The organism is Streptomyces sp. NPDC050806, assembly GCF_055586425.1.
On record NZ_JBVJIF010000001.1, the window covers coordinates 531029 to 757560 of the forward strand.

At 71.1% G+C, this 226532-nt stretch carries 200 protein-coding genes and 4 pseudogenes (2 of these 204 running past the window's edge); 105 read left to right on the forward strand and 99 right to left on the reverse strand.

Translation table 11 applies throughout. The features are described 5' to 3' along the window. Together ACZ6WH_RS02390 and ACZ6WH_RS02395 are read right to left on the reverse strand one after the other, a co-directional pair. Nucleotides 1–113: the beginning of a nitroreductase family deazaflavin-dependent oxidoreductase gene (locus ACZ6WH_RS02390; protein WP_469725363.1), read on the reverse strand. It extends 367 nt beyond the left edge of the window; the window shows 113 of its 480 coding nt (coding positions 1–113); it begins with the start codon at nucleotides 111–113; its stop codon lies off the left edge, out of view. Nucleotides 114–270: 157 nt separating this feature from the next. Next, nucleotides 271–1032 carry an ArsR/SmtB family transcription factor gene (locus ACZ6WH_RS02395; RefSeq protein ID WP_469725365.1) on the reverse strand — a complete coding sequence of 254 codons (762 nt, stop codon included), beginning with the start codon at nucleotides 1030–1032 and terminating at the stop codon, nucleotides 271–273. A gap of 212 nt (nucleotides 1033–1244) precedes the next feature. On the opposite strand from ACZ6WH_RS02395, the gene ACZ6WH_RS02400 reads away from it, so the two are divergent. Continuing rightward, complete coding sequence (locus tag ACZ6WH_RS02400) at nucleotides 1245–2669, forward strand: MFS transporter (RefSeq protein ID WP_469725366.1); 1425 nt, start codon at nucleotides 1245–1247, stop codon at nucleotides 2667–2669. Nucleotides 2670–2677: 8 nt separating this feature from the next. On the opposite strand, the gene ACZ6WH_RS02405 is transcribed toward ACZ6WH_RS02400, so the two are convergent. From ACZ6WH_RS02405 to ACZ6WH_RS02415, 3 genes are all read right to left on the reverse strand, one after another. Beyond that, the gene (locus ACZ6WH_RS02405) at nucleotides 2678–3157 is read right to left on the reverse strand and encodes a hypothetical protein (RefSeq protein ID WP_469725367.1); all 480 of its coding nucleotides are present in this window, start codon (nucleotides 3155–3157) and stop codon (nucleotides 2678–2680) included. A 75-nt stretch (nucleotides 3158–3232) separates the two neighbouring features. Next, on the reverse strand, nucleotides 3233–4633 hold the full coding sequence (locus ACZ6WH_RS02410; protein ID WP_469725368.1) for a Dyp-type peroxidase: 1401 nt from the start codon (nucleotides 4631–4633) through the stop codon (nucleotides 3233–3235). Between the two features lie 42 nt (nucleotides 4634–4675). Further along, entirely contained in the window at nucleotides 4676–5857 is a 1182-nt protein-coding gene (locus ACZ6WH_RS02415) for a catalase family protein (RefSeq protein WP_469725370.1), read from the reverse strand. Between the two features lie 284 nt (nucleotides 5858–6141). Between ACZ6WH_RS02415 and ACZ6WH_RS02420 the strand changes: the two genes are divergently transcribed. Continuing rightward, the gene (locus tag ACZ6WH_RS02420) at nucleotides 6142–9249 is read left to right on the forward strand and encodes an AfsR/SARP family transcriptional regulator (protein WP_469725371.1); all 3108 of its coding nucleotides are present in this window, start codon (nucleotides 6142–6144) and stop codon (nucleotides 9247–9249) included. Between the two features lie 17 nt (nucleotides 9250–9266). On the opposite strand, the gene ACZ6WH_RS02425 is transcribed toward ACZ6WH_RS02420, so the two are convergent. Next, complete coding sequence (locus tag ACZ6WH_RS02425) at nucleotides 9267–9701, reverse strand: VOC family protein (RefSeq protein ID WP_432850235.1); 435 nt, start codon at nucleotides 9699–9701, stop codon at nucleotides 9267–9269. A 237-nt stretch (nucleotides 9702–9938) separates the two neighbouring features. Here ACZ6WH_RS02425 and ACZ6WH_RS02430 point away from each other — a divergent pair, with 237 nt between their 5' ends. From ACZ6WH_RS02430 to ACZ6WH_RS02480, 11 genes and pseudogenes are all read left to right on the forward strand, one after another. Further along, nucleotides 9939–11306 (forward strand): S8 family serine peptidase, encoded by a 1368-nt coding sequence (locus ACZ6WH_RS02430; protein ID WP_469725373.1) that lies wholly within the window; start codon nucleotides 9939–9941, stop codon nucleotides 11304–11306. A gap of 7 nt (nucleotides 11307–11313) precedes the next feature. Beyond that, entirely contained in the window at nucleotides 11314–11601 is a 288-nt protein-coding gene (locus ACZ6WH_RS02435) for a hypothetical protein (protein WP_432850229.1), read from the forward strand. A 330-nt stretch (nucleotides 11602–11931) separates the two neighbouring features. Then, the gene (locus ACZ6WH_RS02440) at nucleotides 11932–12732 is read left to right on the forward strand and encodes an esterase/lipase family protein (protein WP_469725376.1); all 801 of its coding nucleotides are present in this window, start codon (nucleotides 11932–11934) and stop codon (nucleotides 12730–12732) included. Nucleotides 12733–12789: 57 nt separating this feature from the next. Further along, nucleotides 12790–13353 carry an O-methyltransferase gene (locus ACZ6WH_RS02445; protein WP_469725377.1) on the forward strand — a complete coding sequence of 188 codons (564 nt, stop codon included), beginning with the start codon at nucleotides 12790–12792 and terminating at the stop codon, nucleotides 13351–13353. Nucleotides 13354–13490: 137 nt separating this feature from the next. Next, nucleotides 13491–13790: pseudogene (locus tag ACZ6WH_RS02450) on the forward strand (TcmI family type II polyketide cyclase); the annotation flags it as partial. Nucleotides 13791–13865: 75 nt separating this feature from the next. After that, nucleotides 13866–14255, forward strand: coding sequence for a cupin domain-containing protein (locus tag ACZ6WH_RS02455; protein ID WP_469726225.1), 390 nt, complete (start codon nucleotides 13866–13868; stop codon nucleotides 14253–14255). Next, the gene (locus ACZ6WH_RS02460) at nucleotides 14252–15532 is read left to right on the forward strand and encodes a beta-ketoacyl-[acyl-carrier-protein] synthase family protein (protein WP_469725378.1); all 1281 of its coding nucleotides are present in this window, start codon (nucleotides 14252–14254) and stop codon (nucleotides 15530–15532) included. Before ACZ6WH_RS02455 ends, ACZ6WH_RS02460 begins: the two co-directional genes overlap by 4 nt. Next, nucleotides 15529–16788, forward strand: coding sequence for a ketosynthase chain-length factor (locus ACZ6WH_RS02465; RefSeq protein ID WP_469725380.1), 1260 nt, complete (start codon nucleotides 15529–15531; stop codon nucleotides 16786–16788). Before ACZ6WH_RS02460 ends, ACZ6WH_RS02465 begins: the two co-directional genes overlap by 4 nt. A 26-nt stretch (nucleotides 16789–16814) precedes the next feature. Further along, complete coding sequence (locus ACZ6WH_RS02470; protein WP_469725382.1) at nucleotides 16815–17078, forward strand: acyl carrier protein; 264 nt, start codon at nucleotides 16815–16817, stop codon at nucleotides 17076–17078. Then, nucleotides 17078–17524 (forward strand): SRPBCC family protein, encoded by a 447-nt coding sequence (locus tag ACZ6WH_RS02475; RefSeq protein ID WP_469725383.1) that lies wholly within the window; start codon nucleotides 17078–17080, stop codon nucleotides 17522–17524. The genes ACZ6WH_RS02470 and ACZ6WH_RS02475 overlap by 1 nt, the downstream gene beginning before the upstream one ends. A gap of 37 nt (nucleotides 17525–17561) precedes the next feature. Beyond that, a complete protein-coding gene (locus tag ACZ6WH_RS02480; RefSeq protein WP_469725385.1) occupies nucleotides 17562–18644 on the forward strand; it encodes a ferritin-like domain-containing protein in 1083 nt (360 codons plus the stop codon). 13 nt (nucleotides 18645–18657) lie between these two features. Here the strand turns inward: ACZ6WH_RS02480 and ACZ6WH_RS02485 are convergent, their stop codons facing one another. The 3 genes from ACZ6WH_RS02485 to ACZ6WH_RS02495 all read right to left on the reverse strand — a co-directional run bounded on the left by ACZ6WH_RS02485 (nucleotide 18658) and on the right by ACZ6WH_RS02495 (nucleotide 22684). Continuing rightward, nucleotides 18658–20268 carry an aldehyde dehydrogenase (NADP(+)) gene (locus ACZ6WH_RS02485; RefSeq protein ID WP_469725387.1) on the reverse strand — a complete coding sequence of 537 codons (1611 nt, stop codon included), beginning with the start codon at nucleotides 20266–20268 and terminating at the stop codon, nucleotides 18658–18660. A gap of 40 nt (nucleotides 20269–20308) precedes the next feature. Continuing rightward, entirely contained in the window at nucleotides 20309–21250 is a 942-nt protein-coding gene (gene kdgD, locus ACZ6WH_RS02490) for a 5-dehydro-4-deoxyglucarate dehydratase (RefSeq protein ID WP_469725389.1), read from the reverse strand. Between the two features lie 261 nt (nucleotides 21251–21511). Further along, a complete protein-coding gene (locus ACZ6WH_RS02495) occupies nucleotides 21512–22684 on the reverse strand; it encodes an L-talarate/galactarate dehydratase (RefSeq protein WP_469725391.1) in 1173 nt (390 codons plus the stop codon). A 212-nt stretch (nucleotides 22685–22896) separates the two neighbouring features. Between ACZ6WH_RS02495 and ACZ6WH_RS02500 the strand changes: the two genes are divergently transcribed. The 4 genes from ACZ6WH_RS02500 (at nucleotide 22897) to ACZ6WH_RS02515 (ending at nucleotide 27812) form a co-directional block, all read left to right on the forward strand. Continuing rightward, on the forward strand, nucleotides 22897–23772 hold the full coding sequence (locus ACZ6WH_RS02500) for a LysR substrate-binding domain-containing protein (RefSeq protein WP_432850210.1): 876 nt from the start codon (nucleotides 22897–22899) through the stop codon (nucleotides 23770–23772). A 277-nt stretch (nucleotides 23773–24049) separates the two neighbouring features. Continuing rightward, nucleotides 24050–24970 (forward strand): 5-dehydro-4-deoxyglucarate dehydratase, encoded by a 921-nt coding sequence (gene kdgD / locus ACZ6WH_RS02505; RefSeq protein WP_469725394.1) that lies wholly within the window; start codon nucleotides 24050–24052, stop codon nucleotides 24968–24970. 49 nt (nucleotides 24971–25019) lie between these two features. Beyond that, the gene (gene gudD, locus ACZ6WH_RS02510) at nucleotides 25020–26366 is read left to right on the forward strand and encodes a glucarate dehydratase (RefSeq protein ID WP_469725396.1); all 1347 of its coding nucleotides are present in this window, start codon (nucleotides 25020–25022) and stop codon (nucleotides 26364–26366) included. A gap of 108 nt (nucleotides 26367–26474) precedes the next feature. After that, a complete protein-coding gene (locus ACZ6WH_RS02515; RefSeq protein WP_469725398.1) occupies nucleotides 26475–27812 on the forward strand; it encodes a gluconate:H+ symporter in 1338 nt (445 codons plus the stop codon). Between the two features lie 23 nt (nucleotides 27813–27835). Here the strand turns inward: ACZ6WH_RS02515 and ACZ6WH_RS02520 are convergent, their stop codons facing one another. The 5 genes and pseudogenes from ACZ6WH_RS02520 to ACZ6WH_RS02540 form a co-directional block, all read right to left on the reverse strand. Next, nucleotides 27836–28657: an ABC transporter ATP-binding protein gene (locus ACZ6WH_RS02520; protein WP_469725400.1), complete on the reverse strand. Its 822-nt coding sequence runs from the start codon at nucleotides 28655–28657 to the stop codon at nucleotides 27836–27838. Next, entirely contained in the window at nucleotides 28654–29706 is a 1053-nt protein-coding gene (locus ACZ6WH_RS02525) for a FecCD family ABC transporter permease (RefSeq protein ID WP_469725402.1), read from the reverse strand. Before ACZ6WH_RS02525 ends, ACZ6WH_RS02520 begins: the two co-directional genes overlap by 4 nt. Then, nucleotides 29703–30747 (reverse strand): annotated as a pseudogene (locus ACZ6WH_RS02530) (FecCD family ABC transporter permease). The gene ACZ6WH_RS02525 and the pseudogene ACZ6WH_RS02530 overlap by 4 nt, the downstream one beginning before the upstream one ends. Next, nucleotides 30744–31784: an iron-siderophore ABC transporter substrate-binding protein gene (locus tag ACZ6WH_RS02535; RefSeq protein WP_469725404.1), complete on the reverse strand. Its 1041-nt coding sequence runs from the start codon at nucleotides 31782–31784 to the stop codon at nucleotides 30744–30746. Before ACZ6WH_RS02535 ends, ACZ6WH_RS02530 begins: the two are co-directional and overlap by 4 nt. Before the next feature lie 232 nt (nucleotides 31785–32016). After that, entirely contained in the window at nucleotides 32017–32796 is a 780-nt protein-coding gene (locus ACZ6WH_RS02540) for a helix-turn-helix transcriptional regulator (protein ID WP_469725406.1), read from the reverse strand. Between the two features lie 137 nt (nucleotides 32797–32933). On the opposite strand from ACZ6WH_RS02540, the pseudogene ACZ6WH_RS02545 reads away from it, so the two are divergent. From ACZ6WH_RS02545 to ACZ6WH_RS02555, 3 genes and pseudogenes are all read left to right on the forward strand, one after another. Beyond that, a pseudogene (locus ACZ6WH_RS02545) lies at nucleotides 32934–33323 on the forward strand (DUF4158 domain-containing protein); the annotation flags it as partial. Between the two features lie 355 nt (nucleotides 33324–33678). Further along, complete coding sequence (locus ACZ6WH_RS02550) at nucleotides 33679–33861, forward strand: hypothetical protein (RefSeq protein WP_469725408.1); 183 nt, start codon at nucleotides 33679–33681, stop codon at nucleotides 33859–33861. 27 nt (nucleotides 33862–33888) lie between these two features. After that, nucleotides 33889–34326 carry a Tn3 family transposase gene (locus tag ACZ6WH_RS02555; RefSeq protein ID WP_469725410.1) on the forward strand — a complete coding sequence of 146 codons (438 nt, stop codon included), beginning with the start codon at nucleotides 33889–33891 and terminating at the stop codon, nucleotides 34324–34326. A 274-nt stretch (nucleotides 34327–34600) separates the two neighbouring features. Here the strand turns inward: ACZ6WH_RS02555 and ACZ6WH_RS02560 are convergent, their stop codons facing one another. Then, the gene (locus tag ACZ6WH_RS02560) at nucleotides 34601–35200 is read right to left on the reverse strand and encodes a TetR/AcrR family transcriptional regulator (RefSeq protein ID WP_469725412.1); all 600 of its coding nucleotides are present in this window, start codon (nucleotides 35198–35200) and stop codon (nucleotides 34601–34603) included. Between the two features lie 96 nt (nucleotides 35201–35296). Here ACZ6WH_RS02560 and ACZ6WH_RS02565 point away from each other — a divergent pair, with 96 nt between their 5' ends. Continuing rightward, nucleotides 35297–36787, forward strand: coding sequence for a carboxylesterase/lipase family protein (locus tag ACZ6WH_RS02565; RefSeq protein ID WP_469725414.1), 1491 nt, complete (start codon nucleotides 35297–35299; stop codon nucleotides 36785–36787). A gap of 827 nt (nucleotides 36788–37614) precedes the next feature. After that, nucleotides 37615–38475: a calcium-binding protein gene (locus tag ACZ6WH_RS02570; protein WP_469725415.1), complete on the forward strand. Its 861-nt coding sequence runs from the start codon at nucleotides 37615–37617 to the stop codon at nucleotides 38473–38475. A gap of 30 nt (nucleotides 38476–38505) precedes the next feature. Here the strand turns inward: ACZ6WH_RS02570 and ACZ6WH_RS02575 are convergent, their stop codons facing one another. Then, complete coding sequence (locus tag ACZ6WH_RS02575; protein ID WP_469725417.1) at nucleotides 38506–39993, reverse strand: MFS transporter; 1488 nt, start codon at nucleotides 39991–39993, stop codon at nucleotides 38506–38508. A 231-nt stretch (nucleotides 39994–40224) separates the two neighbouring features. Here ACZ6WH_RS02575 and ACZ6WH_RS02580 point away from each other — a divergent pair, with 231 nt between their 5' ends. Next, nucleotides 40225–40773, forward strand: a complete 549-nt coding sequence (locus tag ACZ6WH_RS02580) for a nitrobindin family protein (protein WP_469725419.1) — start codon at nucleotides 40225–40227, stop codon at nucleotides 40771–40773. Nucleotides 40774–40800: 27 nt separating this feature from the next. Here ACZ6WH_RS02580 and ACZ6WH_RS02585 read toward each other — a convergent pair whose 3' ends face one another. From ACZ6WH_RS02585 to ACZ6WH_RS02605, 5 genes and pseudogenes are all read right to left on the reverse strand, one after another. Beyond that, nucleotides 40801–41028, reverse strand: coding sequence for a hypothetical protein (locus ACZ6WH_RS02585; RefSeq protein WP_469725420.1), 228 nt, complete (start codon nucleotides 41026–41028; stop codon nucleotides 40801–40803). Nucleotides 41029–41089: 61 nt separating this feature from the next. Next, nucleotides 41090–43273: an RNA polymerase recycling motor ATPase HelR gene (gene helR / locus ACZ6WH_RS02590; RefSeq protein ID WP_469725422.1), complete on the reverse strand. Its 2184-nt coding sequence runs from the start codon at nucleotides 43271–43273 to the stop codon at nucleotides 41090–41092. Between the two features lie 206 nt (nucleotides 43274–43479). Beyond that, nucleotides 43480–44502 (reverse strand): CopD family protein, encoded by a 1023-nt coding sequence (locus ACZ6WH_RS02595; protein ID WP_469725424.1) that lies wholly within the window; start codon nucleotides 44500–44502, stop codon nucleotides 43480–43482. A 141-nt stretch (nucleotides 44503–44643) separates the two neighbouring features. Continuing rightward, nucleotides 44644–45333, reverse strand: a complete 690-nt coding sequence (locus ACZ6WH_RS02600) for an SDR family NAD(P)-dependent oxidoreductase (RefSeq protein ID WP_469725426.1) — start codon at nucleotides 45331–45333, stop codon at nucleotides 44644–44646. Beyond that, nucleotides 45330–46221: pseudogene (locus tag ACZ6WH_RS02605) on the reverse strand (NAD(P)H-binding protein). The gene ACZ6WH_RS02600 and the pseudogene ACZ6WH_RS02605 overlap by 4 nt, the downstream one beginning before the upstream one ends. A gap of 67 nt (nucleotides 46222–46288) precedes the next feature. On the opposite strand from ACZ6WH_RS02605, the gene ACZ6WH_RS02610 reads away from it, so the two are divergent. Continuing rightward, nucleotides 46289–47098: a LysR family transcriptional regulator gene (locus tag ACZ6WH_RS02610; protein ID WP_469725428.1), complete on the forward strand. Its 810-nt coding sequence runs from the start codon at nucleotides 46289–46291 to the stop codon at nucleotides 47096–47098. 32 nt (nucleotides 47099–47130) lie between these two features. On the opposite strand, the gene lysA is transcribed toward ACZ6WH_RS02610, so the two are convergent. Next, nucleotides 47131–48465: a diaminopimelate decarboxylase gene (gene lysA, locus ACZ6WH_RS02615; protein WP_469725429.1), complete on the reverse strand. Its 1335-nt coding sequence runs from the start codon at nucleotides 48463–48465 to the stop codon at nucleotides 47131–47133. Nucleotides 48466–48629: 164 nt separating this feature from the next. Next, nucleotides 48630–49448: a DUF4118 domain-containing protein gene (locus tag ACZ6WH_RS02620; protein WP_469725431.1), complete on the reverse strand. Its 819-nt coding sequence runs from the start codon at nucleotides 49446–49448 to the stop codon at nucleotides 48630–48632. 337 nt (nucleotides 49449–49785) lie between these two features. On the opposite strand from ACZ6WH_RS02620, the gene ACZ6WH_RS02625 reads away from it, so the two are divergent. From ACZ6WH_RS02625 to ACZ6WH_RS02635, 3 genes are read left to right on the forward strand one after another with little or no spacing between them, the layout of a single operon-like run. Beyond that, the gene (locus ACZ6WH_RS02625; RefSeq protein ID WP_469725433.1) at nucleotides 49786–50232 is read left to right on the forward strand and encodes a MarR family winged helix-turn-helix transcriptional regulator; all 447 of its coding nucleotides are present in this window, start codon (nucleotides 49786–49788) and stop codon (nucleotides 50230–50232) included. Continuing rightward, a complete protein-coding gene (locus tag ACZ6WH_RS02630; protein WP_469725435.1) occupies nucleotides 50225–51643 on the forward strand; it encodes an MFS transporter in 1419 nt (472 codons plus the stop codon). The genes ACZ6WH_RS02625 and ACZ6WH_RS02630 overlap by 8 nt, the downstream gene beginning before the upstream one ends. A gap of 35 nt (nucleotides 51644–51678) precedes the next feature. Continuing rightward, nucleotides 51679–52236, forward strand: coding sequence for a cysteine hydrolase family protein (locus ACZ6WH_RS02635; protein WP_469726227.1), 558 nt, complete (start codon nucleotides 51679–51681; stop codon nucleotides 52234–52236). An 8-nt stretch (nucleotides 52237–52244) separates the two neighbouring features. Here the strand turns inward: ACZ6WH_RS02635 and ACZ6WH_RS02640 are convergent, their stop codons facing one another. After that, nucleotides 52245–53192, reverse strand: a complete 948-nt coding sequence (locus ACZ6WH_RS02640; RefSeq protein ID WP_469725437.1) for a LysR family transcriptional regulator — start codon at nucleotides 53190–53192, stop codon at nucleotides 52245–52247. A gap of 109 nt (nucleotides 53193–53301) precedes the next feature. Here ACZ6WH_RS02640 and ACZ6WH_RS02645 point away from each other — a divergent pair, with 109 nt between their 5' ends. Beyond that, nucleotides 53302–53667: a darcynin family protein gene (locus tag ACZ6WH_RS02645; protein ID WP_469725439.1), complete on the forward strand. Its 366-nt coding sequence runs from the start codon at nucleotides 53302–53304 to the stop codon at nucleotides 53665–53667. A gap of 47 nt (nucleotides 53668–53714) precedes the next feature. On the opposite strand, the gene ACZ6WH_RS02650 is transcribed toward ACZ6WH_RS02645, so the two are convergent. Further along, nucleotides 53715–54971 carry an arginine deiminase gene (locus ACZ6WH_RS02650; RefSeq protein ID WP_469726229.1) on the reverse strand — a complete coding sequence of 419 codons (1257 nt, stop codon included), beginning with the start codon at nucleotides 54969–54971 and terminating at the stop codon, nucleotides 53715–53717. 65 nt (nucleotides 54972–55036) lie between these two features. After that, nucleotides 55037–56491, reverse strand: a complete 1455-nt coding sequence (locus ACZ6WH_RS02655; protein ID WP_469725441.1) for a basic amino acid/polyamine antiporter — start codon at nucleotides 56489–56491, stop codon at nucleotides 55037–55039. A gap of 235 nt (nucleotides 56492–56726) precedes the next feature. On the opposite strand from ACZ6WH_RS02655, the gene ACZ6WH_RS02660 reads away from it, so the two are divergent. After that, nucleotides 56727–57434: a GNAT family N-acetyltransferase gene (locus ACZ6WH_RS02660; protein ID WP_469725442.1), complete on the forward strand. Its 708-nt coding sequence runs from the start codon at nucleotides 56727–56729 to the stop codon at nucleotides 57432–57434. 15 nt (nucleotides 57435–57449) lie between these two features. Here the strand turns inward: ACZ6WH_RS02660 and ACZ6WH_RS02665 are convergent, their stop codons facing one another. The 5 genes from ACZ6WH_RS02665 to ACZ6WH_RS02685 form a co-directional block, all read right to left on the reverse strand. Beyond that, the gene (locus ACZ6WH_RS02665; protein WP_469725444.1) at nucleotides 57450–58595 is read right to left on the reverse strand and encodes an LCP family protein; all 1146 of its coding nucleotides are present in this window, start codon (nucleotides 58593–58595) and stop codon (nucleotides 57450–57452) included. Next, nucleotides 58592–60682, reverse strand: coding sequence for a bifunctional polysaccharide deacetylase/glycosyltransferase family 2 protein (locus ACZ6WH_RS02670; RefSeq protein WP_469725446.1), 2091 nt, complete (start codon nucleotides 60680–60682; stop codon nucleotides 58592–58594). The genes ACZ6WH_RS02665 and ACZ6WH_RS02670 overlap by 4 nt, the downstream gene beginning before the upstream one ends. A gap of 1136 nt (nucleotides 60683–61818) precedes the next feature. Continuing rightward, the gene (locus ACZ6WH_RS02675) at nucleotides 61819–63348 is read right to left on the reverse strand and encodes an ABC transporter substrate-binding protein (RefSeq protein WP_469725447.1); all 1530 of its coding nucleotides are present in this window, start codon (nucleotides 63346–63348) and stop codon (nucleotides 61819–61821) included. Between the two features lie 33 nt (nucleotides 63349–63381). After that, a complete protein-coding gene (locus tag ACZ6WH_RS02680) occupies nucleotides 63382–65493 on the reverse strand; it encodes a hypothetical protein (RefSeq protein WP_469725448.1) in 2112 nt (703 codons plus the stop codon). A 338-nt stretch (nucleotides 65494–65831) separates the two neighbouring features. Continuing rightward, complete coding sequence (locus ACZ6WH_RS02685; RefSeq protein WP_469725449.1) at nucleotides 65832–67196, reverse strand: FAD-dependent oxidoreductase; 1365 nt, start codon at nucleotides 67194–67196, stop codon at nucleotides 65832–65834. Between the two features lie 221 nt (nucleotides 67197–67417). Here ACZ6WH_RS02685 and ACZ6WH_RS02690 point away from each other — a divergent pair, with 221 nt between their 5' ends. Continuing rightward, entirely contained in the window at nucleotides 67418–67684 is a 267-nt protein-coding gene (locus tag ACZ6WH_RS02690) for a hypothetical protein (RefSeq protein WP_469725450.1), read from the forward strand. Between the two features lie 47 nt (nucleotides 67685–67731). Here the strand turns inward: ACZ6WH_RS02690 and ACZ6WH_RS02695 are convergent, their stop codons facing one another. Then, on the reverse strand, nucleotides 67732–68214 hold the full coding sequence (locus tag ACZ6WH_RS02695) for a DUF4231 domain-containing protein (protein WP_469725452.1): 483 nt from the start codon (nucleotides 68212–68214) through the stop codon (nucleotides 67732–67734). Between the two features lie 202 nt (nucleotides 68215–68416). Here ACZ6WH_RS02695 and ACZ6WH_RS02700 point away from each other — a divergent pair, with 202 nt between their 5' ends. From ACZ6WH_RS02700 to ACZ6WH_RS02720, 5 genes are all read left to right on the forward strand, one after another. Beyond that, the gene (locus ACZ6WH_RS02700) at nucleotides 68417–68743 is read left to right on the forward strand and encodes a hypothetical protein (RefSeq protein WP_469726231.1); all 327 of its coding nucleotides are present in this window, start codon (nucleotides 68417–68419) and stop codon (nucleotides 68741–68743) included. 219 nt (nucleotides 68744–68962) lie between these two features. After that, the gene (locus tag ACZ6WH_RS02705) at nucleotides 68963–69481 is read left to right on the forward strand and encodes a hypothetical protein (protein WP_469725453.1); all 519 of its coding nucleotides are present in this window, start codon (nucleotides 68963–68965) and stop codon (nucleotides 69479–69481) included. A 125-nt stretch (nucleotides 69482–69606) separates the two neighbouring features. Further along, the gene (locus ACZ6WH_RS02710; protein ID WP_469725455.1) at nucleotides 69607–70452 is read left to right on the forward strand and encodes a DUF4097 family beta strand repeat-containing protein; all 846 of its coding nucleotides are present in this window, start codon (nucleotides 69607–69609) and stop codon (nucleotides 70450–70452) included. A 146-nt stretch (nucleotides 70453–70598) separates the two neighbouring features. Then, on the forward strand, nucleotides 70599–71597 hold the full coding sequence (locus ACZ6WH_RS02715) for an ATP-binding cassette domain-containing protein (RefSeq protein ID WP_469726233.1): 999 nt from the start codon (nucleotides 70599–70601) through the stop codon (nucleotides 71595–71597). Next, the gene (locus ACZ6WH_RS02720; protein WP_469725456.1) at nucleotides 71594–72382 is read left to right on the forward strand and encodes an ABC transporter permease; all 789 of its coding nucleotides are present in this window, start codon (nucleotides 71594–71596) and stop codon (nucleotides 72380–72382) included. Before ACZ6WH_RS02715 ends, ACZ6WH_RS02720 begins: the two co-directional genes overlap by 4 nt. A gap of 157 nt (nucleotides 72383–72539) precedes the next feature. On the opposite strand, the gene ACZ6WH_RS02725 is transcribed toward ACZ6WH_RS02720, so the two are convergent. After that, nucleotides 72540–73847: a hypothetical protein gene (locus tag ACZ6WH_RS02725; protein ID WP_469725458.1), complete on the reverse strand. Its 1308-nt coding sequence runs from the start codon at nucleotides 73845–73847 to the stop codon at nucleotides 72540–72542. A gap of 30 nt (nucleotides 73848–73877) precedes the next feature. Beyond that, nucleotides 73878–75479 carry an MFS transporter gene (locus ACZ6WH_RS02730; RefSeq protein WP_469725459.1) on the reverse strand — a complete coding sequence of 534 codons (1602 nt, stop codon included), beginning with the start codon at nucleotides 75477–75479 and terminating at the stop codon, nucleotides 73878–73880. Between the two features lie 103 nt (nucleotides 75480–75582). Here ACZ6WH_RS02730 and ACZ6WH_RS02735 point away from each other — a divergent pair, with 103 nt between their 5' ends. Then, nucleotides 75583–76485 carry a helix-turn-helix domain-containing protein gene (locus ACZ6WH_RS02735; RefSeq protein WP_469725460.1) on the forward strand — a complete coding sequence of 301 codons (903 nt, stop codon included), beginning with the start codon at nucleotides 75583–75585 and terminating at the stop codon, nucleotides 76483–76485. A 5-nt stretch (nucleotides 76486–76490) separates the two neighbouring features. Here the strand turns inward: ACZ6WH_RS02735 and ACZ6WH_RS02740 are convergent, their stop codons facing one another. From ACZ6WH_RS02740 to ACZ6WH_RS02750, 3 genes are all read right to left on the reverse strand, one after another. Next, entirely contained in the window at nucleotides 76491–77687 is a 1197-nt protein-coding gene (locus ACZ6WH_RS02740; protein ID WP_469725462.1) for a CU044_5270 family protein, read from the reverse strand. Nucleotide 77688: 1 nt separating this feature from the next. Then, nucleotides 77689–78228 (reverse strand): RNA polymerase sigma factor, encoded by a 540-nt coding sequence (locus ACZ6WH_RS02745; protein WP_469725463.1) that lies wholly within the window; start codon nucleotides 78226–78228, stop codon nucleotides 77689–77691. Nucleotides 78229–78347: 119 nt separating this feature from the next. Next, complete coding sequence (locus ACZ6WH_RS02750; RefSeq protein WP_469725465.1) at nucleotides 78348–79928, reverse strand: MFS transporter; 1581 nt, start codon at nucleotides 79926–79928, stop codon at nucleotides 78348–78350. 110 nt (nucleotides 79929–80038) lie between these two features. On the opposite strand from ACZ6WH_RS02750, the gene ACZ6WH_RS02755 reads away from it, so the two are divergent. Continuing rightward, a complete protein-coding gene (locus tag ACZ6WH_RS02755) occupies nucleotides 80039–80434 on the forward strand; it encodes a winged helix-turn-helix transcriptional regulator (RefSeq protein ID WP_469725466.1) in 396 nt (131 codons plus the stop codon). Between the two features lie 141 nt (nucleotides 80435–80575). Continuing rightward, nucleotides 80576–82072, forward strand: coding sequence for an AbgT family transporter (locus ACZ6WH_RS02760; protein ID WP_469726235.1), 1497 nt, complete (start codon nucleotides 80576–80578; stop codon nucleotides 82070–82072). A 31-nt stretch (nucleotides 82073–82103) separates the two neighbouring features. On the opposite strand, the gene ACZ6WH_RS02765 is transcribed toward ACZ6WH_RS02760, so the two are convergent. Beyond that, entirely contained in the window at nucleotides 82104–82619 is a 516-nt protein-coding gene (locus ACZ6WH_RS02765; RefSeq protein ID WP_469725467.1) for a hypothetical protein, read from the reverse strand. Nucleotides 82620–83526: 907 nt separating this feature from the next. Between ACZ6WH_RS02765 and ACZ6WH_RS02770 the strand changes: the two genes are divergently transcribed. From ACZ6WH_RS02770 to ACZ6WH_RS02780, 3 genes are all read left to right on the forward strand, one after another. Then, nucleotides 83527–84666, forward strand: coding sequence for a PLP-dependent cysteine synthase family protein (locus ACZ6WH_RS02770; RefSeq protein WP_469725468.1), 1140 nt, complete (start codon nucleotides 83527–83529; stop codon nucleotides 84664–84666). Further along, nucleotides 84663–85916: an MFS transporter gene (locus ACZ6WH_RS02775; protein ID WP_469725470.1), complete on the forward strand. Its 1254-nt coding sequence runs from the start codon at nucleotides 84663–84665 to the stop codon at nucleotides 85914–85916. Before ACZ6WH_RS02770 ends, ACZ6WH_RS02775 begins: the two co-directional genes overlap by 4 nt. 281 nt (nucleotides 85917–86197) lie before the next feature. Then, nucleotides 86198–87208, forward strand: coding sequence for a cation diffusion facilitator family transporter (locus ACZ6WH_RS02780; RefSeq protein ID WP_469725472.1), 1011 nt, complete (start codon nucleotides 86198–86200; stop codon nucleotides 87206–87208). 75 nt (nucleotides 87209–87283) lie between these two features. On the opposite strand, the gene ACZ6WH_RS02785 is transcribed toward ACZ6WH_RS02780, so the two are convergent. The 4 genes from ACZ6WH_RS02785 to ACZ6WH_RS02800 form a co-directional block, all read right to left on the reverse strand. Continuing rightward, nucleotides 87284–88267, reverse strand: a complete 984-nt coding sequence (locus ACZ6WH_RS02785) for an aliphatic sulfonate ABC transporter substrate-binding protein (protein ID WP_469725473.1) — start codon at nucleotides 88265–88267, stop codon at nucleotides 87284–87286. A gap of 68 nt (nucleotides 88268–88335) precedes the next feature. Then, on the reverse strand, nucleotides 88336–89115 hold the full coding sequence (locus ACZ6WH_RS02790; protein WP_469726237.1) for an ABC transporter ATP-binding protein: 780 nt from the start codon (nucleotides 89113–89115) through the stop codon (nucleotides 88336–88338). A 32-nt stretch (nucleotides 89116–89147) separates the two neighbouring features. Next, nucleotides 89148–89963 carry an ABC transporter permease gene (locus tag ACZ6WH_RS02795; RefSeq protein ID WP_469725475.1) on the reverse strand — a complete coding sequence of 272 codons (816 nt, stop codon included), beginning with the start codon at nucleotides 89961–89963 and terminating at the stop codon, nucleotides 89148–89150. Between the two features lie 16 nt (nucleotides 89964–89979). Next, nucleotides 89980–91266, reverse strand: coding sequence for an ROK family protein (locus ACZ6WH_RS02800; protein ID WP_469726239.1), 1287 nt, complete (start codon nucleotides 91264–91266; stop codon nucleotides 89980–89982). 298 nt (nucleotides 91267–91564) lie between these two features. On the opposite strand from ACZ6WH_RS02800, the gene ACZ6WH_RS02805 reads away from it, so the two are divergent. Together ACZ6WH_RS02805 and ACZ6WH_RS02810 are read left to right on the forward strand one after the other, a co-directional pair. Continuing rightward, on the forward strand, nucleotides 91565–93163 hold the full coding sequence (locus tag ACZ6WH_RS02805; RefSeq protein WP_469726241.1) for a sulfatase-like hydrolase/transferase: 1599 nt from the start codon (nucleotides 91565–91567) through the stop codon (nucleotides 93161–93163). Nucleotides 93164–93249: 86 nt separating this feature from the next. Continuing rightward, complete coding sequence (locus ACZ6WH_RS02810) at nucleotides 93250–94194, forward strand: formylglycine-generating enzyme family protein (RefSeq protein ID WP_469725477.1); 945 nt, start codon at nucleotides 93250–93252, stop codon at nucleotides 94192–94194. Between the two features lie 39 nt (nucleotides 94195–94233). Here ACZ6WH_RS02810 and ACZ6WH_RS02815 read toward each other — a convergent pair whose 3' ends face one another. The 3 genes from ACZ6WH_RS02815 to ACZ6WH_RS02825 form a co-directional block, all read right to left on the reverse strand. Next, nucleotides 94234–95598: a family 43 glycosylhydrolase gene (locus ACZ6WH_RS02815; RefSeq protein WP_469725478.1), complete on the reverse strand. Its 1365-nt coding sequence runs from the start codon at nucleotides 95596–95598 to the stop codon at nucleotides 94234–94236. 158 nt (nucleotides 95599–95756) lie between these two features. Continuing rightward, entirely contained in the window at nucleotides 95757–96107 is a 351-nt protein-coding gene (locus tag ACZ6WH_RS02820) for an antibiotic biosynthesis monooxygenase family protein (RefSeq protein WP_469725479.1), read from the reverse strand. Between the two features lie 269 nt (nucleotides 96108–96376). Continuing rightward, on the reverse strand, nucleotides 96377–97525 hold the full coding sequence (locus ACZ6WH_RS02825; protein WP_469725481.1) for an SDR family oxidoreductase: 1149 nt from the start codon (nucleotides 97523–97525) through the stop codon (nucleotides 96377–96379). 477 nt (nucleotides 97526–98002) lie between these two features. On the opposite strand from ACZ6WH_RS02825, the gene ACZ6WH_RS02830 reads away from it, so the two are divergent. From ACZ6WH_RS02830 to ACZ6WH_RS02860, 7 genes are all read left to right on the forward strand, one after another. Further along, nucleotides 98003–99121, forward strand: coding sequence for a cytochrome P450 (locus ACZ6WH_RS02830; RefSeq protein ID WP_469725483.1), 1119 nt, complete (start codon nucleotides 98003–98005; stop codon nucleotides 99119–99121). A 16-nt stretch (nucleotides 99122–99137) separates the two neighbouring features. Further along, nucleotides 99138–99434, forward strand: coding sequence for an acyl carrier protein (locus ACZ6WH_RS02835; protein WP_469725484.1), 297 nt, complete (start codon nucleotides 99138–99140; stop codon nucleotides 99432–99434). Further along, nucleotides 99431–100654, forward strand: a complete 1224-nt coding sequence (locus ACZ6WH_RS02840) for a beta-ketoacyl-[acyl-carrier-protein] synthase family protein (protein ID WP_469725486.1) — start codon at nucleotides 99431–99433, stop codon at nucleotides 100652–100654. Before ACZ6WH_RS02835 ends, ACZ6WH_RS02840 begins: the two co-directional genes overlap by 4 nt. A gap of 143 nt (nucleotides 100655–100797) precedes the next feature. Beyond that, the gene (locus ACZ6WH_RS02845; RefSeq protein WP_469725488.1) at nucleotides 100798–102003 is read left to right on the forward strand and encodes a beta-ketoacyl-[acyl-carrier-protein] synthase family protein; all 1206 of its coding nucleotides are present in this window, start codon (nucleotides 100798–100800) and stop codon (nucleotides 102001–102003) included. A 60-nt stretch (nucleotides 102004–102063) separates the two neighbouring features. After that, entirely contained in the window at nucleotides 102064–102999 is a 936-nt protein-coding gene (locus tag ACZ6WH_RS02850; RefSeq protein WP_469725489.1) for a hypothetical protein, read from the forward strand. Then, nucleotides 102947–104245, forward strand: a complete 1299-nt coding sequence (locus ACZ6WH_RS02855; RefSeq protein ID WP_469725491.1) for an aldehyde dehydrogenase family protein — start codon at nucleotides 102947–102949, stop codon at nucleotides 104243–104245. The genes ACZ6WH_RS02850 and ACZ6WH_RS02855 overlap by 53 nt, the downstream gene beginning before the upstream one ends. Before the next feature lie 286 nt (nucleotides 104246–104531). Next, a complete protein-coding gene (locus ACZ6WH_RS02860; protein ID WP_469725493.1) occupies nucleotides 104532–105089 on the forward strand; it encodes a DUF3291 domain-containing protein in 558 nt (185 codons plus the stop codon). Between the two features lie 51 nt (nucleotides 105090–105140). Here ACZ6WH_RS02860 and ACZ6WH_RS02865 read toward each other — a convergent pair whose 3' ends face one another. The 4 genes from ACZ6WH_RS02865 to ACZ6WH_RS02880 form a co-directional block, all read right to left on the reverse strand. Further along, the gene (locus ACZ6WH_RS02865; RefSeq protein WP_469725494.1) at nucleotides 105141–105902 is read right to left on the reverse strand and encodes an ABC transporter permease; all 762 of its coding nucleotides are present in this window, start codon (nucleotides 105900–105902) and stop codon (nucleotides 105141–105143) included. Next, nucleotides 105899–106504: an ABC transporter ATP-binding protein gene (locus ACZ6WH_RS02870; RefSeq protein WP_469725496.1), complete on the reverse strand. Its 606-nt coding sequence runs from the start codon at nucleotides 106502–106504 to the stop codon at nucleotides 105899–105901. The genes ACZ6WH_RS02865 and ACZ6WH_RS02870 overlap by 4 nt, the downstream gene beginning before the upstream one ends. A 332-nt stretch (nucleotides 106505–106836) precedes the next feature. Continuing rightward, nucleotides 106837–107247, reverse strand: a complete 411-nt coding sequence (locus tag ACZ6WH_RS02875; protein WP_469725497.1) for a hypothetical protein — start codon at nucleotides 107245–107247, stop codon at nucleotides 106837–106839. Between the two features lie 196 nt (nucleotides 107248–107443). After that, nucleotides 107444–108538 (reverse strand): polyprenyl synthetase family protein, encoded by a 1095-nt coding sequence (locus ACZ6WH_RS02880; RefSeq protein ID WP_469725498.1) that lies wholly within the window; start codon nucleotides 108536–108538, stop codon nucleotides 107444–107446. Between the two features lie 618 nt (nucleotides 108539–109156). On the opposite strand from ACZ6WH_RS02880, the gene ACZ6WH_RS02885 reads away from it, so the two are divergent. Continuing rightward, nucleotides 109157–109789 carry a flavin reductase family protein gene (locus tag ACZ6WH_RS02885; protein ID WP_469725500.1) on the forward strand — a complete coding sequence of 211 codons (633 nt, stop codon included), beginning with the start codon at nucleotides 109157–109159 and terminating at the stop codon, nucleotides 109787–109789. A 383-nt stretch (nucleotides 109790–110172) separates the two neighbouring features. Further along, nucleotides 110173–110985, forward strand: coding sequence for an endonuclease/exonuclease/phosphatase family protein (locus ACZ6WH_RS02890; RefSeq protein WP_469725501.1), 813 nt, complete (start codon nucleotides 110173–110175; stop codon nucleotides 110983–110985). A 42-nt stretch (nucleotides 110986–111027) separates the two neighbouring features. On the opposite strand, the gene ACZ6WH_RS02895 is transcribed toward ACZ6WH_RS02890, so the two are convergent. The 4 genes from ACZ6WH_RS02895 to ACZ6WH_RS02910 form a co-directional block, all read right to left on the reverse strand. After that, nucleotides 111028–111246 (reverse strand): DUF2277 domain-containing protein, encoded by a 219-nt coding sequence (locus tag ACZ6WH_RS02895; protein WP_469725503.1) that lies wholly within the window; start codon nucleotides 111244–111246, stop codon nucleotides 111028–111030. Nucleotides 111247–111314: 68 nt separating this feature from the next. Further along, on the reverse strand, nucleotides 111315–111449 hold the full coding sequence (locus tag ACZ6WH_RS02900; protein WP_469725504.1) for a hypothetical protein: 135 nt from the start codon (nucleotides 111447–111449) through the stop codon (nucleotides 111315–111317). A gap of 148 nt (nucleotides 111450–111597) precedes the next feature. Next, the gene (locus ACZ6WH_RS02905) at nucleotides 111598–112179 is read right to left on the reverse strand and encodes a sugar O-acetyltransferase (protein ID WP_469725506.1); all 582 of its coding nucleotides are present in this window, start codon (nucleotides 112177–112179) and stop codon (nucleotides 111598–111600) included. Nucleotides 112180–112585: 406 nt separating this feature from the next. Then, nucleotides 112586–112996 (reverse strand): NUDIX hydrolase, encoded by a 411-nt coding sequence (locus ACZ6WH_RS02910; protein WP_469725508.1) that lies wholly within the window; start codon nucleotides 112994–112996, stop codon nucleotides 112586–112588. 222 nt (nucleotides 112997–113218) lie between these two features. Between ACZ6WH_RS02910 and ACZ6WH_RS02915 the strand changes: the two genes are divergently transcribed. Then, nucleotides 113219–113632 (forward strand): DUF4234 domain-containing protein, encoded by a 414-nt coding sequence (locus tag ACZ6WH_RS02915; protein WP_469725509.1) that lies wholly within the window; start codon nucleotides 113219–113221, stop codon nucleotides 113630–113632. A 127-nt stretch (nucleotides 113633–113759) separates the two neighbouring features. On the opposite strand, the gene ACZ6WH_RS02920 is transcribed toward ACZ6WH_RS02915, so the two are convergent. The 4 genes from ACZ6WH_RS02920 to ACZ6WH_RS02935 form a co-directional block, all read right to left on the reverse strand. Next, nucleotides 113760–113918 carry a hypothetical protein gene (locus ACZ6WH_RS02920; protein ID WP_361551598.1) on the reverse strand — a complete coding sequence of 53 codons (159 nt, stop codon included), beginning with the start codon at nucleotides 113916–113918 and terminating at the stop codon, nucleotides 113760–113762. A gap of 204 nt (nucleotides 113919–114122) precedes the next feature. Then, a complete protein-coding gene (locus ACZ6WH_RS02925) occupies nucleotides 114123–114998 on the reverse strand; it encodes an undecaprenyl-diphosphate phosphatase (RefSeq protein ID WP_432849998.1) in 876 nt (291 codons plus the stop codon). Between the two features lie 613 nt (nucleotides 114999–115611). Beyond that, complete coding sequence (locus tag ACZ6WH_RS02930; RefSeq protein ID WP_432849997.1) at nucleotides 115612–116145, reverse strand: flavoprotein; 534 nt, start codon at nucleotides 116143–116145, stop codon at nucleotides 115612–115614. A 239-nt stretch (nucleotides 116146–116384) separates the two neighbouring features. Further along, nucleotides 116385–117662, reverse strand: coding sequence for a helix-turn-helix domain-containing protein (locus tag ACZ6WH_RS02935; protein ID WP_469725511.1), 1278 nt, complete (start codon nucleotides 117660–117662; stop codon nucleotides 116385–116387). 173 nt (nucleotides 117663–117835) lie between these two features. Here ACZ6WH_RS02935 and ACZ6WH_RS02940 point away from each other — a divergent pair, with 173 nt between their 5' ends. After that, nucleotides 117836–118312 (forward strand): ATP-binding protein, encoded by a 477-nt coding sequence (locus ACZ6WH_RS02940; RefSeq protein WP_469725512.1) that lies wholly within the window; start codon nucleotides 117836–117838, stop codon nucleotides 118310–118312. A gap of 307 nt (nucleotides 118313–118619) precedes the next feature. Here ACZ6WH_RS02940 and ACZ6WH_RS02945 read toward each other — a convergent pair whose 3' ends face one another. Further along, complete coding sequence (locus ACZ6WH_RS02945; protein ID WP_432849993.1) at nucleotides 118620–119330, reverse strand: TVP38/TMEM64 family protein; 711 nt, start codon at nucleotides 119328–119330, stop codon at nucleotides 118620–118622. 440 nt (nucleotides 119331–119770) lie between these two features. Between ACZ6WH_RS02945 and tuf the strand changes: the two genes are divergently transcribed. The 3 genes from tuf to ACZ6WH_RS02960 all read left to right on the forward strand — a co-directional run bounded on the left by tuf (nucleotide 119771) and on the right by ACZ6WH_RS02960 (nucleotide 123538). Beyond that, a complete protein-coding gene (tuf, locus tag ACZ6WH_RS02950) occupies nucleotides 119771–121105 on the forward strand; it encodes an elongation factor Tu (protein ID WP_469725514.1) in 1335 nt (444 codons plus the stop codon). 377 nt (nucleotides 121106–121482) lie between these two features. Next, a complete protein-coding gene (locus tag ACZ6WH_RS02955) occupies nucleotides 121483–122388 on the forward strand; it encodes a patatin-like phospholipase family protein (protein ID WP_432849991.1) in 906 nt (301 codons plus the stop codon). Between the two features lie 292 nt (nucleotides 122389–122680). Continuing rightward, nucleotides 122681–123538 (forward strand): spermidine synthase, encoded by an 858-nt coding sequence (locus ACZ6WH_RS02960; protein ID WP_469725516.1) that lies wholly within the window; start codon nucleotides 122681–122683, stop codon nucleotides 123536–123538. On the opposite strand, the gene ACZ6WH_RS02965 is transcribed toward ACZ6WH_RS02960, so the two are convergent. Next, the gene (locus tag ACZ6WH_RS02965; RefSeq protein ID WP_469725517.1) at nucleotides 123525–124880 is read right to left on the reverse strand and encodes an MFS transporter; all 1356 of its coding nucleotides are present in this window, start codon (nucleotides 124878–124880) and stop codon (nucleotides 123525–123527) included. The two genes, ACZ6WH_RS02960 and ACZ6WH_RS02965, sit on opposite strands and share 14 nt — an antisense overlap. Before the next feature lie 84 nt (nucleotides 124881–124964). Beyond that, the gene (locus tag ACZ6WH_RS02970) at nucleotides 124965–125984 is read right to left on the reverse strand and encodes a DUF8017 domain-containing protein (RefSeq protein WP_469725519.1); all 1020 of its coding nucleotides are present in this window, start codon (nucleotides 125982–125984) and stop codon (nucleotides 124965–124967) included. 160 nt (nucleotides 125985–126144) lie between these two features. Here ACZ6WH_RS02970 and ACZ6WH_RS02975 point away from each other — a divergent pair, with 160 nt between their 5' ends. The 3 genes from ACZ6WH_RS02975 to ACZ6WH_RS02985 all read left to right on the forward strand — a co-directional run bounded on the left by ACZ6WH_RS02975 (nucleotide 126145) and on the right by ACZ6WH_RS02985 (nucleotide 128216). After that, a complete protein-coding gene (locus ACZ6WH_RS02975) occupies nucleotides 126145–126600 on the forward strand; it encodes a DUF4442 domain-containing protein (RefSeq protein ID WP_432849986.1) in 456 nt (151 codons plus the stop codon). A gap of 236 nt (nucleotides 126601–126836) precedes the next feature. After that, nucleotides 126837–127505: a DedA family protein gene (locus ACZ6WH_RS02980; protein ID WP_361551568.1), complete on the forward strand. Its 669-nt coding sequence runs from the start codon at nucleotides 126837–126839 to the stop codon at nucleotides 127503–127505. A 174-nt stretch (nucleotides 127506–127679) separates the two neighbouring features. Next, entirely contained in the window at nucleotides 127680–128216 is a 537-nt protein-coding gene (locus ACZ6WH_RS02985) for a gamma carbonic anhydrase family protein (RefSeq protein ID WP_469725521.1), read from the forward strand. Nucleotides 128217–128283: 67 nt separating this feature from the next. Here the strand turns inward: ACZ6WH_RS02985 and ACZ6WH_RS02990 are convergent, their stop codons facing one another. Further along, on the reverse strand, nucleotides 128284–128703 hold the full coding sequence (locus ACZ6WH_RS02990; protein ID WP_432849983.1) for a PPOX class F420-dependent oxidoreductase: 420 nt from the start codon (nucleotides 128701–128703) through the stop codon (nucleotides 128284–128286). A gap of 310 nt (nucleotides 128704–129013) precedes the next feature. Between ACZ6WH_RS02990 and ACZ6WH_RS02995 the strand changes: the two genes are divergently transcribed. Continuing rightward, nucleotides 129014–129805 carry an acyltransferase gene (locus tag ACZ6WH_RS02995; RefSeq protein ID WP_432849981.1) on the forward strand — a complete coding sequence of 264 codons (792 nt, stop codon included), beginning with the start codon at nucleotides 129014–129016 and terminating at the stop codon, nucleotides 129803–129805. On the opposite strand, the gene ACZ6WH_RS03000 is transcribed toward ACZ6WH_RS02995, so the two are convergent. Continuing rightward, on the reverse strand, nucleotides 129761–130630 hold the full coding sequence (locus ACZ6WH_RS03000) for an EamA family transporter (RefSeq protein WP_469725523.1): 870 nt from the start codon (nucleotides 130628–130630) through the stop codon (nucleotides 129761–129763). The genes ACZ6WH_RS02995 and ACZ6WH_RS03000 overlap by 45 nt on opposite strands. Nucleotides 130631–130805: 175 nt before the next feature. Between ACZ6WH_RS03000 and ACZ6WH_RS03005 the strand changes: the two genes are divergently transcribed. Both ACZ6WH_RS03005 and ACZ6WH_RS03010 read left to right on the forward strand, forming a co-directional pair. Next, on the forward strand, nucleotides 130806–131378 hold the full coding sequence (locus tag ACZ6WH_RS03005) for a helix-turn-helix domain-containing protein (RefSeq protein ID WP_469725525.1): 573 nt from the start codon (nucleotides 130806–130808) through the stop codon (nucleotides 131376–131378). 86 nt (nucleotides 131379–131464) lie between these two features. Next, nucleotides 131465–132016 (forward strand): YbaK/EbsC family protein, encoded by a 552-nt coding sequence (locus tag ACZ6WH_RS03010; protein WP_432863960.1) that lies wholly within the window; start codon nucleotides 131465–131467, stop codon nucleotides 132014–132016. A gap of 79 nt (nucleotides 132017–132095) precedes the next feature. Here the strand turns inward: ACZ6WH_RS03010 and ACZ6WH_RS03015 are convergent, their stop codons facing one another. Both ACZ6WH_RS03015 and ACZ6WH_RS03020 read right to left on the reverse strand, forming a co-directional pair. Then, nucleotides 132096–133334, reverse strand: coding sequence for a 4-hydroxybenzoate 3-monooxygenase (locus ACZ6WH_RS03015; protein WP_469725527.1), 1239 nt, complete (start codon nucleotides 133332–133334; stop codon nucleotides 132096–132098). A 79-nt stretch (nucleotides 133335–133413) separates the two neighbouring features. After that, complete coding sequence (locus tag ACZ6WH_RS03020; RefSeq protein WP_469725528.1) at nucleotides 133414–133986, reverse strand: GNAT family N-acetyltransferase; 573 nt, start codon at nucleotides 133984–133986, stop codon at nucleotides 133414–133416. A gap of 97 nt (nucleotides 133987–134083) precedes the next feature. On the opposite strand from ACZ6WH_RS03020, the gene ACZ6WH_RS03025 reads away from it, so the two are divergent. The 7 genes from ACZ6WH_RS03025 (at nucleotide 134084) to ACZ6WH_RS03055 (ending at nucleotide 142735) form a co-directional block, all read left to right on the forward strand. Beyond that, nucleotides 134084–134476: a TOBE domain-containing protein gene (locus ACZ6WH_RS03025; protein ID WP_469725530.1), complete on the forward strand. Its 393-nt coding sequence runs from the start codon at nucleotides 134084–134086 to the stop codon at nucleotides 134474–134476. A gap of 199 nt (nucleotides 134477–134675) precedes the next feature. Next, on the forward strand, nucleotides 134676–135164 hold the full coding sequence (locus tag ACZ6WH_RS03030) for a molybdopterin-dependent oxidoreductase (protein WP_469725531.1): 489 nt from the start codon (nucleotides 134676–134678) through the stop codon (nucleotides 135162–135164). Between the two features lie 457 nt (nucleotides 135165–135621). Continuing rightward, complete coding sequence (locus ACZ6WH_RS03035) at nucleotides 135622–139335, forward strand: nitrate reductase subunit alpha (RefSeq protein ID WP_469725533.1); 3714 nt, start codon at nucleotides 135622–135624, stop codon at nucleotides 139333–139335. A 43-nt stretch (nucleotides 139336–139378) separates the two neighbouring features. Continuing rightward, nucleotides 139379–141019, forward strand: a complete 1641-nt coding sequence (narH, locus tag ACZ6WH_RS03040) for a nitrate reductase subunit beta (RefSeq protein WP_469725535.1) — start codon at nucleotides 139379–139381, stop codon at nucleotides 141017–141019. Beyond that, a complete protein-coding gene (narJ, locus tag ACZ6WH_RS03045; protein WP_469725536.1) occupies nucleotides 141016–141636 on the forward strand; it encodes a nitrate reductase molybdenum cofactor assembly chaperone in 621 nt (206 codons plus the stop codon). Before narH ends, narJ begins: the two co-directional genes overlap by 4 nt. Beyond that, nucleotides 141633–142349 (forward strand): respiratory nitrate reductase subunit gamma, encoded by a 717-nt coding sequence (gene narI / locus ACZ6WH_RS03050; protein ID WP_469725538.1) that lies wholly within the window; start codon nucleotides 141633–141635, stop codon nucleotides 142347–142349. The genes narJ and narI overlap by 4 nt, the downstream gene beginning before the upstream one ends. 65 nt (nucleotides 142350–142414) lie before the next feature. Next, nucleotides 142415–142735, forward strand: coding sequence for a hypothetical protein (locus ACZ6WH_RS03055; RefSeq protein ID WP_469725539.1), 321 nt, complete (start codon nucleotides 142415–142417; stop codon nucleotides 142733–142735). A gap of 68 nt (nucleotides 142736–142803) precedes the next feature. On the opposite strand, the gene ACZ6WH_RS03060 is transcribed toward ACZ6WH_RS03055, so the two are convergent. Further along, complete coding sequence (locus ACZ6WH_RS03060; RefSeq protein ID WP_469725541.1) at nucleotides 142804–143913, reverse strand: trypsin-like serine peptidase; 1110 nt, start codon at nucleotides 143911–143913, stop codon at nucleotides 142804–142806. Nucleotides 143914–144098: 185 nt separating this feature from the next. Then, nucleotides 144099–144497: a winged helix-turn-helix transcriptional regulator gene (locus tag ACZ6WH_RS03065; RefSeq protein ID WP_469725542.1), complete on the reverse strand. Its 399-nt coding sequence runs from the start codon at nucleotides 144495–144497 to the stop codon at nucleotides 144099–144101. Nucleotides 144498–144671: 174 nt separating this feature from the next. On the opposite strand from ACZ6WH_RS03065, the gene ACZ6WH_RS03070 reads away from it, so the two are divergent. After that, on the forward strand, nucleotides 144672–145397 hold the full coding sequence (locus ACZ6WH_RS03070; protein ID WP_469725543.1) for an alpha/beta fold hydrolase: 726 nt from the start codon (nucleotides 144672–144674) through the stop codon (nucleotides 145395–145397). A gap of 229 nt (nucleotides 145398–145626) precedes the next feature. Here ACZ6WH_RS03070 and ACZ6WH_RS03075 read toward each other — a convergent pair whose 3' ends face one another. After that, complete coding sequence (locus ACZ6WH_RS03075) at nucleotides 145627–146034, reverse strand: CoA-binding protein (protein WP_469726243.1); 408 nt, start codon at nucleotides 146032–146034, stop codon at nucleotides 145627–145629. 147 nt (nucleotides 146035–146181) lie between these two features. Here ACZ6WH_RS03075 and ACZ6WH_RS03080 point away from each other — a divergent pair, with 147 nt between their 5' ends. The 6 genes from ACZ6WH_RS03080 (at nucleotide 146182) to ACZ6WH_RS03105 (ending at nucleotide 151664) form a co-directional block, all read left to right on the forward strand. Continuing rightward, entirely contained in the window at nucleotides 146182–146961 is a 780-nt protein-coding gene (locus ACZ6WH_RS03080; RefSeq protein WP_469725544.1) for an SDR family oxidoreductase, read from the forward strand. Nucleotides 146962–147160: 199 nt separating this feature from the next. Continuing rightward, nucleotides 147161–147886, forward strand: a complete 726-nt coding sequence (locus ACZ6WH_RS03085) for a TetR/AcrR family transcriptional regulator (protein ID WP_432849959.1) — start codon at nucleotides 147161–147163, stop codon at nucleotides 147884–147886. A 35-nt stretch (nucleotides 147887–147921) separates the two neighbouring features. Continuing rightward, a complete protein-coding gene (locus ACZ6WH_RS03090) occupies nucleotides 147922–149217 on the forward strand; it encodes a cytochrome P450 family protein (protein ID WP_469725545.1) in 1296 nt (431 codons plus the stop codon). Nucleotides 149218–149342: 125 nt separating this feature from the next. Then, the gene (locus ACZ6WH_RS03095) at nucleotides 149343–150131 is read left to right on the forward strand and encodes a ferritin-like domain-containing protein (protein ID WP_432849955.1); all 789 of its coding nucleotides are present in this window, start codon (nucleotides 149343–149345) and stop codon (nucleotides 150129–150131) included. A 9-nt stretch (nucleotides 150132–150140) separates the two neighbouring features. Further along, entirely contained in the window at nucleotides 150141–150767 is a 627-nt protein-coding gene (locus tag ACZ6WH_RS03100; RefSeq protein WP_432849953.1) for a YigZ family protein, read from the forward strand. A gap of 399 nt (nucleotides 150768–151166) precedes the next feature. Further along, nucleotides 151167–151664, forward strand: a complete 498-nt coding sequence (locus ACZ6WH_RS03105; protein WP_469725547.1) for a DUF6328 family protein — start codon at nucleotides 151167–151169, stop codon at nucleotides 151662–151664. 13 nt (nucleotides 151665–151677) lie between these two features. Here ACZ6WH_RS03105 and ACZ6WH_RS03110 read toward each other — a convergent pair whose 3' ends face one another. Continuing rightward, a complete protein-coding gene (locus tag ACZ6WH_RS03110) occupies nucleotides 151678–153204 on the reverse strand; it encodes a M81 family metallopeptidase (protein WP_469725548.1) in 1527 nt (508 codons plus the stop codon). 53 nt (nucleotides 153205–153257) lie between these two features. Continuing rightward, nucleotides 153258–154400, reverse strand: a complete 1143-nt coding sequence (locus tag ACZ6WH_RS03115; RefSeq protein ID WP_469725549.1) for an ROK family protein — start codon at nucleotides 154398–154400, stop codon at nucleotides 153258–153260. Nucleotides 154401–154570: 170 nt separating this feature from the next. Here ACZ6WH_RS03115 and ACZ6WH_RS03120 point away from each other — a divergent pair, with 170 nt between their 5' ends. The 5 genes from ACZ6WH_RS03120 (at nucleotide 154571) to ACZ6WH_RS03140 (ending at nucleotide 161303) form a co-directional block, all read left to right on the forward strand. Then, nucleotides 154571–156379, forward strand: a complete 1809-nt coding sequence (locus tag ACZ6WH_RS03120; protein WP_469725550.1) for a peptide ABC transporter substrate-binding protein — start codon at nucleotides 154571–154573, stop codon at nucleotides 156377–156379. Continuing rightward, nucleotides 156376–157326, forward strand: a complete 951-nt coding sequence (locus ACZ6WH_RS03125) for an ABC transporter permease (RefSeq protein WP_469725552.1) — start codon at nucleotides 156376–156378, stop codon at nucleotides 157324–157326. Before ACZ6WH_RS03120 ends, ACZ6WH_RS03125 begins: the two co-directional genes overlap by 4 nt. Beyond that, entirely contained in the window at nucleotides 157323–158225 is a 903-nt protein-coding gene (locus ACZ6WH_RS03130; RefSeq protein WP_469725553.1) for an ABC transporter permease, read from the forward strand. Before ACZ6WH_RS03125 ends, ACZ6WH_RS03130 begins: the two co-directional genes overlap by 4 nt. Nucleotides 158226–158235: 10 nt before the next feature. Further along, nucleotides 158236–160332 carry a dipeptide ABC transporter ATP-binding protein gene (locus tag ACZ6WH_RS03135; RefSeq protein WP_469725554.1) on the forward strand — a complete coding sequence of 699 codons (2097 nt, stop codon included), beginning with the start codon at nucleotides 158236–158238 and terminating at the stop codon, nucleotides 160330–160332. Between the two features lie 194 nt (nucleotides 160333–160526). Continuing rightward, nucleotides 160527–161303 carry a VOC family protein gene (locus tag ACZ6WH_RS03140; RefSeq protein ID WP_469725556.1) on the forward strand — a complete coding sequence of 259 codons (777 nt, stop codon included), beginning with the start codon at nucleotides 160527–160529 and terminating at the stop codon, nucleotides 161301–161303. Nucleotides 161304–161386: 83 nt separating this feature from the next. On the opposite strand, the gene ACZ6WH_RS03145 is transcribed toward ACZ6WH_RS03140, so the two are convergent. Together ACZ6WH_RS03145 and ACZ6WH_RS03150 are read right to left on the reverse strand one after the other, a co-directional pair. Continuing rightward, the gene (locus ACZ6WH_RS03145; RefSeq protein WP_469725557.1) at nucleotides 161387–162868 is read right to left on the reverse strand and encodes an aminotransferase class I/II-fold pyridoxal phosphate-dependent enzyme; all 1482 of its coding nucleotides are present in this window, start codon (nucleotides 162866–162868) and stop codon (nucleotides 161387–161389) included. Between the two features lie 97 nt (nucleotides 162869–162965). Next, a complete protein-coding gene (locus ACZ6WH_RS03150; protein ID WP_361551490.1) occupies nucleotides 162966–163403 on the reverse strand; it encodes an Lrp/AsnC family transcriptional regulator in 438 nt (145 codons plus the stop codon). A gap of 162 nt (nucleotides 163404–163565) precedes the next feature. Here ACZ6WH_RS03150 and ACZ6WH_RS03155 point away from each other — a divergent pair, with 162 nt between their 5' ends. The 5 genes from ACZ6WH_RS03155 to ACZ6WH_RS03175 all read left to right on the forward strand — a co-directional run bounded on the left by ACZ6WH_RS03155 (nucleotide 163566) and on the right by ACZ6WH_RS03175 (nucleotide 172914). Then, complete coding sequence (locus ACZ6WH_RS03155) at nucleotides 163566–167069, forward strand: indolepyruvate ferredoxin oxidoreductase family protein (protein ID WP_469725558.1); 3504 nt, start codon at nucleotides 163566–163568, stop codon at nucleotides 167067–167069. Beyond that, nucleotides 167066–168208: an acyl-CoA dehydrogenase family protein gene (locus ACZ6WH_RS03160; RefSeq protein ID WP_469725560.1), complete on the forward strand. Its 1143-nt coding sequence runs from the start codon at nucleotides 167066–167068 to the stop codon at nucleotides 168206–168208. The genes ACZ6WH_RS03155 and ACZ6WH_RS03160 overlap by 4 nt, the downstream gene beginning before the upstream one ends. Nucleotides 168209–168852: 644 nt before the next feature. After that, on the forward strand, nucleotides 168853–170337 hold the full coding sequence (locus ACZ6WH_RS03165) for a PrsW family glutamic-type intramembrane protease (RefSeq protein ID WP_469725561.1): 1485 nt from the start codon (nucleotides 168853–168855) through the stop codon (nucleotides 170335–170337). Continuing rightward, nucleotides 170334–170750, forward strand: coding sequence for a hypothetical protein (locus ACZ6WH_RS03170; RefSeq protein WP_469725562.1), 417 nt, complete (start codon nucleotides 170334–170336; stop codon nucleotides 170748–170750). The genes ACZ6WH_RS03165 and ACZ6WH_RS03170 overlap by 4 nt, the downstream gene beginning before the upstream one ends. Further along, a complete protein-coding gene (locus ACZ6WH_RS03175; RefSeq protein ID WP_469725564.1) occupies nucleotides 170740–172914 on the forward strand; it encodes a hypothetical protein in 2175 nt (724 codons plus the stop codon). The genes ACZ6WH_RS03170 and ACZ6WH_RS03175 overlap by 11 nt, the downstream gene beginning before the upstream one ends. 78 nt (nucleotides 172915–172992) lie before the next feature. Here ACZ6WH_RS03175 and ACZ6WH_RS03180 read toward each other — a convergent pair whose 3' ends face one another. Further along, entirely contained in the window at nucleotides 172993–173220 is a 228-nt protein-coding gene (locus ACZ6WH_RS03180) for a hypothetical protein (RefSeq protein WP_361551472.1), read from the reverse strand. Nucleotides 173221–173404: 184 nt separating this feature from the next. On the opposite strand from ACZ6WH_RS03180, the gene ACZ6WH_RS03185 reads away from it, so the two are divergent. The 4 genes from ACZ6WH_RS03185 (at nucleotide 173405) to ACZ6WH_RS03200 (ending at nucleotide 180789) form a co-directional block, all read left to right on the forward strand. Then, nucleotides 173405–174892 carry an FAD-binding oxidoreductase gene (locus ACZ6WH_RS03185; RefSeq protein ID WP_469726245.1) on the forward strand — a complete coding sequence of 496 codons (1488 nt, stop codon included), beginning with the start codon at nucleotides 173405–173407 and terminating at the stop codon, nucleotides 174890–174892. 70 nt (nucleotides 174893–174962) lie between these two features. Further along, nucleotides 174963–176372: a serine/threonine-protein kinase gene (locus ACZ6WH_RS03190; protein WP_469725566.1), complete on the forward strand. Its 1410-nt coding sequence runs from the start codon at nucleotides 174963–174965 to the stop codon at nucleotides 176370–176372. A gap of 155 nt (nucleotides 176373–176527) precedes the next feature. Next, nucleotides 176528–177691 (forward strand): exonuclease SbcCD subunit D, encoded by a 1164-nt coding sequence (locus tag ACZ6WH_RS03195; RefSeq protein ID WP_469725568.1) that lies wholly within the window; start codon nucleotides 176528–176530, stop codon nucleotides 177689–177691. Then, on the forward strand, nucleotides 177688–180789 hold the full coding sequence (locus ACZ6WH_RS03200) for an AAA family ATPase (RefSeq protein ID WP_469725570.1): 3102 nt from the start codon (nucleotides 177688–177690) through the stop codon (nucleotides 180787–180789). Before ACZ6WH_RS03195 ends, ACZ6WH_RS03200 begins: the two co-directional genes overlap by 4 nt. A gap of 24 nt (nucleotides 180790–180813) precedes the next feature. Here ACZ6WH_RS03200 and ACZ6WH_RS03205 read toward each other — a convergent pair whose 3' ends face one another. Both ACZ6WH_RS03205 and ACZ6WH_RS03210 read right to left on the reverse strand, forming a co-directional pair. Continuing rightward, nucleotides 180814–181269 (reverse strand): Lrp/AsnC family transcriptional regulator, encoded by a 456-nt coding sequence (locus ACZ6WH_RS03205; protein WP_432849926.1) that lies wholly within the window; start codon nucleotides 181267–181269, stop codon nucleotides 180814–180816. Nucleotides 181270–181328: 59 nt separating this feature from the next. Next, nucleotides 181329–181985 (reverse strand): CatB-related O-acetyltransferase, encoded by a 657-nt coding sequence (locus ACZ6WH_RS03210; RefSeq protein WP_469725572.1) that lies wholly within the window; start codon nucleotides 181983–181985, stop codon nucleotides 181329–181331. Nucleotides 181986–182092: 107 nt separating this feature from the next. On the opposite strand from ACZ6WH_RS03210, the gene ACZ6WH_RS03215 reads away from it, so the two are divergent. After that, nucleotides 182093–182962: an SDR family oxidoreductase gene (locus ACZ6WH_RS03215; RefSeq protein WP_469725574.1), complete on the forward strand. Its 870-nt coding sequence runs from the start codon at nucleotides 182093–182095 to the stop codon at nucleotides 182960–182962. Here ACZ6WH_RS03215 and ACZ6WH_RS03220 read toward each other — a convergent pair. The 4 genes from ACZ6WH_RS03220 to ACZ6WH_RS03235 all read right to left on the reverse strand — a co-directional run bounded on the left by ACZ6WH_RS03220 (nucleotide 182934) and on the right by ACZ6WH_RS03235 (nucleotide 188527). Next, a complete protein-coding gene (locus tag ACZ6WH_RS03220) occupies nucleotides 182934–184145 on the reverse strand; it encodes a GNAT family N-acetyltransferase (RefSeq protein ID WP_469725576.1) in 1212 nt (403 codons plus the stop codon). The two genes, ACZ6WH_RS03215 and ACZ6WH_RS03220, sit on opposite strands and share 29 nt — an antisense overlap. Nucleotides 184146–184251: 106 nt before the next feature. Continuing rightward, nucleotides 184252–185964 carry a DUF885 domain-containing protein gene (locus tag ACZ6WH_RS03225; RefSeq protein WP_469725578.1) on the reverse strand — a complete coding sequence of 571 codons (1713 nt, stop codon included), beginning with the start codon at nucleotides 185962–185964 and terminating at the stop codon, nucleotides 184252–184254. A gap of 48 nt (nucleotides 185965–186012) precedes the next feature. Further along, nucleotides 186013–187506: an amino acid permease gene (locus ACZ6WH_RS03230; RefSeq protein ID WP_432849917.1), complete on the reverse strand. Its 1494-nt coding sequence runs from the start codon at nucleotides 187504–187506 to the stop codon at nucleotides 186013–186015. 304 nt (nucleotides 187507–187810) lie between these two features. Next, a complete protein-coding gene (locus ACZ6WH_RS03235; RefSeq protein ID WP_469725580.1) occupies nucleotides 187811–188527 on the reverse strand; it encodes a CatB-related O-acetyltransferase in 717 nt (238 codons plus the stop codon). A 150-nt stretch (nucleotides 188528–188677) separates the two neighbouring features. Here ACZ6WH_RS03235 and ACZ6WH_RS03240 point away from each other — a divergent pair, with 150 nt between their 5' ends. Next, nucleotides 188678–189622: a LysR family transcriptional regulator gene (locus tag ACZ6WH_RS03240; RefSeq protein WP_469725581.1), complete on the forward strand. Its 945-nt coding sequence runs from the start codon at nucleotides 188678–188680 to the stop codon at nucleotides 189620–189622. 146 nt (nucleotides 189623–189768) lie between these two features. Here the strand turns inward: ACZ6WH_RS03240 and ACZ6WH_RS03245 are convergent, their stop codons facing one another. The 4 genes from ACZ6WH_RS03245 to ACZ6WH_RS03260 form a co-directional block, all read right to left on the reverse strand. Beyond that, nucleotides 189769–191022 (reverse strand): alginate lyase family protein, encoded by a 1254-nt coding sequence (locus tag ACZ6WH_RS03245; RefSeq protein WP_469725582.1) that lies wholly within the window; start codon nucleotides 191020–191022, stop codon nucleotides 189769–189771. A gap of 179 nt (nucleotides 191023–191201) precedes the next feature. After that, entirely contained in the window at nucleotides 191202–191534 is a 333-nt protein-coding gene (locus tag ACZ6WH_RS03250) for a DUF3140 domain-containing protein (protein WP_399715973.1), read from the reverse strand. A 127-nt stretch (nucleotides 191535–191661) separates the two neighbouring features. Beyond that, nucleotides 191662–192066 (reverse strand): nitroreductase family deazaflavin-dependent oxidoreductase, encoded by a 405-nt coding sequence (locus ACZ6WH_RS03255; protein ID WP_469725583.1) that lies wholly within the window; start codon nucleotides 192064–192066, stop codon nucleotides 191662–191664. Nucleotides 192067–192212: 146 nt separating this feature from the next. Further along, nucleotides 192213–193028, reverse strand: coding sequence for an SDR family NAD(P)-dependent oxidoreductase (locus ACZ6WH_RS03260; RefSeq protein WP_469725585.1), 816 nt, complete (start codon nucleotides 193026–193028; stop codon nucleotides 192213–192215). A gap of 276 nt (nucleotides 193029–193304) precedes the next feature. Between ACZ6WH_RS03260 and ACZ6WH_RS03265 the strand changes: the two genes are divergently transcribed. Both ACZ6WH_RS03265 and ACZ6WH_RS03270 read left to right on the forward strand, forming a co-directional pair. After that, nucleotides 193305–193697, forward strand: coding sequence for a hypothetical protein (locus ACZ6WH_RS03265; RefSeq protein ID WP_469725586.1), 393 nt, complete (start codon nucleotides 193305–193307; stop codon nucleotides 193695–193697). A 134-nt stretch (nucleotides 193698–193831) separates the two neighbouring features. After that, complete coding sequence (locus ACZ6WH_RS03270) at nucleotides 193832–194077, forward strand: hypothetical protein (protein ID WP_361551419.1); 246 nt, start codon at nucleotides 193832–193834, stop codon at nucleotides 194075–194077. A gap of 72 nt (nucleotides 194078–194149) precedes the next feature. On the opposite strand, the gene ACZ6WH_RS03275 is transcribed toward ACZ6WH_RS03270, so the two are convergent. The 3 genes from ACZ6WH_RS03275 to ACZ6WH_RS03285 form a co-directional block, all read right to left on the reverse strand. After that, a complete protein-coding gene (locus ACZ6WH_RS03275; RefSeq protein WP_469725587.1) occupies nucleotides 194150–194377 on the reverse strand; it encodes a non-oxidative hydroxyarylic acid decarboxylases subunit D in 228 nt (75 codons plus the stop codon). A gap of 80 nt (nucleotides 194378–194457) precedes the next feature. Continuing rightward, nucleotides 194458–195882 carry a non-oxidative hydroxyarylic acid decarboxylases subunit C gene (locus ACZ6WH_RS03280; protein WP_469725589.1) on the reverse strand — a complete coding sequence of 475 codons (1425 nt, stop codon included), beginning with the start codon at nucleotides 195880–195882 and terminating at the stop codon, nucleotides 194458–194460. A gap of 41 nt (nucleotides 195883–195923) precedes the next feature. Then, complete coding sequence (locus ACZ6WH_RS03285; RefSeq protein ID WP_469725591.1) at nucleotides 195924–196502, reverse strand: non-oxidative hydroxyarylic acid decarboxylases subunit B; 579 nt, start codon at nucleotides 196500–196502, stop codon at nucleotides 195924–195926. A gap of 99 nt (nucleotides 196503–196601) precedes the next feature. On the opposite strand from ACZ6WH_RS03285, the gene ACZ6WH_RS03290 reads away from it, so the two are divergent. Both ACZ6WH_RS03290 and ACZ6WH_RS03295 read left to right on the forward strand, forming a co-directional pair. Continuing rightward, the gene (locus ACZ6WH_RS03290) at nucleotides 196602–197504 is read left to right on the forward strand and encodes a helix-turn-helix transcriptional regulator (RefSeq protein WP_469725593.1); all 903 of its coding nucleotides are present in this window, start codon (nucleotides 196602–196604) and stop codon (nucleotides 197502–197504) included. Between the two features lie 113 nt (nucleotides 197505–197617). Next, nucleotides 197618–197839, forward strand: a complete 222-nt coding sequence (locus tag ACZ6WH_RS03295; protein ID WP_361551406.1) for a hypothetical protein — start codon at nucleotides 197618–197620, stop codon at nucleotides 197837–197839. A 113-nt stretch (nucleotides 197840–197952) separates the two neighbouring features. Here ACZ6WH_RS03295 and ACZ6WH_RS03300 read toward each other — a convergent pair whose 3' ends face one another. Continuing rightward, nucleotides 197953–199170 (reverse strand): FAD-dependent monooxygenase, encoded by a 1218-nt coding sequence (locus ACZ6WH_RS03300; RefSeq protein ID WP_469725595.1) that lies wholly within the window; start codon nucleotides 199168–199170, stop codon nucleotides 197953–197955. A gap of 93 nt (nucleotides 199171–199263) precedes the next feature. Between ACZ6WH_RS03300 and ACZ6WH_RS03305 the strand changes: the two genes are divergently transcribed. Further along, nucleotides 199264–199833, forward strand: a complete 570-nt coding sequence (locus tag ACZ6WH_RS03305) for a TetR family transcriptional regulator (RefSeq protein ID WP_469725597.1) — start codon at nucleotides 199264–199266, stop codon at nucleotides 199831–199833. A gap of 20 nt (nucleotides 199834–199853) precedes the next feature. Here ACZ6WH_RS03305 and ACZ6WH_RS03310 read toward each other — a convergent pair whose 3' ends face one another. Beyond that, complete coding sequence (locus tag ACZ6WH_RS03310; protein ID WP_469725599.1) at nucleotides 199854–200828, reverse strand: helix-turn-helix transcriptional regulator; 975 nt, start codon at nucleotides 200826–200828, stop codon at nucleotides 199854–199856. 103 nt (nucleotides 200829–200931) lie between these two features. Between ACZ6WH_RS03310 and ACZ6WH_RS03315 the strand changes: the two genes are divergently transcribed. Next, nucleotides 200932–201339, forward strand: a complete 408-nt coding sequence (locus ACZ6WH_RS03315) for a DUF3224 domain-containing protein (protein WP_469725601.1) — start codon at nucleotides 200932–200934, stop codon at nucleotides 201337–201339. Nucleotides 201340–201452: 113 nt separating this feature from the next. Here the strand turns inward: ACZ6WH_RS03315 and ACZ6WH_RS03320 are convergent, their stop codons facing one another. Further along, nucleotides 201453–201530, reverse strand: a complete 78-nt coding sequence (locus ACZ6WH_RS03320) for a 50S ribosomal protein bL37 (protein WP_370443954.1) — start codon at nucleotides 201528–201530, stop codon at nucleotides 201453–201455. A 280-nt stretch (nucleotides 201531–201810) separates the two neighbouring features. Between ACZ6WH_RS03320 and ACZ6WH_RS03325 the strand changes: the two genes are divergently transcribed. The 3 genes from ACZ6WH_RS03325 to ACZ6WH_RS03335 all read left to right on the forward strand — a co-directional run bounded on the left by ACZ6WH_RS03325 (nucleotide 201811) and on the right by ACZ6WH_RS03335 (nucleotide 203386). Then, nucleotides 201811–202170: a hypothetical protein gene (locus ACZ6WH_RS03325; protein WP_469725602.1), complete on the forward strand. Its 360-nt coding sequence runs from the start codon at nucleotides 201811–201813 to the stop codon at nucleotides 202168–202170. Nucleotides 202171–202445: 275 nt separating this feature from the next. Then, nucleotides 202446–203126: a TNT domain-containing protein gene (locus ACZ6WH_RS03330; RefSeq protein WP_432849893.1), complete on the forward strand. Its 681-nt coding sequence runs from the start codon at nucleotides 202446–202448 to the stop codon at nucleotides 203124–203126. Between the two features lie 26 nt (nucleotides 203127–203152). Then, nucleotides 203153–203386, forward strand: a complete 234-nt coding sequence (locus tag ACZ6WH_RS03335; protein WP_361551385.1) for a hypothetical protein — start codon at nucleotides 203153–203155, stop codon at nucleotides 203384–203386. Here ACZ6WH_RS03335 and ACZ6WH_RS03340 read toward each other — a convergent pair. The 5 genes from ACZ6WH_RS03340 to ACZ6WH_RS03360 all read right to left on the reverse strand — a co-directional run bounded on the left by ACZ6WH_RS03340 (nucleotide 203328) and on the right by ACZ6WH_RS03360 (nucleotide 210352). Continuing rightward, complete coding sequence (locus ACZ6WH_RS03340; protein ID WP_469725603.1) at nucleotides 203328–205433, reverse strand: ATP-binding protein; 2106 nt, start codon at nucleotides 205431–205433, stop codon at nucleotides 203328–203330. The genes ACZ6WH_RS03335 and ACZ6WH_RS03340 overlap by 59 nt on opposite strands. 183 nt (nucleotides 205434–205616) lie before the next feature. Then, entirely contained in the window at nucleotides 205617–207140 is a 1524-nt protein-coding gene (locus tag ACZ6WH_RS03345; protein WP_469725605.1) for a GH1 family beta-glucosidase, read from the reverse strand. Then, nucleotides 207137–208066 carry a carbohydrate ABC transporter permease gene (locus ACZ6WH_RS03350; protein ID WP_469725607.1) on the reverse strand — a complete coding sequence of 310 codons (930 nt, stop codon included), beginning with the start codon at nucleotides 208064–208066 and terminating at the stop codon, nucleotides 207137–207139. Before ACZ6WH_RS03350 ends, ACZ6WH_RS03345 begins: the two co-directional genes overlap by 4 nt. Continuing rightward, nucleotides 208063–209028, reverse strand: coding sequence for a carbohydrate ABC transporter permease (locus ACZ6WH_RS03355; RefSeq protein ID WP_362211092.1), 966 nt, complete (start codon nucleotides 209026–209028; stop codon nucleotides 208063–208065). Before ACZ6WH_RS03355 ends, ACZ6WH_RS03350 begins: the two co-directional genes overlap by 4 nt. Before the next feature lie 34 nt (nucleotides 209029–209062). Continuing rightward, a complete protein-coding gene (locus tag ACZ6WH_RS03360) occupies nucleotides 209063–210352 on the reverse strand; it encodes an ABC transporter substrate-binding protein (RefSeq protein ID WP_469725608.1) in 1290 nt (429 codons plus the stop codon). A gap of 264 nt (nucleotides 210353–210616) precedes the next feature. Here ACZ6WH_RS03360 and ACZ6WH_RS03365 point away from each other — a divergent pair, with 264 nt between their 5' ends. Beyond that, nucleotides 210617–211633, forward strand: a complete 1017-nt coding sequence (locus tag ACZ6WH_RS03365) for a LacI family DNA-binding transcriptional regulator (protein ID WP_469725609.1) — start codon at nucleotides 210617–210619, stop codon at nucleotides 211631–211633. Between the two features lie 28 nt (nucleotides 211634–211661). On the opposite strand, the gene ACZ6WH_RS03370 is transcribed toward ACZ6WH_RS03365, so the two are convergent. The 6 genes from ACZ6WH_RS03370 to ACZ6WH_RS03395 form a co-directional block, all read right to left on the reverse strand. Then, nucleotides 211662–212531, reverse strand: coding sequence for a polysaccharide lyase (locus tag ACZ6WH_RS03370; protein ID WP_469725611.1), 870 nt, complete (start codon nucleotides 212529–212531; stop codon nucleotides 211662–211664). A 73-nt stretch (nucleotides 212532–212604) separates the two neighbouring features. Beyond that, complete coding sequence (locus ACZ6WH_RS03375; protein ID WP_469725612.1) at nucleotides 212605–214362, reverse strand: right-handed parallel beta-helix repeat-containing protein; 1758 nt, start codon at nucleotides 214360–214362, stop codon at nucleotides 212605–212607. A gap of 71 nt (nucleotides 214363–214433) precedes the next feature. Further along, a complete protein-coding gene (locus ACZ6WH_RS03380) occupies nucleotides 214434–216242 on the reverse strand; it encodes a right-handed parallel beta-helix repeat-containing protein (protein WP_469725613.1) in 1809 nt (602 codons plus the stop codon). Then, nucleotides 216239–217471 carry a glycosyltransferase gene (locus ACZ6WH_RS03385; RefSeq protein WP_469725615.1) on the reverse strand — a complete coding sequence of 411 codons (1233 nt, stop codon included), beginning with the start codon at nucleotides 217469–217471 and terminating at the stop codon, nucleotides 216239–216241. Before ACZ6WH_RS03385 ends, ACZ6WH_RS03380 begins: the two co-directional genes overlap by 4 nt. A gap of 78 nt (nucleotides 217472–217549) precedes the next feature. Continuing rightward, nucleotides 217550–218446 carry a 2-dehydropantoate 2-reductase N-terminal domain-containing protein gene (locus tag ACZ6WH_RS03390; protein ID WP_469725616.1) on the reverse strand — a complete coding sequence of 299 codons (897 nt, stop codon included), beginning with the start codon at nucleotides 218444–218446 and terminating at the stop codon, nucleotides 217550–217552. A gap of 760 nt (nucleotides 218447–219206) precedes the next feature. Continuing rightward, entirely contained in the window at nucleotides 219207–220604 is a 1398-nt protein-coding gene (locus tag ACZ6WH_RS03395; RefSeq protein ID WP_469725617.1) for a tetratricopeptide repeat protein, read from the reverse strand. 1773 nt (nucleotides 220605–222377) lie between these two features. Between ACZ6WH_RS03395 and ACZ6WH_RS03400 the strand changes: the two genes are divergently transcribed. Both ACZ6WH_RS03400 and ACZ6WH_RS03405 read left to right on the forward strand, forming a co-directional pair. Next, the gene (locus ACZ6WH_RS03400) at nucleotides 222378–224801 is read left to right on the forward strand and encodes a Pls/PosA family non-ribosomal peptide synthetase (protein ID WP_469725618.1); all 2424 of its coding nucleotides are present in this window, start codon (nucleotides 222378–222380) and stop codon (nucleotides 224799–224801) included. A 228-nt stretch (nucleotides 224802–225029) separates the two neighbouring features. Next, nucleotides 225030–226532 carry the beginning of a non-ribosomal peptide synthetase gene (locus ACZ6WH_RS03405; protein WP_469725619.1) on the forward strand. The gene runs 1749 nt beyond the window's last position, so the window shows 1503 of its 3252 coding nt (coding positions 1–1503); its start codon is at nucleotides 225030–225032; its stop codon lies off the right edge, out of view.

The following is a 226532-nucleotide window of genomic DNA, read 5'->3' on the forward strand; positions in this document are numbered from 1 at the left end:
CCGACCAGGGGGCGCAGCGTCGTGCCTTCCGTACCACCGGAGCTCTCGTACAGCTCCACCTGGTCACGTACCAACTTCGTGGTGCTCGGTTCGTACTCGCCCTTGAGCGGCATGTCACCATCTCCCAGCTCTGGAACAGTCCTCGTCCGCGGTTCGTGGTCCCGTACAACACACAGCGCGTACCCGATCATCCCTCGCACCGGGCGCACTTGCTCCGCGCCGTGGAACCGACCGGCTCCGGCGACACAACTTATCGGGCGTGGCCCGTCGTCAGGCGGGCGCGAAGGCGCGCGTGTCGAGCCCCAGCCAGTCGTTCAGACCCTCTTCGCCGGCGGGCAGGATGCGTACGACCCGGCTGTTCGGCTTGCGTGCCACCCAGCCGCGTTCGACGCAGCGGTCCAGCAGGGCGGCGCCCACGGCCCCCGACAGATGGTGGCGCTGCTCGGTCCAGTCCACGCAGTACGCCACCAATTTCCTGCGGGTCTCGGGGACCGTCACGCCGATCGCCGCCAGCATCTCCCAGCCCTGCGGGGTGAGCCGGTAGTCGAGGTCGTGGCCGCGGGAGGAGAGCCGGTCCCGTGTGGCGCGGTCCGGGTCGTGCCTGCCGTCCCCGCCGACCACCGCCCGCTGCTCGATGAGAGCGCGCATGATGCCGACGCCGAGGTACCCGGCCAGGTGGTCGTAGCAGGTACGGGCGGTGCGCAGCGCGCCGGCGCGGGTTCCGGTGCGCAACGACGTGGGCCGGAAGGGCGGGGCCAGCCGGGCGAGTGACTCGATGGCGCGGGCGACGTCGGGAGAGGCCAGGCTGTAGTAGCGGTGCCGGCCCTCCGTGCGGACGTGGAGCAGCCCGCCGTCCACGAGCCGGCTCAGGTGGCCGCTCATGGTGGACAGGGAGACCCCGGCCTCCGACGCCAGCATGGACATCGGCAGCGCGCGCTTGTCGAGCAGCGCCAGCAGGACGCGCGCCCGGGTCCGGTCGCCCATCAGCGCTGCGGGGTCGGCGAAATTGGCGTCACCGGCAAGATCACGCATTGGTTCGGTTCTCCTCGCTCACCAAGGGACGTCACGGTTCGGTGCTGGGCACAGGCACGAAGGTAGTACGCCGGCCCACGGAGCCGTTCCACGGCGGTGCCGGTGAGAGCGGTGCGGACGCCCGCGGCGCCGGGCACGGCACACTTCGGCCGGGACCGAAGTGGTCGACGGCTACGGTGACCGGACCGAGCAGGCCCAAGGAGGTATGACACGTGCCGGAAGCGCGAGCCCGGGAGTCCGGAACGGCGGCCGCACCACAGCGAACGGCGGGCCGGCCGGCCCGGCTGCCGCTGATCGCCCTGTGCATGGGCTTCTTCATGGTCACGCTGGACGCCACAATCGTCACCGTGGCGCTGCCGCCCCTCGGGGCCGACTTCCACGCCGGGAACGACCTCACGGGCCTCCAGTGGGTGGCCGACGGATACACCGTCGTCTTCGCCGGACTGCTGCTGTCGGCCGGGTCCCTCGGCGACAGACTGGGCAGCCGCTCCGCCTTCCAGGCCGGAATGGCGCTGTTCCTCCTCACCTCGGCCGCATGCGGCCTCGCGCCGTCCCTGCCGTTCCTCATCGTGATGCGGCTGCTGCAAGGACTGGCGGCGGCGCTCGTCGTACCGACCTCGCTCGCCCTCATCCACGCCTCGTACGCCGACAAGCGGGACCGCGCCAGGGCGATCGGCGTCTGGGGCGGGATCGGCGGCCTGGCCGCGGCCTCGGGCCCGGTCCTCGGCTCCCTCCTGACCGCGGCCTTCGGCTGGCGCGCCGTGTTCTACGTGAACCTGCCGTTCGGCATCCTCGGGCTCGTACTGACGGCTCGTTACGTCGTGGCGCCCCGGCCCGCACGAGGCGCCACGCTCGATCTGCCCGCCCAGCTCCTCGGCATCCCGGCGCTCGGCGCGATGACGTTCGGGATCATCGAGGCGGGGCACTCCGGCTGGACCGATCCGCCGGTCCTCGCGGCCCTGGCCCTGTCCGTCCTCTGTGGCGTGGGCTTCCTGCTGGTGGAGCAGCGCGCCGCCGACCCGATGCTGCCCCCGGGACTGTTCCGCAACACCACCTTCTCCAGTGCCACCGCCGTCGGGCTCCTCCTGAACATCGGCTTCTACGGCCAGCTGTTCGTCGTCAGCTTCTACTTCCAGCAGTACCGCCACTTCCCGGTGCTCTGGGCGGGACTGGCACTGCTGCCGCAGACCGCCATGGCGGCCGTCGCCTCCACCCTCGGCGGCCGGATGACGGCCCGCACCGGACCACGGAGACCGATGCTGCTGGGCCTCGGCTCGGGCGCACTGGGCTTCCTGGGACTGCTCCTGGCTGGTCGCGGCACGCCGTACCCGGCCCTCGTACCGCCACTCGCCGCCATCGGCTTCGGTACCGCCCTCACGATGCCGGCCGCGGTCGCCGCGGTCGTCGAATCGGCCCCCGCACACCGCGCCGGACTGGCCTCGGGGGCGTTCAACGCGGCCCGCCAGGTCGGCAGTGCGGTGGGCGTGGCACTGCTCGGCGCGCTGATCACACCGGCGTCCGCCTTCCTCCACGGCATGCGCACCGGCTCACTGATCAGCGCGGCCTGCTTCACCGCGGCAGCCCTGCTGACCCTGCGCGGCGTGGAGCGTACGCGGCGGGGAGCAGGGGCGGCCTGACGGCGTGCTCACTCGAAAGCGTTCAGCAGTTGTTCGTAGGCCTTGTAGACGCGTCGTGCCTTCTGGAGGTCCCGCACCGTGGCATCGGGAATAGCGCGGAAGTACGAGCAGGCGGTGACCTGGTGGGCAGCGATACGGTCCTTGATGTTCGGGTCACCGATGCCCGGGTAGTCCTCGGTGTGCTCCATGACGGTGTCGAAGATGTCGGGAATCCGGTGGGCGAAATCGTCGATGTAGGCGTCCCAGTCACCGTCGAAGGACGTGGCGAACAGCAGGCGTGTGTCCTCGTCGAAGAGGACCCACCGCGCGTCGTGCAGCGTGCCGATCCGCTGGGTCACCTCCCTGCTGAGCTGCCCGAACGTGTTCTGCCGGAAGATGTCGCGGATCAGTTTGCCGTGCCCGGGCTTGACCTTGAAGAAGAGGGTGAACTCGGAGGTGCGGCCGTCCGTCCGGCCCGGCCGGGCCGGCTTCTCGGGGTTCGTGGTCATCTCGGATCCCTTCTCGGCGACGTGCGGGGTGCGCTGTCTCCGTGCGGCGGGCCGCGGACTCCCGGCCGGTGTGCCTCAGTTGTCGAGGCCGGCGAGCCGGCGCAGGGCGCGGATGCCCGGCATGAAGAGGTACTCGCCTCCCTTGGTGACGACGAAGCGGGGCAGTTGCCCGTACTGCCGGCGGCGGGGACGCGGGTGCAGGGGGACGGTGAAGGAAGCGGTCCCGTCGCGGTTTCCGGTCAGGGGATCCTGCTCCGTCTCCAGTCCGGCGAAATTGCCGTCGTTGGTCCACTGGCCCTTGACGAACTCGAACTGCCGGACGAGGTCGGTGCCCATGAAGAGAAAGACGATGCCTCGTTCGGCCCCGTCGTCGTCCAGCTGCCCTTCGGGCAGCTCAGGGCCGTAGGGGGTACCGCGTCGCAGGAAGCAGTGACGGCGCACGTCCACGGAGTCGTCCGGGGAGCTGCGGGGGTTCATGCGCCGGATGTGGGCACCGACCGGACAGCGCCGGCCGCCGGGATCCTGTTCACGGTAGGTGAAGTCGTTGTTGCGCGCGGCATCCGCGGCGAGCGCGGGATCGTCCTGGGAGGGAGCGAGCGCCAGGGGTGCGCCGCTGCGCCAGCGGCCGACCATCTTGGCCGCCAGCAGTTCGCCTTCCTCGGGCGAGGAGGAGTTCTCCTTGAGGTAGCGCCGGAATTGCGCGGTCCTCACGTGCAGTTTGCGGAGGGCGACGTAGGTGCCGTTGCGGCGCAACGCGTCCGGTAGAGGCTGCGAGGCGAGGTGCCCGAGCTGGTCCGGACAGCCGAGAACGAACTCGCCGGCCTTGACCGCGGGGCCGGTGCCGGGCGGATCGCCGTAGTGCGTGGGGTCATCAGCGCCCGCCCGGTCGCTCCAGGGCGCCCCCGAGCCCTCGACGTTCGGTTTGCTGATGTTGTCCACGAAGCCCAGGTGCGTGCGCCCGGTCGGCAGCTGCGCGACGTCCAGCCGGTGCATCAGCTGTACGGCGGGCAGGCCGCGCAAGGCTTCCCGTACCGCCTCCAGCAGGGATTCGAGCGCGTCCCCGTCCGCGGCGAAGGAAGCCACGACAAGGTGCACGTCGGGGCTGCCCAGGGGGGTGTCCCAGTGCTCGGGGCCGCTCTCTCCGGTGTCCCCGAGCCGGTGGGCGCGGGCCGCCATGCCCTCGCGGAACGCCGCCGGGAAGCTGTCCAGCGACTCCTGCCGCAGTCCCAGCGCCCGCAGCCCGGAATGGCTCAGCGCGACGCTCAGCCACGCGCCGCCGGGAGGGTCCCACCACCGGGCCGCCGAGGCGACGTGCGGCAGCAGGCGCGCGAGCAGCTGACGGCCGTCCGACGGGCCGTCGATGCGGAGCAGCAGGTAGCTGCCGACGCAGGGGACGGGGCGCTTCCGCAACAGAGCGGCCTGGATGTCGTCCAGCTCCAGCATCTGCGGTGCGGACGGGTTCGTACGGTCTGCCATGGTGGTCCGCCTCCCTCCTCTGCGGTACGGCCGGCTCACGCGTCAGGGCTCCGTGGCGGGGCCGGACACCTTCGGCGTCGTGGTGTTCGGGGCCGGTGCCTTCAGTGGCAGTACCTCGTCCGCGGTGCGCGGCTCGCGCCGTTCCTGGTGGTTGAGCCGGTGGCGCAGGACGGAGGAGCGGCGGTAGGCCTCCTTGCGGGCCCGCATGATGCTGCCCAGCGGCCGGTGGGCAGCGGTCACCCGCCAGGGCGTGAAGGACAGGGCGTCCATCCGTTCCAGGTTGTCCGCGCCGGAGATGTCCTGCGCGGGGAAGCGGAGGTTCGCCACCGTGACGTACGGGGACCGCCACTCCGGCCATTCGACCGTGAGGTCGTCGACCGGCATGTGGACCGGATCGGTGCAGAGCTGGACCTGGATGCGGAAGGCGTAGGGCCGCTCGCGCAGTTCGGCCACCAGCGCGGGCCGGAAGAACTCACCAGCGGCGCCGGGGTCCATGGACCGCTCGGCCACGGCGGCCGCACAGCTGGGATCGGGGGTGAGGCGCACCTTGGCGAGGTAATCGCCGTGCCGGACCGCGCCCATAGTCGTGTAGGTCGACAGCAGTACGTTCACCAGGGGCCGTTGGACGAGGGCGAGGAAGGCCAGCAGTTCTTCCCACGCCCATTCGTCGGGCGCCAGGGTCCCCATACCGGTCACGTAGTCGCGGTAGAAACGGCGCCGGCCCGGCCTCCCCTCCGCGAAGTAGGCACCGGCCCGGAGGAAGAGCTCCTGGACGAAGAGGTAGTGCCGGACGGTGCTGCAGAAGAACACCGGCGCGTTGATGGTGGTGTAGTCGAACGTCCGGCTGTCGGGTTCGTCCTCCAGCAGCGTCGGACCGTCGATGTCGAACAGCTTCAGCGCCAGTCCTACGGCGCCTCCCAGCTTCTCGTCGGGCCCGGGGCGGGCGGAGCCGTTGGAGAACCGCACCAGTGCGTCGTGTCTGCCCGGAGTGGCGTAGATGCCCTGTGCGTACTCCTCGGGGAGCCCGTCGGGGATCTCCACTTCGCCCCGGACCAGCCCGTAGCCCTTGCTGTGCGCCTCGCGCAGCGCCCGGCCGTTGCCGTCGGCCGTCATGGAGCCGGTGATGTGCTGCTCCATTGTCGCGATCAGCAGCCGTACGTTCTCGTCGAAGTCCGGTTCGACGCTTTCCCACTCCGGTGTGTAGGCGATGAAGCGCGGTGACATGACCCGACCGCCTTTCGTCTCCGCGGCCGACCGGAACGGAACAACACGCACGTCCGGCGGGCGTTCTGCCGGACCCACCGTACTCACGCGCGAAGCGTTGGCGACAGGTCGAAAAGCGGCCCGGAGGCGGCGTGCGGACTGAGGTCACAGGGCCCGTCGGAGGGGTACGGGGGAGGCGGTCCGTCACCGAGGGCTGTCCGTTGCGTGCCGATGGGTGCCGTTGGGTGTCCATATAGCGCTGTCCGGGGTAACTTGTGAGGGATTGCCACGCGGGGAGGGCGAGGATGGGCGATCACGGGACAACGGGGGCGTTGCGTTTCGAGGCACTGGGTCCGCTGCGGGTGTGGCGGGACGGGGAGGAGGTGAATCCGGGTCCTGTGCAGCAGCGTGTGGTGCTCGCCGTGCTGCTTCTGCACGCGAACCGGCCGCTGCCGCGGGAGAAGCTGATCGACGCGGTGTGGGGCACGGCGGCTCCGGGACGGGCGGTGAATCTGGTGCAGCGGCACGCCGCCGGGCTGCGCAGAGTGCTGGAGCCGGACCGGCCGGCCCGTTCCCCGTCCCGGCTGCTGACCTGGACCGAGAGCGGATACGTACTGGCCGTACCGCCCGGCGCACTGGACCTGGACACCGTCGACGAGCAGATCGAACGGGGGAGGGCGGCGCGAACCGCCGGTGACTGGCAGACGGCGGCGGATGCGCTGCACGCGGCGTTGCGCCTGTGGCGGGGGCGGCTGTGCGAGGGCCTGACCGGTCCGCTGCTGGACGCCGAGCGGGACCGGCTGGAGGAGCACCGGCTCAGTGTGCTGGAGGAGCGCATCGAGGCCGACCTGGCTCTGGGCCGGCACGCCTCGGTGGTGGCCGAACTGGCCGGTCTGGTACGCGAGCACCCCCTGCGGGAGCGGCTGTGCGAGCGGCTGATGGTGGCCCTGTACCGGTCGGGGCGCCAGGCCGAGGCGCTCGCGGCGTACCGCACCACGCGAACGCTGCTGGCCGAGGAGCTGGGCATCGAGCCCGGCCCCGAACTCCAGCGGCTGGAACAGGCGGTACTGAACGCCGACCCGACTCTCACGCCGCCCGCGCCGCAGCAGTCCCCACCGCGTCCGGTCCCGTGCCTGCTGCCCGGCGATGTCGCGGGCTTCGCCGGCCGCACGCGCCAGCTGGCGGAACTGGACGCGCTGACGAGCCCGGACCCGCACTCGACGGCCGCGGTGATCTGCCTGGTCACCGGGACCCCGGGCGTCGGCAAGACCGCGCTCACGGTGCACTGGGCGCACCGGGTACGACAGGCCTTTCCCGATGGGCAGTTGTATGTGGACCTGCGCGGCTACGACCCCGAACAGCCCATGGCCGCCGGGGAGGCGCTCGCCCGCCTGCTGGCCGCCCTGGGGCTGCGCGGCCAGGACATCCCCCTGGACGTCGCCGACCGCTCCGCCCGGTACCGCAGTGAACTGGCCGGGCGCCGCATGCTCGTCATCCTGGACAACGCCGCGACGCCGGAGCAGATCAGGCCGCTGCTGCCCGGCACCGCCGGCTGCCCGACCCTGGTGACCAGCCGCGATGCCCTGCCGGGTCTGGTGGCCCTGCACGGAGCCCACCGCATCGACCTCGACCTGCTGCCCGCCGAGGACGCCCACGCCCTGCTGCACCAGCTCATCGGGCCGCGGGTGGCTGCCGAGCCCAGGGCCGCCGGCGTACTGGCGGACCGGTGCCGCCGGCTGCCCCTCGCGTTGCGTCTCACCGCCGAACTCGCCGCCGCCCGGCCCCATCAGAGCCTGGCCGACCTGGCCGCCGAGCTGGCCGACCGGCAGCTGGACCTTCTCCACGACGACGAGGACCCCAGCGCCGACGTGCGCGCGGTGTTCTCCTGGTCCTACCAGCGCCTGCCCGGCGGGGCCGCCCGGGCCTTCCGGCTGCTGGCCCTGCACCCCGGCCCCGACTGGAACACCGATGCCACCGCCGCTCTCACCGGCACCACGCCCGAGCAGGCCGGCCTGCTGCTCGACCGGCTGGCCCGCGCCCACCTCATCCAGCCCACCGGCCCCCACCGGTACACCATGCACGACCTGCTGCGTGCCTACGCCGCCGAGCTGGCCGTCACCACCGACCCGCCCGCCGACCGGCACGCCGCGCTGACCCGTCTCTTCGACCACTACCTGGCCAGCGCCACCACCGCGACGACCACGCTCCACCAGCACCGGGAGGACCAGCGCCCGCTGCCCACCCATGCCCCGCCGGCCACCCCCGTGCCGCCGATCGACGGCCCGGAGGCGGCGCGCGCCTGGCTGGACGCCGAACGCGCCAACCTGGCCGCCGTCTGCGCCCACGCCGCCGGTCACGGCTGGGACAGCCATGCCGTGGAACTGGCCACCGCTCTCTTCCGCTACCTGGACACCGGTGGGCACTACGCCGACGGCCTGGTCATCCACACGCACGCCCAGCACGCCGCCCGGCACAACGGTGACCACAACGGCGAAGCCTACGTACTGACCCACCTGGGCTACGTCTACTGGCGGCAGGGCCACTTCCCGCGGGCCGTCGACCACCACCGCAGAGCACTGGACCTCTTCCGGCGGACCGGCAACCGCGACGGTCAGGCGTCCGCCCTCACCTACCTCGGCCTGGTCCACTGGCGGCAGGGCCACTACCCGCTCGCCGTCGACCACCACGACCGGGCACTCGGCCTCTTCCGCCGGACCGGCAACCGGTACGGCCAGGCGTACGCCCTCCTCTTCCTCGGCCTGGTCCACTGGCGGCAGGGCCGGTACGAGCGGGCCGTCGACGAGCACCGCCGGTCGCTGGACCTCTTCGAGCAGCTGGCCGACGGGAACGGCCAGGCCTACGCGCTCACTCACCTGGGCCTGGACCACTGCGAGCAGCGGCGCTACCAGCAGGCCATCGACCAGCTCTGCCGGGCGGTGGACCTCTTCCGGCGGACCGGCAACCGCGACGGCCAGTCCTACACACTGACCCACCTGGGCCTGGTCCACTGCCGGCAGGGTCGCTACCGGCAAGCCGTCGACCATCACCGCCGAGCCCTGGACCTGGCCCGGCAGACCGGCTACCGCGCCTGCGAAGTCGAGGCGCTCAACGGCCTCGGCGAAGCCCTGCGGTCCAGCGGCGAAACGACCGTGGCGCGTGCCTGGCACACCGACGCGCTGGCCAAGGCCGTGGAGATCGGCGAGCGGTTCGAGCAGGCCCGCGCGCACGAGGGCATCGCCGCCCTCGACCACGCCACCGGCGACCTCCAGCAGGCCCGCCGGCACTGGGAACACGCCCTGAACCTGTACGCCGGTCTCGGCGTCCCCGCCGCCGACACCGTGCGCGCCCGGCTGGCCGCCCTCGACCGCGAGGACGTGGTCCGCAAGGAAGCCGACCCGGCTCCGCACTTCTGAGGAATGTCAGGGGAAGCTCAGTCGAGACAGAACTCGTTGCCCTCGATGTCCTGCATCACGAGGCACGACTCATTCTCCTCGTCGGCGAGCAGCAGTTGAAAGCGTGTCGCGCCGAGCGGGACCAGCCGTGCGCACTCGGCCTCCAGCGCGGCGAGGCGCTCTTGCCCCACCAGCCCGGTGCCGACCCGCACACAAAGATGCACCCGATTCTTGACGACCTTGCCCTCGGGGACGCGCTGGAAGTACAGCCGAGGGCCCACGCCCGAGGGATCACTGCACACGAACCCCGAATCCCGCCGCTCGGGCGGCAGGGAGCGGTTGTACTCGTCCCAGGTGCCGAATCCCTCAGGTGCCGGCGGTACGACGTATCCCAACACCTCGCACCAGAAGCGAGCGAGGCGCTCGGGTTCCGCGCAGTCGAAGGTGACTTGGAACTGCCTGATCGTTGACATCGGCGCACCATAGCAGGAGCACTGTCGCACAAAGGGCCGATCGCTCCTAAAAGCGTTACGCCCTTGTGCGTATGGAGGGGCGGTACACCCGGCAATACGATGGAAATTTCTCGGAGTTGTAGAAAATATTGAACCGTGGTCCTGTGCTGACCGCTCCCGGCCGCGCAGGCCTCCGGTCGATACCGCCGGGATTTCTCCGGCAGTCAACTGCACGAGGCTTCCGCGCTGGGGGGAAGCATGCGAGTCATCTTTCAGATGCGGCCCGAACGCGATGTCATGGCAGCCGTCATCGATCCTCATGTCGCCACTCCGCCGGCCGCGGACGTCGCCGGGCCGATTCCCGGCCTCGCCCTGGACGCCGGCTTCGCGCCGGTTCCCGTTCCGCAGCCGAAGCCGGCCACGCCCGGCGGTGATCCGCTGTCGCTGGAGCAGCCGCTCGTGTTCTCCATGGCACCCGAGGACGCCAGCGTCCTGATCCGTGGTGAGATCCAGGACTACGACGTCGCCGGCCGGCTGGCAACGCTCGCCACCGCACGGCCCGACATCGTCGGGATCTCCGCCGACCCCGTCGTCGAGACCACCCCGAACTGCGACGGCGCCCCCGTCGGGGACTGGCACGACGTCGAGCACGCCGTCACCGACGACCTCAAGGGCGAAGGGCTCGACGGCCGGGGCGTCACGCTCGCCGTCGTCGACACGGGCATCAACATCGAACACCTGGGGAAGGTGCTGGGGAACGCCGTGGAGATCGACGCCGAGCGCAGCTGGAAGCCCGCCGGGGTCGGTGAGGCCTTCGGCCGGTTCCCCGTGCGCCACGGCACGATGTGCGCCTTCGACGCGCTGATCGTCGCACGGCGGATCGCCCTCCTCGACCTTCCCGTGCTCGGTTCCACCCGGCAGGGGACCACGGTCATGGAAGGGCTGCTCTCCGACGCGATCGCCGCCTACGCACACCTGAGGTCACTGCTGGAGGCGGTCCCGCCCGGACAACGCACCGGGCTGGTCGTCAGCAACAGCTGGGGCTCGTACAGCCCGCGGTGGGACTTCCCGCCGGGGCACCCGGGCAACTACTCCGACAACCGTGCCCACCCCTTCAACCTCGCGGTGGCCGCCCTGGAGAACGCCGGCGCCGACATCCTCTTCGCCGCGGGCAACTGCGGCCGTGACTGTCCCGACGGCCGGTGCGGATTCCCCGACCGGCCCATCAACGGCGCCAACTCGCACCCCCGGGTGCTGTCCGTGGCCGGCGTCGACACCCGGGGAGTGCGGGTCGGCTACTCCTCCCAGGGGCCGGGCCGGCTCAGCCAGCGCAAGCCCGACATCGCCACCTGCACCCACTTCGAGGGTTCACAGGTGCTCGGGCCCGACACCCCCGACTCCGGGACCTCGGCCGCCTGCCCCGTCGCCGCGGGCGTCGTCGCTGCCGTACGCACGAGGCTGTCGCCCCAGGAACTGCCGCCGGCCAGGATGCGCACCCTGCTGCGCCGCACCGCCAACGACGCGGGTGTCGCCGGCTTCGACTTCGACCACGGCTACGGCACCATCAACACCGCGGCGATCGTGGAGGCACTGCGCCAACGCAGCAAGCACAACGCCCGCGCATAGGAGACCCATGGCTCCCGGCAGCCGTACCGTCCTCGTCACCGTGACGCTGCCGCCGGGCACCACACTCCAGGGTGCCCAGCGGCGGCTCGGGCTGGGTGACGACGAGGTCGACTCCGCGTACGGCCTGGTGTCCGTCGACCCCGCCCGGAACCTCTTCGCCCTCATGGTGACCGAAGAGGCCGGCTCGCGGATCGGGGGAACGCCCGGTACGCAGGGCCCCTACGCGAACCCCAGGATCGAGCCCTTCGGCCCGGATCGCCCGGACGACGCCGACGGCGGCGGCACCGCAGGCTGAGGGCCCCTCTTCCGGCGCGCTCAGCGGCGGATGCGCTGAATCCTGCCGTATGTGGCTGCCCGCCGCACTTCCGTCGCCCGACGTATGACATCCCTGTTCGTCATTTTCCCTTACAGGCCTCAACAACCCATGCCCGCAGCTCCGTTCGCGCTGCAGTGAGGACTGCAACGAGCCCTGCAACGCCGGGGAGCACGATGAAGGCGCCGCCGCGGAAGCTCCCGGAGGGCAGCGGGGGGACTGCTCTCCGGGTCCGCGCCGAAAGGCGCCGGAAGCGGCGTGGCCCTCCGCAGCGGACGGCAGACGTCGGACAGGAACTCAGAGGCCGGTGAGATGCGAATCAATGTGACCGCCCCGGAAGGGCGCGCGCGTGCCGCTGCGCTCGTTCCCACCGAGGCGACCCTGGTCGCCCTGACGACCGCTTTCCGTACGCTGAGGAAAGCAGCGCCGAGGCAGCCCTTCGCCACCCGGCGCCCTGAATTCCCGCGCCCGGCCGGCCTGCCGCGCCCGGCGCAGGACAGTGCCTGTCCGGTCGTCCTGGTCTCGGGGTACCTCTCCCCGCTGGGCTGCTGGGACGCCCTGTTGCCCCGGCTGCACGAGAACGGTTTCCGGAACACCACCTGCTTTGCCTACGACTCGTTGCGCGCGGGCATTCCGGAGATCGCCGAGGCGCTGGCCGCGCAGGTGTCCGCTGTCACCCGGGCCGCCGGGACACCGGGGGTCCATCTCATCGGATACAGCTTGGGCGGACTGGTCGTGCGGTATGCCGTGCAGCGCCTGGGCCTGACCGGCGACCCGATCAGCGTCACCACCATTGCGACACCGCACCGCGGTTCCCCGCTCGCCTGCGCGGGGGTCGGCCCGGCCGCCCAGCAGATGCGGGTGAATTCGGAATTCCTCCGCGGTCTGCCCGCGATGTATTCGAGCGGCCGGGTCCGCTGGTCCCTCATCGGCTCGCCCACCGATCGCATGGTCCCACTGGCCAGCGCGACGGACGGCCGGCACGCCGATTCCCTCAGCCTCGCCGGGGGCGGCCACCTCGGCATTCTCGACTCTCCGCAGATGGCGGGCGCGGTGCTGAGCCACTTGGAGCTCTGCGAATTCGAGCAGGCCCTCGTGGCCAGTTGCGCCTGACAGCAAAGCGCCCTACCTACGGAAGGCTCCGCAGTGCACAGAGATCATGTGAAGCGCATGCCCGAAGAGTCCGCCGACCGCACGGCAGTCGCCCCATCCGCGCAGGCGGACAAGGAATCGACGGACATACTGCTTCGGCAACTCGTGCTCGCCACCGGCGCCACCGCGGTGGTCGCGTGCGGGCCGGCGGCGGTGCGCAGGACGGCGTCCATCGCCACCGCGCTCCGCGACAACGGAAGCGGCCGGGTCGTGGGCTGTGTGGCCGACGCCGAGCAGGCGGAGGATGCGTCCGGCACGCTCGGCTCAGCGGGCGTCACGAGGTACGCCGACGTCCTGCACGGCGACATCCGGCACGTATTACGACGGTTGCCCGGTCCGGTCGATCTGCTGGTACTCGGCTGCCCCGGCGAGGAACACCTGCCGGTATTCCAGGCGGTGGAACCCAGGCTGCTTCCCGGGGCGCTGATCGTGGCCCTGGGAAGCCGGGCACATGGCGACCCTCCGTCCGGTGATCCTCCGCCCGGGGAATCGCTGGCCCGCTTCCTCAGCCACGACGACGGTTATGTCTCGCTCTCCCTGCCCATCGAAGGAGGGGTGGAGGTGGCCGTCCGTGCGCTCTGACCTCGGCCCGGCTCGCTCGACGAATCTCCGGGTCGTCGAACTGGACATGATTTACGGCCCGTTGCTCGATTGCCTCGAACCAGCCCCGGCTCCGGCCCGCGCACACGAGGACATGACCCATGAACCGGGAGACCGCCATGTACCGAACGCTGACCGTAGCGAAGATGGACCCCGCGAGCGCCGAGAGCGTGCGTGCAATATTCGCCGATTCCGATAACACCGAGCTGCCGCACCTGGTGGGCGTCACCAGGAGGACGCTGTTCGCCTTCCACGGCCTGTACTTCCACCTGGCAGAGTCGGACCAGGACTTCGAGCCGAACCTGGACAAGGCGCGCAGCCACCCCCTCTTCCAGGAGGTCAACTCCCGCCTGAACCACTTCCTTTCGCCGTTCGACCCCGACTCGCGGGACCGGAAGGACGCCCTGGCGGTGCCCTTCTACTCCTGGACGCCGCCCGAGGGCCCCCGGCCACACGGGCAGCCCCGGCAGGCGTGCAAGGTCTCCTCGGCCGATGTGCCGGCCAACACCAAACGCGGCGGCGACATCCGGGTGACGCTGAGCCCGAAGACGGCCGGCAGCACCTCCGGCTTCGGGGGAGTGCTGCACCTGGCGGCCGGGGAACACGTCACCGAGCACTACCACCCGTACTCCGAGGAGTTCCTCCATCTCGTCCAGGGCGAGGTGGAGATCAGCCTGGACGGACGTGCGACACCCCTCCTGCCCGGCGATTCGCTTCTCGTGCCGATCGGCGTACGCCATCGCCTGGTCAACACCGGAAACGTACCGGCGAAGGCCGCCTTCCACCTGTCCCCGCTCGCGCCGCGCCCCGAACTCGGCCATGTGGACACCGAAAGCCCCCTGCACGCCGAGGCCGGGAACCCGGACATCGGCGGTGGGCGATGACGCGCCGCGCGGTGCTCACCGGCGTCGGTGTGGTGGCGCCCGGTGCCCACGGGCGGGAAGCCTACTGGGACCTGCTCGCCGCGGGACGTACCGCCACCCGCCCGATCAGCCTCTTCGACGCCACCGGCTTCCGTTCCCGCGTCGCGGCCGAGTGCGACTTTGACCCCGCCGCGGCCGGCCTCTCCCCGAAGGAGGCCCGGCGGATGGACCGGGCCGCGCAGTTCGCGGTCGTCGCGGCGCGCGAGGCGGTCGCGGACAGTGGCATCGAGCTGCCCGCCGCCGACCCCGGCCGGGTCGGCGTCAGCATCGGCAGCGCGGTCGGCTGCACGATGGGCCTGGAGGAGGAGTACGCCGTACTGTCCGACGGCGGCCGGAACTGGCTGGTGGACCACTCCTACGGGGTGCCCCACCTGTACGGCTACATGGTGCCCAGCACCCTCGCCGTCGAGGTGGCGTGGCAGGCGCGGGCGGAGGGCCCGGTGGCGCTGGTCTCCACCGGTTGCACCTCAGGTATCGACGCGGTCGGGCACGGCGTCCAGCTCATCGAGGAGGGCAGCGCCGACATCGTGCTGGCCGGTGCCACCGATGCGCCGCTCTCGCCCATCACCTCCGCCTGCTTCGACGCCATCAAGGCCACCACGCCCAACAACGACGACCCCGCGCACGCCTCCCGGCCCTTCGACGGCCGCCGTGACGGCTTCGTACTGGGCGAGGGCGCCGCGGTACTGGTCATCGAGGAGGCGGCAGCCGCCAGGCGCCGGGGCGCCACGGTCTACGCCGAGGTGCTCGGCTTCGCGGGCCGCAGCAACGCCTTCCACATGACCGGCCTGAAGCCGGACGGCCGCGAGATGGCCGAGGCCATCCGCGTCGCACTGGACCGGGCCCGGATCGACCCCGAAGACATCGACTACATCAACGCCCACGGTTCCGGCACCAAGCAGAACGACCGGCACGAGACCGCCGCCTTCAAACGAAGCCTCGGCCCGCACGCGTACGACGTGCCGGTCAGCTCCATCAAGTCGATGATCGGGCACTCGCTCGGCGCGATCGGCTCGCTGGAGATCGCCGCGTGCGCGCTCGCACTGCGCCACCAGACCGTCCCGCCGACCGCCAACCTCGCCGAGGCCGATCCGGAGTGCGACCTGGACTACGTACCGGTCACGGCACGCGCACACCGGATGGACCGGGTGCTCACCGTGGGCAGTGGGTTCGGCGGCTTCCAGAGCGCCATGGTGCTCGGCCGGTACGACCTGGACAGCAAGGGAGAGGCGGCATGAGCGCATCCGGAATCCGCACCGGTTACCGCGGCACGGCCGTGGTCACCGGACTGGGCGTCGTCGCCCCCACGGGCATCGGCGCGCGCCGGCACTGGGAGTCGGTGCTCGCCGGGAAGAGCGGCCTGGGCCGCATCACCCGGTTCGACCCCGCCGGCTGTCCCGTGCGAGTGGCGGGCGAGGTGCCGGGCTTCGAGGCCGGCGAACGGGTGCCGGGCCGGCTCGTCCCGCAGACCGACCGGTTCACGCACTTCGCGCTGGCCGCGGCCGAGGAGGCGCTGGACGACGCCACCGTGGACCCGGGGGCACTGCCCGAGTACGCGATGGCGGTGGTCACCGCCAGCTCCTCCGGCGGCACCGAGTTCGGCCAGCGCGAGATGGAGCGGCTGTACCAGCGGGGACCGCAATGGGTTGGCGCCTACCAGTCCATCGCCTGGTTCTACGCGGCCACCACCGGCCAGGTCTCCATCCGGCACGGCATGCGCGGCCCGTGCGGGGTGCTGTGCTGTGAGCAGGCGGGCGGCCTGGACGCGCTCGGACAGTCCCGGCGGCTCCTGGACACCGGCTCCGAGCTGGTGCTCAGCGGTGGTACCGATGCCTCGCTGAGCCCGTACGGCCTGGTCGCGCAGACGATGACCGGCGAGCTGTCCACCGCGGACGACCCGGCGTGCGCGTATCTGCCCTTCGACGCCGCCGCTTCGGGGTTCGTACCGGGCGAGGGCGGTGCGTTCCTGGTGGTCGAGACCGCCGCGTCCGCACGTGCCCGGGACGCGGAACACTACGGCGAACTCCTCGGCTACGCCGCCGGGTTCGACCCGCCGGCCGACTCCGGGCGGCCCCCGGTCCTCGCGTCGGTCATCCGGCGCGCCCTCGTCGACGCGCGTCTCGGCCCGGAGGACGTCGGCGCGGTCTTCGCCGATGCCTCGGGCGTACCGGGGCGCGACCGGGCCGAGGCCCGGGCGCTCAACGAGGTGTTCGGGGCTGACGGTGTACCTGTGACCGCGCCGAAGGCCCTCACCGGCCGGCTCTACGGCGGCGCGGCACTGGACGTCGCGACCGCGCTGCTCGCCCTGAGCGCGAGAGTGGTGCCGCACACCCCCGGCCTCGACCGGGCCGCCCCGGAGTACGCGATCGATCTCGTCGTGGACCGGCCGCGGCGTATCGGACCGCCCAGCGCGCTGGTGCTGGCCCGCGGCCACGGTGGCTTCACCTCCGCACTGGTGGTGGGGGCGGGCAACCGCACCTGCCCCGAGATCTGACCGAACCGACCGAAAGGCAACCGACCATGGCCGATTTCACCGTCAACGATCTGAAGCGCATCCTCTACGAGGCCGCAGGGGCCAACGACGATGTCCACATGACGGGTGAGGACCTCGCCGACCAGCGGTTCACCGACCTGGACTACGACTCCCTCGCGGTGCTGGAACTCTCCAGCCGGATCGAGCGGGAATACGGGGTCACCATCCCCGACGGCGATCTGGCGCACACCATGACCCTGCGCGAGGCCGTCACGTACGTCGTCTCGCGACTCGCGGAGGTGGAGGTCTGATGGCGGGGCACACGGACAACGCGGTCGTCATCGACGCGCCGATGGACCTGGTGTGGTCCATGACCAACGACGTGGCCGCCTGGCCCCGGTTGTTCAGCGAGTACGCCGCGGCCGAGATCCTGGACCGGGACGGGGACACCGTCACCTTCCGGCTCACGCTCCACCCGGACGAGACGGGCACCATCTGGAGCTGGGTCTCCCGGCGCACCACCGATGCGACGAACCGCACGGTGTCGGCCCACCGGGTGGAAACCGGCGCTTTCATGTACATGAACATCCGCTGGACGTACGCGCAGCACCCCGGTGGTGTACGGATGCGCTGGGTCCAGGACTTCGCGATGAAGCCGGGCGCGCCGCTGGACGACGCCCAGATGACCGACCGGCTCAACCGCAACACCGCGACCCAGATGCAGCTGATCAAAGCGAAGATCGAGGCCGCCGCATGAGGCCCCGACGCAGGACCGGCAGGGGAGGGGATGTGCCATGACGCACCTTGCCCACCGGAGCAACGCCGTCGTCGAACTCTTGCAGGTGGACGACGAGAAGTGCGGGGAGCAGTGGTTGAAGGACGCGCTGCAGATGGCGCTCATGCTGGAGCTCGCCACCATTCCGCCGTACGCCTGTGCCGTCTGGTCGATCAAGGACGCGCGGTCCACGACGGACGTGCACCACGCGGTCCGGGAGGTGATGTTCGACGAGATGTCGCACTTCGGCCTGGTCGGCAACCTGCTGAGCGCCATCGGCGGCACCCCCGTCCTGACCGACCCGGCACAGCTGCCCACGTATCCGGGGCCGTTGCCCGGCGGTGTGAACCGCGGCCTGACCGTCCACCTGAGCAAGCTCGACAGGGAAGCCGCGGGCCTGTTCGCGGCGATCGAGAAGACCGACCACCCGGTCGTCTCATCCCAAGGAGAGGGCTACTCCTCGATCGGTGCCTTCTACGAGAAGGCGCAACGCGTCCTGAGCGCGAACCGGCACCTGGTCGGCGACAAGGGGTACCAGCTGAAATGGCCCCTCCAGACCGTGCACGGGAAGGGGAACGAGATCAAACCCCTTCGCACGTGGGAGGAGGCGGACGAGGCGATCACCATCATCAGGGAACAGGGTGAGGGCACCTCGGCCTCGCCGGTCAATCCGTACCCCCTGCACGCCGGGGAGCCGGCCCACTACTACGCCTTCCTGGAGATCTGCCGGGGCCGGAAGCTGGAGAACCGCACCGGCACGTGGGAATTCTCGGGGCCTCCCGTCGTCATTCCCCCGGTGTACCCCATGGGCAGGGTGCCGCCCGGTGGCTGGGCGAACGCCCCGGGAGCCGGCTCCCGGCTCCCCGAGGCGGTCGCCGTGCTGCTCGACGAGTTCAATGCCTACTTCAGCGAGATGCTCCGCGCCTTCGAGGCGGCCTGGCGCACGCCGGACGAGGGCAGGCGGCTGGCAACCCTGCGGGGTGCGGTCAGCGCCATGACCGGCATGCGCGCGTTGGCACGCACTCTGATGCGCATCCCGCAGCCCGCCGACCCCGAAGCCACCTACGGCCCGGAATTCCGCTACACGACCCGGCAGCCGTGACCCCGTGGTCCCATCAGCCCAGTGTGAGGGTGCCGTCGATGCGGCGGGGGACGGAGTAGGGGTTGTCGTCCTGGAGGGGCGGGGGGAGGAGGGGGGTGGGGAGGTTCTGGTAGGCGACCGGGCGCAGGAAGCGGTCGATGGCCAGGGAGCCCACGGAGGTGGTGCGGGCGTCGGAGGTGGCGGGGTGGGGGCCGCCGTGGACCATGGCGTGGCCGACTTCGACGCCGGTGGGCCAGCCGTTGAACAGGACGCGGCCGGCCCGGCGTTCGAGGAGCGGCAGCAGCGTACGGGCGTCGTCGAGGTCCGCGTCGGCGGTGTGCACGGTGGCGGTGAGCTGGCCCTCCAGGGCGCGGACGACGTCGGCGACGTGCTGCAGGTCGCGGCAGCGGACCAGCAGCGAGGCGGCGCCGAACATCTCGTGCTGGAGGTCGGGGTCGGCACAGAAGTCGTCGCCGTCGACCGACAGGAGCACGGCCTGCCCGGCGCCGGCGGTGGCGGGCAGGCCACCGCGGGCCAGGACGCGCACGCGGGGGTGGTTGCCGACCGCCTCGGTGCCCTTCCGGTAGGACTCCGCGATGTGCGGGGTGAGCATGGTGGCACCGTCGTCGGCCTCGACGTTGCTCGCCGCCTGCGCCGCGAAGGCGTCAAAGCCGTCGCCCTCGACGGCGATCACCAGTCCCGGGTTGGTGCAGAACTGGCCCGCGCCCAGCACCAGGGACCCGGTGAAGGCGTCGGCGAGTTCGTTGGGGCGTGCCGCGAGCGCGCCGGGCATGAGGACGACCGGGTTGATGCTGCTCATCTCGGCGTACACCGGAATGGGGTGACGGCGCGCGGCGGCGGCCCGTACCAGGGAGCTGCCCGCCGCGCGGGAGCCGGTGAAGCCGACGGCCTGGATGCGGGGGTCGGTCACCAGCCGGGTGCCGGTGTCGTGTCCCGCGCCGACGAGGAGGGAGAAGACCCCTTCGGGCATACCGGTGTCGGTGATGGCGGCGCGGATCGCGCGGGCGGCCAGTTCGGAGGTGCCGAGGTGGGCCTCGTGGGCCTTGACGACGACGGGGCAGCCGGCGGCCAGCGCCGAGGCGGTGTCGCCGCCGAGGACGGAGAAGGCGAGCGGAAAGTTGCTGGCGCCGAACACGGCGACGGGCCCGAGCGGGATACGGCGCTGCCGGATGTCGGGGCGTGGCTGGGGGCGGCGGTCCGGCTGGGCGGGGTCGATGCGGGCACCGTGCCAGCTGCCCGCGCCGAGGACGGCCGCGAACATGCGCAGCTGGCCGGTGGTGCGGACCACCTCTCCGGCGAGCCGGGCGGCCGAGAGCCCGGTTTCGAGCCGGGCGCGTTCGACGAGGGCGTCGCCCGCCAGCGTCAGGTGGTGTGCGATGCGCTCCAGGAACCGGGCGCGTTGCGCGGGGTCCGTGGTGCGGTAGGCGTCGAAGGCCTCGTCGGCGAGCCGGCAGGCCCGTGCGATGTCGTCGGGGGAGGCCGTGGGGTAGGCGGGGTCGAGCTCGTCGCCGGTGCGGGGATCGCGCGAGCGGAGGCCGGCACCGGTGGCGGTGACGGGCTCGGCGCCGATGAACATCGTCCCCTGCGGCAGGCCTTCGGGTGCGTGGGCGGGTGTTGCGGTCACCTGGAGTTCGTCCTTCTGTACAGGGGTGGGTGAAAGTGCGTCAGGCGGCGGTGGCCGGCAGCTTCCCGATCAGCTCGGTGAGTTCGGCCAGTTCGCTCCGCGTGAGGTCGGTCAGCGGGGGCCGTACGGGGCCGGCGCTGTGGCCGGTGGCGGTCATGCCGGCCTTGACGATGCTGACCGCGTAGCCGGGCTGCCGGTTGCGGATCTCGGTGTAGGGGAGGACGAAGTCCTTGAGCAGGGTGCGGACCGTGTCGTGCCGGCGCGCGCGGACGGCGTCGTAGAACTCCAGGGCGAAGCCGGGAAGGAAGTTGAAGATGGCCGAGGAGTAGGTGGTGACGCCGAGTTCGAGGTAGGGCAGGGCGTAGGTCTCGGCGGTGGGCAGGCCGCCGACGTAGGTGAGGCGGTCGCCGAGCCGGGTGTAGATGCGGGTCATGGCGTCGATGTCGCCCGTGCCGTCCTTGTAGCCGATGAGGTTGGGGCAGGTGTCCGCGAGACGGGCGAGGGTGTCGGCGGTGTAGGTGGCGTTGGCGCGGCCGTAGACGATGACACCGAGGGAGGTCGCGCGGCACACGGCCGCCACGTGCTGGGCGAGCCCCTCCTGCCCGGCCTCGGTCAGGTAGGGCGGGAACAGCAGGATGCCGTCGGCTCCGGCCCGCTCGGCGGCCTCGGCGTACTCCACGGCCGTACGGGTGCCGTAGCCGGCCGGAGCGAGGATGGGCGTGCCCTCGGGGGCCGCCTGCACCGCCGCGGTCACCACCTGTTCCGTCTCGGCGGCGGTCAGGGAGAAGAACTCACCGGTCCCGCCCGCCGCGAAGAGACCGCCGACCTCGTACTTCGCCAGCCGCTCGATGTTGCCGCGGTAGGCGCCCTCGTCGAAGGAGAGGTCGTCGGCCTTGAAGTGGGTGACGGGGAAGGAGAGCAGGCCCGAGCCGATGCGCCGGCCGAGCTCTGACGGGCTGAAGGACGGGCTGAAGGACGTCATCCGTGAACTCCGCTGTGAGGTGGTGAGAAGCGCGGCCGTGCCGCGAGCGAGGTGCTGGTACCGACGCTACGAGTCCCGAGTCATGCCGGTCCAACACCGTTTTGGCATTCATCAATACCCTGCGCGCATCATCGGCGGCCGTGGGCGGCCGGGAACTCCGCGCACGACGACGGCGCGGGCCCCGCCGACCGGGTCAGCGGGGCCCGCGCCGGGCGGGTGCGCACCGGCGATGAGGTGCCGGCGGTCGGTCGGTGCGGTGGTTCAGGGGCGCTTGCCGACCTCGTGGGTGGCCTGCGTCCAGGCGCGTGCCTGCTCGCTGAGGGTGATTCCCAGGCCGGGGCGCGCGGGCACGTGCATCCGCCCGTCGCTGATCGTCAGGCGCTCGTTGAACAGCGGCTCCAGCCAGTCGAAGTGCTCCACCCACGGCTCGATGGGGTACGCGGCGGCGAGGTGGAGGTGGATCTCCATGGCGAAGTGCGGGGCCAGCTGGAGGTGGTGGTGCTCGGCGAGCGCGGCGAGCTTGAGGAACTGGGTGATGCCGCCGATGCGCGGCGCGTCGGGCTGGATGACGTCGGTGGCGTCGAGGCGGATCAGTTCGTAGTGCTCGGCGACGCTGGCCAGCATCTCGCCCGTGGCGACCGGGGTGTCCAGCGAGGCCGCGAGGGCGGCGTGTCCCTGCGCGTCGTAGGCGTCCAACGGCTCCTCGATCCAGGCCAGGCCGAACTCCTCCATGGCCCGCCCCATGCGCTGGGCGGTGGGGCGGTCCCACTGCTGATTGGCGTCGACCATCAGCGGCACGTCGTCCCCGATGTGCTCGCGCACGGCGGTCAGACGGTGCAGGTCGTGCTTGCCGTCCGGATGCCCCACCTTGATCTTGATGCCGCCGATACCACTGGCCAGCGAGGCGGTGGCGTTGTCGAGGACCTGCTCGGTGGGGGTGTGCAGAAACCCGCCGGAGGTGTTGTAACAACGCACCGAGTCACGGTGCGCGCCCAGCAGCTTGGCCAGCGGCAGCCCGGCCCGCTTGGCCTTCAGGTCCCACAGGGCGACGTCCATGGCGGCGATGGCCTGCGTGGCGACTCCGCTGCGCCCCACCGAGGCGCCGGCCCACACGAGCTTGGTCCACAGCTTGCCGATGTCGCTCGGGTCCTCACCGATCAGCTCGTCGGCGATCTCCTTGGCGTGTGCGTACTGGGCCGGGCCGCCGGCGCGCTTGGAGTAGCTGAAGCCGATGCCCCGGTGCCCCTGCTCGGTCTCGATCTCCACGAACAGGAAGGCCACTTCGGTCATCGGCTTCTGCCGTCCGGTGAGCACCTTGGCGTCGCTGATCGGAGTGGCCAGCGGCAGGGTGACCGACGAGAGTCTGAGCCAGGCGATGGTGTCGAGCGTCGCCTCGCCGTGACGGCCGGCTGTGGAGGTGGCTGTGTGCGTCATGGTCACCACTTCGTGTCCCTGGGGTCGTGGGTGGATGCGGATGCGCCCGGCCGTGGTGGCCGCCGGGCCCCGGAGGCACGGGCAGCAGCCCTCTCCTGGCCGGGCGCCGGCAGGGGAGGGGCGGCTCGCCGTGGGTTTTTCCTGACGCTAGGGTCAGCGATTGATCCACGTCCAACACAGTTTTTGGATGATCCAATACCTGGAGGGTATCGGTGTTCACACTCGTGCAGTTGGTGAGCTTTGTCGCGGTGGCCGAGGAACTGCACTTCACCAGAGCCGCCGAACGCCTCCGCATGACCCAGCCTCCGCTCAGCCGCCAGATACAGCTGCTGGAGCACGAACTGGGCGTACAGCTGCTGGACCGCACCAACCGCACCGTACGCCTCACACCCGCCGGCCGCGCCTTCCTCAACGAAGCCCGCAACATCCTGCGCCAGGCGGAGGCGGCCACCCTCTCCGCCAAGCAGGTCTCCGCCGGACAGGCCGGGGCCATCGCCATCGGCTTCACCGCGGCGAGCGCCTACTCCGCGCTCGGCACACTGCTCGACGTCGCCCGCTCCACCATGCCGCTCACGGAGATAGTGCTGCGGGAGAAGGTGACCCGCGACCAGCTCGAAGCGATCACCGAGGGCTCGCTCGACCTCGGCATGATCCGCCCCTCCAGCACGAGCCCCGACCTGGCGACCCGCCCCGCCATCCGCGAAGGCCTGCTGGCCGCCGTACCCCGCGACCATCCGCTCGGCGCGACGGACGGCCCGCTGCGCATCAGTGAGTCCGACGGGCAGGACGTCCTGATGTACTCCCCGGTCGAAGCCCGCTACTTCCACGAACTGCTGGTCAGCATCTTCCGGGCCGCGCGTGTCACCCCGCGCTTCACCCAGTACCTCAGCCAGGTCCACAGCCTCCTGGCGATGGTCAACGCGGGCTGGGGCATCGCCTTCGTCCCCGAGGCCGCCGCGCAGATGCGCTTCTCGGGCATCACCTTCAGGCCGCTCGAACTGCCCGACCCCACCCCCGTCGAACTGCACCTGGTGTGGCGGAAGGCCAACGACAACCCGGCCCTGCACGCGCTCCTCCGGCACCTGTGAGCGACGCCCCGGGCACCCCGGCGCCGAACCGGTGAGACACGGTCTCACCAGGCGCTCCGAACGATGCGCCCCGGGTATCGCAGCATGCCGAAATGGTGTTGGACCCGCATCGCAACAGGCTCTTAACGTTCCGGCCAGCAATCGAAGCGGCTTCCGTCCGGCGCACGGGCCATCGCCCCCGCCCGCCCGGAAGTTCCGGAAGTCGTGGGCAGGCCACGCCCAGAACCGGGAAGCCGCGTGAGCCGCACGTCTCCGCGCAACCCAGGAGCCTCCTGCCATGACCGACCACACCCCTGCCGAACTGGGCCGCCGCCTCGGTTCCGGCCTGCTGTCCTTCCCGGTGACACACTTCAGGCCCGAGGACCGCTCGTTCGACGAGGACGCGTACCGCACGAACATCGCCCGGCTCGGGAAGTACGACGTGGCCGGGCTCTTCGCGGCCGGCGGCACCGGTGAGTTCTTCTCGCTGACCCCGGCAGAGGTGGCACGGGTCGTCACCGCCGCCGTCGACAGCGCGCCGGCGGGAACCCCGATCATCGCCCCCGCCGGATACGGCACCGCCACCGCGGTCGAGTTCGCCGCGGCGGCCGAGCGCGCCGGCGCCCACGGCCTGCTCCTCTTCCCGCCGTACCTCACCGAAGCCTCGCAGGACGGCCTCGCCGCGCACGTCGAGACGGTCTGCCGGGCCACCCGCCTCGGTGTGATCGTGTACAGCCGGTCCAACGCCGTCTATGCTCCGGACACCGTCGCCCGCCTCACCGAGCGCTGTCCCAACCTGATCGGTTTCAAGGACGGCGTCGGCGACATCGACCCCCTCACCCGCCTCTACTCCCACGTGGGCGAGCGCCTGACCTACATCGGCGGCCTGCCGACGGCCGAGACGTACGCCCTGCCGCTCCTGGAAGTCGGCATGACGACCTACTCCTCGGCCCTCTTCAACTTCCTGCCGGAGTTCGCGCTCGACTTCTATGCCGCCGTCCGGGACCGCCGCCGGACCGACGTGCTGCGCATGCTCCACGACTTCGTCCTCCCCTACACGCGGATCCGCGACCGCAAGCCGGGCTACGCGGTGAGCATCGTCAAGGCGGGCATGCAGATCACCGGCCACCCGGCAGGGCCCGTCCGGCCGCCGCTGACCGACCTGGAGCCGGCGGAGCTGACGCAGCTCACCGCCCTCATCCGGGGTATCGACGGCTGAGCCGCCGCCGCGCACACCCGCCGCACCCCGCCCCGAAAGGCACCGCATCATGAACACCAGCACACCTCCCACCGGTACGCCCGTCGTCTCGGCGATGCGCGTCATCCCGGTCGCCGGACAGGACAGCATGCTGCTGAACCTCAGCGGCGCGCACGCCCCCTACTTCACCCGCAACCTGGTGCTGCTCACCGACTCCGAAGGCCGTACCGGCGTCGGCGAGGTGCCCGGGGGAGAGGGCATCCGCACCACCCTGGAGGAGGCCCGCGACCTGGTCGTCGGCCGGTCCGTCGGGGACCCGCACGCCGTGCTGCGCGCGATACGCGAGCGCTTCGCCGACCGCGACGCGGGCGGCCGCGGCGCCCAGACCTTCGACCTGCGCGTCACCGTGCACGCGGTGACCGCAGTGGAGTCGGCACTGCTCGACCTGCTCGGCCAACACCTCGGTGTGCCGACCGCCGCACTGCTGGGCGAAGGCGTACAGCGCACCAGCGTTCCCGTGCTCGGCTACCTCTTCTACGTCGGCGACCGTGGCCGCACCGACCTTCCCTACCGCCACGACAAGGACGCCGACGACGCCTGGCTGCGGCTGCGCGACGAAGAGGCGCTCACGCCCGAGGCCGTGGTCCGGCTCGCCGAGGCCGCCCAGGAGCGGTACGGATTCCAGGACTTCAAGCTCAAGGGCGGCGTGCTGGCCGGCCCGGAGGAGGCCGCGGCCGTCACCGCCCTCGCCGAGCGCTTCCCCGAAGCACGCGTCACCCTCGACCCCAACGGCGCCTGGCCGCTGCGGGACGCCATCGAGATCGGGCGCGGCCTGCGCGACGTCCTCGCGTACGCCGAGGACCCCTGCGGCGGTGAGGGCGGCTACTCCGGACGCGAGACCATGGCCGAGTTCCGCCGCGCCACCGGCCTGCCCACCGCGACCAACATGATCGCGACGGACTGGCGACAGCTCGGCCATGCGATCAAGGCCGACGCCGTCGACATCCCGCTCGCCGACCCGCACTTCTGGACCATGAACGGCTCGGTGCGGGTGGCCCAGCTCTGCGACGCATGGGGACTGACCTGGGGTTCGCACTCCAACAACCACTTCGATGTGTCCCTGGCGATGTTCACCCACGTCGCCGCCGCCGCGCCCGGCGACATCACCGCGATCGACACACACTGGATCTGGCAGGACGGCCAGCATCTGACCCGCGAGCCGCTCGCCATCCGCGACGGTGCCATCGCCCTGCCCGACCGCCCCGGCCTCGGCGTCGACCTCGATCTGGACCGCGTGGCCGCGGCCGAGGAGCTGTACCACGGCCTCGGTCTCGGCGGTCGCGACGACGCCGCGGGCATGCAGTACCTCCTGCCCGGCTGGGAGTTCGACCCGAAGAAGCCGGCCCTCGTCCGCTGACCCCCCGCAGGCACAGCCTTTCCCTCCACTCACCACCCGGGATCCCGGGTCGGCCGGGCATTGGCTCCGGCGGTCCGCGTCCCGGCATCACTTCAAGGGAGAAGTGATATGCCCCTGCTCGTCGTGGCGCTCAGCGTGGTGGCGCTGCTCTTCCTGATGACCCGGCTCAAGCTCAACGGGTTCATCGCTCTGTTGCTGGTCGCGGTGGCCGTGGCAGTCATCCGGGGAATCGACCTGGAGAAGATCCCCGACGTACTCGGTGAAGGTGTCGGCGGCCAGATAGGCGACACCATGCTCGTCATCGGGCTCGGCGCTATGGTCGGCCGGGTGATGGGCGACTCCGGTGCGGCCCAGCGGATCGCGACGACGATGGCCGACCGGTTCGGCGACCGTTGGGTCCAGGTCGCCATGGTGGTCACGGCCATGCTCATCGGCGTCACCATGTTCTACGAAGTGGCCTTCGTGATCATTGTGCCGGTGGCGTTCACCCTGGTCCGGGTGACCGGCAAGAACCTGCTGTGGATCGGCCTGCCGATGTCGATCGCGCTGTCCACGATGCACAGCTTCCTGCCCCCGCACCCCGGCCCGACCGCCGTCGCGGCCACCTTCGACGCCTCCATCGGCAAGACCCTCTTCTTCGGCCTGTTCATCGCCGTCCCGGCCGGTGCGCTCATCGCGCTGCTGTGGCCCCGGCTCGCCTTCGTCCGCCGGATGAACCCGTCCATCCCGAAGGGGCTCGTCAGCGACCGCGCGTTCACCGACGAGGAGATGCCCGGCATGGGCTGGTCCCTGTCGGTCGCGCTCTTCCCGGTCGTCCTCATCGCGGGCGCCTCGGTGGCCGAGATGGTCATCGGCGAACACCACGCCGGCATGCCGCTGGTCGCCTTCCTCGGCTCGGCCCCGGTCGCCCTGCTGCTCACCCTGGTCCTGGCGGCCTGGGCGTTCGGGCCGCGCATCGGCCGCTCGCTGGGGGACGTGGCGGCCTCCTGCAGCGACGCCGCCAAGGCCATGGCGATGATCCTGCTGGTCATCGGCGCCGGCGGCGCCTTCAAGAACGTCCTGGTGGAAGGCGGGATCGCCGACTACATCAAGGAGTTCACGCACGGCTGGACCATCTCGCCGATCCTCCTGGCCTGGCTGATCGCCGCGATCCTGCGCATCGCACTCGGCTCGGCGACGGTCGCGGTGACCACCGCGGCGGGCATCGCGGCACCGCTCGTCGCCAACAGCGGCACCCACCCGGAACTGATGGTCCTCGCGGTGTCCTGCGGCTCCATCGCCTTCTCCCACGTCAACGACCCGGGCTTCTGGATGTTCAAGGAGTACTTCAACCTGTCCGTCCTGGACGCCATCAAGGCCCGGACCACCTATACGACGGTCCTCGCCGTCCTCGGCCTCGGCGGTGTCTTCGCCATGGACGCGGCGCTCGGCGCGCTGGGGGTGTAGCGCCGGGACGGCGTCGGTCCGGCCTACGTGCCGACGCCGTCCGCCGCCCTGACATGGTGCCGGCCGATGGGGAGCATCAACGGCCGCCCCGAGACGGGGTCCTCGATGATGTGGCTGTCGAGGTCGAAGACGGCGCGCACGGTCTCCGCGGTGAGGACGTCGGCCGGCGGGCCGGCCGCGTGCAGCCGGCCCGCCGCGAGCGCGATGAGGTGGTCGGCGTAGCGGGCGGCGAGGTTCAGGTCGTGCAGGACCATGACGACGGTGGTTCCGCGGCCCCGGTTCAGGTCGGTCAGCAGGTCCAGGACCTCGACCTGGTGGCTCGCGTCGAGGTAGGTGGTGGGCTCGTCGAGCAGCAGGAGGTCGGTCTCCTGGGCGAGCGCCATCGCGATCCACACCCGCTGCCGCTGGCCCCCGGACAGCTCGTCGACGGCGCGGTCGGCCAGCTCCGCCGTGTGCGTGGCGTCCAGCGCCGCCGCCACGGCGGCGTCGTCCTTCCCGTTCCAGCGCGAGAACACACTCTGGTGCGGATGGCGCCCGCGCCCCACGAGGTCCGCGACGGTGATGCCCTCCGGGGCGACCGGCGACTGGGGAAGCAGCCCGAGCGTACGGGCCAGCTCCTTCGCGGGCAGGCGGTGCACTTCCCTGCCGTCCAGGACGACACGGCCCGCGCGCGGGGCGAGCAGCCGGGACATCGCGCGCAGCAGCGTCGACTTCCCGCAGGCGTTCGCGCCGACGATCGCCGTGATGCTGCCGGGCGGTACGGCCAGATCGAGGGTGTCGATGACGGTGCGGTCGCCGTACCCGAGGGTGAGGCGTTCGGCCGCCAGGGAGTGGGACGTGGTCACAGTGAGCCTCCCGCCCGGTTGCTGCGAATGATGAGGTGGATGAGGTAGGGCGCGCCGAGTACGCCGGTGACGACACCGACCGGGTACCGGGTGCCGAAGGCGTACTGGCCGGTGAAGTCGGCGGCGAGCACCAGCAAGGAGCCGACGAGCCCGGCGGGCACCAGCAGCGAACCGCCGGGCCCGGCGATCCGGGCCGCGATGGGACCGGACAGGAACGCAACGAACGCGATCGGTCCGGACGCCGCGGTCGCGAAGGCGATCAGGCCGACGGCGGCGACGATCACGATGATGCGGGTGCGTTCGACCCGGACCCCGAGGGCGGCGGCGGTGTCGTCACCGAGCTGCAGCGCGGAGAGGTTGCGCGCCTGCGACAGCAGTACCGGGGCGAGCACGGCCAGGGCGACGGCGGCGGGCCCGACCTGGTCCCAGGTGGTGCTGTTCAGACTGCCGGTCAGCCAGCGCATCGCCTCCTGGAGGTCCCACTCGGCCGCCTGCGACAGGACGTAGGAGATGACGCTGTCGAGCATCGCGGAGATCCCGATGCCGATCAGGATGAGCCGGGTGCCGACCACACCGTCCCGGAACGCCAGGGCGTACACCAGCAGTGCCACGCCGAGACCGGCCAGGATCGCGAGGACCGACACCGCCGTACCGCCGAGGGAGAAGGTGACGATCGCGATGGCCGCCGCGGCGCTCGCGCCGGAGCTGATGCCGATGACGTCCGGGCTGGCCAGCGGGTTGCGGAGCATCGTCTGGAAGGTGACACCGGCCAGTCCGAAGCTGAAGCCGGCGAGGACGGCGAGCACCGCACGCGGCAGCCGCAGCCGGCCGACGGTGAAGGACGCGCCGGGCACCTGCTCACCGAAGACCACCCGGACCACGTCGTCGAGCGGGTAGAAGGTCTGCCCGAACATCAGGCTCGCGACGAACGCGGCGACGACGAGGGCAGCCATCACCAGGAGGACCAGACGGCGCCGCGCGGCGCGGCGGGTGCGGCCGTGGGCGACGGTCTCGACCGTCGGCGGCCGGGTGACGAGGGGGATGCTCACAGGGCGCGTACCTTCTGCCGGCGGACGATGTAGAGGAAGAACGGGCCGCCGAGCAGCGCCGTGACGATGCCCACGTCGATCTCCGCGGGGCGCGCCACGAGCCGCCCGGCCACGTCGGCGGCGGTGAGCAGAGACGCACCCAGCAACGCCGAGAACGGCAGCTGCCAGCGGTGGTCCACCCCCACCAGCAGCCGGCAGGTGTGCGGGACGACGAGGCCGACGAACCCGATCGGTCCGGCGACCGCCGTGGACGCGCCGCACAGGACGACGGCACCCAGTGCGGCCACGGCCCGTACGACGGCGACGCGTTCGCCCAGGCCTGCCGCGACCTCGTCGCCCAGTGCGAGCGAGTTCAGGGCGCGCGCCGACAGCAGGCAGATGACGAAGCCCACCGCGAGGAAGGGCAGGACGTGCCCGATGCGTGCGAAGGAGGCTCCGCCGACGCCGCCGATCTGCCAGAGCCGGAAGCTCTCGGCGATGTCGTTGCGGGGCAGGACGACGGCGCTGACGAGCGAGGCGAATGCCGCCGAGGTGGCGGCGCCGGCGAGCGCGAGCTTGAGGGGCGTGGGCCCGCCCCGCCCGAGCGAACCGACCGTGTGGACGAACACCGCCGAGAGGGCGGCACCCGCCATCGCGACCCAGACATAGCTGGTCGGCGAGGCGAGCCCGAAGAACGCGACCGCGGTGACGACGGCGAGCGAAGCGCCCATGTTGACCCCGAGGACGCCGGGGTCGGCCAGCGGATTACGGGTCCCCCCCCTGCATGACGCCACCGGACAGGCCGAGCGCCGCGCCGACCACCACCGCGAGCACCGCACGGGGTATCCGCTTCGTGGCCGCCGCCCGAGCCACGGTGTCGTCCGTGCCGCCGAGCGCCGCCCACACGTCGGACCAGGCGACGCTCCGCGAGCCGAACGCGACGGACGCCACCATGATCGCGGCCAGCGCGATCACCACGGCGAGGAGCCATGCGGTGCGGACGCGTGCCGGACGCCGCCCCACGGTGGCGTCCGGCACGCTTCGGGTGTCGAGTGCGGTCACTTGACCTTGTCCGCGGCCTTGGCGAGCGCGGCGACGTAGTCGTCCAGCACGTACGGGATCGACAGGGGCGTGGGATTGGCAGCGGTCGCCAGGGGGGAGTTGCTGCCGGGCAAGAGGTAGGCCGAACCGTTCTTGACGGCGGGCATCTTCGACAGCAGCGGGTCCTTCTTCAGCGTCTTGAGCAGCTTGCCGTCCTCGTCGCCGTATCCGGTGACGATGTCGACGTCGTTGAAGGAGTCGATCTGCTCCGCACTCCGCGTCAGGGCGAACTTCTTGGTGCCCTTGGAGGCCTTCGCGATGCTGTCCGGGATCTTGAGCCCGAGGTCCTCGAAGAACAGCGTGCGGGTGTCATGCGCGGTGTAGAAGCCGACCTGGCTCACGTCATTGGGGTCGACGTGCGTCATGAACATCGCGGACTTCCCCTTGAGCTGCGGGTACTTCGCGACGGTCTGCTCGATGTCCCCTTCGAGGTTCTTGATCAGCTTCTCGCCCTGGTCGGCGAGGCCGAGCGGCTTGCTGTTCATCCGGATGATCTCGCGCCACGGGGTCGCCCACGCGGCATCCGGGTACGCCACCACAGGCGCGATCTCGCTCAGGGTGTCGTAGTCCTTCTTGGTCAGCCCGGAGTACGCGGCGAGGATCACGTCGGGCTTGGAGTCCGCGACGGCCTCGAAGTCGATGCCGTCGGTCTCGTCGAAGAGTACGGGCGTTTTGGCATGCAACGCGTCGAGGCGCTTCTCGACCCAGGGCAGCACGCCGTCGCCGTCGTCGTCACCGAAGTCGGCGGCCGCCATGCCCACCGGTACCACGCCGAGCGCCAGCGGCACCTCGTGGTTGGCCCAGTTCACGGTGGCGACGCGCTTCGGCTTCTCGGGGATGGTGGTGGTCCCCAGGGCATGCTCGACCTTCATGGGGAAGGTGCCCGAACCGCTTCCCCCGGCCTCGTCGTCGGCGGCGGACGGAGCGCCGCACGCGGCGAGGCCCAGCAGGGCCGCCGCCACGAGGATCGACCGAGGGCGATGTGAACGCTTCTTCAATTCGTACTCCACTGTCGGGATGCCAGGGGTGCCGGTCCTCGCACGTCTGGGTCCCGGGATGCCGTCGTGGAGCGGTGCACCGTACTGGTGCAAGCTGGTTAGGTAAGGCTTGCCTTTGCACTTTAAGTGGAGGGTGAGCGGTGTCGCAATCGATCCTTTGAGACACCCGATGTAGGGATCGGGACACGAGAGGCCGCCCGGCGTCCTCCGGCCCCGGCCGATCGGGCTCCGGTCAGAAAGCCCGGAACGTACCCGGCGTGAGCCCCGTCGTCCGCCGGAAGGCCGCGCCGAAGGCGCTCGCCGACCGGTAGCCCACCTGTTCCGCGACGGCCTCGACGTCCCAGCCGCGGGCAAGCAGCGCGACCGCGTGCTGTGCGCGGACCGCAGCGATCCAGCGCGCGAAGCTGGTGCCCGTCTCGGCGCCGAAGGCGCGCGTGATGGTGCGGGCGCTCACGCCGAGTTCGGCAGCCCAGTCCGCCAGCGTCCGCTGGTCGCCCGGGTCCTCGCGCACCGCCTCGGCTATCGGGCGCAGCAGGTCGGACGTGGGCGCGTGTACGAGCAGTTCGCGCGGCGACGGTTCGAGCACGTCGAGCACCATCGCCTCGGTCGTCGCCCGCGAGTGATCCGAGAGGCCGGAGTCGCCGAGTCGTTCCAGCAGCAGCCGGAGGAGCGGGGTGATCTCGACGGCCACGGGTGCGTCCGAGATCGAGGTGGTGCTGTGGAAGCCGAAGAAGCTCGTGCGCAACCGCGTGCCGGCGGCCGCGGAACCGGAGTGCAGGGTGCCGGCGGGCATCCACAGGCCCAGCGCGGGCGTGATGGTCCACACCCGCGCGCCGACGACGGCCGTCGACGCACCGCGTTCGTTCCAGAGCAGCTCGTGGAAGGGGTGGGAGTGCGCGTTCCACGTGGTGTCGTGGGCGACGACCTCCTCGTACCCCACGATGGTGAACGGGGTGTCCAGCGCACCCGGCCCGAGCGCCGGCAGTGAACGGGTCTCCGTGGTCGTGCCCATCCCCTCACCCTAGGCCCCGGTGTCCTATCTCTGACCCACGGCGCAAAGTAGCCGTCGGCTCTCTGCCTCTCCTGTTGCTTAGTGCCCGGTCCCTTCGTTAAGCCGAACGAGTTGTCGGTGGAGGGGCGGGGACGTTCATGCGCCAGGAGTGGCCATCCGAGGACGTGGTCGCGTACTGGACGCCGGTAGGCCCTGACTGGGAGCTGGTCGCGAACAAGTCCGGACCGACCCGGCTCGGGTTCGCGCTGACGCTGAAGTTCTTCGAGCTGGCGGGCCGGTTCCCCCAGTTCGTGGAGGAGTTCCCGCCGACCGCGGTCGGCTACGTGGCCGACGTGGTCAAGGTGCCGGCGGAGGACTTGGCGAAGTACGACCTGTCATCCCGCTCGGCGAAGGGCCACCGTACGCAGATCCGCGAGGCTCGCGGGTTCCGTCCAGCGACCCGGGCGGATGAGGAGCGGCTGACCGGCTGGCTCGCCGATGAGGTCTGCCCGGTGGAGCTGGTGGAGGACCGGCTGCGCGAGGCCCCGCTCGCGCAGTGCCGCAGCGACCGCGTCGAGCCTCCGGGCCGTATCGAGCGGATCGCGGCCGCCGCGCGGGCGCGGGCGGACCGGGTCTTCTGCGCGCAGACCGCCGCGCGCCTGGGCGAGGTGTGCGCCCGCCGCCTGCTGGAGCTGGTGGCGGAGGGCAACGGGGACGGCACCGCGCTGCTGGCCTCGTTGAAGCGGGACCCGGGGGCGCTGGGTCTGGATTCGCTGCTGGCGGAGATCACCAAGCTGACCGCCGTACGGCAGCTCGGTTTGCCGGAGGCACTGTTCGCGGACTGCTCGGAGAAGCTGGTCGCCGCGTGGCGGGCGCGGGCGATCAAGATGTACCCCTCGGGACTTGCGGGACGCGGGCGAGGACGTACGGATCACGCTGCGCTCCTCGTACAGCTCGTACTACCGGCAGATGCTGCCTCCCCTGCTGAACACGCTGGGCTTCACATGCAACAACACCGCCTACCGGCCGGTGATGGACGCGCTCGCGCTGCTGGCCAAGTACGCCGACGTCGACGGCAAGACCTAGCGCATCCCGTACGAGCCGTGTGTCCTGGTGGCGCTGCGGGAGGCGATCCGCCAGCCCGAGGGCCTCATCGCCCAGCAGTACGACCAGATGGTCAAGTACGCCACCGCGCTGCGGCTCGGGACCGCCGAGGCGGAGCAGGTGCTGCGACGCTTCACTCGCGGCGGCCCCAAGCACCCCACCTACCAGGCCCTCGAAGAACTCGGCCGCGCCGTACGCACGATCTTCGCCCGCGACTACCTCGCCAGCCCCGATCTGTGCCGCGAGATCCACGGCGGCCTCCAGGTCGTGGAGAACTGGAACTCGGCGAACACCGTGCTGCACTACGGCAAGGACGGCGCCCTGACCGGCCCGGACAAGGAACACGCCGAGACGTCGATGCTCGCGCTGCACCTGTTCCAGTCCGCGCTCGTCCACGTCAACACTCTGCTGCTCCAGCAGGTCCTGGCCGAACCGGCCTGGGCATAGAGGCTGAGCGCCGAGGACCGGCGCGGCCTGACGGCACTGCTCTGGTCGAACATCAACCCCTACGGCACCTTCCGGCTGGAGATGGACCGGCGGCTCGACCTCGCCCCGGCCGCCCCGCCCACGCTCCGACAACCAGCGACGCAGGACCGGCGCCCGGCGGGCTGAGGCAGCAGGGCTGCCGGCCGTTGCGTCGATCTCCGACCAACCGATGCCAGGCACCGTGGCCCGCGCCAGGGCTGATCTTTTCCCCACCTGCCCCCACGTCCGGGGCAGGTCACGTACTGCTGAACAGCCGGTCCAGATGCACGTCGATCGCGGCGAGCGCGTCCTGGGGCTCGATCACGTCGAGTTCGATCAGGGAGGTGAAGCCGGTGAGGGCGAGGAGCAGGTTGGTCTCGGTCGCCGGGTCGCGGCCGGAGTCGATGTGCCCGTCGGCGATCGCCTGGCGGACCAACTGCTCGACGAGGGACCGCCCTTGGACGAGGCCGCGGCGCGCCTGCTCGTGCACGGCCTGGTCGTGCAGCGCTTCCAGGACGTAGGCGGCGCTCATCCGGCTGGTCGCGCGGGCGTCGGCATGCAGGGGGAGCATTTCCGCGAGCGTCAGTCGCAGCACGTCACGGGGGTGTGGACGGTCGCCGAGCTTTTCGAGCCCCTGGCGTACGCGCACCGAGGTCTGCTCGGATGCGAAATCCATGGCGAAGGAGAGCATGGCGGTCCGGGAGGCGAAGTAGTGCTGCAGCTGCCCGAGTGACATGCCCGCCTCCTGCGCCACCACGCGCATCGTCAGCTGTGTGACACCGCGCTGCTCCACCACCCGCCACAGTGCGCGGGCGATCGCCTCGCGGCGTCCGCGGTGATCCACCTGTTTCGGCATCGCCGGCCCCTCTCTCGTGCCTGGGACTATTCCAATACAGTTGACATAATACACTTGACCCGTAATCCTGAGGTCCACTCGAGGGAGGGAACCGTCATGTCCGAACAGCCAAAGGTACGGACCACGGAAGGCGTGGTGCAGGGGCGCCGACGGCAGGGGCACGCGGTGTTCCGCGGCATCCCCTACGCCCAGCCCCCGGTCGGAGCGCTCCGCTTCGCCGCGCCCGCGCCGCCGCACCGCTGGGAGGGGACGCGGCAGGCGGTCGAGTTCGGCCCCGTGGTGCCCCTTTCCCTGCCGATCGACGTGCCACCGCAGGGCACCGACTGGCTGACGCTCAACGTCGGCACTCCGGATCCCGGCGCGGCGGGACTGCCGGTGCTGGTGTGGATCCCCGTGGGCGGCTACCTCTCGGCGGCGTCGAGCGACCCGATGTTCGACCCGGCAGCGCTGGCCGAGGCGGGAGTCGTCGTGGTGACCATCAACTGCCGCGTGGGCGCGGAGGGATTCGCGTTCCTCGACGACGTGCCGCCCAACCGCGGATTCCTCGACCAGATCGCGGCGCTGGAGTGGGTGCAGCGCAACATCGCCGCCTTCGGAGGCGACCCCGGCCGGGTCACCGTGGGCGGGGTGTCCGCCGGGGCGGGCTCGGTCGCCGCCCTGCTGACGATGAAGTCCGCGCGCGGCCTGTTCCGGCGGGCCATCGCCCACTCGGTGCCGGGGCTGCACAGCACCCCAGCGCTGGCCCGGCAGGTCACCGCCGCGTTCGTGGACCGGCTCGGCGCGGCGGCCCCCACCGCAGAGGCCCTGCGCGACATCGACCCATGGCACCTGGCCGCCGAGCTCACCTCCTTCAACGCCGGCCTCCACGCGCACCGGGAGAGCTGGGGACGCCTCACGGAGACCGGCACCGCGCTGTGCCCCGTCGTCGACGGCGAGGTCCTCCCGGAAACGCCCTGGCCCGCGCTGACCGGCGGGCGCGCGAGCGGGACCGAACTGCTCGTCGGCCACGCCCGGGACGAATTCCGGTACTTCAGCGTCATGAGCGGACGGTACGGCACCTTCACCGAGGAGGACGCCTACGCAGCCCTGGAACTGCTCGCCCCGCAACCGGACGGCGCGCGGGCCTACCGTGCCGCGTTCCCGCAGGCAGGCCCGGAGGAGTTGGTGGAGACGGTGTACTCCGACGCCCTCTTCCGCATGCCGTCGCAGAAGCTGGCCGAGGCGAACGCCGCAGCCGGCGGCACCTCGTACATGTTCGAACTGTGCTGGGTTACCCCGGCCCACGGCGGCATCCTGGGCGCCTGCCACAGCCTCGACGTGCCCCTGGCGTTCGGCACGCTGGACAGCCCGGTCGGCACCCAGCTCATCGGCCAGGAACCCACCCCCGAGGCCGTCGCGCTCTCCCGCGAACTCCAGGAGGCATGGGTCCGCTTCGTCACCACCGGCGACGCGGGCTGGTCCGCCCACCGGCCCGGCGGGCACCTCACCCGCGTCCTGGACACCGAGTCGAAGGCTCTGCCCTACCCCGAACAGGCATCCCGCCGGATCTGGGAAGGCCACTCCCCCGCCCCCTTCGATCATTCGTAATTGTCCGGGTCGGCTCCTACGACTGCGACGCCGCCGCTCACCTGCCCATCGGGGACAGCACGAATTGGCGTACAGCCGGGCAGCACCCGGCCCGCTTGGCATCAGACCCCACCCGAGGGTGACGGACGACATCAAGAACCGGGAGAGGGCGACGGGAGAGGGCCCAGGTCACGGACGATCCCGGCCAGGGCCCGGATGGGCTCGCTCTCCGCCTCCCTCCGCCACACCAGCGCGTACGGCAGCGGCTCCAGATCGGTGACCGGCGGGTAGGCGATGTCCGGCCGTGCCCACTAGCGGATGAACTGGCCGGAGAGCCGGAGGGGGAGATCACGGTCGCCGATCCAGCGGCCCGGGCGGCCATCAGCCGCAACTCCTTCTCCACGCAATTCTCCGGCATCGCCGACGTTGCCGCCCATCTGCTGACCGAGAAGGCTGCCGGACTCGCCGCGAACCTGGCCGACGGCCACGCCGGACGTGCGGTGCCGGCGCGATGGAGCGGATCGCCGCGGTCTACCGCTGTTCGGCGAGGGCGGCGCGGCCCCGTGAGACGGCACCCCGAGTGGCGTGATCACCCGCTACTTTGCACCGTGGGTCAGAGATAGCACGCCGGGGCCCTCTATGGCCGGTGATGGTGGCACATCGGAGCGCGCCCCCGCGGCTGCCTTCCGGCGCACTCCGGCGGAACGTCGGGCAGCGCCGAGGTGAATTCTCCAACTCCTGGGGCTGGTGGGGTAGTTCGGTGCAACCGACGCCCTTGAGGCGCTGTCTGATTCGGTGATCGGAAACACCGGACAATCGCCACCAGTTCCGCGAAAGGGCATCTCTGCATGCGTAAGCACGGATTCATCGCCGCCACCGCCACGGCCATCGCCGGCCTCACCCTGGGCGGGGTCGTCCTCATCGCGCCCGCCGCCCAGGCGGCCGCCACGCCCGCGAGCGGCCAGGCCACCCTCGTGCACGACGACGGTGCAGTCTGGTACAAGGCCGCCGCCGGTCAGAAGAACGAGCTGACGGTCACCACCGAGAGCATCGACGTCGACCCCTCCGAGTTCGGCGGCGACTACCTCATCACCTTCCGCGACGGGGCCGGCATGGCCATCGACGCGAGCGCGGCCGAGTGGGACGCCTGCGTGTACCCCTCCGCCGCGGACCGCACCGTCGTGCAGTGCACGGTCCCCGAGCCGCTGGGCTCCGACGACTCGACGAACTACGAGGTGGACCTCGGCGACGGCGACGACAGAGCGACGATCGCCTCAGACTCCGGCGCCATCGGCGCGATCCACGGCGGAGTCGGCAACGACGTCCTCAAGGGCACCGGGCAGACCCAGTACAACGGCGGGGACGGCAACGACCGCATCGACGGCAGTGACGGTCTCGGTGCCGACGGCGGCGCCGGCGACGACACCGTCACCGGCGCCTGCCAGTACATCTGCCGTGGCGGCGCGGGCAACGACTCCGTGACCGGCACCGGCGACATCAACGCGCTGTACGGCGACGACGGCAACGACATCCTGCACGCCGGGTCCGAGAACGACGAGGTCTACGGCGGCCGGGGCAACGACAAGCTGTACGGCGAGGACGGCAACGACACGATGTACGGCAACAGCGGCGACGACGTGCTGTACGGCGGCCGGGGCAAGGACACCCTCTCCGGCGGCCCTGGCACCAACAAGGTGTACCAGGACTGAGACCGGGCCGGGCCGGGCGGCCCCCGGAGGTCAGCTCCGGGCGGCCGCCCCGGTCCCGGCCAGGGTCCGTTCCTCCGCGTCCGCGTCGAAGCCGACCGGCTCCCAGCGCTTCACGAGGAGCGCGATCAGGCCGAGGACGGGCGCGGCGAGGATGACCCAGTACACGTCCGTGCCGAGGCCGGTGCTGAGGATGGGGAAGAAGAACAGCGCCAGGGTCGAACCGAGTCGCAGTACGGCCTGGTTGAAGCCGATGCTGACGCCGCGCATCGAGGTCGGGAAGCCCAGCGACGCGTAGCTCATGATGTGCGCGCCGGGGCCGAACCCCTGGGCGAACATGAACGCGCCGAGCATCAGGATCCCCGCCGTCACCACGGCCGTCCCGGACGGCGCCCCGATGAGGCCGAGCACCACGATGGCGACGAGCTGGATCGCGAAGCCCAGCGACATCATCGGCCAGGCGCCCTTCGTCGACGCCCAGCGGATGCCGAGCAGCCCGCCGGTGAGGGCGAAGACGAGGTTCAGGGCGAAGGACGACGCGATCGTGGTCAGCGGGCCCTGGGTCATCAGCGTCGCGATGATGATCGGCAGGCCGAAGGCGACCGCGTTGTAACCGAAGGTCTCGGCGATGCCGACCGTCACCGACTGGATCGTGCGCGCACGGTACGGCGGCGTGAAGAGCCGCGCGTACGAGGCCAGTCCGGGCCGCGGCGGGCGGGGCGTGTTCGCCGGCACATCGTCGGCGACGCGCGCGTCCACGCCGTACGACTGCCGCAGGATCTTCGCCGCGCTCGCCAGGTCGCCCTGGTCGGCGGCCCAGGTCGGGGACTCGTTCATGTAGCGCCGGCGCAGCAGCAGTACGACCAGCGCGGGCACCGCGCCGAAGCCGACGGTGAACCGCCAGAGCCAGCCCAGCTGCGCGTCCGGCAGGACGAAGTACAGCAGCATGATCACCAGGTAGCAGCCGCTGGTCGCGGCGTACCAGGCGGGCGACCAGGCGGCCGTGCGCGACCCCTTGCTGCCCTTGCCCCGCAGCCGCGAGAACTCGGCGAGGAACGCGATGGCGACCGGGATGTCCATGCCGACGCCGATGCCCATCACGAAGCGTGCGGAGATCAGCGTCCAGGCGTCCTGTGCCACCGCGCACACCAGCGCGGTGACGACGAAGAAGAGCATGTTGGCCATGAAGACCCGGTAGCGGCCGATGCGGTCCACCAGCCAGCCGCCGAGCAGGGCACCCAGCAGCGAACCGACGCTGATCGACGCCGTGACCAGCCCGGCCATCGCGGAGCTGAGACCGAACTCCTTCGTGATGTCGGGCAGCCCGTACGCGAGGGAACTCAGGTCGTACGCGTCGAGGAAGATGCCGCCGAGCGCGATGATCACGATCATCCTGGCGTGCCGGCCGCGTGCCGTGCCCGAATTGACCAGATCGGAGACGTCGGCCGCCGAACGGATCAGCACCGTGCCGGACGCCGTCTCCGGCGACGTACTGGCGGGCAGGGGAGAGGTGGGGCTCACGGGCGCCTTCCGGTGCAGATCAGGGACGTACGGCGGAATCGTAGGCTCCGGTCGGATCCGGCCACACGAGTGTCCGCATATCGGTCACCTGCGCGGTCACAGTGCGGGCGGGGCGGGGCCACCGGCTCCGGCCGGCGAAGTCCTTGTTGCCGTGGCCCGGCGCGCACGGCCCGCCGCCCGCCGACGCCCTAGGCTGCATCCGGCAACGGCCCCGACCCAGGAGCACACCTCATGACCGTCCCCGCCCGGAAGCTTCCCTATCCCGACGCCCTCGGCCCGGACGACACGCCTGCGCCGCACGCACTGCTCGCCCCGGTGGCCGGGCTGCTGGGCACCTGGGTGGGCCGGGGGAGCGGCGAGTATCCGACGCTCGCCGAGGACTTCACGTACGCGCAGGAGGTCACCTTCAGCCACGACGGCCGGCCCTTCCTCTCCTACGAGGCCCGGGCCTGGCTGCTGGACGCCGACGGCGCGCCGCTGCGCCCGGCGGCCCGGGAGACCGGCTGGTGGCGGCTCCAGCCCGAGGGCCGGGTGGAAGCGCTGATCACGCAGCCCACCGGCATCACGGAGATCCTGGTCGGCCGGGCGGACGGCGGCACCGTGGACCTCACCACCCATCAGGTGGCGCTCGCCCCCACCGCCAAGGACGTCACCGCCACCCGCCGCCGCTACACCCTGACCGACGCGGACACCCTCGACTTCGTCCACGACCTGGCGGCGGTCGGCCGGCCACTGCAACACCACCTCTCGGCGCAACTGCGACGCGAGGGCAACGGCTGACCCGGTGCCAGCGGTGAATGGTCGGCCTCAGCGGTAGACGGTCAACGGGGGCGGCGGCGGGGCCGGCGGCGTCGGTATCGGCTGGGGCGGCCAGAACGGGTCGTAGCTCGGCGAGGTCGGTTTCGTGCCGCCCTTGGGCGAATCCAGGGCGCCGACGGCGGCCAGCAGGAAGGCGGCGATGAACGCCCCGACGAGCAGCGCGGCCACCGCGGTGGCGAGCCTGCTCCACACTCTGTACCCCTTGAACACGCGCATGCGCACCCTCCCCCGTATCACCCCCCTTATACCCACTTCGGATGGTGCAGTCGTGATGCGGTCATTCCGTCGTCAGGATGACGAGTTGCTGGGTCGCGCGGGTCATGGCGACGTAGCGGTCGACGGCTCCTTCGATGCCGTCGCCGAACGACTCGGGGTCGATGAGGACGATCAGGTCGAACTCCAGGCCCTTGGACAGTTCCGGGGTGAGTGACCGGACGCGGGGTGCGGCCCGGAACGTGCCCTCTCCGGACTCACCGGTGGCGATGACGCACGCGATGCCTTCCGCGTGCGCGGCGAGCCAGGTGTCGAGGGTCGCAGTCAGGTCCGCGACGGTTCCGTGGACGACGGGGATGCCGCTGCCGCGGATGGAGGTCGGTACGTTGGCGTCCGGGAGTGCGGTGCGGATGACGCACTCGGCCTCGGCCATCACCTCCTCCGGCGTACGGTAGTTGATGCTCAGGGACGCCACGGTGGCGCGGTCGAGCCCGACGCGTGCGAGCCGTTCCTCCCAGGTCTCCGTGAAGCCGTGCCGGGCCTGGGCGCGGTCGCCGACGATCGTGAAGCTGCGGGACGGGCAGCGCTGCAACAGCATCTGCCACTCGGCGTCGGTCAGTTCCTGCGCCTCGTCCACGATGATGTGCGCGAACGGCCCGGCGAGCGGTTCCGGATCGGTGCCGGGCAGCGCGTCCTCGTCGATCAGGGTGTCCTGCAGGTCCTGACCGCGCAGCATCCCCACCGCGCCCTGGCTCTCGTCGATCTCGGTGTCCTGCAGAATGTTGGCGATGACGTCGGTCCTGCGTGCCCGTTCGGCGGCGACAGCGGCCTCGTGCCGGCGCTTGCGTACCGACGCCTCCGGATCGCCGAGCCGCTGCCGTGCCGTGTCCAGGAGCGGCAGGTCGGACACGGTCCAGGCCTGGGCGTCCGCGCGCTGGAGCCGCCGTACGTCCTCGCGGCTGAGCCAGGGGGCACACTTGCGCAGGTAAGCGGGTACCGACCACAGGTCTCCGACGAGGTCGCTCGCTTCGAGCATCGGCCACGCACGGTTGAGGGTCCGGATCAGCTCCCGGTCCTGCAACAGCGAGCGGCGCAGCAACTCCGGCGGCGCGTCGCTGTCGTCCTTGTCCATCAGGATCGTGAGCAGCTCCTCGCGGATCTGGTCGCGTGCTTCGTTGTGCGGCGTACCGGGTTCCACCGCCTCGAACGCCACCGCCCAGTCCTCCGGGCTCAGCCAGATGTCGGACCAGTGGCTGGAGACCGTCATGCCCTCGGTGGGCGGTTCCTCGTAGATGCCGACGGCCGGCTCGATCGCCCGCACCATGTCGGCGGACGACTTCAGCAGGGCCACGCGTGGGTCGGCCTCGGTCGCCGCTCCCGCTCCCTCCGCGACGAGGTCGCGCAGGGTGCAGGTCCGTACGCCCTCCTCGCCGAGGCTGGGCAGCACGTCGGCGACGTAGGCCAGGTACGGCTCGTGCGGGCCGACGAACAGGACACCGCCCCGGCGGTGGCCGAGGCGCGGGTCGGAGTAGAGGAGGTGCGCGGCGCGGTGCAGCGCGACGACGGTCTTGCCCGTGCCGGGGCCGCCGTCGACGACGAGTGCACCGTGCGAGCCCGCGCGGATGATGGCGTCCTGGTCGGCCTGGATGGTGGCGAGGACGTCGCGCATGCGGTCGGACCGGTTGCCGCCCAGGCTCGCGATGAACGCGGACTGGTCGTCCAGCGCGGCGTGCCCTTCGAGCCCGTCGGCAGTGAACACCTCGTCCCAGTAGTCGCTGATCAGACCGCGGTTCCACCGGTACCGGCGGCGGCTCACCAGACCCATCGGGTGGGCGTGGGTCGCCGCGAAGAACGGCTCGGCCGCGGGCGAGCGCCAGTCGAGCAGCAGCCGGCGCCCCGTGCTGTCGGTGAGGCCGAGGCGTCCGATGTACACGGGCTCGGGGCTCTCCGCACTGACGATGTGGCCCAGGCACAGGTCCAGCCCGAAGCGGCGCAGGGCCCGCAGGCGGCCGGACAGCCGGTGGATCTCCGCGTCCCGGTCCATCGCCGCCCGGCCGACGCCGCCGGGTGCCCTGCGTTCGGCGTCCAGGCGGTCGGACAGTTCGGCGATCGACTGCTCAAGGCTCTCCGCGATGGCTGCGAAGTGCTGCTCATCGGCGTCGATCAGCGCCGGGTCGGCCTTGTGGGAGAGCCGGTCGGGCAGGTGGAACGCGCTGGTGCCGCCGCGCGGCTCCCCGTAAGACCTCAAAAGCGCACTCACTTCGTGAGTCCCCCCATTTCTGTCACTCTTCGCATCGGCCCGCGATTGTGCATCACGGACAGGGCCTTGCCGCAAGCCCCCCAGTGCGCTATAAGTTGAGAGTGGCAAGGAGTGGGTAGACCTCCTTGCCTTTCGTTTTTCCGCCTCGCTGCCGGGCCGCGCGCCTCGCCGCCGGTCCGGGCGCCTCGTCGCCGCTACCAGCGGATCGGCACCGGGAGGGCGGTGAGGAGCGCCGTGACCGCCACCGTCAGCCCGAGCGTGAGGACCTCGAAGCGGGCGGGAGTGCAGGCCGTGAGCGGGTCGGCGGCGTGCCGGAGCCGACGGCGTGCGCACAGCGCCAGTACGCTCGCCACCGCGACCAGCAGCAGTTTGACCAGCAGAGTGCGGCCGTAGGCGGTGCTCGTGAGCTGGTCCAGGACCGTGCCGGGCGGCATCCGCCGCAGCGTGCTGCACACGCCGGTGACGGTGAGCGCGATGAGCAGGCCGGCGGCGCCGCGCGCGTACCGGGCGAGCAGCTCCGCACCGGCCGCCGGCTCCCACGCACGCCACAGCCGCACCATGCGCAGGACGTGGAGGAGGCCACCCACCCACAGCGCGGCACAGGTGAAGTGGACGAGGGTCAGGGCCGAGCCGAGGAGCGGGCCGTCCTCCGTGGTCGGGTGCGCGCGCAGCGCCTCGGCCACGGCGATCGCGGCCAGCGGCAGCGCCTGTGCCGCGGGGCGGCGCGAGCGCGCGAGCAGGGCCGCCACGAGGAAGGCGTCCACACTCAGCAAGGCCAGCAGCCCGTCGCGTGTGCGGTAGAGATCGGCGAGGTCCAGGTCGGCGAGCCGGTACGGGACGAGGTTGCCGGCGGCGACGATCAGGGCGAGTCCCATCGCGGCCAGGGCGCCGACCAGCGCCGCCGACGTGGACCAGCCGCGTGGCAGCGGCGCTGGCGCCCGGGGGACGCGTCGCGCCAGCCACGCTGCGATCACCTCGCCGACCTGCGCACTCACCGCGGCGAACAGCAGCCAGCGGAGCAGTGTTACCCAATGGGCTCCGGGAGCCGCGGCCTCTCCCGTGCCGTGCAGTGCGGCTTGCGGGCCCACCAGCGCAATGACCGTGGCGACCGTGAACAGTACGAGCAGGGCCACGGAGCGCCCGGCGCCGGTGCGTACCGGCGCCGGGGTGGCCGCCGGTACGGCTTTGTCACCTGTCGTTGTGGTGGACGGACGCATGGCGGGCACCCCGGATACCTGTCGTCACGTACAAACCATTGCAGATGACGATATTGCTGGCCGACGGTGTGTTCCGCGTGCTGCTGCGCTGTCCGGGGGAGGTTTTCGGACAGCCGGAGAGGCGTGGCCACTCCGATGGCGCTACCAGGGCACGGTCTCGCCCCGGTGGTTGAGGTACTTCAGGCCCTGCTCGCCGCTGTGGCGGTCGATCGTGTCCGCCACACCGGGGATGGACTGCTCGATGGTCAGCGGTGCGTCCGGCCCGCCCAGTTCGGTGCGTACGTGGCCGGGGCACATGAGCAGCAGTGTGTGCGCGGCGTCGGCGTACCGTACGGCGTAGCTGCGCATCAGCTGGTTGAGGGCGGACTTGCTGGCGCGATAGACGTCCTGACCGCCCCTGGTGTTGAAGCCGACGCTGCCCTGGCGCGACGACATGACGCCGATGGTCCCGGCCGGCGTGACCAGCGACCGCAAGGACTCGATCACACGCATCGGGCTGAGCGCGTTCGTGACCATGACCTCGACGAACATCTCCGTCGGGACGTCGCCGATCGGGAGGTTGCCCCGCGTGATGCCGGCGTTCACGAACAGCAGGTCGAGGGTGCGTTCCGCCAGTCGCTCGCGCAGCGCGGCGATCTGTTCCGGCTGTGTCATGTCCAGCGACTCGACCGTGACACGGCCCCCGGACGCCTCGGCCAGGTCGTGCAGGCCCGTGCGCTCGTTGCCGCGTACGGTGCCGATGACGTCCCAGCCGCGGTGCGCGTACTCGGTGGCGAGGCCGAGCCCGAGGGTGCGGGATGCCCCGATGACGAGAGCGGTCTTCGTGCTCATGCCTGCACCTCCGGCTTCAGGGTCTGCTCGCACCACTCGCGGAAGGTCGTGGGGCTCGCGGTCTCAGGGGTGCGCCGCACGCCGTCGTCGAGGCCGTCGTCCTTGGCGCGCATCATGTCGGCGTAGCCCGCCACGAGCGCGTCTCCGGCCCCGCTCCCGGCGAGTGCGGCGCGGCAGTCGTCGAGCGACTGCCGCTGGTAGCTGATGGGGCGGCCGAGCACCTCGGACATGATGCGCGCCATGTCGTTCGAGGTCCTCGGGCCCCAGTACCGGTACCTCGCCCGTACCCGTCCACGAGCGGTCGAGCAGCAGCCCGGCGGCGGCCGCGGCGATGTCCCGGGTGGCGGCCAGCGGTGCCGCGCGGTCGGCGGCGAAGGTCTGGGTGAACACGCCGTTGTCGCGGATCGAAGCCACTTGCCCGAGCAGGTTGTCCATGAAGGTCGGGTTGGCGAGCGCCCGGTAGGCCACGCCCGTGCTTGCGATGAGGTCGTCCATGGCCAGCGACGCCGTCACATGGCCGGCGCGGCCGGCCACGGAAGTGCCGCGGCCGAGCGCCGAGACGCCGACCACGTGGCCGACTCCGTGAGTGGTGAACGCCTTCGCCGCGGCGCGGGTGAAGCCGGAGTACATGTCGTCCAGGCTCGGCGTCGGCGAAGCGGACGGGGCCACCCAGAAGACGGCGTCCGCGCCGGCGAAGGCCCGGTCGACGACCTCGGCGTCGCCGTGCGAGCCGGTGATGATGTCGACGCGTTCGCGCACCGTGTCGGGGAGCCGGGCGGGGTCGCGCACGATGACGCGCAGCTCATCGCCGCACGTGGGGGAGTCGTTGAGCAGGATGTCCAGGAGCCGGCCGCCGATCCGGCCGGTGGGAGTGGTGATGACGATCATGTGGTGAGTCTCGGGGCGTTCATTTGTGGCGTCCAATACCCTTCCTGACGATTGATACCTTGAGGGTATGGACCTCGATCTGCGTAAGCTCCGCTACTTCGTCGCGGTCGCCGAGCACCGCCACTTCGGCCGGGCGGCAGAGCAGCTCTACATTGCCCAGCCGGTCCTCAGCCGCCAAATCCGGGCCTTCGAGCAGGAGTTGGAGTGCACCCTGCTCGCGCGGAGCACTCGCAGCGTGGAGCTGACCGCCGCCGGGAAGCAGCTCTACGCGGAGGCGCAGACCATCCTCGCGACCGTCGGCGCCGCGGTGCGGCGCGTGCACGACGTCGGCAGGGGCATCCAGCGGCTCGTGGTCGCCTTCTCCCCGGGGCTGCATGTCTCCGATGCGATACGCGCCTTCACCTCGCGCCACCCGGACGTCGAAACCGACGTCGTCCCGGTGCGCTGGTGGGAGCAGGACGCGCCGCTCAGGGACGGACGGGCCCAAGTCGCATACATCAGGCGGCCGTTCGACGAGGCGGGGTTGCACCTCATCCCCATCGGCCGCGAGCCGAGGCTCGCCTGCATGCCCTCTACGCACCCACTGGCGGAACGCCGGAAGCTCACCTCCGCGGACCTCGACGGTGTGCGTATGCTCGACGCACCGACGCGGCGCACGTCCTCCCTTGAGGAGAAGTTCGAACTCATCGCCTCCGGGCACGGCATCGCGCTCGTCCCGCAGAGCGTCGCGCGGGCCTACTCCCGCCCCGACCTCGTCCACCTCCCCGTCACGGACGCGCCGGAGGTCGAGACCTGCCTGGCCGCCCCCGCCGACCGGCGCGAGAAACTCCTGCGCGACTTCCTGGAGGTCGCTACCGCGACGCTGCGGCGGGGGTGAGGGGTAGGGGGCGGCAAGGGAAGGAAGGCCCGCTATCCGGCGTCGCGGATGCTGAGATCGTCCCGGGTTTCCCGGCGTACCAGCAGCCGGGCCTTGCCGTCCGCGACGGCGACGACGGGTGGGCGGCCGACGAGATTGTGGGCGGAGGCCATGGACAGCTGGTAAGCGCCGGCAGCCGGAACGGCGAGGAGGTCGCCCGGGCGGATGTCGCCGGGCAGTTGGACGTCCGAGGCCAGGATGTCGCCGGCTTCGCAGTGTCGGCCGACCATGGTCATCCGCGCGGACCCGGCGAGCGAGAGCCTGCCGACCAGCCGGGGTGTGCAGCGCACTCCGTAGAGCGCGGGGCGGGGGTGGTCGCTCGTGCCGCCGTCCACGGTGACGAAGGTGCGCCCTTCGGTGTGTTTGACGCTGAGCACCCGGTGGACAACGACGCCGGCGGGTCCGACGACGGCCCGGCCAGGTTCGATGAGCAGCCGGGGCACGGGCAGCCCGACGGCCGCGCAGCCCTCGGACATCTCGGTGCGCAGTGTGCGGGCGAGCGCCGTGATGTCCAGGGCGGTCTCCTCCGGCCGGTACGGGATGCCGTGCCCGCCGCCCAGGTCCAGTTCGCGTGTGGTGTAGCCGTAGGAGCGGTGGATGTGGGACATGAGCCCGACCATGCGGCGCACTGCCGTGAGGTAGGGCTTGACGCTGGTGATCTGCGAGCCCAGGTGGCAGTGCAGGCCGGTCAGTTCCAGCTCCGGCTGGGCGAGGACGCGGGCGATGGCGTGCTGTGCGCTGCCGTCGGTCACCGAGAGGCCGGACTTCCGGGTTCCGGTGCCGGTACGCATCTTCTCGTGCGCGCCCGCGCTGACACCGGGCACGACGCGGACCAGCACCTTGACGGGCTCGTCGTGGATGCCGACGGCCGCCGCCAGCCGGGTGACCTCCGACAGGCTGTCGACGGTGACGCGGCCCACGCCGGTCCGCAGCGCGGCGTTCAGGTCCTCGGGGCTCTTGGCATTGCCGTGCAGGATGATGCGCTCCGGAGGTACGCCCGCCGCGACCGCGACCTCCAGCTCGCCCGCCGAGCAGACATCCAGGCCCAGGCCCTCCTCGGCCACCCAGCGGGCCATGGTCCGGCAGAGGAACGCCTTCGCCGCGTAGTGGATGTCGGCGTGCGGAAAGGCGTGCGCGTACGTGCGGCAGCGGTCCCGCACCTCGGCCTCGTCCAGCAGATACACCGGGGTGCCGAACGCACCGGCCGCCTCGGCGAGCGGTACCCCGCCCACCGCGAGGTCGCCGCACGGCAACGGGACGGTGGAGGCGGGCCACACGGACAACTCGTCAGCGTGTGACGCGTGGAGAGCGACATCCACTGTGGTCATGACGACGCTCCTGCATGAGGTGGGTGAAGGAAGGGCCCCGACGGGGGAGGGGCTGGGAGACCGGGGCCCGAGAACGCTGTGCCCGCGGTACCGGTGCACCGGACGCGCACTGACGCGTTGCTGACGGTTCGGCATCGTGTGCTGACGTGTTGTTGGCGGGTGGCTCAGTCGTTCCGCGGCTGCGCAGCCGTGTCCAGGGCCGAACCCGTCTGGTCGGCCAGTGTCACCGCGACCAGTCGTGCCTTCAGCGGGGGTACCGGGCCCGGCCCGGGGAGCAGCATGAACCTGCCGTAGTAGTGGCCGTTGCCCATGGCGCGCAGCTCGATCTCGCCCGCCGGCCAGCCGTCCTGGTCGACGTCCCAACGCGCGGGGCCGACACTCACACCGCCGTCCTGCTCCAGCCGCGCCGGCCGCCCGAGCAGGCTGCCGTACTCGAAGCGGCAGCCGCGCAGGCCGAGCAGTTCGGTGAGGCCCTCCCGTACGTGGTCGACGACGGCCTCCGGGGCCGCCCGTCGCCGTGCCAGCCGGGCCGTGTCGTGGATGCGGGCGAAATGCGCCGCGTCTGCCACCGTGGTGGCTTCCAACCGGTGTGCACGCGCCGCCAGTTGGGACACGACCAGCCCGACGACCAGCAGCAGGACGGCCGTCTCGATGTCCGCGGCGGCACCGATGGCGAACCGTTCGTACGGGCTGGTGAGGAAGAAGTCGAACCACGCGGCGGCGGAGAGTGCGGCGAGCGCGCCCGCCGCGCGGCTGCCGGCGGCCGCTACCGCGACCACCGCGACGACCAGGACCAGTGCCATGGTGCTGCTCGCCAACGCGGTACGGAACGGCGCCAGGGCCCCCGCGACCAGCAGCGGCAAGACGAACCCGGCCGCCGGCGCGAGCGGGCGCCGCATCGACGCGAAGCGCTGCCCCGTGCGTGTGGACGCGACGTGGTGCCGCATCGGCGCGGGGCGCCCTCGCATCGTCCAGTCGGCCATGATGCGCACCTCCTGCACTCGTCCCTGCCACCGGCCGCACCGCAGGGCATCTCCTACCGCCTGCATAGCACCGGACCGCCGTGTGCGCTCGACGGCCGGCAGGCCGGACCGGCAGCCATATGCCCAGCTCAGCAGCGGTTCCGGGAGACGCGGGGCGAGACGGCGCACCCGACCAGGCAATTCGCGGCTCCGCATGCGCATCCGGTCCTGACGCCTTCTTGTCGCCCGGCCCGGCGGCATTGACGTCCCCCTGACAGTGCCGCCCCGGGGTGTCTCGCCGGTCACTGTTGTGCAGGTAAAACTGTACAGCTAAGACTGTAGAAGTTAGCGTGGAGGCATGAGCGAGAACCCGACCCTGTCGCCCTCGGCCTTTCAGGCGTCGCTTGAGGTCCGCGCGGTCATCAGCCGCCTGCGGCGCCGCATCCTGAACGCTTCCGAGGCCGAGGACCTCACCCTGAGCCAGGCGACCGTCCTGGCCCGCCTGTCCGACAAGGCGGGCGTCACGGCCAGTGAGCTGGCCGCCACCGAGGGGGTGCGGCACCAGTCGATGACGGCCACGGTCGCCTCGCTCGCCGCGCGGGGGCTGGTGGAGCGCAGCCCCGACCCGGACGACGGACGGCGCCTGCTCATCGCGCTCACCGCGGAGGGCCGGCGTCGGGTGGCGGAGGGGCGGCAGGCCAGGACGGAATGGCTCGCCGGCCAGCTGCAGGACAAGTGCACGGAAGAAGAACGCCGGGCCGTGATCGCCACCATGGCCGTACTGGAGCGGCTGACCCATGACTGAGCCGGGGACGGACGCCAGGAGAGCGACGGACGAACCGGGCTTCGACCGGCGGCTGCTGCCGCCGATGATGCTGGGCTCGGTCCTGAACCCGATCAACTCGACGATCATCTCCGTCGCGCTCGTCCCCATCGGCGACGCCCTGGGCGCGCCCACCTCGCAGACCGCGTGGCTGGTCTCAGCCCTCTATCTGGCCACTTCGCTCGGGCAGCCCGTCGTGGGACGGCTCATCGACATCTTCGGGCCGCGCAGGCTGTTCCTCCTCAGTACCGGCCTGGTGGGCGTCGCCGGCATCGTCGGCGCACTGGCACCCGGCCTGGGGGTGCTGATCGCCGCGCGCGTCCTGCTCGGGTTCGGTACGTGCGCCGGTTATCCCGCCGCGATGGCACTGCTGCGCAGCGAGGCCGAACGCACCGGACGGGACAGCCCCGGCGGGGTGCTGACGGGGCTGGCAGTGGCCAACCAGACCATCGCCGTGATCGGCCCGCTGCTGGGCGGCCTGCTGATCGCGGTGGGCGGCTGGCGCACCACCTTCGCGCTGAACGTGCCGCTGGCCGTCGTGGCCGTGCTGCTGGGACTCTGGCGGCTGCCCAAGTCGGCCGGTACGGGCGAGTCCCCGCAGCGTGGCCGCCTGGCCGCGCAGCTCGACCTGCCCGGCATGGGCCTCTTCGCCGCGATGCTCGTCTCGCTGCTGCTGTTCCTGATGAACCTGCACCTGCGCGACTGGTACCTGCTGGTGATCGCCGCCGCCGCGGGAGCCGCGTTCGCGGTGCGCGAGCTGCGGGCCGCCACCCCCTTCATCGACCTGCGGGTGCTCGGCGGCAACACACCACTCCTGGCCACCTACGGACGCGCGCTCGTCGCCTACGTCGTCGCCTACGCCTTCCTCTACGGCTTCAGCCAGTGGACCGAGGAAGGGTACGGGCTGACGCCCTTCCACGCCGGACTGGTGCAGATCCCCATGTTCCTGCTGGCGATCGGTGTCTCGATCGTCTCCGGGCGGCGCGCGGGCGTACGCGGGAAGCTGCTGGTCGGCGCGGCCGGACAGATCGTCGCCTGCCTGGTGATGCTCACGCTCACCGGGCAGAGCCCATTGTGGACGCTGCTCCTCATCGCCCTCGTCTTCGGCGTCCCGCAGGGGCTGAACAACCTGGCTCTGCAGAACTCCGTGTACTTCCAGGCCGACCCCGAACGCACCGCCTCCTCGGCCGGGCTGCTGCGCACCTTCGCGTACATCGGCTCCATGGTCGCCTCCTCCGCGACCGCCGCATCCTTCGGCCGGCGCGCCGACACCGGCGGCATGCACCAGCTCGCCTGGGTCATGCTCGGCGCCGGCGTGCTGTACCTCCTGCTGACCGTCTTCGACCGCACCCTGGGCCGCCCGATGGCGATGAACGGTGCCACCCGCGCATGAAGGCACCACCGACGACAAGAAAGCAGGGCACCACCATGTCCCGTACCGCCCTCCTGCTCATGGACATCCAGGGCAACCACCTCGCCCACCTGCCCGACGACTACCTGCCCCGCGCCGTCCGGGCCCTCGACACGGCCCGTGCCGCCGGTGTTCCGGTCATCCACGTAGCACTTCGACTGCGACACGGGCACACCGACGCCCACCCCCGTAACAAGATCTTCGGTGCCCTTCCGCACCACCTCTTCACGGCCGACGATCCCGGCGCCGCCATACACCCCGATGTCGCCCCCGCCGACGGCGAGATCGTCGTCCACAAGAACCGCGTCAGCGCCTTCGCCGGCAACAACCTGCGGCAGATCCTGGCCGCCCAGGACATCGGCCACCTCGTCCTGGCCGGCATCTCCACCGGCGGCATCGTCCTCTCCACCGCCCTGCAGGCCGCCGACCTCGACCACCGGGTCACCGTCCTCTCCGACGCCTGCGCCGACCCCGACCCCGCCCTGCACGACACGCTGCTCAACGAAGTCCTGGCGCGCCGCGGCGAGGTCGCCACCATCGACGAGTGGGCCGGCACCCTGACCGCCGCCGGCTGACCACACGCCTACGGCCGGGTCCGGCAGAGGAGTGTCCGGCGGACCGCGTCGCGGAGCCAGCGGTGTGCTCCGTCGGCGGTGTGGCGGGGGTGCCAGGCCATCCCGATCGTCAGGGGTGGCAGTGGCAGGGGGATGTCGAGGAGGCGCAGGCCCAGGAGGGTGGCCTCTTCAGTGAAGGGCGAGGGACCGGCTCCGTGGGGCGGGGCGGGGACCAGCGCGACGATGTCGCTGCGGGCGGCGAGGGACAGTGCGGCCAGGTGACCGGGCAGGACGACGGCGACCCGGCGGCTCAGGTCGTGCTCCGCGAGGGCGGCGTCGACGGGGCCGGTGAAACGGCCGCGGCGGCTGACCACGGCGTGTTCGGCGGCGGCGAACCGGGCCGGGGTCAGGGGCCCTTCGGTCAGTGGGTGGCCGGGCCGGACGGCCGCCATCATCCGGAGGCCGACCAGCTCTTCGACCTCGGTCTCGGGGTCGACGTGGTCGATGGAGCCGACTTCCAGGTCGATACGGCCGTCGCGCAGTGCCGGACCGGCCTCCAGCTCTTCGGCGCGGAACCGCAACGAGACTCCCGGTGCCTCTTCGCGGGCCAGTTGCAGCAGGCCGGTGGCGAGGGCCGCACCGACCAGGTCGGCGGCTTGAAGAGTGAAGGTGGTGCGCAGCGTGGCGGGGTCCACGTCGCCGGCCGGGGTGAGGAGCGCGCCGAGGCGGCGTACGACCGTGGCGGCTTCGTCGCGCAGGGCCTGGGCCCGGGGAGTGGGCACCATGGTCTGCCCGGCCCGGACCAGGAGGGGGTCCTGGAGTATGCGGCGGAGGCGGGCCAGGGTGCGGCTCATGGCGGCGGGTGAGGTGTGCAGCCGGGCGGCGGCGCGGGTGACGCTCTGCTCGGCCAGGAGCGCGTCCAATGCGACAGCGAGATGGGCGTCGAAGACCGGCTCTGTGCTGTTCACCAGTGTCATTCCATTCCGGGCAATGATTCGTTGCTGAAGTTCCCATTGTGGCAACACCGCGGTCCTCCGCAGGATGTGGGCGTACCCCATGCCCATCCGACATCCGGAGGAACCCACCATGTCCGCTGCGGAAACCGCACCGCCCGTCACCGCGTTCATGCTCATCAAGACCACACCCGAGTGGCTCGCCATGACCCCCGAGGAGCGGGTGAACGCCTTCGCCACCGAGGTCGTGCCCGCCATCAAGGCCAGGACCACCGGCGTCCGCTCCCGCTTCTACGACACGGAGTTCTACTCCACCCACGTCACCGACGTCTGGGTCTGGGAGGCCGATGATCACCAGGCCTACCAGCTCCTCATCGACATACTGCGGGAAACCCCCTTCTGGGACCGCTACTTCGAGATCGTCGACCTCCTCGTCGGTACCGAGAACGGCTACGCCCGCACGTACGGTCTCGACCCCGTGGCCACCATCAGCACCTGAGGCAGCGCTCCAGAGGCCGGCCGGTGCTCCATAGGCCGACCGGGGTCTTAGAAGTCGACCGGGTCGCGGACGATCGGGCAGGTCATGCAGTGACCGCCGCCCCGGCCGCGGCCCAGCTCGGCGCCGACGATGGTGATGACCTCGACGCCGGCCTTGCGGAGCAGGGTGTTGGTCTGGGTGTTGCGGTCGTAGGTGAAGACGACGCCGGGTTCGAGGGCGACGGCGTTGTTGCCGCTGTCCCACTGCTGGCGTTCGGAGGCGTACACGTCACCGCCCGTCTCGATCACCCGCAGGCGGGGCAGGCCGAGAGCCCTGGCGACCACGTCGACGAACGGGGTCGAGCCTTCGTCGGTGAGGTGCAGACCGGATGCCTTGTCGCCGGGGCGCAGGGAGAAGGTGTGCACCGAGTCCATGATCTGGGGATACAGGGTGACGATGTCCCGGTCCGCGAACGTGAAGACCGTGTCCAGGTGCATGGCGGACCGCAGCTTGGGCATGCCGGCGACGATGACGTGCTCGGCGGCGCCCTGATCGAACAGCGCGGCGGCGACCTGCGTGATGGCCTGCCGCGAGGTGCGTTCGCTCATACCCATGAGGACGACACCGCGGCCCACCGGCATGATGTCGCCGCCCTCGAACGTGGCCTGGCCCCAGTCGAGTTCGGGGTCGCCCCACCAGACGGCCGAGCCCGTGAAGTCGGGGTGGAACCGGTAGACCGCCTTCATCAGGAGTGTCTCGTCGTGACGGGCCGGCCAGTACAGCGGGTTGAGGGTGAGGCCGCCGTAGAGCCAGCAGGTGGTGTCCCGGGTGTAGAGCGTGTTGGGCAGCGGCGGCATCAGGTACTCGCGGACGCCGGTCGACTCACGGGCGAGCGCGATGTAGGGCGAGCGGAATTCGTCCGGCAGATCGGCGGTGGCCAGGCCGCCGATCAGGTACTCGGCAAGCTGCCGCGGCTCCAGCGAATCCAGGAAGGCCAGGGTGCCGTCGATGAGGCCGAGCCCGACCTGGTTGGCGATGATCTTGCGGTCCAGCAGCCAGGACTTCGCCTCGGGAATCGCCATGGTCTCGGCGAGCAGCTCGTGCAGCTCGACCACGTCGACTCCGCGCTCGCGCAGTTTGCTGACGAAGTCGGCGTGGTCGCGCTGGGCGTTCTCCACCCACATCACATCGTCGAAGAGCAGGTCGTCGGAGTTGGTCGGGGTGAGCCTGCGGTGCGCGAGCCCGGGTGCGCAGACGAGGACCTTGCGCAGCCTGCCCACCTCGGAGTGGACGCCGTACGAGGAACTGGTCGGGGTGCTCGGCAGAGTCACGGTGGCCTTCCTGGGGATGGGGGACAGGGGTGTCGCAGGACGTTTCGGACCACGGACCGTCAGAGGCTGATCCAGCCGGTGACCAGCGCGATCACGCCGAGCACGGCACCGGCGACGGAGACGGCCAGAATGACGAGTTCACGCGGGGAGAAGAGGCGTCTGCCCTGCTCGCGGCGGGCCATCACGAACAGGATGGTGGCCGGCGCGTAGAAGATGAAGGAGAGCAGGAGGAACCGCAGGCCCGCCGCGTACACCAGGAACGCTGTGTAGAGCGTCGCGATGACGGCGATGGTCAGCTCGCCGCGCGAGGTGCGGCCGCCGACGGTGTGGTGCTGGGTGCTCGCGCCGATCTTGACGGCGAAGCCGGCCGCCAGCAGGTAGGGGATCAGCGACAGGGCGCTGGTGAGGTCGAGCGCAAAGTCGAACGCGTCGTTCGAGAACGCGGTGAGGACCAGTACGACCTGCGTGAGCACGGTCGTCATCAGCAGCGCGGGGAGCGGCACATCCGCATGGTTGGACCGGCGCAGGAAGCGGGGCATGTCGTCGTCCTTCGCCGCGACGAACAGCACCTCGGCCGCCATCAACGTCCAGGCCAGGTACGCGCCGAGCACCGACACGATCAGTCCGACGCTGATGAACACCTTGCCCCAGGTGCCCACCGCCGCCTCCAGGGCGCCCGCCATGGACGGCTGACGCAGTTCGGCGATCTCGCTCATCGGCAGGATCCCGTACGACACGATGGTCACCGAGGCGAAGATGGCGAAGACGCTCAGGAAGCCCAGGACGGTCGCCTTGCCGACATCGGACCGGCGTCTGGCGTGCCGCGAGTAGACGCTGGCCCCTTCCACACCGAGAAAGACGAAGACAGTGGCGAGCATGGTGCCCCGGACCTGACTGAACAGGGATCCGGCGTAGTCCGCTCCGCCGAAGTTGTCGGCGAACACATCGGCCCTGAAGTAGACCAGCGCCAGGACGATGAAGACCAGGATGGGGACGATCTTCGCCACGGTGACGATCCTGTTGATCGCGGCGGCCTCCTTCACCCCGCGCCGGATCATCAGGAAGAACGCCCACAGGCCGGCCGAGGAGAGCAGCACGGCCGGCGCGGTGTCGCCGTCGCCGAGGGCGGACCAGATGGTGCCGATCGTCGACATGATCAGCACCCAGTACGTCACATTGCCCACGCATGCGCTGGCCCAGTAACCGAACGCGGAGAAGAACCCCAGGTACTCGCCGAATCCGGCCTTCGCGTACGCGTAGACCCCGGCGTCCAGGTCGGGCCTGCGCACCGCCAGGGACTGGAACACGAAGGCGAGCATGAGCATGCCCGTACCCGCGACGGCCCAGGCGATGAGGGCACCCGCGACCCCGGTCTCCTCCGCGAAGCGCCGCGGCAGGGAGAACACCCCCGCGCCCACCATGGAGCCGACCACCATGGTGGCGAGTGTGAAGAGCGGCAGTGTGACCGGCGGCGGGGATTTCGCCGCAGGATCAGTGGTGGCGGCCTGCGACACGTCGTCCCTCTCGGTCGGGCGGTGGCTGCTCGCTCATCCGGACGCCGAGCGAGCCGTCCCATTTTGTAGCAGTTTGCCGGTAAGTCGCCGTTCATTCCTCAAGGCTCGGGCGTGGCGGTCCATACGCAGCCGCGTACCGCCGTGCGGCCGAGTAAGGGCGGGTGCGCCCAAGACGTGGTGACCTTCAGTGGCATGCTGGGCGACCGGCTTTCCCGTACGACACGAGAGGTTCCGCATGAGGGTGGACAGCGACGCCGTCGCGCTCGATGACCCGGTGGGCGCATCGCTCCGCGGCCACCACGCCCACCTGGCCCGCCGGCTCGGCCGGGCCGCCACCTACCTGCCGGGCGTCGCGACCTTCTCCGCGGTCCCCGCCGACGCGGACGCCACGGCATGGGCCGACCTCGCCCGGTTGCTGGGCCCGGGGCAATTCGCCGACGTGTTCAGCTGCCCGGCCACCCCGCCGGAGGACTGGGAGCCGGTCTTCTCGCTCGAAGGCCGCCAGCTGATCTGGTCCGGCAGCACCAGTCCGAGCAGCCGTGCCGCCGAAGCCGATTCCGGCGTGGTGGAACTGGACGAAGGCAGCATGCCCGAGATGCTCGACCTCGTCGAACGGACCCAGCCGGGACCCTTCTGGCCGCGCACCAACGAACTCGGCACCTACCTCGGCATCCGCGACAACGGCACGCTGGTGGCGATGGCGGGTGAGCGACTGCACCCGCCGGGACACACCGAGATCAGCGCGGTGTGCACCGCTCCGGAGGCCCGCGGGCGGGGCCACGCCGCCCGGCTGATCAGTGCGCTCGTCGCGCGCATCGTGGCGCGCGACGAGCGACCCTTCCTGCACGCGGTCGAGACGAACACCGGCGCGATCGCCCTCTACGAACGGCTCGGCTTCGAGACCCGCACTCACGTCACCTTCCGCGGGTACCGCACTCCGTGATCCCGGCGCACTCCGCTATCTCCTCGGGCGCTCCCTCGGCGTCGTCACCGGTCGGTCGTGTCGGAGTTCGTCGAAGAGTCTGCGGGACTGTTTCTCGTCCCAAGTGATGACGCTGCCCTTGGACGTGGGGACGCCGATGCCGGAGACGGGGACGTTGATCTGCTTGCCCTTGCCGCCGGAGACGCTCTGTACCGCACGGAACAGCGTCGTGAGGTCCCGCAGGCTCGTGTCCTTGTCGACGACGAGGGTGTCCAGGCCCGCATCGACGGTCGGACAGATCTCGGACGGGTCGAGGACGGTGCCGGGATCGGCGGCCTGGTGGGCGAGGGAGGAGAGGAATTTCTGCTGGTTCTTCGTGCGTCCCAGGTCGCCCTCGGCTTCCTGGTGCCGCTGGCGGACGAACGCGAGTGCCTGCTTGCCATTGAGGGTCTGACAGCCCTTCTTGAGGTCGGCGCCGGACTTCTTGTCCTTGATGCCGCGCTCCAGGCACATCCGGACACCGCCGACGGCATCGACGATGTTCACGAAGCCGGCGAAGCCGATCTCCGCGTAGTGGTCGATCCGCAGCCCGGTGTTGTACTCGATGGTGCGGGTGAGGAGTTGGGGGCCGCCGTAGGAGAACGCGGCGTTCAGCTTGTTCCCGGTGGGCCCCGAGGTCTTGCCCGTGGCCGGGTTGGTGTGGCCGGGCACGGTGACCCAGGAGTCGCGGGGGAGGCTGACCATGCTGGTGCCGTGGGCGCCGGTGTGCAGCACGATCATCGAGTCCGTGCGACGGCCGCCGCCTCCGCCCGCGTGCAGATCCTTCAGGTCGCCCCGAGAGAGCCCGTCGCGGCTGTCGGAGCCGACGATCAGGTAGTTGGTGCCCTTGCCGCGCGGCGGGCGGTCCCCGTACGAGTCGAGGTCGACGTCGCGGTTGAGCTTGGTGTCGGCCCACCCGTACGTGCCGACGGCGCCCGCGAGGACGGCGGCGACGAGGCCCAGCACGGCACGACCCAGCCGGCGCCGCTTCTTGGGCTTGCGGGCGTGGGCGCGCCTCGGCCCGTAGTGGGAGGAGGGGCGGCCGGCGTAATCCCCGGGGGCGACCGGCACGGCGTGGTGATGGTCGTGCGGGTCGTCCCGGTACGGGGGCTCCTCGGCCCACGGGGCGTGCGGTTCGCTCATCGTCCGACTCCCTCGCTCGTTCCGACTGCCTCGGTCAGACTCCGGTCCGGGGGCTCCGCCCGCAGGAAGGGGTCGGCGGTGCCGGCGCGGTGCATGCTGTGCCACTTCAGCCGGGTGCCGAGCAGCGCGGTGATCACCGACTGGATGACCACGAGGTACAGCAGCTGCCGGTAGACGAAGAGCTGAAGCGGCAGCGTCCACATCGCGCTCAGCTTCTCCCGGTCCAGCCGCAGCGCGTACCCGGCGGTGATCATCTGTATGACGAGGCAGCCGAGCCAGACGAGGACCGCCTGCGTCGGGTCCCGGAAGAGCACGCCGTACAGCGCGAACACGTCCACCACCGGTGCGAACAGTGGCAACAGGATCTGGAAGAGGCAGAGGTAGGAGAGCGCCCTACGGCCGAAGCGCCCGGCCGGCCCCATCTCGAAGACCGAGCGGCGGTGCTTCCACATGGACTGGAGCGTGCCGTAGCACCACCGGTAGCGCTGCCGCCACAGCTGCCCGAGCGAGCCGGGCACCTCCGTCCAGGCGACGGCCGACTGCTCGTAGGCGACGCGCCAGCCGGCCCGCCACAGTGACATCGTGAGGTCGGTGTCCTCGGCCAGGGTGTCATCACTGACACCGCCGATGCCCATCAGCGCGTCCCTGCGGAAGGCGCCGATGGCTCCGGGCACGGTCGGCATGCACTCCAGGACCTCGAACATGCGCCGGTCGAGGTTGAAGCCGATGACGTACTCCAGGTGCTGCCATCTGCCCAGCAGCCGGCGGCGGTTGCCGACCTTGGTGTTGCCGCTGACCGCGCCGACGGCCGGGTGCGCGAGCGGCTGGACGAGCCGCGTCAGTGCCTCCGGTTCGAATACGGTGTCGGCGTCGACCATCACGACGATGTCGTGCCGGGTGTACGCCAGCCCGGTGTTGAGGGCCCGGGGCTTGCCGCCGTTGGGCTGCCGTACCACCATCACACGGGGGTCGTCGATGCTCTCGGCGATCGCCGCCGTGCTGTCCGTCGAACCGTCGTCGATGACGACGATCTGCAGCCGCGGATGGCTGGAGGCCAGCAGCGAGTGGACGGTGGCGGCGATGCCCGCCTCCTCGTTGTACGCGGGCACCAGCACCGTCACCGGTTCGGTCACGGCCCTCAGCAGCGGTGTGCCGGGCCGGAACCGGTCCAGCCGCCGTACGTGGGCGCGGGCGAAGAGGACGAGCATGAGCAGCCGCAGCACGCTGAGGGCGCCCGCGACACCGAGGGCCCAGGCCATCACGGTGGTGAACGTGTGCCCGAGGTCCTGCGCCCGGATCAGCCCCTGGCCCGCCAGCCGCTGGGTGACAGAGGCCTGCGTGTGGTGGAACGGACGGCCGAGCCCGCCGGTGACGGTGGTGAACCGTTGTACGCTCCGGTCCCGCAGCAGTGCCTCCGCCTCGCGGTAGCCGAGCTCCGTCAGGCTGTACTGCCGCACCACTCCCCGCCACGGCTTCCGTGACTTGTAGTCGGCGGCCACCAGCAAGTAGCCCTGCTCGGCCGCCCGTTGGGCAGCGGCCCACTCGGCGCCGCAGAGGGTGTCGGCCCTCGTGGTGTGCGGCAGCCGAAGCAGCCGGGTGTTGACGCCCGCCGTGCCCGCCAGCGCGGTCTGCGTGAGGGACAGCTCCATGCGGGCGCGCAGGGGTGACGCGGCGCCGAGATCGCCGCCGGTGTAGGTGTACAAGCCGATCTCGTGCCCCTCGTCGACGATCCGCTTCATCAGCCCCGGGTAGCGGGCCACGCGCGAGCCGTAGACGAAGAACGTGGCCTTCACGTGGTACTTGCGCAGCAGGCCGAGCATACGCGGCGTCCACTCCGGGTCGGGTCCCCCGTCGAAAGTGAGCGCCGCGGTGCCGGCCGGCATGCGCGCCGTCTCGATCCGGCCGCCGCCGAGCCGGAGCACCGGGCTCCCGTTGTCCGCCTCGCGCGGGATGGGCGTACTGCACGGGCGCTTCGAGCGCGCCGCGTCGACTTCGTGCGTGGTCCACCCCTCGAAGGCGACGGCCGTGATGACCACGGTGAGGACGAGCAGCAACAGCGCCCAGTGCCCGCGCGGGGGCCGGCGCATCGCGTGCCGGCTCACCTCTCAGCGCCCCCGTGCGAGGCTCCGCCTCCGGCTCTGGAGGGCGGTGGGGTACGGCCGTGCCGGGGGCCGGAACGCTCGGCGGAGTCCGGCACGCGGGGGGTGTCGATGCGTTGTGCTCTGCCGGGGTCCGTACCGGGTTTCCCGGCGGCCGGACGGGCGGGGCCGGCCGGCCGTGGACCGGTGGTACCGGACGGCAGCGGGCCCTTCGTACTGGGCGGCTGCGACCCGACGGGCTGCCACAGCCCGCCGATGAGCATGCCGACGAGCGCCAGGTATCCGACGCACGCGCAGCCGACGGCAACAGCCAGGAGGCGCGAGAGCCTTCTGCGCCAGCCTGAATTGTCGATGAACACCGGGTGATGCGACTGTCCCTCGCGGCGCGAGAGGTGTGTCATGAGAGGGGCACGCCGCGCAGGTATGCCCTCCCCGCCCTCCTCCGCGTGTGATGGATGGGGGAAGCCCTCGACTTCCGGCATATGTGTGATGTGGGGAGCGCCTCGCACTCGGTTCTCCTGATCTGCGGCCGCGCGCACGGGGCCCTGTGTCGTGGGGGTGCCGGGCCGAAGCCCGGTGTGCACTGGGACGCGATACGCCGAGATCCGGGGAAAGATCCGAACTTTACGGATCGATCCCCGTAGGTGCGCATGCGATAGTGGCCTTCCCCGCAGGTCGGGAAGGCCACGTGAGTACGCGTTTCGGCACGCTCGGCGGCAACGTCCAGTGGCTATTCGCTGCTGGTGCCTTCCACGACGCGTCTGGCGCGGTGACATCCGGCGAAGGGCGCGCGGATCGCGCTCCGGGCTTCGCCGGCCGCCGCAGGTTTGGAGATATGGGGGGTGGTGCCTCGCACTGGGTGCTCCTCGTTCCCGGCCGCGGGGTGCGGCCGTACGCGTGGGGGTCCCGGGCCGTATCGCACCCGGGTCGTACTGGAACGGGCATGCGCCTTATGCAACTTGGCGCACACCTGCGCCAGACGGTGCCAGTAAAAGGCCTGCTGGGGGAGGGGGAGCAGGAGAGTGTTACCGCAGCTTTACCTCTGCCGCCCGCGCTCCGCGTGCCACCCGTCCCCTTTCCGCACCCCTCTCACCGTTTCGGCGGAGATGACGGGTAGGCGGCCCTCACTCGGGTGCGTACGGTTTGCCGTTGCTGGCGGAGACACTGATGGACCGCGTGGTGCCGTCACTGTCGATCTCGATGATGGGGATGGCCTTGCGCTGGGGGCTGCCGTTGTTCTGGAGCGAGATCCAGCCGCTCGCTCCGGGGACCGCATTGGCGCCGTTGATCGTCCTCAGCATCTGTACGACGGCATCGCGCTCGATCGCCTGGTCGGAGTTCTCCAGGTGGACGGATTTCCTGATCGTCGCGACGGCGGTCAGTACCGCGTCGTAGCCCATGATGGCCTGGCCGTCGTCGAGCGTGTCGTCCTTGAACGTCCTGGTGAACTTCCCGCCTTCCTGGAAGGGGACGATGGCGTTCTTGTCGAAGATCTGCGGTGCCTTGTCCCAGGCTCCGGGGTGGGCGAGGCCGGTGAAGAGAAGTCTGATGTTCCCGTTCCGCAGCGCCAGCTTGACGTCGTCAAACCCCTCCGACTGCGCTGCCTGTGACACATCGTCACCCGACAGGACCGTGATTTTCCGGTCGGACTTGCAGCGGCGGTTGGCGAGCGGCGCGAGGAAGTCCGGCAGGTCGCGGCCGCGGCCGGCGAAGTAGACGACGCCGGGCGGATCCAGGCACAGGTTGGGCATCTGGTTGTTGAAGTAGGTGGCGAGCTGGGACTTGGAGGAGTTGTACTGCATGGGTTCCGGGAAGGCGAGCCGGTCCTCGGGGAGTTCGGCGCCGAACCGTGAGGCAAGCGTCTTGGTGTAGAGGTCGTTCTTGTTGGCGTCCTGGACTATGAGCACCTTGTCCTTGCGGTGTTCCTTCGTCAGGAATTGCACTGCCGCCGCCGCCTCATCGGCGTTCGGCGCGGCGACCCGTACCAGTCCGTCGTTCTTCTCCAGCTCGTCGGCGGTGATGACGGATCCGAAGGCCGCGATGTCGAGGTCGTTGAGTTTGGAGATCATCGCGTTGGTGCCGGTGAGGCTGGTGCCGAGACCGGCGGCGGCGACGATCCGGTCGGGACCCCGGCGTGCCTTGATCCGGTCGAGGGTGTAGTCGCGCTGCGCCTTCTCGGTCCCGGTGTCGCCGAGGAGCAGCCGGATCTGGGGCGTCTGGCCGTGGCCGCGTCCGTGATTCACCTCGTACTGTGCGGTGTACGCGCCCTCCACCTCATGGCGGATGGATTCGGTGGTGTTGCTGTCCCCCCGGACCGCTTTCATGCTCAGGAGGTACGCGACGCTGACGTACGGCCTGCCGTTCCGCTTGGCGGCCTCGTCGGTGACCCGCCGGTTCTCCTTCTTGATGAGGTCGTAGACATGGCGCAGGTCCTTGGTGAACGGATAGCTGCCGTCGGTGAGGCCCACACAACGTGTGCCGCCGGCCGCCTCGATGCGTTTCACGTTCTCGGCGCAGTCGGTGGACTCCGGCTGCACGAGCCAGGTGATGCCACCGCCGACGAGAAGCAGGGCGGCGATGACGGCGGCGACGTACCGCCACCGGGGAATGGGGACATCGTCGTCGGGCCGGTCCAGTGCGTGCGGCGTCGCCATCGTGCTGTCGCCTCCTGTCGGCGGGGAACGCGGTCAGGGCCGCGGTTCGTACCTCTCGGCTTCTCTGAGGAGGCCGGCGGCACTGCTGTGGGGCAGCGCGGTGAGCCTGTGGAACATCGCCGCGATGGTGGAGTTGAGCTCGGGCGTGGAGTTGGCGACCCGGTTGCGGGGGTCGGCGGCCAGCCACAGGGCTGTCACGAGCATGGTGAGCGACCAGTGCTCGTCCAGGGCCGCGGGCGCCAGCCGTCTGGCCAGGTCGCGCACCCGGTCGGAGGGGGTGGGCTCCCGTTCGCCGCGTGGGTGGGGAGGTTCCGGGAGGAGCATGGGCGCCGCGGTGATGGCGTACAGCTCGTACAGCCACTGGTCGGTTCCGGGCAGGGCCATGAACTGTCCGGCGAGGTGGGCGACGACCTTGTTGAGGTCGTTGAGGGCGAGGGAATGGTACAGGGCGTCGAGCCGGTGCTGCTGGGTCTGCGGCTCGCGCCGATGCCAGTCGCGCAGGGCCGTGTGCGTGGTGGTCCAGCCGGACGGCCCGTCGGGCTCGTGCCGGCCCAGGGCCTGGAGGAGCACCAGCCGCAGCCATGGATGGAGCACGGCCTCCGGCCTGTTCTCCGGCCGCTCCCGGCAGTGCTCCAGGTAGCCGCTGCCCTGGCCGCCGCGTGTGTTGGCGTCCTCGGGGACCGGGGGAATCAGCCAGAGCCGCCCGTCGATGTCCCTGCGCAGAGTGTCCTTGGTGAGCTGGTCGTACTCCTCCAGAACGCCGGCGTCGACAGCCGATTCAAATGCGCGCGCGGCGGAGCAGACCACGAGCGCGGACCGCTGTCCCTCGGACAGATCGCGCAGGAGGTACTGGCGCGCGGCTTCGTCCAGCGCCATGGACGCGTCCGGAGCCGTGGGATCCGCGGCGCCCGTCGAGTCCTCCGGCGCGTCCGGGGCCGGCGGGGAGTGTTCCAGGATGTGGCGCAGCTCGGCGGCCCCGCCACCGCGCTCGACGACGATCGCGTACGTGGCGTCGAGCAGGACCCGCGCGCTCCACGGATGCCCGTAGGACAGACGGTGGATCAGCGGGGTCGCATGGACCAGCGCGGACGCCGCCTGCTCGGCCAGCGTGGTGACCTCCGGTTCTGTCAGGTCGCGCAACTGCACCGGATACCAATGCCACTTGGTGGTGGAGGCGGGTTGCGGAATGCTCTGCTTCCAGTCGCCGTACGAGGCCTCCTCCGGGGTGCGGATGCGCAGCTCGGCCGGGAAGTCGGGGGCGTAGGGACCGGGCACGCTGCGGGCGTTGGCCGCGGTCGCGACGACGAGCAGCGGATCGTGACCCCGGCTCGATGACGCGTTGGCCTCCCGGATGCGTACCAGGAGGTCGAGGAACTTACGGCCTTGCGTCGCGTCGATGTTGTCCAGCAGCACGACGCACTCCCTGTCGCGCGGATGCCGTGCATAGTGGTCACGGAGATCCTCCAGGAAGGCTCCGCACAGCAGCCGGTCGACCTCCTCGACGTCGGCCGGTGCCTCGCTCCTGGCCAGCTCGTTCAGCTTCATCAGCGCGTCGACCGGCCGGTTCGGGCTGTCGGCGTACCAGGTCAGCCCGGTACGCCACATCATGGTGACGGGGAGCCTCGGGAGGCCGAACTGGACGAGTTTCAGCACCAGGTTGAGGCCGGGCAGCTGGAGGACGTTGAGGTCCTGGAGGAGGCTGACCCCCTCGACGACCCCGTTGACCCTCTCGTACGCCTCCGTGCTCTCCTTCGCCTGGCGCAGTGCCCGCTTGAGTTCGGCTCGCACACGCCGTGAGTCCGCACTGTCGAGGGTGATTTCGGCGCGCGCGACGAGCAGCCCGAGTGCCAGTCGCGGGAAGTGGACCGCCGGCTGCCGGGGGAGCCGGTAGGACAGGCCGAGGGCGAGCCGGGCCGCCACTTCGTGCGGCCTCTTGGGCACGGCCGAGGCGAAGTCGTAGAACGCGTTGGGTCTGTTGGACGCCAGGTAGCCGAGCCATTTGAGGCCGGTGGTCTTGCCGCTGCCGCGTCTGCCGAGCAGTGTGATGACCGGTAACTCCCGGGCACTCTCCTGGCGTGTCCGGCACTCCTGGAACAGCCGGACGACATCCTTGATCCCCTGCGGATGTTCTCTCGGTACGGCCAACCCGTCGACCTCCCCCGCCGCGCCTTCTGCAGGCCCTGAGACCCTTTACCCCGCCGCGCTGCTCTCCTACCCCTCGGGTCCCTCCTCGCTGTTCCTCACCGGTCCAGCCCCTGCGTCCGTCTCGTACCGCCGCTACGTGCGCATGCCATCGTTGCGTCAAGTCGGGCGCGGGGAGGGGAGGGTGATGTTTTTGTAATCAACTTCGCGGGCGGGGTGGTACCGCGTACGGCGCGCTGATGCCGGGCCGACACGCGGCTGCCGCAGGCGCGGCGGCTCGCAACTGAGCCCGTGGCGGGGCCGGTGCGGATGTCACCGGCCCCGCCACGGGCCGTTCTCTCTCAGGCGCGGCTGGCCTTGAGCATGTCCTCGCGCTCCACGACCTTGATCCGCTCGCGGCCGGTCGGCTCGCCGAGCGACCGCTCGTGGGCGTCCAGGTGGTGCCAGCCCTCCCAGGTGGTGTAGCGCACGGAGCGCTCCTCCAGGAGCCGGACGATCGCCTCGGGGTCCGGCGTCTCGGGCTCGGGCAGCCGGCCCGCGGCGTGGTCGGACAGGAACGAGGCCACGGTCTCGTTGGCGTCGCCCTTGGTGTGGCCGATCAGGCCGACCGGGCCGCGCTTGATCCAGCCGGTGACGTAGATCGAGGTGATCGGGGCACCGGCGCCGTCGACGACCCGTCCGGCCTCGTGCGGCACGGTGCCGGAGACGGTGTCGAAGGGCAGCTTGGGCAGCTCGTCGGAGAGGTAGCCCACCGCCCGGTAGATGCCCTGCAGGTCCCAGTCACGGAACTGCCCGGTGCCGCGGACGTTGCCGGTGCCGTCCAGCTCCGTACGCTCGGTCCGCAGCCCCACCACACGGCCGTCCTCGCCGAGGATCTCCACGGGCGACTCGAAGAAGTGCAGGTGGAGGCGGTGCGGCCGGTCTCCGGGGTCGCGGATGGCCCACTTCTCCAGCGTGGCGGCGACCATGTCGGCCTGCTTGTTGTTGCGCCGGGTGGCTATGGACCCGTCGTCGTACTCGATGTCCTCGGGGTCCACGATGACCTCGATGTTCGGCGAGTGATCGAGCTCACGCAGCTCCATCGGGCTGAACTTGGCCTGGGCGGGACCGCGCCGGCCGAAGACGTGGACCTCGCGCGCCTGGTTGGCGGCCAGGCCGTCGTAGACGTTCTGCGGGATCTCCGTGGGCAGCAGCTCGTCGGCGGTCTTGGCCAGGACCCGGGCGACGTCGAGCGCGACGTTGCCGACACCCAGCACGGCGACCTTCTCCGCGTGCAGCGGCCAGGTACGCGGCACATCGGGGTGGCCGTCGTACCAGGAGACGAAGTCGGCCGCCCCGTACGAACCGTCCAGCTCGATGCCGGGAATCTTCAGGTCGCGGTCGGCGCTGGCGCCGGTGGAGAAGATCACCGCGTCGTAGAAGCGGCGCAGGTCCTCGAGCGTCAGCTCGTCCGGGTAGGAGACATTGCCGAAGAGACGGATCTGCGGCTTGTCGAGGACCTTGTGCAGCGCCGTGACGATGCCCTTGATCCGGGGATGGTCGGGCGCGACACCGTAGCGGATCAGGCCGAAGGGCGCGGGCATCCGCTCGAACAGGTCGATGGACACGCCCGGGTCGAGGGCGGCGTCGGACTTCAGCAGAGCGTCGGCGGCGTAGATGCCGGCAGGGCCGGCGCCTACGACGGCCACCCGGATGGGGCGTGGCATGGAACGGGACTCCTTCATACAGCGGAGGCGGCGAGGCACACAGATACTACTTAGGCAACCCTAACTTACAATGATCCCAAATCCATACGCGGGTCTCAGTTGCTGAGAAGCAACCCGTCCGGGGAGAAGCAACCCGTCCGGGGGCGCGATGGTCCTATGGGATGTCGTACTCGCAGTGCCGTGCACGCCACGCACGCCACACACATGGGAAGGGTGCAGTCATGGAGATCGACCCCGGCCTCTGCCTGGACGTTCCGGAGGGCTTCGACGACTCGGACGAAGAGAGTCAGGTGCATCCGATGGCCAGGAAGCTCTTTCCCGTCGCCACCGCCGCAGAGGCTTTCCGGCAGGCTCATGAGTGGGTGAAGGAGAACAACGTCCATCTGGTCGACGTCTCATGGAAGCACGTCGAAGGCGAGCCCTACCGCTATGAGCTGTGCGTCTACTTCACGTTCGAGCCGGACCCTCCGGAGCCTGAGGACGCCTGAGGGCCGGAGCCGGGGCCGGCGCTGTGGGCCTCGCACCCTTCGCACCTCTACGCGTTGGTCGATGGTGCGGGTTCCCGGCGGTGCTCCAGCCAGGTGCGGCTCAGGTCGTTCCAGATCGCCTGATACCGCTCGAAGATCTCGCTGAGCTGGTCGAATGTGAGCTCGTCGGCGGCCGTCGACACCATGAGGTATTCGAGTTCATCGGCAAGGCGCTGGAACCGGTACTGCGCTTCCTCCATGAGCACCCACCGGGAGCGCCAGTTGAAGAACGGTTCTACGGCTCCGAGCAACGTCACCAGCGCCACACATGCCAACGCGAGGCCGGCCCACGTGTTGAGATCCTGCAGGCCCAGAATGACGGTGGACGCGGCGGACAGTACGAGCGTCGCCACCTTGGTGGCGGAGGCGCTTCGACTGAACCGCTTCTTCTTGCCGCGGGCGTATCCGTTGCCCTGACGTATCTTGTCCAGCAGGAAGGCTGCTGCCTCCCTCGGGCTGGAACCGACGCCTGGCCCGCTGTCCGGCCGCACTCCGCCCCCCAAGCTCTGTCGCCGCCTCGCAGCCCGCTCCCCGGCAGGCGCTGACCCGGCATACGCGGTTCCCCGGCGTCACCCACGATAGCCCCCTGCTGCAGACCTGCCGCAGAAGATGATCAAGGCGGTCAAGCTGACCGCGGTGACCGGCGGGGTTGGTTCACGCGCATCTGTGCTGGCATGGGGCAGTATGAGCCAGATGCGTTCTTCCGCTGAGCCGGAGCGGACGCCCGATGGCCGGTACATCGTGGTGAGCGGCCGGCGATGGCGGGCGACCGACCCGGAGATTCCCGAGGGGGTCGCCGCCGACCTGCGCCGTCACCTCATGGCGGCCCGGCGCGCGGTGGCCGCATCGCGCCGGAACGAGGACCCGGAAGCCGAGGCGCTGGCTCGAAGCCGGGTGCACACGGCAAAGGTGGCGCTCGGCGAACGCGGTACGCCTTGGTGGGAGCAGTCCCTCGCCGCGCGGCGACAACGCTGGGAAGCCGGTGCCGCCGAACTCGATGCCGACCGGTCGGACGACTAGGTACCGTCCACCCCGCCGATGCCGCACCGCTTGGCGCCATGGTGGCGCCAAGCGGTGCCATGGCCGGCTCTTCGCGGTGCTGGGCTGCGCATGGCGCCACCATGACTCATGCTGAATTCTCTGTATTTTCGCAGTTCAGAGTTGTTGTCGATGGGATTGTCCTGCGCGCGACATCGCTCGGTCTTGCGTATGGCGCCATAATGGTGCCATCATGACGTCATGGACCTCACGCCGTATGTCGACACCCTTCGCCGTGAACTCGCGGTGGCCGCCGAGGCGGGCGGGGAAGAAGCCCGCGAGCTGGCCGAGCGGCTCACCGCTCCCCTGGAGTCGGCGACCCGTCTGACGATGCTCAATGTGCTCTCCGCCGCGATGGACGAGATCACCCGCGAACTCGCCCCCGGCTCCGTCGACGTACGGCTGCGCGGGCTCGACCCCGACTTCGTGGTGACGCCGGCGCCCGCCGGTGGCAGCTCCGTGGAAGCGGTCGCCGAGCCCGTCGAATCGCTCAAGGCGCCGGTGCCCGCCGACGGCGACGAGGGCGGCACCGCCCGCGTCAATCTGCGCCTGCCGGCCCACCTCAAGGCGCGCGCCGAGGAGGCCGCGAGCCGCGAGGGCCTGTCGGTCAACGCCTGGCTGGTGCGTGCTGTGTCGGCCGCCGTCGACGGCGGCACGCGACCGCGTACGACGCAGAAGACCCACACCATCGGACAGAGCATCACGGGCTGGGTGCGCTAGCCACACCCGCGCGCACACCGTTCCACGCACATCACTTCACCCGCACCGCTCCACCCGTATCAACTTCACCCACACCACGTCCCACCAGTGCGGACGACCCAAGGACTCATGAGGACGGTACAGCCATGCCTTCTTACGACACTCCCGAACCGATTTCGGCCACCGCCCACGTCGAAGCGGGGTCCATCCGGTTCACCGCCGGCGACCGCCTCGACACCGTCGTCGAGGTGCGGCCCCGTGATGCCAAGCGGGACCAGGACGTACGGGCGGCGGACCAGACCGAGGTCACGTACGCGAGCGGCGTACTGACCGTCAGGACACCCAAGCAACGCTATCTCTTCGGTCGTACCGGCGCCGTCGACGTGACCGTCGAGCTGCCTACGGGCTCGCGCGTCGAGATGACCGGCGCTTGGGCTCAGGTGCTCGGTGAGGGCCGGCTCGGCGAGGTCCATGTGAAGACCTCGTCCGGTGACGTCCGTCTCGACACGACCGGGCCGCTCCGGCTGACCGCCTCGCACGGCTCGATCACCGTCGACCGGATCGAGGGCGCGGCCGAGATCACCACCAGCTCCGGCAGCCTGCGCGTCGGCACCGTCGACGGCTCCGCCGTCCTGAAGAACTCGCACGGCACCACGACCGTCGGCGCCGCGACCGGCCAGCTGCGGGTGAGGGGCGCGCACGGTGACATCGACATCGCGCGGGCCGAGTCGTCGGTAGTCGCCATCACCGCCCACGGCACCGTGCGCGTCGCCGACGTCGCCCGCGGCACCGTGCAACTGGAGACCTCCTACGGCGCGATCGAGGTCGGCATCCGCGAGGGCAGCGCCGCCTGGCTCGACGTCAGCTCCGGCTCCGGGCAGGTGCGCAACACCCTCGCCGCCGCCGAGGCCCCCGAGAAGACCGAGGACACCGTCGAGGTCCGCGCCCGTACCCGCCACGGCAACATCGACGTGCTGCGCGCCCGGTCCTGAGTACCGGTACCGGTACCGGCCCGCGCTCGCCCCCTCTCGCGGTCTCAGGCTCCATCGCAGTACCAGCCTCCATCACAGTCCCAGTCCCAGCCCCAGTCACAGTCGCTTCGGCCTTCGAACGGGAGGACTCCATGCCTTCTTCTGTCATGCCCACATCAAGTACGAACGGTGCTCCGCGGTCCTCGTCGCCCGCCGCCGTTTCCACCACCGGCCTGCGCAAGTCGTACGGCGACAAGACCGTGCTCGACGGCATCGATCTGCACATCCCGGCCGGCTCCGTCTTCGCGCTGCTCGGCCCGAACGGCGCCGGCAAGACCACGACCGTGCAAATCCTGTCCACGCTCATCGCCGTCGACAGCGGCCAGGCCCGGGTCGCCGGGCACGACGTCACGACCTCGCCCGCCGGGGTACGCGCCGCGATCGGTGTCACCGGGCAGTTCGCCGCGCTCGACGACATGCTCACCGCCGAGGAGAACCTGCTCCTCATGGCCGACCTGCTGCGGCTCGGCAAGCGCGAGGGAAGGAAGCGCGCGAAGGAACTGCTGGAGCGGTTCGGCATCGCGGACGTCGCCGGCAACCGGGCCGCGACCTTCTCCGGCGGTATGCGGCGCCGGCTCGACATCGCCATGACGCTGGTCGGCGACCCGCAGGTGATCTTCCTGGACGAGCCGACGACCGGGCTCGACCCGCGCAGCCGCCGCACCATGTGGGAGACCGTACGCTCGCTGGTCGCGGGCGGTGTCACCGTCTTCCTCACCACCCAATACCTGGAAGAAGCCGACCAGTTGGCGGACCGGATCGCCGTGCTCGACAACGGCCGGATCGTCGCCGAGGGCACCGCCGACGAGCTCAAGGCGCAGATCCCCGGCAGCCACGTACGCCTGCGGTTCAACGAGACGGACGAGTACGAGCGGGCGGCCACCGCCTTCCCCGGCGCGGCCCGTGACGACGAGGAACTCGCCCTGCGCATCGCGGGCGACGGCGACCTCGCCGCCCTGCGCACCCTCTTCGACCGGCTCGACACCGCCGGTGTGCGCGCCGCGGACTTCTCCGTGCACACCCCCGACCTCGACGACGTGTTCCTCGCCCTGACCGGCGACGGCAGCACCGGCGCCGCTCTTCACGCCAAGGAGACCCTGCGATGAGCACCCTCACCTACGCCGTGCACGACTCGATGACGATGCTGCGGCGCAACATCAAGCACGCGCTCCGCTATCCGGCCGTGTCGCTGGGCCCGGCCATGATGCCCATCCTGATGCTGCTGCTCTTCGTGTACGCCTTCGGGGACTCGATCGGCGCCGGGCTCCCCGGCAACGGCGGTCGGTCGGCGTACCTGGAGTATCTGACGCCCGGTGTCATCATCATGGGCGTGGCCGCCGGGGCCATGTCGACCTCGATCGCGGTCTGTCAGGACATGACCGAGGGCATCATCAACCGGTTCCGCACCATGAACATCACGCGTTCGTCGTTCATGACGGGCCATGTCGTCGGCAGCGTCCTCACCACGCTGGTGGGCCTGGTCCTGGTCGTCGCCGTGGCCGTCGCGCTCGGCTTCCGCCCGGACGCGACCCCGGTCGAGTGGCTGGCGGCGACCGGCCTGATCGCGGCCATCGCGTTCGCCGTGGCGTGGCTGTCGGCGGTGCTCGGCCTGATCTCCAAGACGGTGGAGTCCGCGAGCAACAAGCCGCTCCTCATCCAGTTCCTGCCGTTCCTCGGCTCCGCCTTCGTACCGGCCGGGTCGATGGCCCCTGGCCTGCGGTGGTTCGCCGAGAACCAGCCCTTCACGCCGATGACCGAGACCCTGCGCGGCCTGCTGACCGGGTCGGCGGTCGGCAACGACGGCTGGATCTCGCTCGCCTGGTGCGCCGGCATCGCCCTGGTCGGCTACGTCTGGTCGCGCTCCCTCTTCAACAGCACCACCAAGCGTTGACATCCCAGCCTTCCATCGGCTCAGCTCACCGGAGGGCCTCCGGGCCTTGCCCGGCACTCGGCATGAGCTCCGCTCTCGTCATCGGCCCCGCCCCCTCCGCACGTTGGCCCCGCCCCTCCGCACATCGGGAGCGGGGCCGATTGCTGTCCGCGGTGGGTCAGCGCAGGTCGCGGGAGACCACCACGCCGCACACGACGGGGTCGCTCTGGCAGCCGGCCGTTCCCGCGGCGAACACGCCCTTCGTGCCGGGGACGCCGCCGATGCCGAGCACCGTGGACATCTCACTGTGCTCGGTCACCTCGGCGGGCAGGGTCTCGGTCGCCCACTCCGTACCGGTCCAACGGGAAAGCACCGCATGCCGGTTGCCCCCGGACCAGCCCGCGATCCACATCCGCCCGGCACCGTCCACGTCCGCGGCGTTCACCTCGTCGACCGGCAGCGCGTCCAGCGACTGCCAGCCGCTGCCGGTCCAGCGGGTGGCCATGGTGGCCTCGGGTCCCTGCGCGTCGTTGGTCTTCCCGAGCACGTAGACCGAATTGCGGCCGGTGGCCACGATGTGGTTGCCCACCCAGCCGGTCGGGTGCTGGGTGGGGGTGGGCACCTCACGGACCGTCCAGTCGTGGCCGTTCCAGTGGTACAGCAGGGGTACGGACACCTCGCCGGTGACGGCCTCGGCGCCGACCCATACGTCGTCCGGGCCGGTACCGGTGATGTCCCAGGGCTGCACACGGCCGCCTCCGGGGGCTGCGGGGAGCGACACCTTCTGCCACGCGGCGCCTGTCCAGCGCTCCAGGCGGTACTCGTAGGTGTCACTCGCCTGGTCCCAGTCGAAGCTGGTCAGCCATACCGCCTTCCTCTCGAACGCGGCGATGTCGCCGGCGAAGCTCATCCACCCCTTCGGGGAAGCCGCGTGGTCGACCCTGTTCCACTTCTTGCCGTCCCAGTGCTGCAGCACGAGCGGGGCGGAGGCGTCACCGTACGAGGAGCCGACCGCCCATGCGTCGTCGGGCGCCGCGGCGGACACCTGCTCCAACTGAGCGGGCCCGCTCTCGGCGGCGGCCACGTCCGTCCACTTCTTGCCGTTCCAGTGCTTGATCGCGGGGGCCGGACCGTCGGCGCCGTCCGTCGTACGGCCCGCCGCCCACACATCCTCGGCGCCCGTGGCGGCGACGTCCCAGAACTCCCGCGAGACGGTCGCGCCCAGCGGCAGTTGCAGCTTCCACGGGGTGGTGGCGCGCGCTGCCGGCCCGGAGACGGTGTGGTACGCGGTGCCGTACGCAGTTCCGGTATCGGTACCGGTGAGGGCCCCGGCTGCGGTGCCGGTCGTGACGCTCGCATGGGCACTGAAGGGGCCGAGCGCGACTGCGCACACCGCGACCGCGGAGACCGCCGCTGCTGCGCCCAGCCGTCTCCGGCCGGTGCGGGATCGGGTCCGTCGTGCGGTGCTGGTGCCGGTGCCGGCCATCGTGCTGCTCCCTCTGTCGGTATCGGGTTCTCAGAGGGAAGTGGCCGCTGCCCGCTCTTTCTTACCGTCGGGAATCGCCCGACCGCTGTCGAGGTCAGCGGAGTCGTCAGCGGAGTCGTCAGCGGAGTCGTCGTCCGTGCTGGTGAAGGCCCTCGGCAGGTGGCGCAGGGCGAACGCGCCGAGGGCGGCATGGAGAACGGCTGCGATGACGGCGGCGGCGTGCAGACCGGTGACGAAGGCCGACTTCGCGTCGCCGATCACCGCGGCCGTGAGGCCAGGGGCCTGCAATGTCTCGTTGAGGGTGCCCGCGACGTCGGGTCCCTGGAGCCGGAAGATCAGGGCCGCCAGCGAGCCGAGAAGCGCGATACCGAGGGCGTTGCCGATCTCGTTGCTGGTCTCGGCGATCGCTGCCGCGGACCCGGCCCGCTCCGCGGGGACTGCGGCGACGGCCGTGTCGGCGACGACGCTGAACGAGATGCCGTAGCCGATGCCGGCGACGGCGGTGGAGGCCACGTACCAGCCGATGCCGCCGGAGACGCCGGTGGCCGGCAGCAGGAGCAGACCTGCGGCAATGAAGAAGTGTGAGCTGATGAGCGCTGCCCGGGTGCCGATACGCGCAACCAGCCCCGGCGTGACGATGCAGGTGATGGTCAGCACGGCGGCACCGGGCAGTGCGACGAGAGCCGCGTCCAGGACGGTCAGCCCGAGGACGGACTGGAGATAGATGCCCCCGAGGTACGCCACTGCCGACCATGCGGCCAGCGGCAGCAGTCCGGTGATGGCCGCGATCGTGAACACCCGGTCGCGGAAGAGGCGGAAGTCGATCAGCGGCTGTTCGAGGCGCAACTGCCGCCGGACGAACCACCACAGCATGACGATGCCGACGATGCCCGTGGCCATCGGGAGCGCCGTCAGCCCCTCCGCGGCGGCGTGCTTGATGGCATGGACGGTCAGCAGGATGCCCGCAGCGGAGAGCACAACGCTCAGGACATCGATGCGGCCAGGCCGGGTGGCACGTACCTCGCGGAGCAGGACCGGAGCCAGCAGCAGGAACAGTGCCACGACGGGGAGATTGATCAGGAAGACCGACCCCCACCAGAAGCCGCTCAGCAGCTGTCCACCGATGACCGGGCCGATCGCGAACCCGGCGGCAAAGGTGGCTGCGAAGATGCCGATCGCCTTCGAGCGCCGGCGCGGGTCGGTGAACAGCTCACTGAGCACCGCCAGCGCCGACGGCAGCAGCGTGGCACCGGCCACGCCCATCAGCGCCCGGAAGGCGATCAGCGCCTCCGGACCGGGGGCGAACGCCGCTCCCGCCGAGGCCGCGCCGAACACCGCCGCCCCGGTCATCAGCAGCTTCAGCCGGCCGTACCGGTCACCGATGTTCCCGAACGCGACGAGCAGGGAGCCGACGGCGAACCCGTAGACGTCCAGGATCCACAACGCCTGATCGGCAGTCGGCGACAGCGCCTCGGAGACCTTCGGCATCGCCAGGAACAGCACCGAACCGTCCATCGCCACCAGCAGGACCGGGCCGAGTACCACCAGCAGCCCGAGCCACGCCCGCAGACCCGGTGAATGAGAAACCGGCGAGTGAGAGACCGGTGAGTGAGAAGCACGCTTTGCATCCATGCCTCCGACGGTGTGGCACCGTCCGCCCGCCAACCATCCCCGTGCCGTGGGTACATCTCTCAGGGGCACCCGGAATCCGGCCGTGGCGCCTACGCTCGGAGCCATGGAACTGGAGAGCCTCGGGGCCTACCTCAAGAACCGTCGCGACCGGGTCACGCCTGCCGACGTCGGACTGCGCACGTACGGAACGGCTCGCCGCGTACCGGGTCTGCGTCGCGAGGAGCTCGCGCAGCTCGCCGGAGTGAGCGCCGGGTACTACACGCGGCTGGAGCAGGGCCAGGCCGGTACCGCCTCCCAGCAGGTCCTCGACGCGCTCGCGGGCGTTCTCCAGCTCGATGCGGTGGAGACAACCCATCTGCACAACCTCGCGCGCCAGAGCACCACTTCACGCCTGGTCCGCCCCCGCCCCGAAAAGCTGCACCGACGAGTGCTGGCGCTCCTGGCGTCCCTGGGGGAGTCCACGCCGGCCGTCGTGCTCGGCCGCCGTGGGGACGTGCTGGCCTGGAATCGCACCGGGCATGCGCTCGTCGCGGAGCATGCGGAGTTCGACGCGCCCCACGATCCAGCGCGACGCCCTTCCGTCCCTCGGATGTTCTTCCTCGACTCCCTCACCCGCGACCTGTACAGCAACTGGGCTGAACTGGCCCGCACCCATGTCGCCTACCTGCGGTTGACCGCGGGCCGGCACCCCACCGACGCCCGGTTGGCCGAACTGATCGGTGAACTCGCCATGCGGAGCCCCGACTTCGCCACGCTGTGGGCACAAGGTGATGTCGCGGACTGCACCGTGGGCACCATGCGCCTGCGGCACCCGACCGTCGGTGGGGTCGACATCGACTACCAGGTGTGGCTCCAGCCCGAAAGCCCCGATCACCGGCTTGAGGTCTACACCCCCAACGACACCACCTCGGCCGACGCGCTACGACTGCTGGCCGGCCAGGTCGCCGAGCAGCACAGGTCCGAGGCCGAGGCCGCTGTCTCCGGTGTCGCCCCTGACCGGTCCTGAAGTGATCAGTTGGGTGTCTTGAGCTGCCGGTCCGTCCACTCCGCCGTGACGGTCGCGGTGTAGTTCACCGGCGTGCCCGCCGCGAGTCCCGCCTCGGCGGCCTTCGCGGACGGTTTCGTCAGCATCTCCTGGTCCGACAGCAGGGCGCCCGTCGCCGGATTCACGATCAGCTCCGACCGTACGGAACCGTAGCCGGGCCGGTCGGTCGCGGGGAGGGCGAAGCCGGCCCCCTTGCGGCCCAGCGGGTCGGTCACCTCGCCGAGAGACCGGATGCCCGGCAGGTCCGCGATGACGCGGTACGCGGCGGCCCGGACGCCGGGCTCGACCGGCAGGCTGATCAGGTTGGCCGCCTGCCGCCACAACCACTCCGTACGGCCGGCGGTCTCGCCCCCGGAGTCCTCCTCGTACATCCGCACCAGCTGGTCCCTCAGCTTCGCCGCATCAGCGGGGAGCTTCTGCAGATCCTCATAGGTCACATTGCGCGCGCCGAGTGCGGCGATGCGGCCGCCGTGGTCGATCCGGTCCACCGTCGGCTGCTGCTCGGCTCCCGTCTCCATCCGCAGACCGAGCTTGCCGCCCGGCCCGGAGTCGGCGAGCGTCAGTTCCTTCGGCGATCCGGCAGCCCGCCAGCGTGCCTTGTCGCGTTCGGTGCGGGGTTCGGTGGTGGCGTCGAGCCCCGTGACCATCAGGCTCTGCGTACCGGGCCGTACCCCGAAGGACTGCTGCTGGGCCGAGGAGGAAGTGACCGCGTAATCGGCCCCGGACGCGTCGGCGACGCCGATCCAGCCCGATCGCGTGGTCAGCTGCCAGTACGCACCCTCACCCGCCGTACGGTCCAGCTGGGCCGCCACGTTCAGCAGCGCCAGGCGGCCGTTCGCGGGAGTGTGCCGGCCACCGTCCGAGCCGGGCCCGGCCGTGGCCGGGGAGCCCTGGGAATCCGAGGCGCCGCGCGGCAGGGTGCCGACGACCACGCCGGCCACGACCGCCGTCGCGGCAACGGGCAGCGCCCACCGCCAGGTGAACGGCCGGGGGGACCGGAGGGGCTGCGCGTACCGGGCGGCGGCGGGCGCCTCCGGCGAGCCGGCCAGGATGGCGGTCAGGTCGTCGCGGGCGCGTGCGGAACCGGCCAGCTGTTCCGGGTCCAGCTCCGGGGGACGCGCTTCCGCCAGGGTCTTCATGACATCGGGCCGCTTGCGTGCCATGTCAGTGCTCCTTCACTTTCTCTGTCACGTGCCGGTGAGGGGCGGCGGAGAACTCCGCGTCCACGGCCCGCTCCAGCCGCCGTCTGGCCCGGTGCAGTCGCACCGAGAAGGTGGCGGTGGAGCAACCGAGAACGCGCGCGGCCTCTCGGGGGCCGAGCCCGTGCCAGGCGACCAGCGTCAGCAATTCGCGGTCGGCGGCGGACAGCCGGACCAGGGCCTGCAGCGCAGCCGCGCGCTCGGTCACATCGGTGGCCACGTCGCCGACCTGTGCGCCCGAGGTGATGACGCGTTGCGCCTCCTCGGCGGCCAGGGCGTACTGCCTGCTGTCCCGGCGCCAGAGCTCCCGGGTCAGATTGCGGGCCACCCCCAGCAGCCAGGGCAGCGGGGGCACCGGGATGTCCCGCATCCGCCGCCACGCGACGGTGAAGGTCTCGCTGGTGATGTCCTCACCGACCTGTCGGCCCACCAGGCCGGTGGCGTAGGCGAGCACCCGTGGGTGGCACTCCTCGTACAGGTCACGGAAGCGTTGGGCGTCGGTCACGCACCGTCTCCTCATCTTGGCTCTCTCACCAGGAAGTGGTCGGGAGCCGTGACTTCTTACAGGGGGAGGAGAGCGTTTTCCGGTCGGGACCGGGCGGGAGCGATGCCTGATCGGGGGTCTCAGCGGAGGCAGCACTCATCGTACGCAGCGGGAGTGTTGTCCGTCCGGTCCCCGGCCAACGACCTGCCTCCGGAAAGGGACGCCTCCTTCCGAGGCCGAGCCGCGGACAGGACGGCGAGAAGCGTGAGGAGTACGAGAAGCGCCGCGGCAACCGCGGTCGCCACGGTGAAGCCGGTATCGAAGGCCTGCCGGGCACTGTCGAGCAGGGCCCCGCCGGTCTTTCCACCCGCCTTTTCGGCGACCTCCGCTGCGCCGCCCAGGGATTGCCGGGCGGTCTCCACCTGGTGCTCGGTGGCTTGCGGTACGGGCGCGAAGGAGGAGCGATAGGCCAAGGACAGCGCGGTGCCGAGGAAGGCCAGTCCCAGTCCTGTCCCGAGAGAGAAGGAGGTCTCCTGCACGGCGCCGGCTGCCCCGGCGCGTTCCGTCGGAGCGGCGCCCAGAATCGCGTCGGAGGCGAGGGTCATCACGGCCCCGGCCCCCAGCCCCGCGGCGACGAGTGCGGCGTAGTTGTCCGCCGGGCCGAAGACACCGAGCCCCGCGAAGGCCAGGGCGGTCAGCAGCAGGCCGCCGGACAGGCCCCATTGGTGGCCGAAGGCTGCGCTGAAGCGGGGTGCCAGTGCCGCTCCGATCGCGTTGGAGACGGCCAACGGTACGAGGGACAGCCCCGTACGCAGCGGCGAGTAGTCGTCCACCAGTTGGAGGCGTTGGGTGAGGAGGAACAGCAGGGCGGTGAATGCGCCGAAGCAGCCCAGAATGCTCAGCGCTGCGAAGGAGAACGTACGGTCGGCGAAGAGGGAGATGTCCAGCAGCGGAGAGTCGATGCGGCGCTGCCGGTGCACGAAGGCCACCAGCAGCCCCAAACCCGCGACGCCCAGCAGCCATGTCAGTGGCTGGGTACGGGAGCCTTCACTGAGCTGCTGCAAGGCGTAGACCGTCAGGGCGAGGCCGAGCGCGGAGAGCGCGGCACCGCCGGCGTCCCACCGTGACGGCCGAGGGTTCTTCGACTCCGGCACCAGGAAGGTCGCACCCATGAGCGCCAGGGCCACGAACGGCAGGTTGATCAGAAACACCGATCCCCACCAGAAGTGCTCCATCAGCAGGCCGCCGAGGAGCGGTCCCACGGAAACACCGATGCTGCTGGCGGCGGTCCACAGGCCCACCGCCAGCGTCCGTTCCCGCGCATCGTCGAAGGTCGCCCGGAGAATGGCCGGCGTACTGGCCATGATCATCGCGCCGCCGACGCCGAGCGCGGCCCTCGCAATGATCAATTGCAACGGTGAGACGGAGAGAGCCGCGCCGGCGGAGGCCAGCCCGAACACCGCGAACCCCGACATCAGCAGGCGCTTCCGCCCGTAGCGGTCGCCGAGCGTTCCGCACGTGATGAGCCCCGCGGCGACGGTGAGGGCGTAGCCGTCGACGATCCACAGGAGCTCGGCCCCGTTCGGCAGAAGCTGCCTGCTGATCGTCGGGACCGCTACGTGCAGCACTGTCAGGTCCATCCCCACCATCAGCAGGCTGGCGCAGAGCACCGCCAGCGTGGCCCACCGGTGAGGAGCAGCGCGTTTGGTTTCCGTGTGCATCAATTCACTGTGCGCGGTCGGCAGGAGAAGGCACAAGTACGGTCTTTCGTGTGCCTCGGTTCCTCCGAGTATTCAAGGTTTCACTCGGGATACCCGCTTATGGTGCTGTTATGAGGCGAGTGCGTGAACAGGTGGACGAGATGGCCGAGTACTGCAACACCGAGGTGATGCTCGCGGTGGTCGGCGGCAAATGGAAGCTGCTCATCCTCAAGTACCTGCTGCTGGGCACCCACCGCTTCGGTGAGCTCAAGCAGGCCATGCCCACGGTGACACAGCGGATGCTCACCCGGCAGCTGCGCGAGCTGGAGGACGACGGGCTGGTGCAGCGAACGGTCTATCCGGAAGTGCCTCCCAAGGTCGAGTACTCACTCACCCCGGTTGGACGGAGCCTCGAAGAGATCATCGAGCGGCTCGACGGCTGGGGAAGCTGGTACCGCGAGCACCGCCGCAAGCTGGCCGAGCAGACCGGCACCTCCGACGACCAGCCGCCTGCCACCGCGGAGTGACGCGCCCGGCGCCGCCGACCCCTGCGCCACCGTTGCCCGCGCCGCTGTCCGCACCGCCTCAACGCGGACTCAGGACCGGCGCGCCCTCCCCGAGGAGAAGGTCCCCGGCTTCCCGGGCGGGGCGGCCGGCTCGACCGCCTGCTGTCCTGGATCGAGTGGGCCGGCAACGCCGTACCCCACCCGGTCGCGCTGTTCACCGTCCTCTTCCTCGCGCTCGGCCTGGTCTCCACCGGCCTCTCGCTCTCCGGGGCCGTGGTCGCCGTTCCCGGCACGGACGACACCAAGGCGGTCAACGGGCTCTTCACCGGCGAGGGGCTGCGCTGGCTCGTGGCGCACCTGGTCCCCAACTTCGTGACGTTCCCGCCGGTCGGCGCGGTCCTGGTGCTCATCATGGTGGTGGGGCTCGGCGAGCGGACCGGGATGCTGGAAACCGTACTGCGCGCCACGCTCGCCCGGGTGCCGCGCGTCGCCCTGCCGTACGCGGTGGCACTCATCGCGGCCCAGGCGCACATGATGAGTGATGTCGCCGCCGTCGTGCTCCCGCCGCTGGCCGCGCTAATGTTCAAGAGCGCGGGGCGGCATCCGGCGGCCGGCCTCATCGGCGGCTTCGCCTGCGTCACCGCCGGGTATGCGGCAGGCTTCACCATCGGCTCGCTCGACGCCCTGTACGCCGGGATCACACACCAGGCCGCAGCGCTGCTCCCGTCAGCCGACGGGGCCGCGACCCACCTGCTCGTCAACTACTTCTTCACCGGCGCGAGCAGTCTCGTCCTCGCCCTCCTCGGCGGCTTCCTGATCAGCCGCGTCCTGGAACCGCGTCTCCCCGCGTACCGGCCAGGCGACGGCACGGCCGCCGACGAGGAGTCGCCCCGGCTCACTCCGGTACAGCGCAAGGCCCTGCCGGCCACGAGTGTTGTCATCGCCGGGTACGCGGCTGCGGTGCTGTGTCTGTGGCTGCCGCCAGGGGCGCCGCTGCGCGGAGCGGGCGGTGCCCTCGTCCCCTCGCCGTTCCTCACCGGCATCGTCCCGGTCCTGTTCGGCGCCTTCCTCCTCGCCGGACTCACCTACGGGTTCACGGTACGCAAGCTGCGCAGCACGGAGGACGTGGTCGACGCCGTCACGGAGTCGGTGCGGGGCATGGCCGGCTACATCGTGATGATGTTCGTCGCCGCGCAGGTCATCGCCCTGTTCACGTGGTCGAACGTCGGCGTGCTCCTCGCGGTGAAGGCCGCGGCGCTGTTCGAGGCACTCGGGGTGACCGGCTTCGGCGCGATCATGGTGTTCGTGCTGCTGACCTGCTGCCTCAACTTCTTCATCCTCTCCGGATCGGCCCTGTGGTCGTTGGTCGCCCCCGTCTTCCTCCCCGCCTTCATGCTGCTCGGCATGAGCCCGGCCCTCACCCAGGCCGCATTCCGCATCGGCGACTCCACCACCGGTGCCCTCACCCCGATGAACCCGTACCTCTTCCTGGTTCTCGCGATACTGCAGCAGTACGAGCCGGAGGCCCGCCTCGGCACCCTCATCTCCCGCCTGGCAGTCTTCGTCGTACCGTTCCTGGCGGTATGGCTGGCCGTCCTCGCCCTCTTCTACGGCTTCGACCTCCCCCTCGGACCCGGGGCCGGCATCCGGCTGGGGTGAAGTGCGCGGTGGTTCCTCGGTCTTCCGTCCACTAAGCGATCAGTGCCGACACCCCTCCGGTGACCAGCCCCACGATGAGGATCAATGGGCTGCCCTTGAGGGCGGCGTGGAGATGGAAGCGCATGTCGCGGTACTCCGGCATGCCTTCCGTACCGGGGAGGACCAGCAGGCGGGGGCGCAGGCCGGCGAAGATGATCCAGTCGAGTACGACCAGGTCCCAGACCGTCAGTGTGGCGAAGATGATGGCCGCGCAGAGTGCTGCGGACAGGAAATCCAGACCGCCTTCCAGCGAGCCGTGGAGCTTGATCATCGCCGTGATCACGAGCGGGATACCGCCCAGGGCCCAGACGAACACGCCGAAGAGCAGGGCCACTTGGCGGCCACGCCTACTCTGCGGCTTGCCGTACTGTTGCTGGATCGCCGACGGATAGTCGTTCAGTAGGAAGTCTCTGCTGAGGGCTGCCCCGGCGAACAGCCCGATGGTGAACACCGCGCTGAGCGCCAGGCCGAAGGCGACTCCGTACCCGACGACCGTTGACCACTGCACGCCTGCCTCCCCCACGCCGGCCACTCGACCACTCCGGCCACTCGACCACTCCGACGGATCGCGGAACCTGTGTGAGGCTTACCTAACTTCCGTCAGCCCCTGAAGTCAACGGCGCTTGAATTCTCCCGCTTCACCCGTTGCAGTGATCTGTGGTGTTGCTTGGTTTCCTGCCGCTTTCCTGCCGCTTTCCTGCCGCCTCGGGCCCCTGCCGGTGCTTGCTCACGTCACTGCGGTGTCTGAGCACACCTGGACTGGAGTGACGGGCGGAAAAGCATCGACCTCACGTGAACTTTATGGGCTCATGTGCATACGCTCTGCCACGTGAAGGCTGGGTCGGAGCTCCGAGGCAGCCGCCCGGTCTCATGGCCCACGGCGGCCTTGTTGGTGATGCTCGCTGCGCTGGTCCACGTCCTTGCGTGCGCCCACGGGATCGATCAGGGCGGAACGGTGCGGGCTGTCGGCGCGCCGGTCTCTGTGGCCTACGCAGAGGTGTCCTGGGGCACGGGGGATGACGTCGCCTACTGCGGATCCGCCTCCCGAGCGGGCGAGCCGGCCGAGGACGATCCTCATCTCCACTGCTGCGGCAACGACGAGCCGACAGTGCAATCACCGCGTGACGCATTGCTCCCGGCCGGAGTCGGCCACGGCGGCGTCGCGAACGCGGCCCTTGAGGCACCGGCTGATTCCTCTTCCGGACCCTGTCCGAAGCCTGCGTCCGGACCACCTGCTACCGGCCATTCCCGCGCCCAGTTGAGTGTGTGGAGAACGTGAGCTGCTGAGCCGCTCGGAGGCACGGGTGACTCGCCCGTGTGTCCTGCCGCGGCTGCAGAACAGCATCGATCTTCATCAACCACGAACGGTCGGCCGGCGCCTCTGCGCGCGCCGCCGGCCGCGGGAGAAGCACGTGATGAATCACCACGCCACCCTTGCGGCATCCGCCGCGCCGGCTCAGCTGCTGGCGGATGCGAAGCGCCCGATGCACACGCCCGCCGGGCTCGTGGGCGACACCCCCGTCCTGTGGATCGGGGAACCCTTCACCGCCGCCGGGAGCGGCTTCTGGGCCAAGCTCGAAGGCCACAACCCCGGTGGCATCAAGGACCGTGCCGCGCTGCACATGGTGCGGCAGGCGCGCGACCGAGGGCAGCTGCTGCCCGGCGCGCGCATCGTGGAGTCCACCTCCGGCACGCTCGGACTCGGGCTCGCTCTGGCCGCGGTCACTTACGGGCATCCGGTGACCGTGGTGAGCGATCCGGAGATGGAACCGCTCATGACCGGGCTGCTCACGGCATACGGAGCCGAGGTGGAGCTGGTCGACAGGCCGCACCCGGTCGGCGGCTGGCAGCAGGCCCGGCGGCAGCGGGTAGCGGAACTGCTGGCGGACGAGCCGGACGCCTGGTGCCCGAACCAGTACCACAACCCCGACAACGTCACGGCGTACCGTCCCCTTGCGCACGAACTCGTCGCACAACTGGGGCGGATCGATGCCCTGGTCGTCAGCGTCGGCACCGGAGGACACTCCGCGGGCATCGGCTCCGTACTGCGTCACTACTTCCCGGGCCTGCGGGTGGTGGGAGTCGACACCACCGGATCGACGATCTTCGGCCAGCCTGCCGGGCAGCGGTTGATGCGCGGGCTGGGAAGCAGCATCTACCCGGGCAACGTCGACTACGGCCTGTTCGACGAGGTCCACTGGGTCGCGGCGGAAGAAGCGGTGTGGGCCGCCCGCGCTCTGGCCCGCGGCCGGTACGCGACAGGCGGTTGGAGCGTCGGCGCGGTCGCGCTGACGGCCCGGTGGCTCGCCGAGCAGATGCCGGCCGAATCGCGGATCGTGGCCATTTTCCCCGACGGCCCGCAGCGGTACGTGGGGACGGTCTTCGACGACGCGTACTGCGCACGTCATGGCCTCCTCGGCCGGAAGCCCGCCGACGAACCGGACACGATCAGTCATCATCGCGAGAAGACCGTCACCCGTTGGACGAGGTGCACGACCGTACTCGACCCGCTGGGCGCCGAGCGCCGGCCCGCCTCCGCCGAGGTGGTCGCGTGAAGGCGCTGTGGCAGCAGACCCGGTCCTTCCCGCCTGCCGTCAGGCTGTTGATGGCCAACCAGTTCGCCATCAACCTGGCGTTCTACATGCTCATGCCCTACCTCGCCGCGCACCTCTCCGGTGACCTGGCGCTGGCCGCCTGGGCGGTCGGCCTCGTCCTGGGCGTACGCAATCTCTCGCAGCAAGGGATGTTCCTGGTCGGCGGCACGCTCGCGGACCGGTTCGGCTACAAGGCGCCGATCATCGCCGGATGCGTGCTGCGGACGGCGGGCTTCGGTCTGCTCGGGTGGGTCGAAAACCTGCCCGCGCTGGTTGTCGCCTCCGCTGCCACCGGCTTCGCCGGCGCCCTGTTCAACCCCGCCGTACGGGCCTACGTGGCCGCCGAGGCGGGAGACCGGCGGGTGGACGCCTTCGCCACCTTCAATGTCTACTACCAGGCCGGCATGTTCCTCGGCCCGCTCGTCGGACTCGCCCTGCTGGTCGCCGACTTCCGGGTGGTGTGCACGACGGCGGCGGTCATCTTCGCCGTCCTCAGCGTGCTGCAGTGGCGCGCCCTTCCGCCCCGGAACGGTGGCACCGCAGCCGACGGAACACCCGCCGGGGTGCTCGCCCAATGGCGGACCGTAGCGGCCAACCGCCCCTTCCTGCTGTTCTCACTCGCCATGATCGGCTCGTACGTACTGACCTTCCAGGTCTACCTCGCACTCCCGCTGGCCGCCGACGCGGCACTGGGCGAAGGGGGGACCGCGGCCACCAGCGGTCTGTTCGTCGTCTCGGCGGCCGTCGCGGTCGTCGGGCAGTTGCGGCTCACCGGCTGGGCGAAGCGCCGGTGGAATCCGGGACAGGCACTGGCGAGGGGCCTGGCGATGATGGGTGCGGCATTCCTCCCGCTGGCCACGGTCCCGTCCGGAGACACATGGCTGACGCTGACCGCTCTGGTGGTCGCGGTGGTTCTTCTGGCGGCCGGCAGCGCGGTGGTCTACCCGTTCGAGATGGATACCGTGGTGTCCCTCTCCGGCGGCCGTCTCGTGGCCACGCACTACGGCCTCTACAACACCGTCTCGGGGCTGGGCATCACACTGGGAAATCTCGCGACGGGCGCTCTCTGGGACTTCGCTCAGCGCCATCACATGATGTGGCTGACCTGGCTGGCTCTCACGGGAACGGGGCTGGCGTGCGCGGCAGCCGTGGCCCGGCTCACCCGGCAGGGACGCCTCGCGGCGACCGAGAAGGACCTGGTCACGGCATGACATTGCGACAGCCGCGGCGCAAGGTCTTCGCCACCGTCCGCGAGGCACTGCGCCTGCGCTGACACATGTGGGCGCCCGGCCGTCGTGGAACGGCCGGGCGCCCACGCACGTGCCCCCGGCGGAGGAGCGTCGCATCCGACCCGGGAACGGCAGCGCCGATGAAGGTGCAGGTCAGAGGGTCTTTAACGAGGATGACAACGGTGACCGGTACAGCCTTTGCGAATCTGTCCAACGTGCGCTTCACTGCCGGTGAATCGGGCCACCGGATCGAGGGGGAACGCATGACGACCAGACCGCATGATCACGACCATGGCACGGGTGGACACGCCTCGCATGCCCACGGAGTGGTCGCGGACGCCGACCGCCGATGGCTGGCGATCGCGCTCACACTGATCACCTCGTTCATGGCGATCGAGGTCGTCGTCGGCATCGTCGCCGGCTCGCTCGCGCTGATATCGGACGCCGCCCATATGCTCACCGACGCGATATCCATCGTGCTGGCGCTCGTGGCGATGCGACTGTCCGCCCGGCCGGCACGTGGCGGCTTCACGTACGGACTCAAGCGCGCCGAGATTCTCTCCGCGCAGGTCAACGGCCTCACGCTGCTGCTGCTCGGTGCGTGGCTCGCGTACGAGGCCGTGGCGCGGCTCCTCGCCCCGCCCGAGGTGGCAGGCGGGCTGATGTTCTCCACCGCGCTCGCGGGCATCGTGGTGAACATCCTGGCCGCCTGGTGCATCTCCAAGGCCAACCGCACCTCACTCAACGTCGAGGGCGCCTACCAGCACATCCTCAACGACCTGTTCGCCTTCATCGGTACCGCGGTCGCCGGTCTCGTCGTGCTGCTCACCGGCTTCGTCCAGGCCGATGCCATCGCCACCCTCGTCGTGGTGGGTCTCATGGTGAAGGCCGGTTACGGGCTCGTCCGGGAGTCCGGGCGGATCTTTCTCGAAGCCGCTCCCGTCGGCCTCGACCCGGATGTCATCGGGGACCGTCTCGTATCCCTTCGTGAGGTCACCGAGGTGCACGACCTGCACGTATGGACGATCACCTCCGGTGAGCCCGCCCTGTCCGCACACGTACTGGTCGCGCAGGACGCGGACTGCCACACGGTGCGACAGGACCTGGAGAGGATCCTCCAGGGGGAGTACGGGGTCAGCCACAGCACTCTGCAGGTCGACCACGCACCTCCCAGCACCCTCGATGTCAGCCGGCACGGTGTTCCGGAGCCCGAGCCGGCGCACTGCGTGGCCGCTCATGGGCCGGTCCACCGCGATGAGGCACATGCTCACTGACAGCTGAGCGCCTGCTTCGCCAAGGGCTCGGCAGAACCGCCGTACATTCCCGCCCCCCCCGCCCGTCCGGCCGAGTTACTGGGTGTGCACCTTTTCGTAGAGGTCGCTGGAGTAGTAGTCGGACGGGGCGGGGTTCTCGTCGAGCTGCTTGTTGCGGACGAAGAAGTCGCCGAGGCTCTTCAGCCGGCGGTCGATCTCGCCGCTCTTCGACTTTGCCACCAGTTCGTTCGTGGAGAGCGTCTCGACGTGTGAGGCGTCGGCCTCCGCCTGCTCCTTGCTGACGTGCAGCATCTTGGCCGTGAGGGCGAGGGTCTCGGCCGGGTGCTGCTTGCGCCAGTCGTTGGCCTGCTGCAGCACCTTGATCACCTTGGTGTTCTTCGACTCCGGCACCTTGTTCCCGGCGACGAAGGCGGTCGGGAAGATGTCCCCGGTGTCTTTGGTGCTGGCCACCTCCTCCGTCTTCGGGACCTTCTTCTTGATGGTGTCGATGGCGGGGTAGAAGATCCCGGCGCCGTCGATCTTCCCGGAGGTGAAGGAGGACACGACGGTGGACGGGTCCATGGCGATCTTCTGGATGTCCTTCGTGGTCATCCCGGCCTTCGCCAGCGCGATGTTCAGGATCATGTCGCCGGAGGTGCCCTCGGGCACCCCGACCCGCTTGCCCTTGAGGTCCTTCATCGTCTTGATCCCCGGCTGGGCGATGACCCGGTCGGCGTAGGTGAAGGTGTCGATCGCGATGACTTTCGCCTTGCCCGAGGCGGGCAGCCACATCGCGCCCGGACCGATGTAGCCGTAGTCGAGGTCGCCGGAGCCGAGCGCCTGGACCTGCACCGGCCCGTTGTTGAACACCTTCGTGTGCGCGGTCAGGCCCTGCTTCTTCCACAGCCCTTGCTGCTCGGCGATGGCCAGCAGACTCGCGCCGTTGTAGTCGCCTATGTAGCCGAAGTCGACGGTGCGGTCATCGTCGGAAGCGCTGCTGGAGCACGCGTTCATGGCGATGGTGAGGACCGTGACGGAGAAGAGCGCCGAGAGGGTGCGGCGCAGAGTGCGTCCGGGCATGACGAAGGTCCTATCGGAGGGGGAGGGGAGGGTAAGGGGGAGGGCCGACCGCGGGCGGCGGCGCGCGGCTACGCCGCCGGAGTCGCGGGCTGCTGGTGGTACACGGACGTCCACACCTCGTTCCGGATCTGCCGGAACTCCGCGGAGAGGCGGATCTCCTCGGTACGGGGATACGGCAGGTCCACGTCGATGATGCGGTGGACGCGGCCGGGCCTGGCGGCCATGACCACCACTCGGCTGGCCAGGTACACGGCCTCGTCGACGTCGTGGGTGATGAACAGTACGGTGCGCTTCTCGCGGCTCCAGGTCGCCAGCAGCTGGTCCTGCAACTGGACCCGGGTGAGGGCGTCGAGCGCCCCGAACGGTTCGTCCATGAGCAGGACTTGTGGATCCACCGCGTACGCGCGGGCGATGGCGCAGCGCTGCTTCATGCCGCCGGAGAGCGTCTTGGGCAGTGCGTCCGCGAAGTCGTCGAGTCCGACGAGGGCGATGGCCCGGTCGGCCCGGCGGTGTCGCTCTTCGGTGGGGACGGAGGCGAGTTTGAGGCCGAACTCCACGTTCTGACGTACCGTCAGCCAAGGGAAGAGGGCGTACTGCTGGAAGATCACGCCCCGGTCGGGCCCGGGGCCTGTCACCGGCCTGCCGTCCACCAGTACCTGGCCCGAGCTGGGCTCCTGCAGTCCCGCCGCCATGCTCAGCAGGGTGCTCTTGCCGCAGCCGGAGGGCCCGACAACGGTGACGAACTCCTGGTCGGCGATGTCGAGGGACACTCCGTCGAGGGCGGTGAAGTCGGTTCCCTTCAGCGGGAAGGTCTTCGCCACGTCCTGAAAGCTGATCTTGTTCTTCATCCCGGCCCTGTTCCTCATCCCGGTCCTGTCGGTCATCGTCGTTCCTGCCAGCCGGTGAGCCGACGTTCGGCGAGCAGCAGCAGCCGGTCCATGAGCAGCCCGAGCACACCGATGGTGATCACGGACACGAAGATCGTGTCCATCTCGAACCAGGTGGACGCCTTCTGCATCCGGTAGCCCAGCCCCTCCTGCGCGCCGATCATTTCGGCTGCGACCACCGTGGCCCAGGAGGCGCCGAGTCCGATGCGCATGCCGACGAGGATGAACGGTGTGGCGGCCGGCACGACCACCTTGGCGAAGATGACCCGGTCCGAGGCGCCCAGGACCCGGGCGGCGTTGATGAGGGTGCGGTCCACGTCGATGACGCCCTGGAAGGCGGCGACGACGCAGGCCATGAAGGCGGCGAGGCAGATCACCGCGATTTTCGGGACCTCGCCGATGCCGAGCAGTACCACCGTCAGCGGGATGAGCGCGAGCGGCGGGATGGTGCGGAAGAACTGGATATAGGGCTCGACCAGGGCGCGGACCGTTACGTACCAGCCCATCAGGAAGCCGACGGGCACGGCCAGGACCACACCGAGCGCGTAACCGAGGAAGACCCGGCGCAGGCTGGCGAGCGTGTCGGTCGCCAGAGTGCCGTCGGCGATCATGCCGCCGGCCTTGCGTGCCACGGCGAGCGGCGTCGGCAGATTCTCGACCAGGCCGAGCGCTGCCACCACCGCCCAGAGGAGGAGGCCGGCCACCAGGGCGAGGAGGTTGAGGGCGAGCGGCCGTCGGCGGGAGCGGCGCGCGGTACGCCGTGGGGCCTGCGCCACGGCGGTCTTCTCGGGAGGGACGATCACGGTCATGGGTGCCTCACTGGATTCACGCATGCTCCTCGGTGACGGGCTGCGGATAGCGGGAGAGCAGGGGGGATTCGTGGAGTACGAGGGCGATGCCGCCCAGCGCGCTGCCGGCTTCGCCGAGGGTGGCGCGCCGTACTCGCACGCGGTCGCGGGCCAGCGGCATCACATGGGTGTGCAGTGCCCGCTCGACGGGCTCGATCAACGCGGCGCCCGCCTCGGCGAGTTCGCCGCCGATGACGATGACACCGGGGCCGACCGCGTTGCACACGGCGGCCAGTACCGTGCCGACGGCGGTGCCCGCCCGCTCCAGTACGTCGTGTGCGTTGTTGTCGCCGGACGCGGCGGCGGCCAGGAACGCGGTGATGTCCTCGGCCCTGCCGCCGGCCGCACGGTAGCGCTGCAGTACGGCGTCGACCGAGGCGACCGTCTCCAGACAGCCGGTGCCGCCGCACTGGCACGGTGCGCCGTCGGGGTCGACGGTGACGTGCCCGAACTCGCCCGACATGCCGTACATCCCGCGGTGCAGCGAGCCGCCGACGACCAGACCGCCGCCCACGCCGTGGGACAGCCGTACGTACAGCACGTCCCCGCCGTCGGCGGCCGCGCCCCACACGGCCTCGGCCAGGGCGGCGAGCCGGGTGTTGTTGTCGAGCAGCACGGGGACGCCGAACCGCTCGTGGAGCAGGCCCGGCAGCCCGTCGAGGCTGCGCTCGCCGACATCCGTACCGCCTGCGTGGATACCGCCGGCGTCGATGAGTGGCCCGACCACGCCGACCCCGATCGCGCTGAGCGAGCCGAGCCGGAGAGTTCCGCGCCGCGGGGTCCGGCCGGCGGACGCACTGCGCGGGACGGAGCCGTGGGCGGCGGCGCCACGCGGGGCGGAACCGCCGAGTGAGCCGAGGAGGCGTTCGGCGATGTCGGCGCGCTGGTTCCAGGTGAGGCCGGGTGCGTGCGCCTCACTGGCGGAGCCGATCATCTCGTGGGCGACGTTGATCGCGGAGACATGGACGGCGCGGCGGGCGAAGTCGATGCCGATGGCCTCTCCGGCATGGGGATTGAGGCTGAGCTTCTCGACGGGCCGGCCGCGCCTGCGCACCTCCGCCGGTGGGGTGGCGGCAACCACCGCACCGCCTTCCACGAGGCCGGCGACGATGTCGTACAGGGTGGTGCGGGACAGGCCGCTGTGCGCGCCGAGCTCGGCCCGGCTGAGCGGACCGTGCTTGCGGAGGAGGTCCAGCACGGACTGCTCGTGGCTCTTGCGCAGCCGTGTCAGGGGACCGTCGTGTGCCTGCATGCCGCACAGCATGGAGAGCCGCACGGTTTTTCGTCAATGAGCCGGAACAAAAAGGTTTTCGGCTCGTGGTGACGAGAACGGTACGCGCTCACCGCGTCGTTGCTGGGCTTTCCCGCTGCGGCGGGCTGCGGATACCGTGGGTGGTGGCAGATTTATGTTCACGTCATTGACATAAACCTGGCGCGAGGCCGACCATTCCTCGCACGGCGCCGGTCAAGATCCCCCACACTCCGCCGTTCCGGCGCCCCGCCGCCCGGCCGCTCCCCCCGACCAGGACGACCGAACCGAAAGGCTCCTCGTGCGCCCCAACATGCTGTTCCTCATGACCGACCAGCACCGCGTGGACACCCTCGGTGCCTACGGCAATCCGCACGTCCGCACCCCGCACCTGGACCGGCTCGCGGCCGAAGGCACCCGGTTCGACAGCTGCTACACCCCCACCGCGATCTGCACCCCGGCCCGCGCCAGCCTGCTCACCGGCGCCGCCCCCTTCCGCCACAAGCTGCTGGCCAACTACGAACGCAACGTCGGCTACCTGGAAGACCTCGCGGACGACCAGTTCACCTTCGCCGGCCAACTGCGCGCGGAGGGCTACCGGCTGGGCCTGCTGGGAAAGTGGCACGGTGGAGTGCGCCGCACCGCCGCCGATTACGGCTTCGAGGGCCCGGACCTGGCCGGCTGGCACAACCCCGTCGACCACCCCGACTACCTCGCCTACCTGGAGGAGCACGGCCTCCCGCCGTACCGCATCACCGACCCCGTACGCGGCACCACACCCAACGGCAGCCCCGGCAACCTCCTCGCCGCCCGGCTCCACCAGCCCGTCGAGGCCACCTTCGAGTACTACCTCGCCACCCGCACCATCGAAATGCTGCGCCGCTGGGCGGCGGACGGAGTGGGGAACAAGGCGGGAGGGCAGGGAGGCGAGGGTGGAGCCGGTGCAGGAGCCGCGAGGGAAGGGGATGGTACGGACGGTGACCGGCCGGACGGTGACAGGCCCTTCTTCCTCGCCACCCACTTCTTCGGTCCCCACCTGCCCTACATCCTCCCGGACGCGTACTACGACATGTACGACCCCGCGCTGGTCGAGCTGCCGGCCTCGGTGAGCGAGACCTTCGCGGCCAAGCCGCCGGTGCAGCGCAACTACAGCAAGCTGTGGGCCTTTGACACGATGCCGCTGGAGGAGACACGGAAGCTGATCGCCGTCTATTGGGGCTATGTCACCCTCATCGACGAACAGATCGGCCGGATCCTCGATGCCGTGCGCGAACTGGGGCTCGCGGAACACACCGCGGTGTTCTTCACCGCCGACCACGGCGAGTTCACCGGCGCCCACCGGCTGCACGACAAGGGCCCGGCGATGTACGAGGACATCTACCGGATACCCGGCATCCTCAAGGTCCCCGGCGGCCCCGCCGGCCAGGTACGCGACGAGTTCGTCTCGCTCACCGACTGCACCGCCACCATCCTCGATCTCGCCGGCAGCGACACCAAGCCGGCCGTGGACAGCCGCAGCCTGCTGCCACTGGCCGCCGGTGAGCGGCCCGACTGGCCGGAGCACCACCTCGCCGAGTTCCACGGCCACCACTTCCCGTACCCCCAGCGCATGCTGCGCGCCCGCCGCTACAAGCTGGTGGTCAACCCCGAGTCGCACAACGAGCTGTACGACCTGCACACCGACCCCGACGAACTGCACAACCGCTACGAGCACCCTGAACTTCGTGACGTACGAGCCGAGTTGACTCGCACGCTCTACGACCTGCTGCGCGAGCGGGGCGACAACTTCTTCCACTGGATGACACCGATGTACGACGTGGAGACCGACTACGACACCACGCTCTCGGCATTCGAGAACGAGCCCGGCACCGCCGCTTCCGTGCCGGGGCCGACGGGGGAGAAGCGGACGTGAACCCTGCGGACTTCGAGGCCGCGGCCCGTTCGTGCTGCGCACCCGCCCGTGGGACGGCCGGCGCCGCGGGTGCACCGTCGGGCGGGATGACCGATGGGAATCAGCTGGATGATGCAGCGGCCTCGACCGGCCCAACGGACGACGCCGCGTCGGCGTACCGCACCAGCGTCGACCTGCCCGGCGGCACGTTCCGGATGGGGAATGAGGACGGCGACGCCAACGCCGGGGACGCCGAAGGACCGGTACGCGAGGTCACCGTCGCCCCGTTCGCCGTGGACGCGTACGCCGTGACCAACGCGCGCTTCGCCGCCTTCATCGCGGCAACCGGCCACCGCACCGACGCCGAACGCTTCGGCTGGAGCTACGTCTTCGCGAAGTTCCTGCCCGGGGCGTTGCGCAAGGTCTCGCCGCGCCCGGACGCCACTCCGTGGTGGTGCGGCGTGGAGGGGGCCCGCTGGGACGCACCGGAGGGGCCCGGCAGCGGGCTGGAAGGACGCTGGGACCATCCGGTCGTCCACGTCAGCTGGGCGGACGCCGCAGCCTTCTGCGCGTGGGACGGCGGACGCCTGCCGGCCGAGGCGGAGTGGGAGTACGCGGCGCGCGGCGGGCTCGACCAGGCGCGATACCCGTGGGGCGACGAACTCACCCCCGGCGCAACCCACCGCTGCAACATCTGGCAGGGTACCTTCCCCGTGAAGAACACCGCGGACGACGGCTACACCGGCACCGCTCCGGTGCACGCCTACCCGCCCAACGGCTACGGGCTGTTCAACGTCGCGGGCAACGTCTGGGAATGGACGGCCGACACCTGGCACTCGGGCCGGTCGAACCGGTTGAACCGGTCGGGCCAGTCGGGTGAGCCGGACCGGTCGGGCCTGCGGGCGATGCGCGGCGGCTCGTACCTGTGCCACGCCTCCTACTGCAACCGCTACCGTGTCGCCGCACGCACCGCCAACACCCCGGACAGCACTTCGGGAAACCTCGGCTTCCGCGTGGTCCGCGCCCCCGCGGGCGATGCCGCCCGCCGCTGATCGGCCGTCCGTGCCGGTCAGCAGCTGGCCGGTGGCCGGTCACACACCCTGATCCGGGCGCTGGACGTACAGCCGGTTGCCGTGCGGCCCTGTCCACTCCACCCGTACGACACCGGGCACGGCGGCATCGTCGACGCGTGACGCGTTGGACCAGTAGCCGAACGCGGGGTTGCGGAAGAATGTCGCCCAGAGCCGGCCGGTGTGGTCCTCGAAGAGGTTGTTGTGTCCGGCGCCGACGCCCAGGGTCCACCGCTCGGAGTACGGGCCTTCGAAGTGGTCCGAGACGGCCACGATCGCGTCGTACTGATACTGCACGCGGCCGGTGCCCGGCGGGTCGTACGCGTACCGCGGGGTGCCGTCGGCACTGATCGACGTCCGGTCCCACGCGGCGTGCATCAGGAAGTACTTGCCGCCGTACTTGAACACGTACGCGCCTTCGAGATACGGCTCGGGGGAGTAGGGCTTCTGCTGGAAGCGGGGGAGGTTCGTCGGCGTGACGATGTCCTCCATGTCGTCGCGGAACTTCGCGTACAGGTCGTTGTGGAGCACGAGCCACGCGTCGTCGCCCTCGCTGTAGAGGCCGCCGTCGATGTGGAAGTAAGCACCGGGCTCGATGAAGTCGGGTCCTCCGATGAAGGACTCGCCGAAGGGCTTGTCGAGATTGCCCCGGGCGAGCCGGTAGGGGCCCTCGACACCACCCTCGCTCACGAGCAGGAACGAGCCGACCTTCCGGGAGTGGTCGCCCATGCACGCGACGATGTACCACTTGCCGCGGAAGTGGTGCACCTCCGGCGCCCACGCCTGGCCGCGCTTGCCGAACCGGTCGTCGTGCCAGTACTCCTGCCAGGGCGCCACCACCGTGCGCCCGGGCCGGTTCTCGCCGGTGAACTCGGGCGACCACACCTTGCCCCGCTCGGCACCCGGCCTGATGCGGGTGGTGTCGGCCAGCCGCCACGGCCCCTGCATGGACCTGGAGGTCCACAGGAAGATGCCGTCGTTCCACGGGCCGGCGGCCTCCAGCCCGGGGACGCGGGTGGTGCCGGTCGCCACGTAGAGCGGACGGCCGTCGATGACGAAACAGTTGACGTAGGTGTCCCGCATCCAGACCCGGCCGTGCTCCTTGTCGCGGGGGCGCAATTCGAGCGGCAGGACGAAGGAGTTGTCCTTGCGCGGCCACAGGTCCGTGGTGTGCTCGGCGAGTCCGTACGGTGTGAGGTCGGGCCGGTTCGGCGGGTACCGCCGCGGTGCCCCGCCCTTCTTCACCGGTGAGACCGGTGCTGCCTGGGCGGCTTGCGTGGCTCGTGCCGCTGTGGCGGGCAGCGCCGCCGTCACGGCCAACGAGCCCGCGACACCGGCCAACAGGGATCGCCGCCCGACGCGGGGCCCGTCTTCGGAAGTCGTCATCAGTCGCGCGCCCTTCTTCGTCGCCCGGGGCGTGTTGCCTCATGGGATGGCATGACGCACAGCATGCGAAGGCCCGCCGATTTTCGTCAACACCACGGAAAAATAATCCGGATCGGCTCATGTGCGACGTGATCCGCGCGACGTGTCGATGATGCAGGTCAGAGGGTGAGGAGCCTGGGGCGGTGGACCGAATGGACCTGAGCGAGGGTCGGGTCGTATGCCTGCGCGATCGCTGCCGCCTCGGCGATGTGCTCACGGACGTCGGAGCGCTGCAGCGCTTCCTTGTACTGCTGCTCACTGGCCCACTGCGCGTAGTTGACGACACGGTGGCCGTCCAGACTGACGTGCAGGTTCGCGGAGACGAAGCCGGGCACGGCCAGAAAGACATCACGGGTCGCCCGGTCCAGGGCATCGGCGAGCTCGATCTGCCGTTCCGGAGCGACGGTGAAGACATTCACCAGGGTGACCAGGTCGGCGTCGGCGGAGATCGTGGTTGTGGGGGTGCTCATAGGTGGTTCCTTGCGGATGGTCGTGTGGTATGAGAGTCGATGTCAGGACTTTGACATGAAGGACTGTAGGGGCGCCCCGCATCAGCGTCAAACTCCTGACATGGTCGGGTCGTGCCGTCGAGTGGCGGCCGGCCTGCGGGTGGGCCTGAGAAGGGCCTTGATCGAAGGGGCCTTGATCCGCTCAAGATGGTGAACCGATGCGGTCGCGTGCTTCTTCGCCGGCCCGGCCGAGGTCGGTTCGGGTCATGCCGACGGTCTGGCTCCGCGCGTCAGTGCGCCGCTTCTGCCCCGGGAGCGGGGTGGGGCGGACAGGTGGCGAAGGTGCGGGCCAAGTAGTCCACATCAAGAACAGGAGGAGGAGAGACGCCGGCCGCCGCATCGGCGGCGTCCAGAGTGCTGCGGTCGTAGCGACGCCCGAAGGCGCGGTAGCCGGAGGCGAGGGGGGCGAGGTGCTCCAGCAGCTGTTCCAGCGGCGTAGGGTCGGAAAACTGCGGCACGGTCCGTACGTCGAGTCCCGGCACATGTCCCGCCACTGCCTGGAAGCAAGCCTTCACCAGGGTGTCGTTGGGGTGAACGACGTGGTGGGTACGTACGCCCCCGGGGTGCGGAGCGGAGGCCAGCCGCAGTATGGCGGGTGCTGCGTATTCGACGGGGAGGATGTTGATCGCGGCTCGAGGGTCGACGGCGAGACGCGCGGTCACCTGTCCTGAGTCCGGCAGGGACAAGCCCGCTCGTCGGAGGATCCGCTCAAGACCACGGGAGGCCAGTACCGCCAGGCGCGCACCGATCACGGCGTGCGGGTGACGTGGTGCCCGGGGCGCGGGAGGGCGGGAGGTGACCAGAACACCGGGTCGCAGTACCGTTACTGCCGTCCGGCGGGCGGCGGCCCAGTCGCGGACGAGGACTTCCGCCTCGTATTTGGACTGCTCGTAGGAGTTGACGAAGCCGTGGGTGCCGTCGAGGTCGGTTTCGGACACCGTGCCGCTGGGGCGCCGTCCGGCGACGAACGCCGTGCTCATGTGCACCAGATGGACCGGTCCGTCGGCGGCTTCGGCGAGTTGCAGGATGCGACGCGTGCCGTCGACGTTGACGCGGCGCGCTGCCTGTTCGGGAGCGTCCAGGTCGATGTGGGCGGCGCAATGCCAGAGGGTGTCGATCTCCCGGGCCAGGCGGTGGAAGCTCGACTGTTCCAGGCCGAGAAGCGGCTGCTCCAGGTCGCTCTGCACCAGACGTACGCGGGCCAGCCGCCGTAGTTGCTCCGGGCCGGCTCCGGTGGCGGTCACGGCACAGGCGAGCCGGGCACGGGCGAGCTCGGGTTCCTGGCGGACCAGGGCGATGACGGGAACGTCCTGCCGTAGCAGTTCGCCGAGCAGGTGGGAGCCCACGAAGCCGGTGGCGCCGGTGAGGGCAATGGCCACGATCCTTGTCTCCTTTTCGCTCGTCGGGCTGCAGCGTCGGCGCACACCACCGCGCTGCCAGGGCTCGGTGTGGACGGGATGGTGAAGCCCCGATACCCAGAACGCCCCAGACGGCTCAGAGGTGTCGTCAGTGGCACTGGGTCACTCCAATGGCGCAGGCGTGGGACTTCTTCCGAGACTGTTCGCCATCACCGTCGTTGCCCCCTCGAAGGACTCGGTGAGTCCGGGAGTAGTGACAGAAACGATTCGTGTCGCATGTGGCCAAGGGGCGCGGTGGTGAACGGCCCAGTCATTGCGCAACGCGTGTGTCCAGGAGGTCGCCCAGTGGCTTGTCCAACGGATCACGGCAACGCACCGCCCTTCTCCCTCCATCTGCCGGGTACCGCCGAAGTGGGAGCGCCGCAGGCGTATGCGCGATTGCACGACCTGGGCACCGTGCACCGAGCCCTCCTTCCCGGAGGACTCACGGCATGGGCGGTGACGGGATACGAGGCGGTGAAGGCCGCGGCGAAGGACCGTCGGCTGGTCCATGACCCGCGGCGGGTCGAAGGCGCCGGGCACGGGATTCCGGCGAGGCGATACCCGTTGGACGGCGTCTCCGTCAGCAGGCATGTACTGAGCGCCGACGCTGACGATCACGCCCGGCTGCGCGGACTGCTGCGGCCCTTCCTCACCTCGGACGCTGTCGCGCAGCGCGCGCCGGCGGTGCGCCGATCGGTCGACCGAGCGCTGGACCGCTTCGCCGAGCGTGGCGGTGGTGACCTGGTGGCGGACCTCGCGTTGCCAGTCGCGTCGGAGGCGGTGGCGCAGTTGCTGGGACTTCCTCTGGAGCGGACACGAGAGCTGGTCGGACTCAGCCTTCAGCTCAGCGGACCCATGCATCCCGACACGCCGGAGATGGCAGCCGCCGCCACGACGATGAACAAACGCCTCGCGGCCGTGGTCGCACACACCCGGCGACATCCGGGGAACAACCTGACCACGGCATTGCTGGCCGCCTACCAAGAGGGTGGGGTGTCCAAGAATGAGTTGCTGGGCTCGCTTTCCTTCGTGCTCTTCGCGGCAGTGGACTCCACCCTGACCACCATTCCGAGCGGAGCGCTGCACCTGCTGGCCGACACGCAACGGGAGGCAAGGCGATCCCTGGTGGACGGTACGGCGCAGGAACTGTCCGTCCTTGAGGACACCATTCGTCTTGCGGCTCCTTTCACCCATGGTGTGTGGCGCTTCGCCTCCGAGCCGATGTCCCTGGGCGAATACCGCGTCGAGGTCGGCGACCCGGTGGTGCTCTGCTTCCCGGCCGCCAATGTCGACCCTCGTGTCTGGCCGTGGGCCTGGGAGGTGCGACCGGACCGCTCGGGGCCGGCGCGGCACGTGTCCTTCGGGTACGGCCCGCACTTCTGCCCCGGTGCAGATTTGGGACGGCTCCAGATGAGAACGGCGCTCGTCGAGCTGTTCCGCCGCTTCCCCGACCTCCGCCTCGCAGTCGACCGCAGGGAACTGGCCTGCCATGCCAACATCACGCGGCCTTTCGTCACCATGCCGGTCCTCACCGACCTGGCTACCGCTGCGAACAACACCAGCCACCACCGCTGACAACTATGGAGCAAAAATGCCCGACATGGCCCAGATCAACGAGACGACGCTCGCGCAGTTGCTGAGCGAACACTTCGAAATCGACGCCGACCAGTTGGGGCCGAACGCCACCTTCGACGAACTCGAACTGGACTCACTGGCGGTGCTGGAGCTGGTCGTGGTCATCGAGGAGCAGACCGGCCTGGAACTGGGGGAGGAGGACCTCGGCCTGGGGCCGACCAGTACGTTGGCCGAGGCCGCACAGGCGCTGGCTCGCGCCGTGGCCGAGGCACACACCGGCAGCAACTCCGCCCAAGGGAGTGCGCTGCGATGACATCCGACAACGCGGTGGTGGTCACGGGCCTGGGACTCGCCACCCCCGCCGGCATCGGAGTGGAGGCCACGTGGAGTCGGCTGTGCGACGGTGCATCCACCGCGGCGCCCGACCCCGGATTGGCCGGACTGCCGGTTTCCTTCTCCTGCCGCGTGGACGACGACGCCCTGGCGACGGCCGTCGGAAAGCGCCTGGCCTGGCGCACCGACCGGTTCATCAGACTGGCGCTGGCCGCGGCACGTGAAGCCATCAATGACGCTGCGTTGGACCCCGCAGCCTGGGACGCCACCAGGGTCGGTGTGGTGCTCGGCGTGGGCGGCAGCAGCCACGACAGGACGGAGGTGCTCGCCGCCGTGACCGAGGGGCGGTTCCGAGCGGTCACACCCACAGCGGTCCCCCGCAGCCAGCCCAACATGGCCGCCGGGGAAGTAGGCACGGCCCTCGGCACGCTGGGGCCCACCCTTTCCACCAGCACGGCCTGTGCCTCCGGCACCACCGCCATCGGCACGGCCGCACTGATGATCAAGTCGGGCCTGTGCGACATCGTGCTCACCGGCGGCAGTGAATCCGCGTGCTCCCGCGTCAGCTCGGTCCTCTTCTGGCGGATGGGAGCACTGGCTTCCCCACGCCATGACCCGGCCGCCGCTTCCCGCCCCTTCGACGCCGACCGCGACGGCTTCGTACTGGGGGAAGGCGCCGGCCTCCTCGTACTGGAACGGGCCGAGCACGCCCGCGCCCGCCGTGCCCGCCCCTACGCCCGCCTGACCGGGTACGGTGCGACCGGCGACGCCCACCATGCCACCGCACCGCATCCCGACGGCGACGGCACCAAGCGCGCCTTCCGTACAGCTCTCGCCGACGCGGGACTCCACGCACGCGACATCGACCACGTCAACGCCCACGCCACCTCCACTGCCCTGAACGACCGGATCGAGGCGGCAGCACTGCGCGACGTGTTCGACACCCCGCCGCCGGTCACCGCGACAAAAAGCGTCCTCGGGCACGCCCTGGGTGGCGCCGGCGGCATCGAGGCCGTGTGTTCCGTGCTGTCCCTCGACCGCCAGCTCATCCCGCCGACGGCCAACCTCGACCGGCTGGACCCGGACATCGACCTGGACGTGGTGACCAAGGCCCCACGTGCCCACCGGATGACCGCGGTGGCCAGCAACTCCTCCGGTTTCGGCGGCCAGAACGCCGTCCTGGTCTTCCAGGCCGTGTGACGCTCCCCATGCCTTCCTCCTCGGACCGCAGTCTCTCCCCATCCGCCGATCCGCGGTCTCCCGCCGCGCTGCCTTCAGCGACCTCGAAGCAGCCGAGGACCGGCACGACCGGCACGACCGGTACACGGCGTCCGGGTGTCGCCGTGACCGGCATCGGCCTGGTCACCCCGGCCGGTGCGGACCCGGACAGCGTCTGGAAGAACATGGCGGCCGCACGCTGCCTGGCGACACCGGACCCGGACCTGGCCGGTCTTCCGGTCGCCTTCTCCTGCCAGGCCGAGGGGTTCGACCCGACCGCAGAACTGGGCAGGAGAAAGGCACGCCGCCTGGACAGGTTCGCGCACCTGGCCCTCGCCGCCGCCCGGCGGTCCCTGGCCGACGCCGTGCTTGAACCGAGCGGCCGCTGCGCACCACGAATCGGGGTGGTCCTCGGAGTCGGCAGCAACAGCCTGGAAACCTACGTCACCGAGTTCGGCCGCCTGGGCGCGGGCAGACCGAACGCCGTCTCGCCACTCGCCCTCCCACGCAGCGTGCCCAACATGGTGGCCGGCGAAGTCGCCATGGACCTCGGCGTACAGGGCCCCAACTTCACCATCTCCAGCGCCTGCGCATCGGGAACCACCGCACTCGGCGTCGCTCGCGATCTGCTCCTGGCAGGCACCTGCGACATCGTCCTCGCCGGCGGCAGCGAATCGGCACGCTCGCGCATGACAGCGACCTGCTTCCACCAGCTGAGGGCACTGTCGCGCCGCGGCGACCACCCCGACCGCGCCTCACGCCCCTTCGACACAGAGCGAGACGGCTTCGTCCTGGGCGAGGGCGCCGCTGTGCTGGTTCTGGAACGCCCGGAGCACGCCCGCAGCCGAGGTGCCCGTACCCGTGCCCTGTTGCGCGGATTCGGGGCGTCGGCGGACGCGCACCACCCGACCGCGCCGCACCCGCAGGGCCATGGGGCCGAACAAGCCATCCGCACCGCTCTGGCGGACGCCGGGTGCCGTCCCCACGACGTCGGGCACATCAACGCCCACGGCACGTCCACCCCAGCCGGTGACGCCGTGGAAGCAGAGCTCTACCTCCGCCTCTACGGTGGGACACCGCCTCCGGTCACCGCCCCGAAGAGCGTCATCGGCCATGCCCTCGGCGCGGCGGGCGCGATCGAGGCGGCCCTGACCGTCCTCGCCCTGGAACGGCAACAGGTTCCTCCCACAGCCAATCTGCTGCGGCAGGACGCCGGCAGGGAGCTCGACATCGTGTCCACCGGGCTTCGTGACGTGCCGATGGACGCTGCCCTGACGACCTCATTCGGATTCGGTGGTCAGAACGCCGCCCTCGTCCTGACCACCCCCTGACTCTCCACTCCGTACTTCAGCCTGACCGACCCGCCCTGGTCACCAGAGGAAGGCGCCCCCATGGTCCAAGTCGACCTTTTCCTGTCCTACGGCTTCGGCGCCGCCTTCACCCTTGCCGCCGCTCCAGCGGGCCGGGCCGACCACGCCTCGCCGCGGCAGCCGCTCACGTCGGCGCTCACTGCGACGCTGCTGTACCTGGGCCTCCTCTTCGTGCCCAGCGGGCTCTGGCTCCTGCGGCAGTTCCCCGCCTGGGAAACCATGCAGGTGAGTCCACACCCGCCCGTCTGGCTACCCGCCGCCTTTCCGGTGGGCATCACTGTGGCCGGCATCGCGGGCTTCGCCGTCACGCGAACGCTGCTGTACCGGGGCGTACCGTGGGCGGCTGTTCTGCAAGGGATCTGGCCCTCTTTCGCCGTCCACGTCATCCTCCTGTACGGCTGGGACGGCACCGGACTGCGCCGCTTCCTGACCGCCGACCCCGCACACTGGCCGGCCGCCGCCCACCAGTCGCTCAGCACGCTCGCCGCCCACTGGATCAGTACACCGGTCGCCCACACCCTGGGTGTGATGGTCGCTCTTCACGTACCCGTCATCTTCGTCCTGCTACGCCACCTGCGCGCGAAAGCCCTGCCTACCCGCACGTCCCATCCAGGCACCGCGGCCACACGCTTCGCCGGCACGATTCTCAGCGCGATGATCGTGCTCTGCGCCCTGGCCGCCATCGGCCTGATGCTTCTCGTCAACGCACTGGGCCCCGTCATCGGGCCGGCAGCTTTCGCCGCCGTTTCGCCGCTCTTCCTGCACCCGAGAGGAGCCCTGGCCCGCACCGCTGTGGCCCGATGGCTGTCCGCCCCGGACCTGCCCGTCCAGGCGCAAGGCACAGAGCCCGGCGACCCCGCACGGGTGTCCCTCACACGCTCCACCGACACCGGGATCCCTCACCATGCCCCGCCCGCTCACCCCGGCCCTGACCGATACTCTCCGCCACCTCACTGAGGGATCCGGTAGGCCACAGGTACTGAGCAGCGCGCTCACGGGAGCGTCTCTGGGCACCGTCGATACCTGCCGCGCCACCGACGTTCTCGATGCCCTGGACCGCGCCCATCGGCAGCATCACCGCTGGGCAGTCACCCCGTACTCCGCACGCCGGTCCGTCCTGCGCGGCTTCCTGCGTCTGGTCCACGCCCACCGCGACATTCTGACTCCACTTGCACAACACGCTTGCGCGCTGAGCACCCGGGACGCCGTCGCCGACCTGGGCAGCGCTCCCCGGCCACGAACAGCAACAATGGGGAGCGGCGGACCTCTCCACCCCGCTTCTCTCGTGCACCGTTCCTCGCCGGCTCCTTTCGCGCCCGTGCTCTCCTCCTCCACGGACGACGCCCGCCCCTTCACCAGCCTCTTGCGCCCCGTTTTGCCGGCGCTCGCCGCCGGCTCCTGTGTGCTGACGCAGGTCACCGAACACACGGCAGTGATCACGGCATACGTGATGGCCTTGGCGCGCCGGGCCGGACTACCAGCGGCCGTCTGGCAGCCTCTGCTCGGTGAGCGTCGCGCCACCTACGCGATGCTCACCGAGCACGCCGACGCACACCTCTTGGGATGCTGCCCGGAGCGCTACGGGTTGGCGGTCCCGCGAAACACGGTCACCGCTCCCGCGCTGATGGCCGTACGGCACGACGCCCGGCTGCCGTCCGCACTCCGGGCTGCGCTCCACTCCTGCTTCGGCACAGCAGGCAGGCTCTGCACCAGCACCCCGCTCGTCCTGGTACACGAACGCCACCACGACCTCTTCGCGAAGGAATTCACCAACGCCGTCGCTCGCGTGCCGTCGCGTTCGCCACTGGCCTCGGAGGCCGTCTTGAGCTCACTGCTCGATGAGGGGCAAGCCCAGGAACTCCGGTCGTACATCCGGGCCGCGGGCGCCACAGTGCTGCACGACGGCGGGCACCGCCCGGACCTCGCTCCCGGGATGCACGGGCCGATCGTCCTGTCTCACCCGCGGACCTGGACTCTGGACCCCGAGACGCTTCCACCCGGGCCCCTTGCCGTCATCGTGCCGTTCAGCTCATGGGCCGAGGTTCTCCATCTCGCCCGCCGGACCGGCCGTCACCTGAGTGTCCACACCAGGACCCCCGTAGCGCAGTTGCTACCGCAGTTCGCGACGCTTCCCGCGGACGACATCCAGCTGAACCCTGCTCACCGCCGGCCGACGCCCGGAGCGCTGCGCTCGCGGTTCTGAGCCTCAAAGTCCTTTCAGAGGACCCCAGTTCCCCCGATTCCCGGTTCCCGCAAGGGCCCTTTGCAAGAAGCCACTTGGGCAGGGAAATTGCAACTTCGACATGGCTCGCCGAGGCAGCTACCTTCATCTGGTCCTCGGTGGTCGCCCACGGCCGCACAGGGGTTCCTTCAGGCTGGGCCGGCCGCGACGGGATGATCCGGTCACGCCCCAGGAACCCTCGCCCCCCAAGCGTGCGAAAGCCACCGAACCGGGTCCACGCCAGGCAGTCCCAACCAGGGAGAGACGCATGCCCCATCTTGCGCTGTACACATTCGGCGTCCTGAAGTCACCTCTCGCCGATCCCGCACCTCTCACGCGCGAGTTCTACGACATCGGTGAGACCGTCTACCAGGAGATCAGTCAGCACCCCGGATACCTAGCGCATGCTGAAGTGGTAGATGCCGACCGGGGAGCGCTCTTCGAGGCGGACTGGGGTGCATGGGGAGAGTTCGCCGTACCGACCTGGTACGGCAAGGGCCAAACGCGGGAAACCACCGCCCTGGCCACGACCCTCTCACTCTGGACCGGCCTGCGCCCCGCCTTCGACGCCGTCTACACGGGTCTGCACCGTGCGGCGCTGAACAGGCGTTACGACTGGTTCGAGAGGACAGGGAACCCGAATTACGTGTTCTGGTGGGTCTCCGACGGCGTGATACCCACCTGGCAGGACGGGGTTTCCAGGCTGGAACACCTCCACGACCACGGCTCGGCGCCGCACGCCTTCACCTTCCACGACGCGTTCGCCCCGGACGGAACTCCGACCAGTAACAAAGGCATCGGGCCGCAGAGCGACCAGGTTCGCTGACAAGGAAGCAGCCTGACCCGGCTTCAGCTCAAGAGGAGCCGGGTGCGGAAATCATCGGTTGGGCAGAGTGTTTCGCGATCGCCTGAGGAAGGCCAACAGCGCCAGCACAGCCGCGCCGGCGAACCACAGCAGCTGCAGACCGAGACAGCTTCCCAGCCGCACCGATGAGAAGGCGGCGCCCGTCGCCGCCTGAAAAGTTCCGTACGAGGGGAGGAAGCGCACCGCATCGCTGCCGGCACCGCCACTGAACGCGGGGTTCTGCAGCCCGACATCCACCATGCTGATCATGGTGATCGCGAACATTCCCTCTACTTCCTTGCGCAGGACCGCACCCAAGGCGACCCCCAGCACCCCGTAGGTCGCTGAAGCGCACAACAACGCAGCGGTCATGAACCACGGCTGTTGGGGATGCCAGTACACGTGGATGACTGCGGTCGCGTACGCGCAGACCACTGTGCCGGCAAGGACGAGGGCAACCATCTTGGCCAGGACGAGGTGAGCGCGCGGACAGCCGGCGAGAACCAGCCGCCGATCGAAGTCTCCCGTGGTGAAGGTGGCAGCGAACATCATGAACCCGGCGATCAGCGTCGTGGTGTTGATGGCGCCGGCCACCTGGGAGAGCTGGTGTCCGTCCGGACGCAGCACGATGTCGGCGGCCCGCAGCCGGAACGTCGCCGGAGTGTTCGGGAGCATGAAGCCCGCCAGGGTGATCCACCCCGGAACGAAGAGCATGATCAGCACCATCGCGAAGCGATTGCGCGACTGCTCCACCAGTGCGTAACGAGTGGCAGTCGCCAGAGAGTCACTGGTCATGCGGCCGCTCGCTTCCCGGCGTGCAGGACCCCGTCGGCGAGGTGCCACAACTCGTCCAAGCGCTCGACGTCGGGCGCCAGGTGGGATACCACCAGCACCGACCGGCCCTCGTCCCGCAGCTGCCCTGCGAGATCCCAGAAGCGCAGGTAGGTGTCCCAGTCGAAGCCTTGGTAGGGCTCGTCCAGCAGGAGCACATCCGGGTCGTGCATCAGCGCGAGAGTGAGGTTGAGCTTCTGCCGTGTGCCGCCGCTCAGCTCTCCCACCAACCCATCCAGGCAGTCACCAAATCCCAGTACGTCCACCAGCTCCTCGGCGCGGCCGAGCCCGGGCAGCCGGTAGGCGCTGCGGAAGAGGTTCAGGTGCTGGCGCCCCGTCAGCGCAGGATTCAATACCGCCTGCTGAGGGCAGGAACCGATCTGACCCCGGTGCGTCACCACTCCCCGGTCCGGTCGGAGCTCTCCGGAGAGAATCCGTAGCAGGGTCGATTTGCCTGCACCGTTCTCTCCCACCACCCCTGCCAAGATGCCTCGCTCCAAGCTGAGGTCGACTCCTCGGAGCACCGGCTTGCGACGGTACGCATGGTGCACACCGCTCACCTTCATGCAATCGGTCCCATCTGTTGTGTGTGCCCAGGCCGCTCCTGCGGGCTGCAGCCCTCGCGAGGTGTGATGTTCAGCTATCCGTTGATCGTTCTGACTTACGACGGGTGGGCGAGGTCAGCGGGGCCCGGTTCTGCCCGCGATCCAGTGCCGGTGTCCCGAAGTCAACGATCGGGGCCGTTCGTGCTTCCCCGGCGGCGGCATGGCCGACTGATGCCTTTCATAGCGCACCGCTACTGGACACCGCGTCTGCGGACGGGCGGGAGGGGCCTGACGATTTGGGCATGACCTGCACGAATGCCGAAACGAGGTGCTGACGACTTCCCTCGACCGGGTCAGTCGTCTGTCGCGCCATCCACGGTCAGGTTGAATGAAGATGTGTGTGGCGAATGCCCCGTCCCTTGCCGAGAGTGGGGGTTGGGTAAATGCCGTCGATGTGGGGTTTTGCCGGTGGGATCCAGATGGTTCAGCGCTTTGTTGCAGGCCGGGATGAACAGCTGGCACAGCCGGCGGTCGAGTTCCGTGTTGTAAACCGGGAAGGAGGGGTCCTCGGTGGGCGTACCGTCGTCGTCGCGCCGTTCCACCATCCGCAGGAGTGCGAGGTTGGGCTGCCGCCAGTCGAACACCTGGAAGACGGCGTGTACCGAGTGCCCTCGCTTGCGGTGCGCCGCGCCCAGTCTCGCTTCCAGGCTGAACACCTCGCCGTGGTTCTGACCGGTCACCGCCGCATAGCTGCCGCCGGGCACTTGGTACCGCCGTACCGCAGCTCCAAGGTGGGCCAGTTCGGCGGCCGTCTGCGTCAGTGCGTCCTCGACCGCTTCGGCCGTTTCCGACGGACAACGCCAGGCTTCTGTCCCGGCCCCGGCATCTGCTGTTGTGCTGTCTCGTTCTGCTCGGAGGTATCGGACATGGCGTCTCCTCGGTGCGTCGGTGATTCGCCGGTCACCTTGCTCGCCATACGGACTGCGCCGCCAGCTGCCGCAGGTGGTGGCGCGTGTCGGCGGGGATGGACAGCCTGTCGAGGGCGGTCAGGGCTTGTTCGTACCGATCGGTGATCATGTGCTCGACGGCCAGGTCGGCGCCGGTGGCCTTCAAAATCGTGCGCACGGTATCGGCGTTGTCCTCGTCGAGGTGCGGATCGCCGTAGTGGGTGCGCAGCAGCCGTGCCTGCCTCTCGTCCGCGGCCTGAAACGCAAGGGCGATGAGCACGGTGTGCTTGCCCTCCCTCATGTCATCGAGGGCCGGCTTGCCTGTGCGGTCGGGCCGGCCCCAGACACCAAGGAGATCGTCACGCAGCTGGAAAGCCTCGCCCAGGGGAAGAGCGAACGCGCTGAGCCCGGCGAGAAGTCCGGACCGCGCACCGGCGACGATGGCACCGACGTGCAAGGGGCGCTCGCACGTGTACTTGGCGGTCTTGTGACGGATCACCGTCAACGGCACCTCCGTCTTGCCACTTGGCCGGCCACTGGCCAGGACGTCCAGGTACTGCCCGTACATGACCTCGGTGCGCATGGCATCGATCACCGGCAGGACCGCGGCCAGCCGGGTGGGGCACAGGCCGGCGGTGTGCAGCAGTTCACTGGACCAGGCCAGCGCCAGGTCTCCGACCAGGATGGCGGCGCTCACGCCGAGGTGTTCACTGTCGTCGTGACGGCGTGAAAGGCGAAAGCGGGCGGCCAGGGCGCGGTGGATGGTCGGTCGGCCCCGCCGGGTGGCAGAACGGTCCATCAGATCATCGTGGATGAGCGCGAAGGCATGGAACATCTCCAAGGACGCCGCTGTGCGGATCAGCGGGCCGATGTCGCCGCTGCCGCGGGCGGCATGCCAGCCCAGCGCACACAGGAGCGGCCGCAGCCGCTTGCCACCAGCGAAGACGAATCCATGGAGAAGCTGGGTGATCTCGTCGGGCAGCCGACCGTCCACAGCGGTCCGGGCCTTGGCGTGAAGGAAGTCGGCCAGTACGGCATCGACCGCCCGCCGAATACCCGGCAGGCCCATGCCGAGCGGTGACAGCGAGGTCGGGACCGACTTCACCACCCGGTCGCCTCGCGGCCGAGAACGCCTGCCGCCCTGTGCCGGGCCTGGTCGAACAGAGCGCCGGCAACGCTGCAGCCGAGGAGCTCGCGCACCGGAAGAAAAGTCTTGCGAACCGTCGTCACAGAACCATGTCCTCTCGCTCTACCCCCTACAGGGCGTTTGCCCACCGCCCTACCGGCGCGCAACGAGGTGTGCGAAGCACGCGGAAGCAATACAGAGCCGCACGCCCACTTCTCGTCCCACCTTGCACTCGCGCGCACCTCGGCACTTGTGCCCGGTCGGGTGCTTTTGCAATGCACGGGCGTCGCCGACCGGACTGCCCCGCACACCGCCCGGCTCTGGACAACGCCGAGCGCGCTCGACACCGGGCTGTCCCGTTCCGTAGAGGTGAGCTTAATGTGGAGGCGGGAGGGCCGTGCTGGGTGAATTGGCCACGAGTGGGGGGGCAGTACCGCCAACCGAAAGGTGAAGGGAACGCAGCCGGAGGCTCCTGCGGAGACCAACTGCACGACAGCTCATCGAGCGATGCCGCTCTTCAGTGCGCAATAGTGACCAGCGTGATCCGTGTCGTCGATGTGGGGTTAGCCTGCACGGTTGGGTCTGGGGATACTTGTGATCATGCGTATTGAGATCGATCCCCGGAACACGTCCCGCAATGACTTCTACCGGCTGCTGACCGCGACGGTGGTGCCGCGGCCGATCGCTTGGGTGTCTACGGTGGGCGCCGACGGCGGCACTCCGAATCTGGCCCCGCATTCGTTTTTCACCATCTCCGCCGTGTCGCCGCCGATTGTGCAGTTCACGTCGGTGGGGCGGAAGGACTCGCTGCGGAATGCGGAGGCGAGTGGGGAGTTCGTGGTGAACCTCGCGCCGGAGGGGTTGTTCGAGCAGATCAATGACACGGCGACGGACTTTCCGCTCGGTGAGAGTGAGTTCGAAGCGGTGGGGATCGCCACGGAGCCGAGCCGGCTCGTGAAGCCGCCGCGGGTGGCCGCTTCTCCGGTGGCGTTGGAGTGCGAGCTGCACAGTACGTTGCGCTTCGGGGACTCCACGGTTGTCTTCGGGCGGGTCGTGCACGCGGCGGTTGCCGAGGACGTCATGGCGGACGGACATCCGGACATTCGCAAGTTGCGTCCGCTGTCCCGGCTGGGGAAGGACGAGTGGGGCACGGTGGGGGAGGTGCGGGAGATCTCGCGTGTTCGGTACGCGGACTGGGAGGGGCCGTCGGCGAATCGTGGTGAAGCGCAGTGAGCCGTGAGGGATGAATCAGGGTGACTGATCGGCGTGGGAGCAGTTGATGTCCGGGAGGTGGGAGTTGATGTCTGCGCGGCGGTCGTGGGGTGCTGAGTTGGCGTGAGCGGGCCGTCGCGTCATGGCGAGTTCCGGTGGGAGCGGCGTGGTGGTCACTTCTGTGTGAGGAAGCGGGCTGACACTCTCTGTGCCTCGCAGGATTCTCGCTGGTGGGAGACGACGTGACCGTTGCGGAAGCCGCAAGTTCGGACGCACTCGCCGAGGGGAGTGCCGATGCGCGAGCCGGTGGGGGATGGGTAAGCCGGCGGCTGGCCTTGCGGGCGGCGGGGGTGGCCGCTGCGGCTACCGTGCCGGTCGTGGGTGGGGGCGCACAGGCTGCTGCGGTGACCGCTCGTACGGGGGCGGGGGAGGGGGCCGGGCGGCGGCTGCGGGCGATGACGTTCAATCTGCGGTACGCCTCCGCCGAGCGGCCGCACTCCTGGGAGCAGCGGCGTCCGGTCATGCGCGAGCTGCTGCGGCGGGAGGCGCCGCATCTGCTGGGTACGCAGGAGGGGCTCTACGGGCAGCTGCAGGACATCGCGGTGGACCTTGGGACGCGGTACTCCTGGCTGGGGACCGGGCGAGCGGGTGGCAGCCGTGATGAGTTCGCGGCGATCTTTTATGACACGCGACGACTTCGGCCCGTCGAGTTCGACCACTTCTGGCTGTCCGATACGCCGTACCTGATCGGCTCGGCGACCTGGGGCAACACCGTCATCCGCATGGTCACCTGGGTGCGCTTCCGTGACCTGGCGAGCGGTGGGGAGTTCTACGCCCTCAACACTCACCTTGATCATGCCCATCAGGGCTCGCGCGAACGGTCTGCCGCGCTCATCACCGAGCGGCTGCGCGGCATGGACGCGGCACTGCCCCGGATCGTGACCGGTGACTTCAATGTCGCGGCGCACGGGAATCCGGTGTACGAGACGATGCTGCGCGCCGGCTCGCTCGTGGATTCCTGGGACGCTGCCGAGGAGCGCAGCCCGCAGTACGCCACCTTCCACGGCTACCGGCCGCTCGTGCCGGACGGCGACCGCGTGGACTGGCTGCTCACCTCGCCCTCCGTGCGGACGCTGCGGGCCGAGATCAATGTCTTCGCGAAGGGCGGGCAGTATCCCAGTGATCATCTGCCTGTGCAGGCCGTGCTGGAGTGGTAGCCGGCGAGGGGGGAAGTGCGGGGTAAGGAGTGAGGGCGCGGGTCAGGGCTTGGTGCTGCCTCGTACGTGGAGGCCGGACAGGAGCTCGCGGGTCGCGGCGGTGATGGCGTCCACGGCCTCGTCGAACACCTCTTGGTTGTGTGCGGCGGGCGCGCGGAAGCCGGAGACCTTGCGTACGTACTGCAAGGCCGCCGCGTGCATGTCCTCCTCTGTCACATCAGGGGTGGTCGGTGGGCGGAGGGTCTTGATACTGCGGCACATGAGGCCAGTCTGCCGCGTCGTGCCGCCGGACGCGCGCGCACGGCGAGCCGCGGGACCCGCATCCCGGCTCAGGCCGCTGCGACGATCTCGTTCCGCATGGCCGACGTCCAGGCCGCGAGCAGGCGCGTGTACTCCTCGCGGTCCTCGGCCGTCCAGGCGCAACCGCGCCGAGCCCTGACGAACTGCCGTATGGAGTCGTTCACTTCGGCGGCAGTAGGGCGGACTTGACCCGGAAGTAGCTGAGTTGCGGGAGTTGCGGACATGAGACACATGTTAGGGGGAGGGACTGACAATCGACCGGGAGTTGTTTGACGGGAGGGATTGGCGGGGGTGACCGTGCGAGGAACTCCGTCAGGGAGTCTCTTCCGACGTACGTACCACGCGGGCGGGGTTGCCCACTGCGAGGACGTTCGCCGGGAGGTCTTTGGTGACGACCGAACCGGCTCCCACCACGGTGTTCTCGCCGATGGTCACGCCGGGGCAGACGATCACCCCGCCGCCGAGCCACACATTGTCGCCGATGGTCACCGGTACGCCCTTCTCCCAGCCGGCCCGGCGACGCTCCGCGTCGAGTTCATGGGTGGGAGTGAGGAGTTGAACGTTGGGGCCGATCTGGACGTTCGCGCCGATGGTGATGGGCGCGGCGTCGAGGAAGACGGCCCCGAAGTTGATGAAGGTGCCGGAGCCGATGCTGATGAGATATCCGTAGTCGCAGTGGAAGGGCGGACGGATCCGCACGTCGGCACCCACCGATCCGAGCAGCTTCTGCAGCAGCGCGTTGCGCCGGTCCGGGTCGTACGTGCCGGGGGTGAGCCCGCCGGCGGTGTTGAAGGCGGCGCACAGTTCGATGCGGCGCTCGGTGTCCGCCATGAGTTCCTGATCATCGGCGATGTACCAGTCACCGGCCAGCATGCGGTCCTTGTTCTCGCCCACGGCGCTCCTTCGTGATCGGCCCTGGTGATCGTTCCCGAGAGGATGGTCACGGTTCCGGAGCGGGGCAGGTCCGTCAAGGAGGTGGGTCGGTCAAGGAGTCACCCGGACGGGCAAACCCTTGGCGGTCGGGCATGGATAAGCGCAGGTCGGCGCCTGGGTCAGGCCGATCGTGGGCGGAGTTCCGCAGCCGGGCCGACGGCGATTGTCAGTGGCCGCCGCTACGGTGAGCAATGTTCCTATCCGAGCTGCTGGCGCTACTCGGACCGGTCCCGCTCCCTGACAGCGCGGGGGGCGGGACCACAGGAAACGGCCGCCGACGGGGGAGCCCCCGGATGCGGGTGGCCCTCGCAGGGACATTCGCAGGGGCAAGGGCAGGGGGGACGGATGAGAGCAGGCACGGTAAGGGTCAATGGCTGGCCAGAGTGCCGTCCAGGTACTGCTGTACCGGGACGAACAGGCCCTGCGGCACGTACCTCGGTATGTCAGCGTGCGCGACCCAGGCCACGGCTGCCAGCTCTTCCGGCGCCGCGACGTGCGCTTCGCCCGCGACCGCTGAGCAGGCGACGTACGACAGCAGCCGGCCCGTCTCGGGATGGAACCGCCTGCCCAGCAGTCTGATCACCTGGGACCGCAGGCCCGTCTCCTCCAGGGTTTCCCGTACCGCTGCCGACTCCGGCGTCTCGCCCGACTCGATCTGGCCGGCCGGGAACTGCCACACCAACGATCCCTCGGGGCTGCGACGGCGGATCAGCAGGACACGGTCTTCGCGTACGACCACCGCCGCGGCGATGGGCGGCCGGTCCATGGGCTCGGTCATCGGGTCCCTCCTGAGAAGTGGCGGTGTCGAGGAGTGACGGCGTCGTTGACAAGCTTGCCCCGTGATGCCGACACGGGCACATGCCGATAGGCACCGCCCGGACCCGGCGGGCTTCGGGTGTGCACATGCGGTGACTCGGGAGCACGCTGGATTCATAGGGCCCGTTGTTCCGGAGGCCCGCACCGGGCTCAGCGGGTGGACCAGCGGGGCGAGGAGGGCTCCATGGGAGGTCGCATGGACGGACGCACCGGCAAGGCGCGCAACATCTTCCTCGTGTGGCTGATCTGGCCGCTGATCACGCTCGGGATCTACTTCTTCGTCTGGTATTACAAGATCAATCGAGAGGCCCGGGACTTCGACCGGCGGCTGGACGTCAATCCGGTACTGGCGATGCTGGCCCAGCTCATCGGCTGGATCATCATCGTGCCGCCGTTCGTGTCCACCTACCGCACCGGCAAGCGGATCGCACACATGCAGCGGGCCGCGGGGCTGGAGGGCAGCTGCAACGCGTGGATCGGGCTGATCCTCATGTTCGTCGCCGGCCTGCAGGCGCTGTACTACCAGCACGAGCTGAACCAGATCTGGCGGCATTACGGCGATCCGCCGGCGGGAACGGTGGTGCCGCTGCAGCGCTGACCAGCGCTGACCAGCGACGATGTGCGACGGCGTAGGGTCGGGAGTACAGGGCGACGGGGCAGGGCCGACCGGGGCCCGGTGAGGTCGCTGCGGAGGGCGCTGCACGGCGCCAGGCGGAGTGCGGGGGCTAGGCTGCCTCGGCGTCGTCCTTGCGGATGGCTATGACCCAGGCCTCCAGCAGCTGCTCGTACTCCGCCCGCTCGTCCGGCCACAGGGGCCGGCCCGCACGTCGGCGCATGAAGGCACGGATCGCCTCGTTCGCCTCGGCGGCGGGGTCAGTGGGCATGTGTCGATGCTAGGGGCAGACACTGATAGTTGGGCTGATCAGACGATGAAAGTTCTCTTAGTAGGCGATGTCGTTACGTGGCATGCGAGGGCGGAGACGGTGGACGTGAGTCGGCCCCGGGGCGTCGTCTTCACCGCTCGGGGAGAGACGACGACTCGGGGCCGGTGGGATGAGGTGGCGGGGTGAGCTGCCTCGGAAGGTCGTTCAGCCGCCCGCGGACTCGCCGGCGTGGGGGCTCAGGACACCCGCGCTGATCAGGATGAACAGTGCGATGCCGAGCAGGACGCGGTAGATGACGAAGGGCATGAAGGACTTCGTGGTGATGAACTTCATGAACCAGGCGATGACCGCGTAGCCGACGATGAAGGCGATGATCGTCGCGAAGATGGTCGGGGGCCAGGAGACATGGCCCTTGCCGGCGTCCTTGAGCTCGTACACACCGGAGGCCAGTACGGCCGGGATCGCGAGCAGGAAGGAGTACCGGGCGGCGGCCTCTCGCGTGTACCCCATGAACAGACCGCCGCTGATCGTGGCGCCCGAGCGCGATACGCCGGGGATCAGGGCCATCGCCTGGCAGACGCCGAAGAGCAGACCGTCCCGGACGCCGAGGTCGGTGAGCGTCTTGCGCTGCTTGGCGGCGCGGTGCCGGCCGCCGGTCTCGTCGCGTGCGGCCAGGCGGTCGGCGATGCCGAGGACGATGCCCAGCACGATGAGGGTGGTGGCGATCAGGCGGAGGTCGCGGAAGGGACCCTCGATCGCGTCCTTGAGGGTGACGCCGAGCACGCCGATCGGGATGGAGCCGATGATCACCAGCCAGCCCATCTGGGCGTCGTGGTCCTGGCGCATCTCCTTGTTGCCCAGCGAGCGTCCCCAGGCCGAGATGATGCGGACGATGTCCTTCCGGAAGTAGATCAGTACGGCCGTCTCGGTACCGATCTGGGTGATCGCGGTGAACGCGGCGCCGGGGTCGTGCCAGCCGGCGAAGGCCGCGGTCAGGCGCAGATGCGCACTGGAGGAGATCGGAAGGAACTCGGTCAGGCCTTGGACGAGTCCAAGGATGAATGATTCAAACCAAGACATGGGTAGTACGCCATCCGGAAGGTGATCGTGCCGTGACCGGCAATCGTGCAGGCCGGCGGGGAATTCGGGGTGGCGGCCGTCATGTGTGCGACCGCTGTACGTGCCGGTTCGGGGGAGTGGGTCGTGGTGGTCGTCGTCCTCAGGCGGGCCCTTTGCTGGCGGAGCTGATGAAGCATCAGGCGACCCCGGAACGCGACACGGGACGCGGAGCGCGTACGTGTGCAGGCGCACGTGCGGGTCACTGATGGCACAGCTGTTCTTCGGGTGGCTCGTGGGCGGGCTGCGGCGCGATCTTGCGCCGGTCGTAGGGCAGCGTAGCGCCCCGAAGTGTCCGACAGGCGATCGGCCCGGCCCCGCGCGGTGCCGGGCGGCGGTGACGGCGGCTGCGCGGGCCGAGGGGGCGGTCGCGACGGCGGCGCGCCCGTGGCTGCGCCGAACCCGGACTGGCGCGAGGCCGGTCCGGGTTACTTCCGGTACGACGGCTGCCGTCCGGTGGTCGTCGCTCAGTGGTGCCGTCCGGTGATGCCGTCGATGCCGGTTGTCGCTCAGTGACGCCGTCGGTGCCGATTGCTCCTCAGTGGTGCTGTCGGTACCGGCTGAAGCCCGCCGCCGGCTACCGCCGTTCCAGGGCCGGTGCCAGCAGGTCGAGTGCCTGTTCCCAGCGGAAGAGGCGACGGCCGCCGCCCGTACGGGGCTGATGCGGCGCGTAGTCGCCCAGCAGGACACCCATGCGGCGCAGCCGGGTCAGGCTCTGTGCATAGGCGGGGTGCGCGGCCTGCGCGGCGTTCAGGTAGGGGAGCGCCGCGATGGGAATGCCGAAGCCGTGGGCTTCGCACAGGATGCCCAGGGCGAGCGTGTCGGCGATGCCCTGCGCCCACTTGTTGATGGTGTTGAACGTCGCGGGGGCGACCGCGATCGCGTCGGCGGGCGGTAACGGGCGTGGCTCGCCCGGCGTACGCCATGCCGACCGCACGGGATAGCCGGTCTGCGCCTCGATGGCCGCCGCGTCGACGCACTCCCGGCCGCGTGGCGTCGCGATGACGCCGACGCGCCAGGTGCGCTGCTGCGCGGTCGTGATCAGCTTGCTGACGTCGTCGGCGATGCCTGCGGCACAGAGGACGACGTACAGGAACGGCTGTCGGCCCATGGCGGTGGGGGAGGGGCCGGGCGCGGCGGGGACGGTCGGGGTGACCGAGGGGGTCGGGGAGGCCGACGGGGTCGAGGCACCCGATGCAGCCGGGTGACTGCCCCCGGGTGTCGTCGGTGCGCCTGGCCCGCCTGGCCCTTCCGGCCGGTCCTCGGCCTCCGTACGGTCACCGGAACCGGCCTCTCCCCGGCCGTCCCCGCCGGTCTCCGCCGTGCCGCTCTCCCGGCTGTCCTGGCAGATCACGCCGGTGCTCCCAGGCGGCGGCTGAAGAGGTGCAGCTCCGGGAGGGCGCGGTGGCGGTCGCGGGCGGCCATGTCGGCGACCATTTCGCGTACAGCGGGTCGGCGGATGTCCTGGGAGGCGCAGCGTTCGGCGATCCGGAGCGCCTGAAAGGCGTCGGCGAGCTTGCCCTGCTGGCTGTATGCACGGGCCACGTCCACCCACAGCCCCGCGCGCCGCTCCGGTACGGGGATGTTCCGGCGCATGAGGGGGCGCGCGGCCTCCAGCGCCTGCCCCGCGTCGCCGAGCGAGACGGACGCGCTGACGGTGTGCAGCTCCACGTTGGTGGGGCTGAAGTTGGCCCAGGCGTCCGGCCGGTCGTGCGAGACGTACCGGGCGACCTCGCGCGCCTCGTCCAGCAGTTCGCGGGTCGCCGCCCGGTCGCCGCTGCTGCTGGCCGCGGTGACGCCGCGCAGCAGCATCAGCCCGACGGCGGCCAGGTACTGCGACGAGCGCCGGTCGTAGGACCCGCAGAGCTGGTCCGCGGTGTGCCGGACGATCGCCACGGCCTGCGCGGCGTGCTTCTCGCGCACCAGGACGTGGGCCTGTACGCGGACGCTGGACGCGAGGACCACGGGGTCCTCCGAGCGTTCGGCCTCCGCCATCGCGCGGCCGACCGCGAGCCAGGCGTTCCCGTGGTCGCTCTGCTTGAGCAGCAGGCCCGCCGCGGTCTGGTACGCCGTGGCAAGCAGGCCGGAAAGGTGCGGAACGTCGGCCGAATTGTGGTCGGCGGCGTTCCGCAGATCGGCGATCACGCCGGGGATCGTGCCCTCCAATTCCTTGTAGCTGCAGGTGCTGAACAGCCGGCGGACGGTGCCCACCCGCTCCTTCAGCTCGGCGAGTTTCAGTGCCGGCCTGGCGGGCGTCCTGCCCGGGCCGGGGAGAAGCGAACGGACCAGCTCGTCATGGGCGACGGGGGCGGGTACGTCGGGCGTCGCGAGCGCAGCGATGCTCGCGGCGAGGAAGGTGCGGCGGTACATGTCCTCTGCCTCAGGGTCGGCGGTGCTTGCATCCGGGGAGGCAGCAAGGCCGAGACTGTCCAGCGGAATACCGAGAACCTGTGCGACTTCTCGCAACAATCGGGTGTCTTCGGTGCCCCGGCCGCCTTCCAGGCGGCTCACTTTCGACTGGTGATAGCCAAGGGCTCTGGCGACATCCGCTTGCGAGCGCTTCTTCAGCACCCGCGCCCGGCGGATCACCTCGCCCAGCCGCTTCGCTTCACTTTGTGCGTCGACCATGTGTGCCACGGCCCCTTTGCCGCCGCCGATCCTGACTGCTCAACCGAGCGTAATGAAACCATAATCGAGAGTGATGCAACTCCTGCATAAGTGATGCATCGCCGACGTCCGATCTGGCCACAGCGGCCACATCGCTGCTTGCCTGAGTGGCCCACTCAGTCAGGAGGCCACTCATGCAAGCGCACGGGCTCAGCTTCTCCGTGCCTGGTACGCCCGCCGCCGCAGCAGCAGCGCGGCGCCGGGTAGTGAGCGACTTACGGAGCTGGAGCGTGCAGTTCGACGCCCAGTCACTCCAGAACGTCGAACTGGTAACCAGCGAATTGATCACCAACGCGGTCCAGCACGCGGGGGGTGACTCCGTTGCCGTCAGCGCCCGATTACACGGTGAGGCCCTGCTGATCGAGGTCTTCGACTCCAGTGCCGAGCTGCCGAGCGCGGGCCTTGCGGACCTGGACGACGAGGGCGGGCGAGGGCTGTTCCTCGTCGCGGCGTTATCCCTCGACCACGGTGCCGAGCGGACGCCGACGGGCAAGCGGTGCTGGGCGGAGATCCCGGTCGGCTGGGTACCGCGTACGGACACGCACACGTCGTCCGGGGGTGGCACGGCGGCGCACATGGCCGGTGCCCGCGTTCCGCTCCGGTGCGTCTGATGCGGCGGGGACGGAAAAGGGGAATGGCGCGTACCGCGTTGGCGATTGACCGGAACTGAACGAAATTACGGGAATGCAGTTCGCCGTTGGCGATGCGGGCTCACTTGTCGCTCACGGCGGGGGGAATGGGGCGTATTCCGGGGCGCATTCAGCGGCGCATCGACATCCGAATGGTTTCCGGCCCGGAGCGGAAAAGGCATTCCAGATGTCGGTGCAGATGCTTGTACGAATTCCGGTGCGCGTGCACGAGTGAATGCACGTGCGTACGCATGTCGTGCGCGTACTCGGGTCAGGATGCGTACTCGGGTCAGGATTCCGATTTTCCACGCAGGGCGCCGCGCTTCCACCATGCCACGGCGACCGCCGCCAGGCCCGTGACGGCGATGAAGCCCATCGAGATCAGGAACGCGGGCGAGGTGGGACTGGACGCCTGCGCGCCGGCCACGACGTACGCGGCGGTGTTCGGGATGCTGCCGATCCCGGTCGCGAGCAGGAACGCGGGCCACCGCATACGGGACACCGCCGCGCAGTAGTTGGTGGCCGCGAAGGGCAGGCCGGGGAAGAGCCGGATGGCCAGCATCGAGCGGAAACCGTGCCGGCTCAACTGGCGGTCGGCCGCGGTCAGCCAGCGGGCACGGAGCAGCGGGCGCAGCGCGTCCTGGCCGAGCAGCCGGCCCAGGCCGAACGCGAGCCCGGAGCCGAGCACCGTACCGATCAGCGCTGCCGGAGTGCCGATCTGAGCGCCGAAGAGCGCGCCCGCCGCGGCGTTCAGCACGGGGCGCGGAACGAAAGCAGTCGTGCACAGGCCGTAGGCGACCGTGAACAGCACCACGGCCGTGCCGCCGGAGAGCTGCGGCGGCCACCCATGGGCGAGCAGGCGCTGCGGTTGCCATACGACCATGGCGACCGCGGCGCAGGCGAGCAGGGCGACCAGCAGCCCCAGCCGGGACCACGGGGACAGGAGGAGCCGCGTACAGCGCACGGCGAAGGCGTCGGGCGGGGCAGCGGAGTCGAGCATCAGGGGAGCGTAACCGAACCGGGTGTCAGAACGGTGTAATAAGTGTGTACGGGTGACCGAGGGTGAGGGACGGGGCGGGGACCGCTGCAACAGCGCGCCTGCCACAGCCCGGTGCCCCGCAATAATTCGCTCGACGCGGCGGCATTCGCCCGCGATCCTTTGTGGCATGACCCGGTTCGCCTGCCACGCGCTGAGGTCCGCTGCCGCGGACGCGCCGCAGGCTGCCGTGATTCCGCACGCCGCTGCCTCGGCAGCCGTTTCCTGCGCCGCACTCGACGGCGTCCGAAGCTGACCCTTCCCGGACAGTCCGGCGGGCCCCGCAGGGGGAGGGTCGGCCGGGCCAGGGGGTCCGTACGGCGGCCGAGCCGCCGTCTCACCGCAGCACCGCGCCACCGCAGCGCCGTCATGCCTGCCCGGGCGCGCGAGGAGATCACGTACCCATGTCGCACACTCCTTCCCGCACTCCTTCCCCCAACCCCGCCCGGGCCCGCGCCCGCAGCGCGGCCCCCGGCGCCAAGTCGGCCTACCTGCGCACCAAGCCGCACCTCAACATCGGCACGATCGGCCATGTCGACCACGGGAAGACCACGCTGACCGCCGCCCTCACCAAGGTCCTGAGCGAGCGCGGCAGCGGTACGTACGTGCCGTTCGACCGCATCGACCGGGCCCCGGAGGAGAGCGCCCGCGGCATCACCATCAACATCGCGCACGTCGAGTACGAGACGAGCACCCGGCACTACGCGCACGTGGACATGCCGGGCCACGCCGACTTCATCAAGAACATGGTCACCGGCGCGGCGCAGCTCGACGGCGCGATCCTCGTCGTCTCCGCGCTCGACGGGGTCATGCCGCAGACCGCCGAGCACGTGCTGCTGGCCCGGCAGGTCGGCGTGCGGCACCTGGTCGTCGCCCTGAACAAGGCCGACGCCGGCGACCCCGAACTCACCGACCTGGTGGAGCTGGAGGTCCGCGAGCTGCTGAACGCCAACGGGTACGACGGCGAGCACGTGCCGGTCGTCCGCGTCTCCGGGCTGCGCGCCCTGGAGGGCGACCCGCGCTGGACGGCGGCCATCGAGGCACTGCTGGACGCGGTGGACACGTACGTGCCGACTCCCGAGCGGTACGTGGACGCGCCCTTCCTGCTCCCGGTGGAGAACGTGCTCACGATCACCGGACGAGGCACGGTCGTCACGGGCGCGGTCGAGCGCGGCCGCGTACGCAAGGGCGACCACGTGGAGATCGTGGGCACGGGGGACGCGGCGCGCTCGACGGGACACGGCGCGGGCACGGGCGCGACGTCCGTGGTCACCGGCCTGGAGACCTTCGGCAAGCCGATGGAGTACGCGGAGGCCGGCGACAACGTGGCGCTGCTGCTGCGCGGTGTGGCCCGGGACGCGGTCCGCCGAGGCCAGGTGATCGCGGCGCCGGGCAGCGTCACTCCGTACCGCGCGTTCACCGCCGATGTGTACGTGCTGTCCACGGAGGAGGGCGGCCGGCGGACGCCGCTGTCGACCGGGTACCGGCCGCAGTTCTACCTCCGCACGGCCGATGTCGTGGGTGAGCTGGACCTCGGGGAGCGCGGTACCGCGCGGCCGGGGGAGACCGTCCACGTCACCGTACGGCTGGGTCGCGGTATGCCCGTGGAGCCCGGCCTCGGCTTCGCCATCCGCGAGGGCGGCCGCACGGTGGGCGCCGGGACGATCCGGAGCCTGCTGCCGGACTCCGGGCTGCTGGACGTCGGTCTGCCGGACTCCGGCATGCCGGACGTGGGCTGACAGTGCTTCGGGAGGGCCTCGGGACGGCGAAGCAAAACGTCCCGGGGGCCTCCCGAAGGGGCTCACGCGCTGTCCCGGCGAGCCCTCCGCGGTGCCGTACTGTGCGGTCGCGCGTGCACCTGCACATCCGCACTCACGTGCAATTTCTCGTGCGGGAGCGCGAGTGTACGGATGTGCGGGCCGGGTCCGGATGGGGCCTGTCGGCGGCGCGTTCCCGATGGAAGACTGCACGTCCGGCGGACCCTTGTGGCACCGGGTTCCCGGGGCCCGGCACACAGGGCCCTCGCGGCGCTCACGAGGCCCTCGCGGCACTCGGAGCAGGGGACCGCCGACGAGCGAGGAATGTCGGACCATCGAGGAACGGGAGAGCGGCACGCATGGCGGGTACGGCGTTGGTGCTGGGCGGTGGCGGGCTGACAGGCATCGGCTGGGAGATCGGGATGCTCGCCGGGCTGGCCGAGGCGGGGGTGAACCTCTGCACGGCCGATGTCGTCATCGGCACGTCCGCGGGATCCCTGGTCGGCGCTCAGCTCACCTCCGGGCAGCTGACGTTGGAGGAGCTGTACGAACGGCAGCTGGCCGGTGCTTCGAGCGGCCCGTCGGTCGGTGCATCCGCAGGCACCGCCGGCATCGCACAGGGCGGCGGCGCACCGGCCCGGATGGGCGCGGTGTCGATGGCCCGGTTCGCGGCCATCGCGCTGCGGTCGCGGGACGCGGTGACCTTCGGTGCGCGGATGGGACGGCTGGCGCTGGCCGCGCGTACGGGGCCGGAGAACACCCAGCGTGCGGTGATCGCCGGGCGGCTGCTGTCCCAGGAGTGGCCGGCCAGGCGGCTGATGATCACGGCCGTGGACGCGTACACGGGGGAGCGCAGCGTCTTCGACGGGGGCAGCGGAGTGAAGCTCGCCGACGCGGTCGCCGCGAGCTGTGCGGTGCCGGGTGTCTGGCCGCCCGTGACGATCGGGGACCGGCGGTGGATCGACGGCGGCGTCCACTCGTGCGCGAACGTGGACCTCGCCGCGGGGTACGGACGCGTCGTCGTGATCGCCCCGATGGCGTCGGGCGGCGGCCCCGTCACGCCGCCCCGCACGCAGGCCGCGCGCCTCGTGGCGGACGGCGCCGAGGTGCTGGTCGTCACGCCGGACCGCGCCGCGCGGGCGGCCTTCGGCCGTAACGTCCTGGACCCGTCCAAGCGCGCGGCGGCGGCCCGCGCCGGCCGCGTCCAGGCCGCTGCCCATGTCTCGGAGGCGGCCCGGGTGTGGACGGGCACGGACGGGGGCTGACGGCCCGCGGGGCGACGGCCACTGCCGGGGACGTGGTCGGGCGCGGTGCTGCGTACGGAGGTGCGTACGGAAGTGCGTGCACGTGACGGCGACCGGGCCGACCGCACGGGCGAACCGCCCGCACCCGAGCGGGGCGTGGCAGGGAGCACGCCTCGCACGTACCGGAGGACCGGCCACCTGGCACCCGCCCACCGGACGGGTACGGAAGTCGCCCCGCACGCCGCACAATAGGACGGTGGCAGAGCGAAACGACGCGCCGGCAGCAGTCGGTGACCCGATATCTCCCGTACCCGTGGCCGCCCCTGGGGCCGTCCTCGTGCCCGTCACGCGGGAAGTGGACTGCGGCACGGCCAAGTTGCTGCCGGACGTGGACCGGCCGCGGGCCGCGCTGCTCACCGTGGACGGCGCTCCGCAGTCGTACGTGGACCTGGACGAGCCGACGTACCTGGAGTTCGAGTACGCCCGCCGGGTCGGGCACGTGCTGGACGCCGTGGCCGAGCCCGGCCGCCCGCTGGACGCGCTGCATCTCGGCGGCGGCGCGCTGGCCCTGCCGCGCTACCTCGCCGCGACCCGGCCCGGCTCGCGGCAACAGGTGATCGAGGCCGATGGCGCGCTGCTCGACCTCGTACGGGAACACCTCCCGCTGCCGCCCGACAGCGGCATAGCGGTACACGCCGCGGATGCCCGTGCCGCGCTGGAGTCGGCGCCGGCGGCCTCCGCGGACATCGTCGTGGCCGACGTCTTCGGCGGGTCGCGGGTGCCGGCGCATCTGACGTCGGCGGAGTGCGCACGGGCCGCGGGCCGGGCGCTGCGGCCCGGCGGCTGCTACGTGGCGAACCTCGCCGACAGTGCGCCCTTCACCTTCCTGCGCGGCCAGCTCGCCAACTACGCGGCGGTCTTCGCGCAGCTCTGTCTGATCGCGGAGCCGTCGGTGCTGCGCGGCAGGCGGTTCGGGAACGCGGTCCTCGTCGCCTCCCAGGAAGAACTGCCGCTGTTGGAGATCGCCCGTCGGGTGGCGGCCGACGCCTTCCCCGCCAGGGTCGAACACGGCCCGCGGCTGCGGCAGCTCATCGGCGACGCGCAACCGGTAGGGGACGCGGAAGCGGTCCCCTCTCCCGAGCCGCCCACCGGGGCGTTCAGCGTGGGGTGACGTCGTCCGTGGCGGCCGAGGTCGGGAGGCCGGTCACCGGGACCTGGCCGGGGATGTCGGCCGGGGTGACGTCGGCGGGCCCGTGGGCGGACTCCGCCGCCGGCTGTCCCTCCACGGTTCCCGGTGCCGTGTCCGGCCGGCGTGCCAGCTGCCGTACGTCGCGTACGCACAGCACGGCCGCCGTCAGCAGGGCGATCAGCGCCGAGCACGCCCACAGGGCTGTGGTGCGGCCGATCAGGTCCTGGACCGGGCCCGCGAGGGCGGTGGCCAGCGGGACCATGGCGAGGGAGCCGAGCCAGTCGTAGGAGGAGACCCGGGAGAACTTCTCCTCCGGTATCTCCTGGTGCAGCGCCATCATCCACGTCACCGCGAACACCTCGACCGCGATCCCCGCGCCGAACATCACGGCCGTCAGCGCGCCCGCCGGCAGCGGCACGGCCAGCGCGGCGGACGGCAGGGCGAGCGGGAAGACGCACAGCGTGCCCACGCGCAGCAGGTACCGCGGCTTGTACCGGGTCATCAGCAGCGCGCCGCCGACCGTACCGGCGCCGAACGCCGCGAGCGCCAGCCCCCACGGGCCCGGACCGCCCAGGTGCTCCTGCGCGACCAGCGGCCCGTACACCGCCTCCGCGGCCGCCACGACCGCGTTGACGATGGCGAACTGCAGGACGATCGACCACAGCCACCGCCGCGAGACGACCTCCCGCCAGCCGTCCCGGAGGTCGGCGAGCAGGCCGTGCCCCGGTTCCCGCGGCGGCACGCCCCGTACGTCGAGGAAGGCGCGCAGCGCGCCGGCGAGGGCGAAGGCGGCGGCGTCGACCGCCAGTACCCAGCCGGGGCCGACGGCCGCGATCAGGGCGCCGCCCAGTGCGGCGCCGCCGATGTTGGCACCGTTCATGCCCATGCGGAAGACGGCGAAAGCGCGTCCCGACTGCTTGCCGGTGACGCTGGCCAGCACCATGCCCTCGGCGGCCGGCGCGAAGAACGCCTGCCCGGTGCCGCCGAGCGCGGACAGCAGCGCCATCTGCCACAGGCGGGGTTCCCCGGCGAGTACCAGCAGCGCGAAGGCGCCCTGGGACACGCAGTTCAGGATGTTGGCGGCGACCATCACGCGGTGCCGCGGCAGCCGGTCGGCGATCGCGCCCCCGATGAGGAGGAAGATCACCAGGGGGACCGTGCGGGCCGCGGCGACCAGGCCGACGTCGGTCGCCGAGCCGCCGGCTTCGAGCACGGCAAACGCCGCCGCGATCAGGGCCCCGGAACTTCCGAGACCGGTGACCACGGCGGCGGCCGTCAGCAGCGTGTAATTGCGCCCCGCCCACGCGGGGCGCTTCATCTTCATCACAACAGCATCGCGTTCTTGCCCGAAGGCGTCACTCGGATTTGCGCGGCCGGCCCTGGGATACCCGGGCCGGCCGGAGCCCGGTTACTCCAGTGGCCGGAGGGAACTCATGATCTTCTTGACCGTGGCCTCGTCGATCTCACCCTTGACGTCCTTGGCGGCATAGAGGATCCAGGTCGCGTACTCACCCGTGGTGTCGGTGTACGTGACCGCGTACGCCTTGCCGTCCGAGTCGCACTTGCCGTCCTTCTTCACGCCGGTCACGGTCGCCGTGGACAGCTTTCCGGTGATGCCGTGATCGCTCTTGAAGGACTTGGCCTTGGTGCCCTTGAACGTGCCGGTCTTCTTCTGGTCGTATCCGGCCCAGACCCAGTTCAGGGCCTCGTTCTGGGCGGCCTCGCCCTGGCTCTTGGCGCCCTGGGCACCCTTGACGCCGGTGCCGGCCAGCGAGGCGGTGGACTCGTTGCCGTCCTTGTCCTTGACGGTGCACCAGTTTTCCTTGAAGTAGGCCGGTGCGGTCATGGAGATGAGGGTCTTGGGGAAACCGGACTTGTCCTTCTCGTCCTGGAACCCGGTGTAGGTGTCCGGCGAGGTGGTCGTCCAGTCCTTGGTGGGGACGTCGAAGGCGACGTGCCGCTTGGCGTTGACCACCGTCTGCCAGCCCTTGATGACCGGCTGGTCGGGGGCGTTCGGGTCGCCGCCGGGACCGCTGCTCGCACTCGCGTCGCCCGACGGCTCCGAGGGCTCGGCCGTCGCGGACTTGCTGGGCTTCGGGTCCTGATGGGCGACGGGCTTCTTCTCGCCGTCCTGGAGGACGAGGACGCCGGTGACCACGGCGGCCGCCACGACCGCCACCGCCGCGACGACGGCGATCGTCACGGTGGTCTTCTTCTCGTTGCCGCCGTTGTTCTTGGGCGGCTGCGGCCCGCCCGGTCCCTGCCACTGCGGCTGAGTCGGGTGCTGGTAGGGGTGGGGCTGCTGGTAACCCGGCTGTTGGTAACCCTGCTGCTGGTACGGATTCGGCTGTTGGTACCCCGGCTGCTGATAAGGGTTCTGATCCTGCGGGTTCTGCTCGCCCCCGGGCGGCTGCTGTCCTGGCCACATGGGCGCTAACGATAAAGGGCCGAGGTGGGAGGTGTCACAGCTGCCCCGGCGAGCGTGACAGAACCCTGACCTTCACATGCGCTTCGTGGCGCTTCGGGCGACTTCGGCCGGGCGCGGAGCTGCCCTTCTCAGTATTGCTACTCGTAGGTAACATGACGCCATGTCCTCCGAGACCATGCCGACGATCGGCGAGATGATGGCGGCCTCCGTGCCGATGGCCCGCACCCTGAACCTGGAGTACGCCGAGACCACCGCCGAGCGCGCCGTGGTCCGGCTGCCCGACCAGCCCGACTTCCACAACCACGTCGGGGGTCCGCACGCCGGCGCGATGTTCACCCTCGCCGAGTCCGCGAGCGGTGCCATCGTGATGGCGGCCTTCGGCAGCCAGCTCACCCGGGCCGTGCCGCTCGCCGTGCGTGCCGAGATCGGTTACAAGAAGCTCGCCATGGGACCGGTCACCGCCACCGCCGAGCTGGGCCGGCCGGTCGACGAGGTGATCGCCGAGCTGGACGAGGGCAAGCGCCCCGAGTTCCCGGTCAACATCGCGATCACCCGCGAGGACGGCGCCGTGACCGGCGAGATGAGCATCATCTGGACCCTCCGCCCCAACGGCTGAGGGGCTCCTGTCGCGGCGGCCGGAGACTGCCCGCGATTCCGCCGGGATCGCGGGCAACTGATGGGCTCCACGTTGCGTCCCACCATCTGAAGGAAGAACGGCCGACCCCTGCCCCGCGCCACGCGCGACGGCTGCGGCCGTGACCAGCAGATCGAGTACGCTTCCCGGACGCGCGGCACCGCGCGTCAGGGGGCGGCCCGTACGGCGGGCCCGATACGAGGTGGAGGAACGGCGCGTTGCACGTCCAGGAGTGGCTCGAGTCCGTACCAGCGGTGAGCGTCTATCTCCTGGTGGGGGTGGTCATCGGGCTGGAGAGCCTCGGCATCCCGCTGCCGGGCGAGATCGTTCTTGTCAGCGCCTCGCTGCTGGCGGCGACGCAGGACCACATCAACCCGTACGTGCTGGGTACGTGCGCGACGGTCGGTGCGATCGTCGGCGACTCCATCGGGTACGTCATCGGCCGCAAGGGCGGTCAGCCGCTGCTGGACTGGGCCGGGCGGAAGTTCCCGCGCCACTTCGGGCCCGAGCACGTCGCGATGGCCGAGGAGAAGTTCGCCAAGTGGGGCATGTGGGCCGTGTTCTTCGGCCGCTTCATCGCGCTGCTGCGGATCTTCGCCGGACCGCTGTCGGGCGTGCTGCGCATGCCGTACTGGAAGTTCCTGATCGCCAACGTGCTGGGCGGCATCGTCTGGGCCGGCGGCACCACCGCGCTGATCTACAGCGTCGGCATCGTCGCCGAGCCCTGGCTGAAGCGCTTCTCCTGGCTGGGCCTGGTCGCCGCGGTCCTCTTCGGCCTCGGTTCGCTGATCGTCATGAAGCGCCGGGCGGCCAAGGCCGCCGCGGCCCATGAGGAGAAGCAGAGCGCCCAGGAGAAGCAGCCGGCGGCCTCCGCGGCCGCCGAGTAGCCCGCAACTCCCGCTCCGTCTCCTTGTGATCTTCACCCCAGCAGGGGCGGATCGCGCCCGTACGTCGCCTACGGTGCTGTCGGCGCGACAGGCCATGGCGTGAGCCCTCGGCGGCAGGCCATGACGACGAGACGTGACCACGGCGTGATCACGAGACGTGACGAGGAGACAGCGATGGCGGGACAGGCATTGATTTCCGGGGTCGGCGGGCCGGAGCCGAAGGTCGCCCCCGAGGCGTTCACCGCGCCCACCTCCGTCGTACTGGGCGAGGTCACCATGGCGCCCGGGTCGAGCGTCTGGTACCAGAGCGTCCTGCGGGCCGACGGCGGCCCCATCGCCATCGGCGCGGAGAGCAACATCCAGGACAACTGCACCGTCCATGTCGACCCGGGCTTCCCGGTCAGCGTCGGCGAGCGGGTGTCGGTCGGGCACAACGCCGTACTGCACGGCTGCACCATCGAGGACGACGTCCTGGTCGGTATGGGCGCCACGGTCCTGAACGGGGCCCGGATCGGTGCCGGCTCGCTGGTCGCCGCGCAGGCGCTGGTCCCGCAGGGGATGCAGGTGCCGCCCGGCTCGCTGGTCGCCGGCGTACCGGCGAAGGTCAAGCGCGAGCTGACGGACGAGGAGCGCGAGTCCATCAAGCTGAATGCCGCGGTCTACGTCGACCTCGCGGCGCGCCACCGGGAGACCGTGCAGAACGGCGACTGACACGTGAGCGGCCGCCTCCGCGGGGAGGCGGCCGCTTCTTCGGCAGTCCGTTACGGCTCAGTACCGGTCAGCCGGGCTGGCTGTTGTCCTTGAGCGTGCCCCAGCCGTGCCAGCGGTCGATCTCGATCCAGGCGCTGACCCGCTTGCGGTCGCGCTGCGGGTACTCCTTGCCCAGGTACTGCTGGGCGAGCCGGTCGATGTCGGCGAGGCCCTCGTCGTCGCGGAATTCGACGACGCGGCCGATGATGCTGATGTGCGTGTACCAGCTCTCCTCGTCGAGCACGGTGAGCGTGACCCGCGGGTCCCTGCGCACGTGGTTCAGCCGCTTGCGGCCCTCGTCCATGTTGACCAGCACCCGGCCGTCGTCCCAGAGGTACCAGGTGGCCGTGGACACCGGCTGGCCGTCGGATCGGAGGGTGGTGATGACGGCCGGGTTCGCCTTCTTCAGCATGGCGACGGCGTCCTCGGGAAGCGGCGGATTCGACATGGACTCTTCTCCTCCTCGTTGCGTGCGTCCGCGTCGCACGGCCCGGCCACCGGAACCGGACCGTACGGAGGGCCGTACGGGCGGGCCACCGACCGGACCACGAGACGCATCTGCACCGTGCCACATCCCGGCCCCCGCTTCCCGTACCGACCCCACCAAATCCGCCCGGTGCCGGGCAGTTCGCCACGCTCCTGCCCCGGAGGAGAGCGCGGCCGAGCCGGGGCTCGGGGCCGGACCGGGGGTGGCCGTGGGGTGAAGATCACAGGACGCGGCGGGGTGCGGTCGGACTACTGGTGAGTACGGTGAGCGGGTGCGAGCGAAGAAGAACGTGTTCTCATCCCTCGGCGCCGTGCGGCGCCGGGCCGCGTCATGGGCCGTGCACCGTGGCACGCGCTGGGTGCGGGAGGCCGGCGCGGTGACCGCCGAGCGCCCCGGCCCGTACCGCTTCCGCCGCATCGGGGGCGGCACCCGGCTCGCCTTCCCGCAGGGCACGATCTTCGGCGAGCAGTGGATCGAGCTCGGTGAGTACTGCATCATCGGCGAACAGGTCACGCTGACCGCCGGGATGATGCCGGGCCTCGACCTCGGCCCGGACTCGGTGCTGCGACTGGGCAACGGCGTCGTACTCGGCCGCGGCAGCCATGTCGTCGCCTCGCAGACCGTCACCATCGGCGACGAGGTCTACTGCGGCCCGTACGTCTACATCACCAGCGACAACCACTCGTACGACGACCCCGCGCAGCCGGTGGGCAAGCAGTGGCCGCGGACCGCGCCCGTCGAGATCGGCGCCGGCTCCTGGCTGGGTGCCGGCGCGGTGATCCTGCCGGGCGCGCGGCTGGGCCGGAACGTGGTGGTCGCGGCGGGTGCGGTGGTGCGTGGCGAGGTGCCCGACCACGCCGTGGTCGCAGGGGCGCCCGCCAAGGTCGTCCGCACCTGGGACCCGGCGGCGGGCTGGCAGCCCCCGCTGCGTACGCCGCCGCCGGTGCCGATCCCCGACGGCGTCACTCCTGAGCAGCTGCTCGCGGTCGCGGAGTGGGAGGCGGCGCAGATCCCGGCGTCATCCGCTGGCGGCGAGCAGCGCCGAACCCGCGAGAGCCAGTGAGGCGCCCGCCGTCTGCACGGCGCGCAGCCGCTCCTTGAGCACGCCCATCGCGGCGACCGCGGTGACGACGGGGTAGAGCGAGGCGAGTACGGCCGCGATGGTCACCGGGCCGCTCTGCGTGGCGAGCGCGTACGTGCCATTGGCGGCGACATCGGCGATGCCGACGAACGCCAGCGCGGGGAGCGCGGCACGGATGGCGGCCGTGCCGCCTTCGGGCAGCGCGGGCGTGCCGCGCCGGACCGTGAAGTGCAGCGCGGCGCCGCCGACCGCGACGTTGCACAGACGCTGTACGAACAGGGCGAGGAACAGGCCGGTCACGGTCGAGGACGCCTGGGAGATGAGGGCCATCACCGCGCCGAAGCCGAAGGCCGCGACGAGGGTGAGGACGATCGCCTCGCCGGTGACGGAGCTGCCGCCGCGCTGCGGGCCGCCGGCCAGCACCACGCCTATGACGGCCACGACCATGCCCGCGATCTGCACCGGGCCGGGGCGCTCGCCCAGGGCGAAGCCGACGCCGAGCGGGACGAGTACGGAGCCGAGCGAGGCGACGGGCGAGACGACGCCCATGGGGCCGAGCGCGAGTGCGCGGTAGAAGCAGAGCATGGCCGCCGGGCCGACGACGCCCGCCGCGACGGCGAACCACAGCTGCGGCGAGGCCGCGTGCCAGGCGCCGGTGGCGACGACGATCGCGCCGAGCACCACCGCGGCGATCACCTGTGAGACGACCACGACGGTCAGCGCTTGCATACGCCGGGTGAGCAGACCGCCGCCGAAGTCGGCGGCTCCCCACAGAAGGCTGGTGGCCAGAGCCAATACCGCGGTCATGATGTGGAACCTCGCAAGTACAGTGTGCTGAACGATGGAGTGCAAGAGAGCGTAGTGCAGCAAACTGAACTACGTAATTGAATATTTTGAACTTGGCGAGGTGGAGGCCAGGTCTTCACCCGGCCTTCACTGGGTCTGCGGTGAACCGGCCCGACCGAACCGGACTGGATGGAACGTGACGGATCTCGATCAGCTCACGCAGTCGCTGGCGCGCAACCTCAAGCACTGGCGGGGCGAGCGGGGCTACACGCTCGACGCCCTCGCCGCCCGTGCGGGGGTGAGCCGCGGCATGATCATTCAGATCGAGCAGGCCCGGACGAACCCGAGTGTGGGGACGACCGTCAAGATCGCCGACGCGCTGGGCATCAGCATCACCAGGCTCCTGGAGTACGACCAGGGGCCGCGGCTGCGGCTCGTCGGGCCCGGCGAGGCCGTACGGCTGTGGTCGACCGAGGCCGGCAGCCACACCTCGCTGCTCGTCGGCACGGAGGCGCCCGGCCCGTTCGAGCTGTGGGACTGGCGGCTGATGCCGGGCGACCGCAGCACCTCGGACCCGCATCCGCAGGGGACGAAGGAGCTGATCCACGTACGCGAGGGGGAGCTGACGCTCGTCCTGGAAGGCGGCGAACACCGGGTGCCGGCGGGCGCCTCGGCCGCCTTCGAGGCGTCCGTTCCGCACGAGTACCGCAACGACGGCGAGGAGGCCGTGGAGATGGTCATGTCGGTGAGCGTCCCGTCAGGGCGCTGAGTCCGGGAGCCGAGACAGGAGTCAACTGTGCTCGTGTTGCTGTTAGCTTGACGGGCATGCCGACACCTACTCCCTCGCGCACGCCCATGGACGCCTTCGAAGAAGTCCGGCCGGCCGTCGAGTGCGCGGAGCTGCTGCCCGAGCCCGTCGCCGCCGCGATCCGCGACTGGCAGGGCCCGGTGGACGTCCAGCAGCTCCACCACGTGGACACCGACCCGGCCATCGCCGACACCGCGCTCCTCGTCGAGCACTACGGCTCCTGGCTGCTCGACCAGTCCGCGAACTGCGTCGTCGTGGCGGGCAAGCGCGGGGACACCGTCACCCTCGCCGCCTGTGTCGTGCTCTCCACCACGCGCGTGGACGTCAACGGTGTCGTACGACGCGAGCTCGGCGCCCGCAAGGCGTCGTTCGCTCCCATGGACACCGCGGTCGGCCGCAGCGGCATGGAGTACGGCGGCATCACCCCCATCGGACTGCCCGCCGACTGGCCGCTGCTGGTGGACGCGGCCGTCGCCGACGCGCCGTACCTCCTGATCGGCAGCGGAGCCCGGCGCGGCAAGCTCATCGTCCCGGGCAAGGCCCTCGCCTCCCTGCCGGGCGCCCGCGTCCTGGAGGGGCTGGGACGCGCCGCGGGCTGAGTGGCGGCCGGTACTGGGACGGGATGCCGGTCGCCGGTGCTCGGATGCCAGCGGCTGATGGCCGGTGGTCGGTGGTCGCTCAGAGCGTGTCGATGTCCGTCGCCGAGCCGAGGTACGTCTCACCGAAGGCCGCGGCCGCCGCGTCGGAGGCGAACAGCTGGCGCAGCCGGGCCTCCGCGGTGCCCGCGCGGAACCGGTCGCCGGACGACGCGCCGTGCATCACGTCGGACAGCCACTGGGAGAACTCCTGGTACTGCCAGATCTTCTGCAGGCAGGCGTCCGAGTAGCGGGCGAGCCCCGACTCGTCCCCCGTCGTGCAGGCGCTGATGAGCCCCCGGGCGAGCAACAGGGCGTCGTGGATCGCCAGGTTCATGCCCTTGGCCGCGATCGGCGCGACGAGGTGGGCGGACTCGCCGGCCAGGTACAGCCGGCCGTACCCCATCGGCTCGACCACGTAGTTGTGCATGTCGAGGACCGTCTTCTCGATGATCCGGCCCTCGCTGAGGGGCTGGGCGCCGGTCGCCGCCAGGCGCGTACGCAGTTCGCTCCAGATACGGTCGTGCGGCCAGTTCGCCGGGTCGTCGCCCGGCGGGCACTCCAGGTAGTAACGGGTGACCTCGGGCGTGCGCGCCATGTGGGCGCTGAATCCGCGCTCGTGCAGGCCGAAGACGACGCCCTCGGCGGACGGCGGGGCCTCGGCGAGCAGCGCGAGCCAGCCGATGCCGTAGTCCAGGCGGGAGATGCGGAGTTCCCCGGCGGGTATCGCGGCGCGCGCCACGCTGCGGGCGCCGTCACAACCCGCTATGTACGCGCAGTCGATGCGGTGCCGTACGCCCGTCTCCGGGTCGGTGTACGAGACGGAGGGCCGGTCCGTGTCGATGCCGGCCGGGCGGACGTCCCGTACGCCGAAGCGGATGTCGCCGCCCGCCGCGTCCGCGTAGGCGGCCACCAGGTCGGTCACCAGCAGCGGCTGCGGGTACACGAAATGGCTCTGCCCGGAGAACCGGCCCGGCTCCACCACATGCCGCTCCCCGCCCCACCGGAACTCGAACGTCCGCTGGCGCTCGGCCCGTTCCCGCAGCCCGTCGGCCAGTCCGTGCCGCTCCAGGGCGTGGACCAGCCACTCCTCGATGAAGCCGGCCCGCGGCCGCTGCTCGATGAACTCCCGGCTCTCCGCCTCCAGTACGACGCAGCCGACGCCGGCGGCGCGCAGGACGTTCGCGAGCGTGAGCCCGGCGGGGCCGGCGCCGATGATGGCGACGGAGGTGCGGTGCGTCTCCTCCGCGGAGGGGGAGGAGGGTACGGCGGCGTCGGCCACGGTGGCGGTTCCCTTCGTACGGGGGCAGAACCGGGTGGCAGTGTATGGCCGAAGTCCCTGGTCAGGTGGGTCAGGTGGGTCAGGTGCGGTTCGGATCCGGACTCCGCCGGAAGGTACGGGCATCCAGGGACAGCGCGGTCGAATGCTCCGCGAATCCGAGGCTCCGGTACAGGGCCTCCGCCTCGTCCGTGGCATGCAGGTCGATACGGGACACGCCCTGTTCGGCCAGCCACTCCAGCAGCGCTTCGGTGGTCGCGCGGGCATAGCCGCGCCCGCGGTGTTCCGGGTCCGTGCACACGTTGAAGATGAAGGCGAACCGCCCCGTGGGATGCTGCGGAGCGGGCAGCCGCTGCTCGACCGTCCCCACGGCACACGCGGCGAGCCGCCGGCCGGCACGGGCGCTCGCCGTGCCGTGCGAGCGGTGGGCGCTGTCCGCTTCGCCCGCCGCCTCCGCCGCCTCCGCCGCCTCCGCGTCAATCACGAAGGCGCCAAGGACTGGTTGATCGCCCGACAACTGCTGCCGCGCGATGCTCACGGCTTCCTTCTCCCAGTCTCCCGGCCGGTCGGTGCCGTCCATCGCGGCGAACATCAGCCGTCGCAGCCGTACCAGCTCTTCGGCGTCCGCCGGCTCCGCCTGTCGAATCTCGATCATGCCCGGACGCTAGCGCACAGGCGTTCCCACGGGCCGGGAATTCCGCAGGCCGGACAGGCCCGTCGAGCGGTTCGGGGCTCGGTATTAGAGTGCCGGTGTGCCGTCGTACAGCATTGGACAAGCAGCAGCGTTGCTCGGGGTGAGTGCCGAGACCGTCCGGCGCTGGGCGGACGGCGGGCGGCTGGCCATGGACCGGGACGGCTCGGGCAATCGGGCCATCGACGGTGCGGGCCTCGCGGCGTTCGCGCGGGAGCGGGCCGCGGGGGCGCAGTGGGAGGACGGCGTGGCCACGTCCGTGCGGAACTCCTTCGTCGGCATCGTCACCGGGGTGGTGATGGACGACGTGGTCGCGCAGGTCGAGGTGCAGGCGGGCCCGCACCGGCTGGTCTCGCTGGTGACGCGGGAGTCGGTCGAGGAACTCGGCCTCGCCGTGGGCGTGACCGTCAGGGCACGGGCGAAGTCGACGAATGTCCATATCGACATCGACTGACGGCTGAGCCGCCCGGCCGAGTGCCGCGGTCGGGCGACGGGCGCTTGGCGGATGAGCCGGGAAGCCCGCACGCGGAACTTCGTACCAAACTCACAATTGCAAGCTGTTCGCGGGTAACAAGGTCGCAGGTGTGGCTCGCAGGGGGTGAGTTGGGTACCACTTGATGTGGCCGCCGCACCAACCTTCCGAGGGGGAATCGATGGGCAGGCGCACCGCTTCGCTCCCTGCGCACACCGTGCAGAGGTGCACCTTCGAACTGTGCGGCGAGGTCGCGCAGCCGGTCACGCTGAGCGTCGCCGACCTCCGGACGGGCTGGGCGCAGCACCGCGCGGAGGTCGTCTTCGACTGCGCCACCAACGGGCCGCAGCACCACGTCTTCCAGGGGCCGCTGCTGCGCGAGGTCGTCGCGGCCGCCCGTCCCACGTTCGACCCCCGCCGGCGCAAGGAACGCTCCCGTTTCCTGCTGTCCGTGAGCGGCATGGACACGCACCACGCCGTGGTGTCCTGGGCGGAGATCGACGCCGACTTCGGCAACACGCCGGTGCTGCTGGCGACCCACCTCGACGGCGAGGAACTCGACGACGCCGGCACGCAGCTCGTGGTCCCGACCGACCGCTGCGGCGCGCGCTATGTCAGCGCCGTCACCCGCATCCGGCTCAGCGCCTTCCGGCTGCCCGCCGACCACTGATCCCACGGCCCGCCGGCGGCCCCTTCCGCGTGTGCGGGCGGCCGTCGGCGGGCCGGCGTGTGCGGATCCGGCCACCGGTGATGCGGTGGTCGACGGCTGGTGCCCGTGGGGTGCCTGATGTTTTGTCAGTCCTTGGGCAAGCGTGACGGAACTCCTGACCAACGATTATGCGATGGGCACATGACGGCGATGGGCCGTCGCTGTCGCGACGGGAGGGGCCGGTCGTGTGACGGTCCGTCCCTGGTCATCGGTGCATGGCCGAATATTTCTGGGCGTGAATGATATGCATGAAGAAACCATGGCAATGACCGAGAAAAAACTGTTCCAGGTATTTCCAAGTGGCCAGAAATCTGTGCGTGTGGCCTGGTGGGCGGCGGGATGCTGGCGGCGCAAACGGAATGTTCCTGCGCTGTCGGGCCGTACTGTCCGGAGGCGCTCGTGAAAGGTTGATGGGCTGGTGCGACGTAGGGCGCGAGCGGAAGCGGAACGGGCGGCGGCGGTGGCGGCCGAACAATTGCTGCGCGCCGGTCAGCTACTGAGAAAAGCACCGGGGACCGCCGATCTGCGGGCCGTCTACCGCACCGATCAGTCCGTCAATGACACGCCGTACCGGAATCGCTGGGCACACGACAAAGTCGTGCGCTCCACCCACGGCGTGAACTGCACGGGCTCGTGCTCGTGGAAGGTGTACGTCAAGGACGGGCTGATCACCTGGGAGACCCAGCAGACCGACTACCCGTCCGTCGGCCCCGACCGCCCGGAGTACGAACCGCGGGGCTGCCCCCGAGGCGCCTCCTTCTCCTGGTACACCTACTCGCCGACCCGGGTGCGGTACCCCATGGTGCGCGGCGTCCTGCTGGACATGTACCGCCGGGCCAAGGCGCGGCTCGGCGGCGACCCGGTCGCGGCCTGGGCGGACGTCACCTCCGACCCCGAACGCCGGCGCACCTACCAGGAGGCGCGCGGCCGGGGCGGACTGGTCCGCGCCGACTGGCACGAGGCGCTGGAGATCGCCGCCGCCGCGCACGTGCACACCATCAGCACGTACGGTCCCGACCGGGTGGCGGGATTCTCGCCGATCCCCGCGATGTCGATGGCCTCGCACGCCGTCGGCGCGCGCTTCATGTCGCTGATCGGCGCGCCCATGATCTCGTTCTACGACTGGTACGCGGACCTGCCGGTGGCCTCCCCGCAGGTCTTCGGCGACCAGACCGACGTACCGGAGTCCGGCGACTGGTGGGACGCGGCCTACCTGATGCTGTGGGGCTCGAACGTGCCGGTGACGCGGACGCCGGACGCGCATTGGATGGCCGAGGCGCGCTACCGCGGCCAGAAGGTCGTGGTGGTGTCCCCGGACTACGCGGACGCCACGAAGTTCGCCGACGAGTGGATGCATCCCCACCCGGGCACCGACGGCGCGCTGGCCATGGCGATGGGCCACGTCGTGCTCACCGAGTTCTTCGTCCGCCGGCAGGTGCCGTACTTCACGGAGTACGTCAAGCAGTTCACCGACCTGCCCTTCCTGGTCGCCCTGGAGGAGCGCGAGGACGGCCGGTACGTGCCGGGCAAGTTCGTCACCGCGGCGGACCTCGGCATCGCCGCCGACGCCGCGCCCGAGGTGCGGGCCTGGATGCCGGTACTGGTCGACGCCGACACCGACGACGTCGTCGCGCCGAAGGGCACCCTCGGCGACCGCTGGGCCAAGGGCGCCGAAGGCCGGTGGAACCTTGACCTGGACGGCGTCGACCCGCTGCTCTCCTTCCACCGCCACGGCGGCCCGGACGCCGAGGTCGTGCTGCCCCGCTTCGACACACCGAACGGCACGGTGGTCCGCGGCGTGCCGACCCGGGAGATCGGCGGCCGCCCCGTCACCACCGTCTTCGACCTGCTGCTGGCCCGCTACGGCGTCGGCCGCGAGGGCCTGCCGGGGGAGTGGCCCACCGGTTACGACGACGCCTCGCAGCCCTGTACCCCGGCGTGGCAGGAGGAGATCACCTCGGTGCCGGCCGCCGCGGCGGAGCGCGTGGCGCGGGAGTTCGCGCGCACCGCCGAGCAGACCCGCGGCCGCTCGATGATCGTGATGGGCGCGGGCACCAACCACTGGTTCCACTCCGACACCATCTACCGTGCCTTCCTCTCCCTGCTCATCCTGACCGGCTGCCAGGGCGTCAACGGCGGCGGCTGGGCCCACTACGTCGGCCAGGAGAAGGTCCGCCCGTACACCGGCTGGCAGCAGCTCTCGACGGCCGCCGACTGGGTACGCCCGTCCCGCCAGATGGCCGGCACGCCGTACTGGTACCTGCACACCGACCAGTGGCGCTACGAGTCCTACCCGGCCGACGCGCTCGCCTCGCCGGCCGGCCGCGGCACCTTCGCCGGACGGCACACCGCCGACCTGGTGGCCCAGTCGGCGCGCCAGGGCTGGCTGCCCTCCAGCCCCACGTTCGGCGCCAACCCGCTCGATCTGGGCCGCGCGGTGCACGAGAGCGGACAGGAGCCCGACCGCTGGGTGGCAGGGCGGCTCGCCTCCGGAGAGCTGCAGTTCGCCTGCGAGGACCCCGACGCCCCCGCCAACTGGCCCCGCGTCCTCACCGTCTGGCGGGCCAACCTGATCGGCTCTTCGGCCAAGGGCAACGAGTACTTCCTGCGCCACCTGCTGGGAGCACGCGACAACGCCCGTGCCGAGGAAGCGGCACCCGGCGACCGCCCGCGTGAGGTGACCTGGCACGAGGAGGCACCGCGCGGCAAGCTAGACCTGCTGCTCGCCCTCGACTTCCGGATGACCTCCACCACGCTCTTCGCCGACCTCGTCCTGCCGGCCGCCACCTGGTACGAGAAGCACGACCTCTCCAGTACCGACATGCATCCGTACGTGCACGCCTTCACGCCCGCGATCAGCCCGCCGTGGCAGGCCCGCACCGACTTCGAGATCTTCCACGGCCTGGCCCGCAAGGTGGCAGAACTCGCCAAGGGCCGGCTGGACACCGCGTACGACCTGGTCGCCACCGCGCTGGCGCACGACACCCCCGAGGAGACCGCCCAGCCCGGCGGGCGCGCCGCCGACTGGCGGACCGGCGGCCCACCACCGCAACCGGGCGTCAACGCACCGAAGGTGACCCTGGTCGAACGCGACTACACCGCCATCGGCGAGCGGATCGCCGCCCTCGGGCCCCTCGCCGAGGAACACGGCATGAGCGTCAAGGGCGTCACCGTGCATCCCGGGCCCGAGGCCGGCTGGCTGGCCGCGCGGTGCGGTACCGCGGACGGGGGAGCGGCGGACGGCCGGCCGCTGCTCGACACGGACGTGAAGTTCTGTGAGGCGATCCTCGCGCTCTCCGGCACCACCAACGGCCGGCTCGCCGCCGAGGGGTTCGACCGGCTCGCCGACCGCTGCGGCCCGGGGTCGGGGCTCGCGGAGCTGGGTGCGTCGGTCGCCGAGCGCCGGGTGGTCTTCTCCGACACCCAGGACCGGCCCGTCCAGGTCGGCACCAGTTTCGAATGGTCCGGCAAGGAGGCCCCCGACCGCCGCTACTCGCCGTTCACCGTCAACACCGAGCACAGGAAGCCCTGGCACACCCTCACCGGACGTCAGCACTTCTACCTCGACCACGACTGGATGGCCGAGTTCGGCGAGCAACTACCGGTGTACAGACCGCCGTTGGACATGGCGGCCCTGGGGGAGCCCACTGCCCCGGACGCCGACGGCGACAGCCGCGCCGTCACCGTCCGCTACCTCACTCCGCACTCGAAGTGGTCCATCCACTCCGAGTACCAGGAGAACCTGCTGATGCAGACCCTCGCCCGCGGCGGCCCGGTCATCTGGATCGGCGTCGAGGACGCCGCCGCCATCGGCGTCGCCGACAACGACTGGATCGAGGCCGTCAACGCCAACGGTGTGGTCGTCGCCCGTGCCGTCGTCTCGCACCGCATGCCGGCCGGGACGGTCTTCATGTACCACGTGCAGGAACGGCTGGTGAACGTGCCCAAGTCGGAGGCGACCGGCCGGCGCGGCGGCGTGCACAACGCCCTGACCAAGCTGCTCATCAAGCCGACCCACCTCATCGGCGGCTACGCCCAGCAGTCCTTCGCCCCCAACTACCACGGTCCGACCGGGAACCAGCGCGACGCGGTGACCACGATCCGCCGCCGCTCCCAGAACGTGACCTACTGAGACCCGCCCCACCGACGACGTCCTGACGACGTGGAGTCCTGACATGCCCCGCGGCAACGCCACCCCCCAGCGCGTCATGGCCCAGGTGGCCATGGTGATGAACCTCGACAAGTGCATCGGCTGCCACACCTGCTCGGTCACCTGCAAACAGACCTGGACCAACCGCACCGGCACCGAATACGCCTGGTTCAACAACGTCGAGACCCGGCCCGGCCAGGGCTACCCCCGAGGCTACGAGGACCAGGAGAAGTGGCAGGGCGGCTGGCGGCTGAAACGTGGCCGTCTGGTGCCGCGCACCGGTGGCCGCGCCCGCCGGCTGGCCCGCCTCTTCGCCAACCCCGAACTGCCCACGCTGGACGACTACTACCAGCCCTGGACCTACGACTACGAGAACCTCACCAGCGCGCCGCTCGGCGACGACCTGCCCACCGCGCCGCCCCGCTCCCTCGTCGACGGCGGCCCCACCGACATCACCTGGGGCCCCAACTGGGACGACGACCTCGGCGGCGGCCCCGAACACCTCGCCGACGACCCGGTTCTGCGCAAGATGAACGACACCGTGCGGCTGGAGTACGAGCAGGCGTTCATGTTCTACCTGCCGCGGATCTGCGAGCACTGCCTCAACCCGTCCTGCGTCGCGGTCTGCCCCTCCGGCGCGCTCTACAAGCGCATCGAGGACGGCATCGTCCTCGTCGACCAGGACCGCTGCCGCGGCTGGCGGATGTGCGTATCCGGCTGCCCGTACAAGAAGGTCTACTTCAACCACCACACCGGCAAGGCCGAGAAGTGCACCTTCTGCTACCCCCGCATCGAGGCGGGCGAGCCGACCGTCTGCTCGGAGACTTGCGTCGGCCGGCTGCGCTACCTCGGTGTGATGCTCTACGACCCCGAAAAGGCGGGCGTCGCCGCGGCCGTCACCGATGAACAGGACCTCTATGAAGCCCAGTTGGGGTGCTTCCTCGATCCGGAGGATCCCGCGGTGGTGCGCGCCGCCGAGGAGTCCGGCATCGCGCACGACTGGATCGAGGCAGCCCGGCGCTCCCCGGTACGCGACCTGATCAGCAGGTACAAGGTGGCCCTGCCCCTGCACCCGGAGTACCGCACCCTGCCGATGGTCTGGTACATCCCGCCGCTCTCCCCGATCGTGGACGCCCTCACCACCACGGGCCACGACGGCGAGGACCCGGCAGCGCTGTTCGGTGCCATCGACTCGCTGCGCATCCCGCTCGGCTACCTCGCCGAACTGTTCACCGCCGGGGACACCGCACCCGTCGAGGCCGCGTTGTGCCGGCTGGCGGCCATGCGCGCCCACATGCGGCGCAGCAACCTCGGCGAGGAACCGGACCCGGGCATCGCCCGCGCCGTCGGCATGGACGAACGCACCCTCACCGCCATGTACCGGCTGCTGGCGCTGGCCAAGTACGACGAGCGCTACGTCATCCCCACCAGCTACACCGCGCCGGCGCCCGGAGACGTGGACCTCGGCGGCTGCAGCCTGGACGCCGAGGGCGGACCCGGCATGATGCCCGGCGGCGACGACCCCGGCTCCTTCCATGCCCCACCGGGCACCGAACCCACCGCCGCCGGCAGCGCCACGGCGGGCCGGGTCAACCTGCTCAACTGGAACGGCAAGGGGCGCCCCGGCGGCCTCTTCCCGAAGCGGGCCGGGCGGGGCGAGCGGTGACCGCGCCCGTCGTCCACCAGGCCGCTTCCCTGCTGTTGTGCTACCCCGGCGACGACTGGCCGCGGCGCCTGGCGACCGTCCACGGCGCGGTACGCCACGTCCGGGGCGCCGAGAGCGCACTGCTCGCACGGTTCTGCACCACACTGCGGACCACCGATCCGCTCGTACTGGCCGCGCGGTACGTCGCCACCTTCGACCGCAGCCGCCGACGCTCCCTCTACCTGACCTACTACACCGACGGCGACACCCGCCGCCGCGGTGCCTCCCTCGCCCGCCTCAAGGACCACTACCGCGACCACGGCTGGCTGCCGCCCGAGGACGAACTACCGGACTTCCTGCCGCTGATGCTGGAGTTCGCCGCGCGCAGCCCCGAGCCGGGGCTGCGCCTGCTCGCCGCCCACCGGCCCGCCGTCGAGGTGCTCCGCTACGCGCTCGTCGCGCACCGCAGCCCGTACGCCGACGTCCTCCAGGCCGTCTGCGACACCCTGCCCGGGCCGGCCCCCGCCAGCCGCGAAGAAGCCCTCCGCATCGCACGCAACGGGCCGCCGGCCGAGACCGTCGGCCTGGACCCCTTCCCCGCCCAGCCCGGACACGTCACCCAAGGAACCCGCCGGTGACCCACCTGAACATCGCCCTGTGGGGCGTCTGCCCGTACCTCGTCCTCGTGATCCTGATCGCCGGCACCGCCTGGCGCTACCACTACGACCGCTTCGGCTTCACCACCCGCTCCAGCCAGCTCCACGAGAGCCGCCTGCTGGGAATCGGCGGGCCACTCTTCCACTACGGCCTGTTCTTCGTCATCGCCGGGCACGCCGCGGGTCTGCTCGTACCCGAGAGCCTCACCGACCGGCTGCACGTGAGCCACGAGTTCTACCACGCCAACGCCCTGCTGGTCGGCGGCGCGGCCGGCATCGCGACCGTGGCCGGACTGGCCGTCCTCCTCTACCGCAGGCTGCGGGTGCGCGCGGTGCGCCGGGCGACGAGCCGCAGCGACCGCGTCGTCCACCCCCTGCTGACGGTCGTCCTGCTGGCCGGCCTGGCCGCCACCGCCAGCGGCGCCGCGGCGGACTCCTACGACTACCGCCGGGGGGTGTCGGTGTGGTTCCGCAGCCTGTTCGCCCTGGAACCGGACGTGCCCGCCATGGCGCACGCCCCGTTCATCTACCAACTGCACGCCGCCCTCGCGATGGCGCTCTTCGCGCTGTGGCCGTTCAGCCGCCTGGTCCACGCCTTCAGCGCCCCACTGGGCTACCTCGTCCGCCCGTACGTCGTCTACCGTTCGCGGGGCGCCGCCGGAGCGAAGGCGGCGGCCGGGCGCCGCGCCGATTGAACCGGCCCCGCCGTCGCTACGTCCAAGTCTCCGGCAGGATCGGTAGGGAACGGGGAGGGAGCGAAGTGGCGGTGGCAGGCAAGAGAGTGTGGGCGACAGGCGCAGCGGGGTTCGTTCTGGGCGCCGGCGCGGTGTTCGCGGTGACGTCGGCAGCAAGTGACGGTCCGGGGGTGACGGTTCAGCCGGAGTCCGCCTCGGACGTTCCGCAGACCCGCCAAGGGCTCATCGCGGCTTGGAGCGATGAGCTGAAGAAGGCGGGGAAAGGCAAGCCGGAGGGCTGGCGGGAGCTGTCGACGCAGGAGATCCGCGACCGGTACATCTCCCAGGTGTATGCCAACGCGCCGAATGCGAAGGACATAGACCCGGGCATGGCCGGACGGCACTGACCGGCGGGGGAGGGAAACGGGGCGGGGCCCGCTGCCGGCGGACAGCGAGCCCTCTTGGCGTGCGGTGTCTAGCTGTTGATCTCGTCGATCACCGCGACGGCCTTGTCCATGTGCTCGGAGCCGAACAGGTCGTCATTCTTGCGGGTGACCTCGTCGTCCAACGTCTCGTAGTGCGAGTTGACGCTGACGATCTGTCCTTCGGTCGTGGCGATCGGTCCGCCGGATGCGCCCTTGCCCATGTCGCAGTCGACCTTGACCCGGTCGTCCAGGGGGTTCCAGTCGAAGGCGTCTTCGGCGTTGCCGGTGCAGTAGAACTGCTTGAAGCCGTCCATGTCGGTGCGGTGGTAGCCCTCGCCGGGGAAGCCGGAGTCGATGACGTCGGAGAAGTCCGAGCCGTCACCGAAGCGGTAGCCCAGCGCTCCGACCGCGGCGGTCAGCGAGGTGTAGCCGGTGGGGACGGTCACGTCGAACGCCGCCAGGTCCGCGTCTTCGACGTCGCCGTCCGCTGTCCACTGGGTCGGGGCGACCTTCTTCGTGGCGGTCCACTTTCCCCACGGCGCATCGTAGCCGTCGGGGTTGTCCGTGTTCTTCTTGAAGCCGGGCATGAACGTGATCTTGGTGTGGAAGCCGTCGGCTCCGGACCCGTCTCCGGGATGGATGCAGTGACCGGCGGTCCACACCGTGTTGCCGCTGTCGGAGGCGATGGAAGCCCCTGTGCAGCCGTGTTCCTTCCCGTCCTTGGCGATGTACAGGATCTTGCCCACGACGACGGCCGGGGGCGTCTGCGGGAAGGGCACCTCGCGGGCGACCGGCATTTCCGGGATATCGACCGCGGAGGACGTGAGCACGGTCTTTCCGGAGGGAAGGACTCGCTGCGCTTCGGCTGTCAGGTCCGAGTCGCTGTTCTTCGCCCTCCCCTTGGAGGCCTTGGCCGCGGCCTTGACCTTCCGGGCGAACGCGGCGTCGTCTGCCTCCTCGTTGGCCAGCGCCCTGCTGACGCGTGCCGGCGTCCAGAAGTCCCGCACGGACTGTGCGCTGTCGCGCTGCACGCCGGTCGTCACCGACGGCTCGTCCGGAGAGCCGGGTTCAGCCGCTGTGGCGGTCGTCAGGGTCGCGGGGATCAGCGCTGCCGCGAGCAGTGCGACCGAAATCGCCTTGCGACGTCTAGGTATGTGCACGCTTGAAGCCTTCCGATCAGAGTTGTCGTGCCCCTGTCGCGCTGCTCCAGTCAACCACGAAGAGAGTTCTACAACCCGTCAATTACCCACGCTGGGCGGTGAGTTGATGGACTGCGGGCATCTCTCATGGCCTCGTGCACGGATTGTCGGGCGGCACTCGGCTTGCCTTCCCGCTATGAGGTCATCTATGAGGTCATCGGTGGAGCCGTGCGGGCGTCGTAGGCGGCGCGGGCGTCGTCGATCCGGGCGAGGTGCGTGACGCTCCATTCGAGCAGGGGCGCGGTGGCCTCGCGCAGGGTGATGCCCATGTCGGTGAGCTCATAGCTGACGTGCGGCGGCATCACCTCGTGGACGGTGCGGGTCAGGATTCCGTCGCGCTCCAGGCTGCGCAGGGTTACGGTGAGCATGCGCTGGCTGATTCCGTCGATGGCCCTCTTGAGCTCGGTGAAACGGCGCGGTCCGTCTCTGAGATTGCGCACGACCAGCAGCGACCACTTGTCTCCGACGATGTTGAGCACCACCCGGGTTCGGCACGCATCGCTTGGCTGCGCCGCCGACTGTGGATCGCCCTGTGCCGCGTCCATGGTTACCTCCAGAGAACCGGGTCACCGAAAAGTGCCTTATTGCCTGCGGCGCTCCGTGTGCACCAGCATGTTCTTGGTACTCGAACAGTACCGAGGCACGAAAGGTAACCGTCAGAGCCGCGAGCCGGCGGCATGCGCGTGGCCGTGCCCTTCTACTCCTGCGAAGGAAGAACGATGTCCGTATTTCTGCTGCTACACGGTGCTTGGCACAGCGGACGGTGCTGGGATCGGGTGGTGCCGCTGCTGGAGGCCGCCGGGCACCGGGTGTTCGCGCCGTCCCTGACCGGCCTTGGCGACAAGGCACACCTGGCCGGTCCGGAGGTGGGTCTCGATACGCACGTCGACGACGTGGTCGGGTTGATCACCGAGGAGAACCTCGGCGACGTGGTACTCGTCGGCCACAGCTACGCAGGGCTGGTGATCTCCTCCGCGGCCAACCGGATGCCGGAACGCATCGCGCACCTGGTCTACCTCGACGCGATGGTCCCGGAGGACGGCGAGTCCGCGGTCGACGTCCAACCCGTGACACGGCAACTGATCGAGCTCGCCGAGAAGTCCGAGAGCGGCTGGCGCGTGCCGCCGATGCCCGAGCAGCCCGCGCCCTTCGGCCTGTTCGGCGTCACCGACCCGGCCGACGTCGCCTGGCTGCGCGGGATGCTCTCGGACCAGCCGGTGCGCTGCCTGCAGCAGCCGGTGCGACTGGACAACCCATCCGTCGACGCGATCCCGCGCACGCACATTCACAATGTCGGCGCCATGCCGGCGGGCGTCACCCGTCGCCCCGTCCCCTCGATCCAACCCAATGGCACTGCCGCCCAGGTCTGGGAGCTGCCGACCGGCCACGACTGCATGATCACCATGCCGAGCGAACTCAGCGAACTGCTTCTCAAACTCGCCTGACCACGGGTTGCCCTCCCCTGACCACGGGTTGTCGTCAAGGTGTCACGCCCGCTCTGTCGGAGGCCGGCGGGCGCCCGCCACGGCTGCCGCGCTGGAGCCGGTTGCGGATCTGATCGGACCGCTCGGGGATGGTGTGGCTGATGCCGTCGCGACGCAGGCCAGGTGGATCTTGTTGGTCAGGCGCCTCGGGAGCGTCCGGGTGCGGGGTTGCGGGCCTCCTTTTTTGGCCCTAGCGCAGGGCGGGGATCTCGATCGCCGGGCAGCGGTCCATGACCATGGCCAGGCCGGCGGCGCGGGTGCGTTCGTACGCTGCTTCGTCGATGACGCCCAGCTGGAACCAGACCGCCTTGGCGCCGATGGACACGGCCTCGTCGGCGACCTCGCCCGCCAGCTCGCTGTTCACGAACACGTCGACGACGTCGACCTCGAAGGGAATGGCGTCGAGGGAGGGGTAGCCCTGTTCCCCGTGCACCGTCTCGGCCTTGGGATGCACGGGGACGATCCGCTTGCCGAAGCGCTGCAGTACGTTCGCGACGCCGTATGCGGCACGCTGCTGGTTCGAGGACAGCCCCACGACGGCCCAGGTGTCACCGAGTTCCGTCAGAATCTTGCGGATGGTCGCCGGGTCGCCGTACATCGCTTCAGCCTCCTGCTGTCGGGTCGTGCTCCCCACGGTATGCCCCTGACCGGGCCGGTGCGGCGCCGGATCGCGGGGACCGCTGATCGGCGCAGTGGCGCGTACGCCGCCGTGTGGGTCGTCGCCGCCCAGGGCACAGTGACCGGCATGAGCAACGAAGATCGTGACAACGGACGGCAGGCGCTGAGCGGGAGCGTGGCCCTGGTGACCGGTGCCTCCAGTGGGATCGGGGCCGCGACGGCGCTGGCGCTCGCGCGGGAGGGGTGTGCCGTCGCCCTGGTCGCCCGCCGGGCCGAGCGGCTGGCGGAACTCACCGCGCGCATTGGGGAGGAAGGCGGCCCGGAACCGCTCTCCCTCGCCGCTGACCTCGGCGATCCGGCGCAGGCCGCTCGGGTGGTCGCCGAAGCCGTGGACCACTTCGGCCGGCTGGACGTGCTGGTGAACAACGCCGGTTACGGAGCGCGCAGCCCGTTCGAGGACAGTGACCCCGAGGACTGGGACCGCATGCTCGACCTCAACGTGAAGGCGCTGCTGCGGATGTCGCACGCCGCGCTGCCGCACCTGCTGCGCGCTGCGGCGGACGGCCCGCGCGGCGTCGCCGACCTGGTGAACGTCAGCTCGGCCGCCGGGCGGGTGCCGCGCAAGAACAACAGCGTCTACTCGGCGAGCAAGCACGCCGTGTGCAGCTTCAGTGAGGCGCTGCGGCAGGAGGTGACCGGGCGCGGCGTACGGGTCGGGCTGGTCGAGCCGGGGGTGGTGGTGACGGAGATGACCAGCGGCAGTCAGGCGTCCTCGGCCCGCGGGCTGCCGCGGGAGGAGTGGCTGGTGGCGGAGGACATCGCGCGGTGCGTCGGCTTCATGGTGACGCAGCCCGCCCATATGGCCGTCAACGAGCTCACGGTACGGCCCACCGCTCAGGAGCACTGAGCCCGGACCGGCGGCGCCTCGGCCGCCCCTGGCCGAAAACCGCCTTATGGACCGCCTCCGGCCGTCCTACGTTGACTTCGTGACCAGATTTCAAAACTGGTCACGAAGTCAGAAGGAACGGCAGAAGGAACAGCGGAAGCAAGCGGTACCAAGTGGAACCGGATGATCAGCAGGGCCAGGGAGCCGGAGGGCGGAGCGGGTGGAGCGTGGGGAGCGGATTCTGGAAGCGGCGGGGGAGCTGCTGGTCGCGTGGGGGTACCGACGCGTCACCATCGACGAGATCGCCCGTCGCGCCCGGGTCGGCAAGGGCACGGTCTACCTGCACTGGAAGACCAAGGACGCGCTCTTCTTGGCCGTCGTCCTGCGCTCCAAACTCCGCAGCCACCGGTCCCAGCTGGCCCGCATGCGCAGCGACCCGCTGGCCGTCCTGCCGAGCCGGATGATGAGCGGGGCCTACCTGGACTTCCTGGCCGACCCCGTGCTGCGCGCCCTGTACCACGACGACGCCGACATCCTCGGCCGGTTCACCGACATCGCCAAGAAGGAGCTCGCCGAACTCTCCGCGTACAGCAACGAGGTGGTGCGGCACTACCTCGAAGTGCTGCGCGCGCACGGGCTGGTACGCACGGACATGACCGTCGAGCACCAGCAGTACGCCCTGCTGGCCACGGCCTCCGGCTTCTTCCTGTCCGAGGCCCTGCTCCACGACCGGGCCCCGCAGAACGCGGAGGAACGGTCCACCATTCTCGCCCGTACGGTGCGGGGCGCGCTGGAGACCTCGGCCGACCCCGACCTCGACCCGGGCACCGGTGAGCCCGCGGCGCGCACCCGCGCGGCCGCGGCCGCCGCGCCGGACATCATCCCCGCCTTCGAGCGCCTGGCGGAACTCAGCGAGCGGGAGATGCACCGGCAACTGCGCGAGTGACGTCCGACCCCCCACGACCTGGAGGAGAACGCACGATGACCGAAGCACCCGCCACCCCGTCCTCGCCGCTCACCGCCTACATAGGCAAGCATCCGGGCGAGCCGAACGTCGCCGACCCGGCGCTCCTCGCCGACCCCTTCGGCGGCTACGGCGCACTGCGTGAGCAGGGGCCCGTCGTCCGCGGCCGGTTCGTGGACGACTCGCCCGTATGGTTCGTGACCCGCTTCGAGGAGGTCCGCGAGGTCCTCCGGGACCAGCGGTTCGTGAACAACCCCGCGGTGGTGCGCGCCGACGGCACGCGCGAGGACCCGCTGACCCGGTGGCTGGACATGCTGGGCATGCCCGAGCACTTCCACGTCTACATGCGCGGCTCCATCCTCAACAACGACGCCCCCGACCACACCCGGCTCCGCCGCCTGGTGTCCCGGGCCTTCACGGCACGCAAGATCAACGACCTGCGGCCGCGGGTCGAGGAGATAGCGGAAGACCTGCTCGCGCGGCTCCCGGAGCACGCCGAGGACGGCGTCGTCGATCTGCTCCCGCACTTCGCCTACCCACTGCCGATCACAGTCATCTGCGAGCTGGTCGGCATCGCCGAGGAGGACCGCCCGCAGTGGCGCGCCTGGGGCGCCGACCTCCTCACGATGGAGCCGGAACGGCTGGCCAGGACGTTCCCCGCCATGATCGAACACATCCATGCGCTGGTCGAGGAGCGGCGCGGCGCGCTCACCGACGACCTGCTCAGCGAGCTGATCCGGGCCCATGACGACGACGGCGGCCGGCTCAGCGACGTCGAGATGGTCACCATGATCCTCACCCTGGTGCTGGCCGGGCACGAGACGACGGCGCACCTCATCACCAACGGCACCGCAGCGCTGCTCACCCACCCCGACCAGCTGGCCCTGCTCAAGAAGGACCCGGGGCTGCTGCCGTCCGCCGTGCACGAGCTGATGCGCTGGGCCGGGCCGGTGCACATGACCCAGCTGCGGTTCGCCGCGGAGGACGCCGAGATCGGCGGCACCACCGTACGCAAGGGGGAGGCCGTGCAACTGCTGCTGGTCGCCGCCAACCGGGACCCCCGCCACTACGCCGACCCGGACCGGCTGGACCTGACCCGGCACCCGGCGGGGAAGGCCGAGAACCACGTCGGCTTCGGCCACGGCATGCACTACTGCCTGGGCGCCTCGCTGGCCCGTCAGGAAGGCGAGGTGGCGTTCGGCAGGCTCTTCGCGCGCTACCCCGGACTGTCCCTCGCCGTCGATCCGGGCGACCTCCAGCGTGCGGCGGTACCGGGCAGCTGGCGGCTGACCTCCCTGCCGGTGCGCCTGTAACCGGTACGCCCGGCACCGCGCATGGCGGACGCCGGCCGCCCGTACCGAACTCCCGTACAGCCGGTGCGTCAGGTATTACTGTGGCGCCTGATGCACCGGGTACCGGGAACGGGGGCGGCCGGCAGATGGTGACGAGCGAATTCGCCGAGTGGACACGGCACTTCACGGCCGAGGCGGAGTGGCGGCGGCGCGCCGGCGATCCCGACTGGGCGCGGGGCGCGCGGGCGCCGGAGGCCGTATGGCGCAGCCTGCAGAAGTTCCAGGTGGGCGAGGACGGCGACGGCGCGAACCTGATCGGCAAGGCCGAAGCGGCCGGGGACGCCGACTACGCCGCCGCGGTACGGCTGTTCGTCGCCGAGGAGCAGAACCACGCACGGCTGCTCGCCCGGCTGCTGGCCGCCGGGAACAGACCGACCCTCACGACGTGCTGGAGCGACCGGACCTTCGTACGGCTGCGGCGGCTGCTCGGACTCCGCACGGAGCTGCTGGTCCTGATGGTCGCCGAGCTGGTGGCCGTGCCGTACTACCGGGCGGTGCGGGACGGCGCAGAGGACCCGCTGGTCTCCGAGGTCGCGGGCCGGATACTGGCCGACGAGCGGCGGCACATACCGTTCCACTGCCGTCGGCTGCGCGCCTCGCTCGACGCGCTGCCCGGGCGCCCGCTGCGGGTGCTGACCATGGCGGGCTGGCGCCTGCTGATGCTGGGGGCGACGGCATTCGTCGCGCTGGACCACGGCGCCGCGCTGCGCCGGCTGGGCGTACGACGGGCCGGCTTCGTCGGCGCGGCGATGGCGGAGACGGGCCCGGTGGTGGCCGCGGTGCTCGGCCGGAGCGGGCCGCCGCCCGTGCCGCCCGCCGGCCACCGTTCCCCGCTCTCCGGCACCGCCGGGAGAAGCGGGCCGGCCGGCGATTAGGCTGGCGTGATGCAGGAGCAGTACCGCACCCTGGCCGCCGAGGGCGTCCACGAGATCGAGATCAACAAGTCTCGCTTCATCTGCGCGCTCGCGCCGGTGGCGACCGAGGCCGAGGCCCAGGAGTTCATCGCGCGCATCCGCAAGGAACACCCCACCGCCCGGCACCACTGCTTCGCGTACGTCCTCGGCGCCGACGGCGGGATCCAGAAGGCGAGCGACGACGGCGAACCGGGCGGCACGGCGGGCGTCCCGATGCTGCAGATGCTGGTCCGGCGCGAGATGCGGTACGTGGTCGCCGTCGTCACCCGCTACTTCGGCGGCATCAAGCTCGGCGCCGGCGGACTGATCCGTGCCTACGGCGGCGCGGTCGGGGAGGCCCTGGACACGCTGGGCACGGTCACCCGCCGCCGCTTCCGGCTGGTCACCGTCACCGTCGACCACCAGCGGGCCGGCAAGGTCGAGAACGACCTGCGGGCCACCGGCAGGGACGTCCGCGACGTGCGATACGCCGAGGCCGTCACCCTTGAGATCGGCCTCCCGGAGAGCGAGCTGCCGGCCTTCCGCGCCTGGCTCGCCGACACCACAGCGGGCTCGGCCACACTGGAGCTGGGCGGCGAGGCGTACGGCGCGGGCTAGCCGCATGGCGTTGGCCTGATTGAGGCCGGTAGTGCGGGGTAACCGGTCACAGACGGGGCGAGCGATCTTCCTCGTTCGCTTCGGTTACTTGCTGTTACATGGTTATGGGCTGTGATGTTCGCGCGCGACGCCGTTCACCGGCACGCCCCTGATGCGTGAGGAGGTGCGATGACCAGCACTGATGCACCCAATTCCGGCTATGGGCACCCGCCCGGTTCCGCTCCCCGCGACCCGGGTCCCACCCCGCGCGATCCCGAAGATCCCGGGAAGGCGCCCGAGGAACCAGGTCCCGCCACTCCGGGCCCCGGCGGCCCCGACGCGCCTCCGGAGGAACAGCCGGATGCCCCGCCCGGCACGCCGGCAGTGGAACCGCCCGACTGATCTCCGGGTGAGGCGACGGTGAGCGATCTGGCGCGCGGCAGACACGAGACGGCCGAGGAACGTGCGGACCGGCGGTGGGGCGAGCTGCTCCAGGAGCTGCGCGTCGCCCAGACCGGCGTGCAGATCCTGTTCGGTTTTCTGCTCACCGTCGTCTTCCAGCCCGGCTTCGAGGAGCTCGACAGCCTCGGGCGCCGTATCTACGTCGTCACCGTCGTCCTGGGTGCGGCGACGACCGGAGCCCTCATAGGCCCGGTCTCGCTGCACCGGCTGGTGACGGGGCGCCGCCTCAAGCCGGAGACCGTCACCTGGGCCTCCCGGCTCACCGTGCTCGGGCTCGTGCTGCTGCTGTGCACGATGGTGTCGGCCATGCTGCTCATCCTGCGCGTCGCGCTGCACGGCACCGGCGCGATGTGGCTGGTCGGCGGCGTGCTGGTGTGGTTCGTCCTCTGCTGGTTCGTGCTCCCGATGTACGCGCGGCACAGCGCCGCCCGGCACCACGGCACGCGCGAGCCGTGACCGGCGGGCCGGCTCATGGCAGGAGTACCGGTGTGAGGTCCGGGTCCTCGAAGCCCTCGTCGTCGAAGGGGTAGAGAGGGCGCTCGACGCGGTGGTGGCCCAGGCGGAGCAGGTCCTGGTCGACGCCGCCCGGGGTGAGGGCGAGCAGCCAGTCCGCCGCGATGTCGTGCAGGTAGGGCTCCAGGTAGCCGATCTTGACCACGACCAGGTCGTACGCCGTCGGATCGAGCGTGCCGAAGTCGGCACGGGTGTGGAACGGGGTGCGGCGCTCGGTCAGCACGACGGTGACGCCGCCACGGGTGACGGCCGCGCGACGGCCGCCCTGTGCGTACGCCGGATTGCCCCGCTGAGCCCCGTCCGGATCCATGGCCGGGCCCTCCAGCGCGGTGACCGTACCGGTGAGCGCGTACGGCGCGGCGTGCGGTCCGGTGCCCGCGCTGAACCGGCCGCCCACCGACAGGGTCACCTCGGCGCCCACCCCCGCCGCGAAGCACGCGGCGACCGCCTCCGGGTCGGTGATCCCCGGGTGCAGCGCGGTGGCCCGGCCGCTTGCCAGGTCCTCGTTCGCGAGCAGCCGGCCGAGCATGTACGCGAGGTCACCGGCCCCGCCCGCCGTCGGGTTGTCACCGGAATCGCTGATCAGGAACGGGCGTGCGGCAGAGGCAACGGCGCGGCGGACGCAGCCGTCGGCGTCGTCGGTCGGCCCGACGAAGACGAAGTCGCGCCGGACGTCCCAGTAGTGCCGGGCGAGCGAACGGGCCTGGTCGCGGGCGAGTTCCGGATCGTCCGCCGTGACCACGACCGCGGCCCGGCAGCGGGGTTCGTCGGCCCACGCGTAACCCACCCACACCGCCGCGTCGACCACCCCGTCCAGCGCCTCGACGGCGGCGAGCCGCCCGTACAGGGACCTGGCCGGCTCCAGCCGGGTGCTGGTCTTCTCGCCCGGCAGTAGGACGGGGACCTGCACCCACGCCCGGTGCGGGCGGCCGAGACCGGCCGTCAGCCGCGCGACGAGCTTGCGTGCCGCGCGCTCGCGGGTCTCCCACGCGTCCTCGTGCGGGGCGAGCCGGTGCGCGGTGAGCAGGTCGAGGGGTGCTGCGAAGGCGCGCGAGACGTTGCCGTGCAGGTCCATCGCCGCGGAGATCAGCGCGTCCGGGCCGAGGACCGCGCGGACGGCGGTGGTCAGGTCGGCCTCGGCGTCGTCCAGGCCGATGACGCTCATCGCGCCGTGGATGTCGTAGACCAGGCCGTCGAGCGGCTCCGCCTCCCGGATGCGTTCCGTCAGCTCGTCCTTGATGCGGTCGTACGTCGCCCGCTCGACCTGGCCGCCGGGGAGCGAGACGGCGTGCACGAGCGGCACCCACTCCACGAGGCCGGCGAGGTCGCTCTCGGGCTGCGTCCATGCGTAGCGGTCCAGCAGCGCACCGTCCCGGGTGACGCGGAAGTCCTCGTACGAGGTGCGGTGCGGGCAGAACTGGCTGGACTCGATGGCCATACCGCCGATGCCGATGCGCAGGCGGCGGCCGGTCGGGGTGAGCATGCTGACTCGCTTTCTGCGCGGCGGACGGAGGACGGACCGGAGCGGGGGAGTGGTCAGGGTGCGGCGGACTGGAGCGCTGCCAGGCCGGCCCCCGTGAGACCGGCGTCCGGCCCGCCGGCGGCCGCCGTGATGGCCAGTTCGCTGGTCGCCATCGGCAGGCAGCGCTCGTACAGGACGCCGCGCACCGCCGCGACCAGCGGTTCGGCCCCGGACAGCGCGCCGCCGAGCACCACGGCCTCGGGGTTGAAGAAGTTCACGACGACGGAGAGCACCGCGCCGATGTGCCGGCCGGCCTGCCGGACCAGTGTCGTCGCGTGCGGTTCGCCGTTCTCGACCAGCCGCAGGATGTCGGCGGCCGACTCCGCCGCGATGCCGTCGGCCCGCAGTGCCGCGGCGATCGCGGCGCCGCCGGCGACGGTCTCCAGGCAGCCGATGTTGCCGCAGGAGCAGGGCCGCCCGTCGGCCGCGTCCACCCGGACATGGCTGATGTCCCCGGCGGAGCCGCGGGCCCCTCGGTAGAGCCGTCCGTGGCTGACGACGCCCGAACCGATGCCGCGGCCCGCCTTGACCACGACGAGATGGCGCAACGAGGCGTGTGCCGCGCGATGTTCGCCCAGCGCGAGCGCGTTGGCCTCGTTGTCGACCACGACGGGCAGCCCGAGGCGGTCCGCGAGCGTGTCGCGCAGCTCGTACAGATGCCAGCCGGGCATTCGCGAGGGCGCGACGATGCGGCCGGCGGACGGATCGACGGGGCCGGGGAAGCCGATGCCCACGCCGCGTACCGTCCGGCCCGCCGCCCGTTGCCGGTCACCGAGGCGCGACAGACGCGCCACGATCACCTCGACGGCGGGTCCGGGCCCGGCCGTCAGGTCGTGCGCCTCTTCCTCGACGTCGAAGGCCGCGCCGGTCAGGCCCACCGCGCCGGTGCGGATGTGGTGGCTGCCCAGGTCGGCGGCGAGCGCGACGGCACCGTTCGCCGGGACGCGGAGCCGGCGCGGGCGGCGGCCGCCGCGGGAGGCGCCCTCGCCGTCCTCGGCCAGCAGGCCCGCGTCGACCAGCTCCTGGACGCGTGCCGAGACGGTCGAGGCGGCGAGCCCCAGCTCCCGTACGAGGTCGGCGCGGGAGGCGGCGGAGCCGTTCGCGACGAGTTCGAGGACGTGCGCGGCGGATCCGGGCTGCTCCTCGGCGGCGGTCATGGTGACGCCTTTCGGATCGTCACTTCCTTCGATGGGCGAAGGAAGCGGGGCTGCTGAGTCCCGGACAGTAGACAGGAGTTACCGGTGTTCGCACCAGACCCTTGACTTCTTTTGGCGGCCGTCCGTACTTTGCTCGCTATCTTCGGCCGGTCGACCACAGTGGAGGCAGCATGGGGCCGCGTTCCACCCGAATACGCGGCCCACTGAAGGCCGTTGGCGCGGCTCTGCTCGCCCTCGTGGTGCTCATGGGCTGCGCCGTGACCTCCGGCAGGGTCACCGACGTCGGTGCCACCGGCGGTACGAGAATCGAGGGCGGCACCGCCGTGATGGCACTGCCGCCCGCCGCCACCCCCAACTGGATCTTCCCGATCGCCGCCCCCGGCTACCTCGCCTCGTACAACAGCGCCATCCAGAACCTGCTGTTCCTGCCGCTGTACACGCCCGAACCCAAGGGCGAAGCGCTCACCATGGACAGCCCGCGCAACCTCGCCCGGCAGCCCCGGTACAGCGACGGCAACAGGACCGTGACCATCACCCTCAAGCCCGGGTACGAGTGGTCCGACGGCAAGCCCGTCACCGCCCGCGACGTCGCCTTCTGGTTCGACCTCGTCAAGCACAACAAGAAGGAGTGGGCCGGCTATTCGCCCGGCCTGATGCCCGACGACGTCGAGCGGTTCGACGTCCTCGACCGGCACACCTTCCGGCTGCGGCTCTCCCGCGCGTACAACCCCGCCTGGTTCACCGCCAACGAGCTGCAGAACTTCACCGCACTGCCCGTACAGGCCTGGAACCCGGACGGCGACAGCCCCAAGGCGGTCTTCGCGCGGCTGATGCAACACGCCAAGCAGCTCTCGAAGTTCGCCACCGACCCGCTGTGGAAGACGGTCGACGGGCCCTGGACCATCGCCAAGTGGAACACCTCGGGGCAGGTCACGCTGGTCCCCAACGAGAAGTACCGCGGGCCCGACAAGCCGCACCTCGACCGTGTCGTCCTCAAGCCCTTCACCACCGCCGAGTCGGAGTTCAACGTGCTGCGCGCGGGCGGCGTCGACTACGGCTACATCCCGCCGTCCGTCGTGGAACAGGCCGGGAAGTTCAAGGAGCTGGGGTACCGGATCGACCCGTGGGAAGGCTGGGCGATCACCTACCTCGTCCTCAACTTCCACCACCCCGTCGCCGGCCCGATGCTCCGTCAGGACTACCTCCGGCAGGCCCTCCAGCACCTCATCGACCAGAAGTCCATCTCCCGCGTGATCTGGCACGGCAGCGCCGACCCGACGCTCGGCCCGGTCCCCGCGAACCTGCTCGACCGCGACCCGTACCCCTACGACCCGGCGGCCGCGAAACGGCTCCTCGCGCGGCACGGCTGGCGGGCACCGGCGGACGACCGCGACGGAGTGCTGCGCTGCGCACGCGCCGGAACCGGGCCGGGGGAGTGCGGCAAGGGCATCGCGCGCGACCAGGAGCTGCGGTTCGAACTGCTCACGCAGTCCGGCTCCACCGAGACCTCCAACACCATGCAGGAGATCAAGTCCTCCTTCGGCAAGGCGGGTGTCGCGCTCGACATCCGGCAGCAGACGCTCAACACCGTCCTCGGCACCACCGTTCCCTGCAGGGTGTCCGAGCCCGTCTGCTCCGCCTGGCAGGTGGGCTTCTTCGGCACGCAGGGCAGCTGGTACTTCCCGGTGAACCCCAGTGGCGAACAGCTCTTCGCCACCGGAGCCCCCTCCAACATGGGCAACTGGTCCGACCCCGAGACGGACCGGCTGATCAAGGCGACGGAGTTCTCCGACGACCCCGGCGCCCTCCGCGACTACGGGCGCCGCGTCGCCGCGCAGCTGCCGGTGCTCTGGACGCCGAACCCCGCCTACCAGGTCTCCGTCATCCGCAACGACCTCCGCGGCGTCGACCAGAACCCGACCCTCACCCTCGCCCCCCAGGACTGGTACTACGTGCGGAAGGAGGGCCGGGACCGGTGACCGGCTTCCTGCTCAAGCGGCTCGCGCAGGCCGCCGTCGTTCTCCTCCTCGTCTCCGTCATCGTCTTCGTCCTGCTGCACATGCTGCCCGGCGGCCCGGCCCGCGCCATCCTCGGCGTCCAGGCCACCCCGCAGGCCGTGGCGCACTTCAACCACCAGCAGGGTTACGACCGTTCGCTGCCCGAGCAGTACGCGCTCCACCTCGGCCGGCTGTTCAGCGGCGACCTCGGCGAGTCCTACAAACTCAACCAGCCCGTCTCCTCACTGCTCGCCGAGCGGCTGCCGCGCACCGCGCTGCTCGCGGGCCTCGCGATCGTGCTCGCGGCCGTCCTCGCCGTACCGCTCGGCATCCTGCAGGCCGTACGCCGCGGCAAGGCCACCGACTACGTCCTCACCGGCGCCGCCTTCCTCGCCTACGCCACCCCCGTCTTCTTCCTCGGCCTGGTCCTCGTCCTTCTCTTCAGCCAGCAGATCCCCGTCTTTCCGGCGCAGGCGCCGCAGGCGGACACCGTGGGCGGCATCCTCGCCGAGCCACGCGCGCTGGTGCTGCCCGTCGTGACCACGGCCCTCGGCATCGTCGCCGCCTTCAGCCGCTACATGCGCTCCGCCGTCCTGGACAACCTCGGCGAGGAGTACGTACGGACCGCACGCGCCAAGGGCCAGTCCGGCGCCCGGATCATGGCCCGGCACGTGTTGCGCAACGCCCTCATCCCACTCGCGACACTCCTCGGGCTCTACCTCCCGACCCTCTTCAGCGGCACCCTCGTCGTCGAGTCGATGTTCAACTACCCCGGCATGGGACTGCTGTTCTGGAACGCCGCGCAGGGCAGCGACTTCCCGATCCTGCTCGGCGTCACCCTCGTCGTCGGCGTCGCGACCGTCCTCGGCTCACTGCTCACCGACATCGCCTACGCCGTGCTCGACCCGCGCATCAGGAGCGTCGCATGACCGCCGCCGAACTCCCCGTGCCCGGCGGGACCGGTGCGGCCGCCGCCACGCCCTCCCTCGCCCGCCGCACCGCCGCGGTCTTCGCCCGCAACCGGCTCGCACTGGCCGGCACCGCCGTCCTCGCCGGGCTGCTCCTCCTCTGCTTCCTCGGGCCGCTGCTCCACCCCACCGACCAGGTGCACACCGACCTCGCCCGGGCCAACCTCGCGCCCGGTACCGACGGGCACCTCCTCGGCACCACCGACCTGGGGTACGACATGCTCGGGCGGCTGATGTACGGCGGCCGGACCTCGCTGGAGGTGGGGCTCGCCGCCGGGCTGCTCGCCACGCTCTTCGGCACCGTCTACGGAGCGGTCGCCGGGTACTTCGGCGGCTGGCTGGACGCGGCGATGATGCGGATCACGGACGCCGCGCTCGCCATCCCCGCGCTCTTCCTGCTGGTCGTGGTCGCCGCCATCGTCACCCCCAGCAAGCCCGTCCTCATCCTCATCATCGCGTCCGTCGCCTGGCTCTCCCCGGCCCGGCTCGTCCGCGGCGAGGCGCTCGCCCTGCGCAGCCGCGACTACGTGCACGCCATGCGGCTGATGGGCGGCGGTGGCGGCCGGGCGGTCTTCCGGCACATCGTGCCCAACGCCCTCGGCACCGTCGTCGTCAACGCGACCTTCCAGATCGCCGACGCCATCCTCTACGTCGCCTACCTGTCCTTCCTGGGCCTGTCGATCCCGCCGCCCGCCGCCGACTGGGGCTCGATGCTCTCCGCCGGCATCACCTACACCCAGGTCGGCCACTGGTGGCTGATCTTCCCGCCGGGCATCGCCATCGTCCTCACCGTCGCCGCCTTCAACTTCATCGGCGACGGCCTGCGGGACGCCTTCGACGTGCGACTCCAGAAGAACTGAGGACCCGTCCATGAGACCGCTCCCCGGCCCCCGCACGGCCGACCCGCTGCTCAGCATCGAGGACCTGCACGTCGACATCGCCGGACGGCGCGGCCGTACCGTGCACGCCCTGGACGGCGTCACCCTCGACCTCGCCCCCGGCGAAGCCCTCGGCATCGTCGGCGAGTCCGGCTGCGGCAAGACCATGACCGCACTGTCCGTCCTCGGGCTCCTCCCCGGCGGCGGCCGCATCACCGGCGGCCACATCCGGTTCGACGGGCGCGACCTCGCCGCGGCCCCCGAACCGGTCCTCCGCGGCGTACGCGGCCACACCATCGGCATGGTCTTCCAGGACCCGCTGACCTCCCTCAACCCCACCATGACCATCGGCGCCCAGGTCGCCGAGCCGCTCCTGCTGCACACCGGCGCGAGCCGCGCCGAGGCACGCGAGCGAGCCGAGGACATGCTCCGGCTCGTCGGGATGCCGCGTCCCGCCGAGCGGATGCGGAACTACCCGCACCAGCTCAGCGGCGGCATGCGGCAGCGCGTCGCCATCGCCATGGCGCTGATCTGCGAGCCCCGGCTGCTGATCGCCGACGAACCCACCACGGCCCTCGACGTCACCACCCAGGCGCAGATCCTGGAACTCATCGACGAGCTGCGGGAACGCCTCGGCATGGCGCTGATCCTGGTCACCCACGACCTCGGCGTGATCGCCCGGCGGGTGGACCGGGTCGCGGTCATGTACGGCGGCAAGGTCGCCGAACAGGCCGCCGTCCACGACCTGTTCGCCGCACCCCGGCATCGCTACACCCGGGCGCTCCTGGCCGCCCTCCCCGAACGCGCCACCGGCCCCGCGCAGCCGCTGGCCACCATCCCCGGCCTGCCGCCCGCCCTCGACACCCGCCCCGCCGGCTGCCGCTTCGCACCGCGCTGCGGCTTCGCCACGGACACCTGCCGTGCGACCGCGCCGGACCTGCGCGGCGACCCGGCCACCGCTCCCGGGCACCGCTTCGCCTGCTTCCACCCGGCCGAGCCCACCGGTACCGCGGAGCCGGCGACCGTACCGGCACTCCGCCCCACGGCCTCCGCCACCGCCGGCCGGCCGACGGCCGAGCCCGAGACCCTGCTGCGCCTGACCGACGTGGTCAAGGAGTACGCGCTGCGGGCCGGCCCCTTCGCCCGGCGGCGCCGCAACGGCGCCGGGCAGGTCAGCGCGGTGGCCGGGATCTCGCTGACCGTCCGGCGCGGCGAGACGTACGGCATCGTGGGCGAGTCCGGCTGCGGGAAGTCCACCCTCGGCCGGCTCGTGGTCGGCATGGAGGCGCCCACCTCGGGCACCATCCGCTTCGCCGGGCGGGACGTCACGGCGCTCCGGGGCCGGGAGCTGCGGGCCCACCGCCGCGACATCCAGCTGATGTTCCAGGACTCCCACGCCTCGATGGATCCCCGGATGCGGGTGGGCGCCATCCTGCGCGAGCCGCTCGCCGTCCAGGGCATCGGCGACCGCGCCGCGCAGCGCGACCGGACCGCCCGGCTGCTGGACGACGTGGGGCTGCCGCGGGGCGCGGCCGACCGCTACCCGCACGAGTTCTCCGGCGGCCAGCGGCAGCGCCTCGGCCTGGCCCGCGCCCTTGCCCTGGCCCCCGCCCTGATCGTCGCCGACGAGCCGGTCTCCGCCCTGGACGTCTCCGTACAGGCACAGATCCTCAACCTGATGCGCGAGCTCCAGCGCGAGAAGGGCATCGGCTACCTCTTCATCTCCCACGACCTGGCCGTCGTGCGGCACCTGGCCGACACCGTCGGCGTGATGTACCTCGGCAAGCTCGTGGAGACCGGGCCCGCCGAGGCCGTGCTCGCCCGGCCGCTGCACCCGTACACCCGCGGCCTGCTCGACACGGTCAACGTGCCCGATCCACGAGCCGAGCCCACGGCACCACCGCTCGGCGGCGAGACCCCGTCGGCCGCCGAGCCACCCTCCGGCTGCCGGTTCCGCACCCGCTGCCCCCTCGCCCGGGAGGTGTGCGCGACGACCGAGCCGCCGCCCGCCGAGCCGGCGACGCCCGGACACCGCGTGGCCTGCCACTTTCCGCTCCCGGGCGTAGCCTCGGGAGTGGCGGTGGGCTGACCGGCCGGGCGCCGGGCGCGCTCTCCGGCCCGTACTCCGGTGGTTTCCGACGCGGGGCACCGGGGTGTCGTCCACGTGTGTCCCCGGCCCACGGCTGACACTGTGGGGCGAGTGGATCAGGCCTGGCCCGGGCTCGCGCGCCGCGCGACGGGAGACTCCGGGGCCGGGGCGGAGCGAAAGGAGTGACGTCCAGCATGGCGTCGACCGAACCTGTGCCAGGAGTTCCGTGCTGGGTCAGTCTGAGCGCGCGCGACCTGAAGGCGGCCGAGGAGTTCTACGGCGCGGTGCTGGGCTGGTCCTTCCGGGCCGGGGCGCTGGGCGAGGAGTTCTCCGTCGCCTACCTGGACGGCAACCCGGTCGCGGGCCTCGGCGAGCTCGCGGGCGCCCTGCACGTGGCCGTCGCCTGGACGCCGTTCTTCGCCGTCGCGAGCGCCGACGAGACCGCCGCCCGGATCCGGGAGCGCGGCGGCACGGTCGCCATCGGCCCCCGCGCCTTCGGGCCGGGCCGCGCAGCGATCTCCGCCGACCGGGACGGCGCCACCTTCGGGATCTGGGAGGGCCGGGTCCCGGCCGGCTGGTCCGTCGGCCAGGGCAGCGCACCGGCCTGGCTGGAGCTGCGTACCCGTGACGCGTTCGACGCCGCCATCTTCTACGCGGAGGTCCTGCACTGGGCGACCCGGGAGGGCACTGGCTGCGACGTCGCGTACGAGCAGGAGCGGGTGATCGTGCGGGAGAGCGACCACACGGTGGCCGAGCTGCGCGGAGGAGCCGTCGAGGCGGCGCCCGACCCGCACGTCCGGCCCCGCTGGCACGTCCACTTCTGCGTGGCGGACGTGAAGGCGGCCGCCGAGGCCGCCGTCGCCACCGGCGGCGCGGTGGTCTCCCCGCCGGTGGAGACCGAGGGCGGCGGCCACCGCTGCTCGCTGCGCGACCCGGACGGCGGCCTCTTCACGATCACCGAGGGCATCTGATCACGAGGCCGTCCGACGGGCGGTGCGACCGGCGCCCGCCCGCGTGAGCGGCCCCGAAGCGGCCGCCGCCCGGGAGTGCGGCGCTACGGGTGCGTCTCCTCCACCAGTACCCGGACCGTGCCGAGCGTGGTGTCCGTGGCGTCGGGGAGGTTCATGCCCGCCTCGATGCCGGTCCGCAGGTAGCTCAGTACCGGTTCGGTGAGCCGCTCACCGGGCAGCGCGGCCGGGATGCCCGGCGGGTACGGGGTCAGCATCTCCGCCGAGATCCGCCCGGCCGCCCGGTCCACCGGTACGTCCTCCGTCGTGCCGAAGAACCCGTCCCGCGGCAGACAGCTCTGTTCCAGCCGCAGCCCGGCCGGCGGCGGTACCTCGACCGTGCGCGCGGGGCGCAGCTCCGGGGCGGCTCTGGAGAGGTCGCGCAGCGCGGCGAGCAGCCGGTCGGCCGTGCCGCGGTCGTCGGCGTGCGTGATCTGTGCGCTGATCCGGCGGTGGTCGGAGAGGTGGGCGTCGATGTGGCGGTGGGAGCGCAGCCAGTCCGCCGCCGCGTACCCGGTCGTCCCCAGCTCGCTGACGTCGATGACCACGGGCAGCGGGTCGAAGTCGACGCCGAGGCCGGGGCCGCAGAAATCGGCGCGGTCGTTCACGTGCAGCCCGTCGATCCTCTCGATCCCGTTCCGTACCTCGGCGGCGAGGCCGAGCGCGTGCGTGAGCAGCTCCTTGCCGTGCAGCATCATCTGCCGCCGCCAGCCGTCCATGCCCGCGTAGAGCAGGACCGAGGGGCTGGTCGTGCCGAGCAGGTCGGCGCGGGACTTCAGCAGCGCCGGGTCGATCAGGTCGCCGCCCAGGTGGAAGACCGAGCCCTGCTCCAGGCCGCTGCCCATCTTGTGGATGCTGGTCACGCAGACGTCGGCGCCCGCGTCCATCGCCCACGAGGGCAGGTCGGGGTGGAAGGGCAGGTGCGCGCCCCACGCCTCGTCGACGATCAGCGGCCGGCCGCGGCGGTGGCAGACCTCCGCGATGGCCGCGATGTCGGCGCAGCTGCCGTACGGCGTCGGGCTGGTCACCAGCGCGCCGCGGGCGTCCGGGTGAGCATCGAAGGCCGCTTCGTACGCCGCCGCCGAGGGCGGGTGCGCGAGATGCCGGTCCGCGTCCCACTGCGGGTCGATCCAGACCGGGCCGACGCCGGAGACGATCAGGCCGGACACCACGGACTTGTGCGCGTCCCGTCCGACGAGCAGCTTCTCGTGCGGCCCCGCAACGGCCAGCATCGCCGCCTTCACCGACAGGGAGCTGCCGCAGGTGGAGAAGAAGGTGTGCGAGGCGTGCACGGCGTCGGCCATCAGGTGCTCGGCGCGCTCCAGGACCCGGCCCTTGGTGCGCCGGTCGTCCAGGGAGCCGCTGGCCAGGACGTCGCCGTGGAAGACGGCGTCGCCGAGCACCTCGCGCACCTGGGGATCGGCGCCGCGGGCCTGCTTGTGCCCGGGCGGCGTGAAGGAGAGCCGCCCGAGGTCGCGGTAGTCGGCGAGCGCTTCGAGAACCGGGGCCTGCGTGTGATCCTGTGCCATGTGACACGGCTTCCCGCAGGCCGGTGCGGTCAATCCGGACATATGCGCCAGGTGGCGTCGGGAGTGTCACCCGTGTCGGCGCACCGGAGTGCGGCCGTCAGGTGCGGCTCCAGGAGCCCAGCACCATGAGCGTCTTGGTGCCGGTGACCCGGCCCGCGCTGCGCAGGCCGTCGATGACCTGCTGGAGGTGGGCGATGTCGCGGACCCGTACCTGGATGAGCGCGTCCGGGTCGCCGGCGATGGTGAAGACGGCCTGTACCTCGGGGACGTTGTAGGCCGACCGCACGATCTCGTTGACCCGTGTCGTCCCCGCGTACCGCAGTTCCACGAACGCCTCGATGCCCCAGCCGAGCTTGGACTGGTCGATCTGCGCGGCGAAGCCGGTGATCACCCCGATGTCCTTCAGCCGGTCCACGCGCCGCTTGACCGCGGCCACCGACAGACCTACCTCGGTGGACATCTCGGAGAACGTGCGGCGGCCGTCCTCGCGCAGCAGGCGCAGCAGGCGGTGATCGATGTCGTCGACCTCAGGCATGCAAAGGAATGTACGTCGACTGGCCCTGTACGTAAATACTTTGCGCCTTGCCGCGGATTTCCAGCCGGATGCTTGTGCGTTCCGCTTCCCGTTGCTGTGCTGTGTGCCGTTCGTCACCACCCCCCACCCCAAGATCCTTCACAACCTGTCGAGGAGGCTTGCGTGAGCACCCCACCCGTCGCGGTGTCGCTCGACGACAAGTACACGGCCACCGGCGGCCGCGCGCTGATCTCGGGCGTCCAGGCCCTGGTGCGGCTGACGCTGGAGCAGCGCCGGCTGGACGAGGCCCGCGGGCTCGACACGCGGGCCTTCGTCAGCGGCTACCAGGGCTCGCCGCTGGGCGGTGTCGACATGGAGATGGGCCGCGCCGCCCGCTTCCTCGACGAGGCCGGCGTGGTCTTCCGGGCGGGGGTCAACGAGGAGCTGGCCGCCACGGCGGTGGCCGGCACCCAGATGCTCGCCCAGGTGCCGGGGCGCCGGCACGCCGGAGTGACCGGCTACTGGTACGGCAAGAACCCCGGCCTGGACCGTGCAGCCGACGCCATCCGGCACGGCAACCTCGCCGGCACCGCACCCCTCGGCGGAGCCGTCGCCTGGATCGGTGACGACCCCGGCTGCAAGTCCTCCACCGTGCCCAGCTCCTGCGAGCGGATGTGCCAGAGCCTGGCGATGCCCGTCCTGGCGCCCGGATCGGTCGCGGAGATCATCGAATTCGGGCTGCACGCCGTCGCGCTGTCCCGCGCCACCGGGCTGTGGACCGGCCTGAAGATCGTCGCCGACATCGCCGACGCCTCGGCGACCGTGGACTTCGACGAGCTGCGCCACGGCATCCCGGAACCGGCCGGCACCGGACGCGCCGCCTCGCCCGCCCTCGTCGGCCCCGCCGCGCTGGACGCCGAGCACGACATGCTCACCCGCCGCCTCGACCTCGCCCGCGCGTACGCCCGTACCGCCGGACTCAACAAGGTCGCCTTCAGCGCCCGCCGCGCCACCCTCGGCGTCCTCGCCTCCGGCACCTCCTACGCCGTCGTCGAGCGCGCCCTGGACGACCTCGGCCTGGACGAGGCGGCGATGGAGGAGCTGGGCCTGCGGCTGATCCGCGTCGGCATGCCCTTCCCCGTCGCGGACGAGGACCTGGTGGCCATGACCGGCGACCTGGAGCAGGTCCTCGTGGTCGAGGACAAGGTGCCGTTCCTCGAATCGGCCCTGAAGGAGGCGCTGTACCGGACCACGGACGCGCCCGTCGTCGTCGGCCGCCGCGACGAGACCGGCCGCCCGCTGCTCACCGCCCGGTCCACGCTGGGCGCGGAGGACGTGGCCCGCGCGCTGGCCCGCCGCATCGGCGCCGACCGGCTGCCCGCGCGGGCGGGCGCGCACCTCGAAGCGCTGGCCCCGGCCCGGCCCGCCCGCATCAACCTGCCCACCGTCGCGGCCCGCACCCCGTACTTCTGCTCCGGCTGCCCGCACAACACCTCCACCCGCACCGCCGACTCCACACTGGTCGGCGTCGGCATCGGCTGCCACGCGATGATCGCGCTGGACGGCGCGGGGCGCGGCAACCAGGTCGGCCTGACCCAGATGGGCGGCGAGGGCGCGCAGTGGATCGGCCTCGCGCCCTTCACCGACGACCCGCACTTCGTGCAGAACCTCGGCGACGGCACGTTCCACCACTCCGGGTCGCTCGCCGTCCGCGCCGCCGTCGCGGCCGGCGTCACCATGACGTACAAGCTGCTCTACAACGACGCCGTCGCCATGACCGGCGGCCAGCGTGCCGAGGGCCGCCTCGACATCCCCGCCGTCATCCGGCTGCTCGCCATCGAGGGCGTACGGAAGGTCGTCGTCACTACTGCGGAGCCGGGCGGCTACCGCGGCGTGCGGCTGGACCCGATCGCGACCGTGCGGCACCGCGACGAACTCGCCGATGCCGAGCGCGAACTGGCGGCCACCGAAGGCGTCACCGTTCTGCTCCACGACGACCGCTGCGCAGCCGAGGAGCGGCGGCTGCGCAAACGCGGCCAGCTGCCGACGCCCGTGGAGAAGGTCGCGATCAACGAGCGGGTCTGCGAAGGGTGCGGGGACTGCGGCGACAAGTCGACTTGTCTGTCCGTCCAGCCCGTCGAGACCGAGTTCGGCCGCAAGACCCGTATCCACCAGGCCTCCTGCAACACCGACCTCAGCTGCCTCAAGGGCGACTGCCCGTCCTTCCTGCTCGTCGAGCCGGGCCGCAAGGAGCCGCGGAAGGTGCCCGAACTGCCGGTCGCCCTGCGCGAACCGGACCGCAGGGTCGGCCCGGACGGCACGCTCCTGCGGATGCCCGGCGTCGGCGGCACCGGCGTGGTCACCGTCTCGCAGATCCTGCAGATGGCGGCCCGGCTCGACGGCCTGTACGCGGCCGGGCTGGAGCAGACCGGCCTCGCCCAGAAGGGCGGCCCCGTCCTCAGCGACCTGCGGATCGCCAAGTCGCCGGTGACCGGCGCGCTGCGCGCCTCCCGCGGCACCGCCGACGTGCTGGTCGGCTTCGACCTGCTCGGCGCGGCCGCCGACACCAACATGGCCGTCGCCCGGACCGGCCACACCGTCGCCGTCGTCAACACCGCCGTCGTACCGACCGCCGCCATGGTCACCGGACGCGTCGTCCTGCCCGGCTCGCCCGACGACGCCCTGGAGCGCATCGAATCGGTCACCCGCCGCGAGGACAACCTCTACCTCGACGCGCAGGGCCTGTCCGAAGCCCTCTTCGCCGACCACATGCCGGCCAACATGGTGCTCATCGGCGCCGCCTACCAGCACGGCTGCCTCCCGATGAGCGCGGACGCGGTCGAAAGCGCCGTCCGCCTCAACGGCGCCGCCGTGCAGAAGAACCTCGACGCCTTCCGCTGGGGCCGTGCCGCGGTGCTCGACCGCGCCGCCGTCACCGCCGCGCTGGCCGCCCCCGAACGCCCCGCCGTACAGGTCACCCGGGCCGCCGCGGCGCTCGCCGCCGGACAGCCGGCCGACGAGGAGCTGCGGACCGTGGTCGCCACCCGTACCGCCGACCTCATCGGCTACCAGAACGAGCGGTACGCCCGCCGCTACGCCGAGGACGTCGCCCGCGTCGCGGCCCTGGCCGAGGAGCGCGGCGGCAGCGAAGCCGGCACGGCCATCGCCGTCGCCTACGCCCGCGGCCTGCACAAGCTCATGGCGTACAAGGACGAGTACGAGGTGGCCCGGCTGCACCTGGACGCCACCGAACAGGACAGGCTGCGCGACGAGTTCGGCACCGGCTCCACCGTCTCCGTCCTCCTGCACCCGCCCGTCCTGCGCGCCCTCGGCATGAAGCGCAAGATCCGGCTGCGCCGCACCGCGCCGGCCGCCTTCCGGGCCCTGCGCGCCGGCCGCGTGCTGCGCGGCACCTCGCTCGACCTCTTCGGCTACGCAGAGGTCCGCCGCGGGGAGCGGGCCTTGATCGGCGAGTACCGCCAACTGGTGCGTGGCGCGCTCGCCCACCTCACCCCGGAGAGCACCGACGCCGTACGCGAGGTCGTCGAACTCCCCGACCTGATCCGCGGCTACGAGGACATCAAGCTGGCCCGCGTCGCGGACTTCCGCGCACGGGCCCGCACCGCACTCGCGGAACTCGGCGCCGGTACCACCAGCGCTCTCAGCACCACCACGGAGGCACGATGACCGTCGACCGGCTGCTGCCGACCCAGGAGGCCGAGGACCTGCTCGGCCTCACCCGCGACATCGCCGACAAGGAACTCGCTCCCCGCGTCGACAAGCACGAACGCGAAGAGCTCTACCCCGAAGGTCTCTTCAGGACCCTGGGCGAGGCCGGACTGCTCGGCCTGCCCTACCCGGAGGAGTACGGCGGCGGAGGCCAGCCGTACGAGGTGTACCTCCAGGTCGTCGAGGAACTGGCGGCCCGCTGGGCGGCCGTCGCGGTGGCCACCAGCGTGCACACCATGTCGGCGTACGCCCTGATGACGTACGGCACCGAGGAGCAGCGCGAGCGCTGGGCGCCGGGGATGCTCGCGGGCGGCCTGGTCGGCGGCTACAGCCTCTCCGAACCGCAAGCCGGCTCGGACGCCGCCGCGCTGACCTGCAAGGCGGTGCGTGAGCCGGCCGGCTACCGGATCACCGGCAGCAAGGCGTGGATCACCCACGGCGGCAAGGCCGACTTCTACACGCTCTTCGCCCGCACCTCCGCCGGCAGCCGCGGCATCTCCTGCTTCCTCGCGCCCGGCGCCACCGAGGGCCTGACCTTCGGCCGCCCCGAGGAGAAGATGGGGCTGCACGCGATCCCGACCACCGCGGCCCACTGGGACGGCGCGCTCATTGAAGCCGGCCGGCTGCTGGGCAGCGAGGGCCAGGGCCTGCAGATCGCGCTCTCCGCGCTGGACTCCGGACGGCTGGGCATCGCCGCCTGCGCCACGGGCGTCGCGCAGGCGGCCCTGGACGCGGCCGTGGCGTACGCCAACGAGCGCACCGCCTTCGGCCGGAAGATCATCGACCACCAGGGCCTGGGCTTCGTCCTCGCCGACATGGCCGCGGCCGTCGACTCGGCCCGCGCCACCTACCTCGACGCGGCCCGCCGCCGCGACGCGGGCCGCCCGTACAGCCGCCAGGCCAGCGTCGCCAAGCTCATCGCCACCGACGCCGCCATGAAGGTCACCACGGACGCGGTCCAGGTGTACGGCGGCTACGGCTACACCCGTGACTTCCCGGTCGAGCGCTACATGCGCGAAGCGAAGATCATGCAGATCTTCGAAGGCACCAACCAGATCCAGCGCCTGGTGATCAGCAGACAGCTCTCCCGGCCGTGAGCCGCGCTTCATCCCTCGGCTGACGGACGTGCACGGTGCGGCACGGAACCGAAGGCCCCGCTCCCGAGCCGGAGCGGGGCCGCGGCGGTCATGGATGGGCGGGGTGCGGAGCAAGCGCTGCGAAGTAGGCGCCATGCCGGTGCGGATGCTGTGGCGCGATGTGCAGTGATGACATGGGCACGCCATCACAGTAGCCTTGCCGCTCGCGGAACTGACCAACAGCCAGAGAGCGGGCTCAGGGCTGCGACAGCTGAAGAGCGGGGCCTGCTCAACAGAACGGGGGATCGGTTGAGTACCCATGACACGACGCGCGAGGAGAGCGGTCCACCGCGTCTCCAGGTGCGGTTGCTGACCGCGGCGGGGGCGTGCGGCGCGACGCTGCTGGCGGCGTCACTCGCCGTCGTTCTCAGCGGCGCCGACGAAGTGGCCGTTCCGGGCGTGCCGAGCCCGTCCGGACTGCCGACGTCCTTACCGAGCTCCTTACCGACCTCGCTGCCGACGGATCTACCGACCGATCTGCCGACCGGCCTGCCCAGCAGTCTTCCGTCGTCGATGCCCACGGACCTTCCCACGGACCTCCCCACTGATCTGCCGACCGGTCTGCCCAGCATGCCGGAGCTGCCGGAGCTGTCCGGAGGTGGCTCATGAGGGGGCCGCGTCCGGTGTCGGTACGCGACGATCCCCGGGCGCGGGCACGGGCGTTGCTCATCGCACGCGTCGCCATCGCGTTCTACCTCGTGGAGCTGCTGCTCAACCTGACCCGGCCGCATCTGCTGCCCGATGAACCGGCCCTGTCGATCTTCTACAAGCTGCCCGGGGACTCGGGCTCGCTGGGGCGGCTGCTGTCGATGCCGGAGCTGGTGTTCTGGGTCATGCTCGCGGGCATCGTGGCCGGCGCGGCCGTACAGGTCTACGCGGCGCTCACCCGCCGCAGCCGCAAGGGCGACAGCGGCAGGGGCGACAGCCGTGAGGAGGGCAACGGGCGGCGGGCGATCACGCTGACCTGGATCACCCTGGGATGCCTGCTGCTGCCGTTCGGGCTGATCTCCGTGACCGTCCTCGTCGAGTTCTTCCCGATCACCCTGCTGTGCCTGCCCACCACGGCCCTGGTGCTGCTTCTGCTGCGCTCGGTCGTACGGTTCGCCCGGGTGCCCTGGTCAGCGCTGCTGATCGCCTTCGCCTGGGGCGTGCTGATCGTCTTCGGGCTCGGCCGCGCCTACACCAGCCTGGGGTTCGGCACCGTCTACGGCTATCTGGGCCCGCGCGCCGGAACCGGCCTCGGCGAGTTCACGAAGGGGCTAGACGACACCCTTGCCCTGCTGATCCTGCACCTCGGCCTCGTCAACGCCCTCATCGTCGCGGCGGGCGTCGTCCTGCTCCTGACGCTGCTGCGGCATCGCGTCACGGACGCGGTGACGGGGCTCCTCCTCGGTGCGGCCGTCGGGCTCGGCTACTGCTTCGTGGAAAGCGTGCTGATCATCAAGCTGTACGGCTCGTTGGGCGTCTTCATGGGGCCCACCAGCGGCTTCGAGTACTGGATCCGCCAGTCGATCGGCCTGCTCGGCGGGCAGGTGACGTTCGGTGCGCTGGTCGGCGCCGCGCTCGGCGCGGCCGCCGGTGCCCGCCGCCGGGGCTTCCTCGTCGGGGCCGGCCTGCTGGCGGCCGTCGGCGGGGCGACGGCGTCCGAGACCCTGTCGGGCTGGCTGTCCGGCCGACTGGACGGCCAGGTGGAGATCGGCAGCGCGCTGGACACGCTCGTGGTCTCGCCGTTGCTCTGGCTCCTTCCCCAACTGCCGTTCTTCGCGCTGGCCGTGGCGCTCCTCGTCGCCGGGATCCGGTCCCGCGCCCCCGCGCTGCGAAACGCGGTGGCGGCGGAGACCGCGTCGGCAGGGGCCATCACGGTGGCGGAGGCACCGGTCCTCGTCTCGCCCGTGCTGCGGTTCTGGGCGGTGGTGAGTACGTGGCGGGCATACGGCAGGACCGCGGCACTGGCCCTGCACCGGTTGCAGTCCGCCCAGTTGGAGCTCGCGAGCTGGCGGGCGCAGAACGATCCGGAAGCCGGAACCGAGGGGGACGAGTTGAGGGCACGGGTCATGCGAGTCAAGGGCATACGTGGGGTGACCCCGTGAGCCGCCACGACAGTGCGTCCCGTACCGCAGCGGGCCCGCCGCGCCGGACGCGAGTGCGCAGGGCCGCCGCGCGGCTGGCGGTCTGCGCGGTCCTGGCGGCCTGCGCCATGCTGTCGGTCCCGCAGGAGGCGTCCGCCTGTGCCGTCAGCTACGGCTACCGGCCGTCGATGGACATCAACGCCCTGCGGGAGCACCGGACCTGCTCGACCGGAACCTCCACGGCCGGGGTGGCCGGCGTCGCCGTACTGGTACTCGGCGCCCTGGCAGCCGCGGGGGTGGCCATCTACCGCAGTGGTGAGCGGCGGATGGGAGCAGGCGAACGGGGCGGGGCCGGGCCGCACCCGGCCCTGACCGCCTACCTGGACGCCACGGGCATGGCCCCGCCGACGAAGGGGCAGCACCATGCGTCGTAACGCGCTGCGTCTCGCCGCGGTGTTCAGCGCACTCTTCCTCGCCTGCGCGCCGGCCGTGTGGGAGGGCGGGCCGACGGTCGCCGCCGCGCCTTCGCCCGACTCCGGGCATCACAAACTGGTAGTACCACCGGGCGTGGCACCGACGGACAAGGACCTGGACAGCATCGCCAGGAAGGTGATCCAGGACCCGATGGGGCAGGAACTCCACCTGGCCGTCGAGCGGTTCAAGCAGCTCCTCAATGCACCGCCCAACACCTCCGTGGCGTTCTTCGACTTCGGCTGGATGGTGAACAGCACCGACCTGCCCGGCTGGCTGAGGGACAGCTACCCCGACTTCCTGGGTGAGTTCACGGACCAGGTGAGGTCGCCCAGTACCGCGCCCGCCTGGAAGTATCCGCTGCACGGCCGCATGGTCGACGCCGAGAACTACTTCTACGACGACCTCTTCGAGGAACTCGGCGTGCGCCCCACGGATTCCTACGGAAATGACCAGGTGCTGGCCCTCGCCACGGGCAGCAGGGGCGACAACCGGCATTCCGAGGACGCGATGGACGAGTTCATGTCGCGCACCCTGGACGACGCCCTTCGCCGAACGGCCCGCACGTCGGCCCAGCGGCAGGAGACAGCCGGCATCATCAAGGTGATCAAGGGGCATTCCGGGGCCGGCATCGCGGGCCAGCGGAGCTACTGCGACGTCTGTGCCCCCAAGGTCAGCAAGGCCGGCTATAAATTCCGGAACGAATTCTTCATCGTCAAGTTCGACAAGCGGGGCTCTCCACAGGCGAGGATCGCCAACAGTACGCTCAAGCAGCTGCCGGTCAAGCTGGCGAAGGAGTACAAGAAGCAGGACGAGAAGGCCGCGACCGAGGCCGTGAACAAGGTGGGTCTGACGAGCCCCTGCCCGCTCGGCGGCACCGCGCAGACGATGGACCTCGCGGCTCTGTCCAGGTCCGGACCCTGTGGCGGGGACAGGAGCGGGCTGACCGGCGCGCTGTCCTCATCGGACTACGGCGGCGTCGACTTCTCCACCCTGCAATTGCGTTATCTCTCGGACGACGCCGACTCGGGCGTGCGGTACGCATTCTCCGCCAAGGCCGCCGAGAAGGGACTGGAACAGGATTCCCGCTCGGGCCGCAGCTCGCTCGTCGGCAGCATGGCGGACCTGCGCACCTGGCTCGTGCTGAGCCCGGACAAGTTCTGGGTGAACCTCAATCCGGGCGAGCCGGACCGCATCATCGACTCCGCGCTCGGCCGGACGAACGCGGGCCGGGCGCTGCTGGAGGCGGACTGGCGGATGAAACGGACGCAGGGAAAGCTGCTGGATCCCGGGACCTCCTTCGGCGCCGAATACTGGAGAAAGCTCGGCGGCTCGGGGGGCCGCAGCTGCTATTCGTCACGGATGTGGATCGTTCCGGGCAAGGTGGAGGTGCGTGAGGACGGTTCCTCGCTCTACGTCCTCAAGGCCGCGCTCGACGTCAAGGCCAAGGCCGAGAAGGTCGCCGGGCTGGGCCGGTCCGGGTGCAATGCGGACCCCGCGGAAACGGCACGCAACGAGCGGCTGGAACAGGAAATGGTGGTGCCGAAGATCGCGAAGGCGGTCAATACGGACCCCGAATACGCCGCGCTGCGTCAGGCGTTCCTGGCCCGCGTCGTCGCGCAGTGGATCCGTGACCGGCACGCCGCCGGCCACCCCACGTCGTTCGACAAGCTGATCGGCTCGGGCGACCTGGGGCCCGCCACCCTGGACGGCTCATGGAAGCCGAAGCAGGTGTACTCCGCCTACCTCCGCTCCATCAGCGAAGGGGATTTCACCTACAAGCGGACGACCCGCGTCGGCAACAAGATCATCACTTACGTCATGCGGACCGGTGGGGTCGACTTCGGCACGCTCCGGCCGGACAAGCTCAGCTCGGCGGAGATGGGCCGGCAGGTGCCCCAGCTGCCGCGGACCATACGGCAGTCCGCCGACCGGCCCGCGACCGCGGCGGACGGTTCGGTCTGGCTCGCCGACTCGGCGGCGCCACCGCACATCGGCGCCTGGGAGCGGATCCGCGGCTTCCTCGGGGGCACGACCGGCATCCTCGTCGTCGTGGTGGTGGCCCTGGCGATCCTGCTGCTGTTCGTCCGCGACGGCTCGGCGCTGCGCCGCAGGGCCACCGAATGACGACCGCGGCAGCGCCCGCTCATGGCCCGCTGTGGTGATCCGTACCGCCGGTGAGCCCGTGGCGCGCGGATGCCCGGCCTACACGCTGCTGACGCTGGGGCCGCCGTAGTCGTGCGGCGGGCCGCCGCGCCATTCGACCCAGGCCGGATCGTCGAGGAGGGGTTCGGCGTCGGGGAGGCCGCTGCGCCGGAGGAACTCCACGACGTCCATGTCGCTCTGCGCGAGGCCGAGGTTCTCCCCGTCGACGTGCACATGCCGCCCGCCGGCGGGGGAGGGCGGCTGGATGACAATCCGGGTGGTGCTCATGCGTCCACCGTGCCGCCTGCGGAGCGGGCCCGCATCCGAGGGCTCCGCCGGCCGGCCTCCCCGGGCGGCCCGGCCGGCGGCTCCCGAGGGGCGGTGATCATCGGTCCCCGGGGCGTGGATACCGTGCGGAGATGGCAGACATGTTCGAAGAAGGGGCGGGTGGTCGCGCGTGCTGATCGATGAGCTGCGGCAGGAACTGCCGGACGGACGGCTGGTCGAGGACCCGGAGGTCGCCGCGGGGTTCGTCCACGACGAGGCCGAGTGGGCCCCGCACGGCAGCCCCTGCGCCGTCGTCCGGCCGCGCACCGCGGAGGAAGTGCGCACGGTGGTCCGGGCCTGTCTGCGGCACGGCGTCCCGCTCGTCACGCGTGGCGCCGGCACCGGCCTCTCCGGCGGCGCCAACGCCGTCGAGGGGTGCGTCGTGCTCTCCACCGAGCACATGAACGCGATCCACGAGATCGACCCCGTGGAGCGGCTCGCCGTCGTGGGCCCCGGTGTCGTCAACGACGACCTGCGGGCCGCCTGCGCCGAGCACGGTCTCTGGTACCCGCCGGACCCGGCCAGCGCCCCCTGGTCGACCATCGGCGGCAACGTCGCCACCAACGCCGGCGGCCTGTGCTGCGTGAAGTACGGCGTCACCCGGGACTACGTCCTCGGCCTCCAGGTCGTCACCGGCACCGGCGAACTGGTCCGGCTGGGCCGGCGCACCGCCAAGGGCGTCGCCGGATACGACCTCGCCGGGCTGATGGTCGGCTCCGAGGGCACGCTCGGCGTGATCACCGAGATCACCGTACGGCTGCGGCCCCTGCGCGAGCCGGAGCGCACGGTCGCCGGATACTTCTCCTCGGTCGTGGACGCGGGCCGCGCCGTCGCCGCTGTCGGCGCCGCCGGGCTCACGCCCTCGGCGCTGGAGCTGATCGACCGGCACTGCCTGGCCGCCGTCGACAAGTGGAAGAACATGGGCCTGTCCGTCGACGCGGACGTGGTCCTGCTCGGCCGTACGGACGCGCCGGGCCCGGCCGGGGAGCAGGAGGCGGCACGCATGCTGGCCTGCTTCGAGGAGGCGGGTGCCACCTGGGCCGTGCAGTCCACCGACCAGGAGGAGGCCGACGCGCTGTTCGACGCCCGGCGGCTGGCCTATCCGGCGCTGGAGCGCCTGGGCCCGGTTCTGACCGAGGACGTCTGCGTCCCCAAGGCCGCCGTGCCCGAGATGCTCGCCCGCATCGAACGCGCCGCCACGCGCCACGACACCCTCATCGCCAACATCGCGCACGCCGGGGACGGCAACCTCCACCCCCTGCTCATCACCCCGCCCGGCGACCTCGCGGCGAGGGAGCGCGCCCAGGCCGCCTTCCACGAGATCATCGCGGATGCCATCGCCCTCGGCGGCACGGTCACCGGCGAGCACGGCGTCGGCCTCCTCAAGCGCGACGGCCTCGCCCAGGAGCTGCCCGCGCCCGTCATCGACATGCACCATGCGATCAAGGCGGCGCTGGACCCGCAGGGCATCCTCAACCCCGGCAAGGTCGTGCCCGAGAACCCCCGGCAAGGTCGCGCCCCAGCGCGGGGAGACCGCCGGCTGAGCCGCGCCGCACGCCGGGGCGGCCGCCTCCGCCGTACGTGGGCACGGTCCCGCCTGCCCGCGTACGGTGGGTGCCCTCTACGCTGCTGATCATCCGTTGATCCACGGCAGTTCGCCGGGCAGCTCCGTACAAGAGGGACGAGGGGGACGAAACACTTCCATGCACGGTCTCGAACCCGCGGATCCGCCGGCTCTGGGCGGCTATCCGCTGCTGGCCAGACTCGGCGCGGGCGGCATGGGGCAGGTGTACTTGTCCCGCACGGCGTCCGGCCGGCCACTGGCGCTGAAGACGGTCCGCTCCGACCTCGGCGCCGAGCTGGGCTTCGAAGCCCGCTTCGACCGGGAGATCCGCAACAGCGACCGGGTCCGTTCCCCGTGGTCCGTCGCCGTCGTCGACCACAGCACCGCCGGGCAGCGGCCCCAGTGGCTGGCCACCGAGTACGTACCGGCGCCGTCGCTCGGCGACTGGGTCGAGCAGGCGGGCCCGCTCCCCGAACCGGCCCTGCTGGCCCTGGCCGTCGAACTGTGCGGAGCGCTCCGCGAGGTGCACAACACCGGCCTCGCGCACCGGGACGTCAAGCCCGGCAACGTCCTGCTGGCGGGCGACCATCCGCGGCTGATCGACTTCGGTATCGCCCGCGCCGCCGACGACTCCCGGCACACCCACACCGGCGGCATGATCGGTTCACCCGGCTTCCTGGCACCCGAGCAGGCCACCGGAACCGGGACCTCCCTGCCCGCCGACGTGTTCTCGCTGGCCGCCGTCCTGGCCCACGCCGCGACCGGACGCGGCCCCTTCGCCCGGCCCGCGGAGAACGCCTCGGCGCCCGTGCTGCTGTACCGCATCGTCCACGAGGAACCCGACCTCGGCGGCGTCCCCGAGGCGCTGCGGCCGCTGCTGGCGTCCTGCCTGGTCAAGGAGGCGGAGCAGCGGCCGACGGCGGAAGCGCTGAGCGAGTGGCTGGAACGGATCGGCGCCGGCGGGCACCAGTGGCAGCAGGTGGTTCCCGCCGAGCTGGCCGAGGAGCTGGCCGCCCGTGAGCGGACGCTGCGCAGGCTGGCCGACGGCCCGACCGCGACGCAGCACGCGCCGGGAGCCGGGGCGCCCGGGTTCGGCCCGCCGCCGACCATGTCCCCGACCGGCCGGCCTGCCGCCTTCGCCCCTCCCGCCTCCTTCGGGCCGCCCTCCGCCCCGTCCCCGGTCGGCGCGCAGCCGCTGTCCGGCGCCCAGCAGCCGGTCTCCGTGCAGCCACCGGCGGGTACGCAGCCACCGGGCGCCGTGCAGGCCCCGCACTCCGTTCCGGCGCCGCTGCCCGCGCAGGCGCCGCCGCCGGACCGGGCCCCGGCCGCCATGAGCGGAGCCGGGCCGGCCGCGGGCCCGCCCGCGCGGAAGCAGCTGTCGAACCGCGTGCTCGTCGCCGGCATCCTGCTGCTGCTCGTGCTCACGCCGTTCATCAGCCGGACGATGCGGGAACCGCTGTTCTTCGTCGCGCTGTTCGCCCCGTTCGTCCTGGCCGGCTTCCTGATCCGCAGGGCCGTCCTCCGACGCCGGAGACGCGAAGGCCGCTAGCCGCCCGGCGGCCGGTCCGTGCGGCGAAAACCGAGGTCCGTGGGGAACCGGGGGTCCGGGGGCGCTAGCGTGGTGCCTGCCGTTGACCACCGGCCGCGGGCCGGACACGGGCGCATCACGGGGAGGAAGAGAAACATGCAGGTCGGAGCCGTCTGTTGAGAATCTTGCACACCTCCGACTGGCATCTGGGCCGCTCGTTCCACCGCGTGAACATGCTCGACCACCAGCGTGCCTTCCTCGACCACCTCATCGAGACCGTCCGGAGCCACGAGGTCGACGCCGTGGTCGTCGCGGGTGACGTGTACGACCGTGCCGTGCCGCCGCTGGCCGCCGTCGAGCTGTTCGACGACGCGCTGCACCGCCTCGCCGAACTCGGCGTGCCCACCGTCATGATCTCCGGCAACCACGACTCCGCGCGCCGGCTCGGCGTCGGCGCCCGTCTGATGGCGAAGGCCGGCATCCACCTGCGCACCGACCCGGCCGGCTGCGGCACGCCCGTCGTGCTCGCCGACGACCACGGCGACGTGGCCTTCTACGGTCTGCCGTACCTCGAACCGGCGCTGGTCCGCGACACGCTCGGCGCCGAGAAGGCCCGCCACACCCAGGTGCTGCGCGCGGCCATGGACCGGGTACGGGCCGACCTCGCGGAGCGCCCCGCGGGCACCCGCTCCGTCGTCCTCGCCCACGCCTTCGTCACCGGCGGCGCCTCCAGCGACAGCGAGCGCGACATCACCATCGGCGGCGTCGCCTCCGTACCGGCCGAGGTCTTCGACGGCGTGGACTACGCGGCCCTGGGCCATCTGCACGGCTGCCAGCAGATCACCGACCGGGTGCGGTACTCCGGCTCCCCGCTCGCGTACTCCTTCTCCGAGGTCCACCACCGCAAGTCGATGTGGCTCGTCGACCTGGGCCCGGACGGCGCGCCGGACGCCCAGCGCCTGCCGTGCCCCGTGCCGCGGCCGCTCGCCCGGCTCCGCGGCCGGCTGGAAGACCTGCTGGCCGACCCGGACCTCGCCCGGCACGAGGAGTCCTGGGTCGAGGCGACCCTCACCGACACGGCGCGCCCGCACGAGCCGATGGCCCGGCTCGCCGAGCGCTTCCCGCACATCCTCGCCCTCGCCTTCGAGCCCGAAGCGCGCGACGGCGGCTCCGGGGTCTCCTACGCGCAGCGGCTGCGCGGCCGTTCCGACCAGGAGATCGCCGAGGACTTCGTGGCCCACGTGCGGCCGGGCCGGGCCGCCGACGCCGCCGAGCGGTCGGTGCTGCGCGCCGCGATCGACGAGGTACGGACGGACGAAGCGGCCAAGGAGTCGGCGTGAAACTGCACAAGCTGACGCTCGCCGCCTTCGGCCCGTTCGGCGGCGCCCAGACCGTCGACTTCGACGCCCTCTCCGGTGCCGGGATCTTCCTGCTGCACGGCCCGACCGGCGCCGGCAAGACCTCCGTCCTGGACGCGGTCTGCTTCGCGCTGTACGGCTCCGTCCCCGGCGCCCGCCCCGGCGGCCCGTCCCTGCGCAGCGCGCTCGCCCCGTCCGGCACGGCCACCCAGGTCGTCCTGGACCTCACCGTCGGCGGCCGCCGGCTGGAGATCACCCGACGGCCCGAACAGCCCCGCCCGAAGAAGCGCGGCACGGGCACGACGATGGAGAAGGCGTACAGCGCGCTGCGCGAGTACGACCCGGTGGCGGGGGAGTGGAAGGCGCTCAGCCGTTCCCACCAGGAGATCGGCGAGGAGATCCAGCAGCTCCTCGGCATGAGCAAGGAGCAGTTCTGCCAGGTCGTCCTGTTGCCGCAGGGCGAGTTCGCGAAGTTCCTGCGCGCTGACGCCGAGGCCCGCGCCAAGCTGCTCGGGCGGCTCTTCGACACCCGCCGGTTCGCCGCGCTGGAGGAACGGCTCGCGGCAGTACGCAAGGCGGCCGCCGACCGGGTCACCGCCGCCGACGACCGGCTCCTCGCGCTCGCCCACCGGATGGCACAGGCGGCCGGCGACACCCCGGACCTCACCGACGGCTCCGTACCGGCGCCGGGCCGGGCGGAGGAGCCCGCCACCGGCACCGGCAAGGGCCCCCGTACCCGTACGAAGAAGGCCGCGGGCCGTACGGGCACCACGCCCGCGCCCGGCGAGCCCGGCTTCGCCGCCACCGTGCTGGCCTGGGCGGCGGTCGCCAGGTCCGGAGCCCGCGAACGACTGGAGATCGCCGCGGCGGCGGCCGCCACCGCCGAGGGCGCCGCCGACGACGCCGCCCGCGCACTGGAGGACACCCTCGAACGCGCCCGGCTCCAGCAGCGCCACGCCGAGGCCCGCCGCCGGGCCGAAGCCCTCGACGCGCAGGCCGGCGACCGCGACCGGGCCCGGCAGCGGCTGGACCGCGCACGCAAGGCCCAGCGCGTCGCCCCCGGCCTCGCGCTGCGCGACGCCGCCTGGCGCGATCACGAGACCGCGCACGCCACCGAGCACCGCTGCCGCGGGCTGCTGCGCCCCGACCTGGTGGACGCCGGCGGCGACCAGCTGTCGGACCTCGAACACCACCTCAGAGGCGAACTGGGCTCCCTGGACGCGGCCCGCCGCGACGAGCGGCGGGCCGCCGACATCGCCGCCGAACGCACCGCCCTGGAGCGCGAGGCCCGCGACGACGAGCAGACGCTCCTGGACGCCGCGGACTGGCTGGCCGGCTGGGATGCCACTCGCGCCGCCCACCAGCACCGCATCGACACCGCCCAGGAAGCGGCGGCCCGCGCCGAACAGCTCGGTGCCCGCGTCGAACCCGCCGAGACCCGGCTGGCCGCCGCCCGCCGCCGCGACCGCGCCACCGCCGAACTGGCCGACGCCGATCGGGCGGTGCTCCGCGCGCAGGAGGCGGCGAACCAGGCGCACGAGGAGTGGCTGAAGCTCAAGGAGGCCCGGCTGCACGGCATCGCCGCCGAGCTCGCCAAGGACCTCAAGGACGGCGAGCCGTGCGCCGTCTGCGGTGCGACCGGCCACCCGGCCCCCGCCCGCACGACGGCCGGCCATGTGGACCGCGAGCGGGAGGAGGCCGCGTTCGCCGACTACGAGCGCGCCGTGACCGCCCGCGACCGGGCCGAGCAGACGCGGGGGACCGTCAAGGAGGAGCTGGCCGCCGCGACCGCGGGCGCCGGAGACGCACCGGTCGCCGACCTCGCCCGGGAACTGGCGGAGCTGCGTACGGAGTACACCGAGGCGCACGCCACCGGCGCCGGGCTGCACGCCGCGCGCGAAGCCCTCGCGCGGGCCGAGCGCGAGTACGAGCAGCGCCGGGCCGAGCAGCAGGCAGCGCAGCAGCGCACCGCGGCGCGTGACTCCCGGCGCGACGCGCTGGACCGCGAGGAGCAGGCCCTGGCCGAGGGGCTGCGCCGGGCGCGCGGGGACAGCGCGAGCGTCGCCGACCGTGCCCACCGCCTGGAGCGGCAGGTCGCGCTGCTCGCGGAGGCGGTCACCGCGGTACGGGCCGCCGAGACCGCCGCCGAACGCCTGAAGGAGGCCGACGCGGCCCTGGCCGACGCCGCGTACAAGGCCGGCTTCAACACCCCGCGGGATGCCGCGGCCGCCATGCTCGGCGACGACGACTGGCGGCATGTCCAGGGGCAACTGGACGCCTGGCAGGCCGAGGAGACCGCGGTCGCGGCCGAGCTGGCCGACCCGCGCGTCGCCGACGCCGCGGCCCTGCCGCCCGCCGACACCGACCGGGCCCGCGCCGTCTCGGAGACCGCGGCCCGCCGGCTGCGTGAGGCCGCCACCGACCGCGCCACGGCACACGAGCGCTGCGCCGAGCTGGACCGGCTGTCGGCCCGTGCCGAGTCCGACGCCCGCGAACTGGCCCCGCTGCGCGAGGAGTACGACCGCGTGGCCCGGCTCGCCTCCCTCACCGCTGGCACCTCGGCGGACAACGAACGCAAGATGCGTCTGGAGTCCTACGTGCTCGCCGCCCGCCTCGAACAGGTCGCGGCCGCTGCCAGTGCCCGCCTGACGCGGATGTCGGCGGGCCGCTACACCCTTGTGCACTCCGACGAACGGGCCGGCGGCGCCCGCCGTTCCGGGCTCGGCCTGCATGTCGTCGACGCGTGGACCGGGCAGGAGCGCGACACCGCGGGCCTCTCCGGGGGCGAGACGTTCTTCGCCTCGCTCTCGCTGGCGCTGGGCCTCGCCGATGTGGTTACGGACGAGGCCGGCGGCACCCGCCTGGACACCCTCTTCATCGACGAGGGCTTCGGCAGCCTCGACGAACAGACCCTCGACGAGGTCCTGGACGTACTGGACTCACTCCGCGAACGGGACCGCAGCGTCGGCATCGTCAGCCACGTCGCCGACCTGCGCCGGCGCATCCCGGCCCAGCTGGAGGTCCTCAAGAACCGGTCGGGTTCGTCCGTGCGGCTCCGCGTCGCCGGTGCCACCGGCTGACACCGGTGGCACCGACGCGGGGCCTCAGGGGCTGACGGGGCGGCCGGCGAGCGGGGAGGAGTACACGACATTGGTCGTCACTGCGCCCAGCGCGCCGATCCGCCCCGCCACCTCCTCCAGATGCCGCATCGACCGCGCCGCGACCTTGATGATGAAGCAGTCGTCGCCGGTGACGTGGTGCGCCTCCAGGATCTCCGGGGTGGTGTCCAGGAGGTCGTGGAACGGCTCGTCGTTGCCGTTCGGATACCGCAGCCGTACGAAGGCCAGCACCGGCAGCCCGACCCGCTCGGGATCCACCACGGCCGCGTATCCGCGAATCACCCCGGCCTCCTCCAGCCGCCGCACCCGCTCGGTGACGGCACTGGCGGACATGTTCACCGCCCGCGCCAGCACGGCGTACCCCGCGCGCCCGTCCTCCTGGAGGGCACGCAGTATCCGCCAGTCGGTGGCATCGGGGGAGTATGGGGGAGAACCTGTCATGACCGCTGTCTAGCAGTGGAATCCCCGGTGGATCAATGGTTTCACCGGGGAATTTCGGTTCAGAGCTCCTTCCGTTCCGGGGCTGCCGCCGCCAGCTCGGCCACCGTCCCGGACATGACCGTGCGGAGGTGCCGGGTGAGATGGTCCAGCGGCCAGTCCCACCAGGCGAGGTCCAGCAGGCGGGCGATGTCCGCCTCGTCGTACCGGAGACGGAGGAGGCGGGCCGGGTTGCCGCCCACGATGCCGTAGTCGGGCACGTCGTCCACGACCACCGAACCCGAGGCGACGACCGCGCCGTGGCCGATGCGGACGCCGGGCATCACCGTCGAGCGGTAGCCGAACCACACGTCGTTCCCGATCACGGTGTCCCCGCGCCCCGGCAGGCCGCTGATCAGGTCGAAGTGGTCGGCCCACGAGCCGCCCATGATGGGGAAGGGGAAGGTGGAGGGGCCGTCCATACGGTGGTTGGCACCGTTCATCAGGAACCGCACGCACTCACCCAGCGCGCAGAACTTCCCGATGACCAGCCGCTCGGGCCCGTAGTGGTACAGCACGTTGCGGTTCTCGAACGCGGTCGGGTCCTCGGGATCGTCGTAGTAGGAGAATTCGCCCACCTCGATCAGGGGCGAGGTGACCAGCGGCTTGAGCAGCACGACGCGCGGCTGGCCGGGTACCGGGTGCAGCACGGTCGGATCGGCGGGCAGGAGCTGGGGCATGAGTGGGCCTCTTTCTGCTGGTGCGTCGTCAGGCCGGGCCTGACGATGGGTCATGGGTGGGGAAAACGGGGTGACAACGGTCAGCACGGCGGCCAGGGTGGTCGGCCATGACCACTCACGACCTCGACCGGTCCGCCGACGCACCCGAACCCTCCCCGTCCGCCGACGCGCTGCGCCGGGAGCCGTACCCGCTGCGCGGACGCACGGCACTGGTCACCGGAGCCAGCCGGCGCGGCGGCATCGGCTACGCCGTCGCCCGCCGGCTGGCCGCCTACGGTGCGAGTGTGTACCTGCACCACCACGTCCCGCACGACGCACGGCAGCCGTGGGGCGCCGACCCGGGCGGACCCGAGGCGGTCGCGGCGGGCGTACGGGAGGTGGCCGTGCCCGGCGCGGTGGTGGCGCACGGCCCGGCCGACCTCGCCGGCCCCGATGCACCGGCCCGCCTTCTCGCCACAGCCGCGGGCGCGCTCGGCGGCCGCCTGGACGTCCTCGTCGCCAACCACGCGCTCAACGGCAGCGACGGCACCCTCGACACCATTGACGCGGCCGTGCTGGACGCGCACTGGGCGACCGATGTGCGGTCGGTGGTCCTGCTGGCGCAGGCGTTCGCCCGGCATCGCATCCCCGAGCACCCCGGCGGCCGTCTCGTGATGATGACGTCCGGCCAGGACCAGGGCGGCGGCATGCCGGGGGAGGTGGCCTACGGCCTGGCCAAGGGCGCGCTGGCCTCGGCGACCCGGACGCTCGCCACCGCCTTCGCGCCGCTCGGCGTCACGGTCAACACCGTCAACCCCGGCCCGGTCGACACCGGTTACGCGGTCGGGGAGCTGCGCGAGTGGGTCGCCGGACGCTTCCCCGGCGGGGCGTGGGGCGCGCCCGACGATCCGGCCCGGCTCATCGCCTGGCTCGCCACGGACGAGGCGGGCTGGATCACGGGCGAGGTCATCAACTCGGAGGGCGGTTTCCGGCACTGAGCGGTCGCGCCTCCCGTGCCCCGCCGTCATCGGCCGTGTCCCCGACCGCTTCCGCCGTACCGGCCGCAGCACCGCTCCCGTTCCCCCCGTATTCAAATACCTGCATCTCCGCCTCCTCGCCCGTGCGCACGAAGCCGGACCGCTCCAGCACACGCTGCGAGGGCAGGTTCGCCGGTTCCGTGGCGGCCCGCAGCGTGCGGACCTCGGGGCGGGACCACGCCCACGAGGCGAGCAGCCGCACCGCGTCCGTCGCCCAGCCGGCGCCGCGGGCCGAGGGGGACAGGTCGTACCCCAGCTCGGCCGTGCCGGTCTCGTCGGGCGGACCGTGGAAGCCGATGCCGCCCAGCGCCACGCCGTCCTCGGCGCGGGTGATGGCGTAGGTGCCCCAGCCGGGCCGGTAGAGCCCGGCCGCCGCGAGTTGCACCATGATTCCGGCGCCTTCCACCGTGCCCTCCGGCGGCTGGCCGTCCACCCAGCGCAGCCCGGCCGTGCCGCCGTCCGCGAGCCGGGCGCACTCGGTCGGCGGCAGCGCCCGCAGCGTCAGCCGGCCGGCCGTGAGCGCGAGCGGGAAGCCGGACCCGGCGGCGGTCAGCGCCTCGAACAGCCGTGCAGTCTCCGAGTCCGTGGCCGGGCCGAGGTCGCCGGTCTGCCCGTCGCCCACGGCGAGCGTCCGCCACGCCCCGGCAGTCCCGGGCGCGAGGTCGGCCGTGACGAAGCGGTTCCCCGAGCGGCGTACCAGCGTGGTCGGTTCGGCCGGCAGGGCGGCGGGGAGGGGCGCCGCGTCGGCCGTCGCGTCCGGGTGCGCGGTCGTCACCACCGGCACTCCGTCCACCCACCACACCCGCACCGCGGCGGCGGCCGACGGGGTGCCGTCCGCCGGGCTTTGAGGGGCGGCGAGGTACTGCCCCGGGGCGGTGAGCAGCGTGCGGTCCCGGTCCGCGAGCGCCGCAGCCAGCGCGGTGTAGCGGTCGCCGGTCAGCGGCCGGCCGCGGTACCAGGCGGGTCCGGGCCCGGCGGGCACACCGGCGACGGCCTGCGCCGCGTCGCCCACCCGCAGCGCTTCGTCGTCGGTGACGGCGACCTGTGCCCCCGCCGCGCGGGCGGCGCGCGCCTCCCGGTCGAAATCCGGAGCCGGTTGTCCGGGCCGCGACGGATCGCCGGGAAGCAGGAAGAGGAGGGTCATGGGCACGGACCCTACGGACCACCGGCCCCGGCCGCCACGGATTTACTCCGGCGGGGGATGAGGGGCGGCGCCCGGTCGGGCCGCCGCCCCTCTGTCCTCGTGCGGTCTACAGCGCCGACAGCTCGCTTTCGAGGTCGTCGAGGCCGAGGGACCCCTGGGAGAGGGCCGCCATGTGCCACTTCTTGGGGTCGAAGGCGTCGCCGTGGCGGCGGCGGGCGGCCGCGCGGCCGTTCAGCCAGGCGCGCTCGCCGAGCTTGTAGCCGATCGCCTGGCCGGCCATGCCCTGGTACCGGATGATCTCGCTCTCCACGAAGTCGGACGGCCGGCCGCAGTGCGCGTCCATGAACTCCTGCGCCAGCTCCGGTGTCCAGCGCTCGCCCGGGTGGAACGGCGAGTCCTCCGGGATCTCCAGCTCCAGGTGCATGCCGATGTCGATGATCACGCGGACCGCGCGCATCATCTGCGCGTCGAGGTACCCCAGCCGGCGTTCCGCGTTGGTGAGGTAGCCCAGCTCGTCCATCAGCCGCTCGGCGTACAGCGCCCAGCCCTCGGCGTTCGCGCTGACCATGCCGACCGTGGTCTGGTATCGGGAGAGCTGGTCGGCGACGTGCGCCCACTGCGCGAGCTGGAGGTGGTGGCCCGGCACGCCCTCGTGGTACCAGGTGGAGACCAGGTCGTACACCGGGAAGCTGGTCTCGCCCATGGTCGGCAGCCAGGTGCGGCCCGGGCGGGAGAAGTCCAGCGAGGGGCCGGTGTAGTACGGCGCGGCGGCGGAGCCGGCGGGCGCGATCCGCGACTCGACACGCTTGACCCGCTCGGCCAGTTCGAAGTGGGTGCCGTCCAGCGTCTCGATGGCCTCGTCCATCAGCGACTGGAGCCACCGCTGGGCCTCGTCGACGCCCTCGATCTTCTCGCCGTGCTCGTCGAGCCAGGCCAGCGCCTCCCAGGGGGTCTTCGCGCCCGGCAGGACCTTGGCGGCCTCCTTCTCCATCTCGGCGAGCAGCCGGTGGAACTCGGACCAGCCGTACGCGTACGCCTCGTCGAGGTCGAGGTCGCTGCCGTTGTAGTAGCGGGCCATGCGGGCGTACCGCTCGCGGCCCACCACGTCGGGGGAGCCCTCGACGGCCGGCGCGTAGGTGTCGCGCAGCCAGTCGCGCAGCTCGCTCAGCGCGGCGGTGGCGAACCGGGCCGCCTCGTCCAGCTCCTTGCGCCGGCTCTCCGGCCCGGCGGCGGCGAAGTCCGCGAACCAGCCGCCGTCGTCACCGATCCACTCGGCGAGCTGTCCGAGCACCGTCCGCACCTGCCGCGGCCCGGCCGGCAGCCCGCGCCGCAGGCCCTCGCCGAGTGCGGCCCGGTACCCCTCCAGGGCGGCGGGCACGGCGCGCAGCCGCTGCTCGACGGCCGCCCAGTCCTCGTCCGTCCCGGTCGGCATGATGGTGAAGACCTGGCGTACGGAGTGCAGCGGCGAGCTGAGGTTGCTGACCGCCCGCAGGCCCTCACCGGACTCGTGCACGGCGAGCTCGGCGGTGAGCCGCTCGCGCAGCAGCCGGGCGCAGCGCCGCTCGTTGTCGCTGTCGGCGCCCGGCCGGGCCTCGGCGGCGGCCAGCCGGTCGAGCGTGGTGCGGGCCAGCTGGGCCAGCGCCTCCTGCCCGGTGGGGGAGAAGTCGGGCAGCTTGCCGGAGCTCTCCGGTACGCCGAGGAACGTGCCGGTGATGGGGTCGAGGGCGATGAGGGCGTCGACGTACTCGTCGGCGACCCGGCGGGGCAGCGGCTCGGCTTCGGAGCCGGCGCGACCGGTGGAAGCGTTGGGTTCGGACATGGGCCCATCCTGGTACGGATGGGCCCACCACGTCACCAGCAATATTGGTTACGAGCCTGTCGGAAGGCTTTCTTCGCCCTCCGCTGAATCGCGCACCCCGTCGGCGGGCAGTGCGGTCGCCTTCCCCGCCCGCAGCCGGTCCCGTACCAGGGCGATGCCCACCACCACGGCGGCGGCCAGGAGCGACAGGGTGACCTGCTGCCGGCCGTCCGGGTCGGTGAGCATGTAGACCAGCACGAAGGAGATCATCCCGATCGTCGCCCAGGTCAGGTACGGGAAGAGCCACATCCGTACGACCAGCTTCGACGGGTCGTCGCGCAGGATCATCGCGCGCATCCGCAGCTGCGCGAAGGCGATGACCAGCCACACGAACAGGGCGACGGCGCCGGAGGAGTTCAGCAGGAAGGCGAAGACGGTGTCCGGCCACTTGTAGTTGAAGAACACCGCGACGAAGCCGAAGAGGACGGAGGAGAGGATCGCGGCACGCGGCACGCCGCGGGCGCTGGTCCGCGCGAACGCCTTCGGCGCGTCACCCCGCCGGCCGAGCGAGAAGGCCATGCGGGAGGCGGTGTAGAGACCGGAGTTGAGGCAGGAGAGCACCGCCGTCAGCACGATGACGTTCATGACCTCACCGGCGTGCGGGATGCCGATCGAGTTCAGGGCGGCGACGTAGCTGCCGTCCTTGGTGATCGAGGGGTCGTTCCACGGCAGCAGGCTGACCACGACGAAGATCGAGCCGAGGTAGAAGACACCGATGCGCCAGATGACGCTGTTGGTCGCCTTGGTGACCGCGCGCTGCGGGTTCTCCGATTCGCCGGCGGCCAGGGTGACGATCTCGCTGCCCATGAAGGAGAAGACCACCATCAGTACGCCGGTGAGGATCGATCCCGGGCCGTTCGGCATGAATCCGCCGTGTCCGGTGAGGTTCGCGATGCCCGCGGTCTCGCTGTGCGCGCCGGGCAGCACGCCGAAGACGGCCAGCAGGCCGATCGCGACGAAGGCGCCGATGGCGACGACCTTGATACCGGCGAACCAGAACTCGAACTCGCCGTACGAGGCGACCGACGCCAGGTTCGTCGCGGTGAGCACCACCATCACGATCAGGGCCCAGCCCCACTGCGGCACGGCCGGTATCCAGCCCTCCAGGATCTTGGCGCCGGCCGTCGCCTCGACGGCGAGCACCACGACCCAGAAGAACCAGTAGAGCCAGCCGATCGAGAAGCCGGCCCAGCGGCCGAGAGCCCGGTCCGCGTACGCGGAGAACGAACCGGAGCTGGGATAGGCGGCGGCCATCTCGCCCAGCATCCGCATCACGCACACCACGAGCGCGCCGACCAGCGCGTACGACAGGAGGATGGCGGGGCCGGCGGCGGCGATGCCGGAGCCGGAGCCGACGAAGAGACCGGCGCCGATCACTCCGCCGATCGCGATCATGGACAGATGGCGGTTCTTGAGCCCGGCCTGCAGGCCGTCCGAAGGACGTCCGCCGTCACCGGGGGCGGGGGGCGGCGGCGCCACGTCGGTCGTCGGTTGCGTGCTCATACGGTCCTCGGCATTCGGTGGGATTCCATCCCTGCGCGGGGCAGGGCGCAACGCCGCGGGTGCGGCAGGTCGCGATGAGGGTGCGTCGCGTGGGGGAGGCGGAGAGCCGGCGGCGCGCTGCGGGCGGACGCCCGGCTCGCGGGGCCCGCCGTCCGGGATGGCCCCGGGCCCCCGGGGGTCACCCGGTGGCCACGAGGGTTCGATCTTGCGTTACGCAGACGCTAGGAAGAATTTGCTCCGCTCACCATGTACAGATGTCACACCCTCCGCGCCGGCCGTTTTGACACGTGCACAAACGTGCAGGTCAGGGGCAGTGCGAAAGGATGCCCTCGCCGGTCAGGGCGGCCGGATCGGGGTCGTCGGCGACGTCCTCCGCGGCGATGCCGGCGTATCGCGCGAGGGCCGCGACGTCCCGTCCCTGGATCAGTGGGAGCGCTTCCGCGATCCGCTCGTCGCTCCAGTTCCACCAGCCGGTCCGCCACAGCAGCTTGCGGCGCAGCGGGTCGAAGCGGTGCCGCACGACCCTGTTGTCGCCCACCACGACGGAGTAGGGGGCGACGTCCTTGGAGACGGTGGCGCGTGCCCCGATGATCGCGCCGGTCCCGACGCGTACGCCGGGCAGGACGACCGCCTCGTAACCGGTCCACACCTCGTGCCCGATGACGGTGTCACCGGCCGGCGCCCAGGCGTCGTGCTCGTGCGGGAAGAAGTTGAAGCCGTACGGGGTGACCGCGTCGGGGTGGGTGTCGTGCCCGTGATTGCCGCCCAGCAGGAAGGCGGTGCCGGAGGCGAACTGGCAGAAGTTGCCGATCCGCAGCCGGTCGAGGGGGATGCCGCTCGCTCCGTACTCCGTACGGTCGTCGAACGCGTAGCGCAGTCGTCCGGCGAAGCCGTCCCGGTGGTGGTAGCCGCTGTACCAACTGTGCCGGCCGTCCTCCAGTGCGATGAGCGGGTGTGCCGCCACGTCGGGATCGGTGTCGATGCGCTGTACCTGGGTGAAGTCCTTGAAGGTGTCGGTCATGGTCGCGGACGCTAACAGCGCGGCCGCGCCGGAGCTTTCGAATTTTGTTGTGGGGCGGGGGTGGACGGAGTGTGGGGTTTTTGCACCCGGTGCTCCGAGGGTCCGGTGTTACTCCGTAGTCAGTGTGATGCGCATTGTTACCATGCCGCCATGGCGGGGGACACCGGCTTGCGGGCCCAAGGCAGTGCACCGACGGATCCGAGCACACATCAGCTGAGACTGTTCCTGATGCTGGCCGAGGAGATGCACTTCGGACGGGCGGCGAAGCGGGTCTTCATGACCCAGCCCGCCTTCTCGCAGCAGATCCGTTCGCTGGAGCGCCGCCTCGGCCTGACCCTGGTCGACCGCACCACGCGCACCGCGGGACTGACCCCGTCCGGACTCGAACTGCTCCCGGAGATCAGGGCGATGGTGGTCGCCGCCGACCGGCTGCGGCGGGTCGCAGGGGAACGCGTCCGTACGCTCTCGGGCCGGGTGGTCATCGGCTCCTTCGAGGCCATCACCTCCATCCACCCCATCCCGGACGTACTGGAGGAGCTGAAGGCGCGGCACCCCGGCATAGAGGTCGAGATCGCGCGGACCAGCTTCGCCGACTCCGCGGCCACCGTCCTCTCGGGCGGGGTGGACGCGGCCTTCCTCTTCCCGCCGGTGCCGCCCGGCATCCAGCTCCACCGGCTCGCCGAGATGCCCCGCGTGGCGTGCCTGGCCGCCTCCGATCCGCTGGCGGACGCGGGCCCGCTCAAGCTCAAGCAGCTGGACGGGCACCGGCACATCGGGTGGTCACCGGAGATCCCCAAGGTGTGGCGGGACTTCTGGTCGGTCGATCCGCGGCCCGACGGTACACCGGCCCGCTACACCGCCCATCAGGTCGGTGAGTTCGAGCCCGCGCTCACGGCCATCGCGCTCGGCGAGGGCATCCAGCTCCCGCCGGAGCCGGCCCGCTGGCTCTACCAGCGGCACGGCGTGGCGTACACCGAGGTCACGGATCTCGCGCCGTGCCACGCCGCGCTCGCCTGGCGGGCCCGGGACCGCGACCGGCCGATAGTGGCCGCACTGCGCCGCGCGGTGCGCACGGTCCTGGGCCGCGGCACGTAGCGAGACGCGCGCCGACCGCAGCGGGAACCGCCGGCCGCTCACGCCGGCCGGCGGCCCCGTCGCCGCCCGTGCGGCTCAGCCCTCGTACCGCGCGAAGACCTTCGTGCATTCCCACGGCTGCTGGGAGACGCCCAGCGGGACCCGCCTCATCGGGGGTTCTCCGCGTGCGTGAGGGTCTCCCAGGCGACGAAGAGGTTGTTGGAGCCGGCCGGGCGGCCCTGCTCGGTGAGCTTCTGGGTGTTGGTCATGGCCTGGCCGAGCCGGCCGTGCAGTGCGTTGAAACCGACCTCGGTGACCGGGCCCATGCCGCGCTTGATGCTGCCGCCGCACAGCCAGCTCGGCGGCGCCTCGCCCAGCTCGTACTTGGCCTGGAAGCCCAGCGCGTACCGCAGCCGTTCGCCGACGTCCGTGCCGTAGAGGTCCTGGCCCTGGATGCGGCTGGTCTCGGCGATGTGCGAGATCGCGGAGATGCCGTAGCCGGTGTGGGTGAAGTCGCGGCAGGTCTCCTGGGTGAGGCCGTTCACGAACGTGGACTGGCCCTGCCAGTATTTGATGATCTTGTCGCGGGTGTCGAGCCCGCTGCCGGGCGCGGCCTTCGGCAGCTCACCGTCGCTGCTGAGGTACACATACGCCGGCACCCGGCCGCGGAACTTCGTCATCGCCTTGTCGTACGACGCCTTGTCGTCGAGGAAGACGGAGATGCCGACGGCGGCCTCCATCATGCTCAGTTCCCAGTTGCCGTTGGAGTTCGAGCCCTTGATGACCTTCGGCAGGTAGACGTCGCGCAGCATGGTCTCGAAGCGGTCGACCTTGTCCTGCGCCCAGCCCTGGTAGCTGTACCGGATGATCTCGGCGGCCCGCGGCCAGGAGGAGCCCGCCCACCCCGTCTGCAGCGGGGCGTTGGAATTGGTGTGGTCCTTGATCGTGCCCGACCAGGCGTCCATGAGCTCGATCGCCTTCTTGGCGTACCGCTCGTCCCGGCTGATGTACCAGATCAGCGCGTCGGTGTACGCGGCGATCGCGTCCTCACGCTCGTCGGTGCAGCCGTAGTTGGGATCGGAGTAGGAGCCGCACTCCACTATGGCGCGGGGCTTGGGCGTGCGGTCCAGCGAGGCGTACTTGCTCGCCTTCATCTGGTCGTAGGCGCTCTTCCAGGGCTGGGCCCCGGAGTTGACCTTCTCCCGTACGAAGTCGAGCTGGCCGCTGGAGACCAGGACGCCGGGGTGCGTGAAGGCGGCGGGCGCGGCGGTCCTGGCGCGTTCGGAAGGCGAAGCCTCGGCCGCGCCGGCTGCGGGGCCGCCGGCCAGCGAGGTGGCGAGGGCGGCCACGAGGGCGGTGGCGGCGAGGAGCGCGGTACCGGTGGTACGTGCCGCGTGGCGGGGGCGTCTCTGCACAGGCATGTGGGGGTTCCGTCCTTGTATGTGAACGGTGGTCGCCTCTATGGACAGGCGCGATGGTCGGTGAACCTAAAGGTCTGAACCATGCATGTCAACACCGGGAACCGGAACCGCCCGCATGCGCTGCGCCCCCACGCGCAGCCGGTGCCCGGACCGACCCGACGTCGGCCCGGGCGCCGGTCTCAGGCGGGCTTGAGCGGGTCGTGCCCGATGTTCATCAGCCCGTGCCGCCAGTCGGCGCCGCCCGCCTGCGGGTCGCGGTGGTCGGCGCGCTGGCTCTCCACGATCTCGCACACCCGCCGCATGACCTGTGCGTCCTTCTCGGTGAGGTCGGTGCGGCGCTTGCCGAGGATCTCCGCCACATGCCTGCCGATGGGCGCACCGGCCTGGTCGGGGACCACCTCGGCGTCCTGCCCCGCGGCCTGGACGCTCAGCCACTCGTGCAGCTCACGCGACGTCATATTGACGACGGAGTGGAACGTGTCCCACAACTCGTTGCTGACCTGCGCTGTCACGACATGCCTCCTCGGGTTCGCGGTCGCCGGGCGCACGATCGCCCGGCACGTCCGCGCACAGGTATCCCACGACGGATCGGGGCAAACCCGCTGCACCCGGACGGTGTGCCACCCCGGAAGCGGCCGCTCAGGGGGTACGTTCCAGCACCACCACCGGGATCTCCCGGTCGGTCTTCTGCTGGTACTCGTCGTACTGCGGCCACGCCGCCGCCATCGTCCGCCACATCGCCGGCTTCTCCTCCGCCGTCGCCGTGCGGGCGCGGGCGGTGAAACGGTCGCCCTTCACCTGCACCCCGACCTCGGGGTCCGCCCGGAGGTTCAGGTACCACAGGGGCGGTGTGTCCGCGCCGCCCTTGGACGCGACCACCAGCAGATCGTCACCGAAGCGCTGGTAGATCAGCGGCGTGCTGCGCCGCTCACCGCTCCGCCGCCCGGTGGTGGTGAGGATCAGCGTCGTGGTGCCCTGCCAGTCGTGTCCTTCCGCGCCATCGGTCTCGACGTACCGCTCCACGTGCTCCTTGCCGAACAGCATCGGCCGGCTCCTTCGTACGGACGAAAAGGGACAGGGCAAACCTGCCATCGCCGGGCCCGCGGCACACCTCCGTCGGGCGGCGGCGCGCAGGGCCGGCGTCCCGCGCCGCGTACCGCACCGGGCGGCCCGGTCCGGGCGGGCGGCGGTCAGCGCCGGGGAACGCCACGCATCCCCACCTCCGCGGCGACCAGCCGTTCCAGCGCCTCGTCGGGATCCTCCAGGCCCGGTACGCACACCACGTCGCCGCGCTCCAGTGCGGACAGCGAGGCGGTCACCACCTCGTCCACCGGCATACCGCCCTCCGCGTGAACCTGCTGCGCAAGGCCCGCGACCGACTCCTCACCCGTCGTCAGGTGGAACTCCGTGGCGGTGAGTCCGGGACACAGCACCTGGATGCGCAGCGGCGAGTCCGCCAGTTCGGCGGCGAGGGTCCGGGTGAAGGTGACGACGTACCCCTTCGTGCCGCCGTAGACGGCGCGCCGGGGGAGCGGGTCCGGCGGCAGCGAACCGGCGAAGGCCAGCCGCGAGGCGACGTTGACCACAGCGCCCCGGCCGCGTGCCAGCATGCCGGGCACGGCCGCCCTGGCCAGCACCGTCAGCGCCGTGACATTGACGTTCAGCACCCGAGTCAGCAGCGCCGGATCGACCTCGGTGAAGTACCCGTAGCCGTTGATGCCCGCGTTGTTCACCAGCAGCGCCACGTCGTCCCGCGCGACCCGCTCGGCCGTCCGTGCCAGGTCCTCCGGTTCCCCCAGGTCGGCGACGAGCGTCTCGACGGCGACCCCGGCCGATTCCCGCAGCCGGCCGGCGATCTCGTCCAGCCGCTGCGCCCGCCGCGCCACGAGCACCAGGTCCCGGCCGGCCTCGGCCAGCCGCTCGGCGTACCGGGTGCCGATCCCCGAGGAGGCCCCGGTCACCACCGCCGTTCCCGGCCCCGCGCTTCCGGCTCCGGTCGTCCCCATCCCCGACACTCCTTCACTGATCGGCATACGTTCCGGCACCCGCCCGGCGAGCTGACGTGCGCTCAGGGCGGCGTCCGGCGAGCAATCGGAACACACTACTCCGCGCCCTGTCCGTGTCACGTCGCCATGGCGTGCGCGCCCCGCCGTCACTCACGCAGCGTCACGGTCTCCCTGGTTTTCGGCCGGCGGCCGGGTGGGAGTCATAGCCGGCATGCGACCGGCACCCCGCACCGCTCCGGGCATCCGGGGGCCGGCCGAGAACGTCCAGGAGGGACCATGAAGCTGACGCCCACAGGGATGAAGGCCACGGCGGCCGCCGCCGTCATGGTGGCCGCGCTCGCCGTCCCGGCCGCCACCGCTTCCCGGCCCGCCACCGCCTACGCGTCCGTCTCGCAGCCCGCACCGGCCCGTGCCGGCGCACCGGCCGCCGCGGTCCCGCCCGGCCTGTCCTGCGACACCGGCAAGCACGCCAACGACGCGTACACCGGCTACGCCCTCTGCCGGAACAACGGCAGCGCCCGGCAGACCTTCTGGGTGCACCTGGTCTGCGGCTGGGCGCCCGACGTGGACGGCGAGCACGTCACGCTCGACCCCGGGCGGTCCGGCCGGTCGACGGCCCACTGCGGCCGCATCGGCACCGGCATCGGCGAGATCCAGGTACGGCCGTAGCACCGCGGAGCCACGGGAGGGGGCCTGCCGTTCGGGTGGCAGCACGTGTGTCACTCCGGCGACTCGGCTACTGATCGACCCGTGGGGTGGTGGGAGCACACCGCCTCTTCCCGTGGCAATCGATGGAGGTATGGATGATCCGCACCGCGCTGCGCCTGGCAGCGGTCGCAGTCCCCGCAACGGCGCTGGTCCTGGTCGCCGGCGGCGCCGCGTCCGCGCACGATGACAACGACTTCCTGAAGAGCAGGATCATCGTCACGAAGACGCACCACGACAAGAGCGGCTCCGGGCACCACGGCTCGCACGCCAGCCACGAGTGGACGCACTCGATCTACATCGAGACCGGCATGGGCGAGGACCTCGCCTTCGACGGCGACTGACCGGACGCCGCCGCGGACCGGGCCCCGCTCTCCTCACGAGGAGAGCGGGGCCCGGACGCGTGCAGGGGAGGCTCAGCCGGCGTTCAGCGGCGGTACCGCCGGGACCTCGATGGCGTGGTCGATGTCCTCCTGGGTGAGGCGGAACCGCTCCGGGTAGGACTCGCGCCGGGTGCGGCGGTCGGGTTCGGTGGTGCGCCAGGTGTAGAGGCATCGGGTGCACTGGAGCACGTCCCAGACACCGGGGACGGGGGAGTGGGCGAGGGTGTCGAGCGCGTCGTGCGCACAGCGGGGGCAGATCATGCGGATTCCAGGTCTGTAGATCTCTATGGCAATGAGTGGGTAAGTCGATGAAGCGATGTCGCTTCAGGGCGCGCCGCGCGTCAGCGCTTCGCCAGCATCGAGGTCAGCCGGCCGATCCACTCCTTGGTCTCCGGCAGGTCGCGGACCGGGGTGCTGAAGTTGCCGCGGTTGTCGGGCGAGACCGGCGTCGTCGCGTCAATGATCATCTTGCTGGTGATGCCGGCCGGGGTGGCGGCCGGGGCCAGCTCCAGGACGGACAGGTTCGGGATGATGACCACGTCGTCCTTCGGGTTCACCTTCGACGACATCGCCCACATCACCTGCGGGAGGTTGAAGGGGTCCACGTCCTCGTCGACGAGGATGACCTGGGCGACGTAGCCGAGGCCGTGCGGCGTCGTCATCGCCCGCATGCCGACCGCCTTGGCGAAGCCGCCGTACCGCTTCTTCGTGGAGATGATCACGGCCAGCCCGTGCGTGTACATGGCGTTGACCGCCTGCACCTCCGGGAACTCCGCGCGCAGCTGCTTCAGCAGCGGTACGCAGGTGTTCGGCCCGACGAGGTAGTCCACCTCGGTCCACGGCATGCCCAGGTACAGCGACTCGAAGGCGGGGTCCGTACGGTACGAGATGCGGTCGATGCGGACCACGGGCATCCGGCGGCCGCCGGAGTAGTGGCCGGTGAACTCGCCGAACGGCCCCTCGATCTGCCGCTTGCGGCCCTCGATCACGCCCTCGATGACGACCTCCGAGCCCCAGGGGACGTCGAAGCCGGTGAGCGGCGCGGTGGCGATCGGCGCGGGCGCGCCGCGCAGCGCGCCGGCCATCTCGTACTCGGAACGGTCGTACCCCATCGGCATGCCGGCCACGATCGTCGTCACCGGGTCGTTCCCCAGCGTGATCGCGATGGGCAGGTCCTCGTCGCGGCTCTCCGCGGCCTTGAGGTGCAGCGCCACGTCATGCACCGGCACCGGCTGGATGGCGAGCCGGTCGCGGCCGATCACTTCCAGGCGGTACGTGCCGACGTTCTGCTTGCCGAAGTGGTCCGGGTCGTCCGGGTCGCGTGAGACGACCGCGGCCTTGTCGAGGTAGAAGCCGCCGTCCCCGTCGTTGAGGCGGAAGAGCGGCAGCACCTCGAAGAGGTCGACGTCCGCGCCCTCCCGCGTGTTCTCGCGCCAGGGTGCGTCCTCGCGGCGCTCGGGCGGGACGGGGAACGCGTCCCAGCGGCGCGCGAACTCCTCGACCTGGTCCTTGACCGAGGTGGCGGCGGGCAGGCCGAGCGCGAGGGCGTGGTTGCGCCAGGAACCGTGCACGTTCAGGGCGATGCGGGCGTCGGTGAAGCCCGTGACGTTGTCGAAGTACAGGGCGGGCGCGCCTTCGCCGATGCGGCCCGCCGCGTTCGCGGCGGCGGCCAGATCCGGCTCGGGCAGCACCTCGTCGGTGATGTGCAGCAGCTGCCCCTCCTTGTCGAGGGTCGTCAGGAAACTGCGCAGGTCGTCGTAGGGCATGGGTACTCCTGTGATGAGGGGGGCGAGGGCGGGGCGGGGCGTCAGGCGGCGCGGGCCGCGCGCATGCCCTCCCACCGCTTCGCGGCCGGCGCCGGCAGGTCGAACTGGTCGATCACCCGGGCCGTGATGTGGTCGACGATGTCGTCGACCGAGGCGGGGTGGTTGTAGAAGGCGGGCATCGGCGGCACGATCTGCACGCCCATCCGGGCCAGCGCCAGCATGTTCTCCAGATGGATCTCGCTGAGCGGCGTCTCCCGCGGGACGACCAGCAGCCTGCGGCGCTCCTTGAGCACGACGTCCGCGGCGCGGCCGACCAGCCCGTCGGCGTAACCGGCCCGGATTCCGGCGAGCGTCTTCATCGAGCAGGGCACGATGATCATTCCGTCGGTCCGGAACGAGCCGGAGGAGATCGACGCGCCCTGGTCCTCGGGGCTGTGCACCACATCGGCCAGCCCGGCGACCTCCCGGGCGCTCCGCCCGGTCTCCAGCTCGATCGTGGACCGGGCCCAGCGGCTCAGTACGAGATGGGTCTCCACCTCCGGCAGCTCGGCCAGGTGCTCCAGCACCCGGATCCCGAAGACCGCCCCGGTCGCACCCGTCATTCCGACGATCAGCCGCACGTCACACCTCTGCTCTCCGGCAGCTTCCGGCTCATCGCTGCCTCTTCTGCGACCGTAGGAGGAGGTAAGCGGAAAGCAGCGGCACGCTACGGACTCGGTATGGGGAAAAACGGACAGCTCTCGATCACGGACGTCGCCTACCGGCCCTCTCTCGGTGCTCCTCTGGGCATGGACGTCCTCGACTTCGCCGAACTGCGGGCGCGCGGCCACCGCCGCGGCATCGACCTCACGAGGCCCCAGCGACCCGGCTTCCACCACCTGATCCACGTCGGCTCCGGCACCCTGCGGCACACCGTGGACTTCTCGGAGTACGCGCTGGGCCCCGGCAGCTGGCTGTGGATCCGGCCGGGCCAGGTCCACCAGTACGTCGCCGAGGACCTGGCGGCGGCGCGCGGCACCATCGTCATCTGGCAGCCCGGCTTCGCCGACGCCGAGGCACCCTTCGAGCAGGCGCCGTTCGTGCCGGAAGGGCCGCACGTCCGCGCCACCCGGCTCGCCCTGCGCCACCTCACCCACGAGTACGCCGACCTGGCGTCCATCCCCCTGCCGGCGCACATCGAGGCGCTGCGCCTGCTGCTGACCGTGCTGCTGCTGCGGCTCGCCCACGCCCGCCCGGAGACTCCCGCAGCGCACCGGCCCGGCGGCACCTTCGCGCACTTCCACGCCGCCGTGGAGCGAGACTTCGCCGACACCCACCGTGTGGCCGACTACGCGGACGCGCTGGGCTACAACACCCGCACCCTCACCCGCGCCTCGCTGGCCGCCACCGGGCTGACCGCGAAGCAGTACCTCGACGCGCGCATCCTCCTGGAGGCCAAGCGCCTGCTGGTGCACACCGACGCCTCGGGGGCCGACATCTCCCGCCGGCTGGGGTTCCGGGAGCCCGGCGATTTCTCGAAGTTCTTCCGCAAGCGGGACGGCCGCACGCCGCAGCACTTCCGGGCAGTGGCGCGCGGTATGACCCGGTCGGTGGTATCGGGTGAAAATCCGACGACTCGGTGACCTGATGGACCTCGGTCGGCCATCAGGGGCAATTGCCCGAGCGTCGTCCCTCCTGAGGCGAGCCGGAGGTGAAGCATGGGGGCGATCAACCCACCTACCTGAAGAGGTATGACATGCGCAAGACCTTCGCTCGCACCGCCGCGGCCCTCGCCATCGCCTCGGCCGCCATCGTTCCGATGAGCGGCGTCGCCTCCGCGCACAACGGTGACGGCGGCGGCATGATGAGCGGTTCCGCGGGCAGCTACACCAACGTCGGTGGGCACGACGGCGTCACCACTGTGGGCAACTCCGAGGCCGCCGCCTACTGGATGGACCACGCCCTGTCCATGCACTGACCGGCCCGCGCGACGGCTGAACCGTCGCGGACCGGTGGCGGTGCCGCACCGATGCGGGTGCGGCACCGCCGCTTGTGCGTTCAGGGCCCCTCGGCCCGTGTGGTGACAGTGCGTCAGGACGCAGCGGCGTCCGCCGCCGCCCGCTGTGCGTCATGGGCGTGGATCCACCCGAAGTCCGCCGGGACCGTGGCCAGCTTCCGGTCCCGCCGCTCGGCCGCCGGCCCGTCGGGCAGGTGCAGGAGGCCGGAGGTGACCCAGGAGCTGCGCTGCACCTGCCGGGTACGCACCCGGCGGAGCCGCTCGTACCTCCGCAGCGCCACGTCGTACGCGTCGGACCCGCCGGCCGTCCGTGCCTCGGCCAGGCAGTCAGCCAGCGTCACCGCGTCCTCGATGGTCTGGTTGGCGCCCTGCCCGTGGTGCGGCAGCATCGCGTGCGCCGCGTCCCCGAGCAGCACCGCACGCCCGCGGCTCCACCGCCGCAGGGGCGTCTGCCCGAACAGCCCCCACCGGGCGCTCTGCGGCGCGCCCGACAGCATCTCGATGATCGCCGGGTGCCAGCCCTCGAACGCGGCCAGCAGCTCTCCGGGCGCGGCCTCGGCCCGCCAACTGTCCTCGGTCCACCGGTCCGGCCCCTCCACCACCGCGAGGAAGTTGACCGTGCCTTCGCTGTCGATGGGGTAGTGCAGCACGTGCGCGCCGGGGCCCATCCAGAACTGGATGGCGCCGGGGCCGGGCAAGGACGGCATCGCCCCGGCCGGTACGAGGCCGCGGAAGCCGCTGGTGCCGGAGTACGCGGTCACGTCCTCGTCCGTGACCCGGCGCCGCACGGCGGAGTGCACGCCGTCCGCACCGACGACCAGGTCGGCCCGGGTGCTGCGGCCGTCGGCGAACTCCAGGCGCACCCCGTCCCCGCCTGCGGCGTCCTCGGTCACGCCGCTGACCGCGGTGCCGAGGTGCAGCCGCTCGCTGCCCCAGGCGTCGCCCAGGACGCGCTGGAACGCCGCGCGGTGCACGCCCAGGTAGGGCCCGCCGAACCGGTCGCGGTACGCGGCGCCGACCGGGTGCGCGGCGATCCGGCGGCCGTCCTTCCAGTGCCGGTGGACCAGCTCGGTCGGCTCGGCTCCGGCCGCGGTCAACCGCGCGTCCAGGCCGAGCCGGGCGAGCAGCCGGGTGGCGTTGGCCGAGAGCGCCACCGCCGCGCCCACCTCCCGCAACGCCGTTGCCTGCTCATGGATTTCGGCGTCGATGCCGCGGGCGCGCAGGGCGAGGGCCAGGGTGAGCCCGCCGATTCCGGCACCCACGATCGCGATGTTCGGGCCGCTTGCGCCCATCCCTGCCTCCTCGTCTCGCCTCTTTGATGTACCGATCGGTACATCAATGGAATGCGTTGGACCTTAGGTGTACCGATCGGTACAGTCAAGAGGGTGCCTCGTGCGACTGATCCCGGAAAACGGACCGAACTGCTGGACAAGGTGGTGAGCCACCTCGAACACCATGGGCTGGCGGGCCTCTCCCTGAGCCCGCTCGCCGAGGCGGTGGGCACCAGCAAGCGCATGCTGCTCTACTACTTCGGCAGCCGCGAGAACCTCCTCGCGCAGGCCCTCGCGGCCAGCCGGCCCGACGCCGAGGCCATGTTCGGCCCCGTCCACGACGCGGCCGGGCTGCACACCGCCGCCCGCGAACTGTGGGAAGCCATCACCGTCGGCAGACAGCGCGGGCTGGTCCGCATGCTGCTCCAGCTGCTCAGCCTGGCCACCACGCAGCCGGAGCCGTACGGCGCGCTGGCCGCCGACGCCGTCGAGGTCATGGTGGGCCCGATCGCCGCCGCGTACGCCCGGCTCGGTTACGACGAGGGGGACGCCAGGGTCCGGGCCACCCTCCTGGTCTCCGGCCTGCGCGGTCTGTGCCAGGACCGCCTGGTCACCGGCGACACCGCCCGCATCGACGCCGCGGCGCACCGGCTCATCGAGGACGCCACGAGCCCGGCCCGCTGAGCCCCGTCGGCGGGCCGTGGTCAGGGGGCGTCCGCGTACCGCCGCGCCAGTTCGGTGACGGTCCGGGCCACGGCGGCGCGCAGTTCGGGCGGGCCGAGCACCTCCGCCTCCGTGCCGAGCCGCAACAGGTCGGCGACCGCGACGGCCTCCGTCTCGACCGGCATCTCCACCCGCACCCACCCCTCGTCGTCGGGCGGCCCTGCCGTCTCCAGCGCGCGGGTGCCCGCCGCGCCGAACTGCATGGGGAGCAGCCGCTGGGCGCGGGGCGAGATCCGCAGCCGGGCGGTGCCCTTGTGCAGTGCGCTCTCCAGTCGGCGGGAGGACTCCGCCCAGTGGGCGGCCAGGTCGAACCCGTCGGGCCGTTCGAAGGACTGGTCGGTGACGTCCGCCGAGCGGAGCCGCGCGATCCGGTAGGTGCGCGGTGTGCCGTCCGCCAGCGCCACCAAGTACCAGATCCCGCTCTTGAGCACGAGACCCAGCGGGTGCAGCACCGCCCGGCGGTCCTCGCCGCCCCACCGCCGGTAGTGCACGTGCAGCACCCGCTGTTCCCACACCGCGCGTGCCACCTCGGTCAGGTGCGGGACGGGGTCGGCGTCCCGGAACCAGCCGGGCGCGTCGAGATGGAACCGCTCCTGGACACGCCGCGCGCGATCGGCGGGGCCGGCCGGCAGGGCGGCCCGCAGCTTCAGCTGGGCGGTGGCCAGTACGGCACCGAGCCCCAGCTCGCGTGCGGGCCCGGGTGCCCCGGCGAGGAAGAGCGAGTCGGCCTCGGCGTCGGTGAGCCCGGTCAGCCGCGTGCGGTACCCGTCCACCAGGCGGTAGCCCCCGGCCGGTCCGCGGTCGGCGCACACCGGGACGCCCGACGCGCCGAGCGCCTCGATGTCCCGGTAGACGGTACGAACGGAGACCTCCAGCTCGGCGGCGAGCTCGGGCGCCGTCATCCGCCCGCGGTTCTGGAGCAGCAGGAGCAGCGAGAGCAGGCGGTCGGCACGCATGGACCTCATTGTCGTATGTACCTGACAGAAGATGTCAGGTACTGCCGCCAGGCTGGTCGCACACCGCGCGGAACGAACCGTGCGACCGATCGAGAGGGCGGCCATGCCCGTACAGACCTCCGGCCACTTCACCTACGCCGACTGGACGGAGCGCACCGTCGGTCCGGGCGAGGCCCACCCGAAACTCGCGCACGCCTCCGTCGCCAACTCCTTCACCGGCGGCATCGAAGCAGCCGGGACGACCTGCGAATACACCATCGTCTACGGGACGGAGAAGACCGGGACGTTCACCGGCATGGAACTGCTGACCGGCAGTCTCGACGGTCGCGCGGGCGCCTTCGTCGTGGCGGAGCACGGGTCCTTCGGCGCCGACGGGACCGTGCGCTGCACGTTCGAGGTGGTGCCGGGAACCGGCACCGGCGAGCTGGCCGGGCTGCGGGGGGCCGGGGCCTTCACCGCCGTACACGGCGAGCCGGCCGTTCCGTACACCTTCGACTACGAGCTGGACTGACACCGGCCGCCACGGAATTCACTCGTGTGAGTGTGGCGTGAGGCGAGGCTCTGAGGGGGCAGGAGGCCGGCGGGCCATGGGCACCGCCGGCCTTCCTGTAGACGTCCGGTCCTTCAGGACTGGGGACGGCTGCCGTGGTTGGCACCGTTCTTGCGACGTGCCTTCTTCTTGCGGCGGCGCTTGGACGACATGACGGCTCCTTTCTCGCGTTGCTTTCGCCGAGATTCCACCCTTTCATACCGGTATCCCGCTCGGCGATCTCGGGGCCTCGTACCCGGCCCCGCTCGCGCAACGCCCCCTCGTTCCCGTGAACCACCTCACGCACCCGCGTGGCTCAACGACCCGCCGCCACCTCGGACACCGTGCGATTCAGTGACCCTGCCCCCGGTAGTCGGGTGAAGCTCCGTTAGCACCGGGCCCTCGCGCGGAAGGACGGTCACGTCACATCCATGATGCGAGGGAGAGAGCACCGTGCGTACCCGACTCGCGGCAGGTGCGGCAGCCGCCGCCTCCATGATCGTCCTCTTCGGCGCCCCCGTGGCCGCCGCCTACGCGCCGGCGTCCGCCGCCGGCACCGTCCAGGCCGCCGACCCCGGCGACGAGGACCCCGTCAACGGCCCGGCGAGCCTTCCGGGTGACCCGCAGCCCCAGCCACAGGGTGCCTTCCCCGGCGAGCAGCAGCCCGCGCAGCCGGGCCTCCAGCCGGGCGGCATGCCGGGCCAGCCGCCGCAGGGCGCGGCCAAGGGCCAAACGCCGCAGAAGGGCCAAGGCGGCCTCCTCGGCGGCGGCGAAAAGGGTGGCCTCCTGGGCCTGGGCCTGCTGGGCCTCTGACGGCTCTCCGGGTCCGGCCGGGAACGCCCGTACGAACTGAAGAGCACCCGCGGCAGGGGGCCGACCGGACGGCGGCCCCCTGCCGCACGCCTGTGCCCACCTGCGGGTGGCTGGAAATCGGCGCGGCCCGCTACCGCCCTTCGTGATCGAGCGGTTACCGTGCGGAACGCCCAGAGCTGATGGCATATCAGCAGCGTATGGCGGTGCGCGACCCCGCACACCGGCGGCGCCGCACGCCTTCAGTACGCACGAGGTCCGCACAAGGAGAGCCCTCAGTGAACCGTCTTCGTACCGTGCTCGCCGCGCTCGGCCTGGCCGCCGGGCTGGCGGCGGCCCCTGCCGCGAGCGCCGCTCCGCAGCAGCAGGAGGAGCGCCCCGCGGCCGCTGCCGCCCGGCCGCAGCCCTGCACCGGGAAGTTCCAGGGGGACGCGCGGCTCGGCCCCCAGTGGCTGCCGAACAAGCGGCTGGCGCCGGTCGGCCCGCTGCTGAAGGGCTACCAGCGGACCGGCTCCCTCTCGCCCAGTGCCTTCCTGAAGAAGTACTGGGAGGGCCCGGCGGACTCGGGCAGCTGGAAGTACCCGCCCAACGACGGGTTCGCCGAGGTCAACGGCGAGGTGGACAAGGAACCCGAGAAGCTGCGCACCGGCCAGCGGCTGGACCGCTTCGGATCGGAGTTCGGCGGCTACCTGGCACCGGCCGGCGATTCCTACGCCGAGCGCGCGCTGCCCCCGCAGAACCTCAACACCCGCGAGCCGGCCTCGCCGTGCGACTACCACACGTACAAGGTGATCAAGCCGTTCTGGGTGTGGCAGGGCAGCATCGCACCCTGGTTCGAGCAGCCGGGCGGCGGCCAGCAGATCAAGCTGGACGCGGTCTTCCTGAACCCGGGCGAGGGCCAGCGGCTCAACGTGAAGTGGCTGGTGGACCACAAGTACCTCACGCGCGCCGACGCCTGACCGGCGCGGACAGCAGGGAGGACGCCATGGACCGGCAGGAACTGCGGTCCGCGCTGCGCGCGGCCGGCGTCGCCGACGGCCACTACCGCATCGAGGGCGTCCACGAGCCGGCCCCCACGCCCCCCGACTTCCTGTACCTGCGCAGGACGCCGGACGGGGCGTGGGAGACCGGCGGCTACGAGCGCGGCACGTACGAGCCCCTCACCCGCCACCCGGACGAAGCGGCCGCCTGTGCCCACCTGCTGGCCCTCCTGACGTGAGGGCATAGGTGATGCCGGTGTCCAGGTCGCTGTCGTGGCCGGAGTGGAAGGCCGCCCGGTAGGCGTCGTCCCCGAGGAGGCTGCGGGCCCGGTCCTCGCACGCCTCGCGAGCGGCGGCGAGCTCGGGCGAACCCATCCGGGGGCTGCCGAGCGAGTGCCAGACCTGCTCGGCGATGCCGAGGAACCGGGCGGCGGTCTCCGCGAGCCCGGAAGCGACGGCCGCACTGGCGAGCACGTCGACGATCAGCGCGATGCCGAGGCTGTCCCGCAGCCGCCGCTTGCCGTCGAGGGCGGTACGCGCGTGTGCCGCGGCCTCCTCCGGCCGCCCCAGCCCCAGCGCGGCCAGGGCACGCACGTAGTCGCCGTACGCCAGCGCCCAGGTGTCGCCGCACCGGGCGCACTCGGCGTTCATCTCCTCGGCGACCGCCATGGCCTCGGCGAACTGACCGTCGTGCACATGGACGAAGGCCCGGGCGATCCGCACCGCGAACCACTCCGCGTCGTACTGCCCGGTGCCGGGCCGGGCTCGCGGCACCGCGTCCAGCGCCTCGGCGGCCTGCCGCTGCCTGCCCAGCATCGTGAGACTGCCGCCCTCCAGGAAGGCGGCGGCGAACACATGTGTCTCGTCCAGGTCCCCGGCCACGGCCTCGCGGAAGGCCTCGGTGAGCCGCAGGCCGGTCTCCGCCTCGCCCAGGATGATCGCGGCGCGGCCGCAGGACCACAGGGCCTTGGCCCGCACCGGTCCGGGGGAGGTGCTCAGGGCCAGCGCCCGGTCCAGGTAGTGCCGTCCCTCCTTGGCGAATCCGCAGGCCGACCAGAGGAACCACAGCGCCCCGCCGAGCCCCAGCGCGCCGTCCGCGTCCCGTTCGGCGAGGCAGAAGTCGAGGGCGGCGCGCAGGTTGGTGTGCTCGGCGACCGCCCGGTCGCGCCAGAGGAGCTGGTCGGGCCCGATCCAGCCGGCGTCGGCGGCCCGGCTCAGGTCCAGGAAGTGGTCGCGGTGGCGGCGGCGCACCGTCCCCTCCTCGCCGAGTTCGTGCAGCCAGTGGGCACCGAACTCGCGGATGGTGTCCAGCATCCGGTACCGCTCCCCGTCGCCGGTGGGGACCCACTCCACGATCGAGCCCTCCACCAGTGCGGCGAGGAGGCGGGGAACCTCCTTGGCCGACAGCCGCTCATCGGCCAGCACCCGGGCCGCCGCCTCGGCGTCGAAGGCACCGGCGAACACCGACAGCCGCGCCCAGGCCAGCCGCTCGGCGGGCGTGCACAGCTGGTGGCTCCAGCCGATCGCGGTGCGCAGCGCCTGGTGCCACGGGGGATCCGCCGGGTGCGTCGTGCCCTCGGTGTCGCCGAGGAGTGCGTAGCGGTCGTCCAGCCGCTGATTCAGCTCGGCCAGCGGCATCTCGCGCAGGCGGGCGGCGGCCAGCTCCAGGGCGAGGGGCAGCCCCTCCAGGCGGCGGCACAACGCCGCGAGACCGGGCCGGTTGGCGTCGCTGACGGTGAACCCCGGTACCGCTTCGGCGGCCCGGTCGGCCAGCAGTACCACCGCGTCCGCCGCCTCGTCGTCGTCCCCCGGGACCGGCAGCGGATCGAGGGTGAGCACTTCTTCGGCGGGCAGGCCGAGCGGGCGGCGGCTGGTCGTCAGGATCCGCAGACCCGGTGCGACGGTCAGCAGCGTCGCCGCCGCGTCCCGGCACTCCCCGACGAGATGTTCGCAGGTGTCCCACACCAGCAGGGTCTCCCGGCCGGCCAGGTACTCGGCCACCACGTCCAGCATCGGGCGGGTGGACTGATCGACCAGCGGCAACGCCTCGGCGATCGCGTACGGCAGGAGCCGGCCCTCGCTCAACGGGGACAGCTCCACCCACCACGCCCCGTCCGGGAAGCGCGGCTGCACCTCACCGGCGGCCCGCCGCGCCAGCCGGGTCTTGCCGACCCCGCCCACCCCTGTCACGGTCACCAGCCGCGACCGCCCGATCCACCGTCCCAGCCGGGCCAGCTCCGCCCGTCGTCCGACCAGCCGGTCCAGCTCCGCCGGCAGGTTCCCCACCCGCCGCTCTTCCATCACTTTCGGCCATCCCCTTCCAGGTCCTGCCGCGTCCCCCGCCCGTAGGTGACTCGGTGTTAGCAGCACACCGTGTCACCTACGGGGAGTTTGGTCACTTCGGCCGCGGCCCGCTGCTCAGGCGTGGAAGGATGGTCTGCGCTCCACTCTTTTTCCGGGGGTGCCGGGCTACGGCTCGGGGTCGGGCTCCGGCAGGGCGTTCGCGCGGGCCACGTCCGCGTACCAGTGTGCGCTGTCCTTCGGGATGCGCCGCCCGGTCGGGTAGTCCACGTACACAGCGCCGAAGCGCTTGCTGTAGCCGTATCCCCACTCGAAGTTGTCCAGCAGCGACCACAGGAAGTAGCCGCGGACGTCCACGCCGTCCGCGATCGCGCGGTGCACGGCCGACAGATGGCCGTGCAGGTACGCGATCCGGTCCGGGTCGTGCACCGCACCGCTGGGGTCGATGTAGTCGTCGCCCGCCGTGCCGTTCTCGGTGATCATCAGCGGCAGGTCCGGCACGTCCGCCTTGAGCCGCAGCAGCAGGTCGTACAGGCCGCTGGGATCGACGGCCCAGCCCATCGGTGTCGTACGCCCCGGCGGCCGGTGGAAGACCACGTCGTCGGCGGCCGGCCACGGGCTGTGCCCGCTGGCGCCGTGGCCGTCGAAGGAGTGGTCGGGAGCCTCGGCGTCCGCCGCGGACACCAGCGTCGGTGTGTAGTAGTTGACGCCCAGGAAGTCCAGTGGCCGGCGGATCGTCGCGGTGTCGCCGTCCCGCACGAAGGACCAGTCGGTGAGCCGCGCCGTGTCGTCCAGCAGGTCGGCGGGGTAGGCGCCGGTCAGCAGCGGGCCCGTGAACACCCGGTTGGCGAGGGCGTCGATGCGGCGCGCCGCGTCCACGTCCTGCGGGCTGTCGGTGCGGGCCCGAACCTGGTGGATGTTGAGCGTGATCGAGACGTCCGCCTCGGCGGGCAGCCCCGCGCGCAGCGCCTGAACCGCCTTGCCGTGCGCGAGATTGAGGTGGTGCGCGGCGCGCAGCGCGGCCACCGGGTCGGTACGGCCGGGCGCGTGCACCCCGGAGGCGTGGCCGAGAAAGGCGCTGCACCACGGTTCGTTGAGCGTGGTCCAGGTGCGGACCCGGTCGCCGAGCGCCTCGACGGCCAGCGCCGCGTACTCCGCGAACCGGTCGGTGGTGGCCCGTTCCGGCCAGCCGCCCGCGTCCTCCAGCTCCTGCGGCAGATCCCAGTGGTACAGCGTGGCGACCGGCTGGATGCCCTTCTCCAGCAACTCGTCGGTCAGCCTGCGGTAGAAGTCCAGGCCCTTCTGCACGGCCGGGCCGCGCCCGGTGGGCTGGACGCGGGGCCAGGCCAGCGAGAAGCGGTACGCGCCCACGCCCAGGTCGGCCATCAGGGCAACGTCCTCGCGCCAGCGGTGGTAGTGGTCCGTGGCGATGTCACCGGTGTCACCGTTGCGCACCTTGCCCGGGGTGCGCGCGAAGGTGTCCCAGATGGAGGGCGTCCGGCCGTCCTCGGCCGCCGCGCCCTCGATCTGGTACGCGGCGGTGGCCGTGCCCCAGAGAAAGCCGGGCGGGAATGCGCGGGCGGCAGTGGGCTGCGGGGCGGTGGCCACGGTGTGCGATGCGGTGGTCAAGGGAGTCCTTTCCGGAGGCGGAGCGGATGAGGCGCGGGAAGCGGTCAGCGGGCCGGGGGTCATCCCTTCACCGCGCCCTGCATGATGCCGCCCACGATCTGGCGGCCGAAGACGACGAACATCGCCAGCAGGGGCAGCGTCCCGAGCAGCGCGCCCGCCATGATCAGCGACTGGTCACGGACGTAACCCGCGCTCAGCTGGGTCAGGGCGACCGGGACGGTCGGGTTGGTCATGTCCAGCGCGATGAACGGCCAGAAGAAGTCGTTCCACGCATGCACGAAAGTGATCATGAAGAGGACCGCCATGGCGGGGCGGGCGATCGGCAGCACGACGCTCCAGAAGATGCGGAGCGAGTGCGCGCCGTCCACCCGGCCCGCCTCGACCAGTTCGTCGGGCAGCGCCTCGGCCAGGTACTGCCGCATGAAGAACACGCCGACCGCGCTGACCAGGGTGGGGAAGATGACCGCCGGCAGCTGCTGCCCCCAGCCCAGCTCGCTCATCATCATGAACAGTGGCACCACGCCCAGCTGCGGCGGCACCATCATCGTGCCGATGACGAGCATGAGCAGGATGTTGCGGCCCCGGAAGCGGAGCTTGGCGAAGGCGAAGCCGGCAAGGGTCGCGAACAGCACGGTCGACAGCGCGATGACACCCGCCACGATCAGACTGTTCGTCATGGCCTTGCCCAGCGCCGCGTCCTGCCACGCCTTGCCCAGGTTCTCGAAGAGGTGCGGGCCCGGCAGGAACGGCGGCGGGGTACGGGAGACCCGGCTGTTGTCGCTGGACGCCGCCACCATCGTCCAGTACAGCGGGAACAGCGACGCCACGGTGGCAAGGCCGAGCAGTACGTAGGCGACGGGCCCGGCGTGGTGCTGGCGCCCGGCGCCCGGCCGCAGGGACAGCCGGCGGCGGGCGGACGGACGCGTACGGTCCGATGGTGCGGCCGGACGCCGTTCCGCCGCCGGGACCTGGAGACTGTCGGTGGTCATGACTGGCCGCTCCTGGACAGGACGCGCCGGGCACCGGCCGGGCGTTGGGTGAGGCGCCGGACGACGCGCTGGACGACGAAGATCAGGATCAGCAGCAGGAACATCGCCCAGGCGATGGTCGCGGCGCGCCCCATCTGGTAGTTCTTCCAGCCCTCCTCGTACAGCAGCAGGCCCAGGGTCTGGTACTGGTTGTCGGCGCCGCCCGTGATGCCGTTCGGCCCCTGGCCGAAGATCAGCGGTTCACCGAACAGCTGCGTCGCGCCGATCGTGGACAGCACGATGGTGAAGACGACGGTGGACCGGATGCCGGGGATCGTGACCATACGGAACTGCTGCCAGCGCGAGGCTCCGTCCAGGGCGGCGGCCTCGTACCGTTCCCCCGGTACTGCCTGCATCGCCGCCAGGTACAGCAGCGCGTTGTATCCCGTCCAGCGCCAGATGACGATCGCGGAGATGGCGAGCTGGGCTGCCCACTTGTCGTTCTCCCAGTTGACCGGGTCCAGACCGACCAGCCCCAGCAGCCAGTTGATCATCCCGAAGTCGCGCTCGAAGAGCATGGTGAAGACCAGCGCGGCGGCGCCCACCGACGTCGCGTACGGCGTCAGCGCCGCGACCCGGAAGAAGACCGAGCCGCGCAGCCGGTAGTGGAGCAGATGCGCCAGCCCCAGCGCCATCAGCAGCTGCGGGACGGTGGAGACCACGCCGAGCGTGAAGGTGTTGGCGAGCGCGTTCCAGAAGCGGTCGTCCTCCCACAGCGCCACGTAGTTGTCGAAGCCCACCCACTCCATGAGGTCCATGGAGGACAGCTCCACCCGGTGCAGCGAGATCCACGCGGTGTAGAGCAGGGGGTAGAAGCTGAAGGCGGCGAAGACGACGAAGAACGGGGCGACGAAGGCGTACGGAGCGCCGCGCACGTCCAGCCGGTGCCAGAACGTACTCCGCCGGAAGGTCTGCAGGGCCACCGGGGTCCTCCTGTGTCGGTCGGGTGCCCGGCGGTCAGCCGGTGGCCTTCTTGATGCGCTCTTCGGTGTCCTTCCAGGCCGCGTCGGGGCTCTTGCCCTGGGCCTCGATGAGCGACAGGCCCTGCGAGAAGATGTCCTTGATCGTGCCGTCCTTGCGGCCCAGCACCTGCTTGTCGGGGATCTCCCGGGCCGCGTCGCCGAAGATCTGGCCGATGGGCGCGCCGCTGAAGTAGTCCGACTTCGCGTCGGCCACCTCGGGCGCCTTCAGGGCCTTCTCCGAGGACGGGAAGTTGCCGAGCTTCTCGAAGAGGAACGCCTGCTGCTCCGGGGCCGTGAGCCAGGCGACCAGCTTCTTCGCCTCCTCCTTCACCGGGCTCTGCTCCATGACGCCGAGGAAGGAACCGCCCCAGTTGGCGCCCTTGGGGGCCTTGGCCACGTCCCACTTGCCCTTGTTCTGCGGTCCTGCCTTCTCGCTGATGTGGGCCAGCATCCAGGCCGGGCACACCGTGGTGGCGAAGGTACTGTTGGCCAGGCCCGGGTCCCAGCCCGGCTGGAACTGCCGGAGCTTGGCGGTCAGCCCCGAGGAGCCGGCTTCGGAGGCCAGCTTCCAGGCGTCGGTGACGACCGGGTTGTCCTGGTAGATCAGCTTGCCCTTGGTGTCGTAGAACTGCTGGGAGCTGCCGTAGATCATGGCGTTGAACAGACCGCTGGAGCTGTCGGTGAAAGCCACGCCGTCGCCCTTGTAGCCGGACTTGAACTTCCGTCCGACATCGACGTACTTCGACCAGTCGCCCGCCCACAGCGCGGCGACCTTCTCGCGGTCGGTGGGCAGTCCCGCCTTGGCGAACATGTCCTTGCGGTAGCAGACGGCCATCGGGCCGATGTCGGTGCCCAGGCCGATGACCTTCTTGTCCGCCGCGGTGACCTGGTTCTGTTTCCACGGCAGGAAATGACCGGTTCCGGGCACCTTGGCGAGGTCGGCGAACTTGTCGGCGCGGGTGTCCACGATCTCCTTGGCGCGCAGGACCTCGACGCCCTGGATGTCCTTGAGGCCGCTGCCCGCGGCGAGGTGGGTCTGCAGGGCGGTGTAGTACGTCTGCTCGTCGCCGGCTATCTCGGCCTTGATGGTGACGTTCGGGTGCTCCCGCTCGTAGCGCTCCAGCAGGCCGGTCTCCTTGAAGCCCATGACGCCGTACAGGCCCATGGTGATGGTGACCTTGCCGTCCTTCACGCCGCCGCCGGTGCCCCCGTCGCTGCCGCCGCAGCCCGCGACCAGGCCCAGCGCGGCGACGGCCGCGACCGCGGCCAGGGATCTCTTTGTCATCGTTTTCCGAACGCTCACCGTCGGTCCCCTCCCGGGTTCATATGGAAGTGGGTACGTTCCCATTCGCAGAAGTGCGGGACTGGGAACGTGCCCACTGATGTTCCGGAAGAGTGGCCGCAGTCGGGGCCTGTGTCAATGACTTGAACACATACGGCAGTTGGCCCTCCGCTCGCCGGAAGCCCGAAGCCCGTACGGGCAGCCCGCAGGGTCTGGCACAATGCGCTGGTGACGGGCGCGGGGACGGGCAACGGCGGGGGAGGCGCGATGGCGGGTGGACAGCGGCCGACCATAAAGACCGTGGCGGCGCGCGCCGGAGTCGGCCGCACCACGGTCTCCCGTGTCATCAATGGTTCGACGCTCGTCAGTGACGAGGCCAGGGCCGCCGTCCTCGCCGCCATCGACGAGCTGAAGTACGTCCCGAACTCCGTCGCCCGCGGCCTGGTCACCAGCAGGACCAACTCCATCGCCCTGGTGATCCCGGAATCGGAGTCCCGGCTGGGGGCCGAGCCGTACTTCGCGGCCCTCATCCGCGGCGTCAGCACCGGCCTCGCCGACACCCGTACCCAGCTCCAGCTGATCCTCGTCCGGGACCAGGGCGAACGCGACCGGCTCACCGAATCGGTGGCGGAGCGGCGGGTGGACGGCGTGCTCGTGGCCTCGGTGCACGAGCACGATCCGCTGCCGGCGCTGCTGGAGGGCATGGGCCTGCCCACCGTCCTCGCCGGGCGCCGCTCGCCCGGGGAGTCGCTGAGCCACGCCCACGCCGACAACGTCGGAGGCGCCCGCGCGGCCGTGCGGCACCTGCTGGACCGGGGCCGCTCGGCCATCGCCACGGTCACCGGGCCGATGGACATGGACGTCGGCCGCGGCCGGCTCCAGGGCTGGCAGGAGGCGCTGCGCGAGGCCGCCGCGCCGCCCGCCGAACGGCTGGTGGCCCGCTCGGACTTCACCGAGGAGGGCGGCCGGACCGCCGTGCGGTCGCTCCTGGAGCGGGCCCCGGAGCTGGATGCCCTCTTCGTGGCCTCCGATGTGATGGCGGTGGGCGCGCTGGCCGAGCTGCGGGCGCACGGGCGGCGGGTCCCCGAGGACGTGGCGGTGGTCGGCTTCGACGACTCCTTCATCGCCCGGCACACCAGCCCGCCGCTGACGACCGTACGCCAGCCCGTCGAGGAGCTGGGCACCACCATCGCCCGCGTCCTGCTGTGCGAGATCGCCGATCCCGAAGCGCCGCGGCAGCGGATCACCCTGCCCACGGAGCTGGTCGTGCGTGAGTCCTCCTGACCACCCGTACGCGGGCCGGTTCCGGTGCTCAGCCGCGGCGGACGGGCCCGATGCGTTCGTGTGAGACCGCGAACGCCGCGAAGTCCGCGTAGTCCGACTCCGGCGTGGCCCAGCTCGGATCGGAGCCGCCGAAGAAGGTCGAGAAGAACACGCCCTCGATCCGCAGCTTCTTCGAGGTGCGGAACTCCAGGTCGTCCTCGCGCAGCACCCGGCGGCCGTCGAGGAACACCTCGACCGAACCGTCGTCCTCCCCGGGGGTGTTGAGCCGGACGGACTGCTCCACGCAGGCCCAGCGGCCGACCGGCCACTTCCACTTGCCGCGTCCGAGCGAGGTGCCGTGCTCCACGGAGGTCGGCAGGTACGCGTAGACCTCGCCGCGGCCCTTGCTCCGCCACATGTACCGGGTGGACAGGCCGTTCTTGCCGTCGGGGATGTGCCGGCCGCCGGTGACCGAACCGCCGTACAGACCGGGCAGCTTGCCGCCCTTGACGAAGTCGAAGCCGTGCGGAAACCGCAGGTAGTAGCGCAGGTGGAGGGTGTCGGTCGGCCCAGAGCGCAGCGGCAGGTACAGCTGCGCGCCGCCCTCGGGGCGGCCGAACCGCCGGGCGACGGTGGGGCTGGCGGACCGGGCCGGATAGCGGACCCGCAGCACGGGCCCGTACACCGGGTGGTGCCGCAGCACGGTGCGTTCCAGGCCGAAGGAGCCTTCCTCGCGCGGCCGCAGCCCGGAGCCGAAGAAGCGGGCCACGGCGGCGGTGTCCCAGTCCAGGGTGGAGCCGGGGGAGGACGGCTCGTCCGTGTGGTGCGGGGGCGGTGGCTTGTCGTCCGATCCGGAGCACGAGGCGAGGAGTGCGGCGAGGGCGGCCGCTCCCGCGGCGGCGAATTTCCTCCGGTCCATGGGCCGTTGCTCCCTTCCTGCGCCCGGGGGCGTCGGCCGCCCCGCCGCGAGGCCTGCGACGGGGCGGTCTGGATCAGGCGGCGCTGATGCGGTACGTCATCGCCGCGGTGCTGGTCGGCCTGGCGTACAGGGTCACGCTGCCCTTGGCGTCCGCCTTGCCGGTGGCCACAGTACGGCCGTCGGCGACAAGTTTGTACGAAGCGCCCGCTTTCAGGCCATTCGCGGTGAACGCCGCTGAACTGGCCGGGTCCAGCTGCACCTTGACGGGGTTCTGGTCGTGGAAGGCGATCGTCCCGGAGGTATCGGCGTCACTCTTGACGGAGTGCGTCAGGTCGGCCGGTGCGGTGTTCCTCGCGAAGACCGTTCCGGCGGTCGACTGGGTGAGCACACCGGACTCGAGGGCGCCCGTGAAGGTGTTCTCCGAGAAGTTCAGGTCGTCGCTCTGGTTGAGCTTGGCGACGTTGCCCGCGGAGCCGTCGAAGGTGTTGCCGGTGAACTCCAGCCGGGCGGGCCGGCCGGTGTCGTTGGTGTACATGGGCTTGTCGGAGCCCTGGTACGTGAAGACGGCGTAGAGCCCGCTGTCGGTGACGGTGTTGCCCGAGGCCTTGATGTCCTGGGAACCGACGCTGTAGCGCAGCCCGTACTTTGCACGCGTGATGGTGTTGTTCTCGATGACGTCGTCGCTGCTGTCGAAGACCGCGATGCCGGCGCCGTTGGGCTGGTCGTGGACGTCGTTGGCGCGTACGACGGAGTCGGTGACGCCGCGGTGCAGCATGATGCCGTGCACCTGGTTGTCCGAGGGGTCGTCGTCGCCCGGCGGTACGTACGGCGGTATGCCGTTGTGGTCGCTCTCGTTGCCGACGATCTCCAGGTTGTCGCACCGCTGGGAGCAGATGATCCCGTGATTGCCGTTGTGGTGCGTGTGGTTGCCGGTGATGGTCAGGTGGTCGGAGTCGTCGTGCGGGTCGAGCCCGTACGTGATGTTGTGGTCGTACTCGTTGCGGTCGAACGTCATCCCGTAGGCACCGAAGGTGTAGGTGCCCATGTAGTTGTGGTGGAAGCGGCTGCCGATCTGGTCGCCGAGTACGTCCAGCTTGTCGCAGACGTCCTGGTGGTCGATGTCGCAGCCCCGGGCCTTGTACGCCACGCCGTAGCTCTCGGCCGCGTAGTAGCCGAGGTGGCCGATGTCGCTGTTGTAGATGTTCATCGTGGACTGGCGGGGCGTGCCGTCGGTGTCGAGGAAGGACAGCACCCGGATGAAGGCCCGGCCGCGCTCCCCGGTGCCGGCCGAGGCGTCGGTGTCCGGGCCGTTCTGTTCCGTGTCCCAGGAGGTGATGTCCACGGCGTCGATGTCGATCTTGCCGTACTGCGCGGTGACGGAGACGACCTCGGTGGGCTTGTTGCTCGCCGGGCTGTTCAGCCGCAGGACCTTCAGGTCGCCGCCGGCATCGGGGCCGTGCAGGTTCAGGGTGGCGCCGTTCTGGACGACCAGGTTGGCGTCCAGCTGCCAGGTGCCGGGCGAGCCGTCGACCTCGTACAGCGGCGCACTGGCGCACTGCCGGGCGATGTCGGGGAGCGTCGCCGTCCCGGACGTGAGGTAGACCGTGTTGGTGCTGGACGCGTACCGCACCTGGCCGCTGCACGCGGCGGCCTGCGCGGGCGGGGCGAACACGCCGGTCAGGCCGGTGATCAGCGCTCCCGCCGACAGCAGGACGGTGCAGGCACGCAAGGCTCTGGCGGGGCCGCGTACCGCGCGCCCGCCGGGCGAGACCGGTTCGCCGCCGGCCGGGGGTTCGGGCCGGCGGCCGGCGCCGGTTGAACGGTGGGTCATGTGTGCACTCCTTCTCCGGCCGCCGTCCCGAGGGGCGGCGGCCGGTATCGGTGGTACGGCTGACGTGGGGGTCAGGCCGTGTTCTCGACGTGCCCGGCGACCTTCGGCCGTGGGGTGCCGCGGTGCCGGACGTGATGGAGGGTCTGCAGGACCACGGCCAGGGCGAGCGCCACCAGCGCCGCGAAGCCCAGCCACGGGAACGGCGGCATCGTGATCTCCGTCTTGCCGTGCCGCTTGACCTCGCCGTCCCCGTCGAGCGCGACCGGGGCCCGGACACGGGAATCGGTGAGGTCCAGCCGGGACCCGGCGTCGGCCACGACACCCTGCCGTTCGGCCAGCACGTCCAGGGACCTGCCGGAGGCGCGGACGTTGTGCGCCAGGTGCATGCCGCGGTGGGAGCTGCCGACCGCGACCTTCTCCAGGCGGGCCGGGGCGCCGAGGTCGACGGCTGTCGTCCCGCCGGACAGGGACCCGCCGGTGACCCGCAGTCCGGGCGAGCTGGAGGCCAGTCCCTTGCGGCTGGCCTCGGTGACCCGGACGTCGTCGAGCGTGATGTGGCGGGTCGTGGCGGAGGCCAGCACACCGGTCTCGCCGCCGTCCACCCGCACGTCGCGCAGCGCGACATGGTCGGCTTCGCCGCCGATGGCGATGCCGGTGCGGTTCGCGGACAACGCGGTGCGTTCGATGCGGACCCGGGAGCCGGTGATGCCGATGCCGCGGTCGAAGCCGCCGACCGTACCGCCGGAGACCGTGGCGCTCTCGATGCCCTCGCCGAGCAGGATCCCCGGCTCGCTGCCGTTGTGTCCGGTCAGCTCGGAGTCCACGACGGAGACCGTGCTGTCGCCGCCGGAGACGCGTACCGCGGCCCGCGACGAACTCTCCACGGTGGCCTTGCGTACGACGCACTGCCGGCAGGAGGTCAGGTCGATGCCGCCGCCCTGGTCGAAGTGGGAGTTGGGCGAGTTCAGCTCCAGGCCGCGCTGGAGCGTCGCCTTGATCCCGGCGCCGTCGTTGTCACGCGTGGTCAGGCCGGTCAGCGTGCGGTCGTCGGTACCACCGAGTGCGATACCGGTACGGCCGTTGGAGTCGGCGGCCAGCCCGGCGGCCTTGGTGCCGCGGTCCCCCTTCAGCACGATGCCGTCCTCGGTGGCCCCGGACGCCGTGACATCCTTCAGCGTGACGTCCTTGGAACCGGCCAGCCGCAGCCCGGTGTAGTTTCCCTCGAACGTCGAGCCGGTGGCCGAACCGGTGCTGTCCCGCGCCCAGGTGACCCCCGACTGGTCGGCGGTGGTGGTGTCACCGATGCGGCCGAGCCCGCTGACGGTGGCGTTGCGGAAGTCCATCCGGCCACCCGCGCCCATCGACACGTACGGCCGGCCCGGTGCGTCGGCGGGCGCGAGGCCGGAGCCCTCCGCTCCCACCGACGCCAGCGTGGTGCTGTCGACGTCGAGCGAGGCCCGGCTGCCGGTGATCCATGTTCCCGACCGGGCGTCCCGTCCCGCGCTCAGCAGCACCTTCTTGGTGCGGTCGTCGATACGCAGAATGGTGCCGGGGGCGAGCAGGATCGCCGTACGCACCCGCACCGTGGACGGCGCGCCGGGCTCCTGGGACACCCATTCCCGGCCCGCGTTGGCGGCCAGCCAGCTGAGCGACACGGACGGCGTCCCCGGGTACAGCCGGTGCACCAGGTTGCCGCCGCTCAGCAGGCTGACGCTGCGTGGCCGCAGCACCATCAGCCGGTCGGGCCGCCCGGTGCGCTCCCAGGCGGCCACGTCCTCCGGAGCGCCGACGGCTGCCGCCGGCGGCGCTGATGCGATGCCGAGTGCCAGGACGGCCGAGAGGGCGGCCGCGGCCGCCCCGAAGCGGTATGCGGTTTTCATGCTCCTGCCTCCGAACCGGCGGCCTGCGGCGAGGTCCGCACCGCGACACCGTTGACGACGGACACCTGCCGGGTCAGCCAGCGCTGCCTGCGGATCGTCAGCAGAGCGCAGATCTTCACGCCGGCCATCACGAACGACACCAGCACGAAGCCGGGCACGAGGAAGAACGACGACGGCCTGCGCACCAGGTGCGGGAGCATCTTCATCGCCCGGCTGACCCACCACCAGGCGGCCAGGCACGCCACGAAGAACCAGTCCTGGCGGATGATCGCGTACGTCATGAAGAACGGTGCGACCAGCAGGGTGAAGCTGCTCACCGCCTTGTCGGCCATGGTGAAGGCCAGGAACGGGTGCCGCCGGATCCAGCGGGACGACAGCGCTCTGAGGTCTGATCTCCAGGTGTTGCGGGACCAGCGCAGCCGCTGCTTGAGGAAGATCCGCCAGGTGCCGGGGAACGTCGACCACACGCGGGCCGAGCGCTGCATGTACGTGCGGTGGCCGCCCGCCAGGACCAGCGTGGTCAGCCGCTTGTCGTCACCGGACATGCAGGGCACGCCCATGAACGTCTCGTGCATGAAGTCGTCGGATATCTCCAGCAGCAGCTCGCGCCGGTAGACCGCCGTCCGGCCGGACAGACAGGAGACCGCCCGGCCCACCGCGGTCTGGGCCGCGTTCTCGTCGAAGTACCGGTAGTCCAGGTACATGTCGTTCACGCGCTGGAGGAAGCCGCGCGGGTTGTAGACGTTCTGCCGGGTGCCGACCCCGCCGACCTTCGGGTCGGCGAACGGCTTGCACACCTCGGCCGCCACGTCCTCCGCCCAGATGGTGTCGGAGTCCACCAGCGCGACGAGGTCGGTCTTGCACACCTCCCAACCGCGCCGCAGCGCGTCGCGCTTGCCGGGTACGTCGGTGATGACGACGGTCACCGGATAGCGGGCCGCGACCTCCTGGCACGCGTGGTCGGTGACGTCGATGACGAGGACGACCTCCTCGACGTCGTTGGCCAGCCAGGACTCGATCGCGTGCGCGAAGATCTCGGGGTCTTCCTGGTACACCGGGACGACGATGCTCATCGGCAGCCGGAAGTCGTTCCGCACCGGGCGGTACAGGGCGGCCGGCGCGCGGCGCACGAGCCAGCAGCTCCAGCGCACCAGACCCAGGATGCCCAGGGGCAGGTAGACCAGGTAATACCGGAAGTCATAGAGCGTGGTGTCTAGTAGGGCACTCATGGTTCCGTTCTCGTTCACGGGTGTGCCGAGGCCGGGCAAGGGGGGAGTGGGGCTACGGAGGGGGGTGTCCGCTGTGGGTCAGGCGAGTTCGGCGGCCAGCTCGTCCGCTTCGCGGTCGGCCCGCTCGATCAGCGTGTCGTTGACCTGGACGACGGCCCTGAGCAGCGGCATGTCCAGGCCCAGCGTGTCGGCGAGCCCCAGGAAGCCCTGGGTGTCCTTGGGCAGGCACACACCGCCGTAGGGCGCACCGCCGCGAATGCCGTAGAGCGGGTTGTACGAACCCTCGGCGGAGCGTGCCACGGTCTGCGCGACGGGGTCCAGGTCCAGGCCGAGGGTCTGGCTGACCAGCCACATCTCGTTCCAGAAGCTGATCTTCGTCGCGTTGTAGATGTTGTGCGCGCACTTCACCAGCTCGGCCGCCGCCGGGTTGGAGAACGTACGCAGCTCCCCGCCGAACGGTGCCAGCAGCTCGGTCAGCCGCTCCACCGTGCGCTGGCTGCGGGAGGCGATCACCGTCATCCACGGGTGCCGGAAGTCCTCCAGCGCGGTGGCGGCGCGCAGGAACTCGGGGTTGCCCGCGAGCGAGAAGCCCTCGCCGACGCTCTTCCCCGAGTGCTTCTCCAGCAGCGTCAGGACGAGGCCCTCGGTGGTGCCCGGCGGCACGGTGGACCGGACGACCACGGTGTGGTCCCCGGTGGCGTCGGCCAGGGCCGCGCCCACCGACGCGGTACCCTCCTCGAAAGCGGACAGATCGTAGCGGTGCCCGGCGTTGGGCGTGGGCAGCGTGAGGAAAATGAAACCGTCCGGTTCGTTACGCAGGTCGAGCACGTCGCGCGCATCCAGGCCCTGCGAACGCAGGTATTCGATCCGCTGGGGCGAGATGTCGATGAAGGTCACCTCGTGCCCGGCGTGTAAAAAGCCCTTACCGGTGGCTGTGCCGACGACACCGGAACCCACGATGAAAATACGTGCCATGGTGCTGTCCCCTCCTGGTGGATGTGCGTGCGCTGCGCGACGCGAAAAGTAGTAACGAAGAGATTGCGGGCCGGAGGGAACCGGTCCGCCGTCACGGCCGTCGGAGCGATGGCGCTCGGGTCGGGCCCGCGCATTCCGGTACGCCCGTACGGGGCGGTGCCTCCGGGTGTGTCAGGCCCCCCTGCCTGATCAGCATCTATGCATCCTCCGCCGGAATGGCCCCGGTACGACTGCGTGACGATGTGAGTGCCCTGCACTCTGCACTCATCGGGACGGACAGTACAGAAGCCGACTTACTGAGAGGGCAGGAAATTGCCGTGAGCCCTGAATTCCGCATGCCCGGTTCCGCTCCGGGCCGGAGAGCGTCATTGTCCTGCGGAAAAGCACTGCGCGGAGCGGAAAACCGGCAGGCCGGAACTCCGGTACGCGAGCCGGGCGCACACCGCGGCGCCGGACCCGGCGCCAAGGCATGACAAGCGTTTTCGCCGCCGCCGCGTCCCGGCCAGTGAATTCAGTAGGTTGTCCTGAATAGGCAAGCGCCGGCGCGCACGCCGGGATCAGTAATGAGACGCGTGGAAATATGTATTCCGGAGTACCGGGCGAGGCCTCTTGTCACGCCCGTCCCTGCCGGCTCCTCAGCAGCGCGCGGCGGAGGCCGGCTCCGCCGCGCTGACCAGGGCCGGGGGCCAACTCTGCCCGGCGCCGGCGGGCTACCGCCGGGCCCCCGCCACTGGCCGGAACCCTCGCCGTCGGTCGTCGATCACAACGCGGCCTGCGCGGCGGCCTTCTCGCGCGCCGCCGCGGCCCGCGCCGGATCGCCGAGCTGCTCCTCCAGCCGGGCCTGCGCCGACCAGTTGTACGGGCAGACCGGGCGCAGCTGAATGCGCTCGCTCAGCAGGGTGCGGGCCAGGTCCGTCCGTTCCGCCCGCAGCGCCGCCTCGACGAGGGTCCGCTGGACGGCGTCCCGCTGGGCGTGGCTGCCGCCGAACTCGTGCAGCCGGTGCCGGACCGGCAGCAACAGGTCGGTGGCGCGGTCGTACTCCTGCCGCCCGTAGGCGATCAGTGCCCGGCACACCGGCAGTCCGATGTCTGCGGTCATCGCGCGGTTGGACACCGCCGGCGCCGCCCCCGCGAGCCAGCGCTGCCGGTCCGCCACCAGCCGCTCGGCCAGCGCGAAGCGGCCCGCGCCCACGTACGCCATCACCGCGTGCGCGTCGTTGAAGGCGTAGTGCGCACCGTCGTCGCGGCGCTCCCAGGCGTCGGCGAGCCGCGCCCACCGCGTGCCCTGGTCCGCGCCCGTCAAGTACAGCCGCCACAACATCGCCGCTGCGTCCAGCAGTTGCATCGCCACGCCCGCCGACTCCTCGTGGTGCAGCGCCGCGTCGTAGATCTCCAGCACGCGCGCCGAGTCGCCCAGCTCCATGGCGTAGAGCCCGTAGTGCCACCAGTTGTGCACCGTGAGCAGAGTGCCGTCCGACCAGTCGTCGGTGCGGGCGTCGAGGAAGCGGAGGCCGTCGGTGAAGCGACCGCGCATCTCGTACGTGTGCACCACGCCGTGGATCGCCCACACGTCGCGCGGATGGCGGGCGAGGGCTTCGCGCCCCACCTCCTCCGCGCGCTCGTAGTGCCCCGACTCCTCCAGGCCGAAGGCGTACATGCCCAGCAGCGGCCCGCGGTGCGGGTCGTCCGGCTCCCAGGCGCCCAGCGCCCCGCCGACACGGTCGCGCAGGCGCTGGGCGTCCCCGGTGAGGAAGTCGTGCTGGTGCCCTGCGAACAGCGCCAGCACATCGCGGGGATGGGCGACGGTGAGGTCGCCGAGCAGTCGTCCGGCGCGGTGGATCTCCCCGCCCAGCCAGGCCTCGGCGGCGGCCAGGTGCATCCGCTCGCGGGAGGTCAGGCCCTCCTCGTCCAGGCCGGCGCGGAAGCGGAGGAAGGCGTCGCGGGCCGCGGCCGCGTCCTTCTCCTCGGTGCCCAGGACGCCGAGGTACGCGGCCAGCACCTGCGCCATCACCGACCGCGGTGCCGCGTCGAGCGCGGCGCGGGCCGAGCCGGCCACGTCCGGCCGGAAGAACAGCAGGTGATCCAGGGCCTGTTCGTAGTGGACGAGGGCATCGGCGCCGGTGTGGCTCATCCGGTACCCGTGCCGGTCCGCTGTCATAGGTCCCTCCTGTGTAGCCGGTCCGCCTGCCCTCAGCGATGGTGGACGACCGGCGGCCGCCGGGAGCGGAATCCGGTCCCCGCAGTGCCACCACCCGTACCAGGCCAACGATGCATGCCCCGACGGGACACGTTCCAGTCATCGCCGGACCGCCGCCGCGAGGCCGTTGGGGCACCGCCGTCGGAGGTCGCACGGCGGGCGGCGGCACACCGGCGGCGGCTCGCAACGGCCGATCCGGCCAGCCGGCCCGGGGCCTGAACGCGTGGCCCCGCGGGGACCTGGCCATGCGCGCTACGGCCGGATGGAGCCGTGCGGGGAGTGCGCGATGCGCCACACCGCAGCGCCGCCCCAGCACTGCATGCACCTGACGTGACCGGCTACTTTGCGCTCCGGGGCAGGTGCTGCCCAACGACGCCCCACCTCCGGAGTGCGTGGGAATCGGCGGGAAAGGGTAAGCACTCGGCGGGATCCGGCCGAGTGCGTCCGGCAGTACAACCTTCCACGAGGCACAACCCCGCGCCCACGACGAGGAACACCTGCATCGGCCACGGAAAGTTCGGCACGTGCTGCGGGCCGGTACCGGCGCGGAAGACGGCCGGAACCGCACCGGCGCCGGCGCGCCCCGGCCGGGACGAACCGAGTCCTCCTCGGCCGGACCGGTTCCATGGGGCGGGGAGTCGGCTAAATCACACACCGTCCGAAGCCGGCACTCAGAGGGATTCAGCACCGGGACGTGCCCCCTGCCCCGCACGGCACTCCTGACGGCGGGCGGTAGGGCGCACTCCGGGGTTGACAGCGAGCGGCGCACGCGGGTGTGTACTCCAGAAGTGCCCGTCCGCCCTCTTCGCACCGTGGCGTGCGGTGTCCTGCGGTTCCGTTGTTTCGTCCTGCTACCTGCACGAACACCTGTGGGTGAACCCGTTCTCGCCGAGTTCGGCCACCGGATGGTTCCCGAGTCGGGGCGTGCTTAACCTGCTGTCACCACCTATGCGCGTCTCGAGGGGGAGCCGTGCTCATGACGTCGATGCAGGGTTACGACAAGCTGGTCGGTAGGGGGGAAGCGTCAGGGTCGGGGGGCCCGGGCGCACACAGGGAACGGGGGGTGTTCCTCCAGCACTCAGCACAAGAACGGCCGGCCCCGGCCGTGCGCGCCGCGGGGGCGTGCACGACGATCGCGCCGCCGAATCGTGTCCGGTACCGACGGACCTGCGCCCTCGCGCCCGCCGGGCGTACGGGTGCGGCGGGCCGGTGTGCCCGCGGGCCCGCTCCGGCCCGCAGCAGATCCCTCCGGACGTGCGGATATCTCGACCGGGCAGCGCTCAGGGCCGGACTCACCGGCCGGGCGGCGGACCCGGACGCACCTCAGAACCCGGACGGCGCTCCGGCTCTGAACCGCCGCACCGAGGAGCCGGGTCACCCCACAGAGGACCCGGGTCACGCCGAGGACGACGGCGAAAGCGATCACCACGAGTGCACCGGGCCGCGCGGCGTGCCTGCCTTCGCGGCGGACAGCGCAGCGTGTGCCTGTCGTGAGCCCTTTCTTCTCGTGCCGCGCGATGCTGCCTTTCCCTGCCCCGGGAGGCGGCCGCAGCGGGCGTCGCACCAGTCCCCCCACCGCGCGGAACGCATGCGTTGAATTCGCGCACAGCTATCGACATTGACTTACAAGGAGCTCACGTGGTGGGAAAACCTGTCGAGGTTTCGACAGCGGATCTGGTTGAATCTTCAACTGTTCAAAATGGGGGCACCGTACCGGCACGCACCACCGAGGGGATGTTCGTCGAGGTACTGGCCGGTGTGCTGAACACCGACCGGGTCTCGGCCGACAGCCATTTCTTCGACGACCTCGGCGCCAATTCCCTGCTCATGGCCCAGTTCTGCGCGCGGGTCAGGAAGCGGGACGACCTGCCGTCGGTCTCCATGAAGGACGTCTACCGGCACCCCACCGCCCGCGGCCTGGCGATGGCCCTGCCTGCCGCGCCGACCGCCGCCGTCGGATCGCAGGTGCCGGCCGTCCCCGAGGAGGGCGCGCCCGTCGGCAGCACACCGCGTTTCGTCCTGTGCGGAGCGCTGCAACTGCTGATCTTCCTCGGTTACTCCTACCTCGCCGGAATGGTCATGATCCGGGGCTACACCTGGGTCTCCGCCGGCTCCGGCCTGGTCGATGTCTATCTGCGGTCGGCCCTCTTCGGCAGCGCCGGATTCGTTGCCATGTGCCTCTTTCCGGTAGCGGCGAAGTGGATTCTCGTCGGCCGGTGGCGGACCACGGAATTTCCGGTGTGGAGCCTGGGCTACCTGCGTTTCTGGACGGTCCGGGTGCTGATCAACGCCAATCCGATGCGGCTCTTCATCGGCAACCCGCTGTACGTGCTGTACCTGCGGGCGCTCGGCGCGCGCATCGGAAAGAACGTCACCATCCTTTCGCACGCCGTGCCCGTCTGCACCGACCTCCTCACGGTCGGCGCCGGCACGGTGATCCGCAAGGAGGCGTTCCTCCTTTGCTACCGGGCGCACGCCGGGCGGATCCAGACCGGCCCCGTCACCCTCGGCCGGGACGTCTTCATCGGCGAGCGCACCGTGCTGGACATCAAGACGTCGATGGGGGACGGCGCCCAGCTCGGCCACGCATCGGCGCTGCAGACCGGCGAGGCCGTGCCCGCCGGACAGCGCTGGCACGGCTCGCCCGCCGAGCGCACCGAGCTGAACTACGTACGCGTCGCGCCGACCGGCTGCGGCGCCCTGCGGCGCTTCGGCTACGGCCTCCTCACCCTGGTGCAGCTGTGCCTGATCGCCCTGCCGCTGGCCGTCGGCGTCGTGTACATGGTGCTGACCGAGATCCCCGCGCTCGGCAAATGGCTGGGGCCGGGCACCGAGGGGCTCACCTCGGCGGAGCTGTACACCGACGCGCTGCTCATCTCCGTGGTGGTGTTCTTCGGCTTCACCCTGCTGGGCATGGTCTGGCTGTTCACCGTCCCGCGCCTGCTGAACCTGCTGATCCGGCCGGACCGGGTCTATCCGCTGTACGGCTTCCACTACTCCGTGCACCGGGCGATCGCGCGGATGACCAACATCAAGTTCTTCAAGTGGCTCTTCGGTGACAGCTCCTACATCGTGCACTACCTGCGCTGCCTCGGGTACGACCTGTCCCGGGTCGAGCAGACCGGATCCAACTTCGGTACGGGCATCGATCACGAGACCCCGTTCCTGAGCAAGGTCGGCAGCGGGACGATGGTCGCCGACGGGCTGTCGGTCATCAACGCCGACTTCTCCAGCACCTCCTTCCGGGTCTCCCGGACGGAGATCGGCGACCGGAACTTCCTCGGCAACTTCATCGCCTATCCGGCAGGCGGCCGGACCGGGGAGAACTGCCTCCTCGCGACCAAGGTGATGGTCCCGCTCGACGGGAAGCTCCGCGAGAACGTGGGCCTGCTCGGCTCGCCGAGCTTCGAGATCCCCCGCACGGTGGAGCGCGACACCCGCTTCGATCACTTCCGCACCGGGCGCGAGTTCCGCCGGCGCCTCGCCGCGAAGAACCGGCACAACATCACGACGATGGGCATCTTCCTCTTCCTGCGGTGGGTGCACGTCTACGTGCTCACCGTGCTGGCCGTCGCGGGCATCGAACTGTACGGCGTGGCCGAGCAGTTGCTCGTCGCCGCCTATATGGGCCTCAGCATCGCCTTCACCGGCGTCTACTTCGCCCTGGTGGAACGGGTCATCCTGCGGTTCCGGCCGCTGCGGCCGCAGCTGTGCTCCATCTACGAGCCGTACTTCTGGTGGCACGAGCGCCTGTGGAAGGTGCCCGACACCCACTTCATGGTGTTCAACGGCACGCCGTTCAAGAACCTGCTCTGGCGCCTGATGGGCGTCCGGCTCGGCAAGCGGGTCTTCGACGACGGCTGCTACCTCACGGAACGGACGCTCACCACGATCGGCGACGACGCCACGCTCAACACCGGCAGCAAGGTCCAGTGCCACTCGCAGGAGGACGGCACCTTCAAATCCGACCACAGCACGATCGGCGCCGGCAGCACGCTGGGCGTCGGTGCCATGGTCCATTACGGCGTGACCGTGGGCGACGGGGCGGTGATCGCGGCCGACTCCTTCCTCATGAAGGGGGAGGAGGTCCCGCAGCGGGTCCGGTGGGCCGGCAACCCGGCCACGGAGCTGCGCGCCGTACCGCACCGGAGCGCGTGACGCGGGGGTCACCGAGCATGCCGTACGCCCCGCAACGCAACACACCGCACGGGACCGGAAAGCGGCCCTTGGACGCGGAGAGGGCGGCAGGGCCGCCGCCGGAACCCGACACGGCCCGGTCACCACGGCCGGCCGGAACAGTGGCCACCACATCGAGCACTACTACCGCGCCGCGCCTGACAGTGGCGCGCAGCACCGTGGCAACGGTGAACGGAGGGGGAAGTTTCCATGACACAGCCAGCAGAGACCGGTCGTGACTTCTGGCGGGGGGTGCTCGCGGGAGGCGGCCTCACCGCACTTCCGCGGTGGACCCGGCGACCGGTACCGGGCGTCGCCGAGCATGTGGCGAGCGTTCCGGCCGAGGTGGTCACGGCGTTGCGCCGGCTGGCGGAGGAGCTGGCGGTGCCGTTCGACTCCTTGCTGCTGACCGCGCACGCCAAGGCCCTCGCGGCACTGGCGGGAGAGCGGGAGGTGGTGACCGGTCTGGTCACCGGACGGGGCGGCCGGCCGCTGCCCTGCCCGCTGACGACCGATGCCGGCACCTGGCGGGCCGTCGTGCACGACGCCGACCGCGTCGCCGCCGCCGTCCTGACGCACCGTGAGTTCCCGGTCGAGGACCTCCGGCGCGAACTGGACGTGGTGGGGCCGGAGTACGAGACGGTGTGGGACCCGACCGGCGGGGACGGCGAGCCGGCCGGGACCACCGTGCTGCGGCTGGGCGCCGAGGCCCGCGGCGAGGAACTGGTACTGCGGCTGCGGTACCGCACCGAGGCGCTGGACGCGGAGTGCGCCGCGCGGATCGCCGGCTACCACCGCCGTGCGCTGGCGCTGCTGGCCGCCGGGCCCGACGCCGAGCACGAGCGGCAGAGCCTGCTGTCGGCCGACGAAATCCGCCACCAGCTCGAAGGGCTCGCAGGGCCACACCGCGAGCTGCCCGACGCCCGCTTCCACGAGCTGTTCGAGCAGCGAGTGCGCGCCCACCCGGACGCCGTCGCCGCCGTACAGGGCACCCGGCAGTGGACGTACCGCGAGCTGAACGCCCGCGCCAACCGGCTGGGCCGCGCCCTGCTGGCCCGCGGGCTGCGCCGCGAGGACGTCGTCGCGGTGGTCACCGAACGCAACCTGGACTGGATGGCCGCCGTCCTGGCGGTCTTCAAGGCCGGCGGCGTCTATCTGCCCGTCGAGCCGCACTTCCCCGCGGACCGCATCGCCACCACGCTCACCCGCGCCGAGTGCGGCCTGGTGCTGACCGAACACGCCAGCACCGGCACCCTCGACGAGGCCCTGACCTCCGTACCCGGCGCCCGCAAGGTCTTCATCGACGCCGCGTACGAGGAAGGCCACGCCGAGGACGACCTCGGCATCGCCGTGACGCCCGATCAGCTCGCGTACATCTACTTCACCTCGGGCTCCACCGGTGAGCCCAAGGGCGCGATGTGCGAGCACGCCGGCATGCTCAACCACCTGTACGCCAAGATCCATGACCTGGGCGTCGAAGAAGGCCAGGTGGTCGCCCAGACCGCGCCCCAGTGCTTCGACATCTCGCTGTGGCAGCTGGTCTCCGCGCTGCTGGTCGGCGGCCGGACCCTGCTGATCGGGCAGGACGCGGTGCTGGACGTCCAGCGGTTCGTGGAGACCGTCGTCGACCACCGGGTGGGCGTACTCCAGGTCGTCCCGTCCTACCTCGAAGTGGTGCTCTCCGCGCTGGAGGCGGCGCCCCGCGACCTGCCG

Coding starts and splice junctions, on each gene's coding strand:
- ACZ6WH_RS02395 (WP_469725365.1), bottom strand. CDS start 1,032: ATGCGTGATCTTGCCGGTGACGCCAATTTCGCCGACCCCGCAGCGCTG.
- ACZ6WH_RS02405 (WP_469725367.1), bottom strand. CDS start 3,157: ATGACCACGAACCCCGAGAAGCCGGCCCGGCCGGGCCGGACGGACGGC.
- ACZ6WH_RS02410 (WP_469725368.1), bottom strand. CDS start 4,633: ATGGCAGACCGTACGAACCCGTCCGCACCGCAGATGCTGGAGCTGGAC.
- ACZ6WH_RS02415 (WP_469725370.1), bottom strand. CDS start 5,857: ATGTCACCGCGCTTCATCGCCTACACACCGGAGTGGGAAAGCGTCGAA.
- ACZ6WH_RS02420 (WP_469725371.1), top strand. CDS start 6,142: ATGGGCGATCACGGGACAACGGGGGCGTTGCGTTTCGAGGCACTGGGT.
- ACZ6WH_RS02425 (WP_432850235.1), bottom strand. CDS start 9,701: ATGTCAACGATCAGGCAGTTCCAAGTCACCTTCGACTGCGCGGAACCC.
- ACZ6WH_RS02430 (WP_469725373.1), top strand. CDS start 9,939: ATGCGAGTCATCTTTCAGATGCGGCCCGAACGCGATGTCATGGCAGCC.
- ACZ6WH_RS02435 (WP_432850229.1), top strand. CDS start 11,314: ATGGCTCCCGGCAGCCGTACCGTCCTCGTCACCGTGACGCTGCCGCCG.
- ACZ6WH_RS02440 (WP_469725376.1), top strand. CDS start 11,932: ATGCGAATCAATGTGACCGCCCCGGAAGGGCGCGCGCGTGCCGCTGCG.
- ACZ6WH_RS02445 (WP_469725377.1), top strand. CDS start 12,790: ATGCCCGAAGAGTCCGCCGACCGCACGGCAGTCGCCCCATCCGCGCAG.
- ACZ6WH_RS02460 (WP_469725378.1), top strand. CDS start 14,252: ATGACGCGCCGCGCGGTGCTCACCGGCGTCGGTGTGGTGGCGCCCGGT.
- ACZ6WH_RS02465 (WP_469725380.1), top strand. CDS start 15,529: ATGAGCGCATCCGGAATCCGCACCGGTTACCGCGGCACGGCCGTGGTC.
- ACZ6WH_RS02470 (WP_469725382.1), top strand. CDS start 16,815: ATGGCCGATTTCACCGTCAACGATCTGAAGCGCATCCTCTACGAGGCC.
- ACZ6WH_RS02475 (WP_469725383.1), top strand. CDS start 17,078: ATGGCGGGGCACACGGACAACGCGGTCGTCATCGACGCGCCGATGGAC.
- ACZ6WH_RS02480 (WP_469725385.1), top strand. CDS start 17,562: ATGACGCACCTTGCCCACCGGAGCAACGCCGTCGTCGAACTCTTGCAG.
- kdgD (WP_469725389.1), bottom strand. CDS start 21,250: ATGACGTCCTTCAGCCCGTCCTTCAGCCCGTCAGAGCTCGGCCGGCGC.
- ACZ6WH_RS02495 (WP_469725391.1), bottom strand. CDS start 22,684: ATGACGCACACAGCCACCTCCACAGCCGGCCGTCACGGCGAGGCGACG.
- kdgD (WP_469725394.1), top strand. CDS start 24,050: ATGACCGACCACACCCCTGCCGAACTGGGCCGCCGCCTCGGTTCCGGC.
- gudD (WP_469725396.1), top strand. CDS start 25,020: ATGAACACCAGCACACCTCCCACCGGTACGCCCGTCGTCTCGGCGATG.
- ACZ6WH_RS02515 (WP_469725398.1), top strand. CDS start 26,475: ATGCCCCTGCTCGTCGTGGCGCTCAGCGTGGTGGCGCTGCTCTTCCTG.
- ACZ6WH_RS02540 (WP_469725406.1), bottom strand. CDS start 32,796: ATGGGCACGACCACGGAGACCCGTTCACTGCCGGCGCTCGGGCCGGGT.
- ACZ6WH_RS02560 (WP_469725412.1), bottom strand. CDS start 35,200: ATGCCGAAACAGGTGGATCACCGCGGACGCCGCGAGGCGATCGCCCGC.
- ACZ6WH_RS02565 (WP_469725414.1), top strand. CDS start 35,297: ATGTCCGAACAGCCAAAGGTACGGACCACGGAAGGCGTGGTGCAGGGG.
- ACZ6WH_RS02570 (WP_469725415.1), top strand. CDS start 37,615: ATGCGTAAGCACGGATTCATCGCCGCCACCGCCACGGCCATCGCCGGC.
- ACZ6WH_RS02580 (WP_469725419.1), top strand. CDS start 40,225: ATGACCGTCCCCGCCCGGAAGCTTCCCTATCCCGACGCCCTCGGCCCG.
- ACZ6WH_RS02585 (WP_469725420.1), bottom strand. CDS start 41,028: ATGCGCGTGTTCAAGGGGTACAGAGTGTGGAGCAGGCTCGCCACCGCG.
- ACZ6WH_RS02595 (WP_469725424.1), bottom strand. CDS start 44,502: ATGCGTCCGTCCACCACAACGACAGGTGACAAAGCCGTACCGGCGGCC.
- ACZ6WH_RS02600 (WP_469725426.1), bottom strand. CDS start 45,333: ATGAGCACGAAGACCGCTCTCGTCATCGGGGCATCCCGCACCCTCGGG.
- ACZ6WH_RS02610 (WP_469725428.1), top strand. CDS start 46,289: ATGGACCTCGATCTGCGTAAGCTCCGCTACTTCGTCGCGGTCGCCGAG.
- lysA (WP_469725429.1), bottom strand. CDS start 48,465: ATGACCACAGTGGATGTCGCTCTCCACGCGTCACACGCTGACGAGTTG.
- ACZ6WH_RS02620 (WP_469725431.1), bottom strand. CDS start 49,448: ATGGCCGACTGGACGATGCGAGGGCGCCCCGCGCCGATGCGGCACCAC.
- ACZ6WH_RS02625 (WP_469725433.1), top strand. CDS start 49,786: ATGAGCGAGAACCCGACCCTGTCGCCCTCGGCCTTTCAGGCGTCGCTT.
- ACZ6WH_RS02630 (WP_469725435.1), top strand. CDS start 50,225: ATGACTGAGCCGGGGACGGACGCCAGGAGAGCGACGGACGAACCGGGC.
- ACZ6WH_RS02635 (WP_469726227.1), top strand. CDS start 51,679: ATGTCCCGTACCGCCCTCCTGCTCATGGACATCCAGGGCAACCACCTC.
- ACZ6WH_RS02640 (WP_469725437.1), bottom strand. CDS start 53,192: ATGACACTGGTGAACAGCACAGAGCCGGTCTTCGACGCCCATCTCGCT.
- ACZ6WH_RS02645 (WP_469725439.1), top strand. CDS start 53,302: ATGTCCGCTGCGGAAACCGCACCGCCCGTCACCGCGTTCATGCTCATC.
- ACZ6WH_RS02660 (WP_469725442.1), top strand. CDS start 56,727: ATGAGGGTGGACAGCGACGCCGTCGCGCTCGATGACCCGGTGGGCGCA.
- ACZ6WH_RS02665 (WP_469725444.1), bottom strand. CDS start 58,595: ATGAGCGAACCGCACGCCCCGTGGGCCGAGGAGCCCCCGTACCGGGAC.
- ACZ6WH_RS02670 (WP_469725446.1), bottom strand. CDS start 60,682: ATGCGCCGGCCCCCGCGCGGGCACTGGGCGCTGTTGCTGCTCGTCCTC.
- ACZ6WH_RS02675 (WP_469725447.1), bottom strand. CDS start 63,348: ATGGCGACGCCGCACGCACTGGACCGGCCCGACGACGATGTCCCCATT.
- ACZ6WH_RS02685 (WP_469725449.1), bottom strand. CDS start 67,196: ATGCCACGCCCCATCCGGGTGGCCGTCGTAGGCGCCGGCCCTGCCGGC.
- ACZ6WH_RS02690 (WP_469725450.1), top strand. CDS start 67,418: ATGGAGATCGACCCCGGCCTCTGCCTGGACGTTCCGGAGGGCTTCGAC.
- ACZ6WH_RS02700 (WP_469726231.1), top strand. CDS start 68,417: ATGCGTTCTTCCGCTGAGCCGGAGCGGACGCCCGATGGCCGGTACATC.
- ACZ6WH_RS02705 (WP_469725453.1), top strand. CDS start 68,963: ATGGACCTCACGCCGTATGTCGACACCCTTCGCCGTGAACTCGCGGTG.
- ACZ6WH_RS02710 (WP_469725455.1), top strand. CDS start 69,607: ATGCCTTCTTACGACACTCCCGAACCGATTTCGGCCACCGCCCACGTC.
- ACZ6WH_RS02715 (WP_469726233.1), top strand. CDS start 70,599: ATGCCCACATCAAGTACGAACGGTGCTCCGCGGTCCTCGTCGCCCGCC.
- ACZ6WH_RS02720 (WP_469725456.1), top strand. CDS start 71,594: ATGAGCACCCTCACCTACGCCGTGCACGACTCGATGACGATGCTGCGG.
- ACZ6WH_RS02725 (WP_469725458.1), bottom strand. CDS start 73,847: ATGGCCGGCACCGGCACCAGCACCGCACGACGGACCCGATCCCGCACC.
- ACZ6WH_RS02730 (WP_469725459.1), bottom strand. CDS start 75,479: ATGGATGCAAAGCGTGCTTCTCACTCACCGGTCTCTCACTCGCCGGTT.
- ACZ6WH_RS02735 (WP_469725460.1), top strand. CDS start 75,583: ATGGAACTGGAGAGCCTCGGGGCCTACCTCAAGAACCGTCGCGACCGG.
- ACZ6WH_RS02740 (WP_469725462.1), bottom strand. CDS start 77,687: ATGGCACGCAAGCGGCCCGATGTCATGAAGACCCTGGCGGAAGCGCGT.
- ACZ6WH_RS02750 (WP_469725465.1), bottom strand. CDS start 79,928: ATGCACACGGAAACCAAACGCGCTGCTCCTCACCGGTGGGCCACGCTG.
- ACZ6WH_RS02755 (WP_469725466.1), top strand. CDS start 80,039: ATGAGGCGAGTGCGTGAACAGGTGGACGAGATGGCCGAGTACTGCAAC.
- ACZ6WH_RS02770 (WP_469725468.1), top strand. CDS start 83,527: ATGAATCACCACGCCACCCTTGCGGCATCCGCCGCGCCGGCTCAGCTG.
- ACZ6WH_RS02780 (WP_469725472.1), top strand. CDS start 86,198: ATGACGACCAGACCGCATGATCACGACCATGGCACGGGTGGACACGCC.
- ACZ6WH_RS02785 (WP_469725473.1), bottom strand. CDS start 88,267: ATGCCCGGACGCACTCTGCGCCGCACCCTCTCGGCGCTCTTCTCCGTC.
- ACZ6WH_RS02790 (WP_469726237.1), bottom strand. CDS start 89,115: ATGAAGAACAAGATCAGCTTTCAGGACGTGGCGAAGACCTTCCCGCTG.
- ACZ6WH_RS02795 (WP_469725475.1), bottom strand. CDS start 89,963: ATGACCGTGATCGTCCCTCCCGAGAAGACCGCCGTGGCGCAGGCCCCA.
- ACZ6WH_RS02800 (WP_469726239.1), bottom strand. CDS start 91,266: ATGCTGTGCGGCATGCAGGCACACGACGGTCCCCTGACACGGCTGCGC.
- ACZ6WH_RS02805 (WP_469726241.1), top strand. CDS start 91,565: ATGCTGTTCCTCATGACCGACCAGCACCGCGTGGACACCCTCGGTGCC.
- ACZ6WH_RS02810 (WP_469725477.1), top strand. CDS start 93,250: ATGACCGATGGGAATCAGCTGGATGATGCAGCGGCCTCGACCGGCCCA.
- ACZ6WH_RS02815 (WP_469725478.1), bottom strand. CDS start 95,598: ATGACGACTTCCGAAGACGGGCCCCGCGTCGGGCGGCGATCCCTGTTG.
- ACZ6WH_RS02820 (WP_469725479.1), bottom strand. CDS start 96,107: ATGAGCACCCCCACAACCACGATCTCCGCCGACGCCGACCTGGTCACC.
- ACZ6WH_RS02835 (WP_469725484.1), top strand. CDS start 99,138: ATGCCCGACATGGCCCAGATCAACGAGACGACGCTCGCGCAGTTGCTG.
- ACZ6WH_RS02840 (WP_469725486.1), top strand. CDS start 99,431: ATGACATCCGACAACGCGGTGGTGGTCACGGGCCTGGGACTCGCCACC.
- ACZ6WH_RS02850 (WP_469725489.1), top strand. CDS start 102,064: ATGGTCCAAGTCGACCTTTTCCTGTCCTACGGCTTCGGCGCCGCCTTC.
- ACZ6WH_RS02855 (WP_469725491.1), top strand. CDS start 102,947: ATGCCCCGCCCGCTCACCCCGGCCCTGACCGATACTCTCCGCCACCTC.
- ACZ6WH_RS02860 (WP_469725493.1), top strand. CDS start 104,532: ATGCCCCATCTTGCGCTGTACACATTCGGCGTCCTGAAGTCACCTCTC.
- ACZ6WH_RS02865 (WP_469725494.1), bottom strand. CDS start 105,902: ATGACCAGTGACTCTCTGGCGACTGCCACTCGTTACGCACTGGTGGAG.
- ACZ6WH_RS02870 (WP_469725496.1), bottom strand. CDS start 106,504: ATGAAGGTGAGCGGTGTGCACCATGCGTACCGTCGCAAGCCGGTGCTC.
- ACZ6WH_RS02885 (WP_469725500.1), top strand. CDS start 109,157: ATGCGTATTGAGATCGATCCCCGGAACACGTCCCGCAATGACTTCTAC.
- ACZ6WH_RS02895 (WP_469725503.1), bottom strand. CDS start 111,246: ATGTGCCGCAGTATCAAGACCCTCCGCCCACCGACCACCCCTGATGTG.
- ACZ6WH_RS02910 (WP_469725508.1), bottom strand. CDS start 112,996: ATGACCGAGCCCATGGACCGGCCGCCCATCGCCGCGGCGGTGGTCGTA.
- ACZ6WH_RS02915 (WP_469725509.1), top strand. CDS start 113,219: ATGGGAGGTCGCATGGACGGACGCACCGGCAAGGCGCGCAACATCTTC.
- ACZ6WH_RS02920 (WP_361551598.1), bottom strand. CDS start 113,918: ATGCCCACTGACCCCGCCGCCGAGGCGAACGAGGCGATCCGTGCCTTC.
- ACZ6WH_RS02925 (WP_432849998.1), bottom strand. CDS start 114,998: ATGTCTTGGTTTGAATCATTCATCCTTGGACTCGTCCAAGGCCTGACC.
- ACZ6WH_RS02930 (WP_432849997.1), bottom strand. CDS start 116,145: ATGGGCCGACAGCCGTTCCTGTACGTCGTCCTCTGTGCCGCAGGCATC.
- ACZ6WH_RS02935 (WP_469725511.1), bottom strand. CDS start 117,662: ATGGTCGACGCACAAAGTGAAGCGAAGCGGCTGGGCGAGGTGATCCGC.
- ACZ6WH_RS02940 (WP_469725512.1), top strand. CDS start 117,836: ATGCAAGCGCACGGGCTCAGCTTCTCCGTGCCTGGTACGCCCGCCGCC.
- ACZ6WH_RS02945 (WP_432849993.1), bottom strand. CDS start 119,330: ATGCTCGACTCCGCTGCCCCGCCCGACGCCTTCGCCGTGCGCTGTACG.
- tuf (WP_469725514.1), top strand. CDS start 119,771: ATGTCGCACACTCCTTCCCGCACTCCTTCCCCCAACCCCGCCCGGGCC.
- ACZ6WH_RS02955 (WP_432849991.1), top strand. CDS start 121,483: ATGGCGGGTACGGCGTTGGTGCTGGGCGGTGGCGGGCTGACAGGCATC.
- ACZ6WH_RS02965 (WP_469725517.1), bottom strand. CDS start 124,880: ATGAAGATGAAGCGCCCCGCGTGGGCGGGGCGCAATTACACGCTGCTG.
- ACZ6WH_RS02970 (WP_469725519.1), bottom strand. CDS start 125,984: ATGTGGCCAGGACAGCAGCCGCCCGGGGGCGAGCAGAACCCGCAGGAT.
- ACZ6WH_RS02975 (WP_432849986.1), top strand. CDS start 126,145: ATGTCCTCCGAGACCATGCCGACGATCGGCGAGATGATGGCGGCCTCC.
- ACZ6WH_RS02985 (WP_469725521.1), top strand. CDS start 127,680: ATGGCGGGACAGGCATTGATTTCCGGGGTCGGCGGGCCGGAGCCGAAG.
- ACZ6WH_RS02990 (WP_432849983.1), bottom strand. CDS start 128,703: ATGTCGAATCCGCCGCTTCCCGAGGACGCCGTCGCCATGCTGAAGAAG.
- ACZ6WH_RS03000 (WP_469725523.1), bottom strand. CDS start 130,630: ATGACCGCGGTATTGGCTCTGGCCACCAGCCTTCTGTGGGGAGCCGCC.
- ACZ6WH_RS03010 (WP_432863960.1), top strand. CDS start 131,465: ATGGACGCCTTCGAAGAAGTCCGGCCGGCCGTCGAGTGCGCGGAGCTG.
- ACZ6WH_RS03020 (WP_469725528.1), bottom strand. CDS start 133,986: ATGATCGAGATTCGACAGGCGGAGCCGGCGGACGCCGAAGAGCTGGTA.
- ACZ6WH_RS03030 (WP_469725531.1), top strand. CDS start 134,676: ATGGGCAGGCGCACCGCTTCGCTCCCTGCGCACACCGTGCAGAGGTGC.
- narH (WP_469725535.1), top strand. CDS start 139,379: ATGCCCCGCGGCAACGCCACCCCCCAGCGCGTCATGGCCCAGGTGGCC.
- ACZ6WH_RS03065 (WP_469725542.1), bottom strand. CDS start 144,497: ATGGACGCGGCACAGGGCGATCCACAGTCGGCGGCGCAGCCAAGCGAT.
- ACZ6WH_RS03070 (WP_469725543.1), top strand. CDS start 144,672: ATGTCCGTATTTCTGCTGCTACACGGTGCTTGGCACAGCGGACGGTGC.
- ACZ6WH_RS03075 (WP_469726243.1), bottom strand. CDS start 146,034: ATGTACGGCGACCCGGCGACCATCCGCAAGATTCTGACGGAACTCGGT.
- ACZ6WH_RS03080 (WP_469725544.1), top strand. CDS start 146,182: ATGAGCAACGAAGATCGTGACAACGGACGGCAGGCGCTGAGCGGGAGC.
- ACZ6WH_RS03090 (WP_469725545.1), top strand. CDS start 147,922: ATGACCGAAGCACCCGCCACCCCGTCCTCGCCGCTCACCGCCTACATA.
- ACZ6WH_RS03095 (WP_432849955.1), top strand. CDS start 149,343: ATGGTGACGAGCGAATTCGCCGAGTGGACACGGCACTTCACGGCCGAG.
- ACZ6WH_RS03100 (WP_432849953.1), top strand. CDS start 150,141: ATGCAGGAGCAGTACCGCACCCTGGCCGCCGAGGGCGTCCACGAGATC.
- ACZ6WH_RS03110 (WP_469725548.1), bottom strand. CDS start 153,204: ATGCTCACCCCGACCGGCCGCCGCCTGCGCATCGGCATCGGCGGTATG.
- ACZ6WH_RS03115 (WP_469725549.1), bottom strand. CDS start 154,400: ATGACCGCCGCCGAGGAGCAGCCCGGATCCGCCGCGCACGTCCTCGAA.
- ACZ6WH_RS03120 (WP_469725550.1), top strand. CDS start 154,571: ATGGGGCCGCGTTCCACCCGAATACGCGGCCCACTGAAGGCCGTTGGC.
- ACZ6WH_RS03130 (WP_469725553.1), top strand. CDS start 157,323: ATGACCGCCGCCGAACTCCCCGTGCCCGGCGGGACCGGTGCGGCCGCC.
- ACZ6WH_RS03135 (WP_469725554.1), top strand. CDS start 158,236: ATGAGACCGCTCCCCGGCCCCCGCACGGCCGACCCGCTGCTCAGCATC.
- ACZ6WH_RS03140 (WP_469725556.1), top strand. CDS start 160,527: ATGGCGTCGACCGAACCTGTGCCAGGAGTTCCGTGCTGGGTCAGTCTG.
- ACZ6WH_RS03145 (WP_469725557.1), bottom strand. CDS start 162,868: ATGGCACAGGATCACACGCAGGCCCCGGTTCTCGAAGCGCTCGCCGAC.
- ACZ6WH_RS03150 (WP_361551490.1), bottom strand. CDS start 163,403: ATGCCTGAGGTCGACGACATCGATCACCGCCTGCTGCGCCTGCTGCGC.
- ACZ6WH_RS03160 (WP_469725560.1), top strand. CDS start 167,066: ATGACCGTCGACCGGCTGCTGCCGACCCAGGAGGCCGAGGACCTGCTC.
- ACZ6WH_RS03165 (WP_469725561.1), top strand. CDS start 168,853: ATGAGGGGGCCGCGTCCGGTGTCGGTACGCGACGATCCCCGGGCGCGG.
- ACZ6WH_RS03175 (WP_469725564.1), top strand. CDS start 170,740: ATGCGTCGTAACGCGCTGCGTCTCGCCGCGGTGTTCAGCGCACTCTTC.
- ACZ6WH_RS03180 (WP_361551472.1), bottom strand. CDS start 173,220: ATGAGCACCACCCGGATTGTCATCCAGCCGCCCTCCCCCGCCGGCGGG.
- ACZ6WH_RS03190 (WP_469725566.1), top strand. CDS start 174,963: ATGCACGGTCTCGAACCCGCGGATCCGCCGGCTCTGGGCGGCTATCCG.
- ACZ6WH_RS03205 (WP_432849926.1), bottom strand. CDS start 181,269: ATGACAGGTTCTCCCCCATACTCCCCCGATGCCACCGACTGGCGGATA.
- ACZ6WH_RS03210 (WP_469725572.1), bottom strand. CDS start 181,985: ATGCCCCAGCTCCTGCCCGCCGATCCGACCGTGCTGCACCCGGTACCC.
- ACZ6WH_RS03215 (WP_469725574.1), top strand. CDS start 182,093: ATGACCACTCACGACCTCGACCGGTCCGCCGACGCACCCGAACCCTCC.
- ACZ6WH_RS03220 (WP_469725576.1), bottom strand. CDS start 184,145: ATGACCCTCCTCTTCCTGCTTCCCGGCGATCCGTCGCGGCCCGGACAA.
- ACZ6WH_RS03225 (WP_469725578.1), bottom strand. CDS start 185,964: ATGTCCGAACCCAACGCTTCCACCGGTCGCGCCGGCTCCGAAGCCGAG.
- ACZ6WH_RS03230 (WP_432849917.1), bottom strand. CDS start 187,506: ATGAGCACGCAACCGACGACCGACGTGGCGCCGCCGCCCCCCGCCCCC.
- ACZ6WH_RS03235 (WP_469725580.1), bottom strand. CDS start 188,527: ATGACCGACACCTTCAAGGACTTCACCCAGGTACAGCGCATCGACACC.
- ACZ6WH_RS03240 (WP_469725581.1), top strand. CDS start 188,678: ATGGCGGGGGACACCGGCTTGCGGGCCCAAGGCAGTGCACCGACGGAT.
- ACZ6WH_RS03245 (WP_469725582.1), bottom strand. CDS start 191,022: ATGCCTGTGCAGAGACGCCCCCGCCACGCGGCACGTACCACCGGTACC.
- ACZ6WH_RS03255 (WP_469725583.1), bottom strand. CDS start 192,066: ATGCTGTTCGGCAAGGAGCACGTGGAGCGGTACGTCGAGACCGATGGC.
- ACZ6WH_RS03260 (WP_469725585.1), bottom strand. CDS start 193,028: ATGGGGACGACCGGAGCCGGAAGCGCGGGGCCGGGAACGGCGGTGGTG.
- ACZ6WH_RS03265 (WP_469725586.1), top strand. CDS start 193,305: ATGAAGCTGACGCCCACAGGGATGAAGGCCACGGCGGCCGCCGCCGTC.
- ACZ6WH_RS03270 (WP_361551419.1), top strand. CDS start 193,832: ATGATCCGCACCGCGCTGCGCCTGGCAGCGGTCGCAGTCCCCGCAACG.
- ACZ6WH_RS03275 (WP_469725587.1), bottom strand. CDS start 194,377: ATGATCTGCCCCCGCTGTGCGCACGACGCGCTCGACACCCTCGCCCAC.
- ACZ6WH_RS03280 (WP_469725589.1), bottom strand. CDS start 195,882: ATGCCCTACGACGACCTGCGCAGTTTCCTGACGACCCTCGACAAGGAG.
- ACZ6WH_RS03290 (WP_469725593.1), top strand. CDS start 196,602: ATGGGGAAAAACGGACAGCTCTCGATCACGGACGTCGCCTACCGGCCC.
- ACZ6WH_RS03295 (WP_361551406.1), top strand. CDS start 197,618: ATGCGCAAGACCTTCGCTCGCACCGCCGCGGCCCTCGCCATCGCCTCG.
- ACZ6WH_RS03300 (WP_469725595.1), bottom strand. CDS start 199,170: ATGGGCGCAAGCGGCCCGAACATCGCGATCGTGGGTGCCGGAATCGGC.
- ACZ6WH_RS03310 (WP_469725599.1), bottom strand. CDS start 200,828: ATGCGTGCCGACCGCCTGCTCTCGCTGCTCCTGCTGCTCCAGAACCGC.
- ACZ6WH_RS03315 (WP_469725601.1), top strand. CDS start 200,932: ATGCCCGTACAGACCTCCGGCCACTTCACCTACGCCGACTGGACGGAG.
- ACZ6WH_RS03320 (WP_370443954.1), bottom strand. CDS start 201,530: ATGTCGTCCAAGCGCCGCCGCAAGAAGAAGGCACGTCGCAAGAACGGT.
- ACZ6WH_RS03335 (WP_361551385.1), top strand. CDS start 203,153: ATGGACCGGCAGGAACTGCGGTCCGCGCTGCGCGCGGCCGGCGTCGCC.
- ACZ6WH_RS03345 (WP_469725605.1), bottom strand. CDS start 207,140: ATGACCCCCGGCCCGCTGACCGCTTCCCGCGCCTCATCCGCTCCGCCT.
- ACZ6WH_RS03350 (WP_469725607.1), bottom strand. CDS start 208,066: ATGACCACCGACAGTCTCCAGGTCCCGGCGGCGGAACGGCGTCCGGCC.
- ACZ6WH_RS03360 (WP_469725608.1), bottom strand. CDS start 210,352: ATGACAAAGAGATCCCTGGCCGCGGTCGCGGCCGTCGCCGCGCTGGGC.
- ACZ6WH_RS03365 (WP_469725609.1), top strand. CDS start 210,617: ATGGCGGGTGGACAGCGGCCGACCATAAAGACCGTGGCGGCGCGCGCC.
- ACZ6WH_RS03370 (WP_469725611.1), bottom strand. CDS start 212,531: ATGGACCGGAGGAAATTCGCCGCCGCGGGAGCGGCCGCCCTCGCCGCA.
- ACZ6WH_RS03375 (WP_469725612.1), bottom strand. CDS start 214,362: ATGACCCACCGTTCAACCGGCGCCGGCCGCCGGCCCGAACCCCCGGCC.
- ACZ6WH_RS03380 (WP_469725613.1), bottom strand. CDS start 216,242: ATGAAAACCGCATACCGCTTCGGGGCGGCCGCGGCCGCCCTCTCGGCC.
- ACZ6WH_RS03385 (WP_469725615.1), bottom strand. CDS start 217,471: ATGAGTGCCCTACTAGACACCACGCTCTATGACTTCCGGTATTACCTG.
- ACZ6WH_RS03390 (WP_469725616.1), bottom strand. CDS start 218,446: ATGGCACGTATTTTCATCGTGGGTTCCGGTGTCGTCGGCACAGCCACC.
- ACZ6WH_RS03395 (WP_469725617.1), bottom strand. CDS start 220,604: ATGACAGCGGACCGGCACGGGTACCGGATGAGCCACACCGGCGCCGAT.
- ACZ6WH_RS03400 (WP_469725618.1), top strand. CDS start 222,378: ATGTTCGTCGAGGTACTGGCCGGTGTGCTGAACACCGACCGGGTCTCG.